The sequence below is a fragment of the Streptococcus sp. oral taxon 056 str. F0418 genome, assembly GCF_000220065.1.
In the GTDB taxonomy this organism is placed as follows: Bacteria; Bacillota; Bacilli; order Lactobacillales; family Streptococcaceae; genus Streptococcus.
In genome coordinates, this window is sequence record NZ_AFQU01000001.1 from 228,925 (window position 1) to 459,610 (window position 230,686).

The 230,686-nt window shown below is 40.0% G+C and carries 215 protein-coding genes, 3 tRNA genes, 1 other RNA gene, 16 pseudogenes and 2 other annotated features (2 of these 237 running past the window's edge); of the genes and pseudogenes, 33 read left to right on the top strand and 202 right to left on the bottom strand.

From position 1 onward, the window contains the following. The 13 genes from HMPREF9182_RS01175 to miaA form a co-directional block, all read right to left on the bottom strand. A protein-coding gene (locus HMPREF9182_RS01175) for an adenine phosphoribosyltransferase (RefSeq protein WP_009443191.1) crosses the window boundary here: on the bottom strand, positions 1–258 show its 5' portion. Its footprint begins 255 nt before the window's first position; the window shows 258 of its 513 coding nt (coding positions 1–258); its start codon is at positions 256–258; its stop codon lies beyond the left edge, outside the window. A 105-nt stretch (positions 259–363) separates the two neighbouring features. Then, positions 364–1,023 carry an amino acid ABC transporter permease gene (locus HMPREF9182_RS01180; protein WP_009443134.1) on the bottom strand — a complete coding sequence of 220 codons (660 nt, stop codon included), beginning with the start codon at positions 1,021–1,023 and terminating at the stop codon, positions 364–366. A gap of 4 nt (positions 1,024–1,027) precedes the next feature. After that, on the bottom strand, positions 1,028–1,882 hold the full coding sequence (locus HMPREF9182_RS01185) for a transporter substrate-binding domain-containing protein (RefSeq protein WP_009754223.1): 855 nt from the start codon (positions 1,880–1,882) through the stop codon (positions 1,028–1,030). Between the two features lie 109 nt (positions 1,883–1,991). Continuing rightward, a complete protein-coding gene (locus HMPREF9182_RS01190) occupies positions 1,992–3,443 on the bottom strand; it encodes an amidase (protein ID WP_009754826.1) in 1,452 nt (483 codons plus the stop codon). Positions 3,444–3,473: 30 nt separating this feature from the next. Continuing rightward, the gene (gene recJ, locus HMPREF9182_RS01195) at positions 3,474–5,696 is read right to left on the bottom strand and encodes a single-stranded-DNA-specific exonuclease RecJ (RefSeq protein WP_009754665.1); all 2,223 of its coding nucleotides are present in this window, start codon (positions 5,694–5,696) and stop codon (positions 3,474–3,476) included. Between the two features lie 105 nt (positions 5,697–5,801). Beyond that, positions 5,802–6,392 carry an HD domain-containing protein gene (locus HMPREF9182_RS01200; RefSeq protein WP_009443592.1) on the bottom strand — a complete coding sequence of 197 codons (591 nt, stop codon included), beginning with the start codon at positions 6,390–6,392 and terminating at the stop codon, positions 5,802–5,804. Positions 6,393–6,422: 30 nt separating this feature from the next. Next, positions 6,423–7,478, bottom strand: a complete 1,056-nt coding sequence (locus tag HMPREF9182_RS01205; protein WP_009754794.1) for an acyltransferase family protein — start codon at positions 7,476–7,478, stop codon at positions 6,423–6,425. A 42-nt stretch (positions 7,479–7,520) separates the two neighbouring features. Further along, entirely contained in the window at positions 7,521–8,231 is a 711-nt protein-coding gene (locus HMPREF9182_RS01210; protein ID WP_176605743.1) for a class I SAM-dependent methyltransferase, read from the bottom strand. A 31-nt stretch (positions 8,232–8,262) separates the two neighbouring features. Further along, a complete protein-coding gene (locus HMPREF9182_RS01215) occupies positions 8,263–9,018 on the bottom strand; it encodes an SDR family NAD(P)-dependent oxidoreductase (protein WP_009754365.1) in 756 nt (251 codons plus the stop codon). 104 nt (positions 9,019–9,122) lie between these two features. Next, positions 9,123–10,052 (bottom strand): ribonuclease Z, encoded by a 930-nt coding sequence (rnz, locus tag HMPREF9182_RS01220; RefSeq protein WP_009754571.1) that lies wholly within the window; start codon positions 10,050–10,052, stop codon positions 9,123–9,125. 10 nt (positions 10,053–10,062) lie between these two features. After that, complete coding sequence (locus HMPREF9182_RS01225) at positions 10,063–10,686, bottom strand: cystathionine beta-lyase (RefSeq protein ID WP_009754262.1); 624 nt, start codon at positions 10,684–10,686, stop codon at positions 10,063–10,065. Then, complete coding sequence (gene hflX, locus HMPREF9182_RS01230) at positions 10,679–11,917, bottom strand: GTPase HflX (RefSeq protein WP_009443796.1); 1,239 nt, start codon at positions 11,915–11,917, stop codon at positions 10,679–10,681. The genes HMPREF9182_RS01225 and hflX overlap by 8 nt, the downstream gene beginning before the upstream one ends. 31 nt (positions 11,918–11,948) lie before the next feature. Further along, complete coding sequence (miaA, locus tag HMPREF9182_RS01235) at positions 11,949–12,833, bottom strand: tRNA (adenosine(37)-N6)-dimethylallyltransferase MiaA (RefSeq protein ID WP_009754822.1); 885 nt, start codon at positions 12,831–12,833, stop codon at positions 11,949–11,951. Between the two features lie 82 nt (positions 12,834–12,915). On the opposite strand from miaA, the gene HMPREF9182_RS09775 reads away from it, so the two are divergent. Further along, positions 12,916–13,086 (top strand): DUF3042 family protein, encoded by a 171-nt coding sequence (locus HMPREF9182_RS09775; protein WP_009754871.1) that lies wholly within the window; start codon positions 12,916–12,918, stop codon positions 13,084–13,086. A gap of 304 nt (positions 13,087–13,390) precedes the next feature. Here HMPREF9182_RS09775 and HMPREF9182_RS01240 read toward each other — a convergent pair whose 3' ends face one another. The 7 genes from HMPREF9182_RS01240 to HMPREF9182_RS01270 form a co-directional block, all read right to left on the bottom strand. Beyond that, positions 13,391–14,638: an MFS transporter gene (locus HMPREF9182_RS01240; RefSeq protein WP_009443610.1), complete on the bottom strand. Its 1,248-nt coding sequence runs from the start codon at positions 14,636–14,638 to the stop codon at positions 13,391–13,393. 229 nt (positions 14,639–14,867) lie between these two features. Beyond that, positions 14,868–15,332 carry a nuclear transport factor 2 family protein gene (locus tag HMPREF9182_RS01245; RefSeq protein WP_128080227.1) on the bottom strand — a complete coding sequence of 155 codons (465 nt, stop codon included), beginning with the start codon at positions 15,330–15,332 and terminating at the stop codon, positions 14,868–14,870. Next, positions 15,319–16,245: a helix-turn-helix transcriptional regulator gene (locus HMPREF9182_RS01250; RefSeq protein WP_009754434.1), complete on the bottom strand. Its 927-nt coding sequence runs from the start codon at positions 16,243–16,245 to the stop codon at positions 15,319–15,321. Before HMPREF9182_RS01250 ends, HMPREF9182_RS01245 begins: the two co-directional genes overlap by 14 nt. A 13-nt stretch (positions 16,246–16,258) precedes the next feature. Next, a complete protein-coding gene (locus tag HMPREF9182_RS01255) occupies positions 16,259–16,723 on the bottom strand; it encodes a GNAT family N-acetyltransferase (RefSeq protein ID WP_009754317.1) in 465 nt (154 codons plus the stop codon). Between the two features lie 20 nt (positions 16,724–16,743). Continuing rightward, complete coding sequence (gene metK, locus HMPREF9182_RS01260) at positions 16,744–17,934, bottom strand: methionine adenosyltransferase (protein WP_009443223.1); 1,191 nt, start codon at positions 17,932–17,934, stop codon at positions 16,744–16,746. A 340-nt stretch (positions 17,935–18,274) separates the two neighbouring features. Then, entirely contained in the window at positions 18,275–18,742 is a 468-nt protein-coding gene (locus HMPREF9182_RS01265) for a deoxycytidylate deaminase (RefSeq protein ID WP_009754495.1), read from the bottom strand. Next, positions 18,742–19,323, bottom strand: coding sequence for a TetR/AcrR family transcriptional regulator (locus tag HMPREF9182_RS01270; protein WP_009754572.1), 582 nt, complete (start codon positions 19,321–19,323; stop codon positions 18,742–18,744). Before HMPREF9182_RS01270 ends, HMPREF9182_RS01265 begins: the two co-directional genes overlap by 1 nt. Positions 19,324–19,450: 127 nt before the next feature. Here HMPREF9182_RS01270 and HMPREF9182_RS01275 point away from each other — a divergent pair, with 127 nt between their 5' ends. Further along, the gene (locus HMPREF9182_RS01275) at positions 19,451–20,296 is read left to right on the top strand and encodes a DegV family protein (protein ID WP_009754659.1); all 846 of its coding nucleotides are present in this window, start codon (positions 19,451–19,453) and stop codon (positions 20,294–20,296) included. 57 nt (positions 20,297–20,353) lie between these two features. Here HMPREF9182_RS01275 and HMPREF9182_RS01280 read toward each other — a convergent pair whose 3' ends face one another. Together HMPREF9182_RS01280 and HMPREF9182_RS01285 are read right to left on the bottom strand one after the other, a co-directional pair. Next, positions 20,354–20,893, bottom strand: a complete 540-nt coding sequence (locus tag HMPREF9182_RS01280; RefSeq protein ID WP_009443695.1) for an ECF transporter S component — start codon at positions 20,891–20,893, stop codon at positions 20,354–20,356. Continuing rightward, a complete protein-coding gene (locus HMPREF9182_RS01285; protein ID WP_009754989.1) occupies positions 20,883–21,746 on the bottom strand; it encodes a pyridoxamine kinase in 864 nt (287 codons plus the stop codon). Before HMPREF9182_RS01285 ends, HMPREF9182_RS01280 begins: the two co-directional genes overlap by 11 nt. A gap of 101 nt (positions 21,747–21,847) precedes the next feature. Here HMPREF9182_RS01285 and HMPREF9182_RS01290 point away from each other — a divergent pair, with 101 nt between their 5' ends. Beyond that, complete coding sequence (locus HMPREF9182_RS01290) at positions 21,848–23,128, top strand: aminotransferase-like domain-containing protein (RefSeq protein WP_009443942.1); 1,281 nt, start codon at positions 21,848–21,850, stop codon at positions 23,126–23,128. Between the two features lie 13 nt (positions 23,129–23,141). Here the strand turns inward: HMPREF9182_RS01290 and HMPREF9182_RS01295 are convergent, their stop codons facing one another. The 12 genes and pseudogenes from HMPREF9182_RS01295 to udk all read right to left on the bottom strand — a co-directional run bounded on the left by HMPREF9182_RS01295 (position 23,142) and on the right by udk (position 34,208). Continuing rightward, complete coding sequence (locus HMPREF9182_RS01295; RefSeq protein ID WP_009443923.1) at positions 23,142–24,884, bottom strand: ABC transporter ATP-binding protein; 1,743 nt, start codon at positions 24,882–24,884, stop codon at positions 23,142–23,144. Position 24,885: 1 nt separating this feature from the next. Continuing rightward, positions 24,886–26,628 (bottom strand): ABC transporter ATP-binding protein, encoded by a 1,743-nt coding sequence (locus tag HMPREF9182_RS01300; RefSeq protein ID WP_009755018.1) that lies wholly within the window; start codon positions 26,626–26,628, stop codon positions 24,886–24,888. 94 nt (positions 26,629–26,722) lie between these two features. Further along, a complete protein-coding gene (locus HMPREF9182_RS01305; protein ID WP_009754477.1) occupies positions 26,723–27,394 on the bottom strand; it encodes an MmcQ/YjbR family DNA-binding protein in 672 nt (223 codons plus the stop codon). A gap of 42 nt (positions 27,395–27,436) precedes the next feature. Beyond that, a complete protein-coding gene (locus HMPREF9182_RS01310) occupies positions 27,437–28,069 on the bottom strand; it encodes a copper homeostasis protein CutC (RefSeq protein WP_009443101.1) in 633 nt (210 codons plus the stop codon). Positions 28,070–28,506: 437 nt separating this feature from the next. Beyond that, a complete protein-coding gene (locus tag HMPREF9182_RS01315) occupies positions 28,507–29,121 on the bottom strand; it encodes a hypothetical protein (protein WP_009443418.1) in 615 nt (204 codons plus the stop codon). A gap of 175 nt (positions 29,122–29,296) precedes the next feature. Then, a pseudogene (gene whiA, locus HMPREF9182_RS01320) lies at positions 29,297–30,207 on the bottom strand (DNA-binding protein WhiA). Then, positions 30,204–31,178, bottom strand: a complete 975-nt coding sequence (locus HMPREF9182_RS01325) for a YvcK family protein (protein WP_009443469.1) — start codon at positions 31,176–31,178, stop codon at positions 30,204–30,206. The pseudogene whiA and the gene HMPREF9182_RS01325 overlap by 4 nt, the downstream one beginning before the upstream one ends. Continuing rightward, positions 31,175–32,065 (bottom strand): RNase adapter RapZ, encoded by an 891-nt coding sequence (rapZ, locus tag HMPREF9182_RS01330; protein ID WP_009443232.1) that lies wholly within the window; start codon positions 32,063–32,065, stop codon positions 31,175–31,177. Before rapZ ends, HMPREF9182_RS01325 begins: the two co-directional genes overlap by 4 nt. Before the next feature lie 24 nt (positions 32,066–32,089). Then, complete coding sequence (locus tag HMPREF9182_RS01335) at positions 32,090–32,479, bottom strand: Rid family detoxifying hydrolase (RefSeq protein ID WP_037602918.1); 390 nt, start codon at positions 32,477–32,479, stop codon at positions 32,090–32,092. 74 nt (positions 32,480–32,553) lie between these two features. Further along, a complete protein-coding gene (locus tag HMPREF9182_RS01340) occupies positions 32,554–32,820 on the bottom strand; it encodes a DUF1294 domain-containing protein (RefSeq protein ID WP_009443482.1) in 267 nt (88 codons plus the stop codon). 41 nt (positions 32,821–32,861) lie between these two features. After that, positions 32,862–33,533: a YoaK family protein gene (locus HMPREF9182_RS01345; RefSeq protein WP_009754532.1), complete on the bottom strand. Its 672-nt coding sequence runs from the start codon at positions 33,531–33,533 to the stop codon at positions 32,862–32,864. 42 nt (positions 33,534–33,575) lie between these two features. Beyond that, positions 33,576–34,208, bottom strand: a complete 633-nt coding sequence (gene udk, locus HMPREF9182_RS01350; protein WP_009754763.1) for a uridine kinase — start codon at positions 34,206–34,208, stop codon at positions 33,576–33,578. Between the two features lie 102 nt (positions 34,209–34,310). Here udk and HMPREF9182_RS10860 point away from each other — a divergent pair. Together HMPREF9182_RS10860 and HMPREF9182_RS10865 are read left to right on the top strand one after the other, a co-directional pair. Beyond that, a pseudogene (locus tag HMPREF9182_RS10860) lies at positions 34,311–34,646 on the top strand (Gfo/Idh/MocA family protein); the annotation flags it as partial. A 600-nt stretch (positions 34,647–35,246) separates the two neighbouring features. Continuing rightward, entirely contained in the window at positions 35,247–36,368 is a 1,122-nt protein-coding gene (locus HMPREF9182_RS10865; protein WP_050792374.1) for a DEAD/DEAH box helicase, read from the top strand. Positions 36,369–36,547: 179 nt separating this feature from the next. Here HMPREF9182_RS10865 and HMPREF9182_RS01360 read toward each other — a convergent pair. The 17 genes and pseudogenes from HMPREF9182_RS01360 to HMPREF9182_RS01440 form a co-directional block, all read right to left on the bottom strand. Further along, positions 36,548–37,944: pseudogene (locus HMPREF9182_RS01360) on the bottom strand (polysaccharide deacetylase family protein). A 140-nt stretch (positions 37,945–38,084) separates the two neighbouring features. Next, positions 38,085–39,038 (bottom strand): alpha/beta hydrolase, encoded by a 954-nt coding sequence (locus HMPREF9182_RS01365; RefSeq protein WP_009754366.1) that lies wholly within the window; start codon positions 39,036–39,038, stop codon positions 38,085–38,087. Between the two features lie 16 nt (positions 39,039–39,054). Further along, positions 39,055–40,092: a M42 family metallopeptidase gene (locus tag HMPREF9182_RS01370; RefSeq protein WP_009443088.1), complete on the bottom strand. Its 1,038-nt coding sequence runs from the start codon at positions 40,090–40,092 to the stop codon at positions 39,055–39,057. A gap of 89 nt (positions 40,093–40,181) precedes the next feature. Beyond that, entirely contained in the window at positions 40,182–41,327 is a 1,146-nt protein-coding gene (locus HMPREF9182_RS01375; protein WP_009754752.1) for an FtsX-like permease family protein, read from the bottom strand. A gap of 3 nt (positions 41,328–41,330) precedes the next feature. Next, entirely contained in the window at positions 41,331–42,011 is a 681-nt protein-coding gene (locus HMPREF9182_RS01380) for an ABC transporter ATP-binding protein (RefSeq protein WP_009443292.1), read from the bottom strand. Further along, the gene (locus HMPREF9182_RS01385) at positions 42,004–42,585 is read right to left on the bottom strand and encodes a TetR/AcrR family transcriptional regulator (protein WP_009755000.1); all 582 of its coding nucleotides are present in this window, start codon (positions 42,583–42,585) and stop codon (positions 42,004–42,006) included. Before HMPREF9182_RS01385 ends, HMPREF9182_RS01380 begins: the two co-directional genes overlap by 8 nt. 115 nt (positions 42,586–42,700) lie before the next feature. Continuing rightward, a complete protein-coding gene (gene galE / locus HMPREF9182_RS01390; protein ID WP_009443567.1) occupies positions 42,701–43,702 on the bottom strand; it encodes a UDP-glucose 4-epimerase GalE in 1,002 nt (333 codons plus the stop codon). Between the two features lie 45 nt (positions 43,703–43,747). Continuing rightward, positions 43,748–45,229: a UDP-glucose--hexose-1-phosphate uridylyltransferase gene (gene galT / locus HMPREF9182_RS01395; protein WP_009443139.1), complete on the bottom strand. Its 1,482-nt coding sequence runs from the start codon at positions 45,227–45,229 to the stop codon at positions 43,748–43,750. Further along, positions 45,226–45,885, bottom strand: a complete 660-nt coding sequence (locus HMPREF9182_RS01400; RefSeq protein WP_009443836.1) for an HAD family hydrolase — start codon at positions 45,883–45,885, stop codon at positions 45,226–45,228. The genes galT and HMPREF9182_RS01400 overlap by 4 nt, the downstream gene beginning before the upstream one ends. 11 nt (positions 45,886–45,896) lie before the next feature. Next, a complete protein-coding gene (locus tag HMPREF9182_RS01405; RefSeq protein WP_009443365.1) occupies positions 45,897–47,075 on the bottom strand; it encodes a galactokinase in 1,179 nt (392 codons plus the stop codon). Between the two features lie 271 nt (positions 47,076–47,346). Next, the gene (locus HMPREF9182_RS01410; protein ID WP_009754739.1) at positions 47,347–48,867 is read right to left on the bottom strand and encodes an ABC transporter permease/substrate-binding protein; all 1,521 of its coding nucleotides are present in this window, start codon (positions 48,865–48,867) and stop codon (positions 47,347–47,349) included. After that, positions 48,860–49,588: an ATP-binding cassette domain-containing protein gene (locus HMPREF9182_RS01415; RefSeq protein WP_009754745.1), complete on the bottom strand. Its 729-nt coding sequence runs from the start codon at positions 49,586–49,588 to the stop codon at positions 48,860–48,862. Before HMPREF9182_RS01415 ends, HMPREF9182_RS01410 begins: the two co-directional genes overlap by 8 nt. Positions 49,589–49,601: 13 nt before the next feature. After that, a complete protein-coding gene (locus HMPREF9182_RS01420; RefSeq protein WP_009443431.1) occupies positions 49,602–50,366 on the bottom strand; it encodes a nuclear transport factor 2 family protein in 765 nt (254 codons plus the stop codon). 3 nt (positions 50,367–50,369) lie between these two features. Beyond that, entirely contained in the window at positions 50,370–50,807 is a 438-nt protein-coding gene (locus tag HMPREF9182_RS01425) for a MarR family winged helix-turn-helix transcriptional regulator (RefSeq protein WP_009754518.1), read from the bottom strand. A gap of 132 nt (positions 50,808–50,939) precedes the next feature. Next, complete coding sequence (locus HMPREF9182_RS01430; protein ID WP_009443251.1) at positions 50,940–52,223, bottom strand: McrC family protein; 1,284 nt, start codon at positions 52,221–52,223, stop codon at positions 50,940–50,942. Next, positions 52,210–53,904, bottom strand: a complete 1,695-nt coding sequence (locus HMPREF9182_RS01435; RefSeq protein WP_009443176.1) for an McrB family protein — start codon at positions 53,902–53,904, stop codon at positions 52,210–52,212. The genes HMPREF9182_RS01430 and HMPREF9182_RS01435 overlap by 14 nt, the downstream gene beginning before the upstream one ends. 473 nt (positions 53,905–54,377) lie before the next feature. Continuing rightward, positions 54,378–54,825: pseudogene (locus HMPREF9182_RS01440) on the bottom strand (translation factor (SUA5)); the annotation flags it as partial. A 257-nt stretch (positions 54,826–55,082) separates the two neighbouring features. Here HMPREF9182_RS01440 and HMPREF9182_RS01445 point away from each other — a divergent pair. Together HMPREF9182_RS01445 and birA are read left to right on the top strand one after the other, a co-directional pair. After that, positions 55,083–56,082: pseudogene (locus HMPREF9182_RS01445) on the top strand (LacI family DNA-binding transcriptional regulator). Positions 56,083–56,100: 18 nt separating this feature from the next. Next, on the top strand, positions 56,101–57,039 hold the full coding sequence (gene birA, locus HMPREF9182_RS01450) for a bifunctional biotin--[acetyl-CoA-carboxylase] ligase/biotin operon repressor BirA (protein ID WP_009443951.1): 939 nt from the start codon (positions 56,101–56,103) through the stop codon (positions 57,037–57,039). Between the two features lie 123 nt (positions 57,040–57,162). On the opposite strand, the gene HMPREF9182_RS01455 is transcribed toward birA, so the two are convergent. From HMPREF9182_RS01455 to cdaA, 17 genes and pseudogenes are all read right to left on the bottom strand, one after another. Further along, entirely contained in the window at positions 57,163–57,354 is a 192-nt protein-coding gene (locus HMPREF9182_RS01455) for a DUF3272 family protein (protein ID WP_037602503.1), read from the bottom strand. 38 nt (positions 57,355–57,392) lie between these two features. Continuing rightward, positions 57,393–59,063: a DNA polymerase III subunit gamma/tau gene (gene dnaX, locus HMPREF9182_RS01460; RefSeq protein WP_009754928.1), complete on the bottom strand. Its 1,671-nt coding sequence runs from the start codon at positions 59,061–59,063 to the stop codon at positions 57,393–57,395. Then, positions 59,063–59,560 carry a GAF domain-containing protein gene (locus HMPREF9182_RS01465; protein ID WP_009443113.1) on the bottom strand — a complete coding sequence of 166 codons (498 nt, stop codon included), beginning with the start codon at positions 59,558–59,560 and terminating at the stop codon, positions 59,063–59,065. The genes dnaX and HMPREF9182_RS01465 overlap by 1 nt, the downstream gene beginning before the upstream one ends. Before the next feature lie 139 nt (positions 59,561–59,699). Further along, positions 59,700–60,119 (bottom strand): hypothetical protein, encoded by a 420-nt coding sequence (locus tag HMPREF9182_RS10870; RefSeq protein ID WP_009754548.1) that lies wholly within the window; start codon positions 60,117–60,119, stop codon positions 59,700–59,702. Between the two features lie 74 nt (positions 60,120–60,193). Then, entirely contained in the window at positions 60,194–60,799 is a 606-nt protein-coding gene (locus tag HMPREF9182_RS10875) for an alpha/beta fold hydrolase (protein WP_009754879.1), read from the bottom strand. Positions 60,800–60,809: 10 nt separating this feature from the next. After that, positions 60,810–61,220: a helix-turn-helix domain-containing protein gene (locus HMPREF9182_RS01475; RefSeq protein WP_009443912.1), complete on the bottom strand. Its 411-nt coding sequence runs from the start codon at positions 61,218–61,220 to the stop codon at positions 60,810–60,812. A 186-nt stretch (positions 61,221–61,406) separates the two neighbouring features. Then, positions 61,407–61,523: pseudogene (locus HMPREF9182_RS10730) on the bottom strand (GAF domain-containing protein); the annotation flags it as partial. Between the two features lie 29 nt (positions 61,524–61,552). Beyond that, positions 61,553–62,386 carry an alpha/beta fold hydrolase gene (locus HMPREF9182_RS01485; protein WP_037602509.1) on the bottom strand — a complete coding sequence of 278 codons (834 nt, stop codon included), beginning with the start codon at positions 62,384–62,386 and terminating at the stop codon, positions 61,553–61,555. Positions 62,387–62,404: 18 nt separating this feature from the next. After that, the gene (locus tag HMPREF9182_RS01490; RefSeq protein ID WP_009754686.1) at positions 62,405–63,028 is read right to left on the bottom strand and encodes a Type 1 glutamine amidotransferase-like domain-containing protein; all 624 of its coding nucleotides are present in this window, start codon (positions 63,026–63,028) and stop codon (positions 62,405–62,407) included. 12 nt (positions 63,029–63,040) lie between these two features. Beyond that, complete coding sequence (locus HMPREF9182_RS01495) at positions 63,041–63,655, bottom strand: class I SAM-dependent methyltransferase (RefSeq protein ID WP_009754368.1); 615 nt, start codon at positions 63,653–63,655, stop codon at positions 63,041–63,043. Further along, positions 63,652–64,233 carry a GrpB family protein gene (locus HMPREF9182_RS01500; RefSeq protein WP_009444001.1) on the bottom strand — a complete coding sequence of 194 codons (582 nt, stop codon included), beginning with the start codon at positions 64,231–64,233 and terminating at the stop codon, positions 63,652–63,654. The genes HMPREF9182_RS01495 and HMPREF9182_RS01500 overlap by 4 nt, the downstream gene beginning before the upstream one ends. 277 nt (positions 64,234–64,510) lie before the next feature. Further along, on the bottom strand, positions 64,511–64,666 hold the full coding sequence (locus tag HMPREF9182_RS10260; RefSeq protein ID WP_009754610.1) for a hypothetical protein: 156 nt from the start codon (positions 64,664–64,666) through the stop codon (positions 64,511–64,513). 11 nt (positions 64,667–64,677) lie between these two features. Further along, a complete protein-coding gene (obgE, locus tag HMPREF9182_RS01510) occupies positions 64,678–65,988 on the bottom strand; it encodes a GTPase ObgE (RefSeq protein ID WP_009443392.1) in 1,311 nt (436 codons plus the stop codon). Positions 65,989–66,063: 75 nt separating this feature from the next. Further along, the gene (locus HMPREF9182_RS09790; protein WP_009754656.1) at positions 66,064–66,195 is read right to left on the bottom strand and encodes a DUF4044 domain-containing protein; all 132 of its coding nucleotides are present in this window, start codon (positions 66,193–66,195) and stop codon (positions 66,064–66,066) included. 137 nt (positions 66,196–66,332) lie between these two features. Continuing rightward, the gene (gene glmM, locus HMPREF9182_RS01515) at positions 66,333–67,685 is read right to left on the bottom strand and encodes a phosphoglucosamine mutase (protein WP_009754746.1); all 1,353 of its coding nucleotides are present in this window, start codon (positions 67,683–67,685) and stop codon (positions 66,333–66,335) included. 36 nt (positions 67,686–67,721) lie between these two features. Next, entirely contained in the window at positions 67,722–68,471 is a 750-nt protein-coding gene (locus tag HMPREF9182_RS01520) for a CdaR family protein (RefSeq protein ID WP_009443781.1), read from the bottom strand. Continuing rightward, positions 68,458–69,315, bottom strand: a complete 858-nt coding sequence (gene cdaA, locus HMPREF9182_RS01525) for a diadenylate cyclase CdaA (protein ID WP_009755056.1) — start codon at positions 69,313–69,315, stop codon at positions 68,458–68,460. Before cdaA ends, HMPREF9182_RS01520 begins: the two co-directional genes overlap by 14 nt. 100 nt (positions 69,316–69,415) lie before the next feature. Between cdaA and murT the strand changes: the two genes are divergently transcribed. Genes murT through HMPREF9182_RS01540 form a run of 3 tightly spaced genes read left to right on the top strand, consistent with a single transcriptional unit; the run spans position 69,416 to position 71,832 of the window. Then, entirely contained in the window at positions 69,416–70,759 is a 1,344-nt protein-coding gene (gene murT, locus HMPREF9182_RS01530) for a lipid II isoglutaminyl synthase subunit MurT (protein ID WP_009443799.1), read from the top strand. Beyond that, on the top strand, positions 70,759–71,544 hold the full coding sequence (gene gatD, locus HMPREF9182_RS01535) for a lipid II isoglutaminyl synthase subunit GatD (protein ID WP_009755096.1): 786 nt from the start codon (positions 70,759–70,761) through the stop codon (positions 71,542–71,544). Before murT ends, gatD begins: the two co-directional genes overlap by 1 nt. 30 nt (positions 71,545–71,574) lie before the next feature. Next, on the top strand, positions 71,575–71,832 hold the full coding sequence (locus tag HMPREF9182_RS01540) for a lipopolysaccharide assembly protein LapA domain-containing protein (protein ID WP_009754722.1): 258 nt from the start codon (positions 71,575–71,577) through the stop codon (positions 71,830–71,832). A 14-nt stretch (positions 71,833–71,846) separates the two neighbouring features. Here the strand turns inward: HMPREF9182_RS01540 and HMPREF9182_RS01545 are convergent, their stop codons facing one another. The 18 genes and pseudogenes from HMPREF9182_RS01545 to HMPREF9182_RS10735 form a co-directional block, all read right to left on the bottom strand. Further along, positions 71,847–73,028 (bottom strand): MFS transporter, encoded by a 1,182-nt coding sequence (locus tag HMPREF9182_RS01545; protein ID WP_009443662.1) that lies wholly within the window; start codon positions 73,026–73,028, stop codon positions 71,847–71,849. 78 nt (positions 73,029–73,106) lie between these two features. Further along, positions 73,107–73,970, bottom strand: coding sequence for an Rgg family transcriptional regulator (locus tag HMPREF9182_RS01550; protein WP_009754749.1), 864 nt, complete (start codon positions 73,968–73,970; stop codon positions 73,107–73,109). 4 nt (positions 73,971–73,974) lie between these two features. After that, on the bottom strand, positions 73,975–75,870 hold the full coding sequence (gene abc-f / locus HMPREF9182_RS01555) for a ribosomal protection-like ABC-F family protein (protein ID WP_037602512.1): 1,896 nt from the start codon (positions 75,868–75,870) through the stop codon (positions 73,975–73,977). A 484-nt stretch (positions 75,871–76,354) separates the two neighbouring features. Continuing rightward, positions 76,355–77,020: an ABC transporter ATP-binding protein gene (locus HMPREF9182_RS01560; protein WP_009443732.1), complete on the bottom strand. Its 666-nt coding sequence runs from the start codon at positions 77,018–77,020 to the stop codon at positions 76,355–76,357. Then, positions 77,021–78,082, bottom strand: a complete 1,062-nt coding sequence (locus tag HMPREF9182_RS01565) for an ABC transporter permease (RefSeq protein ID WP_009443195.1) — start codon at positions 78,080–78,082, stop codon at positions 77,021–77,023. Positions 78,083–78,287: 205 nt separating this feature from the next. Further along, a complete protein-coding gene (locus HMPREF9182_RS01570; RefSeq protein WP_009754241.1) occupies positions 78,288–79,325 on the bottom strand; it encodes a zinc-binding dehydrogenase in 1,038 nt (345 codons plus the stop codon). A gap of 339 nt (positions 79,326–79,664) precedes the next feature. Beyond that, positions 79,665–80,102, bottom strand: a complete 438-nt coding sequence (locus HMPREF9182_RS01575) for an SP_0198 family lipoprotein (RefSeq protein WP_037602516.1) — start codon at positions 80,100–80,102, stop codon at positions 79,665–79,667. Positions 80,103–80,213: 111 nt separating this feature from the next. Continuing rightward, positions 80,214–81,050, bottom strand: coding sequence for an alpha/beta fold hydrolase (locus HMPREF9182_RS01580; protein ID WP_037602519.1), 837 nt, complete (start codon positions 81,048–81,050; stop codon positions 80,214–80,216). Between the two features lie 154 nt (positions 81,051–81,204). Next, positions 81,205–81,597 carry a YbgA family protein gene (locus tag HMPREF9182_RS01585; protein WP_009443542.1) on the bottom strand — a complete coding sequence of 131 codons (393 nt, stop codon included), beginning with the start codon at positions 81,595–81,597 and terminating at the stop codon, positions 81,205–81,207. A gap of 171 nt (positions 81,598–81,768) precedes the next feature. Next, complete coding sequence (pheT, locus tag HMPREF9182_RS01590) at positions 81,769–84,174, bottom strand: phenylalanine--tRNA ligase subunit beta (protein ID WP_009755128.1); 2,406 nt, start codon at positions 84,172–84,174, stop codon at positions 81,769–81,771. Positions 84,175–84,421: 247 nt separating this feature from the next. Continuing rightward, positions 84,422–84,931, bottom strand: a complete 510-nt coding sequence (locus HMPREF9182_RS01595) for a GNAT family N-acetyltransferase (RefSeq protein ID WP_009754233.1) — start codon at positions 84,929–84,931, stop codon at positions 84,422–84,424. Positions 84,932–84,976: 45 nt separating this feature from the next. Then, positions 84,977–86,026 carry a phenylalanine--tRNA ligase subunit alpha gene (pheS, locus tag HMPREF9182_RS01600; protein WP_009443186.1) on the bottom strand — a complete coding sequence of 350 codons (1,050 nt, stop codon included), beginning with the start codon at positions 86,024–86,026 and terminating at the stop codon, positions 84,977–84,979. An 896-nt stretch (positions 86,027–86,922) separates the two neighbouring features. Beyond that, positions 86,923–87,681, bottom strand: a complete 759-nt coding sequence (locus HMPREF9182_RS01605) for an ABC transporter ATP-binding protein (protein ID WP_009754574.1) — start codon at positions 87,679–87,681, stop codon at positions 86,923–86,925. Beyond that, positions 87,678–88,544 (bottom strand): ABC transporter permease, encoded by an 867-nt coding sequence (locus HMPREF9182_RS01610; RefSeq protein ID WP_009443229.1) that lies wholly within the window; start codon positions 88,542–88,544, stop codon positions 87,678–87,680. The genes HMPREF9182_RS01605 and HMPREF9182_RS01610 overlap by 4 nt, the downstream gene beginning before the upstream one ends. A 58-nt stretch (positions 88,545–88,602) precedes the next feature. After that, positions 88,603–88,983: a hypothetical protein gene (locus tag HMPREF9182_RS01615; protein ID WP_142994883.1), complete on the bottom strand. Its 381-nt coding sequence runs from the start codon at positions 88,981–88,983 to the stop codon at positions 88,603–88,605. A 29-nt stretch (positions 88,984–89,012) separates the two neighbouring features. After that, a pseudogene (locus tag HMPREF9182_RS01620) lies at positions 89,013–89,234 on the bottom strand (accessory Sec system glycosyltransferase GtfA); the annotation flags it as partial. 229 nt (positions 89,235–89,463) lie between these two features. Next, the gene (gene trpX / locus HMPREF9182_RS01625; protein WP_009755029.1) at positions 89,464–90,468 is read right to left on the bottom strand and encodes a tryptophan ABC transporter substrate-binding protein; all 1,005 of its coding nucleotides are present in this window, start codon (positions 90,466–90,468) and stop codon (positions 89,464–89,466) included. A gap of 126 nt (positions 90,469–90,594) precedes the next feature. Next, positions 90,595–90,867: a binding site (T-box leader), on the bottom strand. A gap of 196 nt (positions 90,868–91,063) precedes the next feature. Further along, positions 91,064–91,207, bottom strand: a complete 144-nt coding sequence (locus tag HMPREF9182_RS10735; RefSeq protein ID WP_176605745.1) for a hypothetical protein — start codon at positions 91,205–91,207, stop codon at positions 91,064–91,066. 67 nt (positions 91,208–91,274) lie between these two features. On the opposite strand from HMPREF9182_RS10735, the pseudogene fbpA reads away from it, so the two are divergent. After that, positions 91,275–92,923, top strand: a pseudogene (fbpA, locus tag HMPREF9182_RS01630) (Rqc2 family fibronectin-binding protein FbpA). Between the two features lie 168 nt (positions 92,924–93,091). Here the strand turns inward: fbpA and HMPREF9182_RS01635 are convergent. The 3 genes and pseudogenes from HMPREF9182_RS01635 to HMPREF9182_RS01645 form a co-directional block, all read right to left on the bottom strand. Continuing rightward, positions 93,092–94,324: a tetratricopeptide repeat protein gene (locus HMPREF9182_RS01635; protein ID WP_009443835.1), complete on the bottom strand. Its 1,233-nt coding sequence runs from the start codon at positions 94,322–94,324 to the stop codon at positions 93,092–93,094. After that, positions 94,314–95,479: pseudogene (locus HMPREF9182_RS01640) on the bottom strand (AI-2E family transporter). Before HMPREF9182_RS01640 ends, HMPREF9182_RS01635 begins: the two are co-directional and overlap by 11 nt. Positions 95,480–95,765: 286 nt before the next feature. Beyond that, positions 95,766–96,212, bottom strand: coding sequence for a flavodoxin (locus HMPREF9182_RS01645; RefSeq protein WP_009443881.1), 447 nt, complete (start codon positions 96,210–96,212; stop codon positions 95,766–95,768). Positions 96,213–96,326: 114 nt separating this feature from the next. Here HMPREF9182_RS01645 and HMPREF9182_RS01650 point away from each other — a divergent pair, with 114 nt between their 5' ends. Both HMPREF9182_RS01650 and HMPREF9182_RS01655 read left to right on the top strand, forming a co-directional pair. Then, positions 96,327–97,271, top strand: coding sequence for a DHH family phosphoesterase (locus HMPREF9182_RS01650; RefSeq protein WP_009754415.1), 945 nt, complete (start codon positions 96,327–96,329; stop codon positions 97,269–97,271). A gap of 97 nt (positions 97,272–97,368) precedes the next feature. Then, complete coding sequence (locus HMPREF9182_RS01655; protein WP_002895374.1) at positions 97,369–97,611, top strand: type B 50S ribosomal protein L31; 243 nt, start codon at positions 97,369–97,371, stop codon at positions 97,609–97,611. 117 nt (positions 97,612–97,728) lie between these two features. Here HMPREF9182_RS01655 and rhaM read toward each other — a convergent pair whose 3' ends face one another. The 15 genes and pseudogenes from rhaM to lepA form a co-directional block, all read right to left on the bottom strand. Continuing rightward, complete coding sequence (rhaM, locus tag HMPREF9182_RS01660) at positions 97,729–98,040, bottom strand: L-rhamnose mutarotase (RefSeq protein WP_009754628.1); 312 nt, start codon at positions 98,038–98,040, stop codon at positions 97,729–97,731. Positions 98,041–98,054: 14 nt separating this feature from the next. Continuing rightward, a complete protein-coding gene (locus tag HMPREF9182_RS01665; protein ID WP_009443614.1) occupies positions 98,055–98,345 on the bottom strand; it encodes an AraC family ligand binding domain-containing protein in 291 nt (96 codons plus the stop codon). Between the two features lie 41 nt (positions 98,346–98,386). Beyond that, positions 98,387–99,142 carry an LD-carboxypeptidase LdcB/DacB gene (gene ldcB, locus HMPREF9182_RS01670; RefSeq protein ID WP_009755090.1) on the bottom strand — a complete coding sequence of 252 codons (756 nt, stop codon included), beginning with the start codon at positions 99,140–99,142 and terminating at the stop codon, positions 98,387–98,389. Between the two features lie 106 nt (positions 99,143–99,248). After that, positions 99,249–99,563 (bottom strand): rhodanese-like domain-containing protein, encoded by a 315-nt coding sequence (locus tag HMPREF9182_RS01675; RefSeq protein ID WP_083819032.1) that lies wholly within the window; start codon positions 99,561–99,563, stop codon positions 99,249–99,251. A gap of 121 nt (positions 99,564–99,684) precedes the next feature. Continuing rightward, positions 99,685–100,179: a prolyl-tRNA synthetase associated domain-containing protein gene (locus HMPREF9182_RS01680; protein ID WP_009754846.1), complete on the bottom strand. Its 495-nt coding sequence runs from the start codon at positions 100,177–100,179 to the stop codon at positions 99,685–99,687. A gap of 10 nt (positions 100,180–100,189) precedes the next feature. Continuing rightward, positions 100,190–100,774 (bottom strand): uracil-DNA glycosylase family protein, encoded by a 585-nt coding sequence (locus HMPREF9182_RS01685; protein ID WP_009443842.1) that lies wholly within the window; start codon positions 100,772–100,774, stop codon positions 100,190–100,192. A 51-nt stretch (positions 100,775–100,825) separates the two neighbouring features. Then, positions 100,826–102,229, bottom strand: a complete 1,404-nt coding sequence (pepV, locus tag HMPREF9182_RS01690) for a dipeptidase PepV (protein WP_009443481.1) — start codon at positions 102,227–102,229, stop codon at positions 100,826–100,828. Positions 102,230–102,299: 70 nt separating this feature from the next. After that, entirely contained in the window at positions 102,300–102,905 is a 606-nt protein-coding gene (locus tag HMPREF9182_RS01695; protein ID WP_009754734.1) for a nitroreductase family protein, read from the bottom strand. A 68-nt stretch (positions 102,906–102,973) separates the two neighbouring features. Next, positions 102,974–103,813 carry a metallophosphoesterase family protein gene (locus tag HMPREF9182_RS01700; protein WP_009443259.1) on the bottom strand — a complete coding sequence of 280 codons (840 nt, stop codon included), beginning with the start codon at positions 103,811–103,813 and terminating at the stop codon, positions 102,974–102,976. A gap of 65 nt (positions 103,814–103,878) precedes the next feature. After that, positions 103,879–105,711 (bottom strand): excinuclease ABC subunit UvrC, encoded by a 1,833-nt coding sequence (gene uvrC, locus HMPREF9182_RS01705; protein ID WP_009754443.1) that lies wholly within the window; start codon positions 105,709–105,711, stop codon positions 103,879–103,881. A gap of 39 nt (positions 105,712–105,750) precedes the next feature. Continuing rightward, complete coding sequence (locus HMPREF9182_RS01710) at positions 105,751–106,440, bottom strand: YjjG family noncanonical pyrimidine nucleotidase (RefSeq protein WP_009443983.1); 690 nt, start codon at positions 106,438–106,440, stop codon at positions 105,751–105,753. Positions 106,441–106,757: 317 nt separating this feature from the next. After that, the gene (locus tag HMPREF9182_RS01715; RefSeq protein WP_009754669.1) at positions 106,758–107,513 is read right to left on the bottom strand and encodes a hypothetical protein; all 756 of its coding nucleotides are present in this window, start codon (positions 107,511–107,513) and stop codon (positions 106,758–106,760) included. Positions 107,514–108,082: 569 nt separating this feature from the next. Next, a pseudogene (locus HMPREF9182_RS01720) lies at positions 108,083–108,914 on the bottom strand (AraC family transcriptional regulator). Between the two features lie 197 nt (positions 108,915–109,111). Beyond that, positions 109,112–109,606, bottom strand: a complete 495-nt coding sequence (locus HMPREF9182_RS01725) for a YkgJ family cysteine cluster protein (protein ID WP_009443869.1) — start codon at positions 109,604–109,606, stop codon at positions 109,112–109,114. A 470-nt stretch (positions 109,607–110,076) separates the two neighbouring features. Then, positions 110,077–111,900 carry a translation elongation factor 4 gene (gene lepA, locus HMPREF9182_RS01730; RefSeq protein ID WP_009754828.1) on the bottom strand — a complete coding sequence of 608 codons (1,824 nt, stop codon included), beginning with the start codon at positions 111,898–111,900 and terminating at the stop codon, positions 110,077–110,079. 122 nt (positions 111,901–112,022) lie between these two features. Here lepA and HMPREF9182_RS01735 point away from each other — a divergent pair, with 122 nt between their 5' ends. Together HMPREF9182_RS01735 and HMPREF9182_RS01740 are read left to right on the top strand one after the other, a co-directional pair. After that, complete coding sequence (locus HMPREF9182_RS01735; RefSeq protein WP_009443129.1) at positions 112,023–112,835, top strand: Cof-type HAD-IIB family hydrolase; 813 nt, start codon at positions 112,023–112,025, stop codon at positions 112,833–112,835. Positions 112,836–113,049: 214 nt separating this feature from the next. Further along, on the top strand, positions 113,050–113,571 hold the full coding sequence (locus HMPREF9182_RS01740; protein WP_009755132.1) for a hypothetical protein: 522 nt from the start codon (positions 113,050–113,052) through the stop codon (positions 113,569–113,571). A gap of 51 nt (positions 113,572–113,622) precedes the next feature. On the opposite strand, the gene HMPREF9182_RS01745 is transcribed toward HMPREF9182_RS01740, so the two are convergent. From HMPREF9182_RS01745 to HMPREF9182_RS01795, 11 genes and pseudogenes are all read right to left on the bottom strand, one after another. Further along, on the bottom strand, positions 113,623–113,928 hold the full coding sequence (locus HMPREF9182_RS01745) for a rhodanese-like domain-containing protein (RefSeq protein WP_009443061.1): 306 nt from the start codon (positions 113,926–113,928) through the stop codon (positions 113,623–113,625). A gap of 145 nt (positions 113,929–114,073) precedes the next feature. Then, positions 114,074–114,367 carry a 50S ribosomal protein L27 gene (gene rpmA / locus HMPREF9182_RS01750; RefSeq protein ID WP_003032879.1) on the bottom strand — a complete coding sequence of 98 codons (294 nt, stop codon included), beginning with the start codon at positions 114,365–114,367 and terminating at the stop codon, positions 114,074–114,076. Positions 114,368–114,384: 17 nt separating this feature from the next. Continuing rightward, the gene (locus HMPREF9182_RS01755; RefSeq protein ID WP_009754533.1) at positions 114,385–114,729 is read right to left on the bottom strand and encodes a ribosomal-processing cysteine protease Prp; all 345 of its coding nucleotides are present in this window, start codon (positions 114,727–114,729) and stop codon (positions 114,385–114,387) included. Between the two features lie 15 nt (positions 114,730–114,744). Next, complete coding sequence (rplU, locus tag HMPREF9182_RS01760) at positions 114,745–115,059, bottom strand: 50S ribosomal protein L21 (RefSeq protein WP_009754237.1); 315 nt, start codon at positions 115,057–115,059, stop codon at positions 114,745–114,747. Between the two features lie 34 nt (positions 115,060–115,093). After that, positions 115,094–115,181 (bottom strand) — a sequence feature (ribosomal protein L21 leader region). Positions 115,182–115,286: 105 nt separating this feature from the next. Then, a complete protein-coding gene (locus tag HMPREF9182_RS01765) occupies positions 115,287–115,787 on the bottom strand; it encodes a hypothetical protein (protein ID WP_255263258.1) in 501 nt (166 codons plus the stop codon). Between the two features lie 181 nt (positions 115,788–115,968). Further along, positions 115,969–116,490, bottom strand: a complete 522-nt coding sequence (locus HMPREF9182_RS01770) for a methyltransferase family protein (RefSeq protein WP_009443537.1) — start codon at positions 116,488–116,490, stop codon at positions 115,969–115,971. Between the two features lie 21 nt (positions 116,491–116,511). Beyond that, complete coding sequence (gene thiI / locus HMPREF9182_RS01775) at positions 116,512–117,726, bottom strand: tRNA uracil 4-sulfurtransferase ThiI (protein WP_009754537.1); 1,215 nt, start codon at positions 117,724–117,726, stop codon at positions 116,512–116,514. A 111-nt stretch (positions 117,727–117,837) separates the two neighbouring features. Further along, a pseudogene (locus HMPREF9182_RS01780) lies at positions 117,838–118,871 on the bottom strand (cysteine desulfurase family protein); the annotation flags it as partial. Between the two features lie 99 nt (positions 118,872–118,970). Continuing rightward, positions 118,971–120,881 (bottom strand): fructose-1,6-bisphosphatase, encoded by a 1,911-nt coding sequence (locus tag HMPREF9182_RS01785; protein WP_009443751.1) that lies wholly within the window; start codon positions 120,879–120,881, stop codon positions 118,971–118,973. Between the two features lie 54 nt (positions 120,882–120,935). Further along, entirely contained in the window at positions 120,936–121,748 is an 813-nt protein-coding gene (locus HMPREF9182_RS01790; RefSeq protein WP_009754758.1) for a pyruvate, water dikinase regulatory protein, read from the bottom strand. Between the two features lie 2 nt (positions 121,749–121,750). Beyond that, positions 121,751–122,389: a CBS domain-containing protein gene (locus tag HMPREF9182_RS01795; protein ID WP_009754427.1), complete on the bottom strand. Its 639-nt coding sequence runs from the start codon at positions 122,387–122,389 to the stop codon at positions 121,751–121,753. A 234-nt stretch (positions 122,390–122,623) separates the two neighbouring features. Here HMPREF9182_RS01795 and ppdK point away from each other — a divergent pair, with 234 nt between their 5' ends. Further along, the gene (gene ppdK, locus HMPREF9182_RS01800; RefSeq protein WP_009754964.1) at positions 122,624–125,245 is read left to right on the top strand and encodes a pyruvate, phosphate dikinase; all 2,622 of its coding nucleotides are present in this window, start codon (positions 122,624–122,626) and stop codon (positions 125,243–125,245) included. Positions 125,246–125,999: 754 nt separating this feature from the next. Continuing rightward, positions 126,000–127,325, top strand: a pseudogene (locus tag HMPREF9182_RS10280) (IS3 family transposase). A 45-nt stretch (positions 127,326–127,370) separates the two neighbouring features. On the opposite strand, the gene HMPREF9182_RS01815 reads toward HMPREF9182_RS10280, so the two are convergent. The 7 genes from HMPREF9182_RS01815 to dnaG form a co-directional block, all read right to left on the bottom strand. Continuing rightward, on the bottom strand, positions 127,371–128,069 hold the full coding sequence (locus HMPREF9182_RS01815) for an LrgB family protein (RefSeq protein WP_009443678.1): 699 nt from the start codon (positions 128,067–128,069) through the stop codon (positions 127,371–127,373). Further along, positions 128,062–128,439 carry a CidA/LrgA family protein gene (locus HMPREF9182_RS01820; RefSeq protein ID WP_009443295.1) on the bottom strand — a complete coding sequence of 126 codons (378 nt, stop codon included), beginning with the start codon at positions 128,437–128,439 and terminating at the stop codon, positions 128,062–128,064. Before HMPREF9182_RS01820 ends, HMPREF9182_RS01815 begins: the two co-directional genes overlap by 8 nt. A gap of 191 nt (positions 128,440–128,630) precedes the next feature. Next, positions 128,631–128,718: transfer RNA gene (locus HMPREF9182_RS01825), tRNA-Ser, on the bottom strand. A gap of 8 nt (positions 128,719–128,726) precedes the next feature. Beyond that, positions 128,727–129,075, bottom strand: a transfer-messenger RNA (tmRNA) gene (gene ssrA / locus HMPREF9182_RS09810). A 207-nt stretch (positions 129,076–129,282) separates the two neighbouring features. Next, positions 129,283–129,621, bottom strand: a complete 339-nt coding sequence (locus HMPREF9182_RS01830; protein ID WP_009443374.1) for a metal-sulfur cluster assembly factor — start codon at positions 129,619–129,621, stop codon at positions 129,283–129,285. Positions 129,622–129,646: 25 nt separating this feature from the next. After that, positions 129,647–130,759, bottom strand: coding sequence for an RNA polymerase sigma factor RpoD (gene rpoD, locus HMPREF9182_RS01835; RefSeq protein WP_009443739.1), 1,113 nt, complete (start codon positions 130,757–130,759; stop codon positions 129,647–129,649). A 2-nt stretch (positions 130,760–130,761) separates the two neighbouring features. Beyond that, entirely contained in the window at positions 130,762–132,543 is a 1,782-nt protein-coding gene (gene dnaG, locus HMPREF9182_RS01840; protein ID WP_009754732.1) for a DNA primase, read from the bottom strand. Positions 132,544–132,724: 181 nt separating this feature from the next. On the opposite strand from dnaG, the gene mscL reads away from it, so the two are divergent. Further along, on the top strand, positions 132,725–133,105 hold the full coding sequence (gene mscL / locus HMPREF9182_RS01845) for a large conductance mechanosensitive channel protein MscL (RefSeq protein ID WP_009443978.1): 381 nt from the start codon (positions 132,725–132,727) through the stop codon (positions 133,103–133,105). Positions 133,106–133,356: 251 nt separating this feature from the next. Here the strand turns inward: mscL and rpsU are convergent, their stop codons facing one another. The 6 genes from rpsU to HMPREF9182_RS01875 form a co-directional block, all read right to left on the bottom strand. Beyond that, a complete protein-coding gene (gene rpsU, locus HMPREF9182_RS01850) occupies positions 133,357–133,533 on the bottom strand; it encodes a 30S ribosomal protein S21 (RefSeq protein ID WP_000048054.1) in 177 nt (58 codons plus the stop codon). Between the two features lie 109 nt (positions 133,534–133,642). Further along, complete coding sequence (locus HMPREF9182_RS01855; RefSeq protein ID WP_009443932.1) at positions 133,643–134,344, bottom strand: DUF4956 domain-containing protein; 702 nt, start codon at positions 134,342–134,344, stop codon at positions 133,643–133,645. A gap of 10 nt (positions 134,345–134,354) precedes the next feature. Beyond that, entirely contained in the window at positions 134,355–135,086 is a 732-nt protein-coding gene (locus tag HMPREF9182_RS01860) for a polyphosphate polymerase domain-containing protein (protein WP_009443360.1), read from the bottom strand. Between the two features lie 203 nt (positions 135,087–135,289). Further along, on the bottom strand, positions 135,290–136,735 hold the full coding sequence (locus HMPREF9182_RS01865; RefSeq protein ID WP_009754362.1) for a M56 family metallopeptidase: 1,446 nt from the start codon (positions 136,733–136,735) through the stop codon (positions 135,290–135,292). A gap of 14 nt (positions 136,736–136,749) precedes the next feature. Then, positions 136,750–137,127, bottom strand: a complete 378-nt coding sequence (locus HMPREF9182_RS01870) for a BlaI/MecI/CopY family transcriptional regulator (protein ID WP_009443591.1) — start codon at positions 137,125–137,127, stop codon at positions 136,750–136,752. A 259-nt stretch (positions 137,128–137,386) separates the two neighbouring features. After that, positions 137,387–137,743, bottom strand: a complete 357-nt coding sequence (locus HMPREF9182_RS01875) for a DUF1304 domain-containing protein (protein ID WP_009754860.1) — start codon at positions 137,741–137,743, stop codon at positions 137,387–137,389. A gap of 189 nt (positions 137,744–137,932) precedes the next feature. Here HMPREF9182_RS01875 and HMPREF9182_RS01880 point away from each other — a divergent pair, with 189 nt between their 5' ends. The 3 genes from HMPREF9182_RS01880 (at position 137,933) to HMPREF9182_RS01890 (ending at position 142,236) form a co-directional block, all read left to right on the top strand. After that, on the top strand, positions 137,933–139,249 hold the full coding sequence (locus HMPREF9182_RS01880) for an FAD-containing oxidoreductase (RefSeq protein ID WP_009443324.1): 1,317 nt from the start codon (positions 137,933–137,935) through the stop codon (positions 139,247–139,249). Positions 139,250–139,360: 111 nt separating this feature from the next. Further along, on the top strand, positions 139,361–140,329 hold the full coding sequence (locus tag HMPREF9182_RS01885) for an NAD(P)/FAD-dependent oxidoreductase (RefSeq protein WP_009443593.1): 969 nt from the start codon (positions 139,361–139,363) through the stop codon (positions 140,327–140,329). A 380-nt stretch (positions 140,330–140,709) separates the two neighbouring features. Next, positions 140,710–142,236 carry an ATP-binding cassette domain-containing protein gene (locus HMPREF9182_RS01890; protein WP_009754909.1) on the top strand — a complete coding sequence of 509 codons (1,527 nt, stop codon included), beginning with the start codon at positions 140,710–140,712 and terminating at the stop codon, positions 142,234–142,236. Positions 142,237–142,516: 280 nt separating this feature from the next. Here the strand turns inward: HMPREF9182_RS01890 and HMPREF9182_RS01895 are convergent, their stop codons facing one another. The 9 genes from HMPREF9182_RS01895 to HMPREF9182_RS01935 all read right to left on the bottom strand — a co-directional run bounded on the left by HMPREF9182_RS01895 (position 142,517) and on the right by HMPREF9182_RS01935 (position 152,713). After that, positions 142,517–143,245, bottom strand: a complete 729-nt coding sequence (locus HMPREF9182_RS01895; RefSeq protein WP_009443411.1) for a TraX family protein — start codon at positions 143,243–143,245, stop codon at positions 142,517–142,519. A gap of 333 nt (positions 143,246–143,578) precedes the next feature. Next, entirely contained in the window at positions 143,579–144,214 is a 636-nt protein-coding gene (locus tag HMPREF9182_RS01900; RefSeq protein WP_009755063.1) for a TetR/AcrR family transcriptional regulator, read from the bottom strand. 218 nt (positions 144,215–144,432) lie between these two features. After that, positions 144,433–146,157, bottom strand: coding sequence for an ABC transporter ATP-binding protein (locus HMPREF9182_RS01905; RefSeq protein ID WP_009443566.1), 1,725 nt, complete (start codon positions 146,155–146,157; stop codon positions 144,433–144,435). After that, complete coding sequence (locus HMPREF9182_RS01910) at positions 146,154–147,881, bottom strand: ABC transporter ATP-binding protein (protein WP_037602547.1); 1,728 nt, start codon at positions 147,879–147,881, stop codon at positions 146,154–146,156. The genes HMPREF9182_RS01905 and HMPREF9182_RS01910 overlap by 4 nt, the downstream gene beginning before the upstream one ends. An 89-nt stretch (positions 147,882–147,970) precedes the next feature. Further along, positions 147,971–149,158, bottom strand: a complete 1,188-nt coding sequence (locus HMPREF9182_RS01915) for an MFS transporter (protein WP_009754412.1) — start codon at positions 149,156–149,158, stop codon at positions 147,971–147,973. A 156-nt stretch (positions 149,159–149,314) separates the two neighbouring features. Continuing rightward, positions 149,315–150,661 carry an asparagine--tRNA ligase gene (asnS, locus tag HMPREF9182_RS01920; RefSeq protein WP_009443328.1) on the bottom strand — a complete coding sequence of 449 codons (1,347 nt, stop codon included), beginning with the start codon at positions 150,659–150,661 and terminating at the stop codon, positions 149,315–149,317. Between the two features lie 20 nt (positions 150,662–150,681). Next, positions 150,682–151,047: a VOC family protein gene (locus HMPREF9182_RS01925; RefSeq protein ID WP_009754591.1), complete on the bottom strand. Its 366-nt coding sequence runs from the start codon at positions 151,045–151,047 to the stop codon at positions 150,682–150,684. Positions 151,048–151,049: 2 nt separating this feature from the next. Next, positions 151,050–152,228: a pyridoxal phosphate-dependent aminotransferase gene (locus HMPREF9182_RS01930; protein WP_009443965.1), complete on the bottom strand. Its 1,179-nt coding sequence runs from the start codon at positions 152,226–152,228 to the stop codon at positions 151,050–151,052. Continuing rightward, a complete protein-coding gene (locus tag HMPREF9182_RS01935; RefSeq protein WP_009754971.1) occupies positions 152,225–152,713 on the bottom strand; it encodes a cell wall elongation regulator TseB-like domain-containing protein in 489 nt (162 codons plus the stop codon). The genes HMPREF9182_RS01930 and HMPREF9182_RS01935 overlap by 4 nt, the downstream gene beginning before the upstream one ends. Before the next feature lie 81 nt (positions 152,714–152,794). Between HMPREF9182_RS01935 and HMPREF9182_RS01940 the strand changes: the two genes are divergently transcribed. Together HMPREF9182_RS01940 and HMPREF9182_RS01945 are read left to right on the top strand one after the other, a co-directional pair. Then, positions 152,795–153,241, top strand: coding sequence for a MarR family winged helix-turn-helix transcriptional regulator (locus HMPREF9182_RS01940; protein ID WP_009754444.1), 447 nt, complete (start codon positions 152,795–152,797; stop codon positions 153,239–153,241). Between the two features lie 82 nt (positions 153,242–153,323). Then, complete coding sequence (locus HMPREF9182_RS01945; RefSeq protein ID WP_128080262.1) at positions 153,324–153,872, top strand: NADPH-dependent FMN reductase; 549 nt, start codon at positions 153,324–153,326, stop codon at positions 153,870–153,872. 140 nt (positions 153,873–154,012) lie between these two features. Here the strand turns inward: HMPREF9182_RS01945 and HMPREF9182_RS01950 are convergent, their stop codons facing one another. The 6 genes from HMPREF9182_RS01950 to yaaA form a co-directional block, all read right to left on the bottom strand. Further along, positions 154,013–155,479: a glycoside hydrolase family 32 protein gene (locus tag HMPREF9182_RS01950; RefSeq protein WP_009754631.1), complete on the bottom strand. Its 1,467-nt coding sequence runs from the start codon at positions 155,477–155,479 to the stop codon at positions 154,013–154,015. Between the two features lie 8 nt (positions 155,480–155,487). Further along, complete coding sequence (locus tag HMPREF9182_RS01955) at positions 155,488–156,342, bottom strand: carbohydrate ABC transporter permease (RefSeq protein WP_009443370.1); 855 nt, start codon at positions 156,340–156,342, stop codon at positions 155,488–155,490. A 1-nt stretch (position 156,343) separates the two neighbouring features. Continuing rightward, positions 156,344–157,228: a carbohydrate ABC transporter permease gene (locus HMPREF9182_RS01960; RefSeq protein ID WP_009754376.1), complete on the bottom strand. Its 885-nt coding sequence runs from the start codon at positions 157,226–157,228 to the stop codon at positions 156,344–156,346. A 163-nt stretch (positions 157,229–157,391) separates the two neighbouring features. Continuing rightward, the gene (locus tag HMPREF9182_RS01965; RefSeq protein ID WP_009443843.1) at positions 157,392–158,714 is read right to left on the bottom strand and encodes an ABC transporter substrate-binding protein; all 1,323 of its coding nucleotides are present in this window, start codon (positions 158,712–158,714) and stop codon (positions 157,392–157,394) included. A gap of 112 nt (positions 158,715–158,826) precedes the next feature. Continuing rightward, positions 158,827–159,846: a LacI family DNA-binding transcriptional regulator gene (locus HMPREF9182_RS01970; protein WP_009755100.1), complete on the bottom strand. Its 1,020-nt coding sequence runs from the start codon at positions 159,844–159,846 to the stop codon at positions 158,827–158,829. Between the two features lie 89 nt (positions 159,847–159,935). Continuing rightward, positions 159,936–160,670 (bottom strand): peroxide stress protein YaaA, encoded by a 735-nt coding sequence (gene yaaA / locus HMPREF9182_RS01975; protein WP_009443953.1) that lies wholly within the window; start codon positions 160,668–160,670, stop codon positions 159,936–159,938. A gap of 120 nt (positions 160,671–160,790) precedes the next feature. Between yaaA and HMPREF9182_RS01980 the strand changes: the two are divergent. The 3 genes and pseudogenes from HMPREF9182_RS01980 (at position 160,791) to pepT (ending at position 163,337) form a co-directional block, all read left to right on the top strand. Then, positions 160,791–161,248, top strand: a pseudogene (locus HMPREF9182_RS01980) (DUF1836 domain-containing protein). Next, complete coding sequence (gene trhA, locus HMPREF9182_RS01985; protein WP_009754922.1) at positions 161,232–161,879, top strand: PAQR family membrane homeostasis protein TrhA; 648 nt, start codon at positions 161,232–161,234, stop codon at positions 161,877–161,879. Before HMPREF9182_RS01980 ends, trhA begins: the two are co-directional and overlap by 17 nt. A 231-nt stretch (positions 161,880–162,110) precedes the next feature. Then, on the top strand, positions 162,111–163,337 hold the full coding sequence (gene pepT, locus HMPREF9182_RS01990; protein ID WP_037602552.1) for a peptidase T: 1,227 nt from the start codon (positions 162,111–162,113) through the stop codon (positions 163,335–163,337). A 160-nt stretch (positions 163,338–163,497) separates the two neighbouring features. On the opposite strand, the gene HMPREF9182_RS01995 is transcribed toward pepT, so the two are convergent. From HMPREF9182_RS01995 to HMPREF9182_RS02005, 3 genes and pseudogenes are all read right to left on the bottom strand, one after another. After that, positions 163,498–166,908 (bottom strand): pneumococcal-type histidine triad protein, encoded by a 3,411-nt coding sequence (locus HMPREF9182_RS01995; protein WP_009443556.1) that lies wholly within the window; start codon positions 166,906–166,908, stop codon positions 163,498–163,500. A gap of 8 nt (positions 166,909–166,916) precedes the next feature. Continuing rightward, a pseudogene (locus HMPREF9182_RS02000) lies at positions 166,917–167,793 on the bottom strand (metal ABC transporter solute-binding protein, Zn/Mn family). A gap of 524 nt (positions 167,794–168,317) precedes the next feature. Beyond that, positions 168,318–168,632 carry a winged helix-turn-helix transcriptional regulator gene (locus HMPREF9182_RS02005; protein WP_009443357.1) on the bottom strand — a complete coding sequence of 105 codons (315 nt, stop codon included), beginning with the start codon at positions 168,630–168,632 and terminating at the stop codon, positions 168,318–168,320. 95 nt (positions 168,633–168,727) lie between these two features. On the opposite strand from HMPREF9182_RS02005, the gene HMPREF9182_RS02010 reads away from it, so the two are divergent. Beyond that, on the top strand, positions 168,728–169,345 hold the full coding sequence (locus HMPREF9182_RS02010) for a nitroreductase family protein (protein WP_009755028.1): 618 nt from the start codon (positions 168,728–168,730) through the stop codon (positions 169,343–169,345). A gap of 49 nt (positions 169,346–169,394) precedes the next feature. On the opposite strand, the gene trmD is transcribed toward HMPREF9182_RS02010, so the two are convergent. From trmD to pcrA, 15 genes are all read right to left on the bottom strand, one after another. Then, entirely contained in the window at positions 169,395–170,108 is a 714-nt protein-coding gene (gene trmD, locus HMPREF9182_RS02015; RefSeq protein WP_009443054.1) for a tRNA (guanosine(37)-N1)-methyltransferase TrmD, read from the bottom strand. Beyond that, positions 170,098–170,616, bottom strand: coding sequence for a ribosome maturation factor RimM (rimM, locus tag HMPREF9182_RS02020; protein ID WP_009755039.1), 519 nt, complete (start codon positions 170,614–170,616; stop codon positions 170,098–170,100). The genes trmD and rimM overlap by 11 nt, the downstream gene beginning before the upstream one ends. Positions 170,617–170,692: 76 nt before the next feature. Then, positions 170,693–171,577, bottom strand: coding sequence for an alpha/beta fold hydrolase (locus HMPREF9182_RS02025; protein ID WP_009443747.1), 885 nt, complete (start codon positions 171,575–171,577; stop codon positions 170,693–170,695). A 14-nt stretch (positions 171,578–171,591) separates the two neighbouring features. Continuing rightward, a complete protein-coding gene (locus tag HMPREF9182_RS02030; protein ID WP_009754604.1) occupies positions 171,592–172,149 on the bottom strand; it encodes a putative immunity protein in 558 nt (185 codons plus the stop codon). A 109-nt stretch (positions 172,150–172,258) separates the two neighbouring features. After that, positions 172,259–172,498 (bottom strand): KH domain-containing protein, encoded by a 240-nt coding sequence (locus HMPREF9182_RS02035; protein ID WP_009754721.1) that lies wholly within the window; start codon positions 172,496–172,498, stop codon positions 172,259–172,261. An 18-nt stretch (positions 172,499–172,516) separates the two neighbouring features. Next, positions 172,517–172,789, bottom strand: a complete 273-nt coding sequence (gene rpsP / locus HMPREF9182_RS02040; RefSeq protein ID WP_008809260.1) for a 30S ribosomal protein S16 — start codon at positions 172,787–172,789, stop codon at positions 172,517–172,519. A gap of 123 nt (positions 172,790–172,912) precedes the next feature. Further along, on the bottom strand, positions 172,913–173,563 hold the full coding sequence (locus HMPREF9182_RS02045; RefSeq protein WP_441347888.1) for a hypothetical protein: 651 nt from the start codon (positions 173,561–173,563) through the stop codon (positions 172,913–172,915). Between the two features lie 128 nt (positions 173,564–173,691). Continuing rightward, positions 173,692–174,351: a CPBP family intramembrane glutamic endopeptidase gene (locus HMPREF9182_RS02050; RefSeq protein WP_009754322.1), complete on the bottom strand. Its 660-nt coding sequence runs from the start codon at positions 174,349–174,351 to the stop codon at positions 173,692–173,694. Continuing rightward, a complete protein-coding gene (locus HMPREF9182_RS10885) occupies positions 174,348–174,647 on the bottom strand; it encodes a hypothetical protein (protein WP_009754962.1) in 300 nt (99 codons plus the stop codon). Before HMPREF9182_RS10885 ends, HMPREF9182_RS02050 begins: the two co-directional genes overlap by 4 nt. 23 nt (positions 174,648–174,670) lie before the next feature. Beyond that, complete coding sequence (locus tag HMPREF9182_RS02055; protein ID WP_009755099.1) at positions 174,671–175,291, bottom strand: TIGR01906 family membrane protein; 621 nt, start codon at positions 175,289–175,291, stop codon at positions 174,671–174,673. Next, positions 175,284–176,054 (bottom strand): TIGR01457 family HAD-type hydrolase, encoded by a 771-nt coding sequence (locus tag HMPREF9182_RS02060; RefSeq protein WP_009443616.1) that lies wholly within the window; start codon positions 176,052–176,054, stop codon positions 175,284–175,286. The genes HMPREF9182_RS02055 and HMPREF9182_RS02060 overlap by 8 nt, the downstream gene beginning before the upstream one ends. Further along, positions 176,051–176,806: an acyl-[acyl-carrier-protein] thioesterase gene (locus HMPREF9182_RS02065; RefSeq protein ID WP_009754584.1), complete on the bottom strand. Its 756-nt coding sequence runs from the start codon at positions 176,804–176,806 to the stop codon at positions 176,051–176,053. The genes HMPREF9182_RS02060 and HMPREF9182_RS02065 overlap by 4 nt, the downstream gene beginning before the upstream one ends. 3 nt (positions 176,807–176,809) lie before the next feature. Then, a complete protein-coding gene (gene hemW / locus HMPREF9182_RS02070; protein ID WP_009443315.1) occupies positions 176,810–177,940 on the bottom strand; it encodes a radical SAM family heme chaperone HemW in 1,131 nt (376 codons plus the stop codon). A gap of 216 nt (positions 177,941–178,156) precedes the next feature. Next, positions 178,157–178,555, bottom strand: a complete 399-nt coding sequence (locus HMPREF9182_RS02075) for an NUDIX hydrolase (RefSeq protein WP_009443333.1) — start codon at positions 178,553–178,555, stop codon at positions 178,157–178,159. Then, positions 178,552–180,840 (bottom strand): DNA helicase PcrA, encoded by a 2,289-nt coding sequence (gene pcrA / locus HMPREF9182_RS02080; protein WP_009754838.1) that lies wholly within the window; start codon positions 180,838–180,840, stop codon positions 178,552–178,554. Before pcrA ends, HMPREF9182_RS02075 begins: the two co-directional genes overlap by 4 nt. A 195-nt stretch (positions 180,841–181,035) precedes the next feature. On the opposite strand from pcrA, the gene HMPREF9182_RS02085 reads away from it, so the two are divergent. Then, the gene (locus tag HMPREF9182_RS02085; RefSeq protein WP_009443224.1) at positions 181,036–182,223 is read left to right on the top strand and encodes a cation diffusion facilitator family transporter; all 1,188 of its coding nucleotides are present in this window, start codon (positions 181,036–181,038) and stop codon (positions 182,221–182,223) included. 225 nt (positions 182,224–182,448) lie between these two features. Continuing rightward, positions 182,449–183,612: pseudogene (locus HMPREF9182_RS10300) on the top strand (ISL3 family transposase); the annotation flags it as partial. Positions 183,613–183,748: 136 nt separating this feature from the next. On the opposite strand, the pseudogene tnpA reads toward HMPREF9182_RS10300, so the two are convergent. The 9 genes and pseudogenes from tnpA to parE form a co-directional block, all read right to left on the bottom strand. Further along, a pseudogene (tnpA, locus tag HMPREF9182_RS02100) lies at positions 183,749–184,211 on the bottom strand (IS200/IS605 family transposase). Between the two features lie 334 nt (positions 184,212–184,545). Continuing rightward, positions 184,546–185,754: a 30S ribosomal protein S1 gene (rpsA, locus tag HMPREF9182_RS02105; protein WP_009443628.1), complete on the bottom strand. Its 1,209-nt coding sequence runs from the start codon at positions 185,752–185,754 to the stop codon at positions 184,546–184,548. A gap of 165 nt (positions 185,755–185,919) precedes the next feature. Continuing rightward, positions 185,920–185,991: transfer RNA gene (locus tag HMPREF9182_RS02110), tRNA-Gln, on the bottom strand. A 10-nt stretch (positions 185,992–186,001) separates the two neighbouring features. Beyond that, positions 186,002–186,082: transfer RNA gene (locus tag HMPREF9182_RS02115), tRNA-Tyr, on the bottom strand. Positions 186,083–186,134: 52 nt separating this feature from the next. Beyond that, on the bottom strand, positions 186,135–186,365 hold the full coding sequence (locus HMPREF9182_RS02120; protein WP_009443501.1) for a DUF2969 domain-containing protein: 231 nt from the start codon (positions 186,363–186,365) through the stop codon (positions 186,135–186,137). 94 nt (positions 186,366–186,459) lie between these two features. Beyond that, positions 186,460–187,482 (bottom strand): branched-chain amino acid aminotransferase, encoded by a 1,023-nt coding sequence (locus tag HMPREF9182_RS02125; RefSeq protein ID WP_009443253.1) that lies wholly within the window; start codon positions 187,480–187,482, stop codon positions 186,460–186,462. 166 nt (positions 187,483–187,648) lie between these two features. Further along, entirely contained in the window at positions 187,649–190,099 is a 2,451-nt protein-coding gene (parC, locus tag HMPREF9182_RS02130) for a DNA topoisomerase IV subunit A (protein WP_037602560.1), read from the bottom strand. A gap of 243 nt (positions 190,100–190,342) precedes the next feature. After that, the gene (locus HMPREF9182_RS02135; RefSeq protein ID WP_009443382.1) at positions 190,343–191,161 is read right to left on the bottom strand and encodes an aminoglycoside 6-adenylyltransferase; all 819 of its coding nucleotides are present in this window, start codon (positions 191,159–191,161) and stop codon (positions 190,343–190,345) included. A 104-nt stretch (positions 191,162–191,265) separates the two neighbouring features. After that, positions 191,266–193,209, bottom strand: coding sequence for a DNA topoisomerase IV subunit B (parE, locus tag HMPREF9182_RS02140; RefSeq protein WP_009754824.1), 1,944 nt, complete (start codon positions 193,207–193,209; stop codon positions 191,266–191,268). Between the two features lie 162 nt (positions 193,210–193,371). On the opposite strand from parE, the gene plsY reads away from it, so the two are divergent. Then, a complete protein-coding gene (gene plsY / locus HMPREF9182_RS02145) occupies positions 193,372–194,022 on the top strand; it encodes a glycerol-3-phosphate 1-O-acyltransferase PlsY (RefSeq protein WP_037602564.1) in 651 nt (216 codons plus the stop codon). 73 nt (positions 194,023–194,095) lie between these two features. Here the strand turns inward: plsY and HMPREF9182_RS02150 are convergent, their stop codons facing one another. The 7 genes from HMPREF9182_RS02150 to pyrF all read right to left on the bottom strand — a co-directional run bounded on the left by HMPREF9182_RS02150 (position 194,096) and on the right by pyrF (position 200,338). After that, positions 194,096–195,364, bottom strand: coding sequence for a dihydroorotase (locus HMPREF9182_RS02150; RefSeq protein ID WP_037602931.1), 1,269 nt, complete (start codon positions 195,362–195,364; stop codon positions 194,096–194,098). 12 nt (positions 195,365–195,376) lie between these two features. Further along, positions 195,377–195,841 (bottom strand): NUDIX hydrolase, encoded by a 465-nt coding sequence (locus tag HMPREF9182_RS02155; protein ID WP_009754984.1) that lies wholly within the window; start codon positions 195,839–195,841, stop codon positions 195,377–195,379. A gap of 8 nt (positions 195,842–195,849) precedes the next feature. Further along, positions 195,850–196,503 carry a uracil-DNA glycosylase gene (locus tag HMPREF9182_RS02160; RefSeq protein WP_009754413.1) on the bottom strand — a complete coding sequence of 218 codons (654 nt, stop codon included), beginning with the start codon at positions 196,501–196,503 and terminating at the stop codon, positions 195,850–195,852. A 34-nt stretch (positions 196,504–196,537) separates the two neighbouring features. Beyond that, complete coding sequence (locus HMPREF9182_RS02165; protein WP_009754740.1) at positions 196,538–197,290, bottom strand: DUF4336 domain-containing protein; 753 nt, start codon at positions 197,288–197,290, stop codon at positions 196,538–196,540. Beyond that, a complete protein-coding gene (locus HMPREF9182_RS02170; protein WP_009443987.1) occupies positions 197,265–198,839 on the bottom strand; it encodes a glycosyltransferase family 39 protein in 1,575 nt (524 codons plus the stop codon). Before HMPREF9182_RS02170 ends, HMPREF9182_RS02165 begins: the two co-directional genes overlap by 26 nt. A 110-nt stretch (positions 198,840–198,949) precedes the next feature. Then, positions 198,950–199,579 carry an orotate phosphoribosyltransferase gene (gene pyrE, locus HMPREF9182_RS02175; RefSeq protein ID WP_009754290.1) on the bottom strand — a complete coding sequence of 210 codons (630 nt, stop codon included), beginning with the start codon at positions 199,577–199,579 and terminating at the stop codon, positions 198,950–198,952. Between the two features lie 66 nt (positions 199,580–199,645). Next, complete coding sequence (gene pyrF / locus HMPREF9182_RS02180; protein ID WP_009443486.1) at positions 199,646–200,338, bottom strand: orotidine-5'-phosphate decarboxylase; 693 nt, start codon at positions 200,336–200,338, stop codon at positions 199,646–199,648. A 287-nt stretch (positions 200,339–200,625) separates the two neighbouring features. Between pyrF and HMPREF9182_RS02185 the strand changes: the two genes are divergently transcribed. Next, positions 200,626–201,534, top strand: a complete 909-nt coding sequence (locus HMPREF9182_RS02185; protein WP_009754493.1) for a LysR family transcriptional regulator — start codon at positions 200,626–200,628, stop codon at positions 201,532–201,534. A 175-nt stretch (positions 201,535–201,709) separates the two neighbouring features. On the opposite strand, the gene deoD is transcribed toward HMPREF9182_RS02185, so the two are convergent. The 4 genes from deoD to rpiA form a co-directional block, all read right to left on the bottom strand. Next, positions 201,710–202,423 carry a purine-nucleoside phosphorylase gene (gene deoD, locus HMPREF9182_RS02190; protein ID WP_037602567.1) on the bottom strand — a complete coding sequence of 238 codons (714 nt, stop codon included), beginning with the start codon at positions 202,421–202,423 and terminating at the stop codon, positions 201,710–201,712. 120 nt (positions 202,424–202,543) lie between these two features. Beyond that, complete coding sequence (locus HMPREF9182_RS02195; RefSeq protein ID WP_009754522.1) at positions 202,544–203,356, bottom strand: purine-nucleoside phosphorylase; 813 nt, start codon at positions 203,354–203,356, stop codon at positions 202,544–202,546. 24 nt (positions 203,357–203,380) lie between these two features. Continuing rightward, positions 203,381–204,592, bottom strand: a complete 1,212-nt coding sequence (locus HMPREF9182_RS10305; RefSeq protein ID WP_009443068.1) for a phosphopentomutase — start codon at positions 204,590–204,592, stop codon at positions 203,381–203,383. A gap of 12 nt (positions 204,593–204,604) precedes the next feature. After that, positions 204,605–205,282 (bottom strand): ribose-5-phosphate isomerase RpiA, encoded by a 678-nt coding sequence (rpiA, locus tag HMPREF9182_RS10310; protein WP_009443066.1) that lies wholly within the window; start codon positions 205,280–205,282, stop codon positions 204,605–204,607. A 237-nt stretch (positions 205,283–205,519) separates the two neighbouring features. On the opposite strand from rpiA, the gene mnmE reads away from it, so the two are divergent. Further along, positions 205,520–206,893 carry a tRNA uridine-5-carboxymethylaminomethyl(34) synthesis GTPase MnmE gene (gene mnmE, locus HMPREF9182_RS02210; RefSeq protein ID WP_009443966.1) on the top strand — a complete coding sequence of 458 codons (1,374 nt, stop codon included), beginning with the start codon at positions 205,520–205,522 and terminating at the stop codon, positions 206,891–206,893. A gap of 83 nt (positions 206,894–206,976) precedes the next feature. Here the strand turns inward: mnmE and HMPREF9182_RS02215 are convergent, their stop codons facing one another. From HMPREF9182_RS02215 to HMPREF9182_RS02250, 8 genes are all read right to left on the bottom strand, one after another. Then, positions 206,977–208,047 carry an ABC transporter substrate-binding protein gene (locus HMPREF9182_RS02215; RefSeq protein WP_009755077.1) on the bottom strand — a complete coding sequence of 357 codons (1,071 nt, stop codon included), beginning with the start codon at positions 208,045–208,047 and terminating at the stop codon, positions 206,977–206,979. After that, positions 208,044–208,817: an ABC transporter permease gene (locus tag HMPREF9182_RS02220; protein WP_009443548.1), complete on the bottom strand. Its 774-nt coding sequence runs from the start codon at positions 208,815–208,817 to the stop codon at positions 208,044–208,046. Before HMPREF9182_RS02220 ends, HMPREF9182_RS02215 begins: the two co-directional genes overlap by 4 nt. After that, positions 208,814–209,620, bottom strand: coding sequence for an ABC transporter permease (locus HMPREF9182_RS02225; RefSeq protein WP_009443910.1), 807 nt, complete (start codon positions 209,618–209,620; stop codon positions 208,814–208,816). Before HMPREF9182_RS02225 ends, HMPREF9182_RS02220 begins: the two co-directional genes overlap by 4 nt. Beyond that, the gene (locus HMPREF9182_RS02230; protein ID WP_009754867.1) at positions 209,601–210,758 is read right to left on the bottom strand and encodes an ABC transporter ATP-binding protein; all 1,158 of its coding nucleotides are present in this window, start codon (positions 210,756–210,758) and stop codon (positions 209,601–209,603) included. Before HMPREF9182_RS02230 ends, HMPREF9182_RS02225 begins: the two co-directional genes overlap by 20 nt. Positions 210,759–210,981: 223 nt before the next feature. Continuing rightward, on the bottom strand, positions 210,982–211,896 hold the full coding sequence (gene murB / locus HMPREF9182_RS02235; protein ID WP_009443172.1) for a UDP-N-acetylmuramate dehydrogenase: 915 nt from the start codon (positions 211,894–211,896) through the stop codon (positions 210,982–210,984). A gap of 93 nt (positions 211,897–211,989) precedes the next feature. Beyond that, positions 211,990–212,913, bottom strand: a complete 924-nt coding sequence (locus HMPREF9182_RS02240; RefSeq protein ID WP_009754217.1) for a hypothetical protein — start codon at positions 212,911–212,913, stop codon at positions 211,990–211,992. A 255-nt stretch (positions 212,914–213,168) separates the two neighbouring features. After that, positions 213,169–214,035 (bottom strand): homoserine kinase, encoded by an 867-nt coding sequence (gene thrB, locus HMPREF9182_RS02245; protein ID WP_009755044.1) that lies wholly within the window; start codon positions 214,033–214,035, stop codon positions 213,169–213,171. A gap of 1 nt (position 214,036) precedes the next feature. Beyond that, the gene (locus HMPREF9182_RS02250; protein WP_009443584.1) at positions 214,037–215,323 is read right to left on the bottom strand and encodes a homoserine dehydrogenase; all 1,287 of its coding nucleotides are present in this window, start codon (positions 215,321–215,323) and stop codon (positions 214,037–214,039) included. A gap of 120 nt (positions 215,324–215,443) precedes the next feature. Here HMPREF9182_RS02250 and HMPREF9182_RS02255 point away from each other — a divergent pair, with 120 nt between their 5' ends. Beyond that, positions 215,444–216,385 (top strand): polysaccharide deacetylase family protein, encoded by a 942-nt coding sequence (locus HMPREF9182_RS02255; RefSeq protein ID WP_009754848.1) that lies wholly within the window; start codon positions 215,444–215,446, stop codon positions 216,383–216,385. A gap of 23 nt (positions 216,386–216,408) precedes the next feature. Here the strand turns inward: HMPREF9182_RS02255 and HMPREF9182_RS02260 are convergent, their stop codons facing one another. The 13 genes from HMPREF9182_RS02260 to HMPREF9182_RS02320 all read right to left on the bottom strand — a co-directional run. Continuing rightward, positions 216,409–218,037 carry a hypothetical protein gene (locus tag HMPREF9182_RS02260; RefSeq protein WP_009443356.1) on the bottom strand — a complete coding sequence of 543 codons (1,629 nt, stop codon included), beginning with the start codon at positions 218,035–218,037 and terminating at the stop codon, positions 216,409–216,411. Continuing rightward, positions 218,027–218,770 carry an ABC transporter ATP-binding protein gene (locus tag HMPREF9182_RS02265; protein ID WP_009754592.1) on the bottom strand — a complete coding sequence of 248 codons (744 nt, stop codon included), beginning with the start codon at positions 218,768–218,770 and terminating at the stop codon, positions 218,027–218,029. The genes HMPREF9182_RS02260 and HMPREF9182_RS02265 overlap by 11 nt, the downstream gene beginning before the upstream one ends. A gap of 90 nt (positions 218,771–218,860) precedes the next feature. Beyond that, a complete protein-coding gene (locus tag HMPREF9182_RS02270) occupies positions 218,861–220,501 on the bottom strand; it encodes a M20/M25/M40 family metallo-hydrolase (RefSeq protein WP_009443100.1) in 1,641 nt (546 codons plus the stop codon). A gap of 185 nt (positions 220,502–220,686) precedes the next feature. Further along, entirely contained in the window at positions 220,687–221,814 is a 1,128-nt protein-coding gene (locus HMPREF9182_RS02275) for a M20/M25/M40 family metallo-hydrolase (RefSeq protein WP_009754218.1), read from the bottom strand. Between the two features lie 10 nt (positions 221,815–221,824). Beyond that, the gene (locus HMPREF9182_RS02280) at positions 221,825–222,787 is read right to left on the bottom strand and encodes a N(4)-(beta-N-acetylglucosaminyl)-L-asparaginase (protein ID WP_009443460.1); all 963 of its coding nucleotides are present in this window, start codon (positions 222,785–222,787) and stop codon (positions 221,825–221,827) included. After that, positions 222,775–223,878 carry a M42 family metallopeptidase gene (locus HMPREF9182_RS02285; protein ID WP_009754506.1) on the bottom strand — a complete coding sequence of 368 codons (1,104 nt, stop codon included), beginning with the start codon at positions 223,876–223,878 and terminating at the stop codon, positions 222,775–222,777. The genes HMPREF9182_RS02280 and HMPREF9182_RS02285 overlap by 13 nt, the downstream gene beginning before the upstream one ends. Further along, positions 223,862–224,872: a M42 glutamyl aminopeptidase gene (locus tag HMPREF9182_RS02290; protein ID WP_009443493.1), complete on the bottom strand. Its 1,011-nt coding sequence runs from the start codon at positions 224,870–224,872 to the stop codon at positions 223,862–223,864. The genes HMPREF9182_RS02285 and HMPREF9182_RS02290 overlap by 17 nt, the downstream gene beginning before the upstream one ends. Positions 224,873–224,882: 10 nt before the next feature. Then, positions 224,883–225,389: a GrdB-related putative oxidoreductase gene (locus HMPREF9182_RS02295; protein WP_009754319.1), complete on the bottom strand. Its 507-nt coding sequence runs from the start codon at positions 225,387–225,389 to the stop codon at positions 224,883–224,885. A 143-nt stretch (positions 225,390–225,532) separates the two neighbouring features. Beyond that, positions 225,533–226,882: a PTS sugar transporter subunit IIC gene (locus tag HMPREF9182_RS02300; RefSeq protein WP_037602572.1), complete on the bottom strand. Its 1,350-nt coding sequence runs from the start codon at positions 226,880–226,882 to the stop codon at positions 225,533–225,535. A 19-nt stretch (positions 226,883–226,901) separates the two neighbouring features. After that, a complete protein-coding gene (locus tag HMPREF9182_RS02305; RefSeq protein ID WP_009443587.1) occupies positions 226,902–227,225 on the bottom strand; it encodes a PTS sugar transporter subunit IIB in 324 nt (107 codons plus the stop codon). Between the two features lie 12 nt (positions 227,226–227,237). After that, on the bottom strand, positions 227,238–227,564 hold the full coding sequence (locus HMPREF9182_RS02310) for a PTS lactose/cellobiose transporter subunit IIA (RefSeq protein WP_009755122.1): 327 nt from the start codon (positions 227,562–227,564) through the stop codon (positions 227,238–227,240). Positions 227,565–227,869: 305 nt separating this feature from the next. Beyond that, on the bottom strand, positions 227,870–229,765 hold the full coding sequence (locus tag HMPREF9182_RS02315) for a BglG family transcription antiterminator (protein ID WP_009443309.1): 1,896 nt from the start codon (positions 229,763–229,765) through the stop codon (positions 227,870–227,872). A gap of 461 nt (positions 229,766–230,226) precedes the next feature. Next, on the bottom strand, positions 230,227–230,686 hold the 3' portion of the coding sequence (locus HMPREF9182_RS02320) for a matrixin family metalloprotease (protein WP_037602578.1). 245 nt of this gene lie beyond the right edge of the window; only the last 460 of its 705 coding nucleotides appear in the window; its start codon lies beyond the right edge, outside the window; it ends in the stop codon at positions 230,227–230,229.

Here is a 230,686-nt window from a genome sequence, read left to right on the forward strand (position 1 = left end):
TTCGCGTGGTAATTTTCCAGGTTTACGAACAGGAGCAAAACCAATACCCAATTCAAAAGCCACAGGGCATCCTACAATGAAACCACGTGCTTCTGGGCCTACGATCATATCGATTTTTTTGTCAGTTGCATATTGTACAATTTCACGAATAGCGTAGCTATAGGCATTTCCATCTGCCATCAATGGGCTAATGTCACGGAAAGTAATCCCTTCTTGTGGATAATTTTCGATCGTTGCAATATAGTCTTTTAAGTTCATAAGTCTCTTTCTATAAATAAAAAATTTTTACTCTCTATTATATCATTTTTTTAGAAAAATAGAAACAAGTAATAAAATCCTCTTCATCAACTGGAAAGGATTTTATTACTTATATGCGCTTAGTCGCTTTTCAAGTCTGGATTGGATGATCTCAAATCCATAGCAGAGCAGCCAATAAATAAAGGCGACCAAAACATACATTGACATATAATCCAACTCTCGACCACCGACAATCTTAGCATTTTGAAAAATATCTTGAACGGTGATCATAGCCATAAGCGAGGTGGATTTAATCATATCTAGAATTACATTACCTAAAGGTGGAATCGCTATTCGGATTGCCTGAGGAAGTATAACCTTACTGATGATAGTCCACTCCTTTAACCCCAAAGCTCGCGCAGCCTCCCATTGTCCCTTATCTACTGCTTGAATGCTTGCCCGGAAAATTTCAGATATATAGGCCGCACTGACTAGGCTAAAAGCGATATAAGAGCAAATTAAGGCAGGTAGCTCCACTCCATAAAACGGAAGCCCAAAGTAGAGTACGAAGAGTACTACAATCATCGGAACTCCCCTCATAATGGAAATATAAAAGCGAGCCAGACTAGATAGGATACTTATGTCTGACATCCTAGCTCTCGAGATAAAAAATCCCAAAACCAAGCCTGTCAGAAAGGAAGCGAGAGCTATCCCTAAAGTATAAGGCAACCCCGAAAATACAAACCAAAAATTATCTAGTATCAACTGAAAATCTATAAAATTCATATCTTTATTCTACATCAGAAATATCGACTGTTTCAAAATCATATTTCCTCTCTTTGGTTACATCTTGACCAGCAAAAAATTGTTTAGAAAGCTTCGTCAAGGTCCCATCTTTGCGCATATCTTCTAAGATACCATCGATTTTCTCTTGAAGAACTTTATTTTCTAACGAGATTGAGAAGCTAGCATTGGTTGGATTAAAATAAACATCTTCTAAAATCTTAATCGGCTTATCAGGAAAAGCTGTCAGAGCCATGCTTTGTAGATAGTAATCGTTGATGATAACATCTGTACGTTTATTAACGATATCATTCATGTAGACATCATTGGTTACATTATCATAAATCACAAGCTCAGCACCCATTTTCTTAGCGATCTTCATATAATTGGTAGAAGCGGCTCCTGCTGCTTTTTTGCCCTTAAGATCCTTGAGCGAAGAAATTCCTGAGTTATCTTCCTTACGGACAATCATAGAAGTAAATGAATACTTATGTGGTGTTGTCCAGAGGAATTTATCTGCATTTTTGTTATCCTTTTCTGAGTAACCAGCCACATCTACTTTGCCACTTTTGAGTGCTGCTAACATACCGTCCACACCCATTTCCTCAAACTTAACCTTGAGGCCTAATCGCTTGCCTACTTCTTTCAAAATTTCTACATCATAGCCGGTCAGATTGTTATCATCATCATGATAAGACTGCGGAAAGAGTGTTCCTGATGTTGCTACTTTCAAAGTTTTAGATTTTTCAATCTTATCCCAGGATTCTTTTGCACTATCGGAGCCAGACTGTTTATTAGAGCAAGCAGTCAAAAGAAGAACTAACCCAGCCAAAGCCAAGCAAACAGAAAAAATCTTTTTCATTTCGTTACCATCCATATTGAATTTTAAATTAAAAAGCAAGAAAATTTAATTTTCTCACTTTTTAATCATAATAAATTGGAGACGCTTACGCAATGAATATGCTTGTGATTTACTGTTCAAACTTTTTGCTGTCTTCAAAGAGCTGAGCAACATAAAGCAGCAAGTCTTCACGTCCCTTGGCAGCTGTTATCTGGATGCCGATTGGCAGGCCATCTTCATTCTTATGGATTGGTAAACTAATTGCAGGTTGTCCAGTTAAATTGGCTTGTTGGGTAAAAGGAGTCCAAGCTAGACTCTCTTCAAACATCTGCCAAATAAGGTCTTGCTGTTCTTGTTGAGGATAGTCAGCAATATGCTTAAGTGCTTCCTGCAAGGTAGGTGAAAGTAAAAACTGCTGCTGTTTAGGAGCGACTTCTGAAGTTGTTGGAGTTATATAAAGGTCGTAAGTCTCATGAAAAGTAGCCATTTGGGCAGAGTAGCGATCCCAGTCTTGCAGGGCCTTACTGAAATCCTTGGCTAGAATTTTCTGACCAGACTGAAAAATAGCCCAACTCATCAGCTCCATATCTTTCAGCTGCATGGTACGCCCTAAACTAGCTTCAATAGTATCAAACATAGCAGCCGTTTCCACGCTATTCATGAGATAATATGATCTCATAGCTTTGCATCCATCTATAGGGGCTTGAGCTAATTCACTAACTTTGTGCCCCCATTCAGTCAATGTTACTACTGCCTTTTCGACAGCTTGCTTGGCTACGTTTGAAACTGGACTACCGATTGGCGATAGGGTAGAAAAGGCAATTTTCAAAGGTTTTTGAAGTTTTTTGTCATACAATGCTTCCTTACTCAAAAGAGGCAGGGGAAAAGGACTTTCAAGCTGACAGTTTTGCAGATGGTAAAGAAGATTTCGAGTGTCACGAACTGTCTTCGTCAATGCAAAATTGACTGAAGCACCTTGCCAACCTCTATACGATCCAGGACCAACTGGGATTCGTCCACGAGTAGGCTTGAGCCCGATAAGACCATTAAAACTGGCTGGGATTCGGATAGAGCCTCCTCCATCGCTTGCTGCTGCTATAGGAACCATTCCAGACGCCACAGCAGCTGCAGCTCCACCGCTAGAACCCCCAGCATTACGTGAAGGATCTAAAGGTAAGTGAACTGAACCATGAAAACTGCTGTCACTAATATTTTTAAAACCAAACTCTGGCGTATTAGTCCTGCCTAAAATGATAAAACCTAACCTCTGTAAGGCAGCTACATAATGATCTGTCTGCTGAGATCGGTAGTTGGCAAAGAGTGGAGAACCAGCCGTTGAGAGAGAGCCAATCTGCTCTTGACCTAAATCCTTAAGCAAAATAGGCACACCTGCAAAGGGCTTATTGCAAAAGTTTGTCTGGCTTGCTATTTCCCTTGCTTCTTCATATTGCTTGTAGACCACAGCATTGAGAATGGGATTGAGCATGTCAATCTTTTTAATCGCATCTTCTACTAACTCCAAGGGTGAAACTTCTTTTTGCCTAACCGCTTGAGCCATAGCTGTTGCATCTGTCCAAGTCATTTGTATCTCCTTTTTTTGCCTATATGATACTCAATCTACTATCATTAAATATTCATAAATCTCCTGCACAGTGCCCAAAGCCATGAGCTCCTGCTCTTTAACCACACGCTTAAGGTCTTGGTAGATAAGACTGCTGTCAATTTCTTTCTTTTCAGCTTCTTTATTAACCCTCATGACGCCTTCAGTTATTCTGACAAAACCTAATTCTTCAAAAATTTGAATCATTTTGACCAAGAGAATCGGATCAATTTTTAGATAGACTGCTAATTCTTTGAGTTTATAGCGGACATCAAACTCAGGAAACTGGTAGATAGTCTTGTAGAGTCTGGAAAACTGCTCACGAGTACCACAACCTGTCAGATAGTAAGGCTTGGCAATTTCATTTTTAAAGTAAATCGCTTCGAAATCCTGAGACTGAAGCATCTTCTTCAAGACCTGTAAATCATCAGGCAGGTCATAAACCACAACTGCTCTGCTATTTGTCAAATCCGGCAATTCCTCTGTGAAGCGCAAGACTGGAACCTTGTCAGGTAGCGTCGCATTTTTGCTGCGGATATTGAAAAGTTGGACGCCATCCACCCGGGCATCTACCAGCATGAGCTGGAGACTAGTCTGTCCATTCCATTTATTGACGGAGAGGCTGACAGCTAGCTCCAGATTCTTGGTTTGGGCAAACTCTGTTGCGAGGTTCCCTTGTCCAAAAGCAACTACTTCGAAATGAGCATCCTCTTGGGAGATTTTTAGTTTGAGGTGCTTGTCATCAGTACCCATAGTACGAGCACTGTCCACTTTAAAGTCCTTAAGATAGAAGAGTGGCTTTTTATTGTCCATTCCAAATGGCGCCAGTCTATCAAAACTTTTGAGTGTATCCAAGGTCAGTTCTGGCAGGTGGAGCTCCTCATCTAAATACAGAGTTGTTTTGCCAGTCAAATCCACATCATTGTCTAAGATATAAGCTGTCAAGATGTCAGCAAGCTCCGCCAGCTTGTATGCTTCGATAGTCATCCCAGCCGCTCCAGCATGGCCACCAAAGGCTACAAAAAGGTCACGATGACTGTCCAAGGCATCAAAAATATTGACTGCTTCAATACTGCGGGCGCTACCCTTAGCAATACCATCCTCAATATTGAGAACTATAACTGGTTGGTGAAGCTCTTCTAACAAACGCCCGGCGACAATGCCAAGCACACCAGGATTCCATCCTTCCTTGGCTAACACCTGTACTGGTCTCCCAGTGTCCAGCATGGTTTGCGCCTCTTCATAAATCTGCTGGACAATTTCCTTACGCTCATCATTTTTCTGGTTGATCATGAGCGCAATGCTATGTGCGTCTTCGTCATCAAAGCCTGTTAAAAGCTCCACTGCTGGATTGGGATCATCCAGCCGTCCCAAAGCATTGAGTCGAGGAGCAAGCTGGAAACCAACCGTTTCTTCGTCCAGCTCATCTGCTTGAATGCCAGCAATTTTAAAGAGTTCCTGAAGCCCTACTCGCTGGGTATTTTTGAGGACGGATAGGCCATATTTGACCAAAATCCGATTTTCCCCTGTCAGACTGACCATATCGGCAATGGTACCAATGGCCACTAAGTCCAAAAGTTCGACTTGGACTTCTTCTAGTAAGGCTGTTGCTAGCTTAAAAGCTACCCCGCAGCCAGCCAGATGCTTGAAAGGATAATCCGCTCCGCTATGTTCCGGATGGACGATCGCATAGGCATTTGGCAACTCCTCAGGCATGGAGTGGTGATCCGTCACGATGACATCAACGCCCAGAGACTGGGCCAGATCGATAGCTTCAAGGCCCGCCACTCCATTATCTACTGTAATAATGAGCGAGATGCCATGATTTTCAATAAAATACTTGTAAACACTGCTATTAGGCCCATAGCCATCCGTAAAGCGATTGGGCAGGTAGACCTGACACTCAGCTCCCAGCTGCTCCAAGGCTTCCTTGACAATCGATGCCGAGGTCATCCCATCAGCATCATAATCGCCATAGATCAAAATCTGCTCGTAATTCTCAATCGCTGCGCGAATGCGCTCCACTGCCCGCTCCATATCATGCAGGTCATAAGGATCGTGAAGCTGGTCTAAACTAGGCTCCAAAAATTCCTGCAAAGCTTCTTCAGTCTGCACACCTCTTTGGTAAAGAAGACTGGCAGCGGCAGGTTCTAATCCAGCTTTTTTAGCCTTTTTTATAAATTTTTCGTCTGTAAAATTAGTGGCAAACTGCCAGTCGTATTTTGAGCTAATCATGATGAGTGAAACACTTTCTCCGTTCAATCTTGTCTGAATATTATAACATGAAAAGACTGGTTCAACCAGTCTCAAACTTCTTATCTACGAGCAGGGCTCTCAGCCTCATTCATCTAAGTACAGTCCCTTGGCAACACTTTGATCAATAACTTCCTGAGCCAATTTCCAAAGAGTTTCAGAGGTTTCTTGGATAAAGGATTTCTTAGCGATGACCTGCGACTTAGTCAGGCCATGAGGGTTGTCGTGGGGCTGAGCGACTTCCAAGTGATTGAGTAGGGGAACCAGAGCATCCAGTACTCGAGCATATTTAGCCTCTACGCTAATGCCAGTTTCAAACTCCTGCCAAATCCCTAAAAAGAAAGCCTGCTGATCTGATGGTAGCTTGTCCAAACTGATTTTCAAGGACTCCAACTCTCTGTCGTAAGAATCACTCTTGCTCACTTCGTCAAAGATAAAGGTATCGCCAGCATATATTTCGCCTAAATCATGAATCAGTAACATAGACATGACCCTCTCCAGATTGACTTCTTCAGGGATATATTCTCGAAAGACTAGCGCCATTAAAGCACCCTGCCAACTATGCTCCGCAGAATTCTCAAAACGATAGTTATCCAAGGTCCTGTTGGTCCTATGAGTGGCTTTCAGTTTTTCCAGCTCATTGGTAAAAGCCAGCTGCTGTTGTAGACGTTCAATCATATTCACCTCTCTAGAAAATGCTATCCTTTTTTAATTTATCTTGATGTGTGCTTGCTCTCTTTTTTTAAACATTGATTTACGAATCATTAGGATCCCTTCTGCAGTTAGCTGAGTTAGAATCAAGGTTAAAACAAAGACAATCTTTCCCTTATCCTCTTTAGACATCGATGCTTCCTGTAAAAGATAAAAGGAGCTTTCTATAAAGATTGGATGCAAGAAAAAATAAAGAACACTTAATTTTTTAAGATGGTATAGATTCCACTTCTTTCCGACTTCAGTCCTTAAAACAGCATTCACTAAAAAGATAGAAAATGGAAGCAATGCTAAAAAGAAATTCTTATCTACTCCTTGATTGATAAAAACAATCCATCCATCAACACCAAGCAATATCGTTGCTAGCAAAAGCTTTCTAATAGGGTATTTCTTAAATAAATCAGACTGCCAATAATCATAAAGTACATATCCCATTAGAATAAAGATAGGAGCATAAAATAAACCATTTCGAGTTGAAAAGAAAAAACGAGCATAACCATCGTATAAATGTGTTAGCCAGCTGTTTGTAAAGTAAGCATAGTAGGTCTCTACTGCACCTATCAGATAAAGTAAAGACAAGATAATCACTGTCCATTTGATATCCAATTTTTTATATAGAAAATGAACAATCCATAATCCAAGTAAATACGCTGGAATATACCACAGCTGATAGCAAAGGCCAACATAAAGAAAACCAGCTACCATAGCTAAGGGAGCATAATATTTTTTGACAGGGAGCGACCAAAAATAAGTTAAGGCATAGGGAAGATACAGCACACTCCAAAAAAGATACTGCTTTAAAATCCTCCTGACATATTGCCCAATATCCTTCTTTTTAGCTAAGCTTGCTTTTAGTAAAAAAGCTGATGAAATCAGAAAGAATGGAACGGCCATCCTACCAAATAGACTCTTCTGAATAAAGTGCATAGCTTCATTTCCAAAAAGCCGCTGACAATGTAAAAGAATAACCATGATAGATGCCAAGTATTGAAAAAGACTGAGCATGGCATAATTGATAGTCTGTTCGTGCTCCTTTATTTTTCTCTGCGACATCTACTTTCTCCCAATATGCTAGTATGTGATTTAGTGATTCTATTATCTCTTTTTCAACCAGTAGTGCTGAAAAGCTGCAATATCACGATAGGGTGATTGTTCGTAAACAGCCAATTCCATCGCAAGCATTTTTTCACGCCAACCAGGATCGGTCTTTACATCATTTGGCTGCAAACCATAGAAAATACGTACACCTTGAAAAGCTTCTACTTCAAAATCAAGTGGATTCATGACATCCGATATTTCATAATAAACAGCTTGCCCCATGCTATGAGTTTTGTAGTTTTCGCCTAACAGCAAGCTCTGCGCTTTATAAGTATCATTTTCAAATATCACTGTATGTAAAATACGCCCCACATGATTATGCTTAACAATAGATAAGAGGCCACCAGGTTTTAACAAGCGAGAAAAAGCCTCTAAATATGGCTTTACATCTTCAACATACTCCAAGACATTATGGCATATAATAACATCAAATTCCTCATCTGGAAATATTTCCAAAACATCTAAGCTCCCCTGAAGCTGTTCATAAAGGTTGGATCTCTTGCGATGAATCATCATTTCCATATCTGGCTCAACTGCCGTAACTTGATTTTTTTCAGCTAAAAAATTAGCTACAATCCCAAATCCGCTTCCAAAATCAAGGATTCTCTTTCCATCAAGATCTTCTAACTGATTAAATACAATATCATAGTAAATCTTTCCCCAAGGCTCTTCTAAATGATTTTTGTATGCTTGTAAATCCATCCCCATTTTTCCATCTCTAACTAGTTCTCAACGTCATTTATTTATAATTAAATATCTTTGATGCCATGTAATCAGCGACTCTAGGAAATAGCGTGTACAATTTATGAGCCACGTTTAGGAGAACTGGCAAATTGATTTCCCGCTTCTTTTTACCAAAGGAGCTGACAATTTTTCTCGCTACAAAGTCAGGCTCTAGCATGTACTTATCGACTGCTTTTACATAGGCACCACTAGGATCGGCTTGTTCGAAAAAAGCTGTTTTGATAGGACCGGGATTGACTGTCGTGACATAAACCCCAAATGGTAAGAGCTCTAGTCGAAGAGCATTTGAAAAGCCAATAGCCGCAAACTTAGTTGCTGAGTATAGACTGGACTTGCTACTAGCAATAAGTCCGGCCATACTGATGATATTAACGATATGTCCTTGACCTGCCTGCTTCATGCGAGCTCCAAAGATACGGGACAGGTTCATCAGGGCAAAAGTATTGACCTCAAACATAGCCTCAATATCGCTTGAGCTGATTTTGTCAAATTCTTCAAAGATACCATAGCCAGCATTATTGACTAGAACATCAACAAGGCCGTATTGGCTGCCAATCTGTTCAGCAAAACTTTCCAAAGCCGAACTGTCTGTGATATCCAGCTCCACAAGATCAAGATTTTCTTTTTGTCCAAATAGTTTTTCTAGCTTAGCCTTACTCCGTCCAACTAAGATCAGTCGGTCATGTGGCAAGAGCTTAACCATTTCTTGAGCAAGACCGCCACTAGCTCCTGTTATCACAATCGTACGCATGTTTTCTCCTTTCTAACATTATAACATAAAAAGAAGCGGGATATCTGCCCTACTTCCTTTTCTTAATAGTATTTTCTCCAAATCTTTATGATCATTTTAAGAGATTATATGTCAATTTCTTCTAAATCCTTAACTATACGGACATTCTCAAAAATTGTTGCAGCATCCTGACGCATCACCGTAATATCTTTTGATAAAAAGCGGGCACTGATATGATTGAGCAGGAGGTACTTGACGCCCGCTTCTTTAGCTACTTCTGCTGCTTGCATATTGGTAGAGTGGCCATGATTTCGAGCAAGCTTTTCGTCTCCCTTACCATAGGTTGCTTCATGGACCAGCACATCAGCTGCTACCGCCAAGCGAACACTAGAATCAGTCTTTCGAGTATCACCCAAAATAGCAATCGTCTTTCCAGGTCGAGGGGCTGAGATATAGTCTGCTGCGATGATTTTGGTCCCATCTTCTAGAACGATGTCCTGACCATTCTTGACTTTACCAAAGAGCGGACCAAAGGGAACGCCTGCCGCCCGCAACTTGTCTGCATCCAGCGTTCCTTCCAGATCTTTCTGCATCACCCGATAGCCCACACAGAAAATCGTATGATCTAGCTTATCCGCATAAACTGTGAACTTGTCCGTTTCCAGAATCTTGCCCAGACTGTTCTCATCAAACTCATGAAAAACAATCCGATAAGGCAATCGAGAGCCAGAAGCACGCAGACTGGACAGAACAAAACTCTTAATGCCTATGGGACCATAGATATCTAAGTCAGTCTGCTCTTCATTAGCCTGAAAAGAACGACTAGATAGAAAGCCTGGTAGACCAAAAATATGATCGCCATGCAGATGCGTAATGAAAATCTTGCTAATTTTACGAGGTTTAATCGTTGTCTCCAAGATCTGGTGCTGGGTCCCTTCACCGCAATCAAACATCCAGACTTCATTGATTTCCTCCAAAAGCTTGAGGACGAGACTAGATACATTGCGAGCTTTGGAAGGCTGACCGGCTCCGGTTCCTAAAAATTGTAATTGCATATTTTTCTTTCTAAATGATATAAATCATGGCAGAGCGATTCTGCGAGTGATAGTATTTTCTGCCAGCATAGGACTGAGCTAGCTGACTGACTTCATCTTGATTGTAGCCCAAAAGCCTTTGGCTACCATCTGCTAGCTGCTGCCATTCAGTCAAAGCTGTCAGTTCCTTATTGTCCACGACTTGATACTCAGCTTTGAAAGGTACCATTTTTATTCTCCCAGCTTCTTCGTAGACCAAATACTGCGGAAAGACTTGGGCGATTTCAAAGAGCAAGTCCACTGTTACCGGCTCAGGCTTTTCAGGAAATACCAAGCCGACTTCCTCACTCTCATAGCAAAATCCATAGGACTTGCCAGAAAGATTAAGCCGGACAAAAGGTCTACTTTCTACAAAACTAGGCTCTGCATTCCACAAGTCTAGCGCTTGGGTAATTTCTAGAAAATAGGCTGTCGCAGCTTCCGGACTTTTCTTTTGATAAAGCTCAGCAAAGTAAGCGTTAACAACACTAGGTGGCGGTGTGATAAAGCTCAGCTTCTGATTTTCCGTCAGACTAGCCAATACTTGCTCTAAGTAGACCCTGTCTAGGCTAGTAAAACCGCCGTATTTGAGGGCCAAGTCAATATAATCAGTCATAAAATTCTTCCAGTTTCCATTTGTTTTTCTCTGCAATCCAACCTGAAATGGTTTCGACATCGTCTATGTATTCTCGATTCCCCATAATTGCGACTTTCTCTAAATCATGAATCTTGTAGGCTTTGGCTGGAGCTACCTTGATGGTAAAAGGCAAAAATAACTCTTTCATTCGCTCCAGTAGGACTTGCTGCAAAAGAGCTCTGCTATTGTCCGCCTTAGCCGAAATCAAAGAATAAGGAGTCAGGGTCGGAGTAAAATCCTCAGCCTTATCTGCTTTGTTATAGAGAGTCAGACGGGGAATGTCCAGCATATCCAGCTCTTTCATGATGTCAAGGACTGTTTTTTCATGCTCCTCATGATGAGGGTCACTAGCGTCAATAACATGGACCAGCAAATCGACATTTCTGCTCTCTTCCAGTGTGGATTTAAAGCTAGATACCAGCTCTGTCGGCAAATCCTGAATGAAGCCAACTGTGTCTGTGAGAGTGACATTGAGATGGCCACTGAGGTTGATGTTCTTGGTCGTGGCGTCTAGCGTCGCAAAAAGCTCGTCCGCCTCATACTGACTCTTGCTGGTCAAGCAATTCATAATAGTTGACTTTCCAGCATTGGTATAGCCGATGAGACCAATTTTGAAAATACTGGACTCTAACCGCTTTTCACGAACGGTTGCTCGATTTTTCTCCACTTCCTTGAGCTGCCGCTCAATATCATGAATCTGATTGCGGACACTGCGTCGATTGAGCTCCAGCTGGCTTTCACCAGGACCACGGGAGCCTATTCCACCAGCCTGACGGCTGAGCATAATCCCCTGCCCGACCAAGCGAGGCAGGAGGTACTTGAGCTGGGCCAGATGCACCTGTAACTTGCCCTCATGACTCCTAGCTCTCATGGCAAAAATATCCAAAATCAGCTGCATACGGTCGATGACCTTGACACCCAAGCTTTCCTCTAGATTGACATTCTGGCGAGGTGTTAAGCGGTTATTGACAATGACGGTCGAAATCTCCTCGGCATCAACCATCTGTCGAATTTCTTCTAACTTACCAGAACCGACAAAGGTCTTGCTGTCATACTTTTCCCGCTTCTGGCTGTAGGAGCCAATTACCTCTGCCCCTGCGGTCTTAGCTAGACTTTGCAACTCCTCCATGGATAGGTCAAAATTCTCCGTGTCTGCTAGTTCCACACCGACCAAAAAGACACGCTCTATTTTTTTCTCTGTTTCTATCATCTCATATCCTTACTAAGACTTAGTCAGCCAGCTACTTGCCCAAAAACTTTCTGATATCCTCCATGACCAGATTTTTATAGTCTGGATTTCCCACTTGATAAAAGGTCACAGACATCCGGTTGCGAAACCAAGTCAGCTGGCGCTTGGCGAAACGACGGGTATTCTGCTTGAGCTTGTCCACTGCCTCTTCAAGGTTCATCTGACCTTCAAAGTAGGGGAAAAGTTCCTTGTAGCCAATCCCCTTGCTAGCTTGACTGGTCGGAGCTTTCTCAAACAGCCAACGGGCTTCTTCTAAGAGACCATCTTCTATCATCAGATCAACCCGCTGATTGATTCGCTCATAAAGTCGCTCTCGCTCATCATCTAGGCAAATCAGCAGTGCTTCATAATCTGGTTTATTGTTTTCTAACGAGCCACCCAGATGAGCAATCTCCAGCGCCCTCATAGCTCTACGGCGATTTATCTGGGGAATTTCGATACCCAGCTCTGCTATTTTCCCAAACAAAGCTTCATCTGACCAACTATCGAGCTGCGCCCGATAGGCCAGAATCTCCTCGTGAGGGACAGAGCCACCCAGATGATAGCCCTCGAGTAAGCTCTGGATATAGAGCCCTGTGCCGCCGCAAATGATGGGAAGCTGACCTTGATCCACAATCTCGCGAATAGCCTGAGCCGCTTCTGTCACAAAATCATAGGCAGAGTAGCTTTCTCCGACCTCCCGCACATCCAACAGATGATGGGGAATGCCTTCCTGCTCTTCAGGTTGAATCTTGGCCGTACCAATATCCAAGCCACGATAGACCTGCTGGCTGTCACCGCTGATGATTTGGCCATTAAAGCGCTTGGCTACCTCGATACTCAGAGCCGTTTTTCCCACTGCTGTAGGCCCCACTATCACAATTATCTTGGTTTTCATCTTTTTCCTTGAAAAAATTTTGATTTTTCGTTACTATTAATTATATCATAAATAATGAATTGAATCGAAAAGGAGAAAAATCATGGCAAAAGGATTTGGAAAAGGTGTTCTTACAGGTGTAGCAGCAACAGTTGCTGCCTTAGCAGGTGCAGTTTATACGGTTAAGAAAAAAGTCATCGAACCTGAAGAAGAAAAAGCTGCTTTCATCGAAGAAAACCGCAAAAAAGCTGCTCGCAAACGTGTAGCACACTAAGATCGCTCAAAGAGAGTGGAACAGAAATCGGTAATTCGTTAGAATTTGATTTTGTCGTCCCACCTCCGCACAGTTGAGTAGGGCTGTAAAAGCTGATGAAATCAGCGTAGTAGAGCCCACTCAACCACTGCGTCTTGCTCGACAATACAAAGACAATTGAGAGGCTAGGACTTTTGTCCCAGCCTCTTCTTTTATTTTCTAAAGAAAAACGATGCTGAAACAATACGATTCAGCATCACTTTAATATCTTACTATAAATGAGTATTTAAACTCTTTATTTGTTCCATCTATTTTTATAGCGAAATTATGCTTCCTCTGCTAGCAACTCTTTGCCTAAATCCTGATAGACACTTGCTTTGAGGTTTCCAATCGTCCAGAGAGCAAGCAGGCTGACTAGATAGAGAGAAGCTAGGAAGATCATCACTGTTGAAACGCCTGAAATATCCAGGATTTTTCCGATAATTACAGAAGAGAAACCTCCAACTGCACGACCAACATTTAAAATCACGTTATTTGCTGTAGAACGAATCTGGTGCGGGTAAAGTCTTGTAATCATCGCTCCATATCCAGCGAACATACCATTTACAAAGAATCCAACGATAGCTCCACCAATCAACATAGTAGGCATGGAATTTGCAAACTGAAAGAGATAAACACAGATGGATGACGCTAAAAGAAATCCTGTATAAACAATTCGCGGTCCCCATTTATCAAGAATTTGTCCAAATGTCAACATTCCTAGACACATTCCTAGAATTGTTGCAACCATCCATAGGGATGAATCTTTGACTGAAATTTGAAGGCTGGTTTGAATGATTGTTGGAAGCCAGTTCATCATGCCAAAGTAACCAGCAATCTGTACGGTCGTCATCACCATAAGAGCCAATGTTTGAGCTGTTAAAGCTGGAGTTTTGAATAGTTGGCTGATTTTAACTGGTTGACTTGTTTCTTCTTCTACCTTCGCACCACCATCATCTCGGATGTTGTCATCATCAATAGCGAGAACCATCCAGATTACCAAAGCAATAGGAGCAAGTCCAAAAAGGAAGAGACCTCTCCAGCCAAGAGCCGGTGCTAGCCAACCAGCAAGGAGAGCTGAAGCGATAGATCCTATTTGTCCAGCAATACCATTCAGTGATGAAATACGTCCCATTCTCTCTGGTGGCACAATTCCAGCCATAATGGCAATCGCTACACCATACTCTCCGCCAACACCCATACCTGCAATGAAGCGCATGATATACAGGTAGTGAACATCTTTTGTAAAGTAAATCAAACCAGTTGCTAGTGAAAAAATAACAATTGTCCACTTAAACACTTTAAACTTATGGTAGCGATCTGCTAACAAGCCAAAAATCAACCCACCGACCAACATTCCCAGATTGGTAATGGTTGCAATCCATCCCCCTTGAGTTCCTGTAATCCCTAACTCCGATATAATAGAGGACATAGAAAAGGCAAGGAACATAACATTTAAGTCATCTGTCCCAGAAGCAACAATTGCAGCAGCTAAAGCGCGCTGGTTATTTTTGTCTAATGACAATTTTGACATAAAATTCTCCTTAATCGTAGCTCTCAGGCTACAGTTATTAAATTGAATATACTTTAAAAAAAGGCCAGAACATGATGTTCCGACCTCCAAAAGTTTACAGCAAAATTAGAGCATAGCTACGGCTAGTCTCATTTTAGCACTTTCATGTCTCACGGAACATGTTTAAAGTTATATTTAATTTTTAACAGTATAAAACAAATTTCTTCGTTTGTCAAATAAAACTTGAGAATTATTTCCCTTGCATAAACTCTTGGAAACGATGAGTATCAAAGTAAATGTTGGATGCAATCAATTTGTCTGATTCGTCAAATTTTAAAAATTCTGCGACATCCAATTCTAGTTCTTTTCCGTGTGGCGACTGCAGGCGATAGCGATTTAAAGCAACTACTTCTCTACCCTCTACCAGCAACTTCTTCACTTCAAGATGCTGGCTTAAAGCATAGAATTGACCTGCACCTTGTAGATAAACTTCACGTCCTTGTCTGATCTTCTGACTATCACACATCCCATAATCAAAATGTTCAGCTACGAAATCTTCCCATCCTCCTTTATTGACTGCATTAAAATAGCTTTCTGCTAATGTTTTTGTATCCATATGTTGAACCTCCAAAAATAATATAGGCAAGCACTCAAACAATGAGATTTTCAAGCCATTTAAAATTATACAAAAAGCAATATGACTACAGTCTGTCATATTGCTGAAGATTTTTTTGAAGGGTACCAATTAATTTATCCTGCAGTTTTTTTGGTGAAATGACTTTTACTTGATGAGCAAAACTTAAAATCAATTCGAAAAAGGCCGGTGTTAATGCTCTGAAAGCATGGACTCTTATTCTTGTTTGCTCAACGGTGATTTCTTCTTCTGCGAAATGGTCATAAATCTTCGGAAGTGCAGATTCTGTAAAAATTAGCTCGATTTCTTCTTTACTGCCCTCAACTTTATCTTTGGACGGATTTAGAAAAAGATCTAGCTTTTTTTGAGATAAAAGCGGGTAATCTCCAGCTCCGATCCCCTCTTCTACTGACTGCAAATCACGAACCCTGCTGAGTTTGAAAAAACGAAAATCTAACTTGTCTAAACAGTAGCCGATAACATACCAAGCATTTAGTTTAAAAATCAGACGATAAGGAAGAATCGTTCGCCGGCTTTGTTCTTGTTTTTTAGAAAAATAAGAAAAGGAAACTTTCTTCCCAGTTTGTATAGCCTGCTCAATTTCAAGTAAATAATTTGTATTGAGAGACCAGGAACTGAGATCAAAGTAAAATGGATTTACCTTATCAGTTGCCTCTTGAGAAGCAAACTTATGCTCAAGGCTGCCAAAACTTGGATGGCCAACAATTTTGCCAACATTTTGGCTCATATTGATGATAAACTGCTTTTCTTCTTCTGTAAAAAAGCTGCTGTCCATCTTGTAGTCATCCGGCATATAAAAGCCACCCTTGTCCCCACGTTCAGAATAGATAGGGATTCCAGCTAAGCTGAGCGTATCCATATCTCGATATACGGTACGAGTAGATATTTCAAAACGTTCAGCAATTTCTTTAGCTGTTATCTGTCTCTTATTCAAAAGGGCTAGCAAAATATAGATTAATCGTTCTAGTTTCATAATCCCCTTTTTTCTAGAAAGTGCACACCATTAAAAAATCATCTCGCCTATCTTCAACTACAACAAATCCAAGTCTCCTATAAAAACGGACAGCAGGGTTTTCTTTGGAAACAGAGAGAGACACACTAGGATAACCTTTAGATTTAAGCAAGTCAAGTATTGCAATCATTAGTTGCTGTCCCAATCCTTTAGCTCTAAATTCAGGCAACAAAGATATAGATAAAGAAGGAGTCCGGTCATTATAATAGCCGTAATCTTTCATGAGTCTGACCCAGACAATTCCAACAATCTGACCATTTTCTTCTGATGCAAGAGCAAAATCTCCATCCTTTTGACCGAAATCTTTCACATACATTTGTAGGTCAGGATCTTGCAAAATACTTCTTTCAAGTAGAGAAAATCCTTCTGGAATATAAATCGCTTGATAAAGAAACTCTTCTAAAAGGTTATATTCCTTTTCTTTTAAACTGCGAATCATCTAATGCCTCACTCACATTTTTAAGCTAGATACTCCTTCAAGGCTTGAACTTTATCGATTCTTTCCCAAGGCAGGTCAATGTCTGTCCTACCCATGTGGCCATAAGCTGCTGTCTGACGGTAGATTGGACGTTTCAGATCCAGCATTTTAATGATACCGGCTGGACGCAGATCAAAAATCTGACGAACCGCTTCCTGAAGCTTGCTTTCTGCAACAATACCAGTACCAAAAGTATCAATGCGTACAGAAACCGGCTGCGCCACACCAATGGCATAGGCTAACTGCACTTCCGCTTTCTTAGCCAGTCCCGCCGCCACGATGTTTTTAGCGATGTAGCGAGCAGCGTATGAAGCTGAACGATCGACCTTGGTTGCATCCTTACCAGAAAAGGCACCGCCACCATGACGAGCGTATCCGCCGTAAGTATCCACAATAATCTTACGGCCAGTCAAGCCAGAGTCTCCTTGTGGCCCGCCAATTACAAAGCGGCCGGTTGGATTGATGAAGAATTTTGTCTTCTCATCCAAATACTGGGCTGGAATAACTGCTTTAATTACCTTTTCAATCACGTCATGATGAATCTTTTCATTAGTCACTTCTGGGTCATGCTGAGTCGAAATAACCACCGTATCCACGCGCACAGGCTGGTCATTTTCATCATACTCAACTGTAACTTGTGATTTAGCATCTGGACGGAGATAGCTGATTTCACCAGACTTACGAAGTTCCGCCAATCGACGGACTAGCTTGTGGCTAAGTGAGATAGGAAGAGGCATGAGCTCTGGCGTTTCATCCACAGCAAAGCCAAACATAAGCCCTTGATCGCCAGCACCAATTAAGTCCAATGGATCTTGGTCTGTATTCCCACGAACCTCCAAAGCTTCATTGACCCCCTGAGCGATATCTGGCGACTGCTCCACCAAAGACGGATGCACACCGACCGTCTCTGCTGAAAATCCATACTCTGTATTGGTGTAACCAATCTCTGCAATGGTATCACGAACTACACGATTAATGTCTACATAAACTGTGGTTGAAATCTCACCAAAAACATGAACCGAGCCCGTATAAACGGCTGTTTCAGCAGCCACATGGGCATCTGGATCCTGACTCAAAACAGCATCCAAAATAGCATCGGAAATTTGGTCTGCAATCTTATCAGGATGTCCCTCCGATACAGACTCAGACGTGAAAAGTTTACGTTCTGACATAGAAATGTCCCCCCTTAAAAAATATTGTTATAGAGTTACAAAGTACTGATAGGTGTTTTTATTGTCTAAGAGTTACTAGCTACAGAAATAAAAATGATACCTTTTGATTTCTGTAGCTAGTAAGACGCATAGGATGACCGCAGCATAGCGGCATCCGTAGAATGACGAGCGACTACTTTAGAGCCGTCATTGTTTGCGAGTTACAAAGTACTGATAGAAGTTTCCTACCATCTTATCGGGACTATATAACGCCTCCATTATATCACTTTTTATTCAATAATTACGATTATTTTTGATAGAAAAAGCTATAGTCTGTGACTATAGCAATAGAAGATTTATTTTAAATTAAATCAGTTTCAACAATAGCAGCTTTCACTTTCTCAATTGGTAAATGAACCAGCTCGACTTCTTTTTCCTTATAAAGATAGCGAGCATAATCATCCATACGGTACTCATTGATATATACCACGCGCTTGCAGCCGACTTGAAGAAGTTGCTTAGTACAATTTAGACAGGGAAAATGCGTTACATAGGCTGTAAAATCCTTTGGAATCCCTCTCTCAGCTCCTTGCAAAATAGCATTTACCTCAGCATGCAAGGTTCGTACACAATGACCATCAATAACCAGACAATCATGGTCTATGCAGTGTTCCGTTCCAGATACAGAACCATTATAACCCGTTGAAATGACCTTGTTCCCTTGAACCAACACAGTTCCTACTCTCGCTCGTTTACATGTAGAACGGTTCGCAATCAAAAGCGCCTGGGCAGCAAAATATTCATCCCATGCTAGTCGTTTTGTTTCCATTATTTTCTCTTTTCTTTACTTTTTCCTTGAATCATCAATGGTAAGCCCAGTGAAGCAATCTTTTCAGCAGGCACCTGCATTCCATCCTTAATCCATTTCGAAAGAACAGATACCAAGGCTGAGCTCCAAAAAGAATGGATGTAAGAAGATGCCTCTCTCTTTGATTGTTGACGTTTTTCTAAAAAATTAAATACCGCTTGAGTTAAATGTTTTTCGAGATTGTAGTCCACTGCCAAGCTAATTAATCGCGCTTTCTTTTTAGCCTCTTTGAAAAGAATTATCCAGACTTGATACAGTTCTGTTCTTAAATTAAACTGTCCTAGCTTGTCCATAATTTTTTGAACAGTTTTACCAAAAATTTCCTCTAACATTTGCTCTTTAGAGCTATAATTTCGATAAAAAGCAGCTCTTGAAACGCCGGCACGATGGACTAACTCTGAAATAGTAATCTTAGCTAATTCTTTTTTCTCAAGTAATTGCATCAAGGAGATCTCAAGCGCTTCTTTAGTTAGACGATTGGACTCTTGATTTGAAATTATCAGATTTTCAAGAGATCTTGATGACATTTTTCGTTCAGACATAACATTTTCTTCTTTCTTGTCTCACCAGATGATAATAGCTTTCTGGGAAAGAACTTTCATGATATAATTGTAAAAAAAGACACTATCTTTGTCAATGTGTAATTTTTAGAAATAAGAGGACTTAAGAATGACTTGGAAAATTGTGAGTGACTCAGGCTGTGATTTTCAAAAAATAAAAGACTTAGCAGTTGCAACAAATTTTGAACGCGTACCCTTGACCATCCAAGTAGGAAATGAAATTTTTACTGACGATGCTAAGTTAGATATTGACGAAATGATGGAAAAAATGTATGCGACTTCTACCGCATCCAAATCTGCATGTCCTAGCCCAGATGATTATTTAAAATCTTTTGCTGATGCGGATAATATCTTTGTCGTGACAATAACCGGTACACTCTCTGGTAGCAACAATAGTGCTCAACTAGCTAAAAAACTTTATCAAGAAGAACATCCAAATGTTAACATTCATGTCATTGATAGTTTGTCTGCCGGTGGTGAAATTGATCTTATCGTTCACAAACTAAATCATCTTATTGGCCAAGGTTTATCCTTCGAGGAAGTGGTCAAAGCTATTACTGACTATCAAGAGAAAACTAAATTGCTCTTTGTTCTATCTAAAGTAGATAACCTAGTGAAAAATGGACGCTTGAGCAAGCTTCTTGGAACAGTCGTCGGGCTTCTCAATATCCGTATGGTAGGAGAAGCTAGCTCACAAGGCACCTTAGAACTCTTGCAAAAAGCACGTGGACATAAAAAATCTTTAACAGCTGCCTTTGAAGAATTACTAAAAGCAGGATATGCTGGTGGCGAAATCATCATCGCTCATCGCAACAACACGAAATTTTGTCAGCAATTTTCCGAACTTGTCAAAGAAAAATATCCTAAAGCCTCTATTACAATCATTCCCACATCAGGCCTATGTAGTTTTTATGCTGAAGAAGGCGGGTTACTCATGGGGTATGAAATCGGGTAAATATTTATATAGTATAAAAACGCAGAAACTATTTGAAAGTATTTTGCGTTTTTGTTTTTATTTTCTAAGGTTTACTGTTACCTTCTTAAAAAGAGGATAAAGGATAGGAACAGCAACAACAGTCGCAAGACTAGAACCAAAAGTTCCTATGATCTTACTTAATGCTAAAGAAAGTGCTGCATTCATAGTAACATTTCCAGCCATTCCAATCAAGGTATACTTAAATAGATTTAAAACAATTTTCGTCACAGCTGCGACTACCGCAACTATGATAAGGTTGTTTATTTTATCATTTCTTTTCAATAACTTCTCATAAATCAAATGAATCATTAGAACTACAACGATAGATTCTAAGATCGTAATCCATACTACTGAAGAATAACCATTTAAGAAATCAAAAACACCCAAGCCAATTGTCGCAATTAAGGCTCCTTTCCTTGTCCCATATAGTAAACAGGCAACCACGACAAGAGCATTACCAAAATGGATAAATTGTGGTCCAATCTGGATTCTAAAGAACTGAATACTCAGTACAATTAGAGCAGAGTATAAACTCATCTCAAGTAATTCACGAGTGGTAAATGTATTATTTTTCATTAGGAACCTCCAATAATTGATTAAATTCTGTAAATAAATCTCCTAAGTGTGGCTGGTAGAAGACACCATATCGAATATCTTCCTGACTCTTCAACGTCGTTTCAAGGCATTTTTCGATAAAGCTCATAGACATCGGTATCACTTTTTTTAGGTCCAATCCTTGAAAATAGGCTGACGATAGTAAAGCAGTCACCATATCTCCCGTCCCAAAGAACTGTTGTGGAAATCTTTTTCCACTGAAAAGTTGAAAACCTTCTTCTTTGTCAAAATAGGCAATACCGATTTGATCATCGCTCAGTGGCAATCCTGTCAATACGATCCGTCTTGTCCCTACTACAGTTGCTAGACGTTGAGTAAGGAGTTGTAGAAATTCCTCCGTCAGCACTTTATCCTCATAAGCTACTTCTGCTAACAAACAAGCTTCTGTCAGATTAGGTAAAATCAAATCAGCTTTCTGACAGAGAGAACGCATGCTGTCGACATAAGAAGTATCAAAACCTTGATAAAGCTTACCATTATCTCCCATAATAGGATCAACAATGAGTGGTATCTCCTCTTTTTCTTTAAACTTCATTAGAGAAGCAATTTGCTGACTTGACTTGAGATACCCAGTCACTAAGCCAGAAAACTGGATATTCAAACTCTGCCATTGCTTTAAAAAAGCCTGCATACCAGAGGTATAATCCTCAATAAAGACATCAGAAAAGCCACCTGTATGTGAGGAAAGTAAAACGGTCGGTAAAACTGCTACTTCTAACTGACAAATGGCAAATAATGGTAAAGCAGCCGTCACAGCGACCTTTCCTAAACCAGAAATATCACTAGCCAATATGATTCGCTGTGGTTTTTGCATCCTTTTTCCCTTCTTTGCATGTCAATCTTATGCTTACTATTGTAAATTACATAGAAATAAGTTACAATACATAAAAACAAAATCTGTACGGGGACAGTTAAATGAAAAAGACAAAATATCAACAAATTATCAATCATATAACAAGACAAATCGAACTAGGAGAGCTCAAAAAAGGGGATAAAATCTCTTCTGTTCGCAAGCTCGCTCAAAGTTATCAATGTAATAAAGATACTGTTCAAAAAGCCTTATTAGAATTACGCTATCAAAAGTATATTTATGCTGTTCCTAAAAGTGGCTATTATGTATTAGAGCAGGCTAAAACTGATAACAGTGATTTAGAACTCCCTTTAACAGATGATCGCCACCAAGCTTATGAAGATTTTCGCCTTTGTGTCAACGAAACTCTAATAGGAAGAGAAAACTATCTATTCAACTACTATTCACAACAAGAAGGACTTCCTGAGCTAAGACAGTCTGTCAAAAAGCTCCTATTGGATTCAGCCATATACCCAGCCTTAGAAGATATTGTACTGACGTCTGGTACCCAGCAAGCTCTCTACATCCTGTCTCAAATAGACTTTCCCAATCATAAAAAGACAATTTTGATCGAACAACCAACATATCACCGTATGAATGACTTGTTACGGTCACAAAATTTGCCTTATAAAACTATCACGAGAAATCCTCAAGGTATCAACTTGCAAGAATTAGAGCAAATCTTCAAGTCTGGAGACATCAAATTTTTCTATACCATTCCTCGCTTTCATTATCCACTGGGGCATACTTACAGTCGCATAGAAAAAGAAGAAATACTACGTCTGGCAAAATTATACCATGTCTTTATCATTGAAGATGACTACCTAGCTGATTTGGATAGTAAGCAGGAATTAAGTTTTCATTATCTGGACGACACAGACTCGGTCATTTATATCAGAGCCTTTTCCACTAGTCTCTTTTCTGCTCTCCGGATCACAGCTCTGCTATTGCCCTCAAGCATCAAAGAGAATTTTATTGCTTATAAAAATATACTTGATTATGATAGCAATCTCATCATGCAAAAAGCACTTTCTCTCTATATCGACAATCAGATGTTTCAGAAAAACAAACTTGCACTGTTACGCCTTAAAGAGCACGAAAAAGAAAAAGCCCAACTGTTGTTAAAAAAAGCTGAGCTTGATTTTCAATACCAACTGACAGCAGATGGAGTTTTATTTGATATACAAAAATCCAAATCTATTGGTTCCCTTAAACACAGCAAACTCCCTTTAGACTTTTTTGAATCTGCATACATAAACACTTGTCCTTACCAGTATACCAAAATCAAATACGACGATTTAGAATCAAATATCGAGAAATTAAAAAATTATTTAAAAAAAGCTTAGGAACCATATCTTCCTAAGCTTTTTCCATCATACCAGCTTGTAGTTGATACATTTTTTTATAGACTCCATTTTGAGCAAGTAACTCATCATGACTTCCAGATTCGATGATTCGTCCCTTCTCCAAAACATAAATACAATCTGCATCTTGGATGGTTGACAAACGATGAGCAATCGCAATAGTTGTCCGACCTTGACGCATTTTTCTCAGAGATGCTTGGATTAGCTCCTCTGTTTCAGAATCAATATTAGCAGTAGCCTCATCCATGATTAAAATTTTAGGTTTAGTTGCTACTGTTCTAGCAAAAGCAATGAGCTGACGTTGTCCACTAGAAAAGGCTGCTCCTCTCTCTGTTACTGGCGCATCATAACCTAGCGGAAGCTGACAAATAAAGTCATGAGCATCCACAAATTTAGCTGCTTCTTCTATATCATTGTGTGTCAAATCCTCTTGGTACATCTGAATGTTAGAAGCAATCGTCCCGTGGTACAAGAAAGGCTCTTGTAACACTAGACCAATATTGCGACGTAATTCTGCTTGACTATAATCTTTAATATCATGACCATCAATCAGCACTTTCCCTCTATCAAACTCATAAAATCTCAAGAATAAATTAATGATAGAAGATTTTCCGGATCCAGTTGCTCCAACAAAGGCAATTGTTTCCCCTTGATTAACTTGAAAGGAAATATCTTTTAAGATCTCTCTTTTCCCATCATAGGAAAAGCTGACATGTTTAAATTCAATCATTCCTTTTTTGATTTGTAAGGGGTGTTCTCTCTGCTCAGGCTCATAATCTTTTTGATCAATGACTGCAAACACTCGCTCTGCTGCTACCATAGAGGTTTGAAGAACAGAGTAATTTTGCATGACCTCAATCAAGGGATTAAAAAGCTGATTAGCATACTGAATAAAAGCGTACATGACCCCAGCTGTAATTCCAGCCACCTGCCAAGTCAAGCCAAAATAGGACAAGATAACTCCATAAGCCAGAATTTTTAAAAGAGACATAGCAGGACGCAAGAGAAGACTGTTAACATCTAAATAGCGATTCGTATAATCTAAATGTTGCTGATTAATTTTTTCAAATTCTGTCGTCAATCTCTCTTCTTGACTAAACGCCTGGATAATGCGCATGCCTTCAATCGACTCAGACAATTTGACGTTCAAATCACTCAATCTACTTCTAACTTGCTTGAGTAAATTAGTCGACAATCTTTGATAAAGCATGATTGTTCCCAGTATAATAGGCAAAAACATGAGAATGAAGACAGCCAGTTGCCAATTCAAAGTAAACATGGTGACTGAAGTTACAACCAAAATAAATATCGAACTTAAAAAACTAGAGAAAATGCTGCTAAACATATCTGCTACAGCTTGTGTGTCGTTGGTCAAACGAGAAACGATTGCACCAGCTGGTGTTTGATCAAAATAGGTCATTCGCAATTTTTGAATATTAGCAAATGCTTCTTGACGTAAATCACGAACAACACTATGTGCTACTTTTGCAAAGGAGTATTGGCCTAAAAATGTCAATAACACGCACAACAAAAATAAGGCATAATAAATCACGAGCAGATAAAAGCCAGCTACAGCGTGACCAGTACTAATAAATCGGTCAATATAACTTCTAGCTAAAAGCGGCAAAGCTGTCGTAACTAAAGTCGTTAGAAATACAAAAACAAAAGCCAACAACGTTATCCATTTATAGCGCATCATATAAGAAAGCAGGCGATTAAAAATTGATTGTTTCTTCATCTCAAATCTCCTCCTCTAAACTTTCAGCTAACTGTTGATTTTGGTAAGTGGTAGCATACCATCCATTCTGAGCTAAGAGTTCCTGATGTGTTCCTTGCTCTTTAATACGGCCATTTTCTAATACCAAAATTAAATCAGCATGCACAACAGCAGACAAACGATGCGCTGTAATCATTGTAGTTTTGCCAGAACGTTCTTGCTTCAGATTTTCTAAGATAAGATGCTCAGTCTTAGCATCAACTGCTGACAGAGAGTCATCCAAAATCAAAATATCAGGATTCAAGATCAGGGCTCGACACATAGCTAAGCGCTGTTTTTGTCCACCAGATAGAGACAAGCCACGCTCTCCAATCAAGGTATCAAAGCCATCAGGCATTCGCATAATATCTTCATAAATACCACACAACTTGGTAACAGCCACCACCGCTTCATCAGATAACTCTGGATTTCCAAAGCAGATATTATCTCGAATAGACATCGCAAATAACATCTGGTCTTGTGGAACATATCCAATCAAGCTACGCAAATCCTTGAGCCGATAATGTTTGATATTCTGAGAATTTAGAGAAATAGCGCCTTTTTGAATATCCTGCTCTCGTAATAAAAGACGTAACAAGGTGGTTTTTCCCGAACCTGTCACTCCAACAACTCCAAGGGTTTGTCCCTTCTCCAAAGAGAAGTAAATATTGCTTAAAGTTGGTATCTCTGTATAGGAAAAATATTCAATAGCATAATCTAAACGACCGTTTTCTATTTTAGGAAGTGGATGCTCAGATTCTTCCACATCATTTTTCTGTGATAAAAGTTTTTCAATACGATCGTACGAGACAGCACCACGCTGACTAATATTAAAGAGGTAGCCCATAGCTTGTAGAGGCCAAACCAACATATCCAAATAGGTAATGAAAGTCACTAACTCCCCTACTGTAAACTCACCTTGGCTAATAAAAATACCACCAAAAATCAAGGTTAAAAGGTATGATAGCCCCACAAAAATTAGGACCATCGGGTCAAAAAGAGCATTATATTTGGCAGCAATAAGATTTTTTTCAAATACATCCTGATTGATTGCCCGAAAAGAATCTGTTTCAGCATCTTGATAGCCAAAAGATTTTGTGACTTTAATTCCTGAGACGCTTTCTTGTACTTTATTATTTAAGTCAGAAAAAGCTTCTTGCGCATTCTTGAAGCTTTCATGATTTTTTTGACCGATCAGACTCGTTCCCCAAGCCATAAACGGTAGAGGTACAATAGCAATCAAAGTCAGGCGCCAGTCTAGGATAAAAAACATGGTCACAATGGTTACAAAAGCTGTAATAGAGGCATCAACTGCTGACAGGACACCACCGCCAGCCACACCTACAACCGCATTAATATCATTTGTTGCATGAGCCATCAGATCACCCGTTCGATAAGTCTGGTAAAAAGAAGGTGACATGCGAGTAAAATGCTCAAACAAGCGATAACGCAATATACTTCCTAAACGATTGGCCGTCCCCAAGATATATTTGCGCCAAACAAAGCGTAGAGCATACATAGCAAAAGCCGATAGTACTAAAATTAAAAGCTGGTATGCCAACTCTGAATTGCTTAATTTTTGGCTAGCAATCCGATCGATGACTTGTCCAATTATACGTGGAGGTAGCAAATTTAACAAGCTGACCAAAGATAAAGCCACTATACCAACGATATAGGGCCATTTTTCTAATTTAAAAAACCAGAGTAGCTGTCTTAATAACCTCATAAAACTTTTTCTTCTTTCCAAATTCAAATATTATCATTATACACTATTTCGTCATTTTTAACAGAGAAAAAGACTGAAAATCTCTCTCAGTCATTTATTTTTTCTTTGTCAACTGAAAACTCGTATCCAAAAGAGAAAAGAGCTCCTGATCTGTCAAAGTATCATCCAAAGGTAAACTTAGCCAATATTTTTTATTCATATGAAAGGCAGGGTAGATCCCTTTTTGTTGAGTCAATTTAGCCACATCATTGCTCTTTACATTAAGGACTTCTATCTTTCCTTCGCGTTTACTATCAAATTTCGACCAATCCGTCGTCATAAATGCTCCATACCATTTCTTACTACCGTCATGTCTAAAGACAGCAGCCTGCGTAGAGCTTTTTCTAGAATGCTTTGCCCATAGATACTCCAAACTTCCTTTATAGGTATCCGCCACATATGTCACCAGACGTTGGCTCTGCTCGTATAAAAAGCCAACTTCGTCAAAACAATGACGCCGAATATCCAATAAAATTTCCAGGCAAGCTTCACGGACCATTCCTACGAAATCTCCTGTCATACTTTCCATATGTACTTGCCTATATTCGTCTCCTGTTTCAAGATCATATAGATGAAAGTCAAGTTGTGATTGCTGTACACTGATATCCATCCGAAATTCTCCAGATAGAATCTGTCGTGACAGAACATATGAGCTTTCCTCTTTGGAAAAACCATATTTTACTAACTTCTCTGTATTTGCTTTATATTTTTCAAATAATTCAAACATCCCTATAAAAAGGAAAGGAGCACTTGCCCCTCTCCTGTCCTCCTAAAATACAACTTTTGTACCATGGAGCTGGTTGACACCCAGCTTTTCTACAATTTCATTGCGATTTTCTGTTGTAATTCCGCCACCTGGTAAGATTTCGATTCGATCACCAGCGTAGTCCACCAGTTCTTTCAACCATCCAAAATGTTCTTGAATTGTCTCAGAAGCAGATCCTCCATGCGTCAAAATCCGCTTAACACCATGCTCAGCCAGCCAATCTAAAGTTGCAAATTGCTTATCTTTTGGAATGGCATCAAAAGCCATGTGAAAGACTATTTCTAATCCTTGCGATGCCGCTAACAAACGTTCTAGGTTTGCTTTGTCTAGCTCATTTTCTTTAGTCAGCAAACCGTAGACGAGACCTTGACTTCCTGCTTCACGAGCTTTTTTTAGATCTTCCAGCATAATCGACACTTCAAGATCACTATACACGAAGTCTCCGCCTCGTGGTCGAATCATGGTCATAACAGTTGTGTCATAGGACTTGGCCATCTCAACTGCAGCTTGAATAACGCCATAGCTAGGTGTCGTTCCGCCAACTGTCAAATTATCACACAATTCAATGCGACGAGCACCTGCCTGCATAGCCTTTTCAAGCAAGGTCACATTTTCAGCACAAAATTCATATAACATTTCTTGCTCCTTATGATGTAATATTTTCTGATTCTAATCCATTCTTGTTTATTATATCACAAATTATAAAAAGGAGTCATAATTTACACGAATCATTTGGCACTCAAAAGAGTGTTTTCCTTACTTAACCATTCTTTTAACCACAATTCTATAGAGACTTTTTTATCACTCTTTTTAATATGATAAGTGATATGATCGTGTTATCAACAAAGAGGCTGGGACAAAAGTCCTAGCCTCTCAATTGTCTTTGGATTGTCGAGCAAGACGCAGTGGTTGAGTGGGCTCTACTACGCTGATTTCATCAGCTTTTACAGCCCTACTCAACTGTGCGGAGGTGGGACGACGAAATCGAATTCTAACGAATTACCGATTTCTGTCCCACTCTCTCTGTATCATGCAAGAAAGATAAGCACGCTTTCTTCTTTTTGGTAAGCTAATTATTGACCTAAAAGACCTGTGACACTCATCGTGAGTTTAACTTTCGCAGTATTATTCTGCACAGTGAGGCCTGTAATTTTAAACTGGGATTCGGGCAAAGCAACTAAAATAGTCTGTTGCTCTACTGCTAGATTGCTTGATTGTGTCTTGAGTTTCTCCTGTAACATAGATGCTACAATTGATTTTGGCACTGGGAGATTTCCTAAACGAGCACTAGCAATATCAAAACGTAGCGTATTGTTATCATAAGCAATATAAAAACGCAAATCTAACTTACTACCTATACCTAAAATAGTAACAGGCAACTGAAGTCTCAGTTTATCCCCTTCTAAACTATAGGCACTTTCTAGCATCGTTTGGTTCTGATTTTCGGACACGAAAGACTTCAAAAGCTGATTAAACTGTTTATTATCAATCGTAAGCTCCGTATTAAGACCATTGTTTCCTAAGGCAGCGTTTTGCAAACCTGACTCGACCATACTAGCTAAGCTTGTAGTTGCTTCTACATTTTTTAATGTTTCTGAAGGTTGAATGGATGATGGTACTAGAAAAATGATTAAACCAATCACTAAAACAAAGAGAGCTAATACACTACGTTTTATTATTTTTTTCATTTCATTCCTTTTCAGTTACAGGAAAATAGATAAATCTTACCTGTTTTTTATCATAATACGTCTATTGTACCCTAATTCCTTATTACATTTGTAACAAAAAGATAACATTGCTATACGGAATCATAACAAATAGTCAAATGATTACGAAGAAATCAGAAAAGTCGTTTCCAATCCATTATAAATCATCAGCAATCTTATTGATCTTGCGCAGACGATGATTCACACCACTCTTAGTCAAGGGATTACTAAGGTTATCTGCCAACTGCTGAATTGAATAATCAGGATGGTTGATGCGGAGGTGGGCTACTTCTTGCAAATCAACAGGTAAATTCTCTAAACCGATCGTTTCCATAATTTTCACAATGTTATTGATGGTCTTCATGCTAGCAGTCACCGTGCGAGCTATATTAGCTGTCTCCGCATTATTTGCTCGATTAAGGTCATTTCGAGTCTCTCGTAAAATTTTTACAGCTTCAAAATCCGCCATAGCTCCCATGGCACCAATCACAATCAAAAAGTCCATGATATCCTCAGCCCTTTGAAGATAGGTCACTGAGCCTTTTTTGCGCTCTATTACTTTTGCATCTAATAAAAATCGTTGCATTAAACTGGCTAAACCTTGAGCATGGTCCAAATAGACTGACACAATTTCAAGCTGATATTTTCCAGATTCAGGATCACGCATACTGCCATGCGATAAAAAAGCACCACGTAGGTATTCTCTTCCTGCTTCATCATCTGCCAGAATCGCATCATCGATCCCTTCTTGAATTCCAAAAAATGAGTCTGCCAAATGCAAGTCAGACAAAATATTTTCTACCTTCTCATCTAAAAAACAGTATATACACGATTTTTTCGTAAATTAGTCTTCTGATGGTGGCGGATGTCAGACTTAACCTCATAAAAAGTTAGCAATAACTCGTAAATATGGCGAGCAATCTTAGCATTCTCGGTAGTGATGGACAAAGTTAATCCTTGAGCAGAAATCCCTAGATTCCCAGACATTTTCATTATTGCCGCTAGTTCATTCTTGCTCTTTATATCGAGTCCTAGCAGTTCTTCTTTTACTTTTACTGTGAAGCTCATTTTCGTACCTGTATGTTTTTCATCAATTCATCAACTACTAGATTACCGTCATGGAAAGCTCCGCCATTTTCCAAACGTAGAAAATTCGAAGAAATAACTCGTGGAACTTGTGCTTGAAGGCCTTTAAAGTCATGTTCAACCTGTACTAAATATTCATCAAATTGATTGCTATTCATATATTCTTGAGGAACATTTTCAATATTAACGAGTACCGTATCGATAAACTTCTCCCCTAGATGACGGTGTAAAACTTCCACGTGATTAGCATCAGTAAAATGCTCTGTTTCTCCCCTTTGAGTCATGATATTGCAGACGTAAGCAATTTGCGCTTCTGTCTCAAGAAGTGCATGTCCAATTTCCTCAATAACCAGGTTTGGTAAAATAGAGGTAAACAAAGATCCAGGACCCAATACCACCATGTCGCTATCCAAGATTGTCTGAACAACCTTACGGCTAGCTTGAGGTTTCTGATCATCATAGGTATTCGTGACATAAACATGATCAATCATCCCCTTGTACCCTGCAATGTGACTCTCACCAATCACCTCAGCACCATCTGTAAAAACAGCATGGAGAGTCAATGGACGATCGCTAGATGGATAAATTTTTCCAGTTGTATGGAAAAATTTTGTCAGAATTTGCATGGCGTTGTAGGTCGAACCCTGCATTTCTGAAATTCCTGCAATAATGAGATTCCCCAGAGGATGACCTGCTAAGGGACCATCTTCATCTGCAAAGCGATACTGAAAAACACGTTCATAAAACTTTGGCATATCAGATAAGGCAACAAGGACATTTCGAAGATCCCCAGGAGGTGTTAGTTGCATATTTTTTCGCAATTCACCTGAACTACCTCCATCATCAGCAACTGTTACGATTGCTGAAATATCAACATCTTTTTTGCGTAAACTATCCAAAATGACAGAAATTCCTGTCCCACCGCCGATAACAGCTATTTTAGGCTTTCTCATGAACGATTTACCGTCTCCTTTCTGCGGTCTTTATCTCGGTGACTATTATTAACCAACCAATTCTTAGACAAATCATCTGACAAACGTTTGGCGAAAGCAACACTTCTATGCTGCCCACCTGTACAACCTACTGCGATCGTTAAAACAGATTTGCCTTCCTTTTGGTAGCCTGGTAATATGGGCTCAATCAACCCTAGTAAGTGTTGATAAAATTCTTCTGATTCGGGATGATTCATGACATAGTCAAACACAGGCTGATCAAGACCGGTTTGATTTCTCAGTTCTACTTGATAATATGGGTTTGGTAAAAATCGTACATCAAAAACAAGATCGGCATCAAGTGGCAAACCATATTTAAAACCAAAACTCATCACCTCAATTCGAAATGATTGCTGGTCATGCTGATCAGAAAATTGATCTGAGATTGTCTTGCGAAGTTCCCGTGGTGTTAATTCTGTTGTATCTACAACATTTTGGCTTAGATTTTTTAGTGGCGCAAGCAACTCACGCTCTAGCTTAATACCATCTAAAATACGACCATCTGCTGCCAAAGGATGACTTCTGCGAGTTTCTTTGTAGCGCGCTACCAATTCTTTATCTGCTGCATCCAAAAAGAGAATCTTAAAGTCAATTTCTTCATTATTTTCAACCTGATCCAAAACATTTTGAATCTCTGCAAAAAAGGAACGGCTACGCATATCTACGACTAAAGCAAGTTTATCAATATCTTTTGCCGTTTCTAGTAACTTCAGAAATTTTGGTACCAGAGTTGGCGGGATATTATCGATCGTAAAATATCCCAAATCCTCGAAAGATTGAATGGCAACTGTTTTTCCAGCACCACTCATACCTGTAACAATCACCAAATGAATTTGTTTTTCTAGCATCGTCCCCCTCCTTCTACTAGATGATTATCGAGTGAGTTTCACAACAACTTCAATCTCAATCTTGACATTCTTCGGTAAGTGAGCAACTTCTACAGTAAATCGATTAGGAAATAACTTGGAGAAAAAGGGTTGATAAAACTCACTAAAAGCGGCAAAATCCCCCTCATTGCTAAAGGAACAGGTGGCTTTAACAACATGATCAAAGTTAGTCCCAGCTTCTTCTAAAAAAGCACTGATATTAGAAAGCACTTGTTTAATCTGCTCTTCGACCATTGCCCCAACAATTTCACCTGTTTTTGAATAATGCGGGATTTGTCCACTAGCAAACAAAAGGTCTCCTACTATTTTTCCCTGTATTTGTATGTCGGAATCTATTTTTTTTGACGCCTTATCCATATCCGTAATCTCTGTCATCATCATTCCTCCTTATTTTCTTTAATTATATCATAAAGAGGATAATGACGTTGCAATATCCCCTTTTTAATTTGTTAATATAGGCTACACCATGCTAAGAATAATGCTATCATGATCCCAAATAACCAAGCTAATTTAAAATACCATTTTTTCGTTTTATGATGAAACTGCTTCGCTGCTAGATAGGCTCCAAAGCCTCCTCCTAGTAGGGTTACAGTTAATAGCAAACTTTCAGATGTCCGAAATTGCTTTTTGATTGCTTTTTTCTTATCTCGGGCATAAAGGATATAGGCTATTATGTTACTTAGCAAAAGATAAAGACAGATCATTTTTTGAAACATTATCTCTCCCTCTTAAATCACCTCAAATTTTTCAGTAAGCCTTAAGTTCTATGCAAGTATTGTGTCATTCTAAATATAAGAAAAGCACTCAAAATCAAAGCAACTAACCAAATCGTTTGTAACATCCAAAATTGAATTAAATAAGTCGAAACAATAGCGCCTGTCACAAAGCTACCTAGTAACGCAATGAAAAACAAACCTTCTTGTAAATAAGAATCTTGCTTGGACCGGACATATGTCCCAAAAGCAACCATCGTTTTTTTTATATTGCCAGTCATAAAGGAGTTATTATAGGCGATACCATCCACTTCTCCAAAAGTTGTCGCTACTAAGCCCATACAAAATCCCAGCGGAGGGACAATATAAAGGTTTGAGACACTTACTGGTAAAAAGCCGACCAATGTACAAACTAAGATCAAAGGAGCAATGCTTGATAAACGCCACCAAGATTTCTCAAAGTGCTTTTGAAAAATGGTCATCAAGAAAATCCCTAGCATAAAAGCGAGCATCGTAGCTAATTTGACCTCTATTTCTCTTGTTTCATGATCAATCAACTCAACAGATAAAAATACAACATTTCCAGTCTGTCCTGCAACTAAAGTGCCTCCTCGCTCAATAAATGTATAAGCATCTACAAATCCTGCGCAAAAAGTTAGTAAACATGCAAAAAATTTCGATCGAGAATGAAATTCTCTTTTTACAATATTTCTCATTTGAACGCTAAAAGTCTAGCTACTTACTAGACTTCCTCCTCATTAATTTCTAGCTTCTTCTAAGATTTTTTCGATCTTAGTAGTGATTAGGTCAATGGCAACTTTGTTTGAAGCACCCTCAGGAATGATGACATCAGCATAGCGCTTAGTTGGCTCAATAAATTGATGATACATGGGCTTTACTACACCTAAATATTGCTCAATGACACTATCTAGACTACGACCACGCTCTTCCATATCACGCTTAATACGACGGATAATCCGAACATCATCATCCGTGTCCACAAAAATCTTGATATCCATCAAATCACGCAAACGCTGATCTTCTAAGACCAAAATACCTTCTACGATAAAGACGTCTTGTGGCTCTTGACGATAAGTTGTATTACTGCGAGTGTGCTCTGTATAATCATATGTTGGAATATCTACTGGACGGCCAGCTAAAAGTTCTTTGATCTGCTCAATCATCAAGTCTGTATCAAAAGCAAACGGGTGATCATAATTTGTTTTAATCCGTTCTTCAAAAGTCAGGTGGGACTGATCCTTATAGTAAGAATCGTGCTCAATCATAGCGATCTTTTCATTTGGGAAATTGGACAAAATCGCTCTTGAAACACTGGTTTTCCCACCACCAGATCCTCCGGTAACTCCAATAATAATAGGTCTGTTTTGCATTTCTTGCTCCAATATTTTTAATCTTATCTATTTTACACCAAATCATGGTATAATGAAAGGGCTAATCAGTAAAAAATAGAGAGATTTTTAAAGGAGGGAAGCATGTTAAAATTAGGTATTATTGGAACAGGACAGATTTCCCATGAGTTTATCAAGGCCGCTAAGCTCAGTGGTTCTTATCAGTTACAAGCAGTCTTGTCTCGCAGTTTAACATCTGCACAAACATTTGCTAAGCCATATCAAGATGTGAAACTATACACAGATTTAGCAGCATTTCTTGATAGTCCACTTGATATTGTCTATATTGCAAGCCCTAATTCCTTGCATTTCCAACATGCCAAGCAAACGATTCTAGCTGGAAAAAATGCTATCATTGAAAAACCCGCTGTGTCACGACCAGAACAATGGCAAGAACTGATAGATCTTTCTATCAAACACAATGTTTTTATTTTCGAAGCTGCTCGTAACTATCATGAAGTAGCCTTTGATTCTATCCGTCAATTTCTAGCAGACAAAACAATTTGGGGAGCCTACTTCACATTTGCTAAATATTCTTCTAAAATGAAAGCTTTGCTATCAGGAGAAGAGCCTAATGTCTTTTCAGCAAGGTTTTCTGGTGGTGCTTTGATGGATCTAGGTATCTATCCGATTTATGCAGCTCATACTCTTTTTGGTACTCCAAAAGCTACTACTTATAAGGCATATCAATTAGAAAATACGATAGACTTAAATGGCCATGGAAGCTTGATCTATCCTAACTTTCAAGTTGGCATTCTCACTGGAAAAAACATCAACAGCCATCTACCTTCTGAGATTTATACAGACCAAGGAACCTTGACTTTAAACAGCATTGAATCTATCAAATCTGCTGTTTTTTGTAGCCTTGATGGTGAGGAAACTATTCTACCAATCCAGCCTGCACAACATCCTATGCTAGAGGAAGCACAAGCATTTGCCCATATTTTATCTAGCAAGAATCGACTTCTTTATGAGAAATGGCTCGATACAGCTAAGAATGTCCACGAAAACTTATTTGCCATGCGTCAGGATGCTGGCATTAGATTTGAGGTTGATGATGATAAAAAACACTTTCCTAATCCTTGGAAGAATACATTAGAAGAACTCGGATTTACCACCTTCACAACTATCCAAGAAAAGATTTTTGAACCAATTTCTAACGGAGATACTGTCTTGGGAATTAGCCCAACTGGTACAGGGAAAACACTAGCTTATCTCTTTCCCAGCTTGCTCAAGCTCCAACCTAAAAAAGCTCAGCAACTGCTAATTTTAGCGCCCAATACAGAACTAGCTGGTCAAATTTTTGAGGTCTGCAAGATTTGGGCAGAGCCTTTAGGACTTACAGCTCAACTCTTCATTTCAGGCTCTAGTCAGAAACGGCAGATTGAGCGTCTCAAAAAAGGACCAGAAATTATCATCGGTACACCAGGACGTATTTTTGAATTGGTTAAACTCAAGAAAATTAAGATGATGAACATCGAAACAATTATTCTTGATGAATTTGATCAATTGCTCAGTGATTCTCAATATCACTTTGTCGATAAAATCACTCGCTATGCGCCTCGAAGCCACCAGCTGGTATATATGAGCGCAACCGCTAAGTTTGACCACAATAAGATTGCTGAAAATACCTTAGCAATCAACATTGACGACCAAGTTTTGGATAACATCCAGCATTTTTACATACAAGTCGAAAAACGTGATAAGGTAGAGTTACTCCGTAAGTTATCTAATGTTGCAGATTTCCGTGGGCTAGTCTTTTTCAATGCTCTGTCTGACCTAGGAAGCGCTGAGGAAAAACTCCAATATCGTGAAGCCAATGCAGTTTCTCTGGCTAGCGACGTCAACGTTAAGTTCCGCAAGGTTATCCTGGATAAGTTCAAGGAACATCAGATTACTCTCTTGCTAGCCACTGACTTGGTTGCTCGTGGCATAGATATTGACTCGCTAGAATGCGTCGTCAATTATGAGCTTCCGCGCGATTTAGAAACCTACACCCATCGCTCTGGCCGAACCGGTCGCATGGGTAAGGAAGGTAGCGTCATCACTTTTATAAGCCATCCGGAAGAACTGAAAACACTTAAAAAATATGCCTCGGTTCGTGAAATTATCCTAAAAAATCAAGAATTATACGTGAACTAAAGAGAGTGGGACAGAAATCGGTAATTCGTTAGAATTCGATTTCGTCGTCCCACCTCCGCACAGTTGAGTTGGGCTGTAAAAGCTGATGAAATCAGCGTAGTAGAGCCCACTCAACCACTGCGTCTTGCTCGACAATCCAAAGACAATTGAGAGGCTAGGACTTTTGTCCCAGCCTCTTTTTAGTTTCTACTATAATAAATCTGATGTGTCTGTAATCGGCCTTCCAACAATTCATCAACTGTTACCAATGTATACCCTTTTTCTTGCAAGTACTGGAGTACACTTGGTAGTGCATCAATACTGGTCTGATGTATATCATGCATAAGGATAATAGAGCCAGGCTTTGTCTTTGCAATTTCCTGCATGATAGACTTGGTATTGCGGCTCTTCCAATCCAAGCTGTCAACATCCCACATAATAAAAGATTGATCAATTACTTTTTGAATCGTTTGATTGATAGCACCGTAAGGAGGTCGCGTAATCATCGGTTTGATTCCCACTACATTATAAATAGCAGTTTGCGTATCAAAAATTTCTTTCTTAACAGTTTCTATTGGGAGCTTGGTCAAAACTGGGTGGTCCCATGTATGCAGGCCAATCTGGTGACCTTCTTGTTTTACACGCTTAATAATAGCTTCGTTGCCAGCAACATTTTGTCCCACCATAAAGAAGGTCGCCTTGACACCGTATTTTTTTAATATATCCAAAGCCTGTGGTGTTGTTTTAGCATCTGGTCCGTCATCAAAGGTTAAGGCCACCATTTTTTCATGACGTTTTTCTTGAAAGCTTTGATACGACTCCAAGTCTACTCCTGTCAGATAATTCGCATTGATCTGACTATAAAGGCTAGACAAAGGAACATCAATATTAGTTAGTCCTTGTAGCTCTTTAGACAGTCTGATAGAAAAGTGACTATTTTCATAGCGGAAAGACCACTGACTCAAGTCCGATTCTTTCAATTTAGTTAAAATTTCTGTTTGATCCACCTCATTTACTTGACGAAAAGTCAGCAATCCTGCTATGACATTGAGGAAGATTTCCTTGGTTACGTCTGCGTTTTGAAAAAGCTTATCTAATGTGAAAAAGTTACCGTCTTGATCAATATAGCTAGTAGCAATCTGACTTGCTTCTCCTTTGTGGATCTTCATATTTTTGATTTGGTAATCGTCGCGATTGACTTGTACTTCTCTTATATCTTTCAGGCTTGTCTCTTTTTCTTCTGCGTAATAAAAGGTCAGTTGCTCAATCTTAGCATCTTTTGTCTGACTCGCTTTAATGGTCTGGATATTCTCATCTATTTGTTTCTTAACCGACGTTATGACCTGGCCGTTTCTCAGGGGATAAAAAACTTCGACATAGTGACTACCGATCTTTTTTTGCTGTTTTTCCGTATTAGCAGCATGCTTTTTTCCTCTTTTGCAATAAAATTCTCAATTTTTTCTTGCAATTCTTTTTCTTGCAACATAGAGTATACTTTTAAAGCACCAAAGGACAGCGCACTGATTAGCAGTAGGCCCAGCAAAAATGGGAGAAAAAATTTTGATTTTTTATGTCTTCTTTTATTCAGTCTTTTCATGTCAATACCCTATACGTCTATCTGCGATTCGCATTCTGTTCTTTTATTTATTATACCCTATATAAATCAAAAATTATATTACATTTTATATAAAATTTTCACAAAAAAGCAGGTTAATATCTGCTTTTTTGTCTGATATACTAATCAATTTTATTCAAAAATTTTCGTATCTCTTTCACAATATCGTCAGAACTATCATGATAGATGTAGTGTGGAGAATTTAAAAACTTGAGAACTATATGTCCTCTCCCTTTAGCAAATCGTCTTGAAATCCCTCGCCATTTCTCCTGTGTAAAACCGGTCCCCTGACCATTTGACACAAACAACAGTGAAGGAATTTTAGGAAACTGTTCTTGCTTAACTAAAAGAGAACTCTTTTTGACCTGCTCTGCTTCTTTGATAACGGCATTTGATAACGGACGTCGATAAAACAAGGCCTTATAAATGGATTGTTCTTTTTGACTTAAACTATCATCGGTCAAAGCGGCAATGTTCTTGTCCACTGCATACAATAGACGAGATAATCCGATATTGGCCACTATCTGCAAAGAGTTATAGGCCAGCATATTTGGATGCCATGTATCATAAGCCTCTGGTAATGACATGTCCAGACCTATAATGCCTTCAATTTCCTTTGGATAGACAGTAGACCAATGCAAAGCTTCTAATCCAGACATAGAATGCGGAAGCAAAACATACGGACCTTCTATGCCAACTTTTTGTAAAGCGCTTCTAGTTTGGGTTAAGAGTGTATCTAGATCACGGCTAGTGGCACTATCATCACTAAAGCCATAACCAAACTTTTCTACGACAACAATTCTATAGTCCTTCTCTAATGATGAGTAAAGCACTTTAAAGTCTAAAATCGGTGAGCTGGTTCCACTTCCCGATAGAAATACTAGTGTTTTTGGCCCTTTTCCAGCCACATAAACATTCATGTTCTTTCCATCGACCTCTACTCGTTGACCGATGCTAGAAGTTAGAAGCTTTTTCTCTTTGTTCAAACTATATTGATGAAATAAAAATACAAGAGCTAGAATGAATAGAAGTAAGCTTGAAAGATATTTAAGAAGCTTTAGCATAGTTTTCAGCATAGGACTCCACTTAAGCCTATCTTACTAACTCGCTTTTCAAATAAGCATCAACCATACGCTCTGTCGCTTCAACCGAGTCAATATGCGTCCGCTCATAAGAGTGACTGGATTCGATACCAGCGCCTAAAAGAGCATGCTTGACTTCTGCTCCTGCGCTCATAGCTGCAGAGGCGTCTGATCCGTAAAATGGATAGATGTCCAGTTTGTAAGGAATGTCCTGCTCCTTGGCTAAATTTACCAAATGCTGGCGGAATTCATAGTGATAAGGGCCTGAAGCATCCTTGACACAGATGGAAACCGTATACTCATCTGTCTGCTGGTCGTCACCCATAGCGCCCATATCAACAGCCAGATACTCTACAGCTTGCTCTGGTAGACTGGAATTAGCCCCATGACCGACTTCCTCAAAGATACTGAAAGCAAAATGAGTCGTCACTGGCAACTGAATATTTTCTTCTTTGTAGACACGCAAAAGATTGAGCAAAATAGCTGCGCTGACCTTGTCATCCAGAAAACGAGACTTGATAAATCCTGACTCGGTAACGGTGGTTCGAGGATCAAAAGAAATAAAATCACCGACTTCAATCCCTAAATCACGTGTTTCTTTCTCACTTGTCACCTTTTCATCTAAACGAACTTCCATATTGTCCTGAGTACGCTCAACCGTTCCAGCATCCTTATAGACATGGCAAGATGTCTGGTGAACTAAGATAGTCCCACTGATAGTCTTACCACTGCTGGCCACATGGACTAGGCAGTTTTCTCCTTCAATCATGTTCCAAGGAAAGCCGCCAATCCGATCCAGCTTGAGTCGACCATCTGGCTTGACTGCACGCACAATAGCTCCAAGGGTATCCACATGGGCAGTCACTACCCGATGTTGGGCATCATTTTCTCCCTTAATCACAACATGGACACCACCTTTATTAGTGCGGACAGGCTCATAACCCAATCCTTCCAAAGTTTTTACCAGATAGTCAGCCACCTCGGCTGTGAAGCCTGTTGGCGAAGGGATAGCTATTAATTCTTGCAAATATTGAACAGTTTGATTCATTTTAATCTCCTCATATTTTTCTATCATTATAGCATAAAAATAGCTTTTACAGATGGGTTTGCCAGTGTAAAAGCTATATTAATCTGAAATTACTCTGCTAGCATTACTTTTTTTAACGACATGCCCTCAATAGCTTTGACATAGTAGGCAAGGAGCAGTTCATATAAGATTACAAAGGCTAAGAAGGCGATTAAGCAAAGCTGAACATCAAATGAATAATCGGGCACACCCTGAACATCCTTTACAATGACTTTAAGTAGTATCTTCATCAGGGCATACTGATAAGCTGTACCTAATACAAAACCAAGATAAGCCACCACTCGATAACGAGTAAAAATAACGCGACTACATTCTTTTTGGCTATAGCCAAAAGCCTTCATAAGCGCCAAACTGGCTTTGTTTTCTTGGACGACAGTACCTAGACAAAGGAGCAAAATCGAAAGTGACAAAAGAAGGCCTATTCCCATCATCATGACTTGAATCGTACCATCTATAAAGTCTTTCATTCCTAGGGAAAGCTGCATCATGGCTGCAAAAGAAAATGCTGCAAAGACGACAAAGAAAATCAATAATTTTCTTTTATAAAAATGCACAGTCCCCAACTCTTGCAAAAAAGGTCTATTTACTTTAGTTTTGTGATGCTTTTGCTTTACTTGAGCCAACTCTAATCTCTTCAGCAAATAAAGGCTTGGTTGCTTCAATTTAATCAAAGCATAGCCAATTCCTAATAAGGCAAATAGAAGAGTCGGTAAGATGACCATAGCGAGGAACAATTGCCAATGAAAATGAATTTCAATGTTAGGAAAGAGACCTTTTTGATTGCGCAAATCATAAAAGTCCTTCATAAAAAAGAATGAAGAAGCAAACCCAAGCAAGGCACCTAGAAAAACAGAGCAACTAAAAATCCAGAAATGCTTGGCTAATTCAACATTTTGGTAGCCCAGAGCTTTGAGAATCCCTAACTCTTCCTTATGATCATCAATAAACTGCTTGATATAAAAGAATAAGAGAAGAACAGCTAGGAGAGAAAGCACTCCTCCACTAACCAAGGAGACAAATTTAGCAATGAGAACTTGAGCATCGTAATAAGCCTTGGTTGGTAGAGATAATTTCTCAACCTCAATAGATTGAAGATCAAGGTAAAAATTGACAAATAAAGTCGAGACCAAAACTGCACAAAAACTGATAATGGAGACAACAGATAATTTCCGTAAATCTTTGATACTGACTACCATAATCTACCACCCAATCTCTTCTACGCCCTTTGGCTCTTCATTAACCACGATGTCCTGAATTTGCCCGCTATTTACCCTCACCACAGTATTTGCCAGCTGGGCTATATGCTCATTATGAGTGACCATTACTAGGGTAAATCCAAGCTCTTTTTTCATTTGAGAAATGAAGGAGAGAATCTGGCGACCTGTCGCCTCATCAAGAGCTCCTGTAGGCTCATCAAGGAAAAGTACCTTTGGCTTCTTGGCCAAGGCTCTGGCAATCGCTACGCGTTGTTGTTCTCCACCCGATAGTTCACTAGGGTATTGATGGAGTTTTTCTTTTAAACCCATGGCTTCGATGATTGGAAGGTAATCCTGATTCTTTACAAGATGAGCTCCCATTTTAACGTTCTGCTCAACCGTCAACTCCTGCAATAAATAATATTGCTGGAATATAAAAGCGATGTTATCTTTGCGAAATTTTGTCAGTTGACTTTCACTCAAAGACGCAATATTTTCCCCATCATATAAAACTTCACCCTGATCTGGTTTTTCAAGTCCTGAAAGAATGTTTAGTAAGGTTGACTTACCCGATCCAGAAGCTCCCAAAATCACTAAATAATCTTGATCTTCAATCCGTAAATCGATACCTTTTAAAACTTTATTGGCTCCATAGGACTTTCTTACTCCCTTTAGTTCAATCATGATTTCCTCCTAATAATTCCTTTATAAGTGCTGTGAATACTTGTGTCAGCATAGCTGTTAGTTCTGCGGTTGAAAAGCGATAGATTCCTGCAGCAGTCATACTGGCAATTCCATGCGAATAAATAAATAGATGTTGATAAACTCGCTCTGATAGCTGTCTTGAAAGTCCATATTCCTCTTGAATAGACAAAATCATTTTTTCATAACTGTAATCTTTGATTGGTAAGAATTCAGAAAATTGATGAATAGCACGTTCGGACTCATTCATAAAAATCAGTTGAAAAAGCTGGGGCTCCTCTGCTGCAAATCGGATATAAGCGATACCCACAGCTCGAAAGGCTTTTTCTTCTTGCAAAGCAACTTCAACTTGTCTGACAAAGGTTTCCTCAGCAGCAATAACAATGGCCTTGCTCAATTCTTCCATGTTATCAAAGAGGCCAAAAATGACCTTAGGTGAAGACTTCAATCTAACAGCAACTGCTCGAGCTGTAACCGCCGACTTCCCTTCTTCTCGAACAAGTTCCAAACAAGCTTCAATAATTTCTTCTTTGGTGAATTTATTTTTTGGAGGCATGACATTCCTTTCCGATACATTTGTTGCGCAACACTTGTTTCTTTATTATATATTTAAACAAAAATTCTGGTAAAAGGCAAGAAAAAACCAGCAAAAATTGCTGGTTTTAGGGGAATCAAACTTTATCTTCATAGCCATTTGGATGACTGGAATGCCATTTCCAAGCGGTTTCGATGATGGTTTCGATATTATCAAATTTCGGCTGCCAGCCCAGAACTTCTCTTGCTTTTTCAGATGAAGCAATCAGCGTATCTGGATCTCCTGGGCGCCGCTCTACTATTTCCAGAGGAATAGGGTGTCCGGTCACCTTTCGTGCTGCTTCTACAATCTGCAGGTTGGAAAAACCAGTCGAAGAGCCAAGGTTAAAGGCATCTGATGGTTGACCTGCACGCAGGTAATCAACAGCCAAAATATGGGCATCAGCCAAGTCAAAAGGATGGACATAATCGCGGACATTGGTGCCGTCTGGAGTATCGTAATCATCGCCAAAGACAGCAATCTTCTCTCGTTTGCCCTGAGCCACTTGAAGCACAATGGGCAAGAGATGGGTTTCAGGTCCGTGGTCCTCACCAATCGAGCCGTCGGGCTTGGCACCAGCCACATTGAAATAACGCAGGGCTACAAACTTGATGCCATATGCTTGGTCTGCCCAGCGCATAATGGTCTCCATCATAAGCTTGCTCTCACCATAAGGATTGATCGGTTTTTGCGGAGTTGTTTCCATTATCGGAATTTCCTCAGGAATGCCGTAAGTTGCAGCAGTTGATGAAAAGACAATATTTTTAACACCGCATTCCTGCATGACCTCCAAAAGGGAAATCATGCCGGCTGTGTTATTGTCAAAATACTTGAGCGGATCTACCATGGACTCTGCGACCAGTGAAAAGGCAGCAAAGTGAATGACTGCATCGATGGATGGATGTTTGGTAAAGACACTACGCATAAAGTCCTTATCTGCCAAATCCCCCTCATAAAAGACTGCTTGCGGATGGACGGCTGCCCGGTGGCCAGTCACCAAATTATCGACAACGACTACTTCTTCCTTGCCAGCTGTTATCAAACGGTCAACCATGTGTGATCCGATATAGCCAGCACCACCTAATACTAAAATTGCCATAAAATTTCCTTTCCCTGTTAGATTTGTCTCATTATAACACATTTCCTAAGGCAGGATGCCAACGGATTGGACGAAGCGCAAGAAAGCTTCCTGCCCTTCTTCTGTTCGCTTGTAAACACCCGCATCTTCCAACACACGGCTGAAAATTTGCCCTACCGAAGCCTGAACCACATCTTTCACCGTCTCAACAGAAACAGTTGGATTCTGGGTTTTGAGTTGATTTGCCCACTCTTGATGGTAGGTAGCGACCTGACAGTCTTCTCCCAGAAGAAACAGTTCCACCTGCTTGAGTTCTTCCTTAAGCCGAGGCGGCAGAATCGCCAGCCCCATAACCTCAATCAGACCGATATTTTCTTTCTTAATGTGCTGCACATCCTTATGAGGATGATAAATGCCGTCTGGATGTTCTGGGGAAGTTTGATTGTCCCGCAAGACCAAGTCTAGCTCAAAAGATCCATCTTTCCTGCGGGCAATCGGTGTGATGGTATGGTGAAGCTCACACTCAGACTCTGCCAACACCTGCACACTTGGGTCAGAATAGGTCCGCCAAGCTTGCAAGATCTTGTCAGCCAACTCAATCAGCTGCTCCTTCTTCTCGGATCTCAGACGAATGACGGACATGGGCCACTTGACAATGCCTGCCTCTACCTCTTCAAAACCGCTAAAAGTAAAGCTGCAATCCAGCTCTGCCATTTCCATAGGGAAGGTATGACGTCCGCCCTGATAGTGGTCGTGAGTCAGGATAGAGCCGCCAACAATAGGCAGGTCGGCATTTGAGCCAGCGAAATAGCCTGGAAAGGTCTCAACGATGTCCAACAAGCGCTCAAAGGTCAGCCGGCTAATCGCCATAGGAAGGTGCTGGCTGTGCAGAAAGATGCAATGCTCATTAAAGTAGGCATAGGGCGAATACTGGAAACCCCACTCCTGTCCAGCCAAGGCAAAGCGGATAATCCGATGATTGGCACGGGCTGGGTGGTCCAAGCGCCCTTGGTAGCCTTCGTTTTCCATGCAAAGCTGGCAGGCTGGATAATGACTATTCTTAGCTTTTTTAGCTGCCGCAATTTCCTTGGGATCTTTTTCTGGCTTAGAGAGATTGATGGTGATTTCCAAATCTCCGTAGGCAGTCTGCGCTTTAAAAGCAATGTTTTTAGCAATAGCCTTGACCTTGATGTAATCATTTTTTTGGCTAAGCTGGTAAAAATCAGCCACGGCTTGCTCGGAATTGGAAGCATAAGTCGTCCAGAAGTCCCGATTGAGCTGGCTAGGGGCTGGTGTGATGAAGTTCATAAGCTCAGCACCGAGGATTTCGCGCGCAGTCTGACTATCCTCAATCGTCTCTAATCGAACCGCCTCCTCGACCATCTGGTCCTTGAGGTCAATCAATTCATCCAGATCAGTCTCAACTTCCAAAACACCTTCGCCCACTCGTGCTAAGACACGATTGGTTAGGTAGATTCGATCCATTTCCTCAAAGGTACTTTCTGCAATGACTTCTGTGATAAATGCATCTAGAACTCCCTGACTCATTGATTCTCCTTCCTACTTTCTAAATAGTCTCTGACAGCATCTAAATCTTGAAAAACTTGTTCTGTTTTATTTAAGAAAGACTGTGCTGGCATTTTTAAGTCTGGAATACAAATAACTGGTATCCCAGCTCTATACGCTGCTTCAATCCCTGCTTCACTATCCTCTAATACTAAGCAATTCTCTGGTAAAATATTCAAATCACTACAGGCCTTTAAAAATATATCAGGGTAAGGTTTGCTTCGCTTTACATCTTTTGCAAAAACTAGATGGTCAAATAGGGACAGTATACCATTACTATCCAAGATCATTCTAGCTCTAGATTCAACACTTGAAGTTGTTAAGGCGATTGGGATACCTTCTCTTTGCAAAAAAGCAAGCAAATTTTTAGCACCTTTTTTTAAATTTACACCTTTGGCTAATATTCGAGCTTCTAGTTCATAAACTTTATCCAAGGTTTGGTCAAAGTTCCAAGGTAAATCATAGGTATCCAAAAATCGTTGAACATTCTCCTCTTCCCTATGTCCACTGTATTCTCTAGAATATGTTTCTTCTGTGAAAGGAATTCCAAAATCTTCAAGCAATTCTTGATAAACTTTTAGAGAAATGATCTCAGTATCAGCTAATAAGCCATCCAAATCAAATAATACAGCTTCCATTTACTTCTCTCCTAGTCTAAAACTCGTGTCCCCGATGCAACTTCAGCGATATAGAAGCTTGGAGCGTATCCAACTACTTCCTCATAGCGTTTGCCAACTGCTTCTTTAAAAGTTGCGACCGCATCTTTTTGAACTAAAGCAATGGCACAGCCACCAAAGCCTGCTCCGGTCATACGAGCTCCCAAAACACCTTCTTGCTCCCAGGCTGTGTGAACCAAAGTATCCAGCTCTAGACCAGTCACTTCATAATCATGCTCCAATGAAACATGAGATGCATTTATGAGACGGCCAAACTTTTCAAGATCACCTGCCTGCAAAGCTGCTCTAGCTTGCAAAGTGCGTTGATTTTCCAAAACAGCATGGCGAGCTCGTTTGATGCGATTTTCGTCCTCTATCAGATAACTATACTCGTCAAAAGACCACTCATTTAATTCACCCAAGGTAGCGATAGACAGCTTGCGATTAAGCTCTTCAACGGCTTTTTCACACTCCGCCCGACGCTCATTGTACTTAGAATCCGCCAACTCACGACGCTTGTTGGTATTCATAATCACTACGACATTATCCTTAAGATCAAGCGGCACCAAATCATATTCAAGAGTATTGGTATCTAGGTAAATGGCTCGCTGGTCAGCACCCATTCCGATAGCAAACTGGTCCATAATACCAGAATTAACCCCGATAAATTCATTTTCAGTTAATTTACCGATTTTCACTAAGTCCAGACGTTCCAACTGCAAATCAAAAAGTTTCTCAGCAATAATACCAGTCAAAAGCTCTAGTGACGCAGATGAAGATAAGCCCGATCCGTTGGGAATATTTCCATAAACATAGACATCCATGCCTCGGTCAATCGTATGGCCTGCCTCTTGCAGAAAATGCAGAACTCCTTTTGGATAGTTGGTCCAGTTATGCTCAGGCTCAAAGTGCAGGTTTTCCAGCGGAACTTCAATAATCCCTTTTTCTTCAAAATTTCCTGAGAAGAATCGCAAGAGCTGATCATCTCTCTTACGAGCTGCTCCATAAGTTCCAAGAGAAATTGCTGCAGGAAAGACATGCCCGCCGTTATAGTCCGTATGCTCACCAATTAGATTGATCCTACCGGGTGAAAAGAAAGTGTGATCCGCTTCCACTCTAAAGACCTTTGCAAAATCTGCGCGGATTTGCTCCGCTGAAATGACATTTGACATAAGCTATACTCCTTTAGCTAATTTTCGATTTTGTAACCGTTTTCTTATTTTTATTATAGCGAACTTAAAACAAAAATTCAATAATTTTACTAAAATTTACTAAAATTATTTGATCAAGTTCTATTTAATGAATCTATATTCTTAAAAACATGAATTAATGCTGATTTTTGCTGTATCAATGGTTTATTTGTTCAACACCTTATAAAGCGAAACGGACTGACAATCACCTCACTAAAAAAGCTAGACCTTACAAGTCTAACCCTTTTACTTATTATTTTTTTAAAAGTCCTTCCTTGACCAGATAATCACGCGCAACAGCTTCCGCTTTTTTGCCCTCAATGCCAACTTGATAATTCATCTGGCTCATCTGGCTTTCCGTAATTTTACCAGCTAGTTTATTGAGAATCCCTTCCAATTCAGGGTGTTTTTCTAGCAATTTAGCCTTCAGGAGAGGCGCCCCTTGATAAGGAGGGAAAAGATGTTTATCATCTTCTAAAATCTGAAGTTGATAGCGCTCAATTTCAGGGTCAGTTGAATAGACTTCCATAATCTGAATATCACCTGATTTAATCGCATCATAGCGAAGGGCTGGCTCCATGGTTGACACATTGAGGTTCAGTCCATAGACAGACTGGAGTCCCTTGTTTCCATCTTCACGGTCGTTAAACTCTAGGGTAAAGCCTGCCTTGAGCTTGTCTTGAACTGCTTTAAGATCAGAGATGGTTTTAAGATTGTATTTTTTGGCGACACTCTTAGGTACTGCGATGGCATATGTATTTTGATAAGCCATGTGATTGAGCAAGACTAGATTGTCCTGTTTTTTGATTCCATCACGTGCTGCTTCAAAAACTTCTTCAGCATCATTGCTGACCTTTGGAGCAGGCTGCAAGAGAGTTCCAGTAACCGTACCGGTAAACTCAGGATAGACATCAATATCGCCTTTCTTTAATGCTTGATAAAGGAAGTCTGTCTTCCCAAAATTAGGTTTGACTGTCACAGTCATATCCGTATTTTCCTCGATAAGAAGTTTATACATATTCATGAGAATTTCTGGTTCTGGACCTAATTTCCCAGCAATAACCAGATGATCCTTCTCCTGCTTGGGGAGCAGACTCGGTGTATAAGAAGCACCGAGGCCGAGGATTAAGACAGCAAAAGCTGTAAATACAGTCCGAAGCTTTGCCTTTTCCATCCATTTAAGAAGACTGTTGAAAAGAATAGCCAAAACCGCGGATGAAATAGCTCCAATCAAGATCAGACTGGCATTACGACGATCAATTCCTAGAAGGATAAAAGAACCTAGTCCACCAGCTCCTACAAGAGCTGCTAGAGTTGCTGTTCCGATAATCATAACTGTTGCTGTCCGAACTCCTGAAACGATGACGGGCATAGCTAGAGGCAGTTCAAACTTTTTGAGCCGCTCCCACTTGGTCATCCCAAAGGCGATTCCAGCTTCCTCTAAACTAGGATCAATCCCATTCAAGGCTGTGACAGTATTTTCTAAAATCGGGAAAATAGCGTAAATCACCAGAGCAGTCAGTGCCGGCAGTGTACCAATTCCCATGAGGGGGATAAAGAGTCCCAGCAAAGCCATTGAAGGAATGGTTTGAAAGATTCCTGCAATTTGTAGCACCCAATTGGCTGCTTTTTTGTGACTATTGAGATAGATAGCGAGCGGAATAGTCAGGAAGATGGCCACTAGTAAGGTCAGAAGAGAGAGCTGAAGATGTTGCCCTAAGGCTGCCAACCATTCGCCAAAGCGCTCCTGAAAGGTAGAAAACAAATTAGCCATGTTGAACACCTCCAAATAAATCTGCTACGAAGTTGGTTGCAGGTGCAGATAAGATTTCCTCAGGTGTCGCCACTTGACAAATCTCTCCGTCCTGCAGAACAGCAATCCGATTCCCCAACTTTAAAGCTTCATCCGTATCATGGGTGACAAAGATTGTTGTCATCCCAAACTGGTCATGGATACTCTTGGTCAAGCTCTGCAATTGCTTACGCGAGATGGCATCAAGAGCTGAAAAAGGCTCGTCCATCAGCAGGATTTTGGGTTGGGCGATAATGGCACGTACAATGCCCACCCGCTGCTGCTCACCACCAGACAGCTCACTCGGCATACGCTGAGCATAGTCTTCTGCAGGCAAGCCCACTAGCTCCAACAATTCATCAGTCTTCTGCTGAATATCTGCCTTGCTCCATCCTTTCATTTCAGGAATGAGAGAAATATTTTCAGCCACAGTTAGGTTTGGAAAGAGGGCAATCGCTTGTAAGACATAGCCTGTGGAAAGGCGCAGCTCACGCTCATCATAATCCTTAATCCGCTTATCATCCATATAGATATTGCCATCTGTTGGCTCTAAAAGACGGTTGATCATCTTGAGCATGGTTGTCTTACCGGATCCAGAAGGACCTACTAAAACCATGAACTCTCCATCCTCAATCCGTAAGTTGACATCTCTCAAGACATCCTTTTCTGTATAGCGTAGCGCTACATTTTTATATTCAATCATTCTTTGTCCTCATTTAAAATTTACCACGGTTCGTCAAGTCTTCTACCTTAGGCATGACTTCTTTATTGTCCCAATGCTCTACAATCAAGCCATTCTCCAAACGGAAGATGTCATACTGGGCATAAGCCACCCCATCAATCTGAGTCTGTCCATAGCTAACCACGTAGTTACCTTGTCCCAAAAGCTGGAAAACAAAGTCAAATGAAACCCTATGCTCTGCAACATAGTTTTTATAAGCCTGACTTCCTTGGCCAATCTCATGATTATGCTGAATCAAATCGTCTGCCACATAATCACTCCACTGCTCTAGCTCCCCATTTTGGAAAATTTCTGTCAAGAAACGACGAACGTTTTTTTTATTTGCTACGGTCTTATCCAAATCTGTGACTTCAAAATCTCCAAAGATCTGATCTAACTGTCCATTTTCTGGAGCGCGATAGTAGTCAATCACATCCCAATGCTCCACGATGCGTCCATTCTCATCCGCACGGAAAGTATCCGTCGTCACCCATTGAGCTTCCCCGCCATTGAGATATTGGTGAACATGGACGAAGACTAGATTACCATCCTCAACGGTGCGAATAATCTTCATCTCACGCTCGGGATGGCGCTCAAAGAAATTTGCAAAGAAAGCCGCAAACCCTTCTTTCCCATCTGGCACACCTGTCGAATGTTGTATATAAGTATCCCCTACAGACTGAGCTTGAGCCTCAGCAACACGCCCATCTTGAATGGCGTGAATATATAGATTTTGTGCATTTTCAACTTGTTTTGACATGATTTATGCCTCTTTTTCTTTTAAATTTGCTAAGATGCGTTCCTGATAACTTTCAAACTGACGAATTTCTTCCTCTGAGAAGCCTTTATAAAAAATAGCATCCAATTTTTGACTGACACGATGGCCAACCTCTTTCTGGGACAAACCTTGCTCCGTCAATTTGACATATTTTTTTCGCTTGTCTGAGCCACATTGACTAAAGGTCACCAAATCCTGTTCTTCCAACTTTTTCAGCATAGTTGTCAGCGTATTATTGGCAAGTCCTGTCGCTAGTGCAATATCTGTCGCCGTAGCGCACCCTGTCTCACTATTCCATAAAACGGTGAGAATCTTACCCTGTTCACTCCGATAAAGGGCTTCTGGATCTTGGCTCAGTAACTTTTGAAAAATCCTCCCATTCAACAAACGAATATGATAGGCTACTAAATGACTATCTTTCATACTTCCTCCAATTTTTTTCTATATCGAATCGTTTTTGTCAATTGTAACACCAGATATTACATCTGTCAAGAATTTTGTTCTATTTGGAAATAATTTGAAAAATAAGCATAGAAAAAGCAGGTTCACCCTGCTTTAAAATCTAAAATTTATTGTTTCCGATTGATGTATCTGTTGAACAAAATGGTCATAATTTTCAGCTTCTTGAGGGATAAGAATGGACCACTTTTTCAAGAGTGCCCCGTAACCTGCTAATTTACCTATGTCATTATCAACAACCTTCTCCACGCTTGGGAAAATAAGACCGGCTGTTTTAGCTTTTAAAATGTATGCATAGGAAATCAGTTGATATAAATCCTCACGATTGATTCCTTTTTCAGTAAATTCTAGCTTTTTATATTTGGCATCTAGTACGATTTTTAAATCTTTATAATAGAAGTCTGGATAAATTTTTCGACCATGACTCCTAAATACAGAAATGCCATCTCTCTTTTCTTTATTTCGTGGATGGATGAATCCTTTTGGCAACAAGGTGTAAACATACTCTTCCCAAAGCCAGGCAACATCAAAGAGAATGCCATGCACCCTTTGGGTTTGTGGCCCAAGACCATGCTTTTCTCTACTCAGAATCATCAAACAGAGTTCCTGTAATTTTCTATATTCCCGAAAAAAGGCATGACGGATGGGTTTAGCTTGATTCAGTCTGATAATCTTAACACGATCAGCTAGTTTATAAGACGGAGTCACGCGGATAATTTCTGTTACATTTTCACGATTAGCATCAAACGCTCCACTTCCAATTGTTTTCTGATTCTTAATATACTCAATGGTGTGTCGAATCAGCTGCATCAATGGATTATCATAAGCAAACTCTCTAGTAGTGTAGGAAATATTTCCCATAAAAGGAACATTTTTCTTAAGATGATTTCCGACATCAATCGCTCCCTTTACATGGCTATCATTATGGAAAAACCGCTGGTATTCCTTATAAAGCCCTTTTCTCAAAGCCGCTTGCAGATATTTTGGAAAGAGGTAAACCAGTAGTTGATAGAGTTTATCTTCGCTTGATAAACCAACATCCAAGTTAGTGAGATTGATATTGAGGACCTTCTGCAAGAGATAATGTAAAAAATAGTCGCTATTAGCATTTGAAAAACGAGAGGAAATCGTTAATCTTTCCTGACCGTAACCCAGAAAACCAATCACGTTTCCTGTCTTGATTTCCTGATTAAATGTTTCCAAAATCTTTTGATCTTTGTCTAAATCAGGAGAATTCATCAAATCATTTGGGAAAATAAAAATACTGTCCTCTCGAGAAAGGTTATCTAGTGTTCTATCAAGAAGTGCTTGACTTAGTTTGGGATATTCTGTGATAAAGTCTTCTTTAGCAATTTTATGCTGATTATCAGTTATCCGCATCATCATCACCAGTATCTTGCCGATCTGTTTGCTTATTTTTTGTCAAATCAAATGCCTTTTTCAAAGTTTCCAAAGTTTCAACCTCATCATAAGAACCTCGCAAGTAGTCTTCTAGGAGCGGCTTAATATAATCGGACCAGAGCAATTCATAGTCAAAGTCTACTTCCTGCAACTTAAGGAAATAACTTGGTCCAACATGGTAATGACTATTGAGCTCTTCTACTTTTTCTATGGCAGCATTCAAGTTTCTTAGACGCATTTTCGCTTCTTCAGCTCCATATCCAAGAGGTTCATCAAGCATTCCCAACTGACTTTCAGCCGTGATTTCTACAAAACGGAAACGACGGCGCATGGCAAAATCAAAGGTATCTACCGAGCGGTCAATATCATTCATTGTTCCGATGATGTAGACATTTTCAGGAATATAAAACTTCTCATTAGTTTCATGTAAATTAGCATATTGGGTAGAAACCTCTCCATCCTTACCACGATAGCCCGGATCAATGGAGAAAAAAAGTTCACCAAAAATCTTAGAAATCTCACCACGATTAATTTCATCGATGATGAAGACGAATTTCTTGTCTGTGTCAATCTTTGGGGATACATAATCAGATAAGCCATAACTTTCTTTCATGTGATCCAAAACAATTTTTTGATAAGTTTCGTACTTTAACTTAGTCTCCTCACCCTTATATAAAAGATATACTTTTTCTTTGGTGGCAACAGGAGAATCAAACTTCACATTCCCTTGACTGTTTAAACTGGCTGGAACCGAACTACGAGGGAACAAATATTGCCCCTGTTTCTCATTGAGAGCATCGGTTAGCTTAGTCCAAGTCTCTTCAAAATTATCTTGTCCTCCAGTCTTCTGAGCGTCTCTAGCCTTCTGACAAAACTTCTTAAAAATACCATCTTGTAGCTTAAACTCAATAATCCCATCCCCATTTGATACTGGTCTCAGTCCTTCTACAAAATCTGTATAGTCATAAGATGGATGAAACTGTACAAATCCAATTTGGTCTTCATTTCCACCAGTCAACTCATTGGCAATTTGTCTGGCAAGATAGGTTTTTCCTGTACCAGGAGCACCACGGAGGATGAGGTTTTTGGATGAAAGTAAAATATTTTTATATTTGTTAATATTTTCTAACATATTTATATCTTTCTTTTCTAATTCTCTATAAAAACTAGTAAAATAGTTATAAAACTTTTTTAAGGTATCGCTAGGTTTACCAGTTGATTCCAACTCTAAATCTTTAACAAAGTATTTATGACCCAATTCTTCATCTCGATTATCACTATACCATTTTACTATTTTAAATTCTGTAAGTTCAAAACTCTGGAAACCACATCTTATATTTATCCATGAGTTATCAATGTCACTCAGTCGATAACCAAAGTAAGGTAATTTAATATATCCATTACCACTCTTTGGTCCAAAATGACTTTTGTTAAGCATTTCAACTTTGTATGGAATATTATCAATAATAACCGCAGGATAGATACTCTTAGCACCATCAAATTTCTGAGAACGTTTAATCCTAATATCTTTTGAATTATAGAGATTTGCTTGATTAACAAATTTTGATAAAAATTCTCTGAAAGCTGTGTAACACTCTATATCCGTCCCTCCTTTTACAAACTCATACGATTTGTCTATAAAAGGTAAAACCTCATTCAATGAGTCTTCACTATCAATAATATACTCAGCATCAAGCGTCCATCCAAACGAATCTGGTTTCTTATCAAATAAAAAACATCTGATTCTTGGAGACTTTTTGATAAAATAGCAATTTTTATTCTTTTACTCTGAAAACTAACCTCAATGAAGTTTTGTAATTTTCCTTTCTGATTCTCAACCTGAAAAGAAACATAGCTTTTTGTTCTATTTTCAATCGCATCTGGAAACTCTGCTTTTATTCTTTCTAAAAAATCTGCTTTTTTATCATTTAAACTTTATCTCCCTTTCTTCATCTTTATAGTCATATAATCATTCATTTAATCGTGACATATAAATACTTTTTATAAGTTAACCACCCCTTTATATCCTATTAATATATAATCTCATATATTATAACATGATTATAGGAAAAATAAAAGAAATTATAAACTAAAAAACCCAGTGTCTAAGAGGTCTTCTCTCCCACACTGAGCTTATTTTTTATCTGAGTAATATTCACCCTGACGGTAATCCCATGAGTTCAAAGTATCGGACAGGTGCATCATGATTTTGTAAATATCAAAGCCTTTGGGGATGACCTCAGGTGCTGGTGAGATGGAACGTTGCCCACCTTGTTCTAGAATTAATTTCCCATCCTTGTCCACCATGAAGACCATGACACCTTGTTCATAGCGAGTTTCGATTGTCTTATCTGGCTGTATAGAAGCCGCATGATCATCAGCTTCAATGACCAAATCAACAGCATTTTCAATACGATCGCCAATTCCTTTTGCCTTTCCACGTTTTTCTTTACCAAATGGGTTAGCCGAGGAAGCATAAACTATCTTCCTTCTTACCAACGCTTAGTTGCCAGCTGCTCATCTGCTTTTCCATATTTAATAACAAACCACGAACATCAGTCATCAGCTCTTCTTGTTGGTCAAGACTTAGTGGTCCTTTCTTACAGGCTTTTAGGAAAACAAGCCGCATAAAATAGTAACTAATGTAAGAAAAGTTATTCCATTTCTTTTCATCTTTTATCCTCTTCATTCAAAGCTTCATTTTATTAAACCACATACTATGATCTGCCTACTAATAGCCATACCAAATATGCCAGAATGTTTTACTAAATTTTGCTTTGTGATTTACTAATTTTTGATGTATAATAAAAAAATAGTAAAGAAAAAGGATTGAATCGTATGGCTACTATCAAAGATATTGCTCAAGCTGCTGGTGTCTCTTCTGCAACTGTATCTCGGGTTTTAAATCACGACCAGTCTATGTCTGTCAGCGATGAAACACGTAAAAAAATTTTTGCAGTCGCAGAACAACTGCAATATAAAAAATAAAAAACAAAAAACAGATATAAGAACAAAAGGTCGCCTTGCAATTATCGAATGGTATACCGAACAAGAAGAATTAGATGATCTCTATTACTATGCGATTCGCATGGGGACTGAAAAAAAAGCGCAAGAGCTAGGGTATGAAATCGTCAATATCTTTAACAACGACTCTTTCGAGCAACTCAATACAGTCGATGGAATTGTAGCCATTGGTAAATTCAGCACGCGCGATATAAAGGAATTAGAAACGTACGGCAAGAAGCTCGTTTTCGTTGACTGTGATACCCTAAGTTTTGGATATTCTTGTGTTACAACTGATTTTGAAAACTCTGTTATCCAGGTTTTAGATTATTTTATAGACAAGGGTTTAACGAAAATTGGTATGATTGCAGGCGAAGAAACAGCCTCTGATAAAAATACAATCTTATCTGACCCACGCCTCACTACTTTTAAGACCTACCTGAAACAACTGAATCTATTCGATCCCAGATTTGTAAAAATAGGAAGTTTTTCATCAGATACAGGCTATACTTTGATGAAAGAATTGATTAAAGAACTTGGTGATGATTTACCACAAGCCTTCTTTGCTGCAAATGATGCTCTAGCAGCTGGTGCTTTACGTGCTTTACAAGAAGCTAGTATCTCTGTTCCACAACAAGTTAGCTTAATCTCTTTTAACGACACTTCACTTGCCAAGTATATGATCCCTGCACTGAGTACTGTGACTGTTTTTACAGAAGAAATGGGCAAACAAGCGATCCAAATCCTCGAACAAACTTTCCAACAAGAGAAACATTCTATTCCTTATATGGTTAAGCTATCCACTAAGTTAACCATTAGAGAAAGTAGCCTTTAAGCTAGAAAGATCTTACCCATGAAAACCTATGAAAAACTTTTTGACATCCTTAGCCAGGCTGATGACTTTATAAATGGCGAAAAAATAGCCCAAGAATTAGGTATCTCACGTACTTCAGTTTGGAAAGCCATTCAAAAACTAGAGAAAGAAGGCATCCAAATCGAATCAATTAAAAATCGTGGCTATCGATTGATCTCTGGTGATTTGCTGATACCTGCCTGGATTGAGTCACAGTCCCCCCTTAATGAGGTTTCTTTCAATCCCGATTGTCAATCTACTCAGCTAGATGCTAAGACTGGTATAGAGGCTGGGAAACCAGCTAACACTCTCTACCTTGCTACTTCACAATCAGCTGGACGTGGCCGTTTCGGCCGCCAATTCTTTTGTCCCAACCAAGGCGGCTTTTACATGACTCTTCATCTCAAGCCAGATCTCCCCTTTGATCAGCTTCCTTCCTATACACTCTTAACTGCTGGTGCAATCTATAAGGCTGTAAAAAATCTAACTCTTATAGATGTAGACATCAAGTGGGTCAATGATATCTACTTTAGAGGAAAGAAAATTGCAGGAATCCTGACCGAAGCGATAAGCTCTATCGAGACTGGACTCGTTACGGATGTTATCATTGGTCTCGGTTTTAACTTTTTTATCACGGAATTTCCAATAGAACTCCAAGAAAAGGCAGGCTCTCTCTTTGAAGAAAAACCAGCAATCAGCCGAAATGAACTGATTGCAGAGATTTGGAAATGCTTCTATGAAAGTGAACCAGACGAATTGCTCTACCTCTACAAGCAACGTTCTCTTGTGCTAGGACGTCAAGTAACTTTTAGCCAGAAAGGAATTAGCTACAAAGGTGTAGCAAAAGATGTTTCTGATAGTGGACAGCTTTTAGTTAAACTATCAGATGATCAAGAGATTTGGCTCAACAGCGGTGAGATTTCGCTGACCAGTTGGTAAGCTACTAACTCATTCTGTTCTGTAGTAATCGTAAACTTCACTATTATATCCATACTTGCTTCTCACTTTCTAAAAAATCATATTATAAAAGGACTGAGCGTTTGATTCAGTCCTTTTTTATCATTATTTTTGTTTCATCTGCTTATCAATTTCATCTACGATTCGCCCCATAACATAGGAGACTTGTAGATTGCGTAATATTAGAAAAGCCCAGAACAAAGCCATCAAATACTGCTCCAACATGATTGCTTCATTAAATAAATAGGTCTCAATAGCAGTAAAAAGCGCTACTGTTATAAATTGTATTCTATTCATACTTTTATTATAACATGAAAGATTTAAAAAATCCTTTTTTAATCTTCTTGGACGATGATTTTTTCTGCTAAAAAGTCAAATCCCTCTGGTATCAAGCTTTCTTCTTCCTTTTCTTCAACCACGGCCTTATCATGACGATTGCGAGCCGAAAACTCTGCCCGAATCTTGGTCCATTCTTCTAAGGAAATGGCTAAAATTTCTGGCGAAAATCCTGCTGCATTGCTGAGGATATTGCCAAACATGGTATTGAGATTGTCCCGCTTCATGGTCTGTTCTGCATTAAAGTTGGATTCAAAAGCCAAAATAGCATGATTTTCATTAGCTGCTACTGGCTGTGAACCTGCTAACAAAGCCCTATCTGCTCCAGCAAGACTTTCGATAATCTCGCCCCAAGCATTTTGCAATTTGGTTAAATTACTACGTGCTAAACCTGGATTCTCAACGGCCTCTTCTAAAATAGCATTAACTTTATGACGATCAACCCGATAACCTTTTGACTTTTGTGGACGAATATCTGAAGTTTTGACAGCTGCCACTGGTTTCACACTGCCATTGGCCACTTGCTGCTTGAGATTATCAATCTCTTGTCTCAGACCCTTGAGCTCATCGGCTAGATTATCTGGAATGGCTGTCGAAGCTGGAAGGCTCTTAGTCTCTGCCAGTCGGATGGTCATCATTTCAGTATAAATCTTAGGCTGCAGGCTGTTCTTGATGTCAGCCAAACTCTTAGTCGCCATATCAATCATGGCAAAGAGAGTGTCCTGCGGTGTCTTGAGATTTTCCAGAAAGAGCTCGCTAGCATGATGATTCTCCCCGCCAGTTTTGACAATGATTAGATCACGCAGATATTGCAGGAGGTCGGTCACAAAACGGGCCATATTTTTGCCACTGTCAAAAATCAGATTGAGATTGTCTAAGGCTGTGACTGCGTCATGCGCAATCAAGGCTGCTACATAAATATCCAAAGCTCCCAGACTGATAGAGCCTGTGATCTCTTCAGCAATCTCTGTAGTCAGGCGATTTTCTTGGGTCAAGCTAAGAGCCTGATCGAGGATAGACAAGGCATCTCGCATACCGCCCTCAGCTCGACGGGCAATAATCTGCACACCTTCCTGCTCAAAATCAATGCCTTCCTGCTCCAAAATCCACTCAATATGGCCAATAATGTCCTGAGTCTTGATAGATTTAAACTCAAAACGCTGGACGCGGGAAAGAATGGTCGCTGGGATCTTATGCAGCTCTGTCGTTGCTAAGATAAAGACAACATTTTCCGTCGGCTCTTCCAAGGTCTTGAGCAAGGCGTTAAAGGCTCCAGTCGAGAGCATATGCACCTCGTCAATGATATAGACCTTGTGCTTAGCCAGACTAGTAGCATAGGTAGACTTGTCCCGAATATCACGTATCTCATCTACGCCATTATTAGAAGCCGCATCAATTTCGATGACATCTTCAAGACTCCCCTCAGTTATGGCCTGACAGATATAGCAGTCATTGCAGGGCTCGCCGTCCTTTTGATTCGGACAGTTCATAGCCTTGGCAAAAATCTTAGCTACACTGGTTTTTCCTGTTCCACGTGGGCCAGAAAAGAGATAGGCATGGCTAATTTTCCCTTGCTCCACAGCCTGTCGCAGAGTGGTTGCCACTACCTGCTGACCCACCAGCTGACCAAAGGTCTGGCTACGGTACTTTCGATATAAAGCTTGATACATTAGGCTTTTTCTCCAAACATTTCAAAATTCCAAGTCGTTTTTTCAAGCAAAATCTGGACGAACCTTTCCAGATATTCCTGATCCACATGATCATAATCACCCGTCAAGACTGAGTCCAAATCCAGCACTCCAAGCAGTCGACCGTCCTTTACCATGGGCACCACAATCTCGCTTTTCGCTCTACTATCACAAGAGATATAGTTGGCATGCTGGGTCACATCATCCACGATAATCGTCTGCTCTTTCTCAGCAGACTCCCCACAGACACCCTTGCCTAGCGCAATATGTACACAGGAAACACCACCCTGAAAAGGCCCCAAAATTAGTTCATTCCCATCAAAAAGATAGAAACCAGTAAAAATCGAATGAGGCAGGGCTTGATTAAGAAGAGCGCTAGCATTCGACAGATTGGCCAAAGCATTGGTCTCACCTTCTAGCAAGGATTCCAGCTGTGCTAATAAAAGTTGATAATTTGAATTTTTATCTTTTGTGTTCATAGAGTCTATTATATCAAAAAAACAGCCTGATGGCTGTTTTTGAAATAAAAATAAGAAGCACAACTAAAATAGACTTTAAACTTTTCGTCAAGTGAAAATCCCAATAGATCAAGTAAAAACATCTCTCACCTTTAAGATTCTATTTACACCTTTTTTGTAAATCATCAATCGCCCGAATAAAAATCTCAGGTTTTTCAGCATGAATATCATGCCCACTCTTGATATTATCTATTAGATGATTGTTCAACAAAAGTTTGTCTACTCGCTTAGCATCTTTGTCATCCATAGCACTCAAGAGAATCCCATTTTTATCATAGTAATTTTTCTGATTCAAAGGCCGAGCCACATGAAGCAATATAGATGGACATTGAACTTTTTTCAAGATTTCTTCCTGTTCAAATCCCTTGAACCAAGAAAAATCATAAAATGTTGAGCCAAAACGAAGATCGTAATCTCCTGTTCCATCCTGTAAATTAGCTGTTAAGTCATAGATGAGATTCACTTGTAATTCTGGCGGATAGTACCAAATTCTAGGAATCTTTCCTGGATGATTTTTCATATAGTTCAGAGCTGGTTTTTTGACAATTTTATTAAAATTTTGCTCACCAAAAAGTTTTTTTAAATAAGTATGTTCTAAAAAATAGGCAGTATAATTTTTTTACCGCTTTTTAAGAAATCATACATATCTTTAAATCCTAACCAAGAAAAAGTAGAAAGTGCTCGACTAGGCTCTGTTGAAAAGAACGGTGCATCTTCTATCAATAGTCCTCTAACAGTATCAGGAGCTAGTGCAGCTACCATTGTTGCCAGAAGCCCACCTGATGAATGTCCTGAAATGAACACAGGAGCTTTTATAATATTATGAATAAACCAAATGAAATCCTGACTATTTTCTAGTGCTGAATATTTAGCAGGATTTTTACTAGACCCACCATGTCCATAACAATCTACTGCATATACATGATATCGCTTAGACAATTCTCCAAAAACCTTGGCGTAGTCCTCCCAAGATACTTGCTGGCCATGGATCAGGAGTAAAGGAGGACCATTTTTTGGACCTTCACCATAATTTATAAGAGATCCATCTGGTAAAGTCACTTGCTTTTCTATCATCCCAGCTTGTCGGATATATTCAAGATTAGCCTTATCATAGTGAAGATTACGATAAGCAAACCACCCTGCACTTACCAATATAACAGCTATCAATATCAAAATAACTAACATCATTTTCCTTTTCATTCATTACCTCCTACTTTTCTGAAAAATACTTAGGAGCTTCTAGAAAAAAATTCGGATCTAATAACGCCAATCCTTGATTTTCATCTCCTAGCAAAAGAAGCTGATCTCCCGCTTTTATTTGAAAAATATTTCGTGCCTGGGGGGGTAAGTGGATTTCACCACGCTCACCCACCGTTACTGTTCCAAAAATATATTTCCCTTTGATACTAGGAGTTGTCAATAAATTGCTTTCTAAATGTACTAATTCATCCAAACTCACATCAAAAAAATCAGCTAATTGAGAGGAATAAATCACATCTGGAACGCTTTCTCCTGCTTCCCATTTTGCTATAGTCTGTCTTGATACACCTATTTCCTCGGCCAGTTTTTCCTGAGAAATATTCTCTCTTTTTCTTAAAATAGCAATATTTTTAGAAATCATTTTTTAATCTCCTTTTTATGATTACACTGTTAGTATAGCAAAAAAGCTGGTTGCTTCAACCAAGCTTTTCTTACTTTTTATAGATCTTTTGTTAAAATTCGTGGCAAAAATATTTTATTACTCCTCCAAAACCTTCACTTCTTCACCCTCCACAAGCATAGCTTGACGATTATTGAGGGGAAGCAGATTCAGCTGGTCGCTAGCGTTGGAAAGATTAGCTAAAGCGCTAGTCTCACCCCACAACAAAGTTTCCAGCTGTGCTAATAAAAGTTGATAATTTGAAATTTTTTCTTTTGTGTTCATAGAGTCTATTATATCAAAAAGCCGGTCTTTCAACCAAGCTTTTCTTTAATTTTGTTATTCAAAAATTCATTAATCAGTCTATTTACAATATCGGGTTGGTCGGTATTAGAATTGTGCCCCGCTTTATCAATCCATTGAACAGACTTCCCAGTATTTCTTTCATAGGCCTTCAAATATCGTATACAAGATCCTGCACGATCTTCTTTTCCACATATAACCAATTGTGGACATTTTACTTCATAGGAAAGTTTCTTCTCCACTGCTTCTGAAAATATCTTATATCCGTATCCCGCAAGACGAGCATACCTTTCTTGATCGCCATCATAAATCATCATCATATCATACATCAGTTTTCTTCCATAGTCTGTTGTTGATACGCTTTTAGGGCCTGATTTCAAAAGAAATTTCCATGGATAGATTCTATAAATTGCCTCCATATTTTTTAAGAGCCACAATTCCATAGCTGTATAATACTTCCTTTGAAGGGATGGTGAATCAATCGTAACAAGACCTTTTAATTTCTCAGGAAAAAGTTGAGCATAAACCTGTCCTACATATCCTCCCATTGACTGACCAATTACTATTGGATCTTCTATTCTCTCTTCGATAAATATTTCATCCAGCCAAGTTGCTAAATCAAATAAAGTAAAATCGAGACGAAATGGATAAGATGAAGCGTGTCCAGGTGCGTCCCAAACCAAGACTCTATATGTATCTTTAAAATATTCTATTTGTTTGTCAAATAATCTATGGTCAGCTGTAAGTCCAGGTAAAAAGATAAGAGCACTTTTCGCTGATGCATACATATCATTTGTCCAATAGTGAATGACTCCACTTGATGTTTCGTATGTCTTTTCAATCAAAATACTACACCCGCATTCTTATTTATTTTCCACCAAAACCTTCACTTCTTCACCCTCCACAAGCATAGCTTGACGATTATTGAGGGGAAGTAGATTTAGCTGGTCGCTGTATGTATCCAGAGTGGCCTGAGCGCTTGCGACAAAGGGTTCTTCGCCTAGATGAGGAATAACATAAAAATCAACCTCGTTTAGTGCCTCTGTATCATTCAGTTCCTTAGCAACCGCCTTATCGTCCATAATCTTGTTATAGTCAATGTCTTTGGCTGTGATGATAGCACCAGCGGATTCGCCCACATAAATCATACCGTCTGCAATCTGCTCTTTTATCAAAGACAAAAGTTGCTTTTTCTTTAGTTCTTGCAGAAGGTAAAAGGTATTACCGCCAGAAATATAGAGGAGCTTGCTTTGGAAAATTTTGGCTTGAGCTGTTTCTCTATCACAAGCTGAAATATCCAAGATCTCTACTTGAAATCCCAAGTCTTCAAAGGCTAGCAGTGCTTCGTCGATATAACCCCTGTACTCTTCTATATTTCCAGCCGTCGGGATAAACAATACTTGTTTGCCCAATTGTTTTTCAGACGCATATTGTCTGAACAAGTCCTTGACTCCCGCAAAATAAGAGCATAGAAATAATTGTTTCATAGGATACCTCCCTTAGTTTTTCCCTATTTTATAAAGAATCCATTGACCATTTCTTTGGCTATCGATGAGATGCAAGTTCAAGTTAGACAAATACTGTTCCAGATTTTCTTGCTTTCTAAAGTCTGGTAGGTAGTAAGTTAATTTGCTCCATTCACATGCCAGTAAGATGATTCCATCAGACTTAAGAATCCGCTTAAGTTCTAGAAACGCTTGAGTCAAATCTGACCAATGAAAATGAGTCTGAAAGGCTGTAATCAAATCAAATTCGCCAACAGGGAGATCCGTATTCTCAACATTCTTCACCTCAAAAGATAGGCCAGACTCAGCCAATTGTGCAGCTGCTCTGATGGCTGTAGTGGAAATATCAATCCCCAACACTTGGCTATTAGGAAAGTGCTTTTTCAAATATTTTGAGGATGCTCCATTTCCAACTCCAACATCCAAAATAGCTTTAAATCGCTTCTTATGATCCAACTGACTGACCGACCAGACAACCATAGGTAAATAAGCACGATTCCAAATTTTCATCATCCATAGTCCAATAAAGCCCGATGGTTTCTTTGACTGGTACATTAAGTATGGAAAAATTAGAATAATCAGAAGGGCTATTATCACAAGATAAATCATAGGACTTCCCTCTTATACCTTCTGCCATAAAGCTTTTTAGCTTCCTTGGTATATTTCTTGATAAACTCCGTCTTGGAGTTTGTATAGGCATCACGATTGTGTTCGTACTGTTTCCACAAGGACAACTTGAGCTCCTCATATTCTTTGGCTACAGCAGAGTGCTCCTGTAAATAGTCTCTAAAGTAAAGCTCATCATGATCGCCTTCATAGCGCAGATGCAGATGGAAAACACGCTCTGCAAAACCACTCGATGTATAGCCTTTATTAAATGACATTCGCCCTTGACTTTCTGACATGAGGAGATAGCCATTCTGTAGCAATAAGTCCCGTATAATAGCCATATCTGTTTCTATTGGAATTTCCAGCATGATGTCCACTATAGGCTTGGCCCAGATGGTCTCTACTGATGTTGAGCCAATGTGACTAAGACGGACGATCTGATGTTCTGGTAGAAAACTCAAGAGACACAGTCGCTCCTCCTCATACCAGTCTTTCCACTCAACCTGATGTTCTCTCAGAAAAATTGGAAAAAGCTGCCACAACTCTTCCAAAGACATATCCTCTAATTCTTTAGTCATTATCCACTCTCCTTTAGAATCAAATGTTCCTTAAGCATATTATATCATTATCGGAAACAAAAGAAGCACACTAACAGTTGACTATAAATAAAAACGAGGCTGGGACAAAAGTCCTAACCTCTCAATTGTCTTTGGATTATCGAGCAAGACGCAGTGGTTGAGTGGGCTCTACTACGCTGATTCCATCAGCTTTTACAACCCTACTCAACTGTGCGGAGGTGGGACGACGAAATCGAATTCTAACGAATTACCGATTTCTGTCCCACTCTCGCTTATTTTAGTCTTCTTTTTTAGCCTTTTCTCTTTCCAATCGTAATTTACGATTTGGATTAAGGCGAGTGAAGAGCTCTTCTAGCTTTTCTGCATTCCAGACGTCAGCTGCAGAGACAAAGTTTCCATTTTCATCACGGAAGGATATTGGTTTATCACCCATTGCAGGCCTCCTTAGTCAACAAATTCAAACTCAAACTTGCCGATGCGAACCAGGTCACCATCCTTGGCTCCGCGAGCACGAAGGGATTCATCAACGCCCATCCCTCGAAGCTGACGGGCAAATTTCATGACTGCCTCATCACGGTCAAAGTTGGTCATATTAAAGAGTTTCTCAAGCTTGTCACCTGACAGCACCCAAGTCGCATCATCATCACGAGAGATTTCAAAGGCTGGCGCTTCCTCGTCAAAGCCATAGTAAGCTTCCTCTTCCATTTCAGACTCATCATAGAGAAGAAATTCAGGTGTCTTATCCAGTAATGCTGCGGTCGCATCTAAGAGTGTACCAAGTCCCTGCTTGGTCAGGCTAGAAATTGGGAAGATTTGCGGTAAATCTGCAAATTCGTCATAATTGGCTGCTAATTTCTCTTTAAATACCTTAAGATTTTCAGTACTATCAGGCATATCCATCTTGTTGGCAACAATAATCTGAGGGCGCTCCATAAGTCGAAGGTTGTAGGATTCCAACTCTTTATTGATAGCTAGATAGTCCTCATAAGGATCACGCCCTTCACTAGCTGACATATCAATGACATGCAGGATAACCCGTGTCCGCTCTATATGACGGAGAAACTGAGTGCCCAGTCCGACCCCTTGACTAGCCCCCTCAATCAGCCCCGGTAGATCTGCTACTGCAAATGACTCGCCAGACTGGGTGCGAACCATGCCAAGATTAGGCACGATAGTCGTGAAATGATAGGCACCAATCTTAGGCTTAGCCGCTGTAATCACGCTAAGTAGAGTGGATTTTCCGACAGATGGAAAACCAACTAATCCAACGTCTGCTAGGACCTTGAGCTCAAGCAAAAGCTCCCGTTCTTGTCCTGGTTCTCCATTTTCAGAAATCTCAGGTGCAGGATTTTTAGGCGTTGCGAAACGGATATTTCCACGACCACCTCGACCACCATGGGCTACGATAAATTCTTGGCCATTTTCTACCAAGTCCGTCAACACCTTGCCAGTCTCAGCATCTCGCACTGTCGTCCCCTGAGGTACACGAACGACCAAATCTTCAGCACCTCGACCATGCATGCCCTTAGTCATGCCCTTTTCACCAGACTGGGCCTTAAAATGGCGATTATAGCGAAAATCCATCAGGGTACGCAGGCCCTCGTCTACAACAAAAACCACATTGCCTCCACGGCCGCCATCGCCACCCCAAGGACCGCCATTGGGAACGTATTTCTCACGGCGAAAGGCAACCATACCATCACCACCATTACCAGCCTTAACCTGAATCTTGGCTGTATCTAAAAACATACTCATTCTTTCTCTACCTTCTCTTAACTTTTACTTTCATATTCCTAAAAAAAACGCTGAAAGAGCGTTTTGGATTTAAAATTATCTCATTAGAGCACTAATAGCAGTAGCAAAGATAGCGCCAACAGTTACCAGTAGCATGATTACGATAATAACCATTGTTAATTTTTCAAATCCAGTTTTTTTACGTTTTCCTTCATCTCCAAAAGCCAAAATTCTTACCTCTTTTACAAAATTATTATGATTTATTCTATCAAAAAATTCTTAAAATTTCAATTATCGGGATGATTTTATCGTACACAAGTCCGAATAAAAAAAGATTGAAAAAATTTCAATCTTTCTTTCCTTTTTTATTCAATCCCAATTTCAGATCGTACTACATCCGCAATCGTATCAACATAGTAATCAACCTCTTCGTCAGTCGGAGCCTCAGCCATGACACGTAAGAGAGGCTCTGTTCCACTCGGACGCACTAAAATCCGGCCATTACCAGCCATTTCGGCTTCCATTTTCTCAATCACTGTCTTGATAGCGGGAACTTCCATCGCCTTATCCTTCATGCTGTTTTCCACACGAATATTGACCAATTTCTGAGGATAAATAGTCACTTCAGCAGCTAATTCAGATAGTTTCTTACCTGTTTCCTGCATGACCTTGGTTAATTGTACAGCTGAAAGCTGACCGTCACCTGTCGTATTGTAATCCATGATAATGACATGACCAGACTGCTCACCGCCTAGATTATAGCCATTTTTACGCATTTCCTCTACTACATAGCGGTCACCAACTGCTGTCACTGCCTTATCGATGCCTGCTTGCTCCAAAGCCTTATGAAAACCGAGATTAGACATGACAGTAGTCACGATGGTATTTTGAGCAAGTTCACCTTTCTCGGATAGGTATTTCCCGATGATATACATGATCTTATCACCATCTACTAGATCGCCATTTTCATCCACAGCAATCAAGCGATCACTATCTCCATCAAAGGCTAGACCAATATCGGCACCAGATTCACGCACGACTTCTTGTAGGGCTTCTGGATGGGTAGAACCGACATTGAGATTAATATTGAGACCATCAGGATTTTCTCCGATAACGGTCAACTGAGCACCTAGATCTGCAAAAATATGACGTGCACTTGTCGAAGCCGCACCGTTTGCAGTATCTAAGGCCACATGCATTCCTTCTAGTTCCAAACCAGTTGAAACCAAGTATTGTTGGTACTTACGCAATCCTTCTGGATAATCCACCAAATCACCCAATCCTTCTGCGCTTGGACGTGGCAGAGTATCTTCTGCTGCGTCCAGTAAAGCTTCGATTTCTAGCTCACGATTGTCATCCAGCTTATAACCATCACTACCAAAGAATTTGATGCCGTTATCCTGAGCTGGATTGTGGCTGGCAGAAATCATGACTCCGGCGCTCGCTTTTTCAGACTTGACCAAATAAGCCACACCTGGAGTTGCAATCACACCTAATCTATAGACATGAATCCCAACAGACAAAAGTCCTGCAACCAAAGCACTTTCTAGCATTTCACCTGAAATCCGTGTGTCTCGACCAACAAAGACCCGAGGTACGTCACTTTCATGCTGACTTAGAACATAACCACCAAAGCGTCCTAATTTAAAAGCCAATTCTGGAGTTAATTCTTTATTTGCTTCTCCGCGAACACCATCGGTTCCAAAATATTTTCCCATTGTTATAAAATTCCTTTCAGGTATAAACTATCTATACTAATGACTTGATGAATAGTTCGTTGAAGAAGAGCTTGTACTGCTTGATGACGAACTAGCTGTTTTTGTTGTTATTTTAACGGTTGTTTCATAGGGGCTAATGACACTTGGTATCACTGTCCCATTACTATCGACTGCTTTCAGCGTTGCTACAGCAGTATAGTGTCCACTGATCACGTCGCTTTCTGGCAACACAGCTTCGACATGATCAATCCTTTCCATATAGTCTTCATCACTAAAAACGGTCACCTTTGAATCACCAAAACTAATATTTGAAATTTGAATTCCTTGAGCTACTTGACTTTCTGTAATGGTTGTTTGAACGGAAACAGACTTGCTCACTCGTTTTCCAACTTTCACTGTAATTTTATCTGGATTAACAGTCGCTGTCAGACCACTCGGAAGATTGTTAATACTGAGTTTGACCTCGGATATACCGATTTTGACATTTGTCAGATCAGCCACTATCTTAAATTTACGGGTGCTTTCTTGCATCTCGCTAGCAAGAGTTACCCGATTTGATCCAGTAAGGCTGACAGAAACCTCTGATGAAAAACCACTAATAAAATACTCATCGCTATCATATTTGACATCAATCGGAACATTCGTAATTGTGTTTGTATACGTTTCTGATCTATTTTGGCGAACATTACTATTATTTTGATAATTTGTTGATGTCGCATAGACAAACAAAATCAAAGCAAAAAAGATAGAGGAGAGGATGTACCAAATCCGTTTATAATTTTTCATCTTTACGTCCTCCTAATATCCGCTGTTTCCATCCTTTTTTAGAAATCGTTTCAGGAGCTAGTACCTTGTAAAGCTCAGCTTCAAACTCTTTTAAAGATAAATCATGCTTAAAGACACCATTGTGAGTGATGGAAATACCGCCCGTTTCTTCTGATACAATGAAAGTTAAAGCATCTGACACTTCTGATAACCCAATCGCTGCCCGGTGCCGTGTCCCAAACTCTTTTGAAATACCTGCTTTTTCAGTAAGAGGCAGATAAGCACAAGAAACGGCAATCTTATTGTCTCGGACAATCACAGCTCCGTCATGCAAAGGTGTATTGGGAATAAAAATATTAATCAGCAATTCACCGGATACATCCGCATCTAGAGGAATACCAGTTGCAATGTATTCCTGCAGAGTTCTGCTACCTTGAATAGCAACCAAAGCTCCGATTTTCCGAGGGCTCATATATTCTACAGCTTTGACAAAGGCTTGAATAAGCTTTTCTTCCGAGCTCACCGGAGTTGCAGCGAATAAATCTGTCGCTCTTCCTAATCGCTCTAAACCCGTACGAATTTCTGGAGAAAAAATGACTACAGCTGCGATGACCCCATAGGTAATCACCTGGTTGATCAACCAAGAAATGGTCGTCAGACCTAGTGCATTCGCAATAATTTGTCCCAAAACAAAGAGTAAAACTCCACGTAGGAGAATCATAATCTTTGTCCCGGCAACAGCCTTAGTAAAAAAATACAAAATCCAAGCTACTAAAGCTATATCAATAAGATTAATCACAATACTCCATGGGCTACCAAATAAGCTGGACCAGTATTGGAGATTGGATAGTTGCTGAAAATTCATAATCTGTCCACCCTCTCAAAGAAACGTTCTTTTCTATTATATCACTTTTAGTAGTTTTTTTCTGTAACCTTCTTTACTTTTTTATGATAAAATATGACTTATGAAGATAAATACAGCATTGGGCCTCTTAGCAGGTAAGTCCTCCCACTTTCTTCTTAGCAAGATGGGACGTGGCTCTACTTTGCCAGGAAAACTAGCCCTGACATTTGATAAAAATATTTTACAAAATTTAGCCAAAAACTATGAAGTGGTGGTCATCACTGGAACCAATGGTAAAACCCTAACGACTGCTCTGACAGTGGGTATTCTCAAGGAAGCTTTTGGAGAAGTGGTGACCAATCCTAGTGGCGCCAATATGATTACAGGAATCACCACAACCTTCCTAACCGCTAAGAAAGGCAAATCTGGCAAGAATATCGCTGTCCTAGAAATAGATGAAGCCAGCCTATCTCGGATTTGTGATTATATCAAACCTAGCCTTTTCGTCTTTACCAATATTTTCCGTGACCAAATGGACCGCTATGGTGAGATCTACACGACCTACCAGATGATTTTGGATGCTGCTGCAAAAGTGCCTGAAGCGACTGTACTCATGAATGGCGACAGCCCACTTTTTAATTCGGTTAATTTGAAAAATCCTGTTCGCTACTATGGATTTGATACTGAAAAAAGCCAGGCTCAGCTAGCTCACTATAATACCGAGGGCATCCTCTGTCCCAAGTGCGAGCATATCCTCAAGTATGAGCTCAACACCTATGCCAATCTTGGTGCATATATCTGTGAAGACTGTGGCTTCAAGCGTCCTAAACTAGACTACAGCTTGACTGCTCTCAATGCTCTTGAGCATAACCGCTCTGCCTTTACTATTGATGGTCAAGATTATCAGATCAATATCGGTGGGCTCTACAATATCTACAATGCCTTGGCTGCAGTGTCAGTGGCTCAGTTCTTTGAAGTAGATCCAATTACCATCAAGGCTGGTTTTGATAAGAGCAGAGCTGTATTTGGACGTCAAGAAACTTTCTCAATCGGCGATAAGGAATGTACCTTAGTTTTAATTAAAAATCCAGTTGGTGCGACCCAGGCTCTGGATATGATTGGACTTGCTCCTTTTGAATTTAGCTTGTCCGTTCTACTGAACGCCAACTATGCTGATGGTATTGACACTAGCTGGATTTGGGATGCTGACTTTGAAAAGATTTTAGAAATGGATATTCCTCATATAACTGCTGGTGGTGTCCGCCACTCTGAAATTGCTCGACGACTAAGAGTAACCGGTTATCCTGCTGATCAGATTAGCGAAGTCAAAGATTTGGAAGAAGTCTTTAAGACCATTGAACAGCAGAAAACCAAGCATGCCTATATCTTAGCGACTTATACTGCCATGCTAGAATTCCGTGAATTGCTGGCAGATCGACAAGTGATCAGAAAGGAGATGAACTAATGGTATATACATCCCTCACCTCCCCTAATAATCAGGATTACCGTTACGATATTAAAATCGCTCACCTCTATGGGGATCTCATGAATACTTATGGAGATAACGGCAATGTGCTCATGCTCAAGTATGTAGCAGAAAAACTTGGTGCTAAAGTTCACGTCGATATTGTCTCTCTAGAAGATGACTTTGACAAGAATAGCTACGACATCGTCTTCTTTGGCGGTGGGCAAGACTATGAACAAACCATCGTTGCTCGTGACTTACCAGCTAAAAAAGATGCCTTAGAAGAATTTATCAATGCAGACGGTGTCGTTCTTGCCATTTGTGGCGGATTTCAACTCTTGGGTCAATACTATATCGAAGCATCTGGCCGACGCATTGAAGGTTTGGGTATCATGGGCCACTATACTCTTAATCAGCATCATAATCGCTATATCGGAGACGTCAAAATCTATAACGAAGAATTTGATGAGACTTATTACGGTTTTGAAAATCATCAAGGACGCACCTTCCTCTCTGATGATGAAAAGCCATTAGGCCAGATTCTCTATGGAAATGGTAATAATAACGAGGATGGCTATGAAGGAGTACACTATAAGAATGCCTTTGGCTCCTATTTCCATGGGCCAATCCTGTCTCGTAATGTAAACTTAGCCTACCGCTTGGTAACCATTGCTCTGAAAAACAAATATGGCTCTGATATCAACCTAGCTAGTTATGAAGATATTCTAGCTCAAGAAGTCCCTGAAGAATACGTTGATATCAAAAGTAGAGCAGAGTTTGAATAAAAAATAAAGTTAATATACAAGAGAATCATTATGAAAATAAAACTACACTACATTCTACTTTTAATTGCCATTCTATTAGTGGCTGGTATTTCCTTGGCCAATATGCAGAGCGTCAATGTCAGCTTCATCTTATTTAGCTTCAAACTTCCCTTAATCATAGTGATTTTGGGCTCAGTGCTCCTTGGCTCTATCACGACCTTTCTCGTCAGCATGGTGAAAAATTTCTCACTGAAAAAAGAGCTTAAGAAAACAAAAAAAGTACTTGAAAACTCACATACAAAAAACTAGGTTGGAAATCCAATCTAGTTTTTTTGTATTCTTTTTTGATAGATATAGGACAGAAAAGCTAGTCCTATCACCCCTAGGCCAATCAGAAGAAAGGAAAGGGTGTGGACACTTGGTAGCATCGTCATCAGAAAAGTCGCAGGAGGCATGAAAAGAATTGCCAGCGTGTAGATCGTTGAGAAAACGCGACCTAGATACTGCTTGTCCACCTTGGTCTGAACCTGGCTGAAGAAATGAATGTTGAACACAGTCATAAAGAGCTCACAGATAAGATTACCAGAATAAGAAAAATATGGATGAACCGGTAGCAAGGCAGAGACGCCCATGACTGCGACTCCAACACCTGTCAATAACAGGGCTACAAGAAGATTTCCCATACTGGCCTTAACCTTGCTGGCTAGAACAGCTCCAACGATTGAGCCTACAGCTCCCAAACTCAGAATGCTTGCATAAGAGCCTGTCTTACCGTAGAGCTGATTGGTAAAAGGCAATAGATAATTAAAAGCCGCAAAGAAAAAATTGACTGCAGAAGCTACTAAAAGCAGAAAGAAAATCTCTTTTTGCTGACGGATATAAACTAAACCTTCCTTGATATCTCCCAGGATATTTCCAAGATTAATGGGAGACTTCTGCTTGCTTGGCTCATGATTAGGCAGAAAGTAAACCAAGGCAAAAGCCAGAAAGAAGCTAATAGTATCCAGCTGAAGGGTCACGCGCAAATTTGCATACTGCATCACAATAAAAGATAAAACTGGAGCTGAGACACTGATAACCTGCAAGGCCAATTCCAGATGAGAATTGTAGGTTACAATGTCTTCCTTGTCCACAATTTCGGTAATATAAGACTTATTAGCTGGCCGAGAAAAAGCAAAGGCTATAGCCTGAACCACATTAGCAAAAATCAGCGCTCCAATCATGAGCTGGTCATTTGAAATAAAAGAAATCAGCAGACAAAGAGCGGCACAAATCAAATCTGTTACCATCAGCACCTTACGTCTGGAAAAGCGGTCCGTAATAGCTCCCCCAAAAGGATTGAATAAGATGGAAGTAACTAGCTCTGATATCTGATAAATGCCCAAGACCGTCTGTCCCAGAGCTCCCAAAGAAGCAAGCCAGATGCTATTTCCATAGTCATAAAGCATATTCCCAATTTTATTAATAGCAGCCCGTGTAATCAGCTGTGCTGCCTGTCGATTCATAAAAATACCTCCTTTCATTTCTGAAACTATTGTATCAGGAATGGAGGGAGGTTCTTTATTTTTCCCATATTTGGGAAATTATGCTTTTACAAACTTATCGAAATGCTCTTGATAATAGGCGACTTGCTCAGGTAAATTCAGCACTTCAAAGATGTGCATGGCTTCCTGCATTTGCGTGATTCCCTGCTTCTTTTGTCCCTTCTGATAATCTGCAAAACCCTTGAGATAGAGGAATACATTGCGTTCATAGAGTTTGATGCCCTTGCCAATGATTTTCTCTACGTAAGCCTCAAAATAACTAGCCTTATCAAAAAAACGACTTTCCAAACAATGCTGGTAGCAATTGAGCGCTAAAATCAAGACTAGTCTCTTATGGCGACCGATTTCTTTATAGTAGTCCTCTCGCTCCATGACTTCCCTTCCCAGACGGTAGACGTAGTCCACATCATAGAAGCTATAGAGATTGCCAAAGAGGATCAGCTCGTACATGGTCCAGTCTTCCACTTGGAAGAGATAATCGGCCACCTTATCTAAATCTTCTTGCCTCATGTGAAATTGACTGTCTCGCTGACAAATCAAGCCCTGCATCAAAATCCAATTCAGTTCATAGTAAAGAGGCGCGCTACTAGCTTTAGCTTTTTCCAACTGCTCCGCTTGCAAGTCTTGAAATCCCTTGATGTCATTTGAGTAGTAAAGAGGGATAATCTTACCCATCATGGCCACGTGTTCATGCTGCTGAAAATTCCGAGCTTTGTCCATAAAATTTTCAAGGGTCACATGAATATTATCCAAGAGATCTAAAAATTTCGAGAGAGTCATATCCGACTCACCCAGCTCAAAACGAGACAGTTGAGAGGTCGAGCAAACCTGACCAGCCGCTTCCTTCAAAGAATAATGCCCATTTAAACGAAAATCACGAAAAACTTTGCCTAAATCTTCCATTTGACTACACCTTCTCCGCTAGCTCTTCCCATTCTAGCATGGCTTCTTCTTGGGTGGCGGTCAGCTGTTCGATTTGTTGCTGGCTCTCCATGAGTTCGGCGGCGTCATTAGTGGCCTCCATAGCTTCCTGAATCTGACTGATCTGGCTGTCCAAGTCCTCGATTTGCGCTTCCAGTTGTTCTAGGCGACGGGCCAGACGGCGCTGTTCTTTCTGGTTTTCCTTTTGAAGCTGATAGTCATTGGCAGGGGCAGGCTTATCGGAATCAACCTGCTCTATCTCCTCATGCAAGGCTTCCTGCTCTGCCTTTTTCTCCAGATAATAGTCGTAATCCCCCAGATAGAGGGTGGAGCCTGTCTCAGAGAGCTCAATAATCTGTGTGGCTACACGATTGATAAAGTAACGGTCATGGCTGACAAAGAGCAGGGTGCCGTCAAAGTCAATCAGCGCATTTTCCAGCACTTCCTTGCTGTCAATGTCCAGGTGGTTGGTCGGCTCGTCTAGGATGAGGAAGTTGTTGTTTTCCATTGACAGCTTGGCTAGAAGCAGGCGCGCCCGCTCTCCACCTGATAGCATGCTGACAGACTTCTTGACATCATCTCCCGAGAAGAAGAAAGCGCCTAAGCGATTGCGAATCTCGACCTCTGGCGTCAGCTTGAAGTCATTCCATAGCTCATCGAGAACTGTATTGCCGGGAGTCAGTTTGCTCTGGGTTTGGTCATAGTAGCCCACTTCCACATTAGCTCCCAGCTGCTCCTTGCCTCTGATGAAGGGCACTTGACCGATTAGTGATTTAATCAAGGTCGTCTTTCCAATCCCATTTGGCCCTACAATAGCTACCGCATTAAACTTGTGAATGTCAAGGTTAATCGGCTCCGACAGAACTTCCTTGCCATAGCCAATAGCTGCATCTTCCAAGGTCAGAACAACATTGCCTGAAACCTTATCGGATTTGAAGGTCATATTAGCCGAGCGGCTGTCGGTCTCAGGTCTATCCAAACGTTCCATCTTCTCCAGCTGCTTGCGACGGGACTGAGCCCGCTTAGTTGTAGATGCTCTAACTAGATTGCGATTGACAAAGTCCTCCAGCGCAGCGATTTCTTTCTGCTGCTTTTCATAGTTCTTGGCTTCAGTGGCCAGCTTCTGCTCCTTTTGGACCACAAAGCTAGAGTAATTACCCACATATCGATCCAAGGAATGCTTAGTCAAGTCCAGCGTGATGGTCGCAACCTTGTCTAGAAAATAGCGGTCGTGGCTGACGATGATCAGGGCACCGCTGTAGTTGATCAAGTAATTCTCCAGCCAGGCAATGGTCTCGATATCCAAGTGGTTGGTCGGCTCGTCCAGTACCAGCAGTTCTGGTTTTTCCAACAGCATCTTAGCCAGAGCCAGACGGGTATTCTGCCCGCCTGAAAGCTCAGAAATCTTCATCTGCCACATGGACTGGTCAAACTTAAAACCATTCAGAATCGCTCGAATATCGGCCTCGTAGGTAAAACCACCTTTCTGACGAAAGTCCTCTGACAGCTGATCATACTGGCGCATGAGAGCAGTCAGGTCTTCCCCTGACAATTCTCCCATTTGTAGCTCCATCTGACGCAAGCGTTTTTCTTGCTGACACAGACTATCAAAGACCAGCAGCATCTCATCGTAGATGGTATTCTCCGACTCAAAGCGGCTATCCTGAGCCAGATAAGACAGGGACAAGTCTCGTTTTTTATTGATCTGACCAGAAGTAGGCTCTTCCTCGCCCACCAAAATCTTGAGCAAGGTTGACTTCCCAGCTCCATTTTTACCAACAAGGGCAATCCGGTCACCCTCATCCACTTGCAGGTTAATATTATCAAAAAGAAGCTCCCCTGCAAAAGAGCGTTCAATCTTGCTTGCTTGTAAAATAATCATAAGACCATTATAGCAGATTTGCACTTCTCTTGCCATCTGACTAAGACATATTATAATCATATCAGATATCAAACATAAATTAATATCCCTTTCGAGACCTTGAGTCCATTTGGTAATCAAATTCACCATATCATTCCAATATCTCTCGTTCTGCTCTATCATGTATTCACTACTTATTATATTTTCAGTAAATGCGGTTGGAAAAACCAAGAAAAGTCGAGAAATAACTGCTATTAAGAACTTAAAAAAGCATAGCTTTATCTCTATTCCTCACCAGTATTACTTTCAAACATCTATTTCTTTTCAATTTCTGAAAATTTCTGATAAAGACTTTTCCTAATGAAAGCTTTATAAATTCAATTATCTTTACATCAAAAAAAGTCTATTGTCTATGAAAATTCAACACAAAAAAAGACAAACCTGCTAATAATAAACAGGCTGTCTATACAGCATTCTTATTGAATTATTTAAGCGATCTCGAGCTTTATCGAACTTGAGTCAGCACTCCATCTTGCATCTCATAGACCTTATCGACTTCGCCCAGCAGGCGGGTATCATGGGTAATCATGACCACGCTCTTATGGAACTTCTGGGTCACCTCTTTCAGCAAATGAACCACACACTTAGCCCGCTCTGTATCCAGACTAGCTGTCGGCTCATCAGCCAAGATAATATCAGGACTATTGTAAAGCGCTCTAGCGATAGCAGCTCTCTGCCGTTCTCCGCCGGACAATTCTTTCGGATACTGCTTGAGAGTTCCTTTTAAATCCAGCAGCTCAATCAGACTGTCTAGATCCGTCCTTTCCTTTTTAGATAAGCGGTCAATCAGCTGGAACTGGTCTTCGATTTTCAAAAAAGGAATGAGATTGGAAGCCTGCAGAATAAAGCCGAAATCATTGAAGCGTAGAGCAGCTCGTTCCTTTTCCTTAAGCTGGGAGGTATCTTTCCCATGCAGGAGAATCTGTCCTTTTGAAGGAGTTTGTAAATGCCCCAGCAAGGTCAGAAAGGTTGTTTTCCCCGATCCTGACGGCCCAATAATAGCTACAAACTGTCCTGCTTCCAATCGGAAATCAGTTGGTTTTAGAGCTTGAACCAGCGTATGCCCCTGGCCATATTCTTTTGTAACACCTTTTAGTTCGATGATTGACATTTACTCACCTCCAATCGCTGTGATAGGGTCAATTTTCAGAACCCGGTGAATGGACAAGAGTCCGCCAGCCAGTGACATGAAAATAATCAGGATAATTAAACCTCCATAAGCTCTCCAGTCACTATAAAAAGGCATAGAAGCCGGCAAGACTAGCTGGGTTCCCAAGAGAGCCAAGACAGCTAAGCTGATTCCCAGAGTGGACAGGATGAAAATCTGCCAAAAAATAGAAGCAATAATCTTACCACTGGCAATCCCTTGGGCGCGCATAATACCGTAAAGATGCGTCTTTTGGATGGTAATGATGTACATAAAAATTCCCAACACCAAAAATGTAATCAGAACCATGGCCCCAATCATAAAGGAAAAAGTCAGTACCTGAGGTTGATAACCAGGGATATTCTCTATAAAATCACTCATAGAGAGCTGACTAAGCCCAGCTTCTTCAAACTTCTGACCATCCTTGACCACAAGTGCGCTGATATTTTTAACCTGACTAGATCCGTACTTTAATTCCCTGAAATCATCTAGACTCATAAAAATTACAGGTTGCGTAAAGAAGCTATTATCCTCTGTGAAGCCAACAACCTGATAGAGGCGCTCACTACCATTGAGCTGGAGTTGGTCGCCTAGTTTCACACCTTTTTGTTGCAGGCGCTTATCCGCAATAACTTCATAAGCAGTCTCAGCATGATGTCCCTCAATAATGTCAGGCGCTAGAAAACTATCCCAAGAGAGACCAAAAACCTGAGCATTGAGTTTATCAGTCCCATCTTCATAATTGGCCACCGCTGCCGTATGTCCCAAAGCCGCAATTAAGCCCCCTTGAAGCAGGCGGCTATACTCTTCTTCCTTGAGAGTCGAAGCTACCAGATTCTTATTGGCGTATTCCGACAAGACGATTGACTCGGCCTGCCATTGGTCCAAAGCCAAGCGATTGAGCCTAGCTAAGCCGACAGAAAGACTGGATAAAAAGAAAACCATATAGGTAATGAGAAAGACCACAGCAACTACTAGACGATAGCGTCCGCGGCTGTAGACAATCTCTTTAAAAGCTAAAAACAATGCTATCCTCCTTTAAGATATTAGAGACTATTATATCATAAAGAGAAAAACTTAAATACAATTTAGACTGATACGAATAATCTAGAGACCTTCACCTTCAAAGAAAAGAATGCTATATTTCTCTTTCTAAAAATTTTATTAAGTCATGCAAAAACAGCCTACCGTCCTCTTAAAGCGACCAAAGCAAGGCTTTTTTATTCTAGATTTAATCAAAGACAATCATTGACTTAATAGTCTTGCGCTCATCCATGTCCTGATAGGCTTGATCTATCTCATCTAGTCTATAGCTTTTGGTGAAAACACGTCCTGGATTAATATCTCCATCAAGAACTGCCTTGAGCAAAATTTGCTTATCATAAGTCGTGACAGAGGCTGCACCACCTGCCACTGTAATATTTTGTGCAAATGTAGAACCAAGAGCTCGGTTGTTATAGTGAGGAACTCCAACAAAGCCCATCCGGCCGCCGTTGTGAAGGACTCCTAGAGCTTGATCAACAGCTGCTTCTGTCCCGACACATTCCAGAGCTACATCTGCACCACCACCTAGAATCTCACGCACCTTGGCAATTCCTTCTTCACCACGTTCTGCAATAACAGCTGTCGCACCAGACTCTAAAGCCATCTTTTGGCGATCTTCGTGACGACTCATAAGAACGATTTGGGAAGCGCCACGCATTTTAGCAGCAATCACAGCGCATTGCCCCACAGCTCCATCACCGATGACAACTACCTTATCGCCAGGCTTGACATCTGCTACTCGAGCAGCATGATAGCCAGTTGGCATGACATCAGCCAGTGTCAAGAGTGATTTGAGCATGCCTTCTGTATAATCAGAGGGCTGACCCGGAATTTTGATAAGAGCCCAGTTGGCATATTCAAAACGCATATATTCTGCTTGCACCCCGTCTGACCAGTTGTTCCCAATATGACGATCACAGGTACCATCAAAACCTGCCCGGCAGGCATCACATTCCCCACATCCATGCGTAAATGGAGCGATAACAAAATCACCAGGCTTAACAGTCGTTACTGCATCACCAGTTTCTTCGACAATTCCAATCGCTTCATGACCACTATTTTGATGCCCCTTTTCGATGTCCGGATTACGATAATGCCACAAATCTGAGCCACATACACAAGTGCGCACAATCCGAATAATAGCATCATTTGGAGCTTCAATTTGCGGGCGATTAATCTCAGTAAGCCCAACTTGACCCGCTTTTGTATAAACTGCTAATTTCATTGGTTCTTCTCCTTTGATCTTTATCTAGTACTATTATACAACTTTAAGCGCAGGCAAGTCGATATTTGAAAAATATTTCAGATAAAGATTCTACATACTGTCTTAAAAATAATAAAGAGAGTGGGACAGAAATCGGTAATTCGTTAGAATTCGATTTCGTCGTCCCACCTCCGCACAGTTGAGTAGGGCTGTAAAAGCTTATGAAATCAGCGTAGTAGAGCCCACTCAACCACTGCGTCTTGCTCGACAATCCAAAGACAATTGAGAGGCTAGGACTTTTGTCCCAGCCTCTTTTTATAGATCAATTCTACACCGATTCAGAAAAGCTTGGAAACGATATCACTGTTTCGTAAAGTTGAGAGTATCAGGATCATCATCCAAATCACTAATAGCCAGCTGATTCCCATTTTGTTGGTATATTTTAACATCATCTCCAACAATGAGTCTTTGGTTAGCTGAGTCCACCTGTACTTGCTTAATTTCCTTACTACCATCTCTTTCAGTCTCAGTCCAAGTTCCAGTCGTACCATTTATTTCTAGAACATGCTGGTCGCCATCATGATCAGTTGCTTTATATGATCCATCTAGTTTAGTTGCCTGACCTGTATTTGATGAAGTCGCCTGACTAGATGAAGACTCTGTTGTAGTGCTAGAAGCTGATTGAGAGGGTTGACTTTGAACAGCTTGAGATTGAGAGGTATTGGCATTGTTTGCTTGGTTTGTATTGCCTGAGCAGGCAGCCAATAGAACTGCTGCTGTCAGAGATAAGATTCCGATAAAAGATTTTTTGTAATTGTCATATTACTTTCTCCTTTTTCTACATTTGTAGTTTATATCTATATTCTACAATTGTCTTTTTGTTTTGTCAAGAGAAAATATTTTTTATCACTAGAAACATGATGCGTGCTCGATTCGATTGATCCAATTTTCAACCAAGGCAGTAAAGAGAGCCTCTTGATCTATTTGTGCATTGTGGCCAGCAAGATCTATCACAGCATAGGTTGCCCTTGGATAATAGTGAGACAGTTGGGCTAACTGCTGGAAGCCCACGACTTGGTCCTGCTTTCCTGCTATAAAAAGACTGGGCTTATCGTAGCCCTTTTCCTGTATTTCTTGATCCACTTCAAACGAAAAATCATAGTTTTCTTGCAGCTTTTGGACAAAGGGAACATTCATCATCTGAAGCCCTGCTAAGATTTCTTTTTCAAACCGTTGATAAGTTTCTTTAGTCTGTAAAATCGCTAAATCAACGAAATCTTCGCTTTTGTCTGCTATATCAAACCCAACCTCTCTAATTACCAGAGTATGTTTGGGCAAAATTCTTTCTTGTGGATTGGGTGCAACTACTGGACAAATAAGCAGCAAACCATCAATCTCTGACCTTTTCTTAGCCAAAATTCCTCTAGCAAGATAGCCACCATAAGACTCTCCAGCTAAGAGAAAGCTGTGTCCGCCGATTACAGTCTCTATAAAGTTCAATAGCATCTCTAAAATCGCATCCGCACTTGCAAAAGCAGGATCGCCATCAGACCTACCCATGCCAGGCAAATCTAAATAAATCCTTTTATAGTCAGTATGTTTCTCAAAAATAGGTTCCAAACATCCTTCCATCAATTCATATGAACAGCCCAAACCATGAATTGCCAAAACGGGCTTTCCTTGACCAATCACTTTATAATATAATTTATTTCCCTGATAAGTAAAAAACATTTTTTCTCCAATCATACTTTAAAGACACGTTTTGCTCGATGTGAAGCCTTTATCGAAACTAGTCAAAATAATATTGTTAATAAGCCTAACAAATTATTCTTATCATCTCATCTACACCCCTCAAAGCTACTAGACGAGCAAGCTTTTCTTTCCCCTTGATTTCAGTTCCTCATGCTTCATCCCCAAATAACAAAGTGGAATTCTGCAGATAAGGATTGGGATACTTGACTAGCAGCTCCCTTACAGCTCTTACCAAGTCTTTCTGCTCAGCCTGACCGGATTGGTAACGAAGCAAAAGATGCATAAAATCTTCTTTTTCAGTCGTGCTGGCTTTTTTCTTAAAATAGCCCCAGATATGCTGAAAGGCATTGCAGACCTGACCGCGATTTTCAGGAAGGGCTATAGCCTGATCAATCAAGTCTTGAACATGTACTGCTTCTACCAAGTCGCTTTTTAGATATTGTCGGATTTCCAGATAGATCTTACTGGAATGACTGAGAACCAGATATTTATTTCTAGCCCAAAGAGTCTGACATTGGGAGATTTGATTTGAATTTTCCATAATTACTTTTCCTACTGATTTTCAATTTTGAATACTTCTCGTTTCGTCTACATCATTGCTCGCATCCTAGTAATAAGTTTTCCAAGATAGAAAGCTAATCAACTATGATTTGAATAGGTTCTAGAAGAGTATGAATCAAAATCCCCAATCACATGACTGGGGAATAGTTCATTAACGTACTTCTGCGCCGAGTTTTTCGGTCAGAGAATTTTCGATTTTTTCCATGTATTTAGCCACTTCTTCGTCAGTCAGGCTAGCTTCTGGATTTTGGAAAGTCAGACTGTAGGCCATGGATTTGAGGCCAACACCTAGCTTGTCACCAGAAAAGATATCAAAGAGCTTAATATCTGTCAAGCGTTTGACACCAGCTGCTTGGATTGCATCAAGGACCTCTTGATGAGTGATTTCAGCCTTGAGCAAGAGTGCCACATCACGGCTGACAGCTGGGAATTTAGTGATTTCTGTAAATGGCTGCGCTGGCTGGAGCTGCTCTTCGATAGCAGACAGGTTGAGCTCAGCCACGTAAGTTTCAGGAATATCGTAAGCCTTGGCAGTCGCAGGATGGACTTGACCGACAAAGCCGACAGCTTGACCATTGATAGAGATTAAGGCAGTCCGACCAGGGTGCATGCTCTTAATCTGGCTGTTTGCTGCGTATTCAGCTGTCAAGCCCAACTTAGCAAAGAGTGCTTCTACCACTCCTTTGGCATAGAAGAAATCAACTGCTACTGGTTTGGTCTGGAAGTCTTTTTCATTAACCAGACCTGTCAAAGCAAAGGCAAAGCTATTGATTTCATTTGGCAGTTCTTCCTTAGGATTGCCAGTCTGCTCAAAGACTTTTCCAATCTCATAGAGGGCTAGATTCTTGTTTTTACGAGCTACATTGTAGGCTAGAGAGTCCAAAATCCCAGAAACCATGTTCTGACGAAGAACAGAGCGCTCCACAGTCATCGGCCACATAAGCTCAGTCAAGTTGCTAGGATTGAGAGTGAACTCAACCGCCTTTTCTGGCGTCGTCAAAGCGTAGGTGATGATTTCTGTCAGTCCAGCTCCCTCTGCTAATGTTCGTACTTGACGGCGCAGTTGTTGCGTTGCAGTCAATTCACCAGCAGTCCCATCATCTTTTGGCAGGCTAGCTGGCAGTTTGTCATAGCCGTAAATGCGGGCAATTTCTTCATATAGGTCTGCTTCGATTGAAATATCCCAGCGACGGCGAGGGACGCTGACAGTGAACTGTTCAGCACTTCCTGACAGGCCAAAGCCAAGTCTGCGGAAGACATCCACAATATCTGTATAAAGCAAGTCTGTTCCCAAAACTCGGTTGACATCCGCGAGACTAGACACCACTTCTACATCACTAGTGTCTAAGCTACCAGCGGATACGATACCAGCCTGAACAGTCGCTCCTGCCAAGTCCGCAATCATGCTTGCTGCCGCATCCATCGCCTCATTAACAGTTGCCACGTTGATCCCTTTTTCAAAGCGGGAAGATGATTCCGAGCGTAAGTTAAGGCGACCGCTGGTCTTGCGGATTGATTTTCCATCAAAGACAGCCGCCTCCAGAACAACACGATTGGACTTACCGGAAATTTCAGTCGCTGCTCCGCCCATAACACCAGCCAGAGCCACTGGCTTATCTGCCACAGTGATAACTAAATCGCTGACTTCCAGATCCCGCTCTTCGCCGTCCAGCGTCACCAGTTTTTCACCAGCACGCGCTTCCCGCACGACAACCTGATTGCCCTCAAACATATCTAGATCAAAGGCATGCATAGGCTGACCAAAGTAGAGCAGAATGTAATTGGTCACGTCCACTACATTGTTAATCGGACGGATACCTTCATTCATGAGGAGATTTTGCAGCCACTGAGGACTTGGGGCAATGCTGACATTTTCCAAGATACGAGCCGCGTAGTAAGGGGCTTTCTCTGTCTCAAGAGCTACTGAAAGGCTGTCAGCTGCTTGCTTTTCATTTTCCACCAGCGGAAAATCTTTAAAATGTACTGACTTGTCATAGATGGCAGCCACTTCATGAGCCACCCCACGCATAGACAGAGCATCAGCCCGGTTTGGTGTGATGGAAAGCTCGATAATCTCATCGTCCAAGTCCAGATAAGAGAAGACTTCCTCGCCCGGCACTGCTTCTTCAGGCAGGATTTGAATGCCATCCGCAAATTCCTTTGGCACAACAGAATCAGAAATACCCAGCTCACCCAGAGAGCAGATCATGCCCAGTGACTCCAAGCCACGGATTTTTCCTTTTTTAATCTTATAATTGTCGGCAATGCGAGCACCTGGCAAAGCCACCATAACCTTGATGCCTGCGCGAACATTTGGAGCACCACAGACAATCTGACGGTTCTCCTCTTCTCCGACATTGACTTGACAGACATGCAGGTGAGTATCTGGAACATCCTCACACGATACCACCTCACCAACAACAATTTTTGACAGACCAGCAGCTGGTGATGTCACACCTTCCACTTCAATTCCTGTCGTTGACATTTTCTCAGCCAGCTCAGCGCTCGCCACATCAATGTCTACTAACTCTTTTAACCACTTATAACTTACTAGCATATTTAAGATACCAAGGGCGTCAAAAACGACTGAAAAATAGGAGATTTGCTAAGCATTCGATGAATGATCGCAAATCTATCTTTTTTCCGAGTTTTTAGCCCGGGTTCAATTCCTTTCTCTATTCTATCGCTGAGGAACTCGACTGGCCAAATTTTAGGGATTTGCCTGAAATCCTGATTTCAGAAACAAATCATCTAAATTTCGAGCTTTTAGGTCGTATTCATTTCCTCTCTCTAAATTTTCTTGTTTATTTCAATTTCTTGCGCAGCAGCCAGTCTGTGTCTACTGTCTCGCCAGTGATATAGTCGTGCTGGCTGAATTTTTCAAAGCCATATTTGAAGTAAAAATCTTGGGCTCTAAAATTCTTTTCCCAAACGCCCAGCCAGACCCAGTCAAAGCCTCGTTTCTCGGCTTCATCTAAGGCAAATTCAAACATCTCCTTGCCCAAGCCTTGACCATGATAGGCTTTTAAGACATAGATTCGCTGAACCTCAAAGGCTTGTGGCAGTTCGTGCTCCGTTTGAGCCTGTCCCCAATTAAACTTCAGAAAACCAGCAATTTCACCGTCTTTGACAACAAAATAAGTCTCTGACTCAGGGTCTGCCAGCTCCTTTTCGATAGTTGCAAGCGACAGCTCATTGTCAAAATAATGAGCCATATCAGCTTCCTTGATAAAAGGACCAAAAGTTTCTTGATAAGTCGCGACCTCCAATTCCCGTAGGAGGCTCGCTTCTTCTTTTTTGACTCTAATTAGCATACTGCACTCCTTTCTCAGAAAAGCTGCATCTATGAATACAGGTTCCTACTTAAACTGCTGAGAAAAACGAATATCTCCTTGATAGAAGCCACGAATATCGTTGATACCGTAGCGGAGCATAGCTACCCGTTCTTGACCAAGACCAAAGGCAAATCCAGAGTATTTCTCGGCATCAATGCCGCTCATTTCCAACACACGCGGATGCACCATACCAGCTCCCATAATCTCAATCCAGCCGGTCTTCTTGCAAACATTACAGCCAGCACCGCCACACTTGAAGCAGGAAACATCCACTTCAACAGATGGCTCTGTGAATGGGAAGTAAGATGGACGCAGACGGATACTGCGGTCCTCACCGAACATCTTCTGGACAATCAGCTGCAGCGTTCCTTGCAAGTTTGCCATGGAAATATTTTCCCCAACCACCAGGCCTTCAATCTGATGGAACTGGTGGGAGTGAGTCGCATCATCGGTGTCCCGACGGAAAACGCGCCCCGGTGAGATCATCTTGAGTGGCCCTTTAGAAAAGTCATGAGCGTCCATAGCTCGCGCCTGCACCGGACTGGTGTGGGTTCTGAGCAGGATCTCCTCTGTAATATAGAAAGTGTCCTGCATATCCCGTGCCGGGTGGTCCTTAGGCAGATTCATCCGCTCAAAGTTGTAATAGTCCTTTTCCACTTCAAAGCCGTCCACAACCTGATAGCCCATCCCGATGAAAATATCTTCGATTTCTTCATTAGTCTGGCTAAGAATATGACGATTCCCTACAGGAATTTGACGGCCTGGCAGGGTCACGTCCAAGGATTCTTCAGCCAGTTTCAGAGCTACTAATTGTTCTTCCATCTCTTGAGCAGCCTTTTCAAAAGCTGCTGTCAGAATATCACGCGCTTCATTGACATGTTTCCCGATAACTGGCCTCATTTCTGCAGAGATATCCTTCATCCCTTTCAGAACTTCAGTCAATGAACCCTTCTTTCCCAAGACAGCTACACGCAAATCCTGTAGTTCCTTTTGATTCTCAGCTTTGAGCTGGTTGAGAGAAGCTAGAGTCTCTTCACGCAAGCTTTTCAGTTGTTCTTCAATCGTTTTCGTCATTTTCCCTCCAAAATAAAAAGCGCGCCAATCTCCATAAGCGGAGCGTTGACACGCGGTACCATCCGTTTTTTATCTGGCAAGCCAGACCTCACTTATCAATCCTAAAGCAAGTGAATTCGCCTAGCTTTCATCTAGAGAGCTTTCAGTCAATGGCTCTCCTCCCTGTTAAACTTCCCCTAGGTTACTGGTCTTGCAGATTGCTATTTAATTACTTTATATTTTAGCAAATTTACCCTATTTTGGCAACAAAAAGAAAAACTCCTAGCATTCATTTAAAATAGAATAGCTAGGAGTACGTCTTGTTTACTGATTAAAAACGAAGCAAGCCAAGTTACTAAAAAGTAACTGACAAAACAATTCTTTATGATTGTTTGAATCTTTTATAGCTTTAAAGAATGATTTTCTTTATTAGCGCAATAATTTATAAGATATCGTTAATTGTACAAAAGGCAATGACGATTGTAATATCTGAAGTCTGAAAACCATTAAAAAGCTTCTCTCTACATTGTTGCACTCGAAGTTTTACACTTATCTTAAATGATTTATTTTACAACAATGTGCAATCGTCACAAGTAAAATCAGTTTAGATAGTGATGAAATATTACCTCCACTAAAATGAACACAAAATCAGTAAACAAGTACATAAACGAAATAATAAATGAAACTTAATAATGATGTGAGTTACCGAAACCCATTGGAATCAGTCCTTTCAAATTTTATGAGGGATAACTTTTTTAAAATTGTATTTACTACTTTCCTTCCTCAGTACTAGTGTACTCCTTTTTAAAGTTTAAAGCAAGCGTTTACAATCGTTTTTTGATAATCTTTTTTTATTTTTAAACATATAAAAAAAGCCGACTTAAGCCATTTAAAAGAGCTTCTGTCGACCTTTAATTCTATTCGAATAAGCTGTAATAATCAGCGATTGTCATTTTTGCTTTTTCCTGCTGATCCAAGTCTTGGATGATTTCTCCATCCTTCATAACAATCAAGCGATTACCGTACTTAAGAGCATCCTCCATATGATGAGTAATCATAAGGGTCGTTAATCGATCCTGATTGACAAATTCGTCTGTCAACTTCATCAAGGCCACGCTAGTCTTTGGATCAAGAGCAGCTGTATGCTCATCTAAAAGTAAAAGTTCTGGACGTTTGAGCGTTGCCATTAGAAGGCTGAGTGCCTGCCTTTGTCCACCGGAAAGAAACTCGATAGCGGTATCTAGATGTTTTTCCAAACCATTACCAATTTTATTAATCGTTGCTTGAAATTCTTCTTTATAGCGATGTAATTGCCGTGGGAAGAGTCCTCTTTTTTCTCCTCTGAACTTTGCAATCAAAAGATTTTCAGCAACAGTCATACGGGGCGCAGTTCCCATCTTGGGATCTTGAAAAACTCGAGAAAGATATTTTGCTCGCTTCTCAGGTGAAAAATGCGTCACATCCTCTCCTAAAATATGGATACTCCCACTTGTCAGGGATAAGGTTCCCGCGATCACGTTGAACAAAGTAGATTTTCCAGCACCATTCCCACCTAAAATCGTGATAAAATCATGCTCATAGATCTGCAGCGAAACATTATTTAAAATGACTTTTTCTTCATCTAGCCCATTGTTGACAACTTTAGTGGCATTTTTTAATTCTACAATGACTGTCATTTGCTTAGCTTGACTCCTTTAAATAACTTATTTTTTAGAACGGGAATCATAAGGCAAGCTGCCAAAATCACCGCACTGTATAGACGTAAGTAGCTTGTATTGAAACCAAGTGCGATAACTCCCCAAATCAAAAATTGATAAGCAATGGCACCAACCACAATCGTCACCAATCGCTCAGCTAATGTCAAGCTTTTAAACAGAACTTCTCCGATAATCAAGCTAGCTAGGCCAACTACAATCACACCAATTCCTCTTGAAACATCAGCGTACCCCTCTTGCTGAGCAATCAGAGCACCAGCTAAAGCAATCACACCATTGGATAACATCAATCCCATTAGCTCCATGCGACCAGTATTAATCCCGAAGCTTCTAGCCATATCAGGATTATCTCCCGTTGCTATATAAGCTTGTCCTAACTTGGTATCAAGGAAAAAAAGCATAGCTACAATTACACACAGAACAAATATGACCCCTGTCAACAGTTGATTTATATCAGTGCTAAAAGGTAAGGCATCTTGTATTTGCTTGGTTCCAAGCAAGCCAAGATTTGCTCTCCCCATAATCATCAGCATCAAAGAATGGCAAGATGTCATAACTAAAATCCCTGAAAGTAGAGTTGGGATTTTTCCCTTTGTATACAGTAAACCTGTGGCTAGACCTGCCAAGCATCCCGCTAAAATAGCAGCAATCGTAGCTAAAAAAGGATTCACACCTTTGGTAATCAAGGTTACGGCAACAGCTCCACCAAGTGGAAAGCTACCTTCAGTCGTCATGTCTGGGAAGTTTAAAATTCGAAATGTCATGAAAATCCCTAATCCTAGGATGGACCAGAGTAGACCTTGTGAAATAATCGAAATAATCATATATTTTCCTAACTCTTTATAAAATTTATCAAACGAAAACAAATTAGCCAATAGTCCGCTAAAGCTCCTGTGGAGTAGCGTCTAGTAAACGATTGATTTGTTTCTCATAGTTATGCTTTTCTATATGCCCAGCCTGTTCTCGTTGAGCTATTAAGGCTGTCTCCATAATTTCTCGCGCAGACAAAGTATACTGGATATAATAAGCCATTTTCTCAGGCTCTTTGCTAGAGAAGATATGTCGTTTGGCAATATAAGAATGGTCATGAATCGTTTCTTGAAAGCCCAACACTAAAATATTTTGCTCAAAAGCTTGTCTAACAGCCTGCAATACTTGCTTTCCATGATTAATATCCAAATAAACATCCACTTTTTGAAAAAGCTCTTTTAACTGTTGAACAGTAGCATTAGGATACAAACGAACATTGGCGTAATTCCTCATAGCAGAAAGTTTCGAAGACATTTCTGTCAAAGCCGCAATTCTGTAAAGGCATTATAAAGCCAAATAATCTCATCATCATGAAAACCGATATTTTCTGTTAGATGCTGAATATTATCCGCTAGAATCATATCCGTAAAGATGAATTTTGCAGGCTGTTCAATCTGACGAAAAAGCTGCGCACGATAAGCTTGAGCATATTCGACGCCACTACTGGCCCAACCGATTCCTAAATTGATATTATATATAGTCATGATAATCCTAAAATATGTTTCTTTGATCTTGTTACAAAAAGCTCGAAAAATAGAGCATGCTTGATAACAAAATATAAGACATTTTTATGATACCACTTTTAGTTCCTTTTTAAAAGAAAAGGACGAAATAGCCATAAACCATTTACCAAGTATAAAAACAAAGGAAGGCAGGAATGAAAGCTATCTTCAAACATCCACTTGCCTTTCCTCTCTAAAATGTTTTATTCACTTATTCAATTACTTGTCCAGCTTCTTTCAAAACATCATCTGGAATAGTAATTCCTAATTCTTTTGCGTTCTTCTTATTGACTACTGATTTACCTTTGTTAAAGATTTCAACAGCTGTTTCTGCTGGTTTTGCACCTTTCAGGATTTTAGCAGCCATTTTTCCTGTTGATACACCTAAGTCATGCTGATCAACAACTACTGATGCCAATCCGCCTTCTTCTACCATTGCTGTAGCGCTTGGATAAATTGGTTTTTTCGCATCTTTGTTACTAGATACCACTGTAGCAAAAGCTGATGCAATCGTATTGTCAATTGGAATCCAGATAGCATCTACTTTTCCAGTCATGACATTCATCGTTGAAGCAATTTCATTTGTAGACGGTACTGAGTATTCTTCTACTGTATAGCCAGCTTTTGTTGCTAAAGTCTTAAATTCTTCTACCTGTGTTTTAGAGTTATCTTCACTGCTAGAGTAGAGCACTCCGATTTTCTTCACATTTGGTGTTAATTTCTTGATTAAGTCCAATTGTTGAGAAGCAGGGTTGTGATCAGACACTCCTGTGATATTTCCACCTGGTTTTTCTAGATTTTTAACCAAGTTCGCCCCGATTGGGTCTGTAATTGCTCCCATCACAACCGGCTTATCTTTTGTAGCAGCAGCCAAACCTTGTGCTGATGGTGTTGCAATTCCAACTAAAACATCATTACCATTTGAAACCAACTGCTTGCTCATAGTAGCAACCTTGCTCTGATCACCTTCTGCATTCATAAAGTCGATTTTAACAGCATCGCCCTTGTAACCTTCTTCGGCTAGACCTTCTTGAATCCCTTTGTAAATGAGATCAAGAGATGGGTGGCTGACAAATTGCAAGACTCCAATTTTCGCTGTTTTCTTATTTGTTGAAGGGGAAGCATTCGTTCCTTTGTTGAAGCTAGAATAAACCACTGCTCCTCCTACCAAAACGACCAATGCTGCAAGAATTCCGACTAAACGTTTGTTTTTCATATGATTTCTCCATTTCTTTTTTACATTTATTTCATCTATTCAATCCCTAGGGACGCCATCGTTTAAACATGGGTATCTCTCCTCTTTTCTTTAATAACAAACAAAAAACCTCACACAGGTATCCTGTGTGAGGGCGTAGAACGCGGTGCCACCTCAATTATGGAAAAATATATAACTTTTCTCCACATCTCTATCTTGTCTATCAACAAGTTGCACGATAAGGTGTGCGGACCGAATTCTTATTGTTTCGAATTCACTATAAACTTTCAACCGTACCATACAGTAGAAAGTTCTTCAAATCATTAGCCCAATTTCGTAAAGATTGTTGCTTATTTCCACCAACCATAAGCTCGCTAAAAAACAAATTCATTTACTACTTCTCTAATTGTTCTTATTTTAATTTTTTCCAGACAAGATGTCAAGACTTTTTTTAAAATTTTTTGAAACGTTCGGATTTTGACATTCAAGCAAATTTCCAGGCTTTAGCATGGAGATAAGATAGTATCTTAAACAAAAGAGTCAAATCTGCTCTCCTTAACATTGCCATAGCATCTGCCTTTATAATAAAAAAAGAAAGAGTTATAATACTTCCTAATCACTCTATCTCACGCATTTGATCGCATTGAATTAAAATATAATCTTCAAACATTCTAGCTCCATCTAGCTTTAAATTCCTTCTCACTACTATATTAACAATTTTCACATCAAAATCATTTAAAATTTTAAAAATTTTTGCCAAAAACTTTAGAAGCTTTTATGAGTATTTTTTGTTATAATTGTCTGTAGCAAATTTCAAGGAGAAAAGCATGTCTTTCGATGGATTTTTTTACACCACATAACAGAAGAGTTGCGCCATGAATTAGTAGGAGGCCGCATCCAAAAGATTAACCAGCCCTTTGATCAAGAACTGGTTTTACAGATTCGTAGCAATCGCAAAAGCCATAAGCTCCTCCTATCAGCTCACTCAGTCTTTGGACGCGTCCAGCTGACAGAGACCACTTTTGAAAACCCTGCTGTTCCCAATACCTTTATCATGGTCATGCGCAAATACCTGCAGGGTGCTGTCATTGAAGCGATCCAGCAGGTGGAAAATGATCGGATTTTGGAAATCAGCGTTTCCAATAAGAATGAAATCGGAGATAGCGTAGCTGTGACTCTAGTCATCGAAATCATGGGAAAGCACAGCAACATCATTCTTTTAGATAAGGCTAGTGGTAAGATTATTGAAGCCATTAAACATGTTGGATTTTCGCAAAATAGCTATCGAACGATCCTGCCGGGCTCAACCTATGTCGCACCTCCTCAGACTGGCAGTCTCAATCCTTTCACTGTGGGTGATGAAAAGCTCTTTGAAATCTTATATACTGAAGACTTAGAGCCCAAACGCCTGCAGCAAATTTTCCAGGGATTGGGTCGGGATACAGCTACTGAACTCAGTGAACGACTGACAGCTGACAAGCTCAAAATTTTCCGAGTCTTCTTTGCCAGTCCAACTGAACCTAGCCTGACCGAAAAATCCTTCTCTGCTCTGCTATTTTCCGACAGCAAGACCCAAATGTCCACGCTATCTGAGCTTTTGGACACTTTCTATAAGGACAAGGCTGAGCGAGATCGAGTCAACCAGCAGGCCAGCGAACTGATTCGCCGAGTAGAAAATGAGCTGGAAAAGAACCGAAAAAAGCTGGTCAAGCAAGAGGAAGAGCTCCTAGCAACGGAGAATGCAGAGGAATTCCGCCAAAAAGGGGAGCTTTTGACCACCTTTCTCCATCAGGTGCCCAACGACCAAGATCAGGTAGAGCTGGACAATTACTACACAGGTGAGAAGATTATCATCTCGCTCGACAAGGCCCTGACCCCCAACCAAAATGCCCAGTGCTATTTCAAACGTTACCAGAAGCTCAAAGAAGCTGTCAAACACCTGACTGGCTTGATTGAGGAGACTCAAGCTACGATACTCTACCTTGAGAGTGTGGAAACAGTCCTTGCTCAAGCAAGTCTGACTGAGATTGCGGAAATCCGAGAGGAACTAATCCAGACTGGCTTTATCCGCCGGCGTCAGAGAGAAAAAATCCAAAAAAGACAGAAACCGGAAAAATATCTGGCCAGTGATGGTCAAACCATTATCCTGGTTGGTCGTAACAACCTACAAAATGATGAGCTGACTTTTAAGATGGCTAAAAAAGATGAGCTTTGGTTTCACGCCAAGGATATTCCAGGTAGTCACGTGGTCATCACTGGCAATCTCCAACCTAGCGATGAGATCAAAACAGATGCTGCCGAGCTAGCTGCCTTCTTCTCCAAGGCTAGGCTCTCCAATCTTGTTCAAGTAGACATGATTGAGATTAAAAAATTAAATAAACCCACTGGTGGCAAGCCAGGATTCGTCACCTATACAGGCCAGAAAACCCTACGCGTCACACCAGATGAAGAAAAAATCAAGAGTATGAAAATATAATAAAAGCTGAGGCAAAATAAACAGTACCTCAAATGTTAGACAAAAAATCTAACTTTGGTGTACTGATTAACTCGCCTCAGCTTCTTTTTCTAATACAAAAAACTTTTTCAAGTCGGTGTTTCAACAATCCATTGTCATTGAAACTTTTTTAATTTCTTCACTTTTGGCTTATTCTAATTGCTCCAGTAATTCCTGCATAGAGCCATCATCTGGTACTAGAGTTAAATAATGCTCAGCTTCTTTCTTTGCTGCTTCAAAATCTCCGCACTCACGTAAAAGATAGATATACTCTTCTAAAAATTCAGGATTATCTCGTAGATCTTTATGTAATTCCTCATAAAGTGCCTGAGCTTTTTCTAACTTTTCCAATGCTTGATAACTTCGAGAGATGTTCCAACGTGTCAAAACATTATCCCATTCCTGATTATTTAAAGCTAAAATATCCTCGTAGCGTTCCTTTTCCAAATATAGGTTGGTCAGTCGTAAGGCAATTTCTTCCAAGTCATCCGCAACTTCCCGTGCTTCTAAAAGATAATGTTCAGCTTGCTTCATATCGTGTAATTCATAGGAAAGCTGAGAGGCTAATAGAAAAAGCTGAGTGTCAAAAGGATTTTTAGATAGCCCCTGCTTTGCCATGGATAGGGCTGCATCAACCTGATGCTCCTCATGTAGAGACAAGGCATAAACGTACTCATACCCCTCGAAATCAGGAGACATTGTGTCCAACTGTTTGAAATAAAGATTAGCTTTCTGATATTCTCCCTGATCATATAAGATGGTTGCTAATTCAAAAACAGTTGCCTCATCGTACTCCAATTCAATAGCCTTCTCTAAAAATTCAATCGCTACTTCAAATTTTCCTAAATGAGTATAGGACATACCGATTCGCTGATAGGTAGACACTCCTGTCTGCTCATAAATAGCACGATTATCTAAGCTGGCATACTCTTTGATTGCTTGAGAGAAATTTCCTAATTCGACATCTACTTCAGCTAATCCAAAAGTAATGAGCGGTTCATCACTTAGCTGGCTTGCCTCAGCTAATTTCTCACGAGCAACATCTGGTAAACCTTCCATCTGATAAAGATCAGCCTTGACCAATAAAGCGTGGATATACCATGGGCTTTCTGGACTAATTTCCTCTAGATAAGAAAAGGCCTCTTCCAAATCTCCATCCTCATTAGCGATTGCTGCCAAACTTAAATTGACTTGTGGATAAAGAGAAGCTAGCTTCTTATAGATTTGCTTGGCTTGTATAAAAAATCCAATATTTTCTAGGTATTCTGCTAAGTCTAATAAAACTTCATCGCTATCCTCTAGAAGCGCTTTTTCAAAGAAATGCTCTGCTTGTGTCAGATCTTGTGCTTCGATTGCTGTTAACATTTTTTCACTATTGTTCACTAGCTTCACCCTCTAGTTCATCACCATATAACCCACTAACTACTGTATACCATTTAAAGATAGCAGCAATCACCACTTTTGCCGATGCATAAACCGGAATTCCCAGCAATACGCCCCAAATTCCAAACATAGATCCAGAAGTCAAAAGGACAAATAAAATTGTAATCGGATGAATACTTAATTGGCTTCCCAAAATTAGTGGTGATACAAAGCGTCCCTCAATCGTTTGCTCTACAATAAAAACAACAATGACTTTTAAAAGCATAACTGGACCTGCAATCAATCCCAAGATTAAAGCTGGAAGCATGGCCAAAAAACTACCTAAATAAGGAACTAAATTTAGTACTCCTGCTACTACGGCAAGCGTCACACCATATCGTAGTCCAATGATTTTAAAGAAAATCATAAACATAAATGCCACAATAATCGCTACAGTTATTTGTCCGCGAACATAATTTGCCAACTGACTATTCACATCTGTTAAAATTTGACCGACAGGTTCTCGTAATTTCTTTGGCAAAAACTGAGTCATATATCCCTTTAAATGTTTGCCATCACGCAAAAGATAGAACAGAATAAAAGGCATGATAATGACCGCAACAACAATTTGTGATGCCGCACTAACAAAGCTACTTGCCCAATTAACCGCACGAGTAGAAAAACTGCTAGCCCATGTTGTAAGCTGAGAAGAAACATTTTCAGTTACTTGCTCAATTTGCGGGCGAAACTGCTCTGACAGACGACTATCCAATAAATCGTTCAGGACTTTTTCAGCTTGTTTTAAATAAGTCGGCATATTTTTAAAAAAGCTAACAATCTGAGCCTGAAGGTTTGGAATAGCAACTGCTAATCCCCAAATCAAAAGCAAAGTAATCAAAACAAACACAATAGTAATGGCTACTAGGCGATTTATCTTGTATTTTTCCAGCAAGTCTACTAAGGGATTAAGCAGATAATAAAGTAAGCCTGCTAGAATAACTGGCAACATAATAACTGAAACAAATTCTACAACTGGTGTAAAAATAAAACTGATTTTACTTAAAACCAGAATATTTAATCCAATCAATAAGCACACTAAAAAACAGTAATCGCTTTATTATCTAAAAACCATTTAAAAAACCAACTCATCGAAAATTCTTTCTCTTGTGATTTCATTTCTCGCTCCTTTTATTTCATTCTTCTTATTGTAGCATTTTTTATAGGAAAATTCCTGTCAAAACTTACAGTCAAAAAGAGAGTGGGACAGAAATTGGTAATTCATTAGAATTCGATTTCATCGTCCCACCTCCGCACAGTTGAGTAGGGCTGTAAAAGCTGATGAAATCAGCGTAGTAGAGCCCACTCAACCACTGCGTCTTGCTCGACAATCCAAAGACAATTTAGAGGCTAGGACTTTTGTCCCAGCCTCATCGTAATCTAGTATTTAACAAATATTTCAAGATCATTCACTGACTTTAGCAGCTAAAGTTTCAGCAAAATTTTCTAAGTTTTCGATATCTTGTTCTTCTGCAGCTAGATCAACTTTGACACTTTCAGCACCTTTTTCTGCACCAGTCGATGCAAAAACTGCGTCAAAATCATCCACCGCTTTACAAAATTCATCGTAAAATGTATCGCCTGATCCTACAACGCCATATACTTTTCCTGAAAGATCAAGGCCTGCCAAATCCTCGTAAAAATCCATGATTTCATCTGGTAAATCACCATCACCATAAGTATAAGTTGCTACGATAGCAAGATCTGCTTCCAAGAAATCTTCGGCTTCAACTGTTGTACACTCATCTACATCAACATCCAAGCCTTTCTCTCTTAATTTATCTGCTACAATATCAGCAATTTCCTCTGTATTTCCTGTCATACTTGCAAATACAATCTTTGCTAAAGCCATAATTTCCTCCAAAATATCTTCTATTCTCAATTATAGCATATATTTTTCATTTTAAAAATAGAAATCTTGTGTTACAATAAAACAATAACTTTAAGCTAAAAACCTGAGGTATTTATGTTCATTCACCAGCAAATTTTACAAAAAATTAAAGAATACAAAACCATCATCATTCATCGGCACGTCAATCCTGATCCTGATGCGTTAGGAAGCCAAGTGGGATTGCAAAAGCTACTACAACTCAATTTCCCCGAAAAGACTATCAAAGTAACTGGATATGACGAACCAACATTGACTTGGTTAGCAGAAATGGATGAGGTCACTGAAGAAGACTATCATCAAGCCCTCGTAATCGTCTGTGATACTGCCAATACTGCTCGTATTGACGACAATCGCTATACAAATGGATCTTATCTGATTAAAATCGACCATCATCCTAATGATGATATTTATGGCGACTTGGCTTGGGTCGATACCAATTCCAGTAGTACTTGTGAATTAATTACCCTTTTCGCTCTAGAAAACCATTTAAAAATGAATGCTTATATTGCTAAGCTTCTCTATGCTGGAATTGTCGGAGACACAGGTAGATTCCTCTACCCGGCTACCACTGTTCGAACATTTAAAGTAGCCAGTCACTTAAGAGAATATCCTTTTGACTTTGCTACTTTAGCTCGGAAAATGGATTCATTTAGCTATAAGATTGCCAAGCTACAAGCCTACATCTACGACCATCTAGATCTTGATGAAAGCGGAGTTGCACGTGTCATCATTACCCAGGACCTACTCAAAATTTACAATCTTACAGATGCAGAGACCGCTGAGATCGTCTCAACGCCAGGTAAGATCGAAGATGTCAAAATCTGGGGAATTTTTGTTGAGCAAGAAGCTGGCCATTATCGTGTCCGGTTACGAAGCAAGTTTATCCCAATCAATGAAATCGCCAAAAAGCATCATGGTGGGGGGCACCCATTAGCTAGCGGTGCCAACTCTTACTCATTAGAAGAAAACGAAGCAATCTATCAAGAATTAAAAAAATTAGCTAAAAAGCAAAGAAAATAATTGAAAATACTTGTCAAGACAAGTAAAATTTGGTAAACTATCAAAGTAACTAATCTATGGCTCGCAAAGAGTCCATGGCAGAAAGGAAATTTTTAAAATGAGAAAAGATATTCATCCAGAATACCGCCCTGTTGTCTTCATGGATACTTCAACTGGTTACCAGTTCCTTAGTGGTTCTACTAAACGTTCAAATGAAACAGTTGAATTTGAAGGGGAAACTTACCCATTGATCCGTGTGGAAATTTCATCAGACTCACACCCATTCTATACTGGACGTCAAAAGTTCACTCAAGCAGATGGACGTGTGGATCGCTTCAACAAAAAATACGGTCTCAAATAATCAACCGCATTTATTGTTTAAAAACATTGAATCAAAGCCTTTTCCGAGAAATCAGAATTGGCTTTTTTTGTTGCTCAAATAGAAAAAAGGAGAGCAAGTGTCTCCTTCTATTCGTGATCATAATTCAAACACTTGAGGAAGCTCATGACTGACTGGTGATTTATCTGGGTTGGTTTCCATGATTGGTTCCATAAATTCCCACCATCTCTGATTAATCTCTGTCTTTGTTATTTGCTTCCATAGTTCCTCATTCTCAATCTCTGCATAAGCAAACAAGAAACTAGTCTCCTTATCAAGAAAAATAGAATAAGAGATTACTCCATGCTCTTTGAGCATTTGGCGCATTTCTGGCCAAAGCTCTTTATGACGCTTTTCATATTCAGCGTGTTGATCAGGGAAAACTTTCATTCGAAATGCTTTTTTGATCATAGGCTCATCTCCTTTTAATAGGTCAACTGTTGAATAACCAATACATGGCTTTCTTCAACTCCATAAAGACTGTGCAATTCATTTGGCTCCATCGTTAAAAATGTTCCAGGAAGCATCTGAACAGTTTCACCTAATGCAGTGAAATCAACTTTCCCTTCTAAGCAAACTACAGTGACCAACGCATCAGCTTTATGTTCAGGAATTTGTTTTCCTTTTGCTAAATGCAAGTGCCGAATCAAACGACCTGTTTCTTCAACTGGTGTTTCGACGACATCAATCGTCCGATCAATCGCATAAAACTTCATAAGAGTGTCCTCCTTAATATAATGTATTAATTTTGTATCCTTTATTCTTGGTAACTTCCTCCAGAAATTCCAAAGTATTCTTCTAAGGATTTCCCAGACTCAGCAATTTCTTTAGCTTCTTGTCCAATATAGCGTAAATGCCAGCTCTCAGGCATGTATCCTGTCGAATTCTCTTTTCCTTCCAAGTAGCGAACAATAAATCCATATCTATGCGCATGATGCAAGAGCCATTGGCTAGCATCTGTTTCTTCTAAAAGATTACCCTTTGTATCAATCAGATCAAAGGCTAATCCTGACTGGTGTTCACTATAGCCTGGCCTAGCGGAATAGCGATCTGCGGCTTCTTTTCCGTCTCGATTGACATAATTTTGATAAAGATCAGCTTGAGTATCATAGCTACGAAAACCACTATACTGACTACTAATTGCATAGCCCGCAGTTTGCATATCTTCAATTAATTTAAGTAGCGCTGCTTTTGCTATGGCATTTTCTCCCGGATTATATTGGGGAGATAAAGGATAGCGTTTATTCACTATGAGTATTTCCTCATATTTACCGTGAACACTGTAGTATCGTCCATTATATGCAAGATCTGTGTCAGTTGGTTTTGCAGATGAAGTCTTTTCTTTTATATGTTCTTTTGCTTCTTTCTTATTGGCAGATTCTTGCTCCTGTTTCTGGGAGACATGAGAGTCTGTCGACTGTACACTACTCTCCATTTTTTTATCAGTAGAGCAAGCTACGAGAGTTAAGATTGAGAAATTGAGCAATAAAAATGCTATTGATTTTATGTTCATAAGATAAATGGCCTCCTTTTTTCAACTTGAGAAAAAAGAGAATTTCTACCCTCATTCTACAAAAAGGCCGTTAAAATTTCAATTTATTTTTAGTGATTTTGTTATTTTATTTAGTCAATGATTCTGGATAAGCTTCTACTCCACCTTCAACATTAGTAACTTGATAACCTCGGGCTTCTAAAAACTCACAGGCACGTGCTGAACGTCCTCCTTTTTGACAAATGACGTGATAGTGAATATCCTTATCCAAGCGAGTGTAATTTTCCGTTAGACTGCTGAGAGGGAGATTGTGAGCACCAGGCACATGACCCGAAGCAAATTCATCTGACTCACGAACATCAATTAAGCTTATCTTTTCTATTTGCAACTTTTTATACAACTCTTTAGCACTAATTTTTTCCATTAATCTTCTCCTATTCAAACATTTTTTTCACTCCAATAAACTTCATCAGCAAATTTAGATACACTCTTAACGTTAAGGTTAAGTCTGATGAAATTGTCAAAAGAACTACAGCAAACCCTTGTCTATGCGATTTGACTTCCTAAGAGTGCAGTTCCACTACTTCATAAGAATAGCCTATCGCTTGAAGGAACTTAAACAAATCCGATGTAGCTACAAAAATCGTCTTTTCATTGGTATTCGGATGAAAGCTCATGCGTTCTTCATCGATAATGTTTTTATCAAAATAAACCTGAATATCCTTTTCCTTATTGTTGAGCAGACCAAAAGGTGATACTGTTCCTGCTGGCAACTGCATTTTGTCAGAGAGGGAATCCGTAGAAGCCATGCGAATACGGTTAGCTGAAACCAGCTCTTTAAACAAGTCCATGTCCAGCGTCTTCTTATCATCCATAATCAGCAAATAAAACTGCGTTTTCTTTTTATTTGTCAAAAACATGGACTTAGTCCGAACACCTTCGATTCCTTCGATAAAGGCGTCAGCTTGCTCTGTGGTTAGCGCTGGCTCATGCTCCACCAACTCGAAAGGGATGTCCAATTCCTTTAGTTTTTCTACTACTTTTTCAAATGCGTCCATGAATCTAGCCTCATTTCTCCATGATATTTTTTACCAATTTTTGTAAGTCTGGCACAACCTGCTCTGCAAACCAAGGATTTTTAGCCATCCAGATTTGGTTGCGGGGCGATGGGTGGACCAGTGGGAAAAAGTCAGGCAGGTAGTCTTTATACTGCTGAACCGTCTCAGTCAGTTTGATATTTCCTTTTTGGTGCAGATAGTATTTCTGCGCATACTGACCAATCAAAATGGTTAGCTCAATATCTGGCAAAAGCTCTAAAAGCGGCTGATGCCATTTTTCGGCAAAGCCCTTACGAGGCGGTAAATCCCCGGACTTGCCATATCCCGGAAAATAAAAGTCCATAGGCAGAACTGCGAAATATCCTGATTGATAAAAAGTCGTCTCATCAACACCTAACCACTCACGCAAACGGTCACCACTTTTGTCCTTCCAGTAAAGACCTGCCTGCTGGGTTTTCAGTCCAGGCGCCTGACCGACAATGTTGATACGAGCATTTTTAGGTGCTGCAAAGAGTGGTTTAATCCCCTGTTCTGTAAAAGCTTTATTTTGCGGGTCTGCCATAATCGCCTTAGTAATCTCTTCTAATGTCTGCATCTTATCTCCTTGCAAAGAAACTCATTCGGCAAAGCCAAACGAGTTCTCCTTTTATTTAATCAGTTCGTAGATAGCTTCCGCATAAATGGCTGCTGCACGGAAAAGATCTTCTACATCGATAAATTCATTAGCTTGGTGCATGGTATCAATATAATCTGGGAACATCGCACCATAAGCCACACCACGTTTTAAAAGGCGACCAAAAGTCCCACCACCAATCACTTGTTCATGTCCTTTTAAGCCAGTTTGCTTCTCATAAACTGAAAGCAAAGTCTGTACCAGTGGATCTTCCATTGGTACATAGTGAGGCGTGTGCCCATGTTCTGACAAAGTTACTTTGGTCACTGGTAGTTGTGCTAAAACAGTCTGAATTTCTTCTGGGCTCGTTCCCTTTGGATAGCGGATATTGAGAGCAATCGTATTATCAGTGCTCTTTTCATCAAAGCGGAAGACACCAGCATTCATAGAAAGAGATCCCATCTTTTCATCTACATAAGCGATGTTAAGATTAGTCCCATCATGGTCATTCAAAAGGATATTTCCAGCAACATTTAGATAATCCTTTGCAGGACCCTCAAAATCAAACTGAGTCAAGAACTTAGCCAGATAAGTTGCACCATTAATACCAGACTGTGGAGAAGCTCCGTGAGCAGACTTACCAATAATCGTTACTGAAATTTGACCATTTGCTAATTCTTCATAGGTAAAACGTAAGTCATGCTCTTTTGCAAATTCATCTAGCATATCGACGAGTTCTGGTACCTGACCTGATAGTACAGCTGTCGCTGACTCTGGTACCATATTTTCACGGAGACCACCTGTAAAGCTATGTAAACGAACAGCACCGCGATTTTCTCCAGCAAAATGTAGATACTCAGTGATATTTCCTTTTTCACCGTTGATAATCGGAAACTCAGCGTCAGGAGAAAAACCAAAATCAGGTTCAGGTAGTCCGACATGAGCAAAGTAATACTCCATATCCTTCCAACCAGACTCCTCATCTGTACCTACAACAAAGCGCACTCGCTTAGAAATTGGCAGTTCTAAATCTTTGATAATCTTCAAGCCATAATAGCAAGCCATGGTTGGACCCTTGTCATCACTAGAACCACGCGCATAAAGGCGACCATCGATAATCTCCGGTTTATATGGGTCTGTATTCCAACCACTTCCAGCTGGGACTACATCCATGTGAGCAAAAATCCCTAGTTCCTCATCTCCTTCACCAAAGGTAAAGTGACCAGCGTAGTTATCTACATTTTTTGTTTCGTAGCCGTCTCGCTCTGCAATCTCCAAAAATTTTTTCAAAGCTTTAACAGGACCAGGTCCGAAAGGATGGTCCTTATCTGCTTTAGAATCATCTCGCTCAGAATTGATCTCCAAAAGACTGAACAAATCAGCCAGTAAATCTTCCCTACGTTTTTCAACTTCCGCTTTAAAATCAATAACTGTCATCAACTTCTCCTTATGTGATTAAAAATCATCAAAATCTGATTCAATACATCTATTTCTACGATTTTTTAAATCAGCGTTTTTCTATAATTTCATCGACTGGTAAACGATAGCTAGGCTCCAGCTTATCGTCAGTGTAACCAACCGTAATCAATAGTTCCGAACGAAAACGTTCATCAATTTCTAGAACTTCATTGATTTTTGATTTATCATAGCCAAGAATGATGTTAGATCCAATACCTTGGTCTGTCAGTGCCAAAACAAGGTTCATCGTCACCAAACCAGCATTAAGGGCTAAGTAATCACTCTTTTGTTGGTCATCATAATGGCTATATTCAGCAGGTAGATTCTGCATATAAAACTGAAGTTGCTCTTCTGAAAAGTTATTAGCACCGCCAATCCGCGCAATTTTGCGAGCGCGCTGAGCCAAATCTGTATCTGTAAAAAGAGCAATCGTCACCGGAGCAGACTTGATCTGATCTTGATTGGAGCCAAATGCAATGTTTGCTACTTCTTCATTTCGTTCACGCACCACCACAAACTTCCATGGCTGGCTATTATGAGCACTCGGTGCCAAAGTCGCAATTTCAATAGCTGTACGAACATCCTTAGGATCCACTGGCTTCTCATTAAACCGCTTAGTTGCATGGCGTTTTTTATTAAGTTCTAAAAATTTCATTAGTTGCTTCCTTCTCTATGAATACTAATTTCATTTTAACACATTTTGTAAGAGTTTGCAGAGGTTTTTCACTTATCAAAAAAATCAAAATAAGCTCGTACATCGTCAATATAATGATACTTTTTGTTCAACTGGCTCAACAGTTCTAAATTATGCCCCTGGTAATTGTCTTCTCGTCGAAGCTCCTCATACATCTCGATAAAAGGGAGACCATTTTCTTTTGCTAACTCTAACTCCGCCTCATAGTCATACGGCACTTTTCGGAAGCGAATGTCTACCATTTCACTATTTTCAATCTCTATGATACTATATTGAGCCCTGTGATTTTTTAAGGCTGGCCAATTAAAATATGGCATACCAATGCTTCCAGGATTGATGATTTGTTGGCCCTTGCTCCCATATCTGAGCAACTGTTTATGGACATGCCCGTAAACAGCTATATCTGTTTCTTCATCTAGCAAACGATCAAAATTTTCCGTATCATTGGTCACTTGTAAAGCACTACCATAGTTTTTATCGGGTAAATGATGAGAAATTGAAAAACGCAGTCCATCAACTTCTCTTTTACATGCTAATGGCATATCCCTAAGCCAATCAATATGCTGAGGTTCAAGATCTTCCATCAAATACTGGGTCATACGCAATAACTGTATTTCTTGAGGATCTTCAAGGCCATATATACCATCCAAAGCTTCTAAAACGCAGTCGTCCCAATTTCCTCGAACTGCTACAGATAGCGGAATCGTTTTTAGAAGTGCCACTATATCATTTCGACCTGGCCCAGGAAGGAAAATATCTCCCAGAAGCCAATATTCCGTTGCTCCCTGCTTTTGCGCATCCTTTATAACTTCAGCTAATCCTGTTGCATTGCCATGGATATCTGATAAAATAGCAATTTTATGAATCATATTTTTCCTCCAAGAATATCTTCATTATATCACAAAAAGACCGTTTTCACGGTCTTGACTCGATATTATTCATCCAGTTCCATTTGTGGCTCTGCCACTTCTGGCAAGACCGCTTTCTGCTGGTCTACTAGATGTAACTTCGTCCGCACTGCCTCGGCTACTGCTCGTGGTACGCCGACTTCGACGATTTCATCGACACTGGCTTCTTTTATCTTAGTTAAAGATTTGAAGTGTTTCATGAGATTTTGCTTGCGCTTAGGTCCCAAGCCTTCGATACCATCTAGTTGCGATGAGAAGGAATTCTTGGACCGGAGCTGGCGGTGGAAGGTAATGGCAAAGCGGTGGACTTCATCTTGGATGCGCTGGAGCAGGAAAAATTCCTGCGAATTGCGGGATAGTTCTACCACTTGCAAAGGATCACCAAAAAGCAATTCATGAGTCTGGTGCTTGTCATTTTTTTGCAGTCCAGCGACGGGAATATCTAGTCCCAGCTGATCCTGGATAACTTCTTTAGCGATATTGACCTGCCCCTGTCCACCGTCAATGACAATCAAATCAGGCGGAGTCAGTCCATCCCGAATCACCCGACTGTAGCGCCGCTTGATGACCTCTCGCATGCTAGCATAGTCATCTGGTCCTACTACTGTCTTGATCTTATACTTGCGATAGTCCTTCTTGCTTGGTTTACCATTAACAAAAACTACCATAGCCGATACAGGACTGGTCCCCATAATGTTGGAGTTGTCAAAAGACTCGATACGAACTGGCGTTGGAATATTAAGAAGCTTCCCTAAATTCTCAATAGCACCTTGGGTTTTTTCAATGGATTTCTCCAAAAGGTCAAATTTCTGCTGGAGGCTGACTCGGGCGTTTTTGATAGCCAGATTGACCAGCTGTTTCTTTTCGCCTCGCTGGGGCTTAAGCACCTTGGTATCCACCAAAGCCTTCACAGCCTCTTCGTCAATATCTGCTGGAATCAAAATTTCATTGGGCTTGAGGTGGGATTTTTCCTGGTAGAACTGACCAATATAGGTTAAGAAATCTTCGTCCGGATCATTATAATAGGGAAAAAGGTTGACATCACGCTCGATTAGCTTGCCCTGACGGACAAAGAAGACCTGTACGCACATCCATCCTTTATCCACATAGTAGCCAAAGACATCACGATTCTGCAAATCCTTAGCCATAACCCGCTGCTTGGTTCGCAGGGTGCCAATGGACTGGATCAAGTCGCGGTACTCCGCCGCCTTTTCAAACTCCATATTTTGCGCTGCACCAGCCATTTTCCTCCGTAAATCCTCAATAATCTGGTCATCCTGCCCCTTGAGAAAGGCCGCTACCTCCTGGGCAAGCTCCTTAAAATACTGGCTGTCTAGCTGGCAAATAGTGTGGGCCTTGCACTGGCCTAGATGGTAGTAAAAACAGACCTTCTCAGGAGGATTGGTACACTTGCGGAAAGGAAAGAGCCGGTCTAAAAGTCGCTTTATTTCATTGGCCGCACCGACGTCCGGATAAGGTCCGAAATAAAGCCCACCGTCCTTTTTGACTTGGCGCGTGATGATGAGGCGCGGATAGGTTTCGTTGGTAATCTTGATAAATGGATAGGACTTATCATCCTTGAGCATGATATTGTACTTGGGCTTGTTTTCCTTGATTAGATTAATCTCAAGAAGCAAAGCCTCAATGTTAGACTCGGTAACAATAAACTCAAAATCCTCAATCTCTGATACCAACGCCTCCGTCTTGGTATCATGGCTTCCGCGGAAATAAGAACGAACCCGATTGCGAAGATTCTTGGCTTTACCGACATAGATAATAGTACCGTTTTTGTCTTTGTGTATGTAACAGCCAGGACTGGTCGGTAGCAGTTCCAGCTTTGATTGGATTAGCTGATTCATAGGTCTATTATAGCAAAAAAGAGACCGTTTCGCCTCTTCTTATTTTAATAATAAATCTAGCAAGTCTTGATAAGATTGGAGAATGTAGGTTGGTCTAGCCTGTGTTTGATTCGTCAAGCCATTCGGATTATACCAAGCCGTATCAATCCCTGCATTGTTTCCACCGGCAATATCAGCAGTCAATGAATCCCCAATCATCAAAGTCTGACTCTTATCAAAACCTGGTATCTGCTCTGCTATTTTTTCATAAAACAAAACTTCAGGCTTCTGAGTCCCCATCTGCTCCGAAATGAAGATATGATCAAAATAGGACGCAATATCAGAATGAGCCATGCGACTAGTCTGAATAGTCGTGATGCCATTTGTAGCTCCATATATCTCATACCCTGCTTCCGTCAGGCCGTCCAAAAGCTCTCTGGCACCAGCGTAAGTCTGACCTTGCTGAGCAATATGCTGCTGATAGAGAAGAGCCAACTCAGCGCCATCCTTTTCAATGCCAAAATGGGCAAAAAGACGAGAAAAGCGGGTATTGACCAGATCAGGCTTGGTGATATTCCCCTGCTCCAGATCCCGCCAAAGCCCCTTGTTCATGGGAATATAATAATCTTTGTAGTTCTGAATCTCCGTCACGCCCTGCTCCTCCAAAAACCGAGTCAAGGCGATGTCTTCTGCCGTATCAAAATCCAGCAGCGTATGGTCAAGGTCGAAAAGTAGAAATTTGTATGACAAGGTCAAAATCCTTTCTGTAACTGTAGTAGGTTTATTATATCATACTGTACCTAGCAGTCCAATAACCAAAGTATACTCTAAGCTCAACTAAAAAAGTAACCTCAAAGGCGCTTTTTAGGCTCTAATTAAACCAATCAAATACCAACCTTTGGATTTTTTAACTTTGGCAACCTTAAGAAATGAATCTTTCTCACTCTGAACATAAAAAAGTAGAGGACATCAATTATCCTCTACAGATTTTAAAATTTCATTAATCCACTACAGTTGACAAAGATATCTAACTTTTGGGATTTAGGTCATTTTTTGGAAAGTCTCTTTTATAATAAATTACGAATTTTTTCTTTTATAAATGCGTTAAGAGGATAGTGTTTATCAAGATATTCTAGGAGTGCCTGAGCAGATTCAGAGATTCGTTCGTAACCTTGCAAAAAGTAGGGTAATTGTTTGGCCTCATTTGGATAACCTTTTTCAAATCGTCTGTTGCTGTTAAAAATATCTATAAAATCAGATTTAGAAGTTTTTTCCAAATTGATTAATTCAGTCCAAAGCTTGACGGATCTGTTTTGGATGAAATCATAAGCAGCTAATTTTTCGCCTCGTTGATAGCGACCTAGTCCTATATATAGATTGCATAAAATTTCTCCCAACAGCCATTCACGGTCTCTATTTTCTTTTGATGGCAATCTTTGTGGTTGGCAGATTGTTCCATCAAAACCGACCTCCTTCCAGATAATCTTGCCTTCAGCGAAGGGAATGTTTACTAGTTCATGAGCTTCAAAGACAGCAAATTCACAAAAAACATCATCTTCAAATAGAACTTTATGTCCATCCACTGTATTTTGGTAGTGAAATGCAATTGGTTCTAGCTTACTTAACCAGGTTAGGTCCTGGATATAGGCATGCTTATAGCCATCTTTTACAATAACAAAGAAGTCCAAATCTGAGTACTGATCCAATCGTTCTCTTTCTGCTCCGCAAGAACCAAGTGCCAGCAAAGCTAGTGCTTGTCTAGAATCTTTTAGAGACTGACCAATATCATCTAGTCTTTGTAACAGTAATTCTGTTTTATTCATATCGTTACCTCATTATTTCTTGTTTACAGACATTATATAGTTAATGTTTTCGAAAGTCAATTTCATCCAACACCAGACACATACCAATATAATATGGTGTTTTTCCGGTATTTTTTGTTATGATAAATTGAATCATTTTACGGAGGTTTTCTCATGTTATCAAGAGTTGAAAAATTTGAAGTAGTCTTTGATTAATTAGAAAGTGGTTCTTATCTTTAAAAAGATTAAATGATTTGGAAAATATTTGAGAAGGAAAAATATATCGACTTAACCATCAATTTGCAAACGGTAAGATCTTCCCTCAAACGATGAAAATATAAATACGACCGCTCGAAGAATGGCTAATTTACCTAATTAGGCATGAAACAATCATTGCAAAATATATTTTTAAATTACCCATAAAATGATGAGTTGAAGCGAGTTATTCAAAGTCATATGTATTGCTGATATTTAAAAGAGCGATCTGAGACTCAATCTATATATAAAATTAGAACTGCTAAGTAAAGTGCGGACATTATACCACAATGCAAAAAAATCAGCCCCTCAAAAAAGAACGGCTGATTTCTAATCTATTTCACCACTGGTATCCAGAGTTCCATTTGATAATCTGGAAAGTACATATCACCCTCGGTGTAAACTTCAAAGTCTGGTGCTCCCGAGTGGCGATAGCCAGTTTCTGGGAAAAAGACTTCCAAGACATATTTCCAAGCATGGTGGATGCTGGCTGGTATAGGCCCCTTGACTGGTACGATGGCATATTCAGCTTCTGCGATTTCTTTGATTGACAGACCTAGTTCTTCTGCTTTCGCTTTATCTGCGACATCATAAGCGGCCATATAGTTGATTATTTCGCCTTCTTTGACATCCGAGCAGACGCCAAAGGATTGACCACTGCCCAGACTTTCTAAGCTTTCAAAGCTGTGATTTGCATAGAGCTGCTCCCAGGCGAACGGGCACTGGCTATTTTCAATAGTTTCCAATAGGACGCCTGCTACGGTAAAAGCAGGTTTCTTTTGAATCTTGATATCCATGTTCTTTCCTCCTGTAATCTTTAAGGATAATTGAAGTTTAGGAAAGACGCGATAAGGTTCTCCATTTCGAACTTCTGAGGGGGTCGAACCATGGAATTTCTTAAAGGCTGCGCTGAAGGCATCCGAAGACTCATAGCCGTATTTTAGTGCTATATCAATGACTTTCTCAGAGCTTTCCCGCAAGTCCGTCACAGCTTCAGACAGCCTGCGATTGCGCAAGTATTCTGCTAAAGTCATATCTGCTAGGATGGAAAAGAGCCTGCTGAAGAGAGCATAAGAATAGCCCGATAGCTGCTGGAATTTCTGCATCCACTTCTGCGTCCAACTTACTTTCCAGATATTCCATGGTTCGATTGAATTGATGCATCATATTCTTTTTCACCTCATAAAAGATACTAAGGCCGTTAAAAGCAAAGTGAAAATAGGAAAATTGACGGAGGGACTCCTGCTCCGAAAAAATTTTATCTTTTTCACATGGTTTTTAGGTCATGTTCAATTCTAACTATAGTCTAACAGATCAAAGATACTTCCGCCCTAGAATTTTTGTACAAGATTTAGAGGGGGATGTTACAACCTATCCCGCAGTTTCTCCACAAAGAGATAAGCCGCTGGACAGGTCAGGGTATTTTTGATTGTCAGATGATTAATCTGATAAATCTTCTTGCGGTCTGTATGAGGGAACTCGCGGCAGGCCTTGGGACGGACATCGTAGATCGAGCAGAGATTATCTCCCCCTAAAAAAGGACAAGGCATCGCCTTGAAGACCTTGTCACCATCTTCGTCCACTTGCAGAAACTCCTCTTCAAAAGCCGGCAGCTTCATCTTGAAATACTTGGCAATACGGACAATATCGGCTTCCTTAAAGTCTGGCCCCAGCGTCTTACAGCAATTGGCGCAGGCTGTACAGTCAATCTCCTCAAAGACCTCATCATGGATTTGCTGAGCAATCTTATCGAGATTTTTGGGTGGCTTTTTCTTCAAGCTAGCCAGAAACTTTCGATGCTCTTTCTGCTTTTGCAGGGCCAGTTGGTGGTATTTTTCAAGGTCGATTTCTTGAGACATATTCGTTTCTTTCTCTTTCTATACTTTACAATACATCATATTATAGCACAAAAAGAGAGTGGGACAGAAATCGGTAATTCGTTAGAATTCGATTTCGTCGTCCCACCTCCGCACAGTTGAATTGGGCTGTAAAAGCTGATGAAATCAGCGTAGTAGAGCCCACTCAACCACTGCGTCTTGCTCGACAATCCAAAGACAATTGAGAGGCTAGGACTTTTGTCCCAGCCTCTTCATATCATCTTTATGTTTCTAACAACCTTGACAGCCATAATACTCTATTTCTGTAGAGGCCAAAATTACTAATCTATTTCAGCATTTATTGCCATAAGATAGCTCAACAAACAAAGTGACTCTTGAGAGCACAGAGCCCTTCATCGCAAAAACTTTCCAGAGTCTAAAAAACGTATTAAACTCCCAAATAAATCGCTCCCTAAAAAACGTTTGCTATCTGAAACATATTTTTTCGTTCTCTATTCATCATCCATACTTAGGACGCTGAGGAAGGCTTCTTGTGGAACTTCAACAGAGCCGATCGCTTTCATCCGTTTTTTACCGGCCTTTTGCTTTTCTAGGAGCTTACGCTTCCGAGAAACGTCACCACCATAACACTTGGCTAAGACATTCTTACGCAGGGCTTTGATGTCTGTCCGAGCCACGATTTTCTGACCGATAGCGGCCTGAATGGGTACTTCAAACTGCTGACGAGGAATGATTTTCTTAAGCTTATCCACAATTAGCTTACCACGCTCATAGGCAAATTCCTTGTGAACGATAAAGCTGAGTGCATCAACCTTGTCGCCATTTAGGAGAATATCCATCTTAACAAGCTTAGACGAACAGTACTCAGAGATTTCATAATCAAAGCTAGCATAGCCACGAGTAGAGGACTTGAGCTTGTCAAAGAAGTCAAAGACAATTTCAGCAAGCGGAATTTGATAGATGACATTGACCCGATTATCATCGATATAGTCCATGGTCACAAAGTCGCCGCGCTTGCGCTGAGCCAACTCCATCACCGCTCCGACAAATTCCTGTGGCACCATAATCTGCGCCTTGACATAAGGCTCCTCAATAGAGTCAATCTTGGTAGGATCCGGAAACTCACTCGGATTAGAGACATCAATGGCTTCACCATCTGTCAGATTAACCTTATAGATAACAGACGGAGCCGTCATGATTAGATCAATATTAAACTCCCGCTCTAAACGCTCCTGAATGACATCCATATGTAGCAGGCCCAAGAAGCCACAGCGGAAACCAAATCCTAATGCCTGAGATGTTTCAGGTTCAAACTGCAGACTAGCGTCGTTTAACTGGAGCTTTTCGAGTGCTTCACGTAAGTCATTGTATTTATTAGATTCGATAGGATAGAGACCTGCAAAAACCATTGGGTTCATTTGTTTGTAGCCATGCAGAGGTTCTGCAGCTGGATTGTCAGCTAAGGTTACAGTATCTCCGACTCGAGTATCCTGCACTGTCTTGATAGAGGCAGCGATGTAGCCAACATCCCCTGTCGCTAGGAAATCGCGACCAATGGCCTTTGGAGTAAAGATTCCTACCTCGGTCACATCAAAAGTCTTGCCATTGCTCATGAGCTGAATAGTGTCCCCAGGTTTTACTACACCATTTACTACACGTACTTGTAAAATAACGCCACGATAAGCATCATAAACTGAATCAAAAATCAAAGCCTGTAGTGGAGCTTCTACATTTCCAGTAGGAGCAGGAACTTTTTCCACTATTTGTTCCAGAATTTCTTCAATCCCGATACCAGCCTTGGCAGAAGCCAGTACTGCTTCGCTAGCATCCAGCCCAATCACATCTTCAATCTCTACCCGCACCCGCTCTGGATCCGCAGCTGGCAGGTCAATTTTATTGATAACGGGCAGGATTTCTAAGTCATTATCCAGCGCTAGATAAACATTAGCCAAGGTTTGAGCCTCGATGCCTTGAGCCGCATCCACAACCAAAATAGCCCCTTCACAAGCTGCAAGTGAGCGCGAAACCTCATAAGTGAAGTCTACGTGTCCTGGTGTATCAATCAGGTGAAAGATGTATGTTTCACCATCTTTAGCTGTGTAATTAAGCTCGATAGCATTTAGTTTGATAGTAATGCCACGCTCCCGCTCCAAGTCCATGCTGTCCAAGAGTTGAGCCTGCATTTCTCGGCTGGAAACCGTCTCCGTTGCCTCCAAAATTCGGTCAGCTAAGGTTGACTTCCCATGGTCAATGTGGGCAATGATGGAGAAATTACGAATTTTCTCTTGACGTCTTTTTAAATCTTCTACATTCATTTTTCTCATCCTTCTAGGGTATTCTATTTATTATACCATAAGAGGCAGTCATTTTGCTATAAAGCCAGATTTTATCTGTAAATTATGCTATACTAGACCCAGTACAAAATGGGAGAATAACAATGATAAAATTACTGGCTCTTGATATGGATGGAACTCTGTTAAATTCTGAAAAGAAGATTTCTCAAGAAAATATTGCTGCCATTCACAAAGCTATAAAAGCCGGTGTCAAACTCGTTCTTTGCACTGGTCGTCCACCTTTTGGAGTTCAACCATATTTTGAACAGCTAGGTCTCACACAGGAAAATGAATACGTCATCGTAGACAATGGCTGTGCAATTCACCAGACTAGTGATTGGTCTGTCATTGACTGGGTTGCACTTACAAAGGAAGACATACGCTACCTCTATGAATTAACCTTAAACTCCTCGATTCAACTTACTCTCTTTGACGAAAAACATTACTTTGTTGTTGGGGAAAAACCTAGTGATATGGTAGAGCGTGATGCAACTTACGTCTTTACTAATCCAGTTGAAATTAGTCTAGACGAAGCACTTAGCGGAAAGCATATCATGTTTCAGGCTATGTTTTTGGGTGAAAAAGAGGCTGTTGACTCGTTTGAAGCAAGATTTTCTAAAGATATTTGTCAACGATTTAGTGGTGTACGATCACAGCCCGTCATCTACGAAGCTATGCCATCAGGTGTGACTAAGGCCTTTGCCTTAGAACGATTAGCTAAAAAACTAAAAATATCGCCTCAGGAAATCATGGCTATGGGGGATGCAAATAATGATATCGAAATGCTAGAATTTGCTGGCCTAGGTATTGCGATGGGAAATGCTTCAGACCATGTCAAAAATCTAGCAGACGATGTCACTTGCTCCAATGATGAACATGGTGTTGCCGTCGCTATTGAGAAGCATATTTTAAACTGAAAAGTAGACGCTTATCATTTTAAAAGATAAGCATCTACTTTTTTTCTATTCCAGTCTGTAGTTCCTATATCCTTTTTATGATTTTTTACTCAAGTTGCCCAAATCCGCTTGACGATTGATATTCGGTTGTATAAAATAAAATTACATTTCATCTCCTAATACATTTAGGGGTATAAATTTAAACGAATTTTAATAGCACAGCCTGGAGGAATCAATGAAAAAAATTTCACTTTATAGCTTTATCACTCTCTCCCTAGTCATGTTAGCAGCATGCTCTACCACTTCTAATAGCGGAAATACTTCTGCCAAAGAAAATAGCTCTTCAGCAACAACGACCAAAAAAACTAAATCAGCTAGCACTTCTCAGGAAGATGTGATTAATGAGTTGAAATCTATTTTTGACCCAAATGGAAACTCTAAAGACTTCAACATCAAAGTAGATAAAGATGTTAAAGACGAAGCCTTTCCAAATGGGCATACCGTCATTACAGCCTCTATCAAAGGGGATACAGCTGCTGGAACTAAAGAAATGATGGCTGCTTTTGATAATAAAACAGCCACTGAGGAAGACAAGCAAATCTTACAAGGTTTCCGCCAAACCATCGCTGATATTGCTCAAAAATTACCAGACGATACGACAACCATCGCTTTCAGCTATGAAGCAAGCCCAAACGAATACCGTGTCATTGCTCACTCTGGTAAAACGAAAGACATCATACCAACAACTGTTAAATAAGCACTTCCTCTCTTTGCCTACTCTAGCTTAATGGCAAAGAGTTTTTTCTTTTTATATAAGTTTTCCTGTCCAGGTCCTCATTCCCCCAGAGATGTTAACAACATCATAGCCTTTTTTTCTAAGCTTTGCCGCTGCTAATCTACTACGAACGCCTGAGTGACAAATCACATAAAGTTTCTCTTCCTTTGACTGTGAGTAATGACCGATTTGACCCAAAGGAATATTCTGGGCCCCCTCAATGTGTCCTCCATTATATTCTGCGGGTGTCCGAACATCCAGCAACTTAATATTTGTCTTCGACCTCTTCTCTAATTCTGCTGTTGACATACTTTCAACTTTTGTAAAAAAATGAAACATATACCCTCCGATTTATTTTTTATAAAAACTATTCAATCATTTCACTACTATAAAGTCAAGGAATCGATTTCTCCATCATCTTGCTTTTTAAAACAAAAGGCTCTCTGATCTATCAGAAAGCCTTTTATTTATTGGTTTTATAACCTTATTTAGCGATTGGGTAAACAGAAACTTGTTTTTTATCGCGACCTTTACGTTCAAAGCGTACTACGCCTTCAACCTTCGCAAACAAAGTATCGTCTCCACCGCGACCAACGTTTACACCTGGATAGATGTGAGTTCCACGTTGGCGGTAAAGGATTGAGCCACCTGTAACAGTTTGACCGTCAGCTGCTTTAGCTCCGAGACGTTTCGCTTGTGAATCACGTCCGTTAGATGTAGAACCTCCACCTTTTTTGTGGGCGAATAATTGCAAGTTAGCAAGATTCATTTTTAACATAATGTTTTTCCTCCGTGTTAGTTTTCTGTGATAACTCTTGTTTGGACGAACTCTGATGAGTCCTCCGATAAGTTTGCCATTCCTAAGAAAAATGATTCAAAGAAAAGCTGAGTCATTTCTCTCTGATTCGGTGCGATATCTTTTGGGACTTCAACCCGTAAGAATCCACCTTGATCTTCATTTAATTCTAAGGTTGGTTCATAGCCTGCAAATTTTTCAACCGAATTGACAAAATTTATGGCAAGCGTTGAAACCGATGCACACACGACATCGAAGCCGTATTCGCCGCTTTCAGCATGTCCAGTAATCTCTGCACGCCTTAGCTCGCCATCTTCAGCTCTCTCAAATACTGCGTGTATCATGCGTTCTCCTAAAAATTAAGCGTTAATAGCGTTGATGACAACTTTAGTGTATGGTTGACGGTGACCTTGTTTACGGTGACTGCCTTTTTTAGGTTTGTATTTGAAAGTAACAACTTTCTTTTGTTTACCTTGTTTTTCAACAGTTCCGACAACAGTAGCTCCGGCAACAAGTGGAGTTCCGACAACAGTTTTTTCACCACCAACAAGAACAACTTCGTCAAAAGTAACATCTTGACCAGCTTCAACGTTCAATTTTTCAACGTAGATTGCTTGACCAACTTCAACTTTAACTTGTTTTCCGCCAGTTTTAATGATTGCATATGTGCTCATTATGCACCTCCTATGATTTTTTGGGGTTTCCCCTATTTTTGTGAAGACTCGCCTAGCATCGTGGGACGAACCACTTTATACTCATTATGTGAGCAACGATGTTCGTGCGGTTGCACAGGAACGTGCATAGTCAACATTCTTAGTATAGCACTTCTTCCTAGTTTTTACAAGTGTTTTAGTGCAATAAAAGTGAATTTTCAACTAGATAAGCACTTTCTCTCGTCCAATTAGTCCAAGTAGACAATATTTCCTTGTTTGTTCACATGAACCTCAATAAAAAGTGGAGGTTTCAAGTGTTTTTTAGCTGATCTGGCAAGGCTTTTATTACTATCTGATATATTTACTTCTCTTTTTCTTCCTTCGGTGATAATAGTAAGAGTTGTGCGTGAATAAGTAGATTTTCTTCCACCAACATACGTATCCACATCAATCAATATCCCATTTTTAACCTCTGTTGTTTGATTTGTAAAATAATGATAGCGCCAAATACCGTTCACAATACGATAACCTTCATATGCGGGAAAAACTAAAAATACAATAGGTAATCCGATGATCATACCCAAAAAGGATTTAATAACTCCTTTTTGACGCATGTTATCCCATATTTCTCTAAAAATATTCTTACTAACTCTGTTTTCTTTTCTCTTTTTATAAATACTAAAAAAATGAGAAAGTACAGAAACAAGAAAATCAAAAAATGGACAGACAATCCTAATATATAAGTCCAACTAGGCTTGCCAAATAGCAGGGCATTATCTTGCCCATCTCTCCAAGAAAATGCAGATAACAGTCCCCTTAAAAACGAATTCCAGTCTCCCATGCAAATTCCTTCCTGTATTTTTGAAAAATCGTCTTTACAATTTTTTAGATATTCACCATCTTATCAAGTAAATAATCCACTCAAAGAATTTAAAAATAGCGTCTTACTTGCTTTTTATAATTTTGATAAGAATTTCCGAAATGAGCCAAACACCATCTTTCCTCAGCAAGGATAATAAAATGTCCTGATAGTTGAAAAATTAGAAGGATAACAAAGAAAGTGAGGGACTGAGTCAGCAAAGCTATGCCTAGAAAATAAATAAAATATGCCATATACATGGGATTACGGGAATAGCGATAAAGACCCTTTGTATTCATGCCGTTTGCATGTGATCTAGCGAAGTCCCTCATACTGATAGCACACAAAGTCAAACCAAGTAGATAAATGGCCGCTCCCATATAAAAGAGAACTGAGAAATCAAACTTGATCCCAATTAAACAGGAAAACAAAAACAAGCCAAGATTACTAATCTGATATATCACATAAGCAATTTTTTCATTTCCTTCCATTGGCGCAAAATAAGCTGCGCGTGACAAAGCGTTTTTGCCGAAATGACTCAATAAAGGAAAACGAATCAGCAAAAAAGGAATTAAGAGAAAAACAGCAAGCATAAAAGTCACCTTCTCTCGCTTTTACAAAAGCCCCTCAATCAGCTCATCAACTTCATCAGCCTCTGCTTGAGGAGTGATTTCTGTAATCATGATACCCGCAACTGCACGCTCTACCAATGCTTCAATATCTAGTCTAGCTTCGTACTGCTCCGCATTCTTGATTTTTGGATTGGTTTTAGGTCGATCTGGTGCAAAAATGGTACAGCAGTCTTCAAATGGCTGGATAGAAATTTGGAAAGTATCAATTTTCTCTGCAATCTCAATGATTTCCAGCTTGTCCATCGTCACGACAGGACGGATAACTGGTGTATTGGTAACAGCGTTGATAGCCTGCATACTTTCGATGGTTTGACTCGCAACCTGACCTAGACTTTCTCCATTGATGATGATCTGGCCCCCCCGCTCTTCTCTGATCCGGTCCGTAATACGCATCATAAAGCGACGAGTCAGGGTCATCAGGTAAGCTTCTGGAGCCTTAGCCTTGATTTCCTCTTGAATCTCAGTAAAAGGCACTTCGATAAACTGAATATTGCCACCAAACTTAGTCAATTTTCGCGTCAAATCTTGAGCTTTTTTCAGAGCACCTGGGCTAGTGTAAGGGGGACTGGCAAAGTGAACAGCCTCGATATCCACACCGCGCTTGAGAGCCAAATAGCCCGCCACTGGTGAGTCGATCCCACCAGACAGCATAAGCATGCCCTTGCCTGAAGTGCCAACTGGCAAGCCCCCAGCGCCACGAATCGTTTCATAAGAGATATAAGCCGCTTCTTCACGGATCTCGACACGCAGCTCAATATCTGGCGCTTTCATCTTGACCTGAACATTTGGAATGGCCTTAAAAACAGCATCCCCAAGTGTCTGGTTAAGCTCACGGCTATCCAATTCAAAGCTGTGGTCACTGCGCTTGCTGGTAATCTTAAAGGTCACGCCCTCTTGATAGACTTCTTTCATGATAGATTGGACAGCTTCGATTAGGGCAGGCACAGATTTTTTTACTTTGTAAGACGGCGAGAAATTCTGAATCCCAAAAATCTGCTTGAGCGACTCAGCGACCTGCTGATAGTCTGTACCGTGTAGATAGACATGGGTACGGTCACGATCCGCCTTGATATGGACTTGCGGATAGACTGACAAGACAGCCTGAATATTGCGTTTGAGTTTGTTGATAAAGCGCATGCGGTTCTTGCCCTTAGTAGACAGCTCACCGTAGCGTACCATAATTTCTGAATATTGCATTGTTTACCTTACTTTTCTGGTTTTTTCGTAAATAATTTTAAAAGTTGTTAAAAACTGCTCCATCTGACTCATATCGTTATCAAGATCCAAACTGATACGGACGGCCGTTTGAGCGAGAGACTTTTCGACACCCATAGCGATGAGAGTTCCTGCTGGCTTTCCTGCCTTAGAAGAGCAAGCGCTGGTCGTCGAGATATAGATCTCGTAGTCTTCAAAAGCATGGACGACGACTTCACCCCGCACTCCCTTGATCCCAAAGGTTAGTATATGGGGTGCAAAATCCTCTATATCTGAGAAAATCACCACATCTGGATACTTCTGCAGCTCTTCAAGGAGAATTTGCTTCATCTGAGCCGTCCGCTGGGCAAATGCTTCTTGCTTTTCCATGGACAAACGCAGAGCCTTGGCTGTCGCTGCAATACCAGCTAAATTTTCTGTTGTGGAGCGCTTATCCGACTCCTGGCCGCCACCAGTCAAGAGCGGGCTGATTTTCTTGCCAGACTTGATATAGACAAATCCTACTCCCCGGACACCGTGAAATTTATGACTGGAAAATGTCGCAAAATCCACACGATCTGTCAGATAAGAAGCTGTCGGAATCTTCGTAACAGCCTGTACAGCATCCACATGAAAGGAAATAGTCGGCTTGTCTGCTAACAGTTCTGATATTTTTTGGATAGGCTGAAGACTGCCGATTTCATTATTGACTGCCATGATAGAGACCAAAGTGGTGTCTGGACGAATCAAATTTGCTAGCTCATCTACATCAACAAAACCTGCCTTATCGACTGGCGCAAAATCAATTTCAAATCCTTGACTCTGTAACCAGAGGGCTGATTCTTTAACAGCGGGATGCTCGATGCTTGATACGATGATGTGTTTGCCAAAAGGAATCTTTTCAAAGGCAACTCCCTTAAGCACCCAGTTGTCCCCTTCTGTCCCCCCAGAAGTAAAAAAATCTCTGACGAAGACTTGCCTAAAAGCTCTGCTATTTGACGGCGTGAAGCTTCTAAAAGGCGGGTTGCCTGATTGCCTAAACTGTGCAGACTGGATGGATTTCCCCATATTTTAGAAGCCACCTCTGTGTAAGTGGCCAAAGCCTCAGGATAAGGCCTGGTTGTCGCTGAATTATCTAAATAAATCATGTGTTTTCCTCTAAATTTCAATACTCTTATTGTAACATGAAAGAGAAGCTGGAACAAGAAAGAAAAAAACCTAAATTCAAGAAGAATCTAGGGCAAGTTTTAAGAGTCATAGAATTCATGTAGCAGAGCAAAAAGTTCTTGTTGCTGAGCCATCAATATTTGACCGATACTAGTGGATTTAATCAGAGTTCGCTGTTCAACATTTTCAATAACTTTCTTTAAAGAAGTCTGGGCAAAAGGTGCTTCTACTACCTTTTGGGCATTTTGGAAGGGTTGGTGGGTTACCAGTTGAAAACCGTAAGAATTATTCAGCAAAGAATATCCTGCTGTTCCAGTCTTTTCTTGATAAGCTTCACACAAACCGCCATCAATGACGAAGAGCAAGCCACCACCACGAATAGGAGATTCTCCCTTGCCTGTTTTAACTGGAGTGTGGCCGTTGACCATTCTAGACTCCTGGGAAAAGAGGCCGAATTCTTCTAAAATCAACTGACATATTTTCTCAGAATTACGATAAGAAAAATAAGAATTTTCCACTTCCTTGTGGGTATCCTTATCCTCGATAAAATAACGTTCTAAAGTGGTCATCCTATCTTTTCCAAATAGAGGGGACAATTTACCTCTCCAACAATACCAAATTAAGTCTGTCGAAAAATCATCGCCGATTTCCTTATTCTTTGCTGCTTGGCGAATATGGTATTCAAAGAAATCCAGCAATTCTCTTCCTACATAATGCGCTTGATGAATCATAAGAGGTTGAAACTCTCCAGAAGGTTCAAGAGGAATACAGCCATGAAAGAGCAAATGTTGGTTGTAAATCTTATACATTGAACCCTTTTTCATGAGCAGGTTGATATGTTCAGCCAGCTTGAGAGATCCTTGGAAGGAAGCCAACATACTGTCAACTGCTTGCGCTTCTTCTGGACTTAATTCTGATGGATTTGTTGGATCAATAGTTTGAAAACAAGTATTAATCAAAGGATGTTTTTTATCATCGATCGTCAGACATTCTTCCCAGTAATCAATTTTATCCAAGGTAACCTGGTCCTCCATCTGGAACTCAGGGCGTCTTTTTATTAATTGACTTTCTAGCTTAAACTGTATTATGGTAAGAGCTTGATGAACCTTTTCCAACTGTAAAATTTCTTCAACAGTGAAATCGTCTTCTCTATGTCCCAGAATAGGTCTAAACTTAGGATTGGCCTTATAGATTCTATCCGCAAATAGTGTTAAGGCTCGAAGATTTAAGCCATACGCCTTTTCGATATCCCACAGATAACCATAGCGTGCTGCAATACGCAAGGCATTGAGCATGCAGGCTTTAGAGCCGAAAAAGCCTCCCATCCAAATAATATCGTGATTTCCCCACTGAATGTCTAAAGAATGAAAATGCAAGAGTTCATCCATGACTTGAGGACTACCAATCCCTCTATCAAAAATATCTCCCACCACATGCAAGTGGTCAATCAATAAGCGACGGATACTTCTAGATATCCCCAGAATAAAAGGAACAGCTTCGCGTAGCTCAATGACATAAGACAGAATATTTTCGAAGTAAGATTTTTTATCCGCTAAAGCGGTATCACTATAAACCAATTCTTCAATGATATAGGCATATTGAGGGGGCAAGGCCTTTCTAAGCTTGGAGCGACTGTACTTGGATGCTGCAAAGGCCAGTAAGCTTAACAGCTGAGGGATGGTGTCCTTATACCAGTCTCTGCTTTTATTGCTTTCTTTCAAGACAAGTTCTGGATAGGAAACCAAAGCTGATAGTCTGTTTTTATCATCTTGTGATAAAGAATCCCCGAAGCAATCCTTAATTTTTTCATTAAGAATACCAGCACAGCTTCTTAAAATATAGTCAAAAGCCTCGAATTCTCCATGAATATCACTGATGTAAAGCTCTGTCCCTTTAGGAAGGTTTAAAATTGCTTCAAGGTTGGTTAGTTCTGTGATAACCTTTTGCCGAGAGTCAAATTCTTTCAGTAAAATACGCTTATATTGCTCCATATCTGCCCTCCAACGCTCTAACCTATTTATAAAAAAAGTTAATGCTTCATTCGCTTAGTTCAGTTTCTTTAAATGCTCCTCGATCAAGAAAGCCGTCTCTTCAATTGATTTATCTGACATATTAATGATCTGAGCTCCACATTTTTTAAATACGGTTTTAGAGTAGTCCAATTCCTGATAAATTTTTTCCAGATCTGTATAGCTGGTTTCCTGGGTCAAGCCCAAGGAGTCCAAACGATGACTACGAATTTTCGCTAGTTTTTCTGGCTCACACACAAGACCAATTAAACGGCGAGAATCAACTTTTTCCAAAACCTGAGGCAGAGGAACTTCTGGGATTAAAGGAAGATTTGAAACCTTATATCCTTTATTAGCTAAGTAAATGCTAAGAGGTGTTTTCGAAGTGCGGGAAACACCCAATAGAACTATATCTGAATCTAAAAATCCTTGTGGCGCTTTACCGTCATCATACTTGACCGCAAATTCAATAGCTGAAATTTTATTAAAGTACTCACTATCTAAACGATGAAGAGTCCCAGGGACTTCAATCGGGTCAGTACCCGTCTTTTCCTTGATAATTTCAAAAAATGGATTCATCAAATCCAAATAGGACAGACCATGAGCCTGACTAAACTCTCTAGCTACAGAGGCTAGCTTGCCATCAACCAAGGTACTAATAACTAGGGCATCATCCTTGATAGCGTCACGTAAAATATCTAACAGTTCCTCCTCCTTGTTAATAAAAGGAAAACGATAGCTGTTATTAAAAATGATATCTGGATATTGAGCCGTAACTGCTGACAGCAACTTTTGGGAAGTCCCACCTAATGAATCTGAAACACTATAAACAATCATTTCTTTTTTCATATTTATTCCTCTTCTCTATTCACCTCAGCGCTTCGGGCTTGCTGAATAATATAATCCAACAAGGCCGACTTGGTCACACTTCCTAAAATTTTACGTTCATCTTCCTCGTCCACTATTGGCAATGAATCTATAGCATAATCTTGAAGGAGGGCAGCAGCTTCTAAAATATTCATATTCTTGTGGCATGTTTTAATATGGGGCATCCTGGTCATACAAACTGCTACAGGTGTACTATTGATATTAGAATTGAGTGAAGCCCTCAGAAGATCTTTACGTGACATAATGCCAAGGAGAAGCTTTTCTTCATCAATGACATAGAGAACATCTGCATCATACATAAAGAGAGTAATAATAGCATCCTGAATATAAGAATCATGGCTTACCAAGACCGGAGAAGTCATAATCTCTGCTACTTCTTTTCGAAAAGTATCAAAAAAGAAAAGTGTTTCAAGATCAGTGCCAGAATACGTGTAACCAACTTTCGGAGTAGCCTTTAAAATTCCAACCAAGGTTAGAAAGGAAAGATCTGACCGTAATGTCGCCCGAGAAATATCCAGTAGCTCCGAAATTTTCTCACCGCTTAAAGGCTGCTGAACTTTAACAATTTCTACAATTTTCTTTTGTCGTTCGCTTAATTTCAATTAACATAAAACCTTTCTGTATTCAATAAATGATAAAAATAAATAATGGATATTCTTGGCATATTTAAATTAAAAGTTATTATATAATCATCATTTTTGTTACACATTATATCAAAAAAATTAAATATGTCAACAAAAAACCTGCATGTTTTTTATTTGACAAGTATATATGATGTATATTACAATGTACTTGTCTTTTAATATGACACATATTAAATCAATTTGGAGGCAGATATGACAAAATGGATTTATTCCTTCGAGGAAGGAAGTGCGAATGACAAAGCTCTCCTTGGTGGAAAAGGAGCCAATTTAGCAGAGATGAGCAATTTGGGATTGCCTGTTCCTCCCGGTTTTACCATTACTACAGAAAGCTGTAACAAGTTTCTCGAAAATCCTGATTTCTTTGATTCCTCTTTAAAAGATCATGTTTTGAAAGCGATTACCCTTCTTGAGAGGAAAACGAATAAATCTTTTAATGGAGAGAACTCTGACTTGCTTTTAGTCTCCGTTCGTAGCGGTGCAAAATTCTCCATGCCAGGAATGATGGATACCATTTTGAATCTTGGGCTCAATGATCATCGGACACAAATATTAGCCGAACAGACTAATCCTGACTTTGCCTACAACTGTTACCGACGTCTTCTTCAAATGTTTGCAGACGTTGTATATGGAATTCCTAAAGAACTTTTTGATACTTTATTAGAAAACGTTGAGAAAAATCAAAATAAAAGTATTAAAGAATTCTCAATAGCCGAGCACCAAGACTTGGTTAAGCAATATAAAGAACTCTACCATAATGAAAATCAGAATTTCCCAGAAAATCCGATAGACCAGCTTTTTGCTGCTATTCGAGCTGTTTTTAAGTCCTGGAATAATAATCGGGCTAGAATTTACCGTGATTTAAATCATATTTCTCATGATTTAGGAACAGCCGTAAACGTTCAAGCCATGGTTTTTGGAAATAGTGATCAAAATAGTGGAACTGGAGTCTGTTTTACTAGGAACCCTGCTAACGGTGAAGCTGAATTATTCGGGGAATTTTTACTGAATGCCCAAGGTGAAGATGTTGTCGCTGGCATACGGACCCCAGAACCTATTGCTGCCCTAGAAAAAGCTCAGCCCCAAGCTTATAAAGCCTTTAAAAACTATGCTAGTATTCTTGAAAACCACTATAAAGACATGCAGGACATTGAATTTACTATTGAAAAAGGGAAGCTTTATATCTTACAAACTAGAAATGGTAAACGGACAGCCAAAGCCTCTTTAAAAATTGCGTTAGATTTAGTAGAGCAAGGTATTATCAGTAAAAACGAGGCCCTCTTAAGAGTATCTCCTGCATCTATTAGTCAACTCATTCATCCTGTTTTTGAAGATACTGCATTGGAAAAAACTCCTTTCATAGCACAAGGTTTTCCAGCCAGTCCTGGAGCTGCTACTGGTGAAATAGTCTTTACAGCTGATCGAGCTAAAGAACTACATGATCTGGGAAGAAAGGTTATTTTAGTCAGACAGGAAACTTCTCCGGAAGATATCGAAGGAATGGTAGTCAGCCAGGCTATTGTAACCAGCCAAGGTGGTATGACCTCTCATGCAGCAGTTGTCGCTAGAGGAATGGGAACCTGCTGTGTCGCTGGCTGTGGTGAACTAATTATTCGTGAGGAAAGCAAAACGCTCTCATGCGGAAGCCTCACTCTTACTGAAGGAGATATCATTTCTGTTGATGGTAGTTCTGGTCGCATTTATTGTGGAGAAATACCAACTGTCCTAGTTGAAAATAATCAGGACCTCCAGCTTCTGCTTTCTTGGGCTGATGAAGTTGCTCGTCTGAAAGTTCGAGCAAATTCTGAGACTGTCAAAGATTTGGAAACAGCTATAAAATTTGGTGCTCAAGGTGTTGGACTGGCACGTACTGAACACATGTTTTTTGGTCAAGACCGAATCCTAGAAATGCGTCGCCTCATTCTCGCTGACAACGAGGAGGAGATTAAGAAAGCCCTCAAGCAGCTTTTACATTTCCAAGAAGAAGACTTCTACCAAATGTTCCGAGCAGTTCAGGATAAACCGATGATTATTCGCCTTTTAGATCCACCAATGCATGAATTTTTTCCTAAGGATCCTCAGGAAATCAAGCTTTTAGCCGAAAAATTGCACAAGTCACCAGAAAAGTTGGCCCGCCAAATTGAAAGCTTACAGGAAAGCAACCCTATGCTAGGCCATCGGGGATGCCGTCTGGGAATTACTCAGCCAGAAATTTACAAAATGCAAGTCGAGGCTATTTTCAGAAGTGCCATCAGGCTGCATCAAGAGGGACTTAAAATCAAGCCAGAAATTATGATCCCCTTGATAGCAGATAAAAAAGAAGTGGACTTTGTTAAATCTTATCTAAATGAACATATCCAATGCCTCTTCCAAGACTATGAACAAGATCCCTTCCCATACGAAATTGGTACTATGATTGAATTGCCACGAGCTTGTCTGACTGCAGATAAGCTCGCTCAGGAAGCCGATTTCTTTAGTTTTGGGACCAACGACTTGACTCAAATGACCTATGGCTTCTCTCGAGACGATATTGGAAAATTTATTAGCCATTATAAAAAGAAAGACATTCTCTCATCCGATCCTTTCCAAAATATTGATAGGGATGGTGTCGGTGAGTTAATGAGAATTGCAATCAGCAAGGCTCGTCAAGTGAAACCAAATCTATCCATTGGTATTTGTGGTGAGGTTGGCGGTGATCCTGCTTCTATCTCTTTCTTCCATAAAATCAACGTTACCTATGTTTCCTGTTCGCCATATAGAGTTCCTGCAGCTAGACTTGCCGTTGCTCAAGCTGTTCTCCAAGAAGAAAGAAGCTAAAACTCTTTATGGTTGTTTAAAGGAGACTGGGACAATGAATGCCCAGCCTTACTTTATGATAAAAACTACTTTTCCCTTAGCAAGATTCTTTTCACTATTTTGAAAGTTTAATCAGACATCTCTTATCATCAAACTTCTGCCTTTAGGTAAAAAAACTACTGACTGCGTTTACAGAAATAAAATTTTTATTTTTTAAGACTTTTTAAAATAAAAGACGTATAATGGAAAATACGAAATAAACTTGAATTCATATTTAGTTTTTGCAAAGGAGTTTGAAAAACATTATGACCAACGATTCTCGTCAAAATAAGAAAACTAATAAAGATAAACCAGGAAGCTGGAAAAGCTGGGCGCCACATCAAAAAGGCCTATCTGCTTTTTAAAAAACCTTAACCTTGATTGATGGTGTACTGGGCATTATCACAGCGACTATTATATTATGAACACAATGAAGTCCAATAAACAAAAGAAATCAGCTCCCAGTTCTTCTGCTCAAACGACCACTAACATAAAGAAAGTCGAAAAAGAGACGACTACCGCCTCTACTTCTGATACTACTGAGACCTCCGTTCAGTTTCAACTAACACAGAGACCAGTTCAAATTCTTCAAGTAATGATGCTACTTCTTCTAGCCAGGCTGAGACAAGTGCTAGTAGCAGTGAGCAGGAAAATCAACAATAAACAGAGCCAGAACATCTGTGTACTGCACCCCAAAAGTTAGATTTTTTCTGTCTAACTTTTGGGGTGTTTTATTATGAAATTAACTTATGAGGATAAAGTTCAGATCTACGAACTAAGAAAACAAGGATATTGCTCAAATCAACTCTCAAATAAATTTGGGATAAACATTTCTAATCTTAGCTACATGAGGAATAGAAATCACAAAAAAGAAAAGAATCGATACTATTCTCCAAAATTAAAACAAGAAATCATTAATAAGGCCTCGATTGAAGGTCGTTCTTAAGATAGAGTTTCTCTCGAATATGCTCTCCCAAATTGTGAGATTCTTCCTAATTGGCTAGCACTATACAAGAAAAACGGCTATACTACTGTTGAGAAAACAAGAGGGAGACCAGCTAAAATGGGACGTAAACGGAAGAAAACTTGGGAAGAAATGGCAGAACTAGAGCGTCTTTAAGCAGAAAATGAGTACTTGAGAGCGGAGAATGCTATCCTAAAAAGTTGAGAGAACTCCGATTGAGGGACGAAAAGGAGCAAGAAGAAAAACGGAAATTGTCTGAGGATTGGTAACAGAGTTTGCTTTAGATATTCTTCTAAAGATTATTAAGCTAGCTCGTTCAACCTATTATTACCACCCGAAGTAGCTAGAGAAAAGCGATAAAAATCATGACATTAAATCTGAAATTCAAGCTATTTTTACTGAGCATAAAGGGAATTACGGCTATCGTCAAATCCCTTTAGAATTAAGGAATCGTGGTTATTTGGTCAATCATAAAAGGGTTCAATGTCTAATGAAAGTCCTTGGTTTAACGGCTAGAATTCGTCGTAAACGGAAGTATTCTTTGTACCAAGGATAGATTGGCAAGAAAGCTAATAACATCATTTAACGCCAGTTCGAAGCATCAAAGCAAATGGAAAAGTGCTACACCGATGTGACAGAATTTGCCATCCCAGCAAGCAGTCAAAAACTCTATTTATTGCCAATTTTAGATGGCTATAATAGCGAAATTATCGCCTATAATCTTTCTACATCACCGAACTTATCACAAGTAAAAATGATGTTGAAACAAGCCTTCACAGAGAAACACTGCGAGAATGCAATTCTCCATAACGATCAAGGATGGCAATACCAACACGGTTTTTATCATCATTTTTTAGAGGATAAATAAATTCAACCATCCATGTCACGCAAGGGGAATAGTCCAGATAATGGCATGATGGAGTCCTTCTTTGGTATTTTGAAATCCGAAATGTTTTATGCTATGAGAAGAAGTTTAAATCGCTTGATTAATTGAAACAAACTATTGTAGACTATATTGACTATTACAACAATAAACGAATTATGGTCAAACTAAAAGGACTTAGTCCTGTGCAATACAGAACTAAATCCTTTACTTAAATTATTTGTCTAACTTTTTGGCGTGCAGTTCATAAAAACCTTTTTTTATTTACCTAGAATAAGTCCCGCAATCAAAGGACTAACAAAAACATACATCAGACCAGTCACACCAATAGCTAAGCCTGCCATTGCACCTTCTACTTGACCATATTTAAAGGCTGCACCTGTTCCGACAGCATGACCTGTCCCACCAAGTGCTAAGCCAATTGCAACAGGATCTTCTATTTTTAGCCATTTTAAAATAGTTGGCCCCATGACACTTGTCAAAATCCCTGTCGCTACAACAACCACTAAAGTAATCGTTGTAATACCTTGCATTTTATCCACAATTCCAACAGCCATAGCTGTAGTAACAGACTTGGGAAAAAGTGAAATTGCTAGAAAAAAATCCATTCCAAAAAGTTTTGCTACAAGCGCAGTGAAAGTCGTATTCACTAAAACCGAAAGAAAAATACCTAACAAAATACTTCTAGCATGATGTCTCATCAGATGAAATGTTTTATAAAGCGGAATACCGAGCGCAACTGTTGAGGGTACGATCAGATTATTTAAGTAAGCTCCCCCAACATAGTAATCTTTATAAGAAATTTTAGTAATGCTCAGAAAAAGAATAACTAGAATTGTTGCCAATAATAATGGTGTTGTCAAAGGATGAGGGAAACGCCTAAAAATAAGCATTCCAATGAGATACGCTAGAATAGACAGAGCTAACCCAAACAATGGATTTGTAAATATATTAGTCATGCTTTGACCCTCCTTCGTAATCTCCTTCATAACGCCTCTTGATAAACTGTACTGTAAAAGCAATCACTATCACATTTAAGACAATAGCCACGAATATAATCAAGACAATTGGAAAAAGATAAGGGGCGATGAGATGAAACTTGTCCATAATTCCTACAGCTGCAGGCAAAAATAGAATCGTCATATTAGCTAACAAAAAATGGCCGACCATATTTACATGACGAAGACGTAACCATTTGAATTGCAAAGCCAAAAACAAAATGATTAAGCCAATAATACTTCCAGGAATCGGCAAGTGAAAAATATTTGAAATCCCCTCACCAATTAAAGAAATAGAAAAAATAATCATTAATTGCACATATAATTTCATGAAGACACCCTCACTTTTCTAAGTAACAGTCTACTACTTTTCAGAAAAATTTCAATATATTTTACAAAATAAAAGTAAAAATAATCAAGCTACTATTTTAGAAATCAGAAGCGTCAATATTATTCTAAATGTATCAATCACTTATCAGATTTGTCCAACAAAAAAACGTCACGAGACGCTTTTGAATATTACGGAAGACATGGGATTCGAACCCACGCACGCTTTTACACGCCTACTGCGTTTCCAACACAGCCTCTTAAGCCTCTTGAGTAATCTTCCATATTTATACATGGAGCCGGTGGGAGTCGAACCCACGTCCAAACACCTGCCAACACATTTGTCTACAACCATAGGTTATGTATTCTTTTAACTTCATTCTGACACATAACTCAAGCCAAAATCAAGCGAGTCTATTCATCTCTTGTAAAATCCCTAGACAAGATTTTACCGTAGCTTGCTAATAATAAGACCTATCATCAGACACAAGCAATCCGAATCAGGTCACGCTGGCTGGTTTTTAGGCAGCTAAAGCGTAAGAAGTATTATTTTTTGCAGTTATATTTAACTGGCGTTTTACATCCGCTAGATGAGTTGCAAAATGTGTCGCATAATGCCTGTCGAATCCGTAACGACCCCAAGACAATGAATATATTATAACATATTTCATAGAAAATGCAATTTTTATAAAAAAGAACTTTATTTACTTTATCGGCTTTTTTAGACATAAGACAGCTAAGAAAATCTCATTTTAAGATTTCCTATCAAATCCTCATCAATCGTCTTATCTATCAATATTTTTACATAAAAATGAGGTCAAGACTTATCATCTTAACCTCTCTATTTTTATCTAATTCCCAATGCAATTCTTGCATAACGACTCATTTTTTCGACCGTCCAAGCAGGGTACCATACTAGTTTTACTTCTACTTTGGTAACTTCTGGAATCTCTCCTAAAGCGTCGTGAATTTGGTCAGTCAAAAGATCAGCTAAAGGACATCCCATAGTAGTTAGCGTCATATCGATTTCTGTTTCACCATTCTCTCCGTTAAAACGAATTTCGTAGATCAAACCTAAATTTACGATATCAATCCCAAGTTCAGGGTCAATGACTTGCTCTAAACTTTCAAGGATGCGATTTTTAATGCCATCTATTTCTTCTGGTGTATAGAGTTTTTCTGCCATCTCATCATCTCCTCATTGTGTCATTCTAATCTTCAATAAAATCTCGAAGAGGTTTACTACGGCTCGGATGACGCAGTTTGCGAAGTGCTTTAGCCTCAATTTGTCGAATCCGTTCACGAGTGACATTAAAGACCTTACCGACATCTTCCAGCGTCCGCATTTTTCCATCGTCCAGACCAAAGCGTAAACGAAGGACATTTTCTTCTCGGTCAGTTAAAGTATCTAAAACTTCGTCTAATTGCTCACGAAGAACAACACGAGTTGTGTAGTCCACTGGATTTTCAATTACTTCATCTTCAATAAAATCACCAAGATGGCTATCATCTTCTTCACCGATTGGTGTCTCTAATGAAACAGGCTCTTGTGCAATCTTTAGAATTTCACGAACCTTATCTGGTGTCATATCCATGCGTTCAGCAATTTGTTCTGGAGTTGGGTCTTGTCCCAATTCTTGTAAAAGATTCCGTTGTTCACGGACTAATTTATTAATTGTTTCAACCATGTGAACCGGGATACGAATCGTACGAGCTTGATCTGCAATCGCACGTGTAATAGCTTGACGGATCCACCAAGTTGCATAAGTCGAGAACTTAAAGCCCTTAGTATAGTCAAACTTATCGACGGCCTTCATGAGACCCATATTTCCCTCTTGAATCAAGTCAAGAAACTGCATACCACGTCCCACATAGCGCTTCGCAATCGAAACGACCAAACGAAGGTTGGCTTCAGCCAGTCGTTGCTTAGCTTCTGTATCTCCTTGTTCAACTAAGATGGCCAATTCTTGTTCCTCTTCATTTGTTAGAAGTGGTACAACACCTATCTCCTTTAGATACATACGGACTGGGTCATTTACTTTAGCTGAATTACTTCCTAGCAACTCCTCATCAGTTAGCTCAGCTTCCTCTTCTTCTGCATTTAACACTCGGGCGCTTGGATTGCCTTCCTTATCCGTGATCGAAATGCCGGCATCCTGAATACGTTGCAACAAATCTTCAATGCCATCAGCATCTAAGGTAAAAGGAATAATTAGGGCATCGTTGATTTCATCATCAACTGCTGTACCCGCTTGTTTGTGATTGCGGATAAATTCCGCAACTTGTACATCAAATGTTGTTACTTCTTTTTGTTTTGTAGCCATTCCTACTCCATTCTTCTTTTTTGAGCAATCAATCGTTCCAATTCTTCGATTGCTGTATCAACATCACCATTATGAGACGCTTCGCGAATTTTTTTACTAATTAATTGATTCTCCTTGCGGAGCAATTCTTTATTTCGAATAGACTCTACTTCTATCAATTCATTATATGCAACTTCTTCTGGTAAGTCCTCTTCCAGCATAAGATACCATGCATGTTGTACATGCTCAGGCAGTTCTGATAGATCTTGTGGAGTGACTTCACCATTTTCACAAAGAATCCGATACAAGACCTGTAATTCAGGTGTATCAAAATTAAAATCTTCTCTTAATCGATAGTCGTTCAAAATCATCGGATGGGTCATCATCCGGTTAAAAAGATGGTTCTCTGCTTTTACTAGACGAGATAATTGCTTTGAAACTGGCAAATTGATCTGTAAGGCAGATTGTTGATATAGCTGTTCATGCTGACTTTGTCGATTTGTCAAACGATGATTATTAACCGTTTGCTCTATCTGCGGATAGTCAAAATCTGGCAAAAGCTCTGCTAACATGTAAATATACGAGTTCTGAGCTGTAATAGATGATGTTTGCGCAATAATTGGCGCCATTTTTTCAACAAACTCAATCTGCGCTTGCAAATTTTCTAGATTTTCCGGTTTCAAATACCGAATTAGAAATTCTACATTACTTATTCTCGTTTTGGTTAATAAATACTGTAAATCTTCAACAGAGTTTCTCTGAATGTATTCATCAGGGTCCATATTATTAGGAATAGCAACAATTTCGACTGCTAATTCTTTCAGCACATCCAATGCCTTAACAGTCGCAGCTTGACCAGCCTTATCGCCATCATAGACCAAAACAACTTTTTTACAATATTTACTTAAGTGTTGAACATGTTCATAAGTTAGAGCAGTCCCCATCGAAGCAATAGCATTTTCAACTCCTGCACGATAAGCCGCAATAACATCCATAAAACCTTCCATCAAGTAAACTTCATGTGTCTTCTTGAGAGTAGGCCTTGCCTTATCTAAATGATATAGTTCGTAGCTTTTATTGAAAATAGGAGTACTGCGACTATTTTTATATTTAGCTTGTTGGTCATTGGAAGAATGATCTTCTTTCCAAATCCTTCCTGAAAAAGCTACCACCTGCCCCGTATCATTTGACAAAGGAAACATAATACGATTTTTAAAAGCATCATAAACTTGATTATTCTCTGATATGTTAAATAAACCAGAATTTACGATAGTCTCTTCATCGAATTTCTCTACCATGCTTTGGTAAAGAAAAGTCCCTTCGCTCGGAGCTAGACCTATTTGGAAGTGCTTAATGATGTCATCTGTTAGACCACGCTGATATAAATAGGACCGCGCTTCTTCCCCCATTTTTGTCGTCATCAAAACGGCGTGATAGAACTTAGCAGCTTCTGTGTGGATGTCAAACAGAGCTTGATGAGGATTCTCATGCTTCTGCTGCGTGAAATCTTGATGACCTAAAGCCAGTTGAATACCCGATCGCTCAGCAATGATTTGCACTGCATCCATGAAAGGAACACCACGATAATCCTCGATAAACTTAAAAACATCTCCCGACTTGCCACAACCAAAACAGTGATAAAACTGCTTTTCTTCAACGACATTAAAGGAAGGTGTCTTTTCTCCATGAAATGGACAGAGTCCAAGAAAATTACGCCCCGCTTTGGTTAAAGCGACGACTTCTCCTATGACTTCGACGATATTGACGCTGTTTTTAATCTCAGAAATGACTTCTTTGTCAATCACCCGACAATACCTCCAATCTATCATAGAATGCTAACATATATTTTATAACAAAATCAAAAAAAGTAAAATCACACCTATGAAAAGTGATCCTTTATTCCCACTTTTTTCTTATAGGCAAATACCTTGCCAAATTTTTTATTTTCATTATAATGTAATCTGACTTTAATTAAAGGAGATAGAAATGTTAAAAGAGTTAAAAAACTTTTTACTTCGCGGAAATGTTGTTGATTTAGCTGTTGCCGTTATTATCGGTGCTGCTTTTGGTGCAATTGTAACCTCATTAGTAAATGATATTATTACACCACTTATTTTAAATCCTGCTTTAAGCGCAGCTGGTGTTGATAAAATCGCAGAATTGACTTGGAATGGCGTTGCATATGGAAACTTCCTAAGTGCTGTTATCAACTTCCTTGTCATTGGTACTGTACTTTTCTTCATAGTCAAAGCAGCTGAAAAAGCTCAAAGCTTTGGTAAAAAACAAGAAGAAGCTGTTGAAGAAGCACCTGCTCCGACTGAACTTGAAGTTCTTCAAGAAATCAAAGCTTTACTTGAAAAAAAATAATAACCTAAAGAGGCTGGGACAAAAGTCCTAGCCTCTAAATTGTCTTTGGATTATCGAGCAAGACGCAGTGGTTGAGTGGGCTCTACTACGCTGATTTCATCAGCTTTTACAACCCTACTCAACTGTGCGGATGTGGGACGATGAAATCGAATTCTAACGAATTACCGATTTCTGTCCCACTCTCTTTTATTATCAACTACTGACCCTTTATCACGAACAAAAAACAGCCCTAAGGCTGCTTTTTATTTCAATTAGAATTTCTTGCGCTTACGAGCTGCTTCTGATTTACGTTTACGTTTTACAGAAGGCTTTTCATAGAATTCACGTTTGCGTGTTTCTTGAAGAGTACCAGCTTTAGTAACAGCGCGTTTGAAACGGCGAAGAGCGTCATCAAGAGATTCGTTCTTACGTACTACTGTTTTTGACATGTTTTTCACTCCCTTCAAGTTCAGAATCTAGTTAATGATATCATATTAGGGAATTCATGTCAAGTTTTTATTGAATACTATGTGTCTGTTCTTTTGAGATTCCAAAAAATTACTCTAAAATGCACTTTTTACAATGTTTTTTCTTTTTAGCAGCTTTGGAAATAGTCATCGACAAAACCTTATCATAGACGAGAAACTGCTGCATGAGCTTACTATCACTTATCTCCGGCAATAAATCAATAACGTATTCCAACTTAATCAATTGCTTTTCAGCTGCTTCAATTGATGTCATTTCAACACTTTTACAGTTAGCTGAAAAAATAGCTTCAAAGAGTAATTCATAATCAAAATTATCTGGAACTTTCATTTCCACATATCGTCTTGTCTGGCTAACAGAGGTAAAATTCATTTTTTCAAACATCAACCAAACAAAGGAAATCGATAGGGTAAAAACGACAGCTAAAGCAACAAATCCCATCCCTGTTGTAATTCCGATGGCTGTTGCCATAAAGACTGCCAGAAGCTCTTTTGATCCCCCTGCTGCAGATCGAAAACGAATCAAGCTGAAAGTTCCTGCTACGGCAACACTAGTACCTAAATTGCCATTTACTAGGAAAATGATAATTGAAATAATAGCAGGTAACAGTGACAAAGTAATCACAAATTCTTTCGTATAAATCGTTTGACGTTTATATACCTTGGCTAAAACAATCCCTAAAATCAAGCTGGTAACCATTGAAAAAATCAGAGCTAAGGGATTAATTTTCACTTCAGCCGAGGAATAAATACTATTAAATAACTGATTGAGCATTGAGATTTCCTTAAGACTTGACTGTGTGGCTTAATCTTTCTTTTGTCTGTAGGTATGCTTTTCCATACTTTGAGAAAGATTGATCTATGAGACCAAATTTATTGAGAATGTCAGCCATCCATTTAGGATATTGACCAGGGACCTTGATTTCCATAATGACTTTTCCATCTTCTAGCAAAGGCCAGCCATAGCGTCCAGAAGTCAACTCAACATCATAATCTCTATATCGAATATTTGAATCAACGGTCACACGCACCTTCTTATCCTCTAATCCCTTCATAGAATACCGATCATAGCTAATCACCATTTTTGGTTTTAAATCTAGATAGCGCTCTTGTAATGCTTCTACTTCTGCCTTCACTCGATCATCAGAAATAGTAGAATCCGCTAATCCATTTTCAATGAAATTTACAACAGAAACTGGATTTGAGACTAGGCGATACTTAAATCCTACTTCTTCAGACTTTTTCTTAATTTCTAAGAAAACTTGACAATCATCTGTAGCTTGCTCTGCATAAGTTCTCATACGTAACTTTTCACGCCCACCTTTGCGAGCAATCGAATCTTGAATCATCTGAAAATCATCGTTATCAAAATAGATGTTTGTTATAGTGGATCTTGCATAGTCATCAGCGATAAGATAAGACGCCATCTCAGCTTCTAACCGCTCTAATGTAGCTCGGTCTAAGATATACTTAGTCTCGATACGCTGAAAGTTTGTTTGAATCTTCTTTTGTTTCATGGGGATTCTCCTTTTTCTACAAATGTAGTTTATGAAATTAAAAGAAAGAGAGCGGCTGCTCAAATTTTAAAAATTTTATTTCTACATTTGTCGTTTATAGTTATATTCTACACTTGTAGTTTTTGTTTGTCAAGAGATTTTTCAAAAAATATAAAACTCTACCTATTTAGGTTCATATCAAACCTAAATAGATAGAGTTAATTTTAATCATCATCGTCATCCTTATCATCATCGTCGTCTTTATCGTCATCATCTCGAGAAGATGAAGTCTGACTCTTACTTGGTGATGGAATTGTTGTGGCATTTGAATTACTACCAGGTCTTGTCACAGCTGGCTGCTTCGTATCTGTTGAAGTATGATTTGAACTTGGGACTTCTTTCTCAACTGTCACAGTCTTTTCGACAACAGTATGTTGTTTAGATTTTAAAACTTTTCCATTCTTTGCATTGATTAGAACCTCATGGGCAGTTTGACCGTGAGAAAAATAGATTTGGTAATTGTCCTTATCTCGAACAATCTTTAAATCTTTAATATCTTTTTGGCCAAGACCTAAATCTTTCAAGGCGACAGCCAAAGCCTGATCTTGACTAAATTCTTTGGATACTTTTTTGCTGGTTACTTTCTGTGTTTGTTGAACATTAATTGCAGGAGTTTCAATCGCAAAGACCGAGCTAGTCAAAAGCAAGAGAACTGAGACGGCTACTACAAGAACTGTAGACAATAACTTCTTAGGTAGACGACTATCCATAATGCTGATAATCCGTCTCTTTAGATTAAATTTTTCAGAGTAAAAGCAGGTCGTCAGAGCAATCGGCGTCTTTTTACTGCGATCAATCATGGTTAAAATGGTTTCTCCATAAAAAGTCCGGTAGTGCATGTCCTGATCATTTAAGACATCATAATCACAATACATTTCTCCTACTTCTTGAGTTTCTCGACATGCTAGACGGACTATTGGATTAAACCAATGAAGGCTTTTAACAAGAATCGCCAAAAGATTAACCAAAACATCATAGTGTTTGTAGTGCGTCAGTTTATGCCTGAAAACCAGTTGTAGCTCTTCTTCGGTGTAGTCTGACTCTGGTAATACAATCAATATATCTCTGAAGCCAATCAGCATAGGACTTTGTGACATCGGATAGTGAAGCAGGCGAACCTTGTTTTTAATCCCCATCTCTTCTTGGATCTTTTGTAATTGAACCAGAGCATCTTTATCTTCAACAGGAGTCTCCCATCGTTTTAGCATCTTTCTAAAAAGAATATAGGAATAAGCATATCGAGCAATGCTAAAGATAAAGCCTAGCACCCATATAGCAACAAGAATCTCGAACCAAGGCAAGTTTAGGAAACTTTGCCACAGATCGGGCTGAATCGTTTTTTCAGTAACTTGAGAAGCAGCTTGTGCTGTCCCAGAAGGAACTTGTGTAGCCACTGTATTGATAGTCGATCCAGCATTCATCCGAATCAAACCTGAACCAAACTGAGGGCGGAATGGGAAGAGAAAACTCAGCAAAACCAAAAACCAAATGACATATTTTGCTCTGGCTGAAACTCTCGTCTTAAAAAACGTAAAAAATAAACTAAGTAAGATCACTAAAATCGAGGTAGTAACACTGGTTAACAAAAAAGATAAAAGGAATTGCTTCATGGTGATAACTCCACTTATTTATTCTGATCAAGTAAACTCCTCAACTCGTCTAATTCATTGTCAGACAAAGAATTGGATGAAAAGAGAGTTTTAACAAGGCCACCCATGGAATGACCACTATAACGCTTTAGAAAATCTGAAGTTTCTACTTCTAGGTATTCATCTTCTGAGATAATGGCCGTATACTGCCTTTCACGTCCCTTACGGACACTTTCTAAAAAGCCTTTTTCCGTTAAGCGAGCTAAGACTGTCAATAAGGTCTGTGGTTTCCAATGGTTATCTTCCCCTAGTTTTTTCATAATTTGGGCAGATGTTGTTGGGTTTGGCAATTGCCAAATTATTTTTAAAATAGTAAATTCTCCGTCAGGCAAACGTTTAATAGATGTTTTCATAGTCTTTCCGTCTTTCTATGTAATATTCTCACTTTTTATTCTACACTTGTCTAATTGAAAAGTCAATCCTTATTTAAAAAAGAGAGTGGGACAGAAATCGGTAATTCGTTAGAATTCGATTTCGTCGTCCCACCTCCGCATAGTTGAGTAGGGCTGTAAAAGCTGATGAAATCAGCGTAGTAGAGTCCACTCAACTACTGCGTCTTGCTCGACAATCCAAAGACGATTGAGAGGCTAGGACTTTTGTCCCAGCCTCTATTTAGAAAAATAAACTTAATAAGGTCAGTATAGCCAACCCTCCCTGCTTAAGCAAGATTTTCGGATCACTAGTCAATGCTCCATAGGCCGCTACTAAGATGATATAGGCCATAAAGATTCCCAGCCAAACCGGACTAGGCTGCACAAAGGTCGCAATCAAAACCAAGACAGCAATCAAACCATTATAGACTCCTTGATTTTTAAATAGTGTGTTAACTGATTCTTTCTCAAGCTCCTCCTGAGTCATGTTAAAGACTCGAGCTGTTGTTTTTGAAGCTGTTGCAAAGGTCTCCAAATACATGATATAAAAAAATTCTAGAGCAACTAGACTTGCCAAAAAACTAGTAAAAATAGACATCTTGTCCTCCTTCTTTAATCTGACTGAATTAGTATAACACAAACATTATCATAGTAGATAAAGCATGCTCAAAATTTATACATATCACTTTTAAATGTCAAATAAAGAGCATAAATAAAATAGGCGTAGCAGAAATCAGCAATTTCTGACTAGATGTGGTAAAATTTCTTTGAAAAATGGAGGTAAATTATGTTAACTTATGATTTGATTGTTATCGGCTTTGGTAAGGCTGGTAAAACTTTGGCAGCTAAAATGGCAACCCAAGGAAAAAAAGTTGCCTTGATTGAGCGAAGCAAGGCTATGTACGGGGGAACCTGTATCAATATCGCCTGCATCCCAACCAAAACTCTCTTAGTCGCAGCTGAAAAAGGTCTAGCTTTTGACCAAGTCATGGCTGAAAAAAATGCTGTAACTAGTCGTCTAAATAGTAAGAACTATGCAGGAGTTAGCGGGGCTGGTGTTGACATCATCGATGCAGAAGCTCATTTCCTTTCCAACAAAGTCATCGAGATTGTAGCTGGAGATGAGAAAGAGGAACTGACTGCTGAGACTATTGTCATCAATACCGGTGCTATTTCCAATGTCCTGCCAATTCCAGGACTGACTGACACTAAGAATGTTTACGATTCAACAGGCATCCAAAACCTGAAAGAACTTCCTAAACGCTTGGGAGTTCTGGGCGGCGGTAACATCGGCCTAGAATTTGCAGGACTTTACAACAAAATGGGCAGTCAAGTGACTGTACTGGATGCTGCCCCTGTCTTTCTCCCTCGAGTAGAGCCTTCTATCGCTGCTCTGGCTAAGCAATACATGGAAGAAGACGGAATCCAGCTCTTACAAAATGTTCGTACCACACAGGTTAAAAATGATGGCGACGAAGTTGTGGTTGTGACAGAATCTGGAGAATTTCGCTTTGACGCCCTGCTCTATGCAACTGGTCGCAAACCAAATGTTGAACCACTACACTTGGAAAATACTGACATTGAGCTGACAGAACGCGGAGCTATCAAGGTTGATAAGCATTTGGAAACATCTGTACCTGGTGTATTTGCAGCGGGCGATGTCAATGGTGGTCTGCAGTTCACTTACATCTCACTGGATGACTTCCGTATCCTTTATAGCTATCTGGCTGGCGACGGCAGCTACACACTAGAAGACCGTAAAAATGTCCCTACTAGCATGTTTATCACACCTCCTTTGGCTCAAATCGGATTGACTGAAAAGGAAGCCAAAGAGCAAGGACTGCCGATTGCAGTTAAGGAGATTCCAGTCGCAGCAATGCCTCGTGGACATGTCAATGCTGACTTACGCGGTGCTTTCAAAGCTGTTGTCAATACAGAGACTAAGGAAATCGTCGGAGCAACTATCTTCTCAGCTGGAGCTCAAGAAATTATTAATATCCTGACTGTAGCCATGGATAATAAGATTCCTTACACTTACTTTAGCAAGCAAATCTTCACCCACCCAACGCTGGCTGAAAACCTCAATGATTTATTTGCTATCTAATTTGAAGCCCCTAGTGGGGCTTTTAATATTACGTAAACAAATTCACTTACATTTCACCCGCTTTTTATGGTACAATAATGCTAGTTTATTTTAAAAAGATTGAGGAAAATTATGTCTGAACTGTATGATATTACGATTGTCGGCGGCGGTCCGGTTGGTCTCTTCGCTGCATTTTACGCTCATTTGCGCCAAGCCAAGGTTAAAATCATTGATTCTCTGCCACAGCTAGGTGGTCAGCCAGCCATTCTCTATCCAGAGAAGAAAATTTTAGATGTCCCTGGCTTTACCAATCTAAGTGGCGAAGAGCTGACACAGCGTCTGATGGAGCAACTGGAAACTTTCCAGACTGAGATTTGCCTCAATGAAACAGTGCTAGATATCGTCAAAGGTGAAGAAGGATTCACTATTACGACTTCTAAAGCGAAGCATCAGACCAAAACCATTATCATCGCCATGGGAGGTGGTGCCTTCAAACCGAGAGCTTTGGAATTAGACGATGCTGAAAGCTACAGCAACCTTCACTATCACGTTTCAAACATCAACCAGTACGCTGGCAAAAAGGTGGTTGTTCTGGGCGGTGGCGACTCAGCTGTTGACTGGGCGCTAGCTTTTGAAAAAATCGCAGAAACCAGCCTGGTTCACCGTCGGGATAACTTCCGAGCTTTGGAGCATAGTGTGGAAGAACTCAAGGCTTCTAGTGTTGACATAAAGACACCATTTGTACCTAGCCGACTAATCGGTGAAAATGGCAAGATAACCCACCTTGAAATCAGCCAAATCAAGGGAGAGGAAAGTCAGCTGCTGCCTCTGGATCATCTATTTGTCAACTACGGTTTTAAATCCTCTGTCGGCAATCTCAAAGATTGGGGCTTGGAGCTCAACCGTCACAAAATCTTGGTCAATAGCAAGCAAGAAACCTCTGTGCCAGGTATCTATGCAGCTGGAGATTGCTGTAGTTACGAAGGTAAGATCGACTTAATTGCGACTGGACTTGGGGAAGCTCCTACTGCTGTCAACAATGCCATTAACCATATCTATCCTGAGCAAAAAGTCCAACCTAAACATTCTACAAGCTTATAATAAAAAATATTCAGGGTTGAGGCAAAGCGCTCTCAACCTTGATTTACTCTTGACTTTCTCATCTTCATTTGCTAAACTGGAGGCAAGAATATTTCGGAGGTACACGGAGACATGAAAAATTAAGTCTATTTTTTAAAGGAAACTTTATTTAGTAGATTTTGTCATGTTTCTGCATATCCGCAGGATGTTCGTTTTCGATGCTTTCTAACTTCTATTTGCTTATCTTTAGATTAATCCTGTCGCTCCTATGACAGTGTAAGCTGGAAGCCTATGAACGATTAATCCTACTTGAACACTCCTATGTCTGATTTGTGCAATTTCAACAGCTCTGCTAAATAAAGCAGGGCTGTATTTTGTGTTATCAAACAAAGGAGACATCTATGCTTCAAATAAGAAATCTAACAATCACCCACCTAAAAGACCTGAAAGAGTTAGTCAAAGATTTGTCACTGACAGTTAATCAAGGAGACAAGGTCGCTATTATTGGTGAAGAGGGCAATGGCAAGTCCACCCTGCTCAAGCTCCTGCTAGACGAGCGACTTGTCAGCTCCTATGTCAGCTACAGTGGACAGATTGATAAGTTCCATACTGCTGCTGTCTACTTACCCCAGCAGCTGCCTTCAGAGGATGCCCAACTAACCCTCAATGACTATTTCTTTGCTGATTTTGAGACCGAACTGGACTATGCCAAGCTCTACCGCTATGCTGGAGAGCTCAACTTTGACAGCCAACGTTTTGCCAGTCAGCAGCAGCTCTCTAGCCTATCTGGAGGAGAAAAGCTTAAAGTTCAGCTCATCAAGAAACTAGCCAGCGACTGGGACATGCTCTTTCTTGATGAGCCCTCCAATGACCTCGATCTTGAAACTCTGACTTGGCTGGAAAACTTTATCAGCCACAGCCAGAGAACGGTCCTTTTCGTCTCTCACGACGAGCACTTTCTCGCTCAAGCCGCTACTAAGATTGTTCATCTGGAGCGAATCAAAAAGAAGCAGGAAGCTAGAACCAATGTTAAGAGTCTGGACTATGAAAATTACCGCCAGCAGCGTCAGGAGACCTTTGAAAAACAGGGGCAACTAGCACGGAAAGAGCGGGAAGAACACGCCAAGACCATGGAGAAACACCGACGCGTTAAGCAGAGTGTAGAGCATACTTTACGAAACACCCATGACGCTACTGCAGGTCGATTGGTAGCGAAGAAGATGAAAAACGTCCTCTCACAGGGCAAACGATTTGAAAAGGCAGGTGCTGAAATGACCGAAATCCCGACACAGGAAGATGTCATCAGCCTTCACTTCTCAGACATAGAAGCTCTGCCATTGACCAAAAGAATCCTGAAATTAGAAGGAATGAAACTGGAAACAAACGAACGACAACTGGCGAAGAACCTGACTCTGGAAGTCTGCGGCCAGGAAAAAATCGGGCTGATTGGTGCTAATGGTGTAGGCAAGTCTACTCTGCTTAAGGAAATATGGAAAATCCTGCGTGAGCGGACAGACATGCTAGTAGGCTACATGCCCCAGCATTATGGTGACTTGCTGACTGATGAGAGCAGTCCTTTAGACTTTCTGGCTCCCTCTGGTGACAAGGCTCAGGAAGAGAAAATCCTGACGCATCTAGCTAGTCTCCAGTTCACTCGCGACGAGGCCCGCCACCCGATTGAGCAGCTTTCTGGTGGCCAAAAAGCCAAGCTCCTCCTGCTCAAACTAGTCTTAGACCGCCCCAATGTCCTCCTTCTGGACGAGCCAACCCGCAACTTCTCTCCCACTTCTCAGCCTCAGGTTCGCCAACTTTTAGCGACCTATCCTGGCGCCATTATCGCTGTCTCCCACGACCGAATCTTTCTCAAAGAAGTCTGCCAGAAGATTTATCGACTTACGGAGGAGGGATTGGAAGAAGTTGAACTATAAGCAAAAGAGGCTGGGACAAAAGTCCGACCTCAAATATAAAAAGCAAACAAAACTAGTTTTCTGGTAATCAGAATTCTGCTTTGTTCGCTTTTCGCATTTAATTATAGATTAGAAGGGCTTAATAATTAAGATTTTTAAAAATTGAAATTTTTTTGTCTCAAACTCTTTTTTGTAGCAAAGAGGCTATTGTCCCAGACTCTTTTACTCTATTATTGAGACTTACCAAAAGAAAAATTAACTTAACAGGTATTTCTACTGCAACTTTTAACACATTCATTAACTACATTAGAAATAAGAGAAAGGCAATTCGAAACAGAGACAGGGCGAGCAAATGAAGGGGGTAAAACCAGTAAAATACTTTTCCAATATTGGCCCCTTTTTGACCGTTGTAGAAAGAGGTCACAAGGAGAAACAGAAGACAGGCGGCAGCCAGATCAGCCAGACCATCATAGGAGAAATTGAAGGCCAAAATTAGGATTTGCACACTGTTCAGTACCAAGACACCGCCAATTTTTCGGAAGATTGGGTCTTTAATCTTTGCAAAGGCATAGATACCAAAAACTCCTCCCGTCAGTCCGCCGTCAGCGATAATGGACAGAGTAAAACAGAGTAGAATAATTAGAACTTTTCTCCAGGTTGCTGTTTGCTGATCACTGTAATAAAGAGCACAGAGCCCCAAAAAGAGAGTAACAACCGTATTTTGCATGATAAAGCCAAGACCAGTAACCCAGCCCATCAGAGAGAAAGGGATGATACTGATAAGAGCCAGCAGCCCCAATCGTCTCATATACTTGCTCACATCATGACTGTGCCGATATCCTTCCGCGATACAAAAGGCAAAGACTGGAAAAGCCAGGCGGCCTATTATGTGCATACTATTGGCCGGCCAGTTAGGAGAGAGAATATTCATATTGGTAGCCAGTGGAAAAGATACCCAGGCGATATGGTCAATCAGCATGGCAAGCATAGCAAGCAGTTTCAAACTGCTATTGTCAATTATTTTTTTCATAGGATCCTCCTTTTTCCTTTCCTATGATACAAGAAAGAGGTTCTTTTTTCCATTTCTTTAGCTTACATTTCTCTCATTTTTCTTACAATTTTGTAAGTTAGAATTTCACCTTTTTACCTCATCGATGAATACTTCTGATTTTTTCTTGACAAATAAGACTGAACGAGGCTGGGACAAAAAGATTTTGATTTTAGGAATTCTTTATTATAAATTTTTAAAATCGATAGATTAGACAAAAAAGTGAACAAGACAGACTTCTGAGTGTCAGATAACTCCGTTTTGTTCGCTTTTTATATTTAAGGTTAGACTTTTGTCCCAGACTCTTTTATCGTTTTAACTATAAAGTAAGTTTTCTAAGATTAGAGCTATGCAATCTAACGAGGTCTTCCTTAAAACAGTTATCTCTTCGTCTGAATGCGAGGAATACAAAATTTCATCTACAATAGAGGTGATAAAATTAAATAGGATATTAGAAATAGATTTTAGATTTGTTATTTCTTTATTACCTACATAATGTTTCAAACATTGATAAGTGAGTTCTTTCATTTTATCATTGTGCTGATCCTGTATTTCCTTAACCTCAGGAATGGAATAAGAAAGCATCTCAATTTGCGCGTGAAACTCTTTATCTTCTAAACTAATTAAATTATCAATTAATTTTTCAATCCAGCCTTTGTAATCACTACTGAATAGCTCCAAATTTTCACTAGTATTCAGTTGGTTAAAGATTACAATAAACGATTCATTGTAGTCTTTTAATATTAAAGATAAAATCTCTTCTTTATTTGAAAAATAAGAATATAGTGTCCCTATTGAAATCCCCGCTTCTTTTGCAATTTCATTTGTGGTAACATTAAAATAATTCTTTTTTGCAAATAATTCTTTCGAAACAGCTAAAATCGTGTTTAATTTATCTAAACTTCTTTTTTGAACAGGTTTTCGAACTAGTTTCTTCGACAATACTTTCATCCCTTCTAAGCAATCTTTCTCTTATGATATCACACTTCCAGTAAAAATTCTTTTAAATGCCATGAATAGCAATAATATGCTATTTTATTTTTTAAAAAATGAGTAAATGCTCATTTTTTTCTTGACAGAAAAATAAAAAGGAGTACAATCATAACCACCCGTCTAACGGGTGGTTATGATTTTAGCATCAATCTATGAACTTTAATTAAGCTCCTCTTCTACTCCTGCGCCATCTGCATTTGGTAATAAACACCTCTGGCTGCCATGAGCTCTTGGTGATTCCCATGTTCGACGATATCACCATCTACCATAACGAGGATGATGTCCGCATTTTGAATAGTAGACAGGCGATGAGCGATGATAAAGCTCGTCCGTCCCACCATGAGCTTGCTGAAAGCCTCCTGAATCAAGACTTCTGTCCGGGTATCAATGGAAGAAGTCGCCTCATCCAAGATTAGGATTTTAGGAACAGCCAGGAAGACACGGGCAATGGTCAAGAGCTGCCGCTGACCTTGAGACAGGGAGTCCCCAGCATCCGCCAAGTAGGTATCATAACCCTGAGGCAGCTGCTGGATGAAGAAATGCGCATTGGCTGCCTTAGCAGCTGCAATGACCTCTTCACGGCTGGCGTCTGGCCGGCCAAAAGCTATGTTGTCATGAATGGTTGCTGTCTTGAGCCAGGTCTCCTGCAGCACCATACCGAACTGCTGACGATAAGAAGCTCTGGTGTAATGTGTGATAGGAACATCGTCTAACGAAATCAGACCATTATCAACATTGTAAAAGCGCATGAGAAGATTGATCAGGGTAGACTTACCAGCGCCAGTCGGACCGACAATGGCGACCTTACTAGCCGCTGGAATCTTTATATTCAAATCCTGAATCAGCTCTTTTCCAGGCTCATAACCAAAAGCCACATGCTCAAAGCTAATCTGTCCTTTGACATCTTCAGACCGAAGAATTTCATGACCAGACTCTGCTATTTCCTCTTGGTCTAGAACGCTGTAAATCCGCTCTGCACAAGCTAAAGCGCTCTGCAATTCTGACAAGACTGACGAAATGTCATTGAAAGGCTTGGTGTACTGGTTGACATAATTTAAAAATGTGGTCAATTCACCAACGGTAAAGCGTGAACCATGCATGATACGAATTGCTCCTACCCCCACTATCAGGGCATATATGAGAGCATTAATAAAACGTGTTGAAGGATTGACCGTTGAGGAATAAAAAATAGCATCCTGTGAAACATCCGCATAAGCTTCATTACTCTGTTTAAAATCAGCCATAAATTGCTCTTGAGCGTTAAAAGATTGAATCAACAATTCCTGTCTCAAACTCTCCTCAATTAACTGACTTTGATACCCGCGAGCCTTTGTTTGCTTCCTAAATAAAAGATAGCTTTTTTTCGCAATAAAACGAGCAACAAAAAGGGAAAGTGGAGTCAGTAACAAGACTAAAAACATCATAAACCAGTCTAGTCTTGCCATACTAACGATGGTAAGCAAAATAGTTAGAAAGCCAACAAAAAATTGATTGAAAATCATGAGCAATCCATTGCCAAGCTGCTCTAAATCAGTTGTTACTCGACTAACCAAATCACCATTTCCCAGCTTATCTAAAAAAGAAAGTGGCAATAGATGAATCTTGACCATCACTTTTTCACGAAGTTCTTGGCAATAGCTGTATACTAAATGATTATATACGAGCGGATTAAACCACTGGATAATGGTATTCATCAGAATAACAAACAACATCCGCCATAGAATAGGAAGTAGCTGATTCTCAGCTTGTGGCAAAAGCACACTATCCACTGCTCTACCAATCAAGATAGGTAGATAAATCGTTAGCAAGACCTGTAAAATGGTGCCTAAACTAGCCAAAATGAGGAGAAATGGTTGTGCTGTCAAATCGCTCATCAAGCGTTTTAAATGGATTTGCCTCATACTTCCTCCTCTCTGTGTTGTGAATAATGAATTTGGCGATAAAGTTCGCTAACTTCTAACAAGTGCTCATGTTTTCCCAAAGCAACCTGCTCGCCCTTGTCCAAAACTAAAATCTGATCGGCCGATCGTAAGCTATTCGTTCGCTGCGAAACTAAAACTAAACTAGTCTCTATCAACTCCTCATGAATTGCTTTTAAAAGTTTTGATTCTGTCAAATAATCCAAAGCTGATGTTGCATCATCCAAAATCAAGAAAGGGGCCCGCCTCAAAACAGCTCTTGCTATTGTCAATCTCTGGCGCTGACCTCCAGAGAAATTACGACCAAAAGCTTCTACAGGTGCATCCAAACCACCGGCTTTCTCAGAAACGAAATTTCTTGCTTGAGCAATTCCCAAAGCCTTCCAAAGCTCTGCATCCGTCGGAACTTTTGGTAGCCCCAAGGTTAGATTAGAGCGGATAGTTCCTTGAAAAAGCTCCGCCTTCTGAGGGACCACACTGACCCAGGAGCGCCATTCTTTTAGATTTTTAGGACTTTTTCCATTTAGAAAAATAGCTAGCTTCCCATCAGACACTGGATAAATGTGCCCTAGTAGCTGAACCAAGGTCGATTTCCCAGCTCCTGTCCCGCCAATGACTCCCAAGGTCTGACCACTTTTTAACTCGAAATTGATCCCTTTCAAAGATGTGCTAGAGGCTTCTGGATAAGTGAAACTCATTTGTTGTACTTGAATGGCTTGATCAGATTGTGCTTCTTGCTGAGCCAAACTTTTGGAAATATCTTCATCATCCTCTTCAAAAACCTCTTGAATCCTCTTAGCACTGATAAAACTTTGATTAAGAGAAGTAATCAGCATAGCCAATTTGAGCAATTCTATCAAAATTTGCAATAAATAATTGATCAAAGCTACAAGAGATCCTTGGGATAGAATCCCCTCTTGAATCTTCTGATTGCCAGTCCAAATAACTGCAAGCAAAGTGACATTGACCACTAAAAATGTCGAAGGCCCCATCAAACTCGCCCATACACCTGTTTTTATCTGCCAAGATTTGTAAAGATCATTCAATCTATTAAAATCTTGAATTTCCTTTTCATCTTGACCAAATGCTCGGATTACACGCATCCCCTGTAGTTGTTGGCGAGTTGTATTCACAATCGTATCTGTCATGTTCCGCATGGTTGCATAAAGAGGATTGACCAAACGTGATAATATAAAAATTAGAAAACTCAATACCAAAACCATCATTACAAACCAGATTGTAATGCTTGGATGAATGCTAAACGCCATTATGATAGCACCGAAAACAATGATTGGGGCTCGTAAAAAAAGACGCAAAAATTGATTGATTCCCATCTGAATCTGATAAGTATCGCTCGTCAACCGAGTGACCAAACTCGATACTCCTAGCCGATCTCGACTAGACTTTGGTAATTTCAATATCTTTTCATACAGCTCTTTGCTGAGTTGCCTTGTGAACCCTACCGCTGCTTTAGAAGAGAAGTATTGAGCTGTAACAGCTACTACCACTCCCAGAATAGCAAAAATCACTAAATATAATAGCATTTGCCACAAATGGCGACTATCCTTCTGAGGAATGGTTTGATCGACAATTCCGGCAATAAGCAATGGAACCAAAAGCTCAAAACATGCTTCTAAAAGCTTAAACAAAGGTCCCAGTAATGACTCCTTTATATATCCCTTGAAATATTTTAGTAAATTTCTCATCATACTCTTTCCTGTTAAAAACTGTTTCTATTTTACCATAATTTTCAAAGGAGCAAAAACTCCTCCTGTCAAACAGAAGGAGATGTTGCTTATAGTTGATGAATGTGTTCGTCTATTTTGCTTAATGCTTTTTTGAGCAAGGGCGTAATCAATAGCAGAAAACCGCCTAGATAAATAAAAGTCATGCTGAATCCCAAGTAATCGATCAGCCAGCCTGTCACAGGGAAAATGACAATCATACTCAGGCTAAAAATCATAGAATAAACACTAAGCATGGTCGCCCGTACTTCACTTGGCAGCTGCTTTTGCAAATCATTGTCAAAAATCGGCTGAAAGAGTGCATACAAGGCGTTGCTGATTAGATAAATCAAAATATAGATGATTGGCGTACCAAAATAGGACAGCAGGTAGCTTGCTCCAGTTAGAAGAACCACTGAAGGAAAGAGTTTTAGGGCAGAATACTTCTTTCCAATCATACTCGCCAGATAGACCGATAAAATATTCAAAGCACTGCCAATTAGCATGACTGCAGAGATCTGCCAATCTTTTAAGTCAGGCAATTGATTTTGATAATAAAAATAAAACATACACATCAGTGTTCCGATGATTTGGGACAGAATCATCCAGATGAAAAGACTGGGATTTCTTTGCAATTCTTCTTTGACCGTCCAGATTATCTTTTTCATAGTCAGACGCTCTTCCTTTTCTGCTTTGACACTAGGTTCTTTCAGCATCCAGGTTAAGAAAAGAACGATGATAGAGGTCCCAATCATAATATAGTAGGTCAGATGCAATTGTCCATGGACAAAAAATCCAGCCCAGACTGTTCCCAAAGACCGGGTCGCTTCAGCCACGCCCGACATAAAACTGGAGATAGATAAGTAACGTTCCTTGAGTCCAGCCTCCACAGATGAATCATAGATCATAGCTGCGCTTGTTCCCGAATCAAAATTATAAGACCAAGCACTAATCACCATAGCCAGAGCATAAATCCAAAAGTTCCCCTGCCCGGCCAACATGAGAACAGAAGACACAATCCCAGCTATCCGGCTCAGATAAAGATTGGTCTTGTAGGAAAAGCGATCCGCCAACATCCCTGAAGGAATCTCACAAATGACGCTAGTCGCATGAAAGATACTTTCCAAAAGGCCAATCTGCCAAAGGGACATGCCATTTTGACTTAGAAATAAAATCCAAAAACTAGTAATGCCTAGAAAGGCAAAAAATTCAACTCCGACCATAAGACCGATATTTTTCCGATAACTTCTTTTAAACATATTTTCTCCTTTAACAAGTGTTTTTTTACTTTTATTCTTTATCACTTGTTAATCTGCTGGTTACATAACTCCTACCTCTTCTTTCTCTAAAATTCTGTATTTGGATTATTTCATAGTTTACTGTTGAAAAAACGCCACATGGGCGTTTGATTCGTTTTACGGTTTAATACGGTGTAGCATACGTGGGAATGGAATGGCTTCACGGATATGCTTAGTCCCTGCTACAAAGGTTACCATACGCTCTATACCAATACCAAAGCCTCCATGTGGGACAGATCCATACTTACGAAGATCCAAGTAGAATTCATATTCTGATGTATCCATACCAAGCTCTTCCATCTTAGCAACCAAAGCGTCATAATCCTCCTCACGCATAGAACCACCAATGATTTCACCGTAGCCTTCTGGAGCAAGCAAGTCCGCACAGAGGACGCGATCTGGATTTCCAGGAACTGGCTTCATGTAGAAGGCCTTGATCGCAGCTGGATAATTCATAACAAAGGTTGGTACACCAAAATAGTTTGAAATCCATGTTTCATGTGGCGAACCAAAGTCATCTCCATGTTCCAGATGTTCATAGTCCGCATCCTCATCATTTTCATGAGCCTGCAAGAGGTCAATCGCTTCATCATAGGTAACACGCTTGAAAGGCTCAGCAATATAGCGTTTCAAAAGTTCAACATCACGTTCCAGCGTTTCCAAAGCTTGAGGAGCACGGTCTAGAACACCTTGAATCAAGGCTTTAACATAAGCTTCCTGCAAGTCGAGTGACTCATCATGAGTAACAAAAGGATACTCCGCATCCATCATCCAGAACTCTGTCAAGTGACGGCGGGTTTTTGATTTTTCTGCACGGAATACTGGTCCAAAGTCATAGACACGCCCCAAAGCCATGGCACCTGCTTCTAGATAAAGCTGACCTGACTGACTCAAGTAGGCCGGAGTTCCAAAGTAGTCTGTTTCAAAGAGCTCCGTTGAATCCTCAGCCGCATTTCCTGACAAGATTGGGCTATCAAACTTGATAAAGCCATTTTTATCAAAGAATTCATATGTTGCATAGATAATAGCATTACGGATTTGCATCATAGCCACTTGCTTACGAGAACGGAGCCACAAGTGACGATTATCCATAAGGAAGTCAGTCCCATGTTCTTTTGGCGTAATTGGATATTCATTTGACTCACCGATGATTTCGATGTCTGTGATGTCCAGCTCATAACCAAATTTTGAGCGCTCATCTTCCTTGACAATCCCTGTAACATAGACAGAAGTCTCTTGGCTGAGCTTTTTAATCGTGTCAAACTTCGCCAAGCCTTCTTCTTCACCAAATTTCTCGATAAAGTTAGGCTTGAAGGCCACACCTTGGAAAAAAGCCGAGCCATCACGAAGCTGTAAGAAAGCAATCTTACCCTTACCTGACTTATTGGCAACCCAAGCACCAATGGTCACTTCTTGACCAACATAGTTTTTTACTTCAACAATCGTTATATTCTTTTTCGACACGTTTTTTCTCTTTTCTATTTTTATTTTTTGTGACAAACTACTTCGATATTATTACCATCTGGATCTAGAATAAAAGCTGCATAATAAGGAGGATGGTCACTCCTATAATCAGGGGCGCCATTATCTTTTCCTCCTGCCTTCAAACCAGCTTCATAGCAAGCCTGAACTTGCTCATGGTCTTCTGCCAAAAAAGCAAAGTGGACTGGAGACTGCTCCCCCTTCCCTAACCAAAAATCTCCACCAGGATGAGGACTGTTGGCAGCAACAAAGCTAAGTAGCGAAGCACTTCTATAAGCTAATTTGTAACCAAGTGGAGCAAGAAAGCTTGTATAAAAATCTTTTGAAACTTGCAGATCCCTTGCTTTAATCTCAAAATGATCAATCATTCTTACTTCTCCATAAAATCCTTAAGACGACGTATCGCTTCTTTCAAAGTATCCAAATCAGTCGCATAACTGAGGCGGACATTTTCTGGCGCTCCAAATCCATCTCCTGTCACCAGAGCCACACCAACTTCTTCTAAAATGGCTGTGGTAAAGGCTGTCACATCGGTATAGCCTTTCATTTCCATCGCTTTTTTAACATTTGGGAAGAAATAGAAGGCTCCCTGAGGCTTGACAACTTCAAAGCCAGGCACTTGAGCTAGCAAGGGATAAATGGTATTCAGGCGTTCTTCAAAGGCCAATCTCATATTCTCGACCGTATCCTGACTCCCCGTCAGAGCTTCGATAGCCGCATACTGAGCAACAGTTGTCGGGTTTGAAGTTGTCTGGCCAGCAATCTTGCTCATAGCTGCAATAATTTCCGGCTCACCTACAGCATAGCCAATCCGCCAGCCTGTCATGGAGTAGCTTTTGGAAACACCATTGATGACCACTGTCTGCTTGCGAATCTCCTCAGAAAGACTGGAAATTGGCGTAAATGTATTGCCATTATAAACCAAACGTCCATAGATGTCATCAGCCAAAATCATAATATCATGCTTTAAAGCCCAGTTTCCAATCGCAAGCAACTCATCTGCTGTATAAATCATACCAGTAGGATTAGAAGGCGAGTTCAAAACCAAGACCTTGGTCTTATCAGTACGAGCAGCTTCTAACTGTTCCACGCTTATCTTGAAATCATTTTCCTCAGTAGCTTGGACAAAAACGGGAATCCCCTCGGCCATCTTAATCTGATCACCATAGCTGACCCAGTAAGGTGTAGGAATAAGAGCTTCATCTCCTGGATCAAGCACACTCATAAAGAAAGTATAGAGAGAAAACTTAGCACCTGTTGCCACTGTTACTTGATTAGGCTGGATTCTGTAACCATAATGCTTAGCAAAATACTCTACCACTGCTGCTTTTAGCTCTGGTAAACCACTCGTCACCGTATAAAAACTAGCTTTGCCGTCTTCAATAGCAGCCACTGCTGCTTCCTGAATATTCTTAGGCGTCGGAAAGTCTGGCTCTCCTAAGGTCAAAGACAGAATATCTCGCCCCTGCGCCTTCAAAGTTTTAGCACGTGCTGCTGTTGCTAATGTCACACTTTCTTGCATTTCTAATACGCGCTTCGATAATTTCATAGTCCCTCCTTGCTAAGCAATGTTTTGCTTTCAAAACCGACATTATAGTAGCTCGTGCCCGATTTAATTTCCCAAATCGGTTGACCATTCAAATATCCAAACGTCACTTTGTCAATTCTTGTAGCACCATTTTCTTTTGCGACATTTTCGGCTTCTTCTTGACTCGCTCCATCTTTCAGCTCATAAACAAAAATCTTACCAGAACCCTTTTCAATCAAAACAGCTCGTTGTCTTTTTTGATTTGTTTCTCCTAGCAAGCTATAATAGCTTTTTTTCCCATTGTAAATAGCAAAGCTGTCAATTCGACTAACTCCAGCATATTTATGAGCCAAATCAATCGTCTTAGACTTCGCAGACTGATAAGGTTCCATAGAAAGATTAAAAATATTGAGCAAGGAAAATGCAAGCACAGTTAAAAGAACACCGCTTCCAATAATATATTGCCAAATAAGGATACTTTTATCTTGTTTTCTTCTATTTTTCACTCGTCCATTATACTATAAATCCAACTAATTTTCTATCTTTTTCTCATTGATTTTAACACTATTTATTGATAGAATATGCCTATGGAAACACTTGATCAATTATTAAAAGATAATCATCTAGACTTAAAAACAATGATCGTTTTTAGAAAAGCTGAGCGTACAATCCGCTCCATCGAATATCGAGTTATCAAAGAAAATAATCTAACGCCAACTCAATTTTCTGCATTAGAAACTCTTTATAGTAAAGGTGAAATGCGTATTCAAGACCTGATCAATCGTATGCTGGCGACCTCTGGTAATATGACTGTCGTCATCAAAAACATGGTTCGAGATGGCCTTATTTTTCGTAATGGTGATCCCAACGATCGTCGCTCTTCCTTAATCAATTTGACGCCTAAAGGTCGTGACTTAGTTGAAAAAATTCTTCCCCAGCATATTCTCTGTGTCCGAGAAGCATTGGCTGTTTTATCCGACGCTGATAAGGAAATTCTGATTACCATTTTAAAAAAATTCAAAAACCTGAGCTAATTTATTGCTAATTAGTGATTTGTGTTGTAACATAAATAGTAACAAGAGGAAAATTCCTTTAGAATTTAAAAATGGAGGACTTATCATGTCAAAAGTACTATTTATCGTCGGATCACTTCGTCAAGGTTCATTTAAACATCAACTAGCTGAAGAAGCAGAAAAGGTACTCGCTGGAAGAGCTGAAGTATCTTATCTGGACTGGTCCCAAGTACCTGTATTCAGCCAAGACTTAGAACAATCTACTCCTGCTGCGGTTACAAAAGTGCGTGAAGAAGTTTTAGCTGCGGATGCTATCTGGATTTTCTCGCCAGTCTACAACTTCTCTATTCCCGGCTCTGTAAAGAACTTGCTGGACTGGCTTTCTCGTGCACTCGATCTATCAGACACCCGTGGCGTTTCTGCTATCAACGAAAAAATCGTAACAGTTTCTTCTGTAGCAAATGCAGGACAAGATCAATTATTTGCAATCTTTAATGATTTACTCCCATTCATTCGCACAACAGTCGTTGGTGAATTTACCCAATCTCGTGTCAATGACTCAGCATGGGCAGATGGACAATTTATCGCAAGTCAAGAAACTCTTTCCAGTCTCGCTGCACAAGCAGACGCTCTTCTTACTGCTATCAACTAGAATTATAACTACAATAGTTTAAAACACTGGGATATCAATCTCAGTGTTTTTCCTATTCAACCAACATTAAAACCAGTTTAAGCTACCAAACTTAGGCTACTTAAACTGGTTTAAATAGGGGGCAAAAAAATTAATATTACTCAATCTATATCATAAAATTCTAACGTTTTTATATTCAATTTATCTGCATTTGTTAAGACGATATCTGTCCCAAATTCTTTTTCATAAAACGTCATAGACATTGTTTGTCCATTTACAAAAAGCTCGATTGAATTAATATCTCGAAGAATTTCCAATGTTAATGACTTAGGAGAATCTGATATATTCAGATGGCGAATATCCGCATAAGGTTCTTCTTTTCCAATAATCTTATGACCCAATCGTTCACGTCCCAAAGATAAGACCTGTTTACTTGCATTATAGGAGATTTTCACTACCTGCTGATTTGTGACATTTCTTGCATATAGCAATTCAAAATCTTTTGGCTTTTCAAGCTCTAGTATTAGGTATTGTTGTTGTTTAACAGTACTGGAAAAGACCAATTCTGATTGATCAACTTGACCTGAAAATCTCTCTTGTATAGTTAGTTGGCTTGTTAATGTCTCAGGAATCTCTTGATACAAACGATTATTCTTAATGGATAATTTACGAGGAATGGTCATCATACCAGCCCATCCGTGATTTAAATCATGTGTGGGAATATTTCGATGCCACATTTGTTGCCAAGCTACTAGATAGCGTTCCCCTTTGTCATTAACACAGGTCTGTGGAGCATAAAAATCCAATCCGCCATCTATTTCGTGAAAATTTTCCACTTGAAAATAACCTGATTTCCAGTCAACCTCTCCAATGAATGCAAGAGTAGAATTTAAATTCCAATATTGGTTGCCTTTACGTTCCATCTCAATTGGAGACATAATAAGAACCCACTTGCCATCCAATTCAAAGAGATCTGGACATTCCCACATGATTCCTTGACCGGGTTTTCCTTCCAATAATACAGACTTAAATTTCCAATTAAAACAATCTTCCGATTCAAATAAGAGGATTTGTCCGCGGGCATCCGCAGTTTTAGAAGCGACAACTGTATAATAGTGGTTGTCATATTTCATTATTTTCGGATCACGAAAATCTGCAATATCCGCAATTCCCTTTATATGATTTTCTCCAATAACTGGATTTCCGGCATATTTTTCAAAATGAATACCATCATGTGAAACTGCCATACATTGAGTCTCTTTGCGTACATTTCCCTCTTCAACATGACCAGTATAGATAAGAACTAACTTATCATCTATTACAATGGCACTTCCCGAGAAACAACCATTTCTGTCATAAACTTCACTCGGAGCCAAAGCTACTGGTAATTCCTCCCAGTGAATCAAATCTTTTGATTTAGCATGTCCCCAATGCATAGGACCCCAAACACTATCATATGGGTAAAATTGATAAAAGAGATGATACTCGTTCTTATAGTAAACAAAACCATTTGGATCATTCATCCAACCAATTGGGGGCAACAAATGAAACCTGCCTCGATAGCAATGATTAACTCGATGACGATTTTCTTTGATATATCGATTTGCTTGTTCAATCTTTTCTTTCATAAAGTCACCTACTTAATACCTGTCCCTGAACCACCCAAACCTTGAATAATGTATTTTTGAGCGACAATATAAACCAAGATCAATGGGATTGTTGAAATCGTTAAGACAGCCATTACTTGGTTGATATAGACAGGTTGAGTTGTATTAATGGTTGTAATCGCAACTTGGAGAGAGAATTTTGATGAATCCGTCAAAACCATGAGTGGCCAAATATAATCATTCCAGCTAGAAATAAAAGACAAGACTCCTACTGTTGCTACTGCAGGTTTAGACATGGGGAGCATAATACGGAAGAATATCCGTAAGATACTTGCGCCATCCATCCGAGCTGATTCGATGATTTCTTCAGGAATAGCAATAAAAAAATTTCTAAATAGATAAATATTAAAAACACTTGCTAAACCAGGTATAATAACAGCTAAGCGATTATTAACCAACCCTAGTGCGTTAATAATGGTAAACTGAGGAATCAACATCGTTTCCATTGGAATAATCAACAAAGCCAAAAGGATACCAAATAAAAGTTTTTTCCCAGAAAAGTTAATTTTAGCAAAGGCAAAACCTGCTAAAGAGTTCACGATGATAGATCCTATAGCAAAAGTTCCAGCATAGAAAATACTATTTCCGATATAAGTAAGGATGCTAAAACGCTCTAAAACTTCTTGATAAGGCTTAAACCAATTTGCTGGATTTAAACTTGGTAAGAAAGCCTGCCAACCTGTCAAATTCTTGTAAACATCAGCTTCTGGCTTCATAGAGGAAACCACCATCCAAATCATTGGAAAAAGAAAGAGAGCAGCTAAGAGTGTTAAGAGGACATATTCCAGAATAGTCGTTGGTCTAAAAAATTTTCTACGTTTCATTCTAGTTGTCCTCCTTCAATACACGTCTTTGGACTAAGCTTATCATACCAATCAATGTTGTAAATACAAGTGCAATTGAACTTGAATAGCCAACCAATCGATCTGTGAACCCTTGTTGGTAAATATAATAAACCATTGTAATAGTTGAGTTCATCGGACCACCCTGAGTCATAACCATCGGCTGTACAATGAGTTTGAAAGCAGAAATCAAGGTTGTCAAGAGGACAAACAAAGCAGTTGGTTTCAAAAGTGGCATTGTAATGTAACGGAATTGTTCCCATTTAGTGAAACCGTCTAATTCAGCTGCTTCATAAACATCTTGTGGAATATTTTGCATACCACCAAGGAAAAGGAGCATTTGATAACCTGCACCTTGCCAGGCAGATACAAAAACAATCGCATACATTGCTTGCTTGGGACTTCTCAAGAATGGCTGAGCCGCAATTCCAATTTTATTCAACAAGGCATTCAAAAGTCCATTGTTTGGATTCAATAGATAAAGCCATAAAATTGAAATAACAACTAGTGACATTACAACTGGAGCAAAGAAAGCTACCTTAAAAAACATATTTCCTTTACGTTTTTTATTGACAATCAAAGCCATACCCAACGCTGCACCAAGCTGAACAGGAATAATCCATACAACAAATTGAGCCGTATTGACAACACTCTTTAAGAAAATTGGATCTTTAAACAAACGAATAAAATTTTCTAAACCAATAAATTTTCTGTCGTCTGGTGTCAATAAATAATAATCTGTAAAAGCATAATAAACAACCATACAGACTGGAATAACCAGGAAAATCAAAAGCAGGATTAAAGCCGGCGATAAGAAACCATATCCTAAAAGATTCTCTTTTAATTTTAAACTCTTCTTCTGGTTCATATTAAATCCCCCCAAGATATGACACATTAAGTAAAATCAGGATAACTGAATGCAGAAACGAAACATTCAGCATTTGACATACTTATTTGCATATTCGCTAAACAAAAACTGGCTGAGACCAACTTCATATTTGACGTTTCGCCCCACCCAGTTTTATTGTCATCTATTTTTTCAAACTATCATCAATAGCCGTTTGCATCTCTTTGGCACGTGAATCAAGCACTTTTTGAACATCTGGATTTTCTTCATAGTAGCTGATGTCTTGCATAGCTTGTTGGAATGAACGTGATACTTGCGGATAAGCTACTACAACGGGACGTGCATGCGCAGTAGCTGCATTTTGTTCCATCAAGAAACGCATTGGTTCAGAAACTTTATCTTTTATATTTTCAATAGTTGATTTACGGATTGGCAGTACACTATTTCCAAGACTTAAAATCTCGCTTGATTCAGTATTCGTTGCAAATTTAACAAACTCAGCAGCAGCATCTTTTTTATTAGACTTAGTCGTAACAGCTAATTGCCAGCTTCCTGAAGGTGATACTAATTTCTTAGTTTTATTTGAAACAGGATATGGCAAGATACCGAAGTCAATATCTTTATAGTTGGTTTGCAAATCAGCAATTGTCCACGAACCGCTTAACACCATTGGATACTGTCCAGTTTCAAATCCTTTTTCAACTGGGCTAACAGTTGTATACCCTTCTTTCACTAAATCTTGGATAAATTGAACAGCCTGCGTACTTTCTTTGGAATTAAAGTAGCCTTCAGCTTTTGTTCCATCTTCATTTACAACACGTCCACCATTTGACCAAATCAGTGGCATATATGCATAAGGAAGCATTTCATCATTTGAGTTCAAACGGAAATCAATAGCAGCTTCTTTAAAGTGATCTTTTAGCTTTTTACTAACCGCTTTGAATTCATCCCAAGTCCAAGGTTTTTTCAAAGTCGGTAAACTTGATTCATCAATTCCTGCTTCTTTAAACATTTTTTTATTATAGTAAATTCCTACGTTTGATTCTGAGTAACCAAATGCATAGAATTTACCATCGTAAGTCCCTTGTTGTTTAATACTGTCAAGGACATCCTCCATATTATTATCTTTCAAATAATCATCTAATGGAGTAATAACCTTTGATTTAGCATATGCTGCTGTATTCGGGCCATCAAGCGTAATCACATCAGGTAAACTATTTGTCGTAATCGCGGCGTTAACCTTGTCTTCATATCCACCGCCGCTTCCGCTACGTGGAATATACTCGGTTACAACTTTGTATTTTCCCTTATACTTCTTATTAAAGTTTTGGACTACTTGCTCCCAAGCTTTCCCTTCTGCAGTCTCATCAGAAAATTGGACCCAAACTTTCACATCATCTTTTGATGCCGCTTCTTTCGAAGTCTTACTAGATGATCCTCCACTACATCCAGCAAGAAGCCCTAGTGATAGAGCAGCAACCATTGATAGAACTACGCCTTTACGCATATTTTCCTCCTTTTTGAAACGTTTCATTTTTTGTTATTTTATATAAAGGTTTGAATTAAACCTTTATATTTTTGAAACGTTTCATTTTTATGATTTTATTATACAACCGCTTTCATTTTTTGTCAAGTAATTTCTGTATTTTTTTTGTAGTGCCACCTTCTGCAAAAAAAACTGGTAATAAAACTCTTGATAACACAGCTTTTTCTTTAGAAATAAGTTGCAGCAATAATTTAACAGAGGCTTGAGCAATCTTATCCAGAGGTTGTGCAATTGTTGACAGTAAATAAGTTTGATCGGCAGCATTTCTCAAACCATCAAAACCGATAATCTGATAATCTTGAGGAGCTTTTTTTCCAAATTTCTCCATTACTTTCATAACTTTAATAGCCATAAAGTCATTAATAGCAAAAATACCATCAATTGTCGAATGTTCTAGTAAAAATTTCTCAATCTGTTTTTCTGGTTCAACAAGTGGTTCTGACATATCTAATTTTAAAACAGAATGCCCCATACTCATCAGCTTTTCACAAAAACCTAATTCACGTTGCTTAGTTTCATTCTCATGAATATTGGTACTTCCAATATAAGCGAGCTGTTTAGCACCTCGATTAAGCAGCTCTTCTGCTGCCATCTGCCCTCCTTTATAATTTTCTGAAGTCACATAGGAGACATTCTCAGAAAAATGTCGATCAAAACTTACAAAAGGCAAACTGCTCGAAACATACTTATCAACATCTGAATAAGTTACAGCAATAATACCATCTACCTTGTTTTTCTCTAACATTTGGATATACTCAATCTCATTTTTGGCATCACCATCAGCATTACAAATGAGTAGCTTATAATGATTTTTAAGTAATTCTTTTTCAACGTAATAGGCTAATTCTGAAAAAAAAGGGTGCCAAATTGTCGGGATTATAAGAGCAATATTATTACTTTTGTTAGTTTTTAGTCCCCGCGCATAATTATCTGGTATATAATTCAACTCTTCAATTGCTTCTTGTACCTTTTTTAGTGTGACTTTTTTGATCCCTTTCTCGTTGTTAATAACGCGCGAAACTGTTCCAACACTAACACCAGCCCGACTAGCCACATCTTTCATTGTAATTGATGTCCGACTTTTTTCTTGCATTTTTTCACCTCCATTTTCAAAAAATTGATTATCATTTGCAACCGTTTTCCATAATTGATTATAAATAATTTCGCTTTTTTTGTAAAGTCTTACCCATCTACTTTCTTTACAAAAACAAATTCTTTTTCTTGTGAAAGCTTTTCTTGAAACTTAAATTCAGAGAAAGAAATCTGTTTAATATCAGAGAGTTTGGTAATATGATTCTCAATCAAACAACTCAAAAATTGTCCACGAGCTTTCTTAGAAATGGTCGAATGAACCTTATAATTCCCATCTTTTTCTTCTAGAAATTTAAATATTATTAATCTCTCGCGCACTGCTTGAGGAAATACATCTTCAAATTCACTTGATAATAGCGACAATAAGAGCTCGTCTCCTTCCACTGCTTGGGCATATTCTTGCGTCCACCATTTTTTGAGCGACTGCCCTTCTATCTTTAATTTAGTCATAAAATCTAACCTGTGGGGAGCAATAGGAGATAAGGCTGGAATAACTCCATATAAACTAGAAGTGATAAAAAGATGATCGCGAATATATTGTTCTTCAGATATGGTTAGATCTTTCCTTTTGATATTTCGATACATAAGACCATCAAAAAGGGAGAGAGCTGGATAATACCTTGCCTTATCATTTTGAAGAGCCTGAATGCGCTCATACTCTTTCTCAGCCATTTCTAGACGAACTTGATAGAGCTTGGCTAGTTCTTCAATAGAGTAGTGACTTAATTCCTGAATGACTGCTCTTGTCTTTTCGGACAATGAAATTGGCTGAATATCAGGTTGGTTTGTATTTAGTTCTTTAGCTGTTGGGATTAAGATTTTCATAGATTCATTATAGCAAAACTTATCAAACCTTGACTATTTTTACGTTTTTCTCTTGCAATTTTGTGTCAGTTATTCTATAATCTAGTTATCTATACTAGATTATAGAAAGTTGGATAACTTATGGTTCTTTTCCCAAATTGGAAAGATTTGCCCGAACTAGATTTATATCTTGATCAAGTTTTGCTCTATGTAAACACAGTCAATCAAAAGGCTTTTCCCGAACAAGAAAAGGTGCTAACGGCTGCCATGATTAACAATTATGTTAAACATGGACAAATTCAAAAACCAATCAAAAAAAGTACAATCGTACACAGATTGCACGTTTAATCATCCTTACAACTCTGAAACCTGTATTTCCTATTCAGGATATTATTGAAACAGTAGAATTTCTCGTAACCAATGAGGAAAGTTCTGAAACTTTTTATGATCAGTTTGTAATGTGTATGAGAGATGAAAAGTGCTCGACATCACCGCATCCTGTAGTCTTATCTGCCTGCCAAACTGTCAAACTATATCACCAAACTAGACAATTAGTCCTTGATTTGAAAGGAGAAATGATCGATGAACCAAACCTTTAAACTTAGCAAACGACTCAGTTTCGGAGAAGAAGTCGGAAATGCTGTCACGCATGCAGTTGGCTCTTTCCTTACTCTTATCTTACTGCCCTTATCAGCTATATATAGCTATGAAGTCCATGGCTTACTATCAGCTATTGGAGTCTCCATTTTTGTCATCAGTCTATTTCTCATGTTTCTTTCGTCTACAATTTATCACTCTATGTCCTACGGATCCACTCACAAGTATATCTTACGTATCATTGACCATAGCATGATTTATATTGCTATTGCAGGTAGTTATACACCTGTTGTCTTAGCTTTGATGAATAATTGGATCGGCTATCTAATCATTCTCATTCAATGGGGAACAACTATTTTTGGTATTCTCTATAAAATTTTTGCCAAAAAAGTCAACGAGAAATTTAGCTTGGCACTCTATCTCATCATGGGCTGGTTGGTTGTCTTTATTATTCCCCCAATCATTAATCAAACAAGTCCACTCTTTTGGGGATTGATGCTAGCTGGCGGTCTCTGTTATACCATTGGAGCAGGATTTTATGCTAAGAAAAAACCATATTTCCATATGATTTGGCACCTTTTTATCCTAGCTGCTTCTGCTCTTCAGTATATAGCAATTGTCTTCACCATGTAAAATTTTTCACCTTAAATCATTACATTAAACCCGTACATTAAATAGTAAAAACTCTCTGAGAAAAATTCTCAGAGAGTTTTTTTAGTCATATTTCCCTCTTTTTCTAAAGCTCTCTGCTATTATAACATGATATCAGTCAAAATAAGTATGACTTTTCTATTCTTTTCTACTTTGTCAGAAACATATCAATATGCTAAAATAGATTTAAATCAAAATGAAAGAAGAGATTTTATGAAATATCCTAATCTTTTAGAGCGTTTCCTGACATATGTCAAAGTCAACACGCGCTCAGACGAGACATCTACTACTACACCCAGCACCCAGAGTCAGGTGGACTTTGCTAACAATGTCCTCATTCCTGAAATGAAACGGGTTGGCTTGGAAAATGTCTACTACCTGCCCAACGGCTTTGCGATTGGAACTCTGCCTGCCAACGATCCAAGCTTTACCCGAAAGATTGGCTTTATTTCCCATATGGATACGGCGGACTTCAACGCAGAAAACATCCAGCCACAGGTTATTGAAAATTATGATGGCGGTGTGATTCCACTTGGCCAGTCTGGCTTTAACTTAGATCCTGCTGACTTTACCAGTCTTCATAAATACAAGGGGCAAACTCTGATTACGACTGACGGAACAACCCTTTTGGGAGCAGACGACAAGTCAGGTATTGCTGAAATCATGACTGCTATCGAATACCTCTCTACTCATCCAGAAATCAAGCACGGAGAAATCCGAGTGGGATTTGGCCCAGACGAAGAAATCGGTATCGGAGCTGATAAGTTTGACGCTGAAGACTTCGATGTGGACTTTGCCTACACTGTGGACGGCGGACCACTAGGAGAGCTCCAGTACGAAACCTTTAGCGCTGCTGGAGCAGAACTGACCTTCCAAGGTCGCAATGTCCATCCAGGAACTGCCAAAGGCCAAATGATCAATGCTCTCCAGCTGGCTATTGACTTCCACAACCAGCTACCAGAAGCCGATCGACCAGAGAAAACCGATGGCTACCAAGGCTTCTACCACCTGATGAATCTGACTGGTACAGTCGAAGAAGCCCAAGCAAGCTACATTATCCGTGACTTTGAGACAGAGGCTTTTGAAAATCGCAAAGCTACTATGCAGGCCATTGCTGATAAGATGAACCAAGAGCTGGGCAGCGAGCGTATCATCTTGACCCTCAAAGACCAGTATTATAATGTGAAGCAGGTCATTGAAAAAGACATGACCCCTATCAATATCGCTAAGGCAGTTATGGAAAGTCTTGACATCCAGCCTATTATCGAGCCTATCCGTGGCGGAACTGACGGCTCAAAAATTTCCTTTATGGGTATTCCGACACCGAACCTCTTTGCCGGCGGTGAGAACATGCACGGGCGCTTTGAGTATGTCAGCCTAGAAACCATGGAACGCGCTGTCGATACCATTATCGGTATCGTCTCTTATCAAGAAAAATAAACCTCTCTTGAACATAAAAAACGAACAAGCTAATTCTTTTCGAAATTAGCTTGTTCGTTTTTTTATTCTTCTAATTTGATTAAGCTTTTATGAATGAGATTTCGTCTGATAAATCCTAGGTAATCTTATTAAAATTTTCTCAGAATAAATCTTTTATTTATTAATTGCTTACTTCATTTGTTGTAGATGCCTGTTCAGAAGGCTGTGCTGGCTCTTCTTGAGTAGCCTCGCTTCCTTGATCTTTTAGCTCTGAAGCAGGACTAGCTGCTTCTGTTGTTGTGGAACTTTCACTTGATGAACTAGTAGACTCGTTAGGCTCACTAGATGCCTGATTGGATGAACTATCAGTTGGAGTTTCCTTAGGTTTTACAGTTTCAAATTCTTTTTCTTCTGATTTGGGTGTATCAGAAACTGTTTTTTCTACCTTCCCTTGATTTTGAAGCCTCTCAACAAACGATTGAACTTCGGCAAGCAACTCTTCTTTATTGACTTTGCTATCTGCAAGTTTATCAAATAAAGCATCGACTTTAGTAAATAATTCGTCTGACGCATTTTGCTCTTCAAGTAGCTTATGGGCTGCCATCAGTAAAGCATAAATTTTCTTATACAGTTCTTGATCTTTTGGATTTGTTTCTTCTTGCTGATTTTTAATAGTATCAACTATTTGAGACAAGAGTAACTTAAGCTCTTCCAAGATGGTCTCCCGATCTTTACGTCCTTCTTTAAGATCAGCTTGAAGAGCCAATAATTGATTCTTGTAGTTTTCTTGACTGGTAGAATCTTTAACCTTATCTAAAAGTGTTTGTCCTTGCAGGAAGAGTGCTTGGAAGGTTGCATCAGGAATTTCTACTTTTGGCTGTGGCGCAAATTCACCATAAAGTTCTTTTAAGAAACCGTAAATGGCTGTTTTGTAGTTCTGATCATCCGTTTTTTCGATATCTAGAATAGTTTTATCTTTAGCTTGACTTGCCTCTCCACTAGCAAGAGCCTCATCAACTTCTAGTTTGGTTCGATAGAGGTCTAAGAACAAAGCTTTCAAATCTACAGCTTCGATAAAGGCTTGCGACTTGTAAAGTTTCATAGCTAAATCTGCAACTTTTTTACGTAGTTCCGGTTGCAGGCGAGCATCATCTACAGCAAGGTAGAAGGTCTTAAGATATTCGACAGAGGTCATACCTGTCCGGTCTTGATAATCTTGAAGACTGGTCAGAAGCTGATCAATTTCTTTCATCTTATCTTCATTTTTTTCAACCTTCGCCATTTGCAAGTCGTTTAGTAAGGAAACTTTATTAACATTGTAGCTATCTGTTTCCAAGCGTTTGATCTTATCAACTAATTCCTGATACTTCTTATCTACTTCTGTCAGTTGCTCGCTCTTGGCATTTTTATCCACATGAATATAATGCTTATCAAACTGCTCCAAACTTGCTAAATAACCAGCTGTTGAGTTGCTCGGCAACTGCTTCATGGTTTCTACAAAATTACCTAAAGCAAGCTCAATTCGACGTTGCATCAAGAGATCATTTGCGTAGATTGTTCGACTAGCAGCTAGTAGTGAATCAACTTTCTCTAAAACAGCCTTTTCACTATAAGCTCCGGCTTGATATGCTGATTGTAAAGCAGGCAATTTATTCTTCAAGCCTAAGTTAACCCCTTTAGATTGAACTCGGATGTAATGATTGTGATCTCCATGAGGAATGACAAACTGACCGTTTTCGACTTGAATGCTGTATGGTGACAAGCCTGAACGAAGAGCCGTTGTGTAGAGTTCATTTAAAAAGTCTAACTCAGGATTACCAGTTTCTATAGGAATACGGACATGTTCTTTTCTAACAGCATAGGGATGGATATGGGTTGGATCATAAGCTTGATCTGGATTATTAAAGACGAAGAAACCTTTGGAAATCTTAATAGCTTCACGAGGAACTCCATATGTTTTAGAGATATAGGCCATCTTTTCTTCATCGCTCGCATCACGAGAAAAACGATCATAATCAGACTTCTCTTGACTTGGTTGAGCTGAATGTTGATGCTTTGTCAACTGTGCTTCAGCTGCAGCAATTTGATCTGCTGACAAATCTTTTTTAAAGAAGTAATGCGCATGGCCACCATGTTGAACAACGTATCCTTCCTCATCTTTTGAGATGACATTTTCAGCGTGGAAACCGTGGTCATCTTTTTCGACTGGTTTTGTTGGTTGGGACGGTTTTTTTGCTTGATCATTGCCTGGCTTTGTCGGTTTATGTACATCTGTTGATTGATTGCGCTGATCAGGCTTGGGTTCTTGGTGAGATAGATTTGTTCTCGCTTTAGGATAAGCCTTTTGACCTGCAACCGGTATATTTCTGGCAATCTCCTCTTCTAGGGCTGACAAGCTGCTGTAAGGAATAAAGTGATAGTGATTACCGTGCGGAATGGCTACTCCTTCAGCAGTCCTGTGGGCAATTTTTGCAGGGTCGAAAATAAGACCATCTTTTTCAACATAACGATTTTCGCGCGGTGTATTATAAAGTTTTTGCAACAATCCGAAGTAATTTGTTGTCTTTCCAATTTCTGAATCTAGCTGATTTCCTCTGCGATTGCTTTCTGATTTATCCGCTTTAGATTCTTGACTTGATTTATCCGCTTGTCCATTATTTAAGCCCTGTTTTGATTGATTGTGGGCATTTGGAGTTCCTGGTTTTTTTTCAACAGAAAGAGAATCTTGCTTTTCTCCAACTGGCTTTTCAGTGGAATCATCTGCCTTCTTATTTCGAGAATTCCAATATGCTTGCGCAGCTGCTAATTCACTCGGTGATAAATCACCTTTTGGAATATAGTGAATATGGCCACCGTGAGGCACTAAAAAGCCATCACCAGTATCAGATATAATATCAGATGGACTAAAGACATAACCATCGTCTGTCCTATAAGCTCCACCATCACGATGATTCAAATTATCTGCTGATGAATAGGTTCTCTTACCAGCAGCATACGAAGCACTTGGATGACTAAAATCTTGCAATTTTCTGCTTACTTTTTGATCAGATCTTGTTTCTGAGTTATCTTCTTCACCATTTTCTTTTTTAGGATGAAGTTTCTTTTGGCGTGCGATTTCATCTACAGATCGGACATTGCTTGTTTCTTTAGCATTCGTCAAGTACAAGTAATATTTACCTGATACCTTAATAATATAGCCATCTTTGACTTGATTAACGATGTCTGCATCCTGTAACTGATAATGAGGATCTCGCATGATTAACTCTTCACTCAAAATAGCATCAAATGGAACCTTTCCATTGTAATAATGATAATGGTCACCATGAGAAGTTACATAGCCTTGATCTGTTATTTTAACAACAATCTGCTCTGCTTTGATTCCTTCTTTTTCATTGACCTGTTCTGGTTTTAATTTCTCTTGCTTTTGCGCCCTGTTAGCTTGTTTACTTTTTGATTTTTTATCTACATAAGCTATGCTATTTTTAGACTGTGATGTTTGTGTCTGTTCTGCTTGATGTTGCATCAGAACATAGCCACAAACACTCAAAGTTGCTAAAGCTGCGACCGAACGAATAATATATTTCTTTTTCATATTTAACCTCAATTTTTTAATTCTTTTGCTAAAATAGCCAGATTTTCTTCTAAGTTTTCCAAATAAGTTTTGTCATTTTCAGGAACAGCTTCTAAAGGATTCAACACCTTGAGATTGACCCCTGTCGACTTCTTAAGTGTTTCTGCCAATTTAGAAGAAGCATTGCTTTCTACAAAAATGGTCTTGACTTGATAAGTCTTAATGAAATCTTGAATCTCTGCTAACTGTCTTGGACTGGGTTCTTGCTCTGGAGAAATGCCTGAAATGCCCAATTGCTTCAGACCGAAACGCTTGGCAAGATAAGAAAAAGCTGTATGTTGAGTAACAAATGTCTTCTCTTTTACTCCTTTAAAAATTTCCTGGTATTTTTGACTTAGTTTTTTAATTTTTTATATACTGCTGAGCATTTTTGTCATAGATAGTCGCATTTTTTTGATCAACCTTTGATAAGTGCTGAGCAATCAGTTGCACTTCCTCGGCCACTTTATCTGGATCAAGCCAGGTATGGGGATCATAGAGAGTCTTTTCATCAATGTCTCCCTCAGATGCTACCTCTTCTAGTCCTGCAACCTTGTCCAATTTCATTCCTTCACTAGCTTCTATCATTTGTACTTTGGATTTTTCTATTGATGGGTCTAAGCTACCAGCCCAAGTTTCCAAAGTCCTTGAATGATATACAAAAAGATCTGCATCGTAAATGGCAGCCACATCACTAGCAGCTGGTTCAAACTCATGAATACCAGCTCCTGATTGAATCATTCTCACATCATTCAGATCTCCCGAAACTTCTTTAAGCATCGAATAAATCGGATAGAAACTCGCAACAATATGAAGTCCTTGCTGTTCATTAGGACCACTCCTATCCTTTTTTCCACAAGAAATCATTAAAACACTTACTAATACGAGAATAAAACAAATATAAAGTTTTTTACTTTCATACAATTCCTTAACCAGTTTATTATTTAGTTAGAAATATAACTATTTTCAAAAAATGTGTTATAAAATTTCAAAAACAGTTTTTTCTTAACCGGTTTATTAACCAGTTAAGATATTACTCTTTTTGTTGACCATTGTCAAGTTTTATATTCCTTTTTTATAAAATTTTTATTATGGGATTGGTTCTAAAAAATAAAAAGGAGTCTGGGACAAAAGTCCTAGCCTCTCAATTGTCTTTGGATTGTCGAGCAAGACGCAGTGGTTGAGTGGGCTCTACTACGCTGATTTCATCAGCTTTTACACCCCTACTCAACTGTGCGGAGGTGGGACGACGAAATCGAATTCTAACGAATTACCGATTTCTGTCCCACTCTCTTCGGAGATTATTATTAGAAAGATTAGGTTTCTATCAAATAAATTTAGGAGGTTTTTATCTGATGACTATAGTATAGAGTCACTAGCTTAAATTATCCTTAAAGATTTTCTTTCCCCCACTGATTTAATTCCAGTAACAAAGGAAATAGCTTTTTCCCCTTGTCAGTCAAGGAATATTCCACCCTCAGTGGCATAGAATGAAAATCCTTGCGCAGTACTAGTTCATCAGCAATTAATTGATTCAGAGAGCGAGTTAGACTCGTTCTCGTAACTCCTTTTACCCTTCTCAATAAATGATTAAAGCGAATCTGTTTATTTGAATAAATGACCCATAAAATATTCAACTTCCATTTTCCACTAACTGAATCCATTACTCTCGTAATGCCACATTCCCAATGTTGATGGCTATTCATCTTTCTCTCCTCAGTCACAATAATGTGCCTACTGTTTTTTTCACTTTATCCATATTATAATGAAATAGTTATTATTTTGTAAAGGAGAAAAATCGATGAAAACGAATCTTGATTTCCTCAATAAACGACAATCCATTCGTTCATTTGATCCAAATGACACTATTTCAGATGATACCATTTACCAAATATTGGAAAGCGCTAGTAAGGCGCCTTCGAGCAATAATTTTCAACCTTGGAAAGTTGTAGTTTTTAAAAACAAAGAAATCCAAGAGCAATTAAAAAACTTTTCTTATCAACAACAGCAAGTAGCAGATGCTTCCGCAGTCTTTCTACTGCTTGGTGATAAAAAGGCCTATGACATTGACAAACTACTAACATTCTATATCCAAAATGATATAATGGACTCTTCTGAGGCTGAACGTCGCAAAAAAAGGATTGAAGCTTATTTTTCTTTACATCCCGAGGATAAGGATAAAGAAGGACTGCGCTTTGATTTAGGCTTGTTTGCTATGAATTTAATGTATGTTGCCCAAGCCTATGGTTACGACTCTGTCCCTATGCGAGGTGTTGATTTTGAAGCCATCATGACTACATTTGAAATCAATCCCGAATTAGATCCAATTCTTCTTTTGCCTATCGGAAAAAAACTATCTGATGGTTTCCAAAAAATACGTTACTCTGTGGAAGATTTTACTACTTTTATCCATAAATAGTCATCATATTGAAAAAGCTTCGTGAGGCAATCATCGAAGCTTTTTCTATTTATAATTTTTTTATTTCCTCTAGCATCGCTTCTTCTTCGGCCGTCATCTTATAGTCTTCTAGTAAGTCTGGTCGTCTTAGATAGGTCTTTTTTAGACTTTCATAGAGACGCCACTTGCGGATATTTTCATGATGGCCACTCATCAATACTTCCGGCACAACCATCCCTCGGTATTCATAAGGGCGAGTGTATTGAGGGTATTCTAAAAGACCAGAAGAGAAGCTATCATCTGTATGACTGGCTTCCTTACCAATAACCTCAGGAATCAGGCGAACTGTGGCATCAATCATGGTCATAGCCGCTAATTCTCCACCAGTAAGAACATAGTCCCCAAGTGAGATTTCATCTGTAACAAGCGTCTTAATCCGCTCATCATAGCCCTCGTAATGGCCACAAATGAAGATGAGTTCCTCTTCCTTAGCCAGCTCCTCCGCATAGGCTTGGTCAAAAGTCCGACCAGCAGGATCCAGTAAAATCACGCGAGGTTGCTTCTTTTCAATGGCATCATATGCATCAAAAATAGGCTGGGCCCGTAGCAACATCCCTTGACCACCACCGTAAGGCTCATCGTCCACGTGGCGAGACTTCTCTGCATTTTCTCGGAAATTGTGGTAATTGATTTCTAATAGTCCTTTTTCTCGCGCTTTTCCTACGATAGAGTGCTCCAAGGGCGCAAACATCTCCGGAAAGAGAGTCAAAATATCAATTTTCATCGTCCAGTCCTTCCGGAATCTCTACATCAACTCGTCCCTGCTCAATATCAATACCAAGCACTACTGGCGGAATGTAGGGCAAAAGTAAATCACGCTTGCCTTTACGTTTGACCACCCAGACATCATTTGCTCCTGGCTGCAAAATCTCCTTTATCGTACCAAGTAGAACGTCATTTTCATAGACTTCAAGACCAATGATTTCATGGTAGTAAAATTCACCATCTTCTAAGTCCGTCAAATCCTCTTCAGCTACTTTCAGACTAAAATCACGGTATTTCTCAATGTCATTGATGTGGTACATCCCCTTAAACTTGATAATATCAAAGTTCTTGACTTTGCGATGGCTGGCGATCTCCACATTCATAACAAACTGATCCTTCTTATCGAAAAGAGCCAGTGTATTTCCTTTTCTAAAACGCTCTTCTGCAAAATCCGTCACTGACAAAACCCGCATCTCCCCTTGTAGGCCTTGAGTATTGACGATTTTCCCAACATTAAAATAATTCATTTCCACTCCAATATTTTATACTCTGTTTAGTATTTTATCATGATATAAGGTAATGTACAAGAGAGATAAGGTTCGATCAATTTTCCTTTAATTGCTGATCTACTTCGATAAAAAACTGTTCCAAAATCTCGTTAAATTCAAGTGGAGAGTCATTCATAGGCTGGTGTTTCGTACCTGAAATAACTACTCGACGAGAATTTGGGTTAAGCGAAATAAGGTCAGAATATATTTTCTGCAAATGAGTAGGAAAGTCATGCTCTCCACGAATAAAAATCATAGGAGGATTGCCCTTATAGCCTTCAATCTCGTGTACTGCTAGAAACCCTGTTACGCCAAGATTGATAAAAATATCTCTACCAGTGTCTAAAATAGCTTTCTTAATCAATTCTCTAGTCACTAGATTATTTGAGCACATTTTAGAGTTTTTATCTGCAATGATTTTCCAAGGAATTGTTTTATACATCAGGGAACTGTACTTTATTCGGCTTTTTTCTTTATCTGACATATAACGGTGCTGTCCCCAGCTCCCAATCACGGCAAGTGCTTGAACACGTTCTGGATGACGATAGGTATATTCTTGCAAGGGATTACCACCCCAAGAATGACCTACCAAGATAGCCTTATCTAACTGAAAATAATCCAAAATGACTCCTACATCCTGAGTTGCCCCTTCCAAGTCAGGAAGTCCTTTTTTCATCAAAGACTCACCTTGTCCTCTGACATTGACAAAATAGAGGTCAAAATCTTCAAAAGCCTCATACTGATGGGCCCACATTTGACTACGGCCACAAGCTCCATGATAGAAAATAATATGCCGTTTTTCTTCTTTTCTTTTACCTAGTCTATGATATACAACCAAGTCACAATTCTCCGCAGAAACGATGTGGCGAATTAGACTATCATGTTTCTTATCGTAAAAGGCAATAGCTGATAGTAACTCCTCATTCTTTGTTTGGTTCATGTCCTTCATCTCTTCTAATCTTTCTTATCAATTTCAGCACTTTTCTGCCACTTTGTAGCTAAGGCTATCTGCTTTTCTCTTTCTTTTCTGACAGCTTCTATATCATCCAGACTTAGCAGATTTACTACTTTGACTGCATAATCCGCCGAGACAATGGCATGTCCTCGCATGTGGGCTGTTGCGACCGCTTGAGCAAAAACACGCGCAGCATACTTGCTGACGGATGATCTTGCTTCTTGCGATAGCTTTTGAGCCAAGAAACCAGCTTGCCTTAGCTCATAAGCGGATGCCTTTCTCGTAAGACGCTTTTTAAACACTTCCTCAACTTGAGTCAAAATTTGCTGTTTTTTATCATCATCACCAATGTCTATCATGTCTGTATAGCGATTTGCACTTTCCATTGTCCAAAGTGCGAGATATTTCTGGGGAAGTTGAACCAATATTTGCTCTAGTTCTAATCTTTTCTGGCTGTCATCCAATATTTGCAACTTATAAGGACTGGGGATGGTTGCTTGGCCAGACTCATAAAGCTCTCGTTCATGGAGATTCCAAGCGTAATCTTCTAGCGTCATTTCCCCCTCCTCTCTCTAAGTGTTCATCCACGGATTATCCTAGAATCAAATTTCTACTTTGTTTTGATAAATAGAAAACAGCAGGACACAAGGGTCCCACTGTCTCAATTTATTTCTCATCAATGACGATGCGAACTTTTTTATTCTCGGTTGGGACAGAGTAGACAATCGTTCTTATCGCAGAGATAGTACGACCCTTACGACCGATAACACGTCCAACGTCAGTTTGATCAAGATCGAGATGATATTCCATAAATTCTGGAGTATCTTCGATTCGGATAGTTAAGGCATCTGGTTGTGAAATCAACGGTTTCACTATTGCAATAATTAGATTTTCAATCGTGTCCATAATCAACCTACAATTCTATTATTTAGAGTATTTTGAATCGTGGAATTTCTTCAATACGCCTTCTTTTGAAAGGATGTTACGCACTGTATCAGATGGTTGTGCACCATTTTCCAACCATGCAAGTACACGGTCTTCTTTCAAAGTCACTTGATTTTCAGCAACAAGCGGATTGTAAGTTCCAACTGTTTCGATGAAACGTCCGTCACGTGGTGAACGTGAATCTGCTACGTTGATACGGTAGTAAGGTTTCTTTTTAGAACCCATACGAGTCAAACGGATTTTAACTGCCATTTTTAAAATTCTCTTTTCTGTTTTATATTTTAGTAAATACCTGAGCTATTTACTGACAAGTATTATCTTACCATTGTTTCAGATAGGTGTCAAGAAAAAAACTTGACAGGATTAATTTTTGTTTCACTGAGAAACTGCATCATTCTTTTCGGTTGTCTGAGTTAATAACCCAACTTCATCCATTTCACGAACCAATTGTTTTATTTGAGATTCTTTACCAGGTTTTACAGTAATCGTATCGATGTGCCTTATGGCTGAATTGTCCTGGATATCAACCAAGGTCAAAGCTTTCTCATAATATTCAATCCCTTTTTTTAGTATTTCCTGATTGTTCCATTGTAAAATTGAGTAATTTATAGACTGATCTTTCCCAATCTCTTTAAAGTAGTCCCTACTTTTTTCTTCTAAAAACTGATATAAACCAGTATTTAATAAATTTTCTCTGACCTCAGCATAAGAAATATCCTCTAGCTGTACAAAATATACCTCAATTCGATTTTTTGTTCGTTTGGGACTTTCTTTTAGTACAGGGTGACGCTGAATCATTTCTTCTGAAAAATGAACCGTAAATGTAAGCCCTCCACCTTCATAACGATAGCTTCCATCAGATTCGACTTTTTCCGGCTTCAAATCTAGAGAAGTGAAAATTTTTTCGATTTTTGTATTACCTCCCCTTATATCGCTAGGGGATGCCTTAAAAAGATTAAAACTTAAGGGATTAAAACCTGAAAAATCTATCAAAAGTGCAATAGTTAGAAAAGCCGCAAAAACAATCAAAATTGATTTTAAGAGTTCAGCTACTTTTCATTCATTTTTTACTCCTTTGAATCTATCATGAACTTCAAACTCGATCCTATGAAAAAGTCAGAGCATGAATTTTTCCAGAAGGACTTCTTAGATTATTATAGAAATAGCATATATATTGTATTCCCAATCATGAAAATCGAAAAGAGCCAAAACCAGACAGACATAAAAGCTGAACGAAAGCTTCCACTCTCAGGTTTATTTGTCTCGATATAGGCTGAAATCTCTTTGCGAAGACTATAAAGAAAATAAAGGGCTAGACCGCTCCCACCATATAGTAAGACTACATGCACAAGTCCAACTAAAACTCCCGGTAAGTAGCTATAAAACAATGCTAAGCCATCTCCAAGAACAAGATTGTTGAAAATGTGAAGTCCTATGGCCCAGAATACAGAATATTCTAGGGTAACATAAGAGAAAATAAAACCAACAAAGGTAGCGAAAATAATCTGAGGTAAATTGCCATGAAAAATTCCAAATAAAAGGGAAGAGAAACTGATGGCAAATACTTTCCCATATTTTTCAAAAGTCCTTAGTCCAGCAACTCGGAAAATCAATTCTTCTGATATAGGACCGACAATAGCACTATATAAAAACATCGTCCAGGTTGTCGAATCTGCAGAAGCAGCCTCCACTGAAGACATTAATGAGAGACCAAAAATGTTCAAAAAGGATTCAAATACCTGACTAAACAAGTTAAAAAATGTCTGGGCAAGTAAAAGCAAGCTAGTCAGAATAAGAAAGGTTTTTGGTGTCATTGATCTTTTTTATATCTAAGATCAGTGCTAAAAAGTTGCTTCTTACGATATAACCAAAAAATCAAGAGGCCGACCGGTATAGCACAAAGATACATGCCCCCATCATTTGCTAGAAATTGTAACGCAGCTTCCTTTGCAGCTTGCAAATCGCCTTCTCTATGCTGATAAATAAAAATCATCAGGGTAACAATTGAATAAACAGTTACGACTGCAGACATAGCTAAAGTATACAAGAGACACAATCCTGAAAATCGAGCAACATCTTTGCGGATTTCTTGATTCGTTTTACTTGTCATAATTATTTCCTTAATTAAGTTAGTCATTTAAGCTTTCTGCTTAGAAAATACAAGGTCAAAAAGATTCCCTCATAAAGCAAAGCAAAAAGAATAAAGGCGTGCATGAAAAATTCTTCAGGTAGAATCCAAATGACTGGATCCTTGGCTGGATCAAACAACCAGGTGCTATCACCAACAAAAAGAACTTGATGAAAGAGAGTAAAAAAATTGTTAAAACCAATCATGAAGACCAGTCCTGCTAGAACAAGTGGCAAAAGACTAATCATTAGAAAAGGACGTCTGTAGAGACCTAAAAATCCCTTTTTAACCACTTTTTTGATAAAGAGAATCAAAGCTAGCAAAGTAACTAGAAAAATAGCTTGCGCCAAGTGAAAAAGATACTTGACCACCTGAAAATGATGCAGTCCTGCTTCTGACGAGCGAAAATCCGGCATCGCCAGTTTCTGACTAAAAGGATTGGTCAGGTAATCCATCAAAATATTAAAATTATACTGAATAGTCTCTGATTTTAAATATACTTTATCTGGCAGGTTGAAATAAGAAATCTCTATTGGGTATAAGAGCCAAGCCAGATAAATGGTTAACATGATAGCTGTTGCCAGCAAGCATAAGACACTGGCTGAAAATCTTACCTTATCACGCATCAAAGTCCCACTCCGCTAGGCTAGACAAGACATGTGTCGGTTGGATAGGCAGATCAGGAACCTCTTCAGGCAGGGTAAATCCCGTCGTAACCAAGAGCGTCGGAATGCCATTATCGATTCCCGCTCGAATATCTGTCAGATAGTTATCACCCACCATGACCACTTCTTCACGCGCCAGTCCTAGATGCTCTATGGCTTTTTCCATGATGATGGCATTTGGCTTGCCGATGAAGGTCGGCTCAACCCGAGTGGCTGCTTCCAAGAGGGCGTTGATAGCACCCGCTCCCGGCTGCAGACCTCTCTCCGTTGGAATATTGAGATCAGGATTGGTTCCGATAAAGTGAGCACCCTTTTGAATGGCCAGAGTTGCTATTGTCAGCTTCTCATAGTCCACTTCCCAGTCGAGACCTACTACTACGTAGTCAGGATTTTCAGTGTCTTCTATATAACCAGCTTCTTCTATGGCATGTTTCAGTCCGACATCACCGATGACATAGACTTTCTTGCCCAGATTTTTCTCCTGCATGTAGTCAATAGTAGCTAGAGTTGCTGTGTAAATGGTATCAAGTGGTGTCTCAATATTGAAATTCTCCGCCAACATGGTTTGAACTGCTTCTGGCGTGCGCGTGGTATTATTGGTCACAAAAAGGTAGGGAATTTTGCGTTTCTGCAACTCATGCACAAAAGCTTCACCAGCCGGAATTCTGCTCTTGCCTTTATAAATCGTCCCATCTAAGTCAATCAAATATCCTTTATAAGTCATTTCTGCTCTTCCTCATTTTCTTGTTTAAACTCTTGCCAGGTTATTAAAGCCTGGGCATTGACCTCGCCGTCACTGGAAATCTGGTGATTGCTTTGTAAACCTTCCAGGGCATAACTAGAAGCAATCATACCACCCGGTCGAACTTCCTTGACATACTTGAGATTGATTTTCTTAGGAATATACTTCATAAGGAAGTCCGCTCCCATAACCTCGAATATCCAGTCCAAATACTTGCTATTATTGACATGGCCATTCATATCCAAGTCGTAAAAGCGCACATGATAGTCCTTGCTGACAGGATTTTCCAAGGCTGGATACTTGGGGCCACGCAACAGTTTCTTAGAAAACTCTGATTGGTAAGGAGCTACAATCTCAGGTTCAACTGCATGAACCTTGCGACTATCCCGATCCATAAGGACAAAGGTTGCCAGCATCTGTATAATGGCTTGACCCGCCTCATCAAAAATCGTGAAGCGACGGTAGCAAAAGAGCCGATTGTATGTCAAGGCTTCTGTCTCAATGGTGATCTCCTCTGCAAATCGTGGCAGACGAATCACATCGATATCGTAGTCCGTGATAATCCAAACTAGGTTATACTGCTCCAGCATATCCTTGTCACTGACGCCAAGTTCGATTGACTGCATCCCCGATACCTGTAAGGACAGCAAAATGACATCTGGAAGCTTGATATGGCCATTCATATCTGCCATATCGAAAGGAATTTTCATTTTCATTTGATAAGTTAAGCCCATGATTTACTCCAATATAAATTTCTCAGCAACTGTATCGCCCAAAAAGAGGCCTTGTTTGGTCATACGCACAATGTTTCTGTCAGGCACTAGCAAGCCCTGCTCGGTCAGTTCAGCCACAATAGCTCCATACTGTTCTTCAAAGGATATACCAAATTTTTCCTCGAAGCGTTTTTTCGCAACGCCCGATTTCTTGCGTAGTCCCAGAAACATCTCTTCTTCCATCTGTTCTTTCAGCGTCAGCACTTCTTCCTGCACACGGGTATTGCCTGCTTCCACCGCCTGCAGATAATGACGAATGGGGCCGTGGTTTTTATAGCGAACACCATCGACATAGCCAGAAGCTCCCGCTCCGATACCATAATACTCCGCATTGTCCCAGTACATGAGGTTGTGACGGCTCTCAAAGCCTGGCTTGGAAAAATTAGAAATCTCGTAATGCTCAAAACCAGCCTTTTCTAGCTCAGCTATAATGTATTCAAACATCTCCGCTTCCAAATCTTCCTTAGGTAGAGGCAGCTTCCCTCGTCGCATCCGATTCATGAAGACCGTATGATTTTCCAAAATCAAGCTGTACAAACTCATGTGGGGAATGTCCAGGGCAATAGCCTTGGAAACATTGATTTTCACATCTTCCATAGTCTGCTTGGGCAGGGCATAAATCAAGTCAATTGAGATATTGTCAAAACCTGCTTTTTTGAGATTAGAGATATTCTCATAGATGTCCTTTTCCGTGTGACTACGGCCAATCTGCTTGAGCATGCGGTCGTTGAAAGTCTGTACGCCCAGCGAAACCCGATTGACAGGCGAGTCTTTGAGTACAGCAATCTTCTCCTGGTCCAAGTCCCCGGGGTTAGCTTCAATGGTTAGCTCCTCAAGATAAGACAAATCAAGCTTATCCGTCAGCTTTTCCAGTAAAAAAGCCAACTGAGGCGCCGATAGAGCTGTCGGAGTCCCGCCACCGATATAGAGGGTGCGGAGCTTTTTGATGTCGTAAGAATCATACTCTTCAATCAAATGCTCTAGATAACTATCCACCGGCTGATTTTTGATAAAAACCTTGGAAAAATCGCAGTAATAACAAATCTGAGTACAAAAAGGAATATGTACATAAACAGAGGTTGGTTTGGTTTGCATAGTAAAATTATAACATAAATTATAGCTAGATGAGAACGGAAATAGCCTTCACTGTTCACTACACTTGTTTTCTTCTTTTTCTAAGTATGTAAAATACGAAGTACCAAAAAAGAATATCTTTAATTTTAAATGCTTCTTTTAAACACATAGTATCAGATAAGCAGTTATTTATCTCAAAAATAAATTGCTTCTTTCAAAATAAAGAGAAGCTATATCTTATAGCTTCTCAGATATAATTTCAAAAGTTGTCTGATTGCTGGGCCAGTACAACTGCGATGAAACTTTGTCTAACGCTATCCACTGAGCTCCCACATGCTCATCAGAAATCTGTATATCCTTCTGCTTTGTCAGTGCTAGAAAGAGATGTTTGTGGATGGTCAGATTTTCATCAATCTTTACTGTGAAATCACCAAGACTAGTCAAGTTTGAATAAGCTAAGACCAAGCCGGTCTCTTCTTTTATTTCTCGAAGACAAGCCTCTTCTGGACTCTCACCGCCCTCAATCCCACCAGTAATGGGCTGCCAAAAGGAAACTGTCTCAGCCTCAACTTTCAAGAGCAAGATTTCTCGATCCTTTGGATGATAGATCCAGGCTTCAATCGACTGCCTCATCATGATTTTTTCTCAATCGGTGCTATGCTGGCTAGCACTTTCTTTAGGCCGACTTCTGGGAAATTGATCTTAAGTTCTTGACTATTTCCACTACCAGATACTGCCAAAACTGTCCCATCACCCCATTTCTTATGGTGGGCAATATCTCCGATGGCCCAAGCAACTTCTGGCTTAGATGGCTGACTCTGACTGCTCTTTCCAAAAGGCAGATTGCCTGTAGAAATGGAACTAGGAGCCGCCTGACGTTTCCGATCTTGTAGAGCCTGGGCCAGACTCATGCCCTGACCAAATTGACTAATATCACTATTAGTATAGCTAACCTTAAAGGAGCTGTTTGCTGGTCGAGCCAGTCCCTGATAGTCTAGAAGATCTGAGCTGATTTCTCTCAAGAAGCGAGTCGGTTGGTTGTAGTTTGTACGACCATAAAGCAGACGGGAATTGGCATTGGTTAGGTAAAGAATCTTCTCTGCTCGGGTGATACCGACATAAGCCAGGCGTCGCTCCTCTTCCAACTCATCTTCATCTTCAGACGCCCGACTTAGAGGGAAGACATTTTCCTCCATTCCAACCAGAAAGACGACCGGAAACTCCAACCCCTTGGCTGCATGAAGGGTCATCAAAGTCACTTCGGAACTCTCCATATCTCCATCATCTGTATCTGCAATCAAGGCTAAGTCGTTTAGAAAACGGCTGAGCCTATCAAGACCAGTTTCATCAGCAGGATTGTCTGGACTTTCGTCAAAGTTCTTGGTTACAGACAGGAATTCTTCGATATTTTCAATCCGTGCTTGGCTTTCTAAAGTTGCCTGCGCTGCCAAGGCTGCAGCATAGCCAGTCTTTTCTAATACAGCCTCAACCAGCTCCGTCACTGTATAATCATCCAAGCGCTCCCGCAAATCGAGAAGCATATTAGCAAAATCATAGACCGCCTGAGCCGCCTTGCCTTTAACTGACGATAACATGATATTGGCCGATGCATCTAACATGGAGATTTCCTGACTGGCCGCAAAATCTCGAATTTTCTCCACCGATCCTGGCCCAACACCACGTTTGGGCTCATTGACCACGCGCTCATAGCTGATATTGTCGCTAGGATTAGCAATGAGATTGAGATAAGAAATGACATCACGGATTTCCTTGCGGCTGTAGAACTTGGTTCCCCCCACCATGGTATAGGGAATATTGGCCTTGAGCAGGGCTTCTTCCACCGTCCGTGACTGAGCATTGGTCCGATACAGAACTGCAAAATCTTTATGACTGTATCCTTCTTGGCTCAACTGAACAATAGTTCGAGCGACAAAGAGAGCTTCATCTTGCTCATCATTAGCACGATAGTAGACAATTTCCTCACCGTCTTCGTTTTGAGTCCAGAGATTTTTAGGACGGCGGTTGCGGTTGTTTCGGATGACTTCATTAGCCGCCTGAAGAATGGTTTTAGTAGAGCGATAATTTTCCTCAAGCAGGACTACCTTTGCTTCTGGATAATCCTTTTCAAAGTCCAGGATATTCTGCATATCGGCTCCCCGCCAGCCATAGATAGACTGGTCAGCATCTCCGACCACACAGATATTCTTAAAGCGGGAAGCCAAGAGCTTGACCAGCTGGTACTGAACATGGTTGGTATCCTGATACTCGTCCACATGGATGTATTGGTAGCGTTGCTGATAGTAGGTCAGGACGTCAGGATTTTGGTCAAAAAGCCGCAAAGTCAGCATGATCAAATCGTCAAAGTCCATGGCTTCAGACTGGCGCAATTCTTTCTGATAGGCTGTGTAACACTTGGCCACAATCTCTGTATACATATCACCAGCTAGATTCGCATAGGCTACCTCATCAATCAGGTCGTTCTTAGCATTGGAAATAGTCCCCAAAATGGCGCGCTCATTCCACTTTTTAGGATCTAGATTGAGGTTTTTGAGAATTCGCTTCATCAGAGTCCGCTGTTCGCCTGGATCAACGATGGTGAAGTTGCGATTGTAGCCTATATGGTCTGCTTCTCGTCGCAGGATGCGTACACACATGGAGTGGAAAGTAGCGATTAAGCAATCTTGAGCTTCTGTTTTTAGTTTTTCAGCCCTTTCTCTCATCTCCCTCGCCGCCTTATTTGTAAAGGTAATGGCTAGGATATTCCAAGGATTGACCATCTTTTCATCAATCAAATAGGCAATACGGTGGGTCAGAACACGGGTCTTACCCGAACCAGCTCCCGCCATTATCAGCAAAGGACCTTCTGTTGTCTGAACCGCCTCAGCCTGACGGTCATTCATACCATTTAATAAAGGATGCATCTTTCTTCCTCTTTTTCACTTTCAAAGTCAATGCTACTATTATACCAAAAAATAGATACATTGAAACTCTCAAAACTATTTGAAATAAAATGGGATCAAGATATGAAACATCGCATTGCAAATCAGTATCATACACCACTTCATTTGAAAAAAGAATGAAAAAAGGCTATAATATACTATCTGAAAGGAATGACAATGAACAATCCCTCCAAAAATCTTAAATTAGCAGAACAAGGCGCTATCTTAGCTATTATAACGTATATGATCCTATCCACTGCTAAAATTATTGCGGGCTCTACGCTAGGTTCATCCAGTTTGATAGCTGATGGCTTTAATAATATCTCTGATATTGTAGCCAATATCGCCGTACTCATTGGCTTACGAATGGCCAGAAAACCAGCAGATCTAGATCATAAATTTGGCCATTGGAAAATGGAAGACCTTGCTAGCCTTGTGACTTCATTTATTATGTTTTTTGTTGGTTTGGATGTGCTAGTAGATACAATTCAAAAAATCATTGCCAACAAAAACACAACGATTGATCCATTAGGTGCTACTGTCGGACTTATTTCGTCTATCATCATGATAGGTGTCTATTTTTACAATAAAAAATTAGCTCGCAAAGCAAACTCTAAAGCCTTAGAAGCTGCTGCTAAAGACAATCTTTCCGATGCCGTCACTTCATTTGGAACTGCTATTGCTATCATTGCCAGTGCTTTGAATTTCCCAATCGTTGATAAATTAGTGGCGATTATTATTACCTTTTTTATTTTAAAAACAGCCTATGATATTTTCATGGAGTCTTCCTTTAGCCTGTCCGATGGATTTGATGAAAATCTACTGCAAGAATATCAGACAGCTATCCTAGAAATCCCAAAGATTTCCCGTGTTAAGTCTCAGCGTGGTCGTACCTATGGAAGCAATATCTATCTAGATATTACCCTAGAAATGAATCCTGATCTTTCTGTTTATGAAAGTCATGAAATTGCGGATCAGGTAGAAGATATGCTGATGAAACGCTTTGGTATTTTTGATATTGATATTCACATTGAGCCAGCATCTATTCCTGAAGACGAAATCCTAGATAATGTTTACAAAAAACTCCTTATGCGTGAGCAATTGGTCGATCAAGGTAGCCAGTTAGATAGCCTTCTTTCTTCTGAATTTATTTATATTTCCCAGGATGGTAGGCAATTAGATAAAGAAGCATTTCAACTTGAAAAAGGGGATCAATCTCCCATTAAAAACTTTGAACTCACTTCTATTAGCCAAAAAACCAAGCTCATCCGCTACCAAGTTGGCAATGTAATACATACCAGTATCTGGCGAAGACATGAAACATGGCAAAATATCTTTCACCAAGAAACAAAGAAAGAAGAGTAAACTTCAAATAGTAGCCCTATGTCGATAGTTACCATAGGCTTAAGGTCCTATTCCTTGAACTATCTTACAAATACACTTTTTCTAGAATAAAAACGAAGAGAACATAGCTCTATAATTTCTGTAGTGGGTAAATACTGTAGGGATTATGGAGCCTATTTTGTTGTAGAAAAAAGTCCCATAAAACCTATAATGAAAAGTAACAAAACCATCATTAGAAGGGCCCTTATGGAGAAATTCCATTTTATCAAAAACTTTCTCGGAATGAAAGACAAGAACATCATAATCTTGGATGTTCTAGATTCTAGAACACATAAAAAAATCATCGCTAAACTGGATTATCCTGCCCCTAACTGTCCACATTGCCTAGGGCAAATGACTAAATATGACTTCCAAAAAGAATCTAAAATCCCCTATCTAGAGTGCGCAGGATATAAGACACTCATGCGATTGAGAAAACGTCGTTTCCGTTGTAAAGTCTGTGGGAAAATGGCTGTCGCAGAGACTTCCTTAGTCAAAAAGAATCACCAAATCGCAACTATCGTCAACCAGAAAATCACTCAAAAGTTAATCGAGAAAGTCTATCTGTCTCTACTTCGACAGTCATTCGTAAATTGAAAGAATTCAAATTCGAGACAGATTTATCTTTCCTTCCAACTCACATGTCTTGGGATGAATACAGCTTCAAGAAAGGTAAAATGAGCTTCATTGCACAGGATTTTGATTCCAGAAAGATCGTAGCTATCCTAGATGGGCGGACTCAAGTGACTATTCGCAATCATTTCCTTCGTTATTCTAGACAGGTGAGAAATCGCGAGAAAGTCATTACCATGGATATGTTTAGCACCTACTACGATATTGCCAGAAAACTTCGCTTTCGAATTTCTAGGCTCAGGCTGAAACAGTCCCCAGACTGTTTCACTCCCTAACGCTAAAATCGTTCTCGACCGCTTTCACATTGTCCAACATCTCAGTCGAGCCATGAATCGTCTTCGCATCCAAATCATGAATCGTTTTGATCGTAAATCGCACGAATATAAGGAACTAAAACGTTACTGGAGACTCATTCAACAGGATAGCTGTAAACTCAGTCATAAACGTTTTTATCGACCTACTTTTTGCTCACACTTGACCAATAATGAGATTCTCGAAAAGCTCCTTGCATACTCTCAAGAACTTAGAGAGCACTATGAACTCTATCAACTATTACTGTTTCATTTCCAAGAGAAACAAACAGACCATTACTTTGAACTGATTGAAGAAACTATTTCTTGTGTAAATCCTATTTTTCAAACTGTTTTTAAGACCTTTTTGGAAGATAAGGACAAGACTATGAACGCACTGGAACTGCCCTACTCAAACGCAAAACTAGAAGCTACTAACAACCAAATCACTCGCCGTCTAACGGGTGGTTTGTCCCGGGGCTATAAGCCCATATCACCAGCCAGCGCCTAAAGACGCTGGCTTTCACTTTGTTCAACCCTCATTGCTCTTGACTCGTCACAAACCTCTCAAAGAGGTATTTACATTACTTACCACTATCCCTAAAGGGATCCTCATATTCTTTTACACTCAATTTATCCAACGCTATATCATGCTTTTCCTGATCTTGGATATATTTCTTAATTGTGGCTTCATTAAGTCCTACTGTACTCACGTAATAACCTTCCGCCCAGAAATGTCGGTTCCCAAATTTATACTTGAGATTGGCGTGTTTATCAAACATCATAAGTGCACTTTTACCTTTTAAATAACCCATGAAACTTGCAACGCTGATTCTTGGCGGAATACTCACCAACATATGTACATGATCCGGCATCAAGTGACCCTCGATAATTTCAACATCTTGATAACTACATAATCGGTGGAAGATTTTACCCAAACTATTTCGATATTGATTATAGATAAGATTCACCTATACTTAGGTGTAAACACAATGTGGTAGAACACATCCACTTTGTGTGTGATAAACTATGTGCATTTTGCGCCATATTTTTCTCCTTTCGCTTTACAATCGGCTTGAACACCTTTATTGTATCGCGTTTGGAGTTTTTTTGGTATAACCTTCGATGCGCACCCGCATAGCGGGTGGTTTATTTGTCTCGCACCTTACGGAGCGAGACAGACTAAAAGTCACATAAAAAAAGGAGACCAAGCACTTTTGGCTTCCGAAATTTTGACAACTTTAACACTAGAATCCTCATCACTTTGAACATCAAAAAGGAGAGGACTAACTTAGTCCTCTCCAGATTGTAACTTTTCATCAACCCACTACAGTTGACAAAGAAATAAAGTTAATTGAGATTTCTCAACTTCTTTTATCTATTATAATTCAATGTCACCAAACAAGTCAGCCATTGAGAATCCAGTTTGAGTTTCTGGAAGTTCAAAGTCACGTTTTTCTTGACGTTTTGGACGACGTGGACGTGATTGACGTTTTTCTTCCTTAACTTCTTGTCCTTCTTCTTGATCTGGGCGTTCTTCAAGAGCTTTGATAGAAAGTGATACACGTTCATTAGCAGGATTTACCTCAAGAACTTTAACTGTCACTTCTTGTCCAGCTTTCAATGCGTCTTTAGGATTTTCAACACGTTTGTGTGAAATTTGTGAAATGTGAACTAATCCATCAATACCTGGTAATACTTCAACAAAAGCACCAAAGTCAGTCAGACGTTTAACAGTACCTTCAATTACGTCACCAGCAGCAAGTTTTTGCTCAACACCATCCCATGGTCCAGGAGTTGTTGCTTTAAGTGATAGTGATACACGTCCTTCTTCTTCGTTCAAATCAAGAACTTTTACTTCGATTTCTTCACCAACAGTAACAACTGATTTTGGTGATACATTACGTTCATGAGACAATTCAGTTAAGTGAACTAATCCATCAACTCCACCAAGATCGATGAAAGCACCGAAGCTAGTGATACGAGCAACCTTACCAGTTACAACATCACCAACGTTTAACTTACCAAATACTTCTGCACGTGCTGCAGCAGTTTCAGCTTCTACAACGTCACGACGTGAAAGGATAAAGCGATTTTCTTTTGGATCAACTTCTTTAATTTTAGCATCAAATTCTTGTCCTACAAAACGCTCAGTATTACGTACAAAACGAGTATCAAGCATTGAAGCTGGAATAAAACCACGAAGTCCTTCAAATTCAACTGAAAGTCCACCTTTAACGGCACGAGTCCCTTTTACAGTGACAACTTCTTCTTCACGACCAACCAATTTGTCCCATGCTTTGCGAGCTTCTAAACGTTTTTTAGATACTAGGTAAGTAACAGTATCTGTATCTTTACCTACTACTTGACGAAGAACAAGCAATTCAAGTGTTTCCCCTGGTTTTACAAAATCGTTGATATCAGCATCACGATCATTTGTCAATTCACGAAGGGTTAAAACACCTTCAACACCAGTTCCAGAGATTGCAACATTAGCTTGAGTCGCGTCAACTGTTAATACTTCAGCAGTAACAACGTCACCTGGCTCAACTTGGCTAACACTGTTTAGCAAATCTTCAAATTCATTCATCTAAAAAATCCTCCAACAATCAAGCATCTGCTTGACATACTTATATTTTTTTCCTAAGCGCCCGCAACGACATTTTGATTTATCTTTACCGTTTTTATACCAGCTTATAAAGAAATAAAATACCCTAAGATATTTTATCAATCTATTTGATATATCACCTAAGAACTGGGGTAGCTGGATTCGAACCAACGCATGAGGGAGTCAAAGTCCCTTGCCTTACCGCTTGGCTATACCCCATCAATGTATATGGAGAGAGAGGGATTCGAACCCCCGAACCCGAAGGAGCGGATTTACAGTCCGCCGCGTTTAGCCTCTTCGCTATCTCTCCGTGTACAATCAACGTCAATTATTATAACACGAAAAAAAGAAAAATCAACACCTTATTTGCTTAAATTATAGGTTTCAATTAAATTTTCAACTGCCTTTTCCAGTTTTTTATAAAAAGCATCAACATTTCCATTTTTGATAATGGCAAATTGTCCATCAAATTCAGCGATTTCGCCAATGGCTTTTTTACCAATTGAAAGTGTATAACCATCAAATTCATCAGAGCCGACTTTTACTTTGCTATCTGTAATTTGAATTTCAATTTTTTTATCTTTTTTACTCATAAACTACCTCTTTCAAAATACTATTTTACAAAAAAAGTGATAATCTAGCAAGTGGTTTCAAGCAAATACAAAAAAAGAGCTTTTAGGCTCTTTTTTAATCAACTTTATAAATCCAACCTTCTGGGGCTTCTACATCACCGAATTGGATACCTGTTAATTCGTCATAGAGTTTTCGTGTAACGGGGCCAACTTCAGACTCGCTATAGAAAACATGGAAGTGATCACCGTACTGAATTCCTCCGATTGGAGAAATAACTGCTGCTGTCCCACAAGCTCCAGCCTCTGTAAAGCGATCTAACTCAGAAATTGGTACATCTCCTTCAACTGGCTTCAATCCAAGTCTATGCTCAGCTAAATAGAGTAATGAATATTTTGTAATAGATGGTAAAATAGATGGGCTAAGCGGTGTAACAAATTCGTTATCTTTTGTAATTCCAAAGAAGTTTGCTGCACCAACTTCTTCAATCTTTGTATGTGTAGCAGGATCTAAATAAATAACATCTGAAAAATCTTTTTCTTTAGCTTTTTTACCAGGAAGAAGGCTAGCGGCATAGTTTCCTCCTACTTTTGCTGCACCTGTTCCATAAGGAGCTGCTCGGTCAAAATCCTCTGAAACAAGGAAATTTGTCGGCGTTAACCCTCCTTTAAAATAATTTCCCACTGGCATAGCAAAGATGGTAAATATATACTCATCAGCTGGTTTTACACCAATAATATCACCGATTCCAATCAAAAGTGGACGAATATAGAGTGTCCCGCCTGATCCGTATGGGGGAACATATTCTTCATTGGCACGAACAACTTGCTTGACTGCATCAATAAACATTTCCGTAGGAACTTGTGGCATCAAGAGGCGATCTGCTGTTCGTTGCAGGCGTTCAGCATTTTGATCTGGTCGAAAAAGTTGTACGCTTCCATCTTTCGTTCTGTATGCTTTAAGGCCTTCAAATGCCTGCTGTCCATAGTGTAAGCATGGAGAAGATTCTCCTAAATGGAGTGTTGCATCTTCGGTTAATCCACCTTTTTCCCACTGACCATTTCTGTAGTAAGCTAAATAACGATAAGGTAACTTCATATAAGAAAATCCTAGATTTTCCCAGTCAAGATTTACAGCCATATATATCTCCTTTTCGGTTTAATGTTTATTATTTTACACTTTTTTTAGATATTTTCAAGTGTTTTTTGTAAAATTCTGAAAATTATACTATATTCGAAATATTATAATAGATTTTATAAGTTTCTGATCGATAATAAAAAACCAGCCCATACGAACTGGTTCTTAACTATTTAACATATGCTGTAAATACTTCTTCGTCTGAAATAGTATCAGAGATAAAGCTTCCATTGCTAGTGCGCTCAGACAAGCTGAGGTCAGCAAGATTAATTTCATAGGCAGTTCCTTTATTAGAAAGCACCTGCAAAATCTGCTCCTCGCTTGCTTCAGTTTCAGTTGTGAAGAGGTCAAAGTCCACTGCTTCGCCAAAGACTGGCCCAGCCACAAAAACATGGTGTGGCTTAGACTTAAGCTCCCTCAAAACTTGAAGGCCACGATTTGCCCGACTGGTAACAGGAATGTCTGCGACTGCCATACGCTTGAGCGAACCACGCTGAGTCAGGATATAAAGTGAGTCTGTATTGGCGATAAAGGCTGCTACTAGGACGTCGTCCTTCTTGAGATTGATGGCTTTTACCCCTGCCGCCTTAGCTCCGATGACAGGAACTTCCTCAATATTGAAGCGAAGGGCATAGCCATTCTTGGTCACGAGCATTACATCATCCAACTTAATAGGCGCCAGAGCAATAACCTGATCTTCTTCATTTTTCAGCTTGGCAAACTTAAGCGATTTGGACTTGTAGGTCCGCCAAGGACTAAACTCCTTGCGCTCTACACGCTTGATTTGACCTAACTTAGTCACTGCAAAGTAAGTGCCTTCCTCAAAGCTGTCCAGCAATTCTGTATAGATAACCTCTTCCTTGGTATCAAAGTTACTGATAGTCTGGCTGAGGTGTTCTCCTATTTCTTTCCAGCGGATGTCTGAGAGCTCATGAACTGGCCGGTAAATAACATTTCCAAGACTCGTAAAGATCAGCAAGTGCTGGGTCGTCTTAGCTGGGCTTACGAAAATCAGTCTGTCATCATCACGCTTGCCCATCTCTTCTAGGGTCGAAGCTGAGAAGGAACGTGGACTGGTTCGTTTGATATAACCAGAACGAGTTACGCTGACATAGGTCTCTTCTTCAACAATCAGACTAGCTGTATCAATCTCGATGGCGTTTGCTGTATCCTGCAGCTCGCTGAGACGCGGATTGCCAAACTTCTTCTTGACATCGCGGAGCTCCCGCTTCATGAGGTTATACATGGTGCGCTCATCGCCGATAATGGCTGCTAGCATGGCAATCTTCTCGCGGAGCTCTGCTTCTTCCTCTTCCAGAACCACTACGTCTGTATTGGTCAAACGGTAGAGTTGGAGAGTGACGATAGCCTCAGCCTGCTCCTCGGTGAAATCATAGCTGACTTTAAGATTTTCCTTGGCATCTGCTTTGTTTTCTGAAGCACGAATCAGGGCAATCACCTCGTCCAAGATGGAAATAACCCGAATCAGCCCTTCCACGATATGGAGCCTTTTCTCAGCCTTGGCCTTGTCAAAACGGCTGCGAGCCAGAATAATCTCCTTGCGGTGGGCAATATAGCTAGTTAAGATTGGTACAATCCCCACCAAACGAGGCGTGAAATTGTCGATCGCTACCATGTTGAAGTTGTAATTAACTTGCAGATCAGTGTACTTGAAAAGGTAGTTGAGAATCAGCTCGGTATTGGCGTCTTTCTTGAGCTCGATGGCAATACGAAGACCGTCACGATCTGATTCGTCACGCACCTCAGCAATGCCGGCCACCTTGTTGTTGACCCGCACATCGTCAATCTTCTTAACCAAGACCGCTTTATTAATCTCGTAAGGAATCTCAGTGATGACGATTTGTTCTTTTCCACCCTTCAGCTTTTCAATCTCAGTTCTGGAGCGAACTACAACTCGACCTTTCCCAGTCTCGTAGGCTTTCTTGATCTCATCACGACCTTGGACAATAGCTCCTGTCGGAAAGTCTGGACCAGGAAGAAACTCCATGAGTTTGTCCACCTTGGCAGACGGATGGTCGATCATATAGATAACCGCGTCAATGACTTCTGCGAGATTATGAGGTGGAATGTCGGTCGCATAACCAGCGGAAATCCCAGTTGCTCCATTGACCAAGAGGTTAGGAAATGCTGCCGGCAGAACAGTCGGTTCCTTCTCAGTATCGTCGAAGTTCCAAGCAAAAGGAACGGTATCTTTCTCGATATCCTGCAAAAGATAGCCAGCCATCTCAGACAAGCGTGCCTCAGTATAACGCATAGCCGCCGGTGGATCACCGTCCATGGAACCGTTGTTTCCGTGCATCTCAACGAGAATCTCACGGTTCTTCCAGTCCTGAGACATGCGGACCATAGCATCGTAGATGGAGCTGTCACCGTGAGGGTGGAAATTCCCCATGATGTTCCCGACAGACTTGGCAGACTTGCGGTAGCCCTTATCAAAGGTGTTGCCGTCCTTGTTCATTGAATAAAGAATACGGCGCTGCACAGGCTTCAAGCCATCTCGAATGTCCGGCAAAGCCCGCTCTTGAATAATGTATTTGGAGTAGCGACCAAAGCGCTCTCCCATGATGTCCTCGAGGGACATGTTTTGAATGTTACTCATATAGGATACAGAGCCCGTAAAATACAAAGTGAAAATAGGAAAGTCTTGCAGTGAGCGATGCTCACAAGAGAATTTATCTTTTTCACACAGTATTTAGGGCGTGTTTAACTCCTTTCAAAGAATGTAGAGCAGTTTTTTATAAAATAAAGGATATTTTACGGAAATTAGTCCCGTGTTCTGTTGCTATAAGTAGCCAAACTATCCTTTCTGTAGTTTAATGTTTTAAATTACGTTCTTTATTAGTCAGTGATTGGAAAGTCTTGCCTCAGCATACTCAAGCATCTTCTCTGCGGTTGCTTTGTCATAGTGGAAGCCGGTTTTGATAGAGAAGGCTTGTGCTTCCTTGTGGAAAAAGTGCATGGTAGCTAAGAAAGACTTGGTGAGGCTTTTCTGGTCAGAAAAGTCAAGCAAGGTTGCAAATTCCTTCTCTTTCTCAGCAGGCAAATGCTGAAAGAGATACTTGTAGTTCTTGCCAACATCGACCGTACCCTTATCTGCTGCCACTTGCCAAGTTAAAAGCTTGAGCAATTCTTGCTGACAGATTCCATACAGATGATCCGTCGCATAGACAAGGTGGTTTCGATGAATGCCCTTGACTACATAGGCTGATACCCACCAGAATTCATTGCAGGATTTGTCAAAGTCAGTCGCACTGGCTGGTGTCGTCCAGTAGCGCTCAGGTGTCGGTGCATAAGGAGCAAACAGCCCCTGCGGGTCATCCAGTACCGTGAAATCCGCTTCGCTATCTACCCACTCTTTGATGTGCTCCTTGGAGCAAAGGGTCAAATCTATCCGATTGCCATCTTCAAAGAGCATGAGATAGAGGCGGCGATGGTCTAGTAGGACATGCTGCTCAATCATGCGCTTGCCAAACTTTTCCAACCAAGCAAGGTCAGCCACCAGAGCGTCCAAATCCTCCACAATGTAGACCACATCATAGTCTTGGAACTCGTCCTTGGGAGCATTTAGATTTGTCCGCGAGCCGGACATGGCGACAGCGTCGACTTGTAGTACTTTTGCAGTTTGCAAAATCACGTCAAACATCTCGATTTCAGTTCTCATGGGGAATCCTACCTTTCACGAAAACATTCAATTATATAAAATATATAATCTGAGCAATTAAATCAATTAGTAGTTTAGGAAATAAATATAGGGATAGTATTTTGTTAAAACGACCCACTCTCCTCAAGCGTAAACTTGACATTATCCTCAATCCACTTGCGGCGTGGTTCGACCTTATCTCCCATAAGAACATTAACACGGCGTTCGGCGCGGGCTAGATCTTCGATGGTGACACGGATGAGGGTGCGGGTATCAGGATTCATGGTGGTCTCCCAGAGCTGGTCAGCATTCATTTCACCGAGCCCCTTATAGCGCTGAAGCATAGCTCCCTTGCCAAACTTACGACGTAGATCATCCAGTTCGCCATCGGTCCAGGCATACTCGACAACTTCGCTCTTACCCTTGCCCTTAGACATCTTGTAGAGAGGTGGCAGGGCGATATAGACACGACCTGCCTCGACCAGCGGACGCATATAGCGATAGAAAAAGGTTAGCAGCAGGGTCTGGATATGAGCACCGTCAGTGTCAGCATCGGTCATAATGATAATCTTATCATAATTAGCATCTTCAAGGGTAAAGTCTGTACCAACACCTGCTCCAATCGTGTAGATCATGGTGTTGATTTCTTCGTTCTTGAGAATATCAGCCATCTTAGCCTTGGCGGTATTGATAACTTTTCCTCGTAGAGGCAGAATTGCTTGAAACTTACGGTCACGGCCTTGCTTAGCTGAACCACCGGCAGAGTCTCCCTCGACCAGATAAAGTTCGTTCTTGGCTGGATTCTTGGATTGGGCTGGAGTCAGCTTACCAGAAAGCAAGCCCTTGTCTTTTTTATTCTTCTTGCCATTACGGCTTTCGTCACGTGCCTTACGGGCAGCTTCCCTAGCATCCCTAGCCTTGATAGCCTTGCGGATGAGGTTAGAAGCAAGCTCGCCATTTTCCAAAAGGAAGAAAGTCAGTTTGTCAGAGACGATAGAGTCAACGGCCGGACGAGCCAAAGGGCTGCCCAGCTTGTCCTTGGTCTGACCTTCAAACTGTAGGTGCTCTTCTGGAACTAGGATAGAAAGAACAGCCGCAAGACCTTCGCGATAGTCCGAACCTTCGAGGTTTTTGTCCTTTTCCTTGAGCAGGCCAGTTTTTCTAGCATAGTCGTTCATGGCCTTGGTAATAGCGGTCTTGAGTCCCGTTTCATGGGTACCACCATCCTTAGTACGGACATTGTTGACAAAGGATAGGATATTGTCAGAATAGCCATCGTTGTACTGAAGAGCCACCTGAACTTGGAAGCCACTCTCCTCGCCCTCGAAATAGAGGACAGGAGTCAGGGTTTCCTTGTCTTCATTGAGATAGCTGACAAAGTCTTCAACGCCATTCTCATAGTGAAACTCTACTTCTTCGCCAGTTCTCGCATCAGTCAGAGACAAGCGAACATTCTTGAGCAGGAAGGCTGATTCCTTAAGCCGCTCCGCAATAGTATTGTACTTGAAGTCTGTTGTTGAAAAAATCGTGTCGTCTGGCATGAAGGTCACTTTGGTTCCAGACTTGGACTTAGGTGCGGTTCCAATTTTCTTGAGCGTAGTGACTGGTTTTCCGCCATTTTCAAAACGCTGCTTGTAAACAGCTCCATCACGTGTGATTTCCACTTCTAGCCAGCTAGACAGGGCATTGACAACTGAGGAGCCTACACCGTGGAGACCACCTGAAGTCTTATAGCCACCTTGACCAAACTTCCCTCCTGCATGTAGAACTGTGAAGATGACCTCGACTGTAGGGATTCCCATAGCATGCATACCAGTTGGCATACCACGACCATGGTCAGCAACAGTCAGACTACCATCTGCATTGATAGTCACATCGATCCGATCACCAAAGCCAGATAAAGCTTCATCGACTGCATTGTCCACAATCTCCCAAACTAGATGGTGAAGTCCCGCTCCGTCGGTTGATCCGATATACATCCCTGGACGTTTGCGGACTGCATCCAACCCTTCTAATACCTGAATGGCATCATCATTATAATTATTAATATTGATTTCCTTTTTTGACACAAGGAACCTCCTGCATGATTCATCCTTATTATCTTACAAGTTTTTGAAGAATTTTGCAAAAGTTTTTGTCATAAAAGGCTCAAAATAAACCTTTTTATCAGACTAGACAAATAATTTAATAGATTTTTTAAACCAAATCAAAAATCGTGTTATAATGAAATCATGATGAATATAATTATTGGACTTGTTTTAGCATATTTATTAGGCTCTATTCCAACTGGACTTTGGATTGGAAAATTTTTCTTTAAAAAGAATTTGCGAGAATATGGTAGTGGCAATACTGGGACAACCAATACATTCCGTATTTTAGGAAAAACAGCTGGAACAGCTACTTTTATCATTGATTTTCTAAAAGGAACATTTGCTACGTTATTACCCTTCTTACTACATATTAATGGAATTTCCCCAATGATTTTTGGTTTGCTAGCGGTCTTGGGTCATACTTTTCCCATCTTTGCCAGATTTAAAGGAGGAAAAGCAGTTGCAACTAGTGCTGGGGTAGTGCTTGGTTTTTCACCTGCTTTCTTTATTTATCTTGTCTCTATTTTTGTCATCACGCTTTACTTAGGAAGCATGATTTCCTTAGCGAGCATTGTAGCTGCTAGCTTTGCCATTGCATCAGCTCTGCTATTTCCTGCATTTGGATTTTTGCTACCTTCTTATGATTGGCTTTTTACAGGGATAATCGTCGCTCTTGCATCAATCATTATGATTCGCCATCGAGATAATGTAGAGCGCATCAAAAACAAAACTGAAAATCTCATTCCTTGGGGAATCAATCTCAGTAAACAAACACCAAAAAATAAGCCCTGAGGCTTATTTTTTCTTTAAAACTAATGTTTTGTTGGTTGATAGTTTAAAATTTAGTTTTTTCACAAATTCTTTTTTATCCTTCAAAGACAACTTCCCCATCACAGATGGTAAACTTCACTTGGCCTTTAAGCTTTTCACCAATGAAAGGTGAATTGGCAGCCTTAGAGGCAAAATGATCAGTCACAAATCTATTCTCTTCTGGGGCAAATATAGTCAAATCGGCTGGGCCATCCTGAGCGATGAATCCAGCATCAAAACCATACAACTGAGCTGGATTATAAGTCATTTTCTCTAAAAGTTCCATCAAGCTCAGATGACCAGCCTCAACTAGGTAGGTCAGACCTAGAGACAGCGAAGTCTCAAGCCCAGTCATGCCAGAAGGCGCTTTAGTGATGTCTTCAACATTTTTTTCTTCAGCATGATGTGGGGCATGATCCGTCGCAATGACAGAAATAACACCAGATTTAAGCCCCTCAATAACCGCCAGACGGTCCGATTCTAAGCGCAGAGGCGGATTCATCTTAGCATTGCTGCCCTTGGTCAATAGCAGAGCTTCCGTTTTAGAGAAGTGCTGAGGTGCTGCTTCAGCGGTGACTTGTGCGCCTAGCTTCTGAGCGAATTCGATCACCTTTACACTCTCAGCCTTGGACAAATGCTGAATATGCACATGAGCCTTTGCATCATAAGCAATCATGGCATCGCGTGCAACCATACTGTATTCTGCCACACCTGTCGCTCCGCAGATATGAAAATGCTCTTTGGCGATATGCTCGTTGAAACCGAGTATGCCGTTGAGATTAGGATCTTCCTCGTGCAAGCTGATAAAAGTATCATTTTTACGTGCTTCTTCGAGGGCTTGGCGGACAATACCAGCGTTGGTCAGCGGAATACCGTCATCAGAAAAACCTACTGCACCAGCTGCCAAGAGGCCTTGGAAATCTGTCAGATGCTGCCCATCAAAATTCTCTGTGATTGTTGCAACCGACTTGATATGGATATTTTCATGACTAGCCGACTCCAGTACTTCTTTCAGCGTTTCAACTGTAGAGATAGTCGGATTGGTATTGGCCATCATTACAACGGTCGTAAAGCCACCTGCTGCCGCCGCCAAAGCCCCCGTATGAATGTCTTCCTTATGAGTTTGACCTGGCTCACGGAAATGCACATGTATATCTACCAAACCTGGAGCTACAACCAAACCACTGGCATCAATGACTTTTGCATCTTCCGCCTGCAAATCTTGACCGATTTTGATAATTTTCTTGCCTTCAATCAGGATGTCCGCAACTTTGTCAAAACCAGTCTTAGGATCCATAACTCGTCCGTTTTTGATTAATAGCATCATCTTATCTCCTTATTCGTAAAAGTCTACCTGCGTATCCAAGAGCCTATCCCCGTCATAAACAAACTTTGCAGAAAAGAAAGGCTTGTCTTCTAAAAGCCATTCAACAAAGGTATGATCGCCTTCCCAGGTTGGTTTAGATAAAACCTGATCATAGGGCACCCATTCCAAAGTCCCTTCATTACAATCAATCAGTTCCCCCTCAAACTCCGTTACCTTGAAAACATAGGTATACCAGTCCAAGTTGGGAGTAAACTCTGGAAAAGTGATAACGCCTTTAAGAACAGGCTTGGCCTTTAGACCTGTTTCCTCTAGAATCTCACGTGCAGCACATTCTTGCGGAGTTTCTCCTCGCTCTAGCTTGCCACCGACACCGATCCATTTCCCAGCGTGAACGTCATTGGGCTTTTTATTGCGGTGCAACATAAGAAACTCCCGGCCATTATCGATATAACAAATCGTTGCTAACTGAACCATACTACCTCCTAAGCTAACCAATCAATAGGGTCCAAGCCCTTAGCCACTAGAAAATCATTGGTCTGTGAAAAAGGTTTACTACCAAAGAAACCACGGTAAGCAGACAAAGGGCTTGGGTGAGCTGACTCGATAATCAAATGTCGGGAATTACTAATCAAGGCTTTTTTCTTGCGAGCGTAAGAACCCCAGAGAATAAAGACAACTGGATCCGACTTTTCATTGACTACCTTGATAATAGCATCCGTAAAAGGCTCCCAGATTAAGCCAGCATGCGCATTGGCCTGGCCAGCAGGTACTGTCAGACCAGCATTGAGCAAGAGAACGCCTTGCTTAGCCCAAGAAGTCAAATCATGCGACTCTTTCACTCCGATATCATCAGCCAGTTCTTTGAGAATATTCTGCAAAGAAGGCGGAGCTGGAATATCATCAGGCACAGAAAAACTCAAGCCCTGTGCCTGTCTCGGTCCATGGTAAGGATCCTGCCCTAAAATAACCACCTTAACATCTGCTAAATCCGTCGTCTGAATCGCATTAAAAACCTTTTCCCGCGGTGGGTAAATGGTCCCCGAAGCATACACTTCATCTAAAAAATGATTGATTTTTGCAAAATAACCTTCCGGTAGCTGATCCTTAATCAATGCGTGCCAAGCTGAATGCTGCATACACGTCTCCTTTCATTTTCTAAGATAAAATCTCTCACTTAATCCACCTAAGCGCTCTTCTTAATTCTGCTATGCCATTTTCTAAAAAACAAGAACCATGGGCAAGTATGATTTTTTCTGGTTTCCATGCTAACATCTGCTCCAAGCACTTTTTAGCTTCTTTTTGATGACCGATAAAGGTCATACGATAGTCAATAGGGGTCTGCCCATCCGGAGCTGCAACACGAACTAATTTATAAGCCTTTCTACGAAGCAGACTAAGAAAATGCTTTGTTTCAAAATTCTCGATTAAATCCGTCAAAATCAAGGTTTGACTATCCTTATGAAAAAAGACAACTTCCTTAATATAAGTACTTCCCTTGAAAACTAACTGATCTATCTGACCTACCCAAGCTTCAGGAGACTCATCCGTCAGCTTTTCATCAAAAGAGACTGGGATTTTCTGTTTGGCTGCTCTCTCCTCAACTCCTGGGCTAGACCAAGCAATCGCCTCAGGATAACGCTTCTTCCAGTCAGCTATATAAGCATAGTGAATCTTATTAGGTGAAACGAGGTGTGCGACTGATCCCAAAGCGTCTAACTGGTCAAACAAGGCTTGATTTGGCTGGATTGGTGAATGACACCAAAGCTGACCATTGGCTAATTTAATAACAGTCATGCGGGTTGAAAATGGTAGCTTTGTCACTACCGCATCCATCTCAATCAAATCACCATCTACAATCCATATATTCTCAGCAATGGGTTTCAAGGTATAAAGTGGTTCATAAAGCGGAATAGGTCTGTTCATCTTCATAAATCCTTTCTTTGCTATTTCTTTTTCTGTAATAAAAATAAAATTGTTCGAAAGCATGCCTATATTGGCTTAAACCTATAGCTGACAGGATTAAAATCTGTGGCAAAAACTGTATGAGGTAACGGGTTTTCCCACCTTCAAAAATTTGTAGAAAAAGCAAACCACCAAAAACAGCTAAAGTTAGAAAATTAAGTTCGTCACTGGATCGGTATTTCCAAAGAGCAAAGACCAGACCCAAAGCCATAATGACCCATACTACCTGTTTGACTAATGCATAATAGATATATTCGTCCTTATCAATACTTAAAAAGAAGGTGCGAATAAACTTGGCAAATAAATTATTTTGGGTATACTTGTACAAAGGATTGATAAAAGGAGTCTTTTCATTTTCAACATCGCGATAAAGCCAACCCAAGGTCCCTTCTGCCACTGTTAGAGATTGCTTGTAATATAAGTGATTCCAAAATGTCTCGGGAGTATATTCCTTCAGGCGACGCTTAATTTCCTTAATCACATTTTCCTTGGCAAACATACCATTATTGTAATCATCTCGCTTGCTTGGGTCGATATATTGGAGCAGTCCTTCTTTCATATCTTCTTGATCATGACCGATAAATGTTAGACCTAAATTAATAAATAGAAATGGTCCTTTTGCTAAACCGTCTTTATAGATTATCTCAACCTCTGTTTGATTATTTAATCCAGTATTTAAGCTACTATAAATCACACCAAAAGAAAGAGCAAACAGACAAAGCACAAGACAACATTTTTTCCAATTTTTTTGTAAAAATAAGGTTACAAAAAAGGCAATTATCAATATCATCGCAGTTGGACGGATAAAGTATAACATTCCCGTTAGCAATCCCAGAAAAATACTCTTCCATATTGCTTCTTTTGTCTTATGATCATTAAATATTCCAAAAATCAGAAAAATCTGTAAAGCAATAAAAGGAAGAGGAGGAATATCGGTATACATAGAAAAGAAATAAGGAGAAAACCCAGCCAACAAAACATAAAGACTGAAAACTACATCTGCCGTTCTTTGATTAAAGTATTTCTGACTCCCCCTATACAATATCCAAGCAGTCGCATTAGTATAGAGAATATTTAATCCCTGCATTATCCAAAGTGCTGTTGACTCTCCAAATAGATTATAGAAAAAACGTTCATAGAGGAAGAGAGGTAAGTTATTTGGATTACGTGTAATATAGCTTGAAATTGATGTTTCTTTGAGTGACTGAAAAGCACCATTTAACACAACAGCAGCGTCACGCCGAACCAGCAGTTCAGCTGCCCAAATCATAATAAGCTGAAAGACTACTACAGCTACCATGATCGCTATTTTATGCCGCATCAAACAATGATATATTTTCAAGACTTGTTTTCGGAAATAAAAAGCCCCTATCAGAAAGGCACCCAAAATGAGATACCCCCAATAACTCATCTCACTAATATAAAAGATTGAAACAAAAAACCAATGTAGTACGAGAACTAGCATGATTTTTTGCAAAATAGAAAACAATAGATGATAAATCTTTGACATAGCTCTATTATACCAAATGCCGAGACTTTAAGCCATTTTAAAAGGCAAGACAAGGACGTTTCACGGAAAAACGACCTGAATAAAGATCAGATCGTTTTATTTGTATTCGTCTAGGCCTGCCAATTTTCTTGATCATGCTTAAATTTCTCAAGCAAAGCCAATCCTTCAGGACTGACATAACCTTCTGCTTCAGCAAGAGTGATTAGCTCTGTATAGTTAGATAGGGTCACTAATTTCACACCCGCATCATTAAAGTTCTTTTCTGCCTTTTGCAGCTCATAAGTAAAAATAGCTGCTACACCAATCACATCCGCACCTTCACGTTTAGCGGCAGCTATAGCATCCAAGACCGAACCGCCCGTCGAGATTAAGTCTTCAATGACAACCATCTTCTGCCCTGGTGCTACGCGACCTTCGATTTGATTGCCCGCTCCGTGATCTTTTGGTTTGCTGCGAATATAGGCAAATGGCAGGTTCATCTTATCAGCGATAATGGCTCCGTGAGGAATACCTGCTGTCGCAGTTCCAGCAATGACTTCTACATCTGGAAATTCCGCCCGAATCTTTTCAACGAAACCATCCTCAATCAAGGTCCGAGTCTCTGGATAAGCCAAGGTCACACGGTTGTCCGTATATATAGGTGACTTGATGCCCGACGCCCATGTAAAAGGCTCTTCTGGCTTCAAATACACAGCCTTGATTTTCAATAAATCACGCGCAATCTCTTTTGCTAAAGTCATTTGTTACTCCTTATAAATTTGAAATTATTGTTGCTGTCTATTTCGTCTTTCTAGTTAATCAGAATCTTAACTATTCCACTGCTTCTTAATCTCATGATAAGCGTTCCATGGATTTTCAGCTTGGATTATTGGACGGCCGACTACAATATAATCACTACCGATTTGATGAGCCTCTTGCGGAGTCATAACACGTTTTTGATCGCCAATTTCTGCTCCGGCAGGTCGAATCCCCGGCGTCACACAGAGAAAGTCTTCTGCGGTTGCTGCCTTAATCAGTTTCACTTCTTGAGCTGAACAAACCACTCCATCCAAGCCAGCTTCTTTGGCTTTACGAGCGTAATTGACAACAGACTCCTGAACCGTAGTCTGAATGTTTTGGCAATCACGCATATCTTCCTCACTAGTCGAGGTCAGCTGAGTCACAGCAACCAACTTAGCCTTATCCCCCAAAACCTTCTTGGCTTCGCTCATCATCTCCACACCGCCTGCTGCATGAACTGTCACCATGTCGATGCCAAATGTTCCTAAGACAGACATAGCTGAGCGGACCGTATTGGGAATGTCATGTAGCTTCAGATCCAAGAAAATGCTGTGTCCAAGACCTTTCAGATAATGAACGATTTCTGGACCAATGGCATAAAAGAATTCCATACCAATTTTTACATATAACTTTTCATCTTCTGGAAAATGCTCCAAGAAAGCTTTGACATCCTCAAAAGAAGGGAAGTCAAGTGCAATAATAGGACGTTCTTCACGCATGAGGGGAAAATCTCCTTTTCATTATTAGCTTTAAAGAACTCCGTTAGGTACTCCTGTTGTCAACTATATCTTCACTCTAGACTCAAAAATATAGAAAAACCTTGCCCGAGAGCAAGGTTACACGAAAATGTGGCAGTATTTGCCATTCAAACGTATGATCCTTAGTAGCCTCTCTGGACTTCTTTAAAGGTTCTATTTATCCCATTTTATAGTTTCTAGTCCAATTTGTCAAGAAAAAATAGCAACTTATACTTTTTTGTCTATTCTAATTATGATAAAATAAATTTATGAGAATCCAACAACTACACTATATCATTAAAATTGTCGAAACTGGTAGCATGAATGAAGCAGCTAAACAGCTTTTTATTACCCAACCAAGTCTATCCAATGCAGTTCGAGATTTGGAAAACGAGATGGGAATTGATATCTTTATCCGTAACCCCAAAGGAATTACCCTAACCAAAGATGGTATGGAGTTTCTTTCTTATGCTCGCCAAGTCGTTGAACAAACCCAACTACTAGAAGAACGCTACAAAAATCCTGTTGCTAATCGGGAATTATTTAGTGTATCTGCCCAGCATTATGCCTTTGTAGTCAATGCCTTTGTCTCACTTCTAAAAAAGAGCGATATGGAGAAATACGAACTCTTTCTCCGAGAAACCCGTACTTGGGAAATTATTGACGATGTCAAAAATTTTCGTAGTGAAATTGGCGTCCTCTTTCTCAACAGTTATAACCGAGATGTCTTATCTAAGATGCTAGACGACAATCACTTAATTGCGACTCAGCTATTTATTGCTCAACCTCATATTTTCGTCAGTAAAAGTAATCCACTAGCTAAGAAGAAAATCGTTCAATTATCTGACTTAGAAAATTTCCCTTATCTTAGCTATGATCAAGGAACACACAATTCTTTCTACTTTTCTGAAGAAATCCTTTCTCAAGAACATCACAAAAAATCGATTGTCGTTAGTGACCGTGCAACGCTTTTTAATCTCTTGATCGGTCTAGATGGTTATACAATCGCAACTGGTATCCTGAACAGTAATCTCAATGGAGACAATATTGTTTCTATCCCACTTGATATTGATGACCCTATCGAACTCGTCTACATCAAGCACGAGAAAGCTAGTCTATCCAAAATGGGTGAAAAATTTATTGAGTACCTAATTGAAGAAGTTCAGTTCAATAAATAATAAAACAGTATCCCACGTCAGTATTCTACGACATGGGATTTTTTATATGATTTTTAATAAATCTCATACTAAAAATGGCTCAAAAAACACCCGATATTGAGTTGCCCCAAAAATCAGATTTCACGTCTAATTTTTTTAGAACAATCAATAACAGGTGCTTACATCTAATTTCAAATTATGCTTCAGCAATCAGCGTTTCCAATCCAACTTTCATCATGTCAGTAAAAGTTGTTTGGCGCTCTTCTGCCGTTGTATCCTCATCCGCATTGACCAAGCTATCAGAAATTGTCATAATTGCTAGGGCCTGCACTTGATGTTGAGCAGCCAGATAATAAAGCGCTGCCGCCTCCATCTCAACTGCCTTCACTCCCCATTTGCCTAATTCGATATTTTTTTCAAAATAATTCGAATAAAATACATCTGATGACAATACATTTCCAACATGGGTCGTCATACCAAGATCCTTAGCAATATGATAAGCCTTATCTAATAGATCAAAGTCAGCAATCTGCGGAAAATCATACTGAGGCCAATCGTTGCGAATGATGTTAGAATTAGTCGCAGCCCCTTGTGCTAAGACTAACTCTCGGACATGGACGTCAGCATTCAATGATCCTGCTGTCCCAACACGGATTAACTTTTTCACGCCATAGTCGACGATTAATTCCCTCGCATAAATAGAAATAGAAGGCATTCCCATACCAGTTCCCATGACAGATATACGTTGTCCCTTGTAAGTACCAGTATAACCAAACATATTGCGAACTTCATTGAAGCAAACAGCATCTTCTAAAAAATTTTCTGCGATAAATTTTGCACGTAGTGGATCCCCCGGTAGGAGAATTTTGTCAGCAATTTCGCCTTGCTGAGCGGCGATATGAATACTCATATTTTTAAATATAAAGCTCATCTAAAACCCATATAAAAAGAAGATTGATTTGTAAAATTATCTTTTCATACTCATTTTAAGACAGAGCAACCCCTTTCCTATTATTTGATAATCAATTTATTATAATTCTGCTAAAATAGCCTTGACAAATCCTTTGAAGTTTTCCTTAATCCGCTCTGTCACTTCTACTACCTCAGCGTGATTAAGCTCACTTTGGAAACCTGCAGCAAAGTTAGTTATCGCTGAAATTCCAAGCACTTTAAGGCCAGAGTGAGCCGCTACGATAACTTCTGGAACAGTAGACATGCCGACTGCACTAGCACCCAATGTTTTAAAAGCACGAATTTCAGCAGGCGTCTCATAAGTTGGTCCAGATACACCAATATAAACACCCTCTTGCAAATCAATTCCCAGCTTCTTAGCTACAGTATGTGCTTTCTCACGATAAGCTTGAGTATAAGCATCTGACATATCAGGAAATCTAGGGCCAAACTCATCCAAGTTCGCACCAATCAAAGGATTTTGCCCTGTCATATTGATATGGTCTGAAATAGCCATAAGCGTACCAGGACCGTAACCAATCCCTCCGGCAGCATTAGTGACAATAACGCCTGTTGCTCCAAGAGCTTTCATAACACGGACAGGAAAAGTCACGACATCCATTGGGTTTCCTTCATAAAAATGGAAACGTCCCTGTAGTGCCAAGACTTTACGTCCTGCCAAATCTCCATAGACTAATTTTCCTGCATGACCAACAACAGTAGAGCGACCCCAGTTTGGAATATCTGCATAGTCAAGACTAATAGCATTTTCAATTTCCGAGGCCAACTCTCCCAAACCAGATCCCAGAATCAGACCAAATTCGGGGTTTGTCATTCCTTTTTCTTTCAGAAACACTGCTGTTTCTTTGATTTTTTCAGATAATATTGTCATAAAATATTTCCCCTCTTATATCGCTTACACCAATTTATCTAAGAAGCTTTCCCCAATCATTGCCTTGTCGACTCCAAAGTTTTCAGCAATGGTGGCTGAGATGTCAGCAAAGTGTCCGACCGGAATATGACCATGACCGCTCAGCGATTTTCCAAAGATTAAGAGTGGAATGTATTCACGAGTATGGTCAGTTCCCGCATAGGTCGGGTCATTACCATGGTCAGCAGTAATCATGAGCAGATCATCTTCACGCATATTTTCAATGATTTCTGGAATACGCGCATCAAACTCTTCCAGGCAGTCACGGTAGCCATGTGGATCACGACGGTGACCATAAAGAGCATCAAAATCAACAAGATTAGTAAACGAGAAACCTTGCTTAAAGTTTTCGTCTTTGAGAGCTTTGAGCAAAGTATCTACACCGTGATTGTTAGACTTATTATGTCCCATATCATGGTTGATTCCAGCGCCGTTGAAGATGTCGTTAATCTTACCAACTGCATAAGTAGCAATTCCTGCTTCGTTGAGCTTATCGAGAACAGTTGGAGCAAATGGAGATACCGCCAAATCACGTCGATTAGCAGTACGAGTGAAGTTGCCTGGCTCACCTACATAAGGACGAGCAATGATGCGTCCCAGAAGTGCAGGGCGTTCCAAGGTAATTGAGCGGGCGAATTCACAGATACGATAGAGCTCTTCCAAAGGAATCACTTCTTCGTGTGCTGCAATTTGCAATACTGGATCGGCAGAGGTGTAGATGATTAATTCACCTGTTTCCATCTGACGAGGACCAAAGTCATCAATAACCGCAGTACCAGAGTAGGGCTTGTTAGCCTCACGAATGACCTTTCGACCAGAAAACTCTTCAATCTGAGTCAGGATTTCTTCTGGAAAGCCATTCCAGAAAGTATCAAAAGGCTCAGTAATATTGAGACCCATGATTTCCCAGTGGCCTGTCATCGTGTCTTTTCCAAGCGATACTTCTTCTAACTTGGTATAGTAGCCACTAGGATTTTCCTCTTGAGGAACTGTCTTCAAAGGAGCGGGACGCTCAATATTTCCAAGACCGATCTTAGCCATATTTGGCACATTTAGCCCTACTGTTTTGGAAATATGTCCCAGAGTATCTGAAGCACCATCTGGTACCCCTGCATTGACAAAGTTATTAGCATCAGGTGCAGCACCAATACCAACTGAGTCCATAACTACCAAGTGAATACGATTAAATTTTGACATAAAAACCTCTTTCTATTTCTTAGCTTCTAAAACCTGTACCCCATTTGGAGAAGCTACAATAACTTTATCAACCATTTGATTGAAAAGTCCATGCTCGACTACTCCAACCATATGATCCAACTCTCGGCCAAAGGCTACAGGATTTTCTATCACACCAAGATCTAAATCAATAATAAAATTCTTCATATCTGTAACAAAGCGCTGACCATCTTTCTGGCGAAAAGCTGGCTTGTAGCCCAAATGTTCAAAGCGGCGGAAAACTTGCTCCGCACCATATTGGACAACTTCAACAGGTAGCTTGAAGGTCCCTAATTTTTTTACTAGTTTACTTTCGTCTACCACCCAGATATAAGTTTTTGTCGGAGTTGCCACAACCTTCTCCATAAGAAGGGCTCCTCCTCCACCTTTAATACCATTAAAGTCAGGATCAACCTCGTCAGCTCCATCAACAGTAACATCAACCCAATCGACTTCATCAATAGACTTGAGTGGAATTCCCAATCCTTCTGCCTGACTGCTAGTTACACTTGAAGTAGTTACTGCAGTAATCTTCAAGCCTTCTTCTTTAATTCGACGGCCAATCTCTTCAACAAAATAATAGGCAGTCGAGCCCGTTCCAAGACCGACAACCATACCATCTGTCACGTACTCAGCAGCTTTAACACCAGCCATCTTCTTGAGATTTTCCATTTTTGAACTCCTTTATATTTTTCAAACATTAAAAACATGTAATCTTGCTAGATTTTGTCCAAAGTTGAATAGAATCAATCTATTTTCATTATACCATGATTATTTGCAACATGAAAGCATTTTCGTTTTTACTTCCATTTTTCCATGTTATCTTAAACAATCCAAAGCCTTGCTACACTCACTATTTTACGTTACAATTAGGATAATGAATTTTAGAAATACAAGGAACAATAGCTCATGATCACCAAAGAATTTGATACAATTGTAGCGATTTCGACACCTCTTGGAGAAGGTGCTATCGGCATCGTCAGACTAAGTGGCACTGACAGCTTTGCCATTGCCCAAAAAATCTTCAAAGGAAAAAATCTTAATACGGTAGCCAGTCACACGCTCAATTACGGCCATATCGTCGATCCTCAAAGCCAAGAAGTACTGGATGAGGTTATGATTGGTGCTATGCGCTCACCTAAAACTTTCACACGTGAGGACATTATTGAGATCAATACCCACGGTGGGATCGCACTTACCAACGAAATCCTGCAATTAGTTATTCGAGAGGGGGCCAGAATGGCAGAACCTGGCGAATTTACCAAGCGAGCTTTTCTTAATGGCCGTGTGGATCTAACTCAAGCTGAGGCAGTTATGGATATTATCCGTGCTAAGACGGATAAAGCGATGAACAATGCTGTTAAACAGCTAGATGGATCTCTCTCCAATCTTATTAATAACACCCGTCAGGAAATCCTTAACACACTAGCTCAGGTCGAGGTCAACATTGACTATCCTGAGTATGATGATGTGGAAGAGATGACGACCCAACTTATGCGCGAAAAAACCATTGAGTTTGAAGCATTACTAAGCAACCTTCTTAAGACGGCTCGTCGAGGTAAGATTTTACGAGAAGGTATCTCAACTGCAATCATCGGACGACCTAATGTTGGAAAATCAAGCTTACTAAACAATCTTCTACGTGAAGATAAAGCTATCGTAACCGATATTGAAGGAACGACTCGTGACATCATCGAAGAGTATGTCAATATCCACGGCATCCCTCTCAAACTAATCGACACCGCAGGGATTCGTGAAACGAATGACTTAGTAGAGCAGATTGGAGTAGAACGTTCCAAGAAAGCCTTGCAGGAAGCGGACCTAGTTCTCTTAGTCCTCAATGCTAGTGAACCTCTGACAGACCAAGATAAACAATTACTTGAAATCAGCCGAGACAGCAATCGCATTGTCCTGTTAAATAAAACCGACCTTGAAGAAAAGATTGAGCTGGATCAACTGCCAGCTGATGTGATTAAGATTTCTGTCCTCCATAATCAAAATATCGATAAGATTGAAGAACGCATCAATCAAATCTTCTTTGAAAATGCTGGAATCGTTGAACAAGATGCAACCTATCTGTCCAATGCCCGCCACATCTCTCTGATTGAAAAAGCTCTAGAAAGCCTGCAAGCAGTCAACCAAGGATTGGAAATGGGGATGCCCGTTGATCTTCTTCAAGTTGATATGACCCGCACTTGGGAAATCCTCGGTGAAATCACTGGTGATGCCGCACCAGACGAGCTCATCACCCAACTCTTCAGTCAATTTTGTCTAGGTAAATAAAAAAAGGTTTAAATGTACTGCACCCCAAAAGTTAGATTTTTTCTGTCTAACTTTTGGGGTGCAGGTCAATTGATACCTCTTTTTTATTTTCTATACATTTTGACCTGTAGATAGAGATCATTATAAATCCCTAACCACTTTGGTCCAATTTGTTTATAAACTTCTAAGTGTTTCATCGTTTCTGCCGTTGGATAGAAAGCTTCATCATCTTGGACTTCTTTTGGTAAAAGAGCCTTGGCTTTTGGAATGGGTGTTGCATATCCAACATAAAGAGCATTTTTATATGCGTTCTCTGGTCGTAACATAAAGTTGATAAATTGATAGGCTGCTTTTTTGTTTTTGACCGTTTTTGGAATAACGATATTATCAAACCAAAGATTGCTAGCTTCACTTGGTACAACATAACGTAAATTTTCGTTTTTCTCTAGCATCTGCCTAGCCTCACCAGAGAAAGTCACACCAATCGCCGCATTATTTTGAATCATGTAGCCCTTCATCTCATCTGCAACAATAGCTTTGATATTTGGAGTTAACTTATAAAGCTTATCCACAGCTTCTTGTAAATGATTGGCATTCTTATCATTAAGACCATAGCCGAGGGAATTAAGACCAATCCCCATAACTTCACGCGCCCCATCAATCAGCATAATAGAGTTTTTGTATTCTGGTTTCCAGAGATCATCCCAATGCTCAGGAGCTTTACTGATCAGTTTTTCATTGTAAACAATTCCCAAGGTTCCCCAAAAATATGGAACAGAATATTGGTTTCCTGGATCAAAAGGCTGATTCAAAAATTCTGAACCAATATTTTCCATCCCTTTTATCTGACTATGATCAAGCTTTTCGACCAGTTTTTCCTTCATCATCTTGGCAATCATGTACTCACTGGGAATCGCAATGTCATAAGTCGTTCCACCCTGTTTTATCTTGGTATACATCGATTCATTTGAGTCAAATGTCTCATACTGGACCTGCACACCCGTTTCTTTGGTAAATGCTTCTAATAACTCAGGATCTATATAATCTCCCCAATTATAAACAACTAATTTATCGTTTCCACCGCTTTTCGTTTGATTTTCCAGATGAAAACTGATTAGCCATAGGCAGACAACAATCCCCAAAACACCTACTAGAAAAGAATAGAGTTTTCTCATACAGTCTCCTCCTTTTCACGTGAAATGAAATAATAGCCAATCACCAGCAAAATACTAAATAGGAAGACAAGGGCAGACAAAGCATTGATTTCTAGCGAAATCCCTTGACGTGCTCGCGAGTATATCTCGACGGAAAGAGTCGAGAAGCCATTTCCTGTTACAAAGAAGGTTACTGCAAAATCATCCAGAGAATAGGTGAAAGCCATGAAATAGCCCGCAATAATAGCAGGAGTCAAATAAGGCAGCATAATTTCTTTTAGCATTTGCAACTGACTAGCACCTAGGTCATAAGCAGCCTTGATCATGTCTCCATTCATTTCTTTCAAGCGAGGCAGAATCATCAACACCACAATAGGAATAGAGAAAGCCACATGGCTGGCCAGTACAGAAATAAAGCCCAGTTGAAACTTCATATTGGTAAAAAGAATCAGAAAACTAGCACCAACCATAACATCAGGTGCTACCATCAAGACATTGTTGATAGATAGAAAAGCTTCCTGGTATTTCTTTTTAGCCTGATAGATGTAAATAGCTCCAAATGTACCAATAATCGTCGCAATCAGGGCAGATAAAAAGGCCAAAAAGAAAGTCTGGACAAGAATCAACATCAATCGATTATCGCCAAATAGATTTTCAAAATGCGAGAAGCCAAAACCAGTGAACCGATTCATATCATTACCAGCATTAAAAGCATAGCCAATGAGATAAAAGATCGGCAGATAAAGAATCAGAAAGACAAAAGCTAAATAGATACTGGATAGTTTCTTCATCGATCTCTCCTTTCTTTGGTTACCCACATAATCAGTAGCATGGCAATAATCAATACAACTCCGATGGTTGAACCCATGCCCCAGTTTTGTGTTGTCAGAAAATGCTGTTCGATAGCTGTACCGAGAGTGATCACACGATTACCACCAATCAAACGAGTCAGCATAAAGAGACTAAGACTGGGAATAAAAACTGACTGAACTCCTGAACGTACACCATTCATAGAAAGCGGGAAGATGACACGACGAAAAGTCTCCCAACGATTGGCCCCCAAATCACGACTAGCGTTAATGAGATTTTGATCCAAATCATCCAAAACATTAAAAATCGGTAAAATCATGAACGGAAGCTCAATATAGCTCGCTACAAAGATGAAAGAAAAATCGGTAAAAAGAATTTGCTGAGGTCCAACCCCGATAAAGCTAAGAAATTGATTAATAGAGCCATCCTGACCGAAAATCCCGATAAAGGCGTAGGCTTTCAGCAACAGGTTAATCCAAGTCGGTAAGACAATCAGCATGAGCCAGAGCTGCTTGTGCTTAAACTGAGTCAAGAAAAAAGCTGTAGGATAACTAACCAATAAGGTTACGAAAGTGACAATTCCCGCATAAAAAATCGAATTGAAACTCATTTTTAGATAGGTTAGATTCTGAGAAGCAAAATAAGTCCGATAGTTTTCTAAGGTGAATCCTCCTTCGATATTAAAGAAGGAGTTCCAAACAATCATAGCCACCGGAGCCAATACAAACAGTACAATCCATAAAAAATATGGAACGACAAAGAGGCTAGAGGTTGTTTTCTTCATCTCTTTCCTCCTCGATTGCATTAATCAGACCTGCTTCTTGCTCTTCGATTTCAACATACTCTTCGATACGAGCATCGAATTCTTCTTCTGTCTCATTGAGACGCATAATATGAATATCTTCTGGTTCAAACTGAAGGCCAATGACTTCACCGACAATGGCTTTACGAGTCGAGTGAATCATCCATTCATTCCCCAGTTCGTCATAGGCGATGATTTCATAGTGGACTCCACGGAAAAGCTGAGTATCGACTTTAACCTGCAGCTTTCCTTCTTCTGGCAGAGTGATGCGAAGATCTTCTGGACGAATAACCACTTCGACCGACTCGTTGGGACGCATACCTCCATCCACAGCTTCAAAACGCTTGCCGTTAAACTCTACTAAATAGTCTTCAATCATCTTTCCTGGAAGAATGTTAGACTCTCCAATAAAGGTCGCAACAAAATGGTTAATCGGTTCATCATAAATATCAACCGGCGTTCCTGATTGAACAATCTCACCATCATTCATGACAAAGATCCAATCACTCATCGCTAGAGCTTCTTCCTGATCATGGGTGACAAAGACAAAGGTAATGCCCAAGCGCTGTTGCAATTCACGGAGTTCATACTGCATGTCTGTCCGAAGCTTTAAATCAAGAGCAGACAAGGGCTCATCTAAGAGGACTACACGAGGTTCATTAATAATAGCCCGAGCAATGGCTACCCGCTGACGCTGACCTCCAGATAATTTTGGGATAGAACGGCGTTCAAAACCTTCTAGTTGAACCATTTTCAAGACTTCACGTACACGGCGCTGGATTTCTTCTTTCTCTATCTTACGCAAACGTAGTGGAAAAGCTACATTTTCAAAGACATTCATATGAGGGAAAAGCGCATAAGATTGAAAAACGGTGTGAACATCACGTTTATTCGTCGGAACATCATTAATCCGCACACCATCTAGATATACATCCCCACTAGTCGCATCTAGAAGTCCTGCAATAATATTTAAAATCGTCGACTTACCAGATCCAGAAGCACCAAGAAGAGTATAGAATTTCCCTTCCTCAAGCTCAAAGTTAATGTCTTTTAAAACAACAGTATTGCTATCTTCAAAAACCTTAGAAACATTTTTGAATTCAATAATTGGTTTTTTCAATTCGCATAAATTCCTTCTTTTTCATGTATTAACAGATCAGGGCTCTGTCAAGCCACTTCTACTTCTCGAGGGCAACTAGGGCCCAGTATACTTGCGATTTCGATAGGCGTCACCCCCTCCATGAAAGACAAGGAGCTATGCGAAATAAGATACATTTACAAAATTATTCTCATTTGCTGCTCTTAGCTATGATCACTTCTATACTTTTAAATCCAATAACACATTAGGCTTCAGTCAGTGCCTCACCGATAATGCGTACTTCTCGCTCCAAGGTAATGCCAGAATTCTTCTCGACCGTTTGGATAACATGTGCAATCAAATCTTCATAATCCTGAGCATTTCCATCAGCTACATTGACCATAAATCCTGCGTGTTTAGTAGAAACTTCTACTCCACCAATACGATGTCCCTTAAGCCCTGCTTCACTAATCAGTTGACCAGCAAAATGTCCCAAAGGACGCTTAAAGACCGATCCGCATGATGGGTATTCTAGAGGTTGCTTCAGCTCTCGCAGATGTGTCAGGCGCTCCATCTCCTGACGGATAGCCGTATGATTTCCAGGAGCGAGAGCAAATTTAGCCGAAATCACAATATCTCCCGTCTCTTGGATTACAGAAGAACGATAGCCAAACTTCATATCATCCGCATGAACCGTCTTGATCTCTCCATCTGGAGTTAAGATCTTACAAGAAACCAAGACATGTGCTATCTCTCCACCATAGGCTCCAGCATTCATAAAGACTGCACCGCCAATACTTCCTGGAATACCACAGGCAAACTCAAAGCCAGTCAAACTATGATGCAACGCAACATGAGTCGTATCAATGAGTTTAGCACCAGCCTCAACCTCCATCGTATACCCATTCACCATAATCGTGTGCAACTGATCAAACATAATGACAAAACCACGAATACCACCGTCTCGTACAATAATATTACTGGCATTTCCCAAAACTATCCACGGGATCTGTTCTTTATTAGCAAACTGGACAATACGAACTAATTCATAACGATTACGTGGAAAAGCTAGATAGTCAGCGGGGCCGCCAACTTTTGTATAGGTGTATTTTTTTAAAGGCTCATCAAAACGGATATCGATTCCTTCCAACTCCGTCTTTAATAATTCTATCTTAATCATGATTTCTCTTTCTTATCACAAAGTGATTCTATTATATCAAAATTACATGGTATTTTCGATAAAAATAAAAAAAACTGGCCAGAGCCAGTTTTTTTATAATTTTCGCGTGATATACTTTAGTTTTTGCTTGCTAAGAGCACTGTGTACCATAGAGTACGCACCAATTCCTGTAAAGATATAGAGTAAACCAAGATTCACCCAATAATTGTGATGAACATTTCCTCCTGCCAAAAGATACTCTGTAAAAGAAGAGAAAGCAGTGAAAACATCTATCCCTATCTCTCTAGCAAGAAGAAAAGCATAATCAAACTGATGAGCTAATAAAATCATAACAAACATAAAGAAAACACTAACTGCAATTCCTAGTTTAGATAATTTCTTGCCAAAGAGCTCGTAACCTTTAATAGTACACACTCCCATAACCAATCCTGACACAAAAGACACATAGCCTAACTGAGCAATGCCTAACGTAACTGCTCCACCGATCAAGCACCCTACAAAAGCTCCCACGATTCCACCAACAACATTTTCTTTTTGTTGGTCATAGCTTTGATTTTCAATCGCAAGGCCTGAGCTCAACTGTTGAAAACTATCCGCTGATAAGATCAGTAGGTTTGTACCCACCTGATAAACAGCGGTGGAAGTCGCTTCTCCTGTATGCTCACATACATTTGCCAAGCCATGCTCTCTCAAGAAAGAAAGACTAGCATCTAAACATTGTACGATCAATTCTTTGGTCTTAGCCTTACTCATACCTCCTTTTACGGTCACTGCTAACTTATAACGCGTTTGCAAAACACCGCTCATGCCTTTAGTAGATTTTCTGAGTTGCTTCAGATCTTCTGTGATAGAAAGAGCTTCATCTCCTTTTACTGAGAAACAAATGCGATACATTTTTTCTCCAGCATCCTCAATAAATAGCGTATAGCCTTCCTTTTCACCAAAAATAACAGCTACGTCTTCATCGTATTGAAGATCTAACTGACTGGCAAGATCCTGCCATTCAAGTTTATTCATGCTTTTCATCCCCCTTGTAAAAAGTAATTCGATTATATCATAAAATCCACAAAAAAGATAGAAAATTCTGAAAAAGAACAAAAAGAAATATGTCTGCCTTATTAAAGAGAAAAAAATATCTTCAAACATATAAAGTTTGTCTTCACACTTCCGCATCGCTAAAGAAGTCGTATTTAGAATTTGAAAAATTGCAAGAATCTCTATCTATGTATCTTTGCTCTTGCAAATTTAAAAGACTGGACATCTTGCCCAGCCTTATCTTTCTACTCGAACGCCTTCTCGATCGACATCAAGCAAGAACACTTGCCCATTATACTTGCATCTTTCGATACGTGTTTGAATTAATTTTGCCCGATCTTTCGGAGCCAACACCATGACAGTCGGCCCTGCTCCAGACAAATAAGTCGCATAAGCACCATGCTTTTTAGCTACTTTTTTAATATTTGGAAATTCTCTAACTAATTTTTGACGGAAGCGCTCGTGAAAGCGGTCAGACTCGATGGCACGCCCCGCCTTAACCAGATCTCCCTGTAAAAGTGCAGCAACCGCTACATTAGCAATCGAGCTGGCTGCGACAGCTTCTTTGTATGAAAACTTAAAAGGTAAAACACCACGGCTGTCTCGGGTCTTCAGCTCATACTTTGGAACATATGCAATGAAAGAACATTCTGGAAAGTCAGCCTGAATAGAGGAGACCGCCCCCTTAAAGACACTTGAGACCACCAGATTTCCAAAAATAGCCGGAGCTACATTATCAGGGTGGCCTTCTATTTTAGTCGCCCAATTTAACTTTTCATCATCAGATAATTCTAGATTTCCTAGTTGATTGGCCAGTTCAATCCCAGCAACGATAACAGAGCTGGATGATCCAAGACCACGTGCTAGCGGAATATCACTAGTCATTTTCAGATGATGAGGGCGAATATCTGGAGCTAGCTGCAAGGCCACCTTTATCAGTAAATTTCGCTTATCCTTTGGAATGCGAGGGTTCAGATCATGTTCAATGACCCACTCCTCTTGCTCCTCTAGTACATCAATCGTCAAGTACTTACTAACAGCTACACCAACTGAATCAAAGCCTGGGCCAATATTAGCACTGGTTGCAGGTACAATAATTTTCATCTTAATCTCCTAAGACTCTAAAGGTATTGAGTAAGTCAACATCAATAGCATCATTGATTTGAGTAGTGATAGCCTGTAGCTGCGCTTTGCTGATTTCTTGCGTCAAAATGACAACGCGAGTTTTCTCATCAGTTGTTTGCGTCTGCCGAATTAGCTTGAAAGCCACTCCCTGCCTATTGAACATTTCTACCAAGTCTTTGACACGATCTTGCGAGCTAGACACCAAAACTGAGAAATAATAGCTAGTCTTGACATCTTCTGGCTTAGATAAAACCAGCTCACGGCTAAATTCATTAAAGGCTTTGCCAACTGTTCCTTCATTCAAACGGCGGCTGATACGGACAATATCAGCTACAACACTCGTCGCAGTTGGTTTTTGACCGGCACCAGGTCCGTAGTACATAGACTCACCGATACCAATGGACTCGACAAAGACAGCATTCATCACCCCATTGACACTAGCTAGCGGATGCGCTTTAGGCAGAAATGTTGGAGCTACTTCTGCTGCGATTCCTGATGCTGTTTCTTCAATAGAACCAACTAGCTTGACTACATAGCCCAAATCTTGGGCAACAGCCACATCTTCTGGTGTGATATGACGAATCCCCTGATGACCCACATCTTCAAACTTAACATTCATACCAAAGGCAAATTGGCTTAGAATCACCATCTTGTAAGCTGCATCAATACCATCGACGTCATTGGTCGGATCGCTTTCAGCAAAGCCAAGGCGTTGCGCTTCAGCAAGAGCATCTTCATAAGACCAACCCTCTTCGACCATCTTGGTCATCATAAAGTTAGACGTTCCATTCACCACACCTAAGAGACGGGTGATTTTATCAGAAGCCAGTGAATTGACCAAGGTACGCAGGATTGGAATCCCGCCGGCAACAGCTGCTTCGTAGTAGAGAGCTACATTTTGCTTCTGAGCAATTTCCAGCAACTCCGCTCCGTGAACAGCCAATAAGTCTTTATTTGCCGTTACCACATGTTTGCTAGCTTCAAGAGCTCGAGTGATAAAGGTTTTCGCTGGCTCAATCCGACCCATCAATTCTACAAGGATGGTAATCTCAGGATCAGTCAGAATTTCTTCAACGTTTGTGACAAAATTAAAGTCATTTCCAGCTGCTAAGAGTCGCTCTTTTTCAGCATCATCCTTAACCAAGACTTTAGCAACTTCAATCTCTGAATGAGCCGCTTGTACAATCTTTTCTCTATTTTCCTTTAGGAGGAAAGGCACACCGCTAGCTACCGTTCCAAAACCAAGTAAAGCTATTTTTATAGACATGAAGCACTCCTCTATTTCTTTCTGTATGAAACCTATTATATCAAAATTTACTGTAAAATTCATACTATTCCTTTTTATATTTGGTATAATATGGTTAAAAAGCCTAATGAAGGAGGCAGTATGACACAACCAACTCAGCGTCGCTCCGTTGCAAATAAAGCACGAAAAAAAAGAGATGCACTACTACTTCTAAATCTTGTTTTACTCATTTTGATCATCACAGGTGGACTCTTTCTTTGGAAAGAATATCGGGCTCAACCGAACCAAGCCAGCACACCTAAAATCAGTCAAGTTAGCCAGTCTACTTCCTCAAAAGAGGCTAAAGACTCATCATCGACTTCCAAAGCGAAGGAAAATATCAAATGGGTCAAGCAAGATCAACCCATCAAACTTCCCATTCTCATGTACCATGCCATCCATGATATGGCGCCATCTGAAGCTGCCAATGCTGGACTTATCGTCTCACCTGCAACCTTTGAAAGTCATCTAAAAGCTTTGAAAGAAGCGGGTTATTATACCCTTTCACCAGATGAAGCGTACAAGGCATTGACTGAAAATGTCCTTCCCGAAAATAAAAAGATTATTTGGCTAACTTTTGACGATAGCCTCAAAGATTTCTACACCCAAGCTTATCCCATCTTACAAAAGTATCAAATGAAAGCTACCAACAATGTCATCACTGGCTTTGTCCAAGCAGGCCGTGAGGATATACTCACGTTGGAAGAAATCAAAGAAATGAAACAAAACGGTATGTCTTTTGAAGATCACACCGTCAATCATCCTGATTTATCTGTTTCAAGCCCAGATGCTCAAAATAGCGAATTACAGGACTCTAAGCAGTTTCTAGACAGCAACTTATCTCAGACAACGACCACTGTGGCTTATCCATCTGGACGATATAGCGAGACAACTATGCAAATCGCTGAAAAATTAGGTTACAAAATGGGATTAACTACCAATAATGGCCTTGCTTCTTTATCAGATGGTTTACTGTCACTCAATCGTGTCCGTGTCAATCCGACGACAACCGCTCAAAGCTTACTCGATGAAATTAGAAATTAAATGTTCATACAGTAAAAAGGCTCTTATTCTTCAAGAGCCTTTTTAAATTTATTTGCATAATAGAGATAGAGAGCGCCTGAGACGGATACTGCGAGGAGAAAAGCTCCAATCGTCATACCGTAGACAAGTGCTTCTGGTAGATAAGCGATCAACACATAGGAAACAGCAATCACTGCAATGTAAATAAATAACAAGACAAAGGCAATGATGGTTTTCAATGTATTGTTAGAACGGTTGAAGAGTTCTGTGACATTGGTCCAGTTTGTCACCAAGTTGCGATAATCTCGCTGATAGCCCCAGATACTCCAAGCAAGGCAGCAGCTGAACCAGACGACAATCATGGCTAAGAGTGAGAACCAATGTGTCCCTATAAATAGATTGACGACTACAAAGATCAGCAAGGGTAAGATGGACTGGATGAGAAAGAGATCCCAGAATTTCAGCTGAAGGTAGCCTTTCATGTCAAAAGGAAGCACTTTTAGATAGGAGAAGTTTTCCCGCTCAAGTGAAATCCCAATCATGGTCAGATTGGATGATCCTGCATTGAACATCGCAATGAAGGTCGTTATCAGGATCAGGGGTAAGAGATACTTTGGTGTCAGATAGGGCGATAAGCTATAGCCGCTTCCCTGTAAAAAGCCCATCAAGCCTGGTAGGATAAAGAAGTAAGGCATGGCACTCGACATAAAGACAGACTGTAGGAAAACTGAGCCATCGCTGATGAGACTGATCTGGTAGTCCCATACAAACTTGGGAAAGCTTTTCTGACTTCCTAGCTGGAGCTTGCGGACACGTTTTTTCTTATTAACTGTTTCAGAGGTCTTCAGGGCTGCTTCGTAAAACTCTGGTAGGACCTTCCATTTTACAATGGAAAATAAAACAATGGCTAGCAAAGCCCAAAGGCTGATTTCTAGGAGTGAGTGAAGGGCAAAAGGATCTACTCCAAAGTGATGGAAGGCTTCCATCGGTGGGAAGTAGGTCACAACATTTCCACCTGCTACTCGGTTTTGGCTATTCATCAGGACGATGGAAGCAAAAATAAGGAAATTGGTCACACCCAGCAGGATATTTGAGGCCACTCGCTTGTGCTGGCGGAAGGCTGCTGTCTTGGTAATAAAATGCACTGCGGCTAATATCCCAAAGGCAAGGACGGAGCCCAAAATCACCAGTGAAATCAAAGCTATCGGAATGGCGAGCCAAACTGGGTTGCCACTTTGAATCTGCAGGTTCGTCATATAAGCGATAATAGGAAGCGCACCTATTAGTACGGTTAGGACGACTGAAAAGCTTTTTCCGATCACAATTTCTGATTCGCTAAAGGCATAGGGGCGATAGGATTGCAGGTCCTTGCTTTCGTAAAAGACATTATAGAAAGACAGGAAGCCTTGCGATAAGACCATCAAGCTAAAGACGGACACCATATTGCTAAAAATACCTGGATGGTCGACAAGGGATTGAAAAGCACTCATGAGTCCAAACAGTACGAGATACAGCAGGCTGGTTAATAAGTAGGTCATAATCAGCTGTCTGGAGACATTGATCTTTTTGCCTGGATTTTTTGCTTGCTTTTGACGAAAGCGTGACAGGTTGGCAGGCGCTGTGGTGTAGATGATGTTTGTCCGAATAAGGCTTTTAAGAGCGTTAAAGCGCATCGTTTATCACCTCTTCTTTCCGACCGGCGAGGTCTAGGTAGATGGTTTCTAGGCTTTGATCAGGATGCTGTGACTTAAGTTCTTCAATCGTACCATAAAAGAGTAGTTCCCCTTTTTTGAGAATGGCTAAACGGTCGCATAATTGCTCTGCTACTTCTAGTACGTGGGTTGAAAAAAGGACTGTATTGCCTTTGTCTGCATGGTTGCGCATCATCTGTTTGAGGTCAAAGGCCGCCTGAGGATCAAGGCCTGTCAAAGGCTCATCTAGTACCCAGATGTCTGGGTCAGACAAGAGCGCACCGATGACGAAGACTTTTTGGCGCATGCCGTGAGAGAAAGACTCGATGACTTCATAGCGATGATCAGCAAAGTCAAAGGTTTCTAGTAGGTGCTGTAAGCGTTCTTCGCAGTCTGATTGGGTCATATCATAGGCTGTGGCTACTAGCTCCCAAAATTCATTGGCTGTCAGACGGAGAAATAAATCTGGCGAATCTGCTACATAGCCGATTTTTTTCTTGATGGCTAGGCGATTGGCAGATAGTTCTTGGCCGTCGATGATGATTTGGCCACTTGTTGGGTTAATCACACTGACCAATGATTTGATGGTCGTTGACTTTCCTGCTCCATTATGGCCAATCAGGCCTATAATCTCACCATTTTGAATGGTTAGATTCAGGTTACGAAGTGCTAAGTGACCATCGTAATCTTTGGTTACATTTTTAAATTCAATCATCAGAATTCCTCCCTTTTCTTTACAATATGTTTATTATATATTTTTTTAAAATGTTTGTCTGTTTTGTGCCTGAAATGTTCGGTTTTTTCCCTAAACGGTCATTTTGATGGAGTGTGGCTCTTTTTTGACCTCATCAAAGTGCTCTAAAAGATATAGAAAGAACTGCGGAATCGTCTCCAGCATATCTTGTTCGTAGACTCGTTCTGTTCGCTGATGCAAGTCTTTTCCCCAGGGGCCTAGATTGATCGAGGCGACATTGATCGCTGCAATCTTCTCTAAGTCAAGTGGGTAGATCGTCTCAGAAACTGCTAGGCTATCTAAGACTTGTCGATAGTCTTTCAGTGGCTTTTCTAGGGCGCAGTAGCTCATATCACAAATCCCCATAAAATACTCTTGTACTTTAAGGTGGTAATCACCACTTCTTTCTAAGTAACGTTGGTAAAGGGAGATCAAGCGCTCTAGATCCAACTCTTGATTTTGTAGTCGCCGGCTATTCATTGATGGATAATAGGGAGGCGCAATGGCCAATATGGCTAGCGCTTCTTTTTTGTCATAAAAATCAAGGACCTTTTGGACAGTAAACAAGGTGACTTCTTGATAGGAAAGGCCAGCTTGTAGCTTCTGATAGGAGGCTTGGTTGACTTGTTCCATCATTTGAGTGAAGCCTGGTTTTTTCTGGCATGCTTGTAGCAAGTCTTGGTAGGTCAGTACCTTGGGTCTTTCAATAGTTCTAGTTTCTTGATACTGCATTTGCAGACTACAGTAGCGGTCGTAAAACTCATCTAGGGCTTCTTGGCTGAGTTTTTTGATGGTCGCTAGTAACTCCTGTGGGCTTTTATCTAGGTATAAAAGACTGAAATAGCCTGCTGCTCTAAGTACTGTTGAGACGTCGTATTGCTCTTTTAAATCTCGCATAAAAGACCAGGACGGTAAAGGGGTGTGCTCGCCATAAGCCTGGTCTGCAAGCTGTGGATTGAGGTCTATTCTTTCGACGATTTTGGCTAAGAGAGAGATGGCATTGAGCCCTTTTAGGGGCTCTTTGATATGAGAGAGGATGCCTTGGGTTACGATCAGAGGCATTAGTTTTCCGACAGTACCGACATGTAGGACTTTTTCGGTTGCTGATGGGCTTTCAAAAGGCTCTGAATCAACAGCCAGAATATAGTGAAGATTGAAGCGTTCTTTTAACTCAGCTAGTAGTGGAATGGCGGCACGCATGCCTTGTGAATAGGCTTCTTCGTCTCCGACAGATAGGTAGAGTAGATTGACCCCACCACTTCTTCTTTGCGCATACTCTTCTAAAACTCCTAGTTGCAGAGCCAGTGCGGCCTTCATGTCGCAAGAGCCACGTCCAAACTGCCACTCATTAGATGCTATGTCTTCTATGACGTCGGTGTTTGAGTTTTCTTGGGACAAGTGGACTTTTAGGGCTTCATTGTCAAAAGCGACATCCTTTAAATGTCCAAAGTCTTCTGTGTCTACGGTATCATGATGGTGAAAAAGAATCACTGTATCAGCAGTATCTCGACGTACCAAGGCCCAATTCACACTACGGCCTAAATTGTCGTGGGAAATAGTGTAGGTTCCAAATTGGTCAGGATGCTTTTTAAAGTAAGGAATATCGCTGATGTAATCTGTCAAAAATCGCTCTATGTCGCATTCAAAGGCTGTATGCGTAAAGCTTTTGATGGCCATGCTTTTATTAAAAATCGTGCGTATTTTTTCTTTCATTTTGTTCACCTAAAAAGCAAGCTTGCTCTTTTCTGAATTGACTTCTCCCTTATTTTAGCACTCGAACCTTTTATAAACAAGGAAAAGTCTGATATTCTTAATTTTGTAGAAAAAAGGCTATGAAAAAGCTCCTTTTCTCTTGTTTGAGGAGAAGGAGCTCTTCTTTCTAATAGATTATTTGTCCATCATTCTAGTTGGGACAAGGCTAATAGTGCTAAGCCATAAATGATGGTATTGGTTTCTAAGTCTGTTTTATCTAGCCATTCGTTGGGTAGATGTGCGATGTCCTTTTGTCCTGGAAAGCTCGGTCCATAGGCTATGATATTGGGGACAATTTTTGCAAAGGTGCCACCTGTAGTCGTCACAGGTGTTGCTGTATTTCCTGTCACTTGGTTATATACGGCTTGTAAAGTCTGCACATAGATCGAGTCTTTGTCATATAAGACTGGCTCCCACTGGTCACGGACACTTAGAGTGAGTCCATGCGGGATCTTGTCGTGAATAGCAAGGATCAAATCTTCCTGACTACAGGAAGCAGGGTAGGACATGGTCCACTCGATATAGTGGTCTGATTCTGCCATACCGAGACTATAGCCACGAACAATCATCTCACCAAAGTCCTCATCAGAAAAAGCAATTCCCAACTCTTGGCCATTGCCTTTGGAATGTAGTAAATAGTCATTGACAAAGCGATAGAGAGCAGCAACTTGATCTCCAGGACTCGTCAAGCGCACACGCAAGCGCCCTCGCTCGCCATAAACGACTGGCCATTTACAATCTGGAGTCCATCCAAAAATTGGCGGTACTTCTTTGGTCAGATAATGCTTGACACAGGCAAAGGCAACCTCTTCATTGGTACCAAAAACAATGCGGACGGGATAAGGAAAGCGGATGCCAGCTTCTTTTAGGACGTAAAGAGCAAAGAGATTGGCCAAAATCGGTCCCTTATTATCCAAAACGCCTCGTCCATACAAGCGATTTCCTCGCTCACTCAGGGTCCACGGGTCAGAGTCCCATCCCTGACCTGCTTCTACAACATCAACATGGCCAAATATACCATAATAACAGCCTGTCGGCAAATCGTCACCGTACTGGGCGTAGCCGACTTTATTATCTAGATTAACCGTTTTAAAGCCTAATCTATCTGCTATGTCTAGTGCTTTTAGCAAGGCAGCCTTAGGACCTGGGCCAAAGGGCGCATCCTCACTCTTATCTCCAAAAACACTTGGAATAACAATGAGTTCTTTTAATGCTTTGGTTAAGGACGGCTGAATCTCTTTTAATTTTGTGATGATTTCTTGTTTATCTTGCATAAACAGCCTCCTATTTCATTTCGAGCGGTTTCATACGTTCTGCTAAGTAGTCATCTAGCCATTTTTTGTCAGCCTTCTCTAGCTCCATGTGTCCATCATTTTGCGGATGGATTCGATAGACCGTCAGAGGAGTTTGCTCTGTCGCAACGACAAAGGAAAAATTCTCTATATTGCTAGCCGCTCCCCATTTGCCTTCTGCATTCAGCGCGACAACTGAAATATCTCCCGCCTGCTGTCGTCTTTTTTTCAAGGTATTTGTTATATCATAAACAACACGCTCACAAGCTTCCTGTGGTGAATAGCCTTCTTTCATCTGCCGGACGATTTCATAAGAAACCAATCCTTTCATCAGGTCTTCGCCTAAGCCTGTAGCTGTTGCTCCTCCAATCTGGCTATCTACGTAAAGCCCTGATCCTATAAAAGGAGAGTCTCCTACTCGTCCTGCTTTTTTCATAAAGAGGCCACTTGTAGAAGTCCCAGCAACCATGTGCTCCTTCTGATCCAACGCTACCATGCCAACTGTATCATGACCTGCATAGGGACTAAGTTGCTGGCTAGTTTTCATATCATGAAGACGATTATAGTAATGGATCTTCGCACGTTCGGTCAGCATATTCTTCCTCTCGAATCCTGCTTGATGTGCATAAAGCGCTGCGCCTTCTCCGACCAAGACATTATTGACAGACAGCTTACTTAAAGAGCGGGCAACACTGATGGGGTTTGCAAAGTCTTTGAGGGCACAGACAGCCCCAAAGTCAAAATTATCTCCATCCAGATAGGCAGCATCCAGTTCTACTTGCATATGTTCATTAGGAAGACCACCATAACCTACAGACTTGTAATAAGGGAAGTCCTCTACTTGTTTGATGGCTTGCTCTATTGCATCTCCAGCATCTCCTGAAATCTTTAGATCATTTACTGCCTGGCTGACTCCCTCTAGGGCCATTCGCCAAGTTGCAATCATTCCCCACATTGACCTTCTCCTTTCTGGAATCGATAGTTTTCTGTCATGATTTGCTCATATATTTCTGGTGTTAATTCTTGGCAAAGCACCTTCATTAAGCGTAGAGTGGCTTCTACATCTTTTCTGTGGAGGATTCCTTGGTGGGTGTGCATATAGCGCATGGGAATAGACAAGGTTGTTGCAAGAATACCTTCCAAAGATTTATAGATATTTCCTGCGTCTGTCCCCCCGTCCATAAAGCAAGCAATTTGATAAGGAATCTGATGCTTTTGGCATAATGTTTCTAAGTAAATCAAGAGGCCACGATTGGTCAAGGTCATATTGTCCACAGCATTGAGTGTGACTCCTTTGCCCAATTTGATGGGATTCTTATCTGCGGGTGTATCTCCTGCTAGACAGGTGTCAACCGCAAAAGCGATCTGAGGCTCGATCATATGAGCAACTGTTCTAGCGCCTCGTAAACCAACTTCTTCTTGAACGGTGGTCGCTAAGGTTACTTGATTCGGACTTGACTGCTCCTGTAAGGATTGCATGAGCCAGATCCCTAGCGCTACACTGACACGGTTGTCAAATGCTTTTCCTAGTAAGTAGTTCGGATTGTTTAATGGTTGGTAAATGGCATAAGGGCAGACTCGATCCCCTACCTGAATCCCTAGCTTTTCAACTTCTGCTCTACTTTCAACACCTAAGTCAATAAAAGCTTGTGACATAGGAAGGACACTCTCTTTTGCCTTTTTACTAAGTGCGTGAATCTGTGGCCCAGCGATAATCCCTTGATAGGTCTTTCCTGACTGCGTGGTGATGGTTACTAATTGTTGTAATAAAGTGTGAGTCCAAGTACCACCAACACTCTGGATAAAAAGGTAGCCATGCTCGTCTATACGAGATACCATGTGGCCTACTTCATCCATATGAGTAGAAAAAAGAATCGATAAGCCACTCTTACCTAGTGTGTAAAGTCCTGATCCAAGCCTGTCCGCCCTGACTTGGCAAAATGGTAATTGTTGACTGACATAGTGACGAATCACTTCTTCTTGTCCTGATACTGCCTGTAAATTTGATAGACTTTCTAAGATTGTCCAATCAATGACTGTTTTCATCTCCATCACCTATCCTATCTTGAAAAGCCATTTCTTCCAGCATTTGTTCATTTAATTGTTTCAAAAAAGCAACAATACTTGTCCGAATTGGATCCAAATCATCGATATGTATGGACTGGACAAAGGAGTTGCTATGTTGAAGAGGAATCACGACAACTACGGTCGGAGCACCGATCCGTGTCTTATGGATAAAGGCGCCATCAGTCCCTGTATCTTGTATCTGGGCTTTGACTTGAAAACCACTAGCTAAGGCTACTTTTTTCAGAGTCGCAAGCAACTTCAGGTTGGGTAGGAGCGTTTTATCAAAGTGCCGTAAATAAAGTGTCTTTTCTTGATAGTCCTCTACGGGAGCGGCGTCAAACACCAAAGCCAAGTCAGGTTTTATACGATTAGTAGCGGTGATAGCTCCCCGTGTACCGACGAGGGATTGACTGATTCCTCCAACGGCTAAGTCATAAGGTAAGCTTCCCTGTACTTCTGACATGATTTGCTGGGACAGGTAAAGACCCACTCGATTGGCAATATTTTTTGATAGTAAGAGGCCTGATTCATTCAGACGAGCTGGAATGTCCAATACAAAGGTATCGCCGATTTGGATCTGCCAGTCTTTTAATTCTGCCAGAGAGCGGGCTCCAATATCTAGAAGATAATCCTCCCCCTTTTTTAGAACATAGCCATATACTCTTTCATGATGGCGTTTGAGCAGGCAGATCCTTTGGTTGAGAAAATCAGCTTTTTGGTACAAACCGATCGTCACAAAGTCTAGTAAGCCATCCTTTCGCAACTCTTGTACCATGCCACCATTTTCATCCAAGTTTGCACTGATCATGACCTTAAAAGGAGACTCATGTACGAGGCTCTCGCCAAACACAGATCCCAACTTGTCTTTTGCAATCGTTAAGCCCTGCTTTTTATAATGATTTTCTAAATAATCGTGGAGCTCGTATTCGTCACCAGATAGGGCTGGAATCTGGCATAATGTTTCTAAATCCATATTCTCCTCCTCATTTATAAATCAATGGTGAATCTCTATTTTCAGGTTGACTAATGATTGCTGCGATGTTCTGTAAAGCTTCTGTCAGACCAACGCCTCCTTTTTTGGGCATTTCAATCATGGTTACTAGAGATTTGTATTGACTAATCACTTCTGCATTTTCTTTAGAGCAGGCCACAAAGGTATGGCACTCTGTCTCTTTTTGCACAAAATCTGCAACTTGTGCAGCCATATCAGCATATGTGTCGTAATTAAAGCAAGGTCCACAAAATAAGACTTGGGCTTGTGTTTTTTTTACCAGCGCAGCAATTTTGCGTAGGACTTCTTCTTTATGCTCTTTAAAATAATCCGGTCCACAATAAAGCGTTCCAAGGACTTGTAGCTGATGCTGAGCAAAATAATCTTTAAACATCAAGTAAGAACCAACGCCTCCTTTTTCTAAACCTAGTGGCGTATCTGCTCTTTCTTTACCTCCATACCCCATCTGAATCTGATCAAACAATAATAATACTCTCATTTATCCACTCTTTCTAAAAAAGGAGTGAGCTAGGATTGCCTTCTCATGAAAGCGATCTGCTAGCCTCACCCCACCCATAGAGTTTGCTCCAATTATGGTTGCAAGACTCTTATCATGTTATGTTTCACTTACTAGACTTAATCCTATAAATCATCTAGAGATAGGTCATCTAGAGAAATTTCGTCAAGTTCGTCTGATACGACTGCTACTGGCTCCAACTCATCCTTGAGATATTGCTTGTCCAAAGCTTTAAAGAATGGATAGTAAATCAGACAGTCTAGGAAGATCAGCAGAATCTGCCAGAAACCTGCAATCAAGCTACCTGTAGATAGCCAGCCTGAGAAGAAGAATGGTGTCGTCCAAGGCAAACCAACTCCTGTCGTTTTTGGAATAATACCGACAATGGTCGCAATCGTTGAGATTATAGTGTTAAACACTGGAGTTACGATAAATGGAATGGCTATTACTGGATTCAATACGACAGGCAAACCAAAGATAATCATTTCATTGATCCCAAAGATACCCGGAACGATGGCTAATTTACCTAATTTTTTCATCCGTTGAGATTTTGCAATGAAGACCATCAGGAAGACCAAGGAAAGGGTTGACCCGCCTCCACCAAAGTTGGTAAAGAAGTTACTAAAAGCATTGGTAAAGATATTTGGTAATTCTGTATGCGCCTTAAAGGCTTCCAGATTTTCTAGCGTCAGGACAGTACCTATTGGGCCAAATACGGTATTGGTAACAGCCGGACCATTGATACCAAAGAACCAGAAGAAAGTTGATAAGAACTGAGTGATTGGCTCTAGGAATACACTCTTACCAATCCCTACCAACGGTGTTTGTAAGGTCGTGTAGATAAAGTTGTGTGCAAACTTAAATGGTGTGAAAGTAAAACCGATATAAACTAGGAAAAAGAGTACCATTGGGAATAAACTTGGAATAAGTGCAGCAAACGATTGAGCTACTGCAGGTGGTACTCCATCTGGCATCTTAATCACCCAGCCTTTTCGGGCAATCATAACAAATAGACGAACCGAAATGATGGCTGTAATCATGGCAATAAACATACCAGATGCTCCAAAGTTTTTAAGGGCAAAACCAGCAAAGGCATTGTCTCCATTCATAAAGTCTGGATGTGTCTTTGGTGTGATAATGAGGAAACAAACCAGAGCAACAACAGCACCGGCAATAGCATCTGCTTCTAATTGTCGAGCATAGGAATAACCAATCCCAATAACCCCAAGCAAAGCAAGAACACTAAAAGTTGAGTCGACAACCGCATCCATATGTGCTTCCCAGCCCTTGCCAAAGAACTGAGCTATGAAATCTCCATACCCAGGAATAGGGAATTGTTGTAAGAGTAGAAAAATGGATGCAATAATAATTAAAGGCGTTGTAATCAGAAAACCATCCCGAATGGCAATCAAAACTTTATTATTACTAAGTTTTTCGGCTGTTCCGCCTACAGCTTTTTCAAAATTCGCAAACATCATCTAATCTCCTTTCTGCTTATTTTTTGGCCTTTAACAGTTGGATGGCACGTTTCAAAATTCGCTCGCCATCTACATTTCCGTAATCTTCTAAATCAATCACCGCTACCGGTGTCCCTTGAGGTTCATATTTATCTCGTGTCGCATTGAATTTATATTTGACTTGAGGACCGAGTAAGATAACGTCCGGATGAAATTCCTCTACAATGGCATCAAGTTTTGAGTCTGAAAATGCCTTGACTTCAAAGGGCAGATTGTGATTGTCTGCCACTGCTTGCATTCTGCTTGCTACAAGACTAGTAGACATGCCTGCGCTACAAAACAAGTAAACTCGTTTTTTCATAGCAAAATCCTCCTAATTTATTTCTGCTTGGGGCAATCTTTTATAAACTGCCAACAGTTCCTCAGCTGTGATTTTTAATAACTCTGCACTCATGAGTTGATCTTCGGCATGAAGCAACAAAAGTGAGAATTCAGGACCATCACCTGAGCTATCGCGTTGCAACAGTTCAAAGTGAATCTCATGTCCCTTCACGCGCTGCTCTTCACCATCATCAATTAAAGCCTGAGCCTGGTCAAAGTGCCCTAACTTGGTCTCAGCAATAGCTTCCATAAAAGCTGATCTCGCTGAACCCACAGCACTGATAATCTTGAAACAAACCAATTCCATCTCCTGCATCATCTAACCTCCTTTCATCAGATACTAAGCCCGTAAAACTCAAGATAAAATAGGAAACAGACGATGCGTTCGATGAGCGCAAGAATGTTTCACTTTTTTACACTGTGTTTAGGCGTGTTCTATTAACTAAGATATAAGAGCGTTAAAAACCAATTGAAAAATAGGAAATACATTGACGAAATCTATTTCTAGACTTATTTATCTTTTCTGAGGTTTTAGCTCACATTCGATTTGACTAGATAAAACAACTTTCCATTATAATAAAGAAACTATCTAATGTTTCTTGTCATTAGTGAACAATAAATGTACTACTCGTCCAAAATAGCACTGATGAATGCTTCTCCAGTTTGCGCTGAAAGGAGATTCTCCATTTTTTCTGGACGCCCCAAACAGTTGCCTAACCAGTGGAAAAACAGCTGTATAAATTGACTATCTGTATCTTTCAAAGCCAGCATAATGACCATCTTGACAGGATATTTCCCCCAAGTTATAGCCTCAGATAAGACAGCAATAGAGATAACCGATTGTTTACTATATGCTTGTAGCGGGTGTGGGATAGCAATTGCATAGTCGAAGTCCGTTGGCGATAGAGCCTCACGTTGTCTAACAGATGACAAGAACTCATCTGAAACGATACCTTCTTGATAGAGATTGTCCGCCATAAACTGAAGTACCGAATCTGCGTCCTTCATATCCAAATTGCTATAGAAGAAACGTTCTGTTAAAAATTTTCTGATTTGTAATGCTAACTGGACATCTGTTTGTTGTTTCTCGATTTTATTCAAAGCTGCAATCAAGGTCAATTCATCTTCTGCATTAAAGAATGTAGAAAGACAGACAACTGGGATTGAAAGAGACTGCGGAATTGGACTAAATGTGATGACTAGCTCAACCTCTTTTTGTTGCAATCGATCCACACTAAAATAATCACTCTGCTCTACAATCTGAATACGATGTGCAAATCGTTGCTCCAAACGTTCCAATGATGACGTTACCAAAGAATAATTCTTCGGTGCTAAGAGGTAGACTGGAATCTTACGACTCTCCATCAAATGCGAATAACTAGCTCCAATATGAACTGCAATGAGACCAATTTCTTCCTCATTCAAATCCGTTTCTAAAATATTTCCAAGATAGGTACTGATATTGACTGCAATATCAAAAACGAGTGGATACTGCCGTTTCAAATCATGGAAAAAAGCATTGGGCAATTCTAGGTCAAATCGTAACCTTTCAACTAAACCTTGTAAATGTAGGTGCAACCGCATTAAAAAGTCTTGATCGGCCAAAAAATCTAGGCCCGATAATTCTTCTAGCCGGCGGCCAATTTCTTGTACGACTTGGTCAAAATCAATCGTTTTCCCCTTGAAATCTGTTTTGATTCTCAGTTGTTGAATATCTCTGTAGGTGTTTAAAAGCCGAGCAAAACTATAAACCTCTGTATCAGGAATCATCAAATGAAAATGCCGAGCAATTTGATCGATAAAGTCTTGAGCAAGGGAGCGCTCCTGCTCTGTCACGACTACATCTTCTGGTAGTTCACCGATAAACTGCGCATCTATCGCTCGTCGTAGTGCAATGCCAATATGCAAGACCAGCATTGGCAAAGAAGCTGAACGCACAGGATAATCATAGCGCTTTAAAGTGTCCTGAAAGCATGTCCAAACCCACTCAAAATCCAAATCAGCGTACATATCCATCACTTTATCGAGATTAATAAAATCATCTTTAATTTCTGTAGCTAATAAATCACGATAAAAACGCCTCTTATGAAACTCTGTTCCTAAAAGCTCAATTGTCCCTTCCTTATATCTAAGCTGCAAATCGGGATAGGTCGCCACAATCTGCGTGGCACGTTGAAGATCCAATTTTATGGTTGGATAGCTGACGTAAAGTCTATCAGCCAAGTCTAACAAAGGATGAGCTCCCTTACTCGTCAGCAAGTATTTCAACAAAAAGTTTAAGCGTTCATCTGCTGTCTGAGGAAGAATCTTTGTTTCTACTATCTGTCGATTTTCTACCGATAGCAAATATCCTTTATGAGGATGAGACAATATGGTCCCTTCTACTTCTCGATTAATCTTTTCAATATCAGATCGGATGGTTCGATCTGAGACAGCTAATAAGGTAGCCAAAGCTTTTCCCTTCATCCAATCGCCTTGTTGTTCCAAAATGCTCAACAGCTGCTTTTGACGCTGGTTCATACTTTCACCACCTCTAATCCTCTAAATCTACTTCTATTATAGCAAAATAAACCGCTTCCAAAACATAAAACCCTTTCCTACGACTAGGAAAGGCTATCTTATTAATAATTACGCTAGAAATGAGTAAAATGGCAATCTTTATACTAGAAAGAATATTACAGCGCATGAATGTTTGAAAAGCACAATGTCTGAAAATGAGCGAAGAAGATTGACTCAGCTTACTTGAACAACGAATCAATAACAGAATGTTTAGATGGTGCTTCGGATGGATATGTATGCGCCGTATAAGCCCTGGGCAAAGAAAAAAGCGACTCAAAAACCACATAAGTTTTAGAATCGCCTTTAAGATGGAGGAGCCTCTAGTCGAAAGTACGAAACCAGATGCTTGAAACTTTGAGCCTCTACTCCTTTATTTCCCTTTTATTATAAACTTGCCTTTATGCAAGATACTTGATGATAAATTATGTTTGATATAATTCCTTGACCGCTTGGATATCTACTGGCTGAATACCAAAGAAAGAACCTGCCGATTGCATGACTGAATCCGACTCATTATGATCCAGACCGATTGCATGACCCAGTTCATGTGCTGCTGTATTGACAATACGTGTTTGTGTGTAGCCGTATTCCTTGTTTAAAAGATAAAAAGCATTCAAACGGACTGTCACACTGCTAAATCGCTTGGTCAATAAATTGGTCACTGATTCCGCTTCTCCAGCAGCTGTAATGCTATCATCATTCATTTCAGTGGCTACGATATTTGCCTGACTTTTGTCTTCCACTATTTGAAAGTGAAAAGCCCCTGTCGCATTCCAAGAGGCAATAGCTTCTTGATAGGCCGAACGAAAAATGGGATTTCTCGTCTCGATATAAATAGTTGCTGTCGCTGTATCCCACCGAGTCCCATCCGAAGCTGTCACA

Bases quoted from the DNA above. Each gene is read 5' to 3' on its own strand.
- HMPREF9182_RS01205 (WP_009754794.1), bottom strand. From the start codon at position 7,478: ATGTCGCAGAGAAAAATAAAGGAGCACGAACAGACTATCAATTATGCC.
- HMPREF9182_RS02160 (WP_009754413.1), bottom strand. From the start codon at position 196,503: ATGCAGCATTCAGCTTGGCACGCATTGATTAAGGATCAGCTACCGGAA.
- HMPREF9182_RS01580 (WP_037602519.1), bottom strand. From the start codon at position 81,050: ATGATTGGAGAAAAAATGTTTTTTACTTATCAGGGAAATAAATTATAT.
- HMPREF9182_RS01280 (WP_009443695.1), bottom strand. From the start codon at position 20,893: ATGAAAAATAATACATTTACCACTCGTGAATTACTTGAGATGAGTTTA.
- HMPREF9182_RS01455 (WP_037602503.1), bottom strand. From the start codon at position 57,354: ATGAATAGAATACAATTTATAACAGTAGCGCTTTTTACTGCTATTGAG.
- HMPREF9182_RS01420 (WP_009443431.1), bottom strand. From the start codon at position 50,366: ATGTCAAAACAAGTTGAAAATGCACAAAATCTATATATTCACGCCATT.
- HMPREF9182_RS01295 (WP_009443923.1), bottom strand. From the start codon at position 24,884: ATGAAGAAACAATCAATTTTTAATCGCCTGCTTTCTTATATGATGCGC.
- HMPREF9182_RS01415 (WP_009754745.1), bottom strand. From the start codon at position 49,588: ATGATTGAATATAAAAATGTAGCGCTACGCTATACAGAAAAGGATGTC.
- HMPREF9182_RS09775 (WP_009754871.1), top strand. From the start codon at position 12,916: ATGGCAAAAGGATTTGGAAAAGGTGTTCTTACAGGTGTAGCAGCAACA.
- rpiA (WP_009443066.1), bottom strand. From the start codon at position 205,282: ATGGAAAATCTCAAGAAGATGGCTGGTGTTAAAGCTGCTGAGTACGTG.
- HMPREF9182_RS01245 (WP_128080227.1), bottom strand. From the start codon at position 15,332: ATGACAGACTGTAGTCATATTGCTTTTTGTATAATTTTAAATGGCTTG.
- HMPREF9182_RS01695 (WP_009754734.1), bottom strand. From the start codon at position 102,905: ATGAAATTTTTAGAACTTAATAAAAAACGCCATGCAACTAAGCGGTTT.
- HMPREF9182_RS01425 (WP_009754518.1), bottom strand. From the start codon at position 50,807: ATGAAAGATAGTCATTTAGTAGCCTATCATATTCGTTTGTTGAATGGG.
- HMPREF9182_RS02125 (WP_009443253.1), bottom strand. From the start codon at position 187,482: ATGGCTGTAAATCTTGACTGGGAAAATCTAGGATTTTCTTATATGAAG.
- thrB (WP_009755044.1), bottom strand. From the start codon at position 214,035: ATGAAAATTATTGTACCTGCAACCAGTGCTAATATTGGCCCAGGCTTT.
- parC (WP_037602560.1), bottom strand. From the start codon at position 190,099: ATGAGTAACATTCAAAACATGTCCCTCGAGGACATCATGGGAGAGCGC.
- HMPREF9182_RS01385 (WP_009755000.1), bottom strand. From the start codon at position 42,585: ATGCCTCCAAAAAATAAATTCACCAAAGAAGAAATTATTGAAGCTTGT.
- HMPREF9182_RS02170 (WP_009443987.1), bottom strand. From the start codon at position 198,839: ATGTCAAAGATTTATCATCTATTGTTTTCTATTTTGCAAAAAATCATG.
- HMPREF9182_RS01830 (WP_009443374.1), bottom strand. From the start codon at position 129,621: ATGGCAGAAAAACTCTATACACCAGAAGAAATAGATGGCATTAAAAAT.
- HMPREF9182_RS02150 (WP_037602931.1), bottom strand. From the start codon at position 195,364: ATGCTATTAATCAAAAACGGACGAGTTATGGATCCTAAGACTGGTTTT.
- thiI (WP_009754537.1), bottom strand. From the start codon at position 117,726: ATGCAATATTCAGAAATTATGGTACGCTACGGTGAGCTGTCTACTAAG.
- HMPREF9182_RS01270 (WP_009754572.1), bottom strand. From the start codon at position 19,323: ATGTCTGAACGAAAAATGTCATCAAGATCTCTTGAAAATCTGATAATT.
- rplU (WP_009754237.1), bottom strand. From the start codon at position 115,059: ATGAGCACATATGCAATCATTAAAACTGGCGGAAAACAAGTTAAAGTT.
- HMPREF9182_RS01905 (WP_009443566.1), bottom strand. From the start codon at position 146,157: ATGAGGCAAATCCATTTAAAACGCTTGATGAGCGATTTGACAGCACAA.
- mnmE (WP_009443966.1), top strand. From the start codon at position 205,520: ATGATCACCAAAGAATTTGATACAATTGTAGCGATTTCGACACCTCTT.
- HMPREF9182_RS02315 (WP_009443309.1), bottom strand. From the start codon at position 229,765: ATGAACCAGCGTCAAAAGCAGCTGTTGAGCATTTTGGAACAACAAGGC.
- udk (WP_009754763.1), bottom strand. From the start codon at position 34,208: ATGCAAAACAGACCTATTATTATTGGAGTTACCGGAGGATCTGGTGGT.
- HMPREF9182_RS01930 (WP_009443965.1), bottom strand. From the start codon at position 152,228: ATGAAATTATCGAAGCGCGTATTAGAAATGCAAGAAAGTGTGACATTA.
- HMPREF9182_RS02220 (WP_009443548.1), bottom strand. From the start codon at position 208,817: ATGAAGAAACTATCCAGTATCTATTTAGCTTTTGTCTTTCTGATTCTT.
- HMPREF9182_RS01375 (WP_009754752.1), bottom strand. From the start codon at position 41,327: ATGGTAGTCAGTATCAAAGATTTACGGAAATTATCTGTTGTCTCCATT.
- HMPREF9182_RS01955 (WP_009443370.1), bottom strand. From the start codon at position 156,342: ATGAAACGTAGAAAATTTTTTAGACCAACGACTATTCTGGAATATGTC.
- hflX (WP_009443796.1), bottom strand. From the start codon at position 11,917: ATGATAGAAACAGAGAAAAAAATAGAGCGTGTCTTTTTGGTCGGTGTG.
- HMPREF9182_RS01305 (WP_009754477.1), bottom strand. From the start codon at position 27,394: ATGTTTGAATTATTTGAAAAATATAAAGCAAATACAGAGAAGTTAGTA.
- HMPREF9182_RS01595 (WP_009754233.1), bottom strand. From the start codon at position 84,931: ATGCTAATTAGAGTCAAAAAAGAAGAAGCGAGCCTCCTACGGGAATTG.
- HMPREF9182_RS01925 (WP_009754591.1), bottom strand. From the start codon at position 151,047: ATGATTGATCATTTTGAGATTAAAGCAAGGGATCTGCAAGTTTCAAAA.
- HMPREF9182_RS01915 (WP_009754412.1), bottom strand. From the start codon at position 149,158: ATGTTTAAAAGAAGTTATCGGAAAAATATCGGTCTTATGGTCGGAGTT.
- HMPREF9182_RS01340 (WP_009443482.1), bottom strand. From the start codon at position 32,820: ATGTTTCAAAAAATGATCTGTCTTTATCTTTTGCTAAGTAACATAATA.
- HMPREF9182_RS01190 (WP_009754826.1), bottom strand. From the start codon at position 3,443: ATGACTTGGACAGATGCAACAGCTATGGCTCAAGCGGTTAGGCAAAAA.
- abc-f (WP_037602512.1), bottom strand. From the start codon at position 75,870: ATGATTATTTTACAAGCAAGCAAGATTGAACGCTCTTTTGCAGGGGAG.
- galE (WP_009443567.1), bottom strand. From the start codon at position 43,702: ATGGCAATTTTAGTATTAGGTGGTGCTGGCTATATCGGATCACACATG.
- HMPREF9182_RS02050 (WP_009754322.1), bottom strand. From the start codon at position 174,351: ATGACACCAAAAACCTTTCTTATTCTGACTAGCTTGCTTTTACTTGCC.
- HMPREF9182_RS01285 (WP_009754989.1), bottom strand. From the start codon at position 21,746: ATGCAAAAACCACAGCGAATCATATTGGCTAGTGATATTTCTGGTTTA.
- HMPREF9182_RS02075 (WP_009443333.1), bottom strand. From the start codon at position 178,555: ATGATGAGGCAGTCGATTGAAGCCTGGATCTATCATCCAAAGGATCGA.
- HMPREF9182_RS02265 (WP_009754592.1), bottom strand. From the start codon at position 218,770: ATGATTGAATTTAAAAATGTAACCAAAGATTACGATGGTCACTTAGCA.
- HMPREF9182_RS01890 (WP_009754909.1), top strand. From the start codon at position 140,710: ATGCTTCAAATAAGAAATCTAACAATCACCCACCTAAAAGACCTGAAA.
- HMPREF9182_RS01335 (WP_037602918.1), bottom strand. From the start codon at position 32,479: ATGACAGAGATTACGGATATGGATAAGGCGTCAAAAAAAATAGATTCC.
- HMPREF9182_RS01820 (WP_009443295.1), bottom strand. From the start codon at position 128,439: ATGAAATTATATGTGCAATTAATGATTATTTTTTCTATTTCTTTAATT.
- HMPREF9182_RS01665 (WP_009443614.1), bottom strand. From the start codon at position 98,345: ATGAAGTTTTATGCGATTGATCGGACGATTGATGTCGTCGAAACACCA.
- HMPREF9182_RS01300 (WP_009755018.1), bottom strand. From the start codon at position 26,628: ATGAGGTTATTAAGACAGCTACTCTGGTTTTTTAAATTAGAAAAATGG.
- HMPREF9182_RS01365 (WP_009754366.1), bottom strand. From the start codon at position 39,038: ATGCTGAAAACTATGCTAAAGCTTCTTAAATATCTTTCAAGCTTACTT.
- HMPREF9182_RS01495 (WP_009754368.1), bottom strand. From the start codon at position 63,655: ATGATTTATCTTGTGATAATAGCCCTTCTGATTATTCTAATTTTTCCA.
- HMPREF9182_RS01545 (WP_009443662.1), bottom strand. From the start codon at position 73,028: ATGAATCGACAGGCAGCACAGCTGATTACACGGGCTGCTATTAATAAA.
- rapZ (WP_009443232.1), bottom strand. From the start codon at position 32,065: ATGCTAGAAAAACAAATTCATTTGGTGATTGTTACAGGTATGAGTGGT.
- HMPREF9182_RS01870 (WP_009443591.1), bottom strand. From the start codon at position 137,127: ATGAAAACATCTATTAAACGTTTGCCTGACGGAGAATTTACTATTTTA.
- HMPREF9182_RS01790 (WP_009754758.1), bottom strand. From the start codon at position 121,748: ATGAAAAAAGAAATGATTGTTTATAGTGTTTCAGATTCATTAGGTGGG.
- HMPREF9182_RS02010 (WP_009755028.1), top strand. From the start codon at position 168,728: ATGAAAACGAATCTTGATTTCCTCAATAAACGACAATCCATTCGTTCA.
- pepT (WP_037602552.1), top strand. From the start codon at position 162,111: ATGAAATATCCTAATCTTTTAGAGCGTTTCCTGACATATGTCAAAGTC.
- pcrA (WP_009754838.1), bottom strand. From the start codon at position 180,840: ATGCATCCTTTATTAAATGGTATGAATGACCGTCAGGCTGAGGCGGTT.
- HMPREF9182_RS01615 (WP_142994883.1), bottom strand. From the start codon at position 88,983: ATGAGGAATTACGCCAATGTTCGTTTGTATCCTAATGCTACTGTTCAA.
- HMPREF9182_RS02290 (WP_009443493.1), bottom strand. From the start codon at position 224,872: ATGGATTTAGAAACATTATGCCAGATTCCAGCCCTATCTGGTGACGAA.
- recJ (WP_009754665.1), bottom strand. From the start codon at position 5,696: ATGATTAGCTCAAAATACGACTGGCAGTTTGCCACTAATTTTACAGAC.
- trpX (WP_009755029.1), bottom strand. From the start codon at position 90,468: ATGAAAAACAAACGTTTAGTCGGAATTCTTGCAGCATTGGTCGTTTTG.
- HMPREF9182_RS10885 (WP_009754962.1), bottom strand. From the start codon at position 174,647: ATGACAAGTAAAACGAATCAAGAAATCCGCAAAGATGTTGCTCGATTT.
- HMPREF9182_RS01865 (WP_009754362.1), bottom strand. From the start codon at position 136,735: ATGAAGCAATTCCTTTTATCTTTTTTGTTAACCAGTGTTACTACCTCG.
- HMPREF9182_RS01185 (WP_009754223.1), bottom strand. From the start codon at position 1,882: ATGAAAAAGATTTTTTCTGTTTGCTTGGCTTTGGCTGGGTTAGTTCTT.
- HMPREF9182_RS01520 (WP_009443781.1), bottom strand. From the start codon at position 68,471: ATGAAAAATTATAAACGGATTTGGTACATCCTCTCCTCTATCTTTTTT.
- HMPREF9182_RS01745 (WP_009443061.1), bottom strand. From the start codon at position 113,928: ATGTTTCATTTTTTTACAAAAGTTGAAAGTATGTCAACAGCAGAATTA.
- HMPREF9182_RS01610 (WP_009443229.1), bottom strand. From the start codon at position 88,544: ATGATTATTTCGATTATTTCACAAGGTCTACTCTGGTCCATCCTAGGA.
- HMPREF9182_RS02120 (WP_009443501.1), bottom strand. From the start codon at position 186,365: ATGAGTAAAAAAGATAAAAAAATTGAAATTCAAATTACAGATAGCAAA.
- HMPREF9182_RS01755 (WP_009754533.1), bottom strand. From the start codon at position 114,729: ATGATACACGCAGTATTTGAGAGAGCTGAAGATGGCGAGCTAAGGCGT.
- HMPREF9182_RS01275 (WP_009754659.1), top strand. From the start codon at position 19,451: ATGACTTGGAAAATTGTGAGTGACTCAGGCTGTGATTTTCAAAAAATA.
- HMPREF9182_RS01740 (WP_009755132.1), top strand. From the start codon at position 113,050: ATGAAAAAAATTTCACTTTATAGCTTTATCACTCTCTCCCTAGTCATG.
- pheS (WP_009443186.1), bottom strand. From the start codon at position 86,026: ATGACGAAAACGATTGAAGAACAACTGAAAAGCTTGCGTGAAGAGACT.
- HMPREF9182_RS01885 (WP_009443593.1), top strand. From the start codon at position 139,361: ATGTCTGAACTGTATGATATTACGATTGTCGGCGGCGGTCCGGTTGGT.
- HMPREF9182_RS01410 (WP_009754739.1), bottom strand. From the start codon at position 48,867: ATGGCTAATTTGTTTTCTACCTTTCAGGAGCGCTTTGGCGAATGGTTG.
- HMPREF9182_RS01655 (WP_002895374.1), top strand. From the start codon at position 97,369: ATGAGAAAAGATATTCATCCAGAATACCGCCCTGTTGTCTTCATGGAT.
- HMPREF9182_RS02135 (WP_009443382.1), bottom strand. From the start codon at position 191,161: ATGAGAACTGAAATCGAGATGTTTGACGTGATTTTGCAAACTGCAAAA.
- HMPREF9182_RS01995 (WP_009443556.1), bottom strand. From the start codon at position 166,908: ATGAAAAAGAAATATATTATTCGTTCGGTCGCAGCTTTAGCAACTTTG.
- obgE (WP_009443392.1), bottom strand. From the start codon at position 65,988: ATGAGTATGTTTTTAGATACAGCCAAGATTCAGGTTAAGGCTGGTAAT.
- trhA (WP_009754922.1), top strand. From the start codon at position 161,232: ATGAACCAAACCTTTAAACTTAGCAAACGACTCAGTTTCGGAGAAGAA.
- HMPREF9182_RS01605 (WP_009754574.1), bottom strand. From the start codon at position 87,681: ATGACAGTCATTGTAGAATTAAAAAATGCCACTAAAGTTGTCAACAAT.
- HMPREF9182_RS10260 (WP_009754610.1), bottom strand. From the start codon at position 64,666: ATGGGTGATAAACCAATATCCTTCCGTGATGAAAATGGAAACTTTGTC.
- HMPREF9182_RS01875 (WP_009754860.1), bottom strand. From the start codon at position 137,743: ATGTCTATTTTTACTAGTTTTTTGGCAAGTCTAGTTGCTCTAGAATTT.
- hemW (WP_009443315.1), bottom strand. From the start codon at position 177,940: ATGCAAACCAAACCAACCTCTGTTTATGTACATATTCCTTTTTGTACT.
- HMPREF9182_RS02255 (WP_009754848.1), top strand. From the start codon at position 215,444: ATGACACAACCAACTCAGCGTCGCTCCGTTGCAAATAAAGCACGAAAA.
- HMPREF9182_RS02005 (WP_009443357.1), bottom strand. From the start codon at position 168,632: ATGAATAGCCATCAACATTGGGAATGTGGCATTACGAGAGTAATGGAT.
- HMPREF9182_RS02260 (WP_009443356.1), bottom strand. From the start codon at position 218,037: ATGCGCTTTAACGCTCTTAAAAGCCTTATTCGGACAAACATCATCTAC.
- HMPREF9182_RS01240 (WP_009443610.1), bottom strand. From the start codon at position 14,638: ATGTCAAAATTGTCATTAGACAAAAATAACCAGCGCGCTTTAGCTGCT.
- murB (WP_009443172.1), bottom strand. From the start codon at position 211,896: ATGATTAAGATAGAATTATTAAAGACGGAGTTGGAAGGAATCGATATC.
- ldcB (WP_009755090.1), bottom strand. From the start codon at position 99,142: ATGAACATAAAATCAATAGCATTTTTATTGCTCAATTTCTCAATCTTA.
- HMPREF9182_RS01400 (WP_009443836.1), bottom strand. From the start codon at position 45,885: ATGGAAGCTGTATTATTTGATTTGGATGGCTTATTAGCTGATACTGAG.
- HMPREF9182_RS01735 (WP_009443129.1), top strand. From the start codon at position 112,023: ATGATAAAATTACTGGCTCTTGATATGGATGGAACTCTGTTAAATTCT.
- HMPREF9182_RS01680 (WP_009754846.1), bottom strand. From the start codon at position 100,179: ATGGACGCATTTGAAAAAGTAGTAGAAAAACTAAAGGAATTGGACATC.
- pheT (WP_009755128.1), bottom strand. From the start codon at position 84,174: ATGCTAGTAAGTTATAAGTGGTTAAAAGAGTTAGTAGACATTGATGTG.
- HMPREF9182_RS01785 (WP_009443751.1), bottom strand. From the start codon at position 120,881: ATGGAGCAATATAAGCGTATTTTACTGAAAGAATTTGACTCTCGGCAA.
- plsY (WP_037602564.1), top strand. From the start codon at position 193,372: ATGATGAATATAATTATTGGACTTGTTTTAGCATATTTATTAGGCTCT.
- rhaM (WP_009754628.1), bottom strand. From the start codon at position 98,040: ATGATCAAAAAAGCATTTCGAATGAAAGTTTTCCCTGATCAACACGCT.
- HMPREF9182_RS10870 (WP_009754548.1), bottom strand. From the start codon at position 60,119: ATGAAAAATCATCCAGGAAAGATTCCTAGAATTTGGTACTATCCGCCA.
- dnaX (WP_009754928.1), bottom strand. From the start codon at position 59,063: ATGTATCAAGCTTTATATCGAAAGTACCGTAGCCAGACCTTTGGTCAG.
- HMPREF9182_RS02250 (WP_009443584.1), bottom strand. From the start codon at position 215,323: ATGTCTATAAAAATAGCTTTACTTGGTTTTGGAACGGTAGCTAGCGGT.
- HMPREF9182_RS01370 (WP_009443088.1), bottom strand. From the start codon at position 40,092: ATGAATCAAACTGTTCAATATTTGCAAGAATTAATAGCTATCCCTTCG.
- HMPREF9182_RS02240 (WP_009754217.1), bottom strand. From the start codon at position 212,913: ATGAATAAACTTGAATGGCAGGATCTTGCCAGTCAGTTAGATCTTCAA.
- rpsU (WP_000048054.1), bottom strand. From the start codon at position 133,533: ATGTCAAAAACAGTAGTACGTAAGAACGAATCTCTTGATGACGCTCTT.
- HMPREF9182_RS01895 (WP_009443411.1), bottom strand. From the start codon at position 143,245: ATGAAAAAAATAATTGACAATAGCAGTTTGAAACTGCTTGCTATGCTT.
- cdaA (WP_009755056.1), bottom strand. From the start codon at position 69,315: ATGAATTTTCAGCAACTATCCAATCTCCAATACTGGTCCAGCTTATTT.
- HMPREF9182_RS01215 (WP_009754365.1), bottom strand. From the start codon at position 9,018: ATGCGTACGATTGTGATAACAGGAGCTAGTGGCGGTCTTGCTCAAGAA.
- HMPREF9182_RS01310 (WP_009443101.1), bottom strand. From the start codon at position 28,069: ATGTTATATGAATTTTGTGCTGAAAATGTGACCTTGCTTGAAAAGGCT.
- pepV (WP_009443481.1), bottom strand. From the start codon at position 102,229: ATGACAGTTATTGATTTTAAAGCGGAAGTTGAAAAACGTAGGGAAGAT.
- HMPREF9182_RS01900 (WP_009755063.1), bottom strand. From the start codon at position 144,214: ATGAAAGTATTGTCGAAGAAACTAGTTCGAAAACCTGTTCAAAAAAGA.
- HMPREF9182_RS01200 (WP_009443592.1), bottom strand. From the start codon at position 6,392: ATGATTGAACGTCTACAACAGCAGCTGGCTTTTACCAATGAGCTGGAA.
- pyrE (WP_009754290.1), bottom strand. From the start codon at position 199,579: ATGACTTTAGCAAAAGAGATTGCGCGTGATTTATTGAAAATCAAGGCT.
- HMPREF9182_RS02295 (WP_009754319.1), bottom strand. From the start codon at position 225,389: ATGAGAGTATTATTATTGTTTGATCAGATTCAGATGGGGTATGGAGGT.
- HMPREF9182_RS02025 (WP_009443747.1), bottom strand. From the start codon at position 171,577: ATGAACCAAACAAAGAATGAGGAGTTACTATCAGCTATTGCCTTTTAC.
- rpsA (WP_009443628.1), bottom strand. From the start codon at position 185,754: ATGAATGAATTTGAAGATTTGCTAAACAGTGTTAGCCAAGTTGAGCCA.
- HMPREF9182_RS01210 (WP_176605743.1), bottom strand. From the start codon at position 8,231: ATGGGGATGGATTTACAAGCATACAAAAATCATTTAGAAGAGCCTTGG.
- HMPREF9182_RS01540 (WP_009754722.1), top strand. From the start codon at position 71,575: ATGAAAATAAAACTACACTACATTCTACTTTTAATTGCCATTCTATTA.
- deoD (WP_037602567.1), bottom strand. From the start codon at position 202,423: ATGAGTATTCATATCGCCGCTCAGCAAGGCGAAATTGCTGACAAAATT.
- rimM (WP_009755039.1), bottom strand. From the start codon at position 170,616: ATGAATTATTTTAATGTTGGGAAAATCGTCAATACTCAAGGCCTACAA.
- HMPREF9182_RS01265 (WP_009754495.1), bottom strand. From the start codon at position 18,742: ATGGAAACAAAACGACTAGCATGGGATGAATATTTTGCTGCCCAGGCG.
- HMPREF9182_RS01650 (WP_009754415.1), top strand. From the start codon at position 96,327: ATGTTCATTCACCAGCAAATTTTACAAAAAATTAAAGAATACAAAACC.
- HMPREF9182_RS02065 (WP_009754584.1), bottom strand. From the start codon at position 176,806: ATGGGCTTAACTTATCAAATGAAAATGAAAATTCCTTTCGATATGGCA.
- rpsP (WP_008809260.1), bottom strand. From the start codon at position 172,789: ATGGCAGTTAAAATCCGTTTGACTCGTATGGGTTCTAAAAAGAAACCT.
- HMPREF9182_RS01860 (WP_009443360.1), bottom strand. From the start codon at position 135,086: ATGAAACAAAAGAAGATTCAAACAAACTTTCAGCGTATCGAGACTAAG.
- murT (WP_009443799.1), top strand. From the start codon at position 69,416: ATGAAGATAAATACAGCATTGGGCCTCTTAGCAGGTAAGTCCTCCCAC.
- HMPREF9182_RS02195 (WP_009754522.1), bottom strand. From the start codon at position 203,356: ATGACAATATTATCTGAAAAAATCAAAGAAACAGCAGTGTTTCTGAAA.
- HMPREF9182_RS01290 (WP_009443942.1), top strand. From the start codon at position 21,848: ATGAAAAAGACAAAATATCAACAAATTATCAATCATATAACAAGACAA.
- metK (WP_009443223.1), bottom strand. From the start codon at position 17,934: ATGTCAGAACGTAAACTTTTCACGTCTGAGTCTGTATCGGAGGGACAT.
- HMPREF9182_RS10865 (WP_050792374.1), top strand. From the start codon at position 35,247: ATGCGTCAGGATGCTGGCATTAGATTTGAGGTTGATGATGATAAAAAA.
- HMPREF9182_RS01315 (WP_009443418.1), bottom strand. From the start codon at position 29,121: ATGAAAAAAATAATAAAACGTAGTGTATTAGCTCTCTTTGTTTTAGTG.
- HMPREF9182_RS01405 (WP_009443365.1), bottom strand. From the start codon at position 47,075: ATGTCAAATGTCATTTCAGCGGAGCAAATCCGCGCAGATTTTGCAAAG.
- ppdK (WP_009754964.1), top strand. From the start codon at position 122,624: ATGACAAAATGGATTTATTCCTTCGAGGAAGGAAGTGCGAATGACAAA.
- HMPREF9182_RS01225 (WP_009754262.1), bottom strand. From the start codon at position 10,686: ATGACTGATTATATTGACTTGGCCCTCAAATACGGCGGTTTTACTAGC.
- HMPREF9182_RS01950 (WP_009754631.1), bottom strand. From the start codon at position 155,479: ATGAAAGAAAAGATTGAACAAGCAAATCGATATATCAAAGAAAATCGT.
- HMPREF9182_RS01965 (WP_009443843.1), bottom strand. From the start codon at position 158,714: ATGCGTAAAGGCGTAGTTCTATCAATGGTTGCTGCTCTATCACTAGGG.
- HMPREF9182_RS01910 (WP_037602547.1), bottom strand. From the start codon at position 147,881: ATGAGAAATTTACTAAAATATTTCAAGGGATATATAAAGGAGTCATTA.
- HMPREF9182_RS02035 (WP_009754721.1), bottom strand. From the start codon at position 172,498: ATGGACACGATTGAAAATCTAATTATTGCAATAGTGAAACCGTTGATT.
- HMPREF9182_RS01475 (WP_009443912.1), bottom strand. From the start codon at position 61,220: ATGATTTCTAAAAATATTGCTATTTTAAGAAAAAGAGAGAATATTTCT.
- HMPREF9182_RS02225 (WP_009443910.1), bottom strand. From the start codon at position 209,620: ATGAAGAAAACAACCTCTAGCCTCTTTGTCGTTCCATATTTTTTATGG.
- HMPREF9182_RS02215 (WP_009755077.1), bottom strand. From the start codon at position 208,047: ATGAGAAAACTCTATTCTTTTCTAGTAGGTGTTTTGGGGATTGTTGTC.
- HMPREF9182_RS01500 (WP_009444001.1), bottom strand. From the start codon at position 64,233: ATGACTAAAGAATTAGAGGATATGTCTTTGGAAGAGTTGTGGCAGCTT.
- HMPREF9182_RS01465 (WP_009443113.1), bottom strand. From the start codon at position 59,560: ATGAACACAAAAGATAAAAATTCAAATTATCAACTTTTATTAGCACAG.
- HMPREF9182_RS02280 (WP_009443460.1), bottom strand. From the start codon at position 222,787: ATGTGGGGAATGATTGCAACTTGGCGAATGGCCCTAGAGGGAGTCAGC.
- HMPREF9182_RS01700 (WP_009443259.1), bottom strand. From the start codon at position 103,813: ATGATTCATAAAATTGCTATTTTATCAGATATCCATGGCAATGCAACA.
- HMPREF9182_RS01725 (WP_009443869.1), bottom strand. From the start codon at position 109,606: ATGTCTCAAGAAATCGACCTTGAAAAATACCACCAACTGGCCCTGCAA.
- HMPREF9182_RS02310 (WP_009755122.1), bottom strand. From the start codon at position 227,564: ATGATGCAGGAGATGGAATTGGTTTGTTTCAAGATTATCAGTGCTGTG.
- HMPREF9182_RS01645 (WP_009443881.1), bottom strand. From the start codon at position 96,212: ATGGCTTTAGCAAAGATTGTATTTGCAAGTATGACAGGAAATACAGAG.
- HMPREF9182_RS10305 (WP_009443068.1), bottom strand. From the start codon at position 204,592: ATGTCAAAATTTAATCGTATTCACTTGGTAGTTATGGACTCAGTTGGT.
- HMPREF9182_RS02060 (WP_009443616.1), bottom strand. From the start codon at position 176,054: ATGACTTATAAAGGATATTTGATTGACTTAGATGGGACGATTTATAAA.
- HMPREF9182_RS01380 (WP_009443292.1), bottom strand. From the start codon at position 42,011: ATGATTGAACTAAAGGGAGTAAGAAAGTCCTATGGAGCCAATAAAGTT.
- lepA (WP_009754828.1), bottom strand. From the start codon at position 111,900: ATGAATGTAGAAGATTTAAAAAGACGTCAAGAGAAAATTCGTAATTTC.
- HMPREF9182_RS02275 (WP_009754218.1), bottom strand. From the start codon at position 221,814: ATGCAAGATAAACAAGAAATCATCACAAAATTAAAAGAGATTCAGCCG.
- HMPREF9182_RS02055 (WP_009755099.1), bottom strand. From the start codon at position 175,291: ATGCGTGATAAGGTAAGATTTTCAGCCAGTGTCTTATGCTTGCTGGCA.
- gatD (WP_009755096.1), top strand. From the start codon at position 70,759: ATGGTATATACATCCCTCACCTCCCCTAATAATCAGGATTACCGTTAC.
- miaA (WP_009754822.1), bottom strand. From the start codon at position 12,833: ATGAAAACCAAGATAATTGTGATAGTGGGGCCTACAGCAGTGGGAAAA.
- HMPREF9182_RS02155 (WP_009754984.1), bottom strand. From the start codon at position 195,841: ATGGTTCAGTTAGCAACGATTTGTTATATCGATAATGGCCGGGAGTTT.
- HMPREF9182_RS01550 (WP_009754749.1), bottom strand. From the start codon at position 73,970: ATGGAAGATTTAGGCAAAGTTTTTCGTGATTTTCGTTTAAATGGGCAT.
- HMPREF9182_RS01570 (WP_009754241.1), bottom strand. From the start codon at position 79,325: ATGAAATTAGCAGTTTATACAAAAGCGGGTCAAGTTGGGCTTACTGAG.
- HMPREF9182_RS01970 (WP_009755100.1), bottom strand. From the start codon at position 159,846: ATGCAAGAAAAAAGTCGGACATCAATTACAATGAAAGATGTGGCTAGT.
- HMPREF9182_RS01585 (WP_009443542.1), bottom strand. From the start codon at position 81,597: ATGGAAAATTCAAATCAAATCTCCCAATGTCAGACTCTTTGGGCTAGA.
- HMPREF9182_RS01855 (WP_009443932.1), bottom strand. From the start codon at position 134,344: ATGCTCAATCAGTTATTTAATAGTATTTATTCCTCGGCTGAAGTGAAA.
- HMPREF9182_RS01960 (WP_009754376.1), bottom strand. From the start codon at position 157,228: ATGAACCAGAAGAAGAGTTTAAAATTAAAAGAGAATCTTTTAGGATAT.
- HMPREF9182_RS02285 (WP_009754506.1), bottom strand. From the start codon at position 223,878: ATGAAAACAGTCATTGATTGGACAATCTTAGAAAGTCTATCAAATTTA.
- uvrC (WP_009754443.1), bottom strand. From the start codon at position 105,711: ATGAATCAGCTAATCCAATCAAAGCTGGAACTGCTACCGACCAGTCCT.
- HMPREF9182_RS01250 (WP_009754434.1), bottom strand. From the start codon at position 16,245: ATGAAACTAGAACGATTAATCTATATTTTGCTAGCCCTTTTGAATAAG.
- HMPREF9182_RS02085 (WP_009443224.1), top strand. From the start codon at position 181,036: ATGAACAATCCCTCCAAAAATCTTAAATTAGCAGAACAAGGCGCTATC.
- HMPREF9182_RS01490 (WP_009754686.1), bottom strand. From the start codon at position 63,028: ATGAAACAATTATTTCTATGCTCTTATTTTGCGGGAGTCAAGGACTTG.
- galT (WP_009443139.1), bottom strand. From the start codon at position 45,229: ATGAGTCAGGGAGTTCTAGATGCATTTATCACAGAAGTCATTGCAGAA.
- HMPREF9182_RS02305 (WP_009443587.1), bottom strand. From the start codon at position 227,225: ATGAAAAAACGAGTTTACTTGTTTTGTAGCGCAGGCATGTCTACTAGT.
- rnz (WP_009754571.1), bottom strand. From the start codon at position 10,052: ATGCAATTACAATTTTTAGGAACCGGAGCCGGTCAGCCTTCCAAAGCT.
- HMPREF9182_RS10875 (WP_009754879.1), bottom strand. From the start codon at position 60,799: ATGAAAAGGAAAATGATGTTAGTTATTTTGATATTGATAGCTGTTATA.
- HMPREF9182_RS01255 (WP_009754317.1), bottom strand. From the start codon at position 16,723: ATGATTCGCAGTTTAAAAGAAAAGGAATATAACCTTTTAGAAGAGTTT.
- HMPREF9182_RS02185 (WP_009754493.1), top strand. From the start codon at position 200,626: ATGAGAATCCAACAACTACACTATATCATTAAAATTGTCGAAACTGGT.
- HMPREF9182_RS01770 (WP_009443537.1), bottom strand. From the start codon at position 116,490: ATGCTTGCTGTTTTTCTCTTAATTCCTTTTTTGCTGATTCGTTTTCCT.
- HMPREF9182_RS01715 (WP_009754669.1), bottom strand. From the start codon at position 107,513: ATGAATAAAACAGAATTACTGTTACAAAGACTAGATGATATTGGTCAG.
- HMPREF9182_RS01325 (WP_009443469.1), bottom strand. From the start codon at position 31,178: ATGAGAAAGCCTAAAATAGCTGTTATCGGCGGTGGGACAGGAATTTCT.
- trmD (WP_009443054.1), bottom strand. From the start codon at position 170,108: ATGAAAATTGATATTTTGACTCTCTTTCCGGAGATGTTTGCGCCCTTG.
- HMPREF9182_RS01815 (WP_009443678.1), bottom strand. From the start codon at position 128,069: ATGACTAATATATTTACAAATCCATTGTTTGGGTTAGCTCTGTCTATT.
- pyrF (WP_009443486.1), bottom strand. From the start codon at position 200,338: ATGCGTGAAGAACGTCCTATTATTGCACTTGACTTCCCTTCTTTTGAG.
- HMPREF9182_RS01685 (WP_009443842.1), bottom strand. From the start codon at position 100,774: ATGCAGACATTAGAAGAGATTACTAAGGCGATTATGGCAGACCCGCAA.
- glmM (WP_009754746.1), bottom strand. From the start codon at position 67,685: ATGGGAAAATATTTTGGAACCGATGGTGTTCGCGGAGAAGCAAATAAA.
- mscL (WP_009443978.1), top strand. From the start codon at position 132,725: ATGTTAAAAGAGTTAAAAAACTTTTTACTTCGCGGAAATGTTGTTGAT.
- rpmA (WP_003032879.1), bottom strand. From the start codon at position 114,367: ATGTTAAAAATGAATCTTGCTAACTTGCAATTATTCGCCCACAAAAAA.
- HMPREF9182_RS01345 (WP_009754532.1), bottom strand. From the start codon at position 33,533: ATGAGAAATATTGTAAAAAGAGAATTTCATTCTCGATCGAAATTTTTT.
- HMPREF9182_RS01940 (WP_009754444.1), top strand. From the start codon at position 152,795: ATGGAAACACTTGATCAATTATTAAAAGATAATCATCTAGACTTAAAA.
- yaaA (WP_009443953.1), bottom strand. From the start codon at position 160,670: ATGAAAATCTTAATCCCAACAGCTAAAGAACTAAATACAAACCAACCT.
- birA (WP_009443951.1), top strand. From the start codon at position 56,101: ATGAAAACCTATGAAAAACTTTTTGACATCCTTAGCCAGGCTGATGAC.
- HMPREF9182_RS02270 (WP_009443100.1), bottom strand. From the start codon at position 220,501: ATGAAAGAAAAAATACGCACGATTTTTAATAAAAGCATGGCCATCAAA.
- HMPREF9182_RS02030 (WP_009754604.1), bottom strand. From the start codon at position 172,149: ATGACGCTAGAAGATTACGCTTGGAATCTCCATGAACGAGAGCTTTAT.
- HMPREF9182_RS02300 (WP_037602572.1), bottom strand. From the start codon at position 226,882: ATGTTTGCGAATTTTGAAAAAGCTGTAGGCGGAACAGCCGAAAAACTT.
- HMPREF9182_RS01560 (WP_009443732.1), bottom strand. From the start codon at position 77,020: ATGTCAATCATCGAACTAAAAGGTGTTACAAAAGAATATGGCCAGGGG.
- rpoD (WP_009443739.1), bottom strand. From the start codon at position 130,759: ATGGCTACAAAACAAAAAGAAGTAACAACATTTGATGTACAAGTTGCG.
- HMPREF9182_RS02165 (WP_009754740.1), bottom strand. From the start codon at position 197,290: ATGAACAGACCTATTCCGCTTTATGAACCACTTTATACCTTGAAACCC.
- HMPREF9182_RS01880 (WP_009443324.1), top strand. From the start codon at position 137,933: ATGTTAACTTATGATTTGATTGTTATCGGCTTTGGTAAGGCTGGTAAA.
- HMPREF9182_RS01180 (WP_009443134.1), bottom strand. From the start codon at position 1,023: ATGAATTTTATAGATTTTCAGTTGATACTAGATAATTTTTGGTTTGTA.
- HMPREF9182_RS01430 (WP_009443251.1), bottom strand. From the start codon at position 52,223: ATGCGGATAACTGATAATCAGCATAAAATTGCTAAAGAAGACTTTATC.